The 224,399-nt window shown below is 74.1% G+C and carries 205 protein-coding genes and 3 pseudogenes (1 of these 208 cut by a window edge); 99 read left to right on the forward strand and 109 right to left on the reverse strand.

Translation table 11 applies throughout. From position 1 onward, the window contains the following. Positions 1 to 143 precede the first annotated feature (143 nt). Both ACF07N_RS01900 and ACF07N_RS01905 read right to left on the reverse strand, forming a co-directional pair. The gene (locus ACF07N_RS01900) at positions 144 to 1,154 is read right to left on the reverse strand and encodes an iron-siderophore ABC transporter substrate-binding protein (protein ID WP_392107127.1); all 1,011 of its coding nucleotides are present in this window, start codon (positions 1,152 to 1,154) and stop codon (positions 144 to 146) included. 125 nt (positions 1,155 to 1,279) lie between these two features. Further along, entirely contained in the window at positions 1,280 to 2,233 is a 954-nt protein-coding gene (locus tag ACF07N_RS01905) for a methionyl-tRNA formyltransferase (protein WP_392107130.1), read from the reverse strand. A gap of 84 nt (positions 2,234 to 2,317) precedes the next feature. Between ACF07N_RS01905 and ACF07N_RS01910 the strand changes: the two genes are divergently transcribed. Together ACF07N_RS01910 and ACF07N_RS01915 are read left to right on the forward strand one after the other, a co-directional pair. Continuing rightward, positions 2,318 to 3,661, forward strand: a complete 1,344-nt coding sequence (locus tag ACF07N_RS01910) for a lysine N(6)-hydroxylase/L-ornithine N(5)-oxygenase family protein (RefSeq protein WP_392107133.1) — start codon at positions 2,318 to 2,320, stop codon at positions 3,659 to 3,661. Then, positions 3,658 to 4,314 (forward strand): class I SAM-dependent methyltransferase, encoded by a 657-nt coding sequence (locus tag ACF07N_RS01915; protein WP_392107136.1) that lies wholly within the window; start codon positions 3,658 to 3,660, stop codon positions 4,312 to 4,314. The genes ACF07N_RS01910 and ACF07N_RS01915 overlap by 4 nt, the downstream gene beginning before the upstream one ends. Positions 4,315 to 4,326: 12 nt before the next feature. Here the strand turns inward: ACF07N_RS01915 and ACF07N_RS01920 are convergent, their stop codons facing one another. Then, positions 4,327 to 6,573, reverse strand: a complete 2,247-nt coding sequence (locus tag ACF07N_RS01920; RefSeq protein ID WP_392107139.1) for a heavy metal translocating P-type ATPase — start codon at positions 6,571 to 6,573, stop codon at positions 4,327 to 4,329. 3 nt (positions 6,574 to 6,576) lie between these two features. Continuing rightward, complete coding sequence (locus ACF07N_RS01925; RefSeq protein WP_392107142.1) at positions 6,577 to 6,789, reverse strand: heavy-metal-associated domain-containing protein; 213 nt, start codon at positions 6,787 to 6,789, stop codon at positions 6,577 to 6,579. 190 nt (positions 6,790 to 6,979) lie between these two features. On the opposite strand from ACF07N_RS01925, the gene ACF07N_RS01930 reads away from it, so the two are divergent. After that, a complete protein-coding gene (locus tag ACF07N_RS01930; RefSeq protein ID WP_392107145.1) occupies positions 6,980 to 7,939 on the forward strand; it encodes a hypothetical protein in 960 nt (319 codons plus the stop codon). Between the two features lie 3 nt (positions 7,940 to 7,942). On the opposite strand, the gene ACF07N_RS01935 is transcribed toward ACF07N_RS01930, so the two are convergent. After that, a complete protein-coding gene (locus ACF07N_RS01935; protein WP_392107148.1) occupies positions 7,943 to 9,778 on the reverse strand; it encodes a glycoside hydrolase family 15 protein in 1,836 nt (611 codons plus the stop codon). Positions 9,779 to 9,841: 63 nt separating this feature from the next. Beyond that, positions 9,842 to 10,621 carry a DeoR/GlpR family DNA-binding transcription regulator gene (locus ACF07N_RS01940; protein ID WP_383329089.1) on the reverse strand — a complete coding sequence of 260 codons (780 nt, stop codon included), beginning with the start codon at positions 10,619 to 10,621 and terminating at the stop codon, positions 9,842 to 9,844. 158 nt (positions 10,622 to 10,779) lie between these two features. Between ACF07N_RS01940 and ACF07N_RS01945 the strand changes: the two genes are divergently transcribed. Together ACF07N_RS01945 and ACF07N_RS01950 are read left to right on the forward strand one after the other, a co-directional pair. Continuing rightward, complete coding sequence (locus ACF07N_RS01945; RefSeq protein ID WP_383329092.1) at positions 10,780 to 11,661, forward strand: SIS domain-containing protein; 882 nt, start codon at positions 10,780 to 10,782, stop codon at positions 11,659 to 11,661. Between the two features lie 13 nt (positions 11,662 to 11,674). After that, on the forward strand, positions 11,675 to 12,535 hold the full coding sequence (locus tag ACF07N_RS01950; RefSeq protein ID WP_392107152.1) for a ketose-bisphosphate aldolase: 861 nt from the start codon (positions 11,675 to 11,677) through the stop codon (positions 12,533 to 12,535). On the opposite strand, the gene ACF07N_RS01955 is transcribed toward ACF07N_RS01950, so the two are convergent. Continuing rightward, positions 12,525 to 13,655, reverse strand: coding sequence for a methyltransferase (locus ACF07N_RS01955; protein ID WP_392108730.1), 1,131 nt, complete (start codon positions 13,653 to 13,655; stop codon positions 12,525 to 12,527). The genes ACF07N_RS01950 and ACF07N_RS01955 overlap by 11 nt on opposite strands. A gap of 68 nt (positions 13,656 to 13,723) precedes the next feature. On the opposite strand from ACF07N_RS01955, the gene ACF07N_RS01960 reads away from it, so the two are divergent. From ACF07N_RS01960 to ACF07N_RS01975, 4 genes are all read left to right on the forward strand, one after another. Then, positions 13,724 to 14,365 carry an alpha-ketoglutarate-dependent dioxygenase AlkB family protein gene (locus ACF07N_RS01960; protein ID WP_392107155.1) on the forward strand — a complete coding sequence of 214 codons (642 nt, stop codon included), beginning with the start codon at positions 13,724 to 13,726 and terminating at the stop codon, positions 14,363 to 14,365. Between the two features lie 36 nt (positions 14,366 to 14,401). After that, complete coding sequence (locus tag ACF07N_RS01965; RefSeq protein WP_383584295.1) at positions 14,402 to 15,646, forward strand: ROK family protein; 1,245 nt, start codon at positions 14,402 to 14,404, stop codon at positions 15,644 to 15,646. Positions 15,647 to 15,803: 157 nt separating this feature from the next. Beyond that, positions 15,804 to 16,694, forward strand: coding sequence for an NAD(P)-dependent oxidoreductase (locus ACF07N_RS01970; RefSeq protein WP_392107158.1), 891 nt, complete (start codon positions 15,804 to 15,806; stop codon positions 16,692 to 16,694). Positions 16,695 to 16,733: 39 nt separating this feature from the next. Then, complete coding sequence (locus ACF07N_RS01975; protein WP_392107161.1) at positions 16,734 to 17,156, forward strand: PPOX class F420-dependent oxidoreductase; 423 nt, start codon at positions 16,734 to 16,736, stop codon at positions 17,154 to 17,156. Between the two features lies 1 nt (position 17,157). Here ACF07N_RS01975 and ACF07N_RS01980 read toward each other — a convergent pair whose 3' ends face one another. The 3 genes from ACF07N_RS01980 to ACF07N_RS01990 are packed head-to-tail and all read right to left on the reverse strand — an operon-like array spanning position 17,158 to position 19,219. Further along, positions 17,158 to 18,069 (reverse strand): phosphotriesterase, encoded by a 912-nt coding sequence (locus ACF07N_RS01980; protein ID WP_392107164.1) that lies wholly within the window; start codon positions 18,067 to 18,069, stop codon positions 17,158 to 17,160. After that, on the reverse strand, positions 18,066 to 18,644 hold the full coding sequence (locus ACF07N_RS01985; RefSeq protein ID WP_392107167.1) for a DUF4865 family protein: 579 nt from the start codon (positions 18,642 to 18,644) through the stop codon (positions 18,066 to 18,068). Before ACF07N_RS01985 ends, ACF07N_RS01980 begins: the two co-directional genes overlap by 4 nt. An 11-nt stretch (positions 18,645 to 18,655) precedes the next feature. Beyond that, positions 18,656 to 19,219 (reverse strand): TetR/AcrR family transcriptional regulator, encoded by a 564-nt coding sequence (locus ACF07N_RS01990; protein WP_392107170.1) that lies wholly within the window; start codon positions 19,217 to 19,219, stop codon positions 18,656 to 18,658. Between the two features lie 188 nt (positions 19,220 to 19,407). Here ACF07N_RS01990 and ACF07N_RS01995 point away from each other — a divergent pair, with 188 nt between their 5' ends. Then, complete coding sequence (locus tag ACF07N_RS01995) at positions 19,408 to 19,677, forward strand: SHOCT domain-containing protein (RefSeq protein WP_383329478.1); 270 nt, start codon at positions 19,408 to 19,410, stop codon at positions 19,675 to 19,677. Positions 19,678 to 19,926: 249 nt separating this feature from the next. Here the strand turns inward: ACF07N_RS01995 and ACF07N_RS02000 are convergent, their stop codons facing one another. Then, a complete protein-coding gene (locus tag ACF07N_RS02000; RefSeq protein ID WP_392108732.1) occupies positions 19,927 to 20,427 on the reverse strand; it encodes an ATP-binding protein in 501 nt (166 codons plus the stop codon). Between the two features lie 213 nt (positions 20,428 to 20,640). After that, a complete protein-coding gene (locus ACF07N_RS02005) occupies positions 20,641 to 20,964 on the reverse strand; it encodes a hypothetical protein (RefSeq protein WP_383329119.1) in 324 nt (107 codons plus the stop codon). 660 nt (positions 20,965 to 21,624) lie between these two features. On the opposite strand from ACF07N_RS02005, the gene ACF07N_RS02010 reads away from it, so the two are divergent. Further along, on the forward strand, positions 21,625 to 22,770 hold the full coding sequence (locus ACF07N_RS02010) for a PLP-dependent cysteine synthase family protein (RefSeq protein WP_392107174.1): 1,146 nt from the start codon (positions 21,625 to 21,627) through the stop codon (positions 22,768 to 22,770). A gap of 32 nt (positions 22,771 to 22,802) precedes the next feature. On the opposite strand, the gene ACF07N_RS02015 is transcribed toward ACF07N_RS02010, so the two are convergent. Beyond that, on the reverse strand, positions 22,803 to 23,639 hold the full coding sequence (locus ACF07N_RS02015; RefSeq protein ID WP_383342834.1) for a DeoR/GlpR family DNA-binding transcription regulator: 837 nt from the start codon (positions 23,637 to 23,639) through the stop codon (positions 22,803 to 22,805). A 292-nt stretch (positions 23,640 to 23,931) separates the two neighbouring features. Here ACF07N_RS02015 and ACF07N_RS02020 point away from each other — a divergent pair, with 292 nt between their 5' ends. After that, positions 23,932 to 26,262 (forward strand): hypothetical protein, encoded by a 2,331-nt coding sequence (locus ACF07N_RS02020; protein WP_392107177.1) that lies wholly within the window; start codon positions 23,932 to 23,934, stop codon positions 26,260 to 26,262. A gap of 7 nt (positions 26,263 to 26,269) precedes the next feature. Here ACF07N_RS02020 and ACF07N_RS02025 read toward each other — a convergent pair whose 3' ends face one another. The 4 genes from ACF07N_RS02025 to ACF07N_RS02040 form a co-directional block, all read right to left on the reverse strand. Beyond that, positions 26,270 to 28,708, reverse strand: a complete 2,439-nt coding sequence (locus ACF07N_RS02025; protein WP_392107180.1) for a right-handed parallel beta-helix repeat-containing protein — start codon at positions 28,706 to 28,708, stop codon at positions 26,270 to 26,272. Between the two features lie 230 nt (positions 28,709 to 28,938). Beyond that, positions 28,939 to 29,544 (reverse strand): hypothetical protein, encoded by a 606-nt coding sequence (locus tag ACF07N_RS02030; RefSeq protein ID WP_392108735.1) that lies wholly within the window; start codon positions 29,542 to 29,544, stop codon positions 28,939 to 28,941. A 173-nt stretch (positions 29,545 to 29,717) separates the two neighbouring features. Next, the gene (locus ACF07N_RS02035) at positions 29,718 to 30,545 is read right to left on the reverse strand and encodes an MOSC domain-containing protein (RefSeq protein ID WP_392107183.1); all 828 of its coding nucleotides are present in this window, start codon (positions 30,543 to 30,545) and stop codon (positions 29,718 to 29,720) included. Positions 30,546 to 30,589: 44 nt separating this feature from the next. Then, on the reverse strand, positions 30,590 to 31,021 hold the full coding sequence (locus tag ACF07N_RS02040) for a DUF6643 family protein (protein WP_392107186.1): 432 nt from the start codon (positions 31,019 to 31,021) through the stop codon (positions 30,590 to 30,592). Positions 31,022 to 31,377: 356 nt separating this feature from the next. Between ACF07N_RS02040 and ACF07N_RS02045 the strand changes: the two genes are divergently transcribed. After that, complete coding sequence (locus tag ACF07N_RS02045) at positions 31,378 to 32,670, forward strand: TerD family protein (protein ID WP_392108738.1); 1,293 nt, start codon at positions 31,378 to 31,380, stop codon at positions 32,668 to 32,670. A gap of 12 nt (positions 32,671 to 32,682) precedes the next feature. Here ACF07N_RS02045 and ACF07N_RS02050 read toward each other — a convergent pair whose 3' ends face one another. Further along, the gene (locus tag ACF07N_RS02050; RefSeq protein WP_392107189.1) at positions 32,683 to 33,876 is read right to left on the reverse strand and encodes a glycosyltransferase; all 1,194 of its coding nucleotides are present in this window, start codon (positions 33,874 to 33,876) and stop codon (positions 32,683 to 32,685) included. Positions 33,877 to 33,915: 39 nt separating this feature from the next. Between ACF07N_RS02050 and ACF07N_RS02055 the strand changes: the two genes are divergently transcribed. Next, on the forward strand, positions 33,916 to 34,701 hold the full coding sequence (locus ACF07N_RS02055; RefSeq protein WP_383329143.1) for a glutamate racemase: 786 nt from the start codon (positions 33,916 to 33,918) through the stop codon (positions 34,699 to 34,701). Positions 34,702 to 34,842: 141 nt separating this feature from the next. Beyond that, positions 34,843 to 35,400 (forward strand): hypothetical protein, encoded by a 558-nt coding sequence (locus tag ACF07N_RS02060; RefSeq protein ID WP_383329146.1) that lies wholly within the window; start codon positions 34,843 to 34,845, stop codon positions 35,398 to 35,400. A gap of 77 nt (positions 35,401 to 35,477) precedes the next feature. Here ACF07N_RS02060 and ACF07N_RS02065 read toward each other — a convergent pair whose 3' ends face one another. Beyond that, entirely contained in the window at positions 35,478 to 36,548 is a 1,071-nt protein-coding gene (locus ACF07N_RS02065) for an O-antigen ligase family protein (RefSeq protein WP_392107192.1), read from the reverse strand. Between the two features lie 270 nt (positions 36,549 to 36,818). Between ACF07N_RS02065 and lnt the strand changes: the two genes are divergently transcribed. The 4 genes from lnt to ACF07N_RS02085 all read left to right on the forward strand — a co-directional run bounded on the left by lnt (position 36,819) and on the right by ACF07N_RS02085 (position 41,830). After that, positions 36,819 to 38,426, forward strand: coding sequence for an apolipoprotein N-acyltransferase (gene lnt / locus ACF07N_RS02070; protein ID WP_392107195.1), 1,608 nt, complete (start codon positions 36,819 to 36,821; stop codon positions 38,424 to 38,426). 57 nt (positions 38,427 to 38,483) lie between these two features. Then, a complete protein-coding gene (locus ACF07N_RS02075) occupies positions 38,484 to 38,963 on the forward strand; it encodes an NUDIX domain-containing protein (RefSeq protein ID WP_392107198.1) in 480 nt (159 codons plus the stop codon). 54 nt (positions 38,964 to 39,017) lie between these two features. Beyond that, complete coding sequence (locus tag ACF07N_RS02080) at positions 39,018 to 39,818, forward strand: 3-hydroxybutyrate dehydrogenase (protein ID WP_392107201.1); 801 nt, start codon at positions 39,018 to 39,020, stop codon at positions 39,816 to 39,818. 68 nt (positions 39,819 to 39,886) lie between these two features. Next, positions 39,887 to 41,830, forward strand: coding sequence for a helix-turn-helix domain-containing protein (locus ACF07N_RS02085; RefSeq protein WP_392107204.1), 1,944 nt, complete (start codon positions 39,887 to 39,889; stop codon positions 41,828 to 41,830). A 67-nt stretch (positions 41,831 to 41,897) separates the two neighbouring features. Here the strand turns inward: ACF07N_RS02085 and ACF07N_RS02090 are convergent, their stop codons facing one another. The 7 genes from ACF07N_RS02090 to ACF07N_RS02120 all read right to left on the reverse strand — a co-directional run bounded on the left by ACF07N_RS02090 (position 41,898) and on the right by ACF07N_RS02120 (position 49,583). Further along, positions 41,898 to 43,283 carry an MFS transporter gene (locus tag ACF07N_RS02090; RefSeq protein WP_383329164.1) on the reverse strand — a complete coding sequence of 462 codons (1,386 nt, stop codon included), beginning with the start codon at positions 43,281 to 43,283 and terminating at the stop codon, positions 41,898 to 41,900. A gap of 183 nt (positions 43,284 to 43,466) precedes the next feature. Further along, positions 43,467 to 44,612, reverse strand: a complete 1,146-nt coding sequence (locus tag ACF07N_RS02095) for an ABC transporter ATP-binding protein (RefSeq protein WP_392107207.1) — start codon at positions 44,610 to 44,612, stop codon at positions 43,467 to 43,469. Between the two features lie 5 nt (positions 44,613 to 44,617). After that, positions 44,618 to 45,466, reverse strand: coding sequence for an ABC transporter permease (locus ACF07N_RS02100; RefSeq protein ID WP_392107210.1), 849 nt, complete (start codon positions 45,464 to 45,466; stop codon positions 44,618 to 44,620). Then, on the reverse strand, positions 45,463 to 46,278 hold the full coding sequence (modA, locus tag ACF07N_RS02105) for a molybdate ABC transporter substrate-binding protein (protein WP_392107213.1): 816 nt from the start codon (positions 46,276 to 46,278) through the stop codon (positions 45,463 to 45,465). Before modA ends, ACF07N_RS02100 begins: the two co-directional genes overlap by 4 nt. A gap of 172 nt (positions 46,279 to 46,450) precedes the next feature. Next, positions 46,451 to 46,849, reverse strand: a complete 399-nt coding sequence (locus ACF07N_RS02110) for a molybdopterin-binding protein (protein WP_383329180.1) — start codon at positions 46,847 to 46,849, stop codon at positions 46,451 to 46,453. A gap of 39 nt (positions 46,850 to 46,888) precedes the next feature. Next, a complete protein-coding gene (locus tag ACF07N_RS02115; RefSeq protein WP_383329183.1) occupies positions 46,889 to 47,683 on the reverse strand; it encodes a ribonuclease BN in 795 nt (264 codons plus the stop codon). A gap of 223 nt (positions 47,684 to 47,906) precedes the next feature. Next, positions 47,907 to 49,583, reverse strand: coding sequence for an NAD-dependent malic enzyme (locus ACF07N_RS02120; protein ID WP_392107217.1), 1,677 nt, complete (start codon positions 49,581 to 49,583; stop codon positions 47,907 to 47,909). A gap of 168 nt (positions 49,584 to 49,751) precedes the next feature. Between ACF07N_RS02120 and ACF07N_RS02125 the strand changes: the two genes are divergently transcribed. Then, positions 49,752 to 50,222 (forward strand): DUF6069 family protein, encoded by a 471-nt coding sequence (locus tag ACF07N_RS02125; RefSeq protein WP_392107220.1) that lies wholly within the window; start codon positions 49,752 to 49,754, stop codon positions 50,220 to 50,222. 254 nt (positions 50,223 to 50,476) lie between these two features. Here the strand turns inward: ACF07N_RS02125 and ACF07N_RS02130 are convergent, their stop codons facing one another. Then, the gene (locus ACF07N_RS02130) at positions 50,477 to 52,222 is read right to left on the reverse strand and encodes an enoyl-CoA hydratase-related protein (protein ID WP_392107223.1); all 1,746 of its coding nucleotides are present in this window, start codon (positions 52,220 to 52,222) and stop codon (positions 50,477 to 50,479) included. 209 nt (positions 52,223 to 52,431) lie between these two features. On the opposite strand from ACF07N_RS02130, the gene ACF07N_RS02135 reads away from it, so the two are divergent. Together ACF07N_RS02135 and ACF07N_RS02140 are read left to right on the forward strand one after the other, a co-directional pair. Then, entirely contained in the window at positions 52,432 to 53,190 is a 759-nt protein-coding gene (locus ACF07N_RS02135; protein ID WP_392107226.1) for an IclR family transcriptional regulator, read from the forward strand. Between the two features lie 101 nt (positions 53,191 to 53,291). Next, on the forward strand, positions 53,292 to 54,518 hold the full coding sequence (locus ACF07N_RS02140) for a PP2C family protein-serine/threonine phosphatase (protein WP_392107229.1): 1,227 nt from the start codon (positions 53,292 to 53,294) through the stop codon (positions 54,516 to 54,518). A gap of 10 nt (positions 54,519 to 54,528) precedes the next feature. Here the strand turns inward: ACF07N_RS02140 and paaK are convergent, their stop codons facing one another. Beyond that, positions 54,529 to 55,887 (reverse strand): phenylacetate--CoA ligase PaaK, encoded by a 1,359-nt coding sequence (gene paaK / locus ACF07N_RS02145; protein WP_392107232.1) that lies wholly within the window; start codon positions 55,885 to 55,887, stop codon positions 54,529 to 54,531. Beyond that, positions 55,884 to 56,273, reverse strand: coding sequence for a hydroxyphenylacetyl-CoA thioesterase PaaI (gene paaI / locus ACF07N_RS02150; RefSeq protein ID WP_383343597.1), 390 nt, complete (start codon positions 56,271 to 56,273; stop codon positions 55,884 to 55,886). Before paaI ends, paaK begins: the two co-directional genes overlap by 4 nt. Before the next feature lie 198 nt (positions 56,274 to 56,471). On the opposite strand from paaI, the gene paaA reads away from it, so the two are divergent. From paaA to ACF07N_RS02190, 8 genes are all read left to right on the forward strand, one after another. Beyond that, entirely contained in the window at positions 56,472 to 57,458 is a 987-nt protein-coding gene (gene paaA / locus ACF07N_RS02155) for a 1,2-phenylacetyl-CoA epoxidase subunit PaaA (RefSeq protein WP_392107235.1), read from the forward strand. After that, positions 57,455 to 57,748 (forward strand): 1,2-phenylacetyl-CoA epoxidase subunit PaaB, encoded by a 294-nt coding sequence (paaB, locus tag ACF07N_RS02160; protein WP_094051976.1) that lies wholly within the window; start codon positions 57,455 to 57,457, stop codon positions 57,746 to 57,748. The genes paaA and paaB overlap by 4 nt, the downstream gene beginning before the upstream one ends. Before the next feature lie 10 nt (positions 57,749 to 57,758). After that, a complete protein-coding gene (gene paaC, locus ACF07N_RS02165) occupies positions 57,759 to 58,586 on the forward strand; it encodes a 1,2-phenylacetyl-CoA epoxidase subunit PaaC (protein WP_392107239.1) in 828 nt (275 codons plus the stop codon). Beyond that, positions 58,580 to 59,095: a 1,2-phenylacetyl-CoA epoxidase subunit PaaD gene (gene paaD, locus ACF07N_RS02170; RefSeq protein ID WP_383329214.1), complete on the forward strand. Its 516-nt coding sequence runs from the start codon at positions 58,580 to 58,582 to the stop codon at positions 59,093 to 59,095. Before paaC ends, paaD begins: the two co-directional genes overlap by 7 nt. After that, a complete protein-coding gene (gene paaE / locus ACF07N_RS02175) occupies positions 59,095 to 60,210 on the forward strand; it encodes a 1,2-phenylacetyl-CoA epoxidase subunit PaaE (RefSeq protein WP_383329217.1) in 1,116 nt (371 codons plus the stop codon). The genes paaD and paaE overlap by 1 nt, the downstream gene beginning before the upstream one ends. Before the next feature lie 113 nt (positions 60,211 to 60,323). Further along, entirely contained in the window at positions 60,324 to 62,291 is a 1,968-nt protein-coding gene (locus ACF07N_RS02180; protein ID WP_392107243.1) for a heavy metal translocating P-type ATPase, read from the forward strand. 109 nt (positions 62,292 to 62,400) lie between these two features. Beyond that, the gene (locus tag ACF07N_RS02185; protein WP_392107246.1) at positions 62,401 to 63,048 is read left to right on the forward strand and encodes a 1,4-alpha-glucan branching protein; all 648 of its coding nucleotides are present in this window, start codon (positions 62,401 to 62,403) and stop codon (positions 63,046 to 63,048) included. A gap of 172 nt (positions 63,049 to 63,220) precedes the next feature. Further along, entirely contained in the window at positions 63,221 to 63,622 is a 402-nt protein-coding gene (locus ACF07N_RS02190) for an SseB family protein (RefSeq protein ID WP_383329226.1), read from the forward strand. On the opposite strand, the gene ACF07N_RS02195 is transcribed toward ACF07N_RS02190, so the two are convergent. From ACF07N_RS02195 to ACF07N_RS02215, 5 genes are all read right to left on the reverse strand, one after another. Then, the gene (locus tag ACF07N_RS02195; RefSeq protein ID WP_392107249.1) at positions 63,619 to 64,044 is read right to left on the reverse strand and encodes a MarR family winged helix-turn-helix transcriptional regulator; all 426 of its coding nucleotides are present in this window, start codon (positions 64,042 to 64,044) and stop codon (positions 63,619 to 63,621) included. The two genes, ACF07N_RS02190 and ACF07N_RS02195, sit on opposite strands and share 4 nt — an antisense overlap. Positions 64,045 to 64,116: 72 nt before the next feature. Continuing rightward, complete coding sequence (locus ACF07N_RS02200) at positions 64,117 to 65,148, reverse strand: LacI family DNA-binding transcriptional regulator (protein ID WP_383329232.1); 1,032 nt, start codon at positions 65,146 to 65,148, stop codon at positions 64,117 to 64,119. Continuing rightward, positions 65,145 to 66,053: a carbohydrate ABC transporter permease gene (locus ACF07N_RS02205; RefSeq protein ID WP_392107252.1), complete on the reverse strand. Its 909-nt coding sequence runs from the start codon at positions 66,051 to 66,053 to the stop codon at positions 65,145 to 65,147. The genes ACF07N_RS02200 and ACF07N_RS02205 overlap by 4 nt, the downstream gene beginning before the upstream one ends. Then, positions 66,050 to 66,976 (reverse strand): carbohydrate ABC transporter permease, encoded by a 927-nt coding sequence (locus ACF07N_RS02210; protein WP_383329238.1) that lies wholly within the window; start codon positions 66,974 to 66,976, stop codon positions 66,050 to 66,052. The genes ACF07N_RS02205 and ACF07N_RS02210 overlap by 4 nt, the downstream gene beginning before the upstream one ends. Further along, on the reverse strand, positions 66,973 to 68,292 hold the full coding sequence (locus tag ACF07N_RS02215) for an ABC transporter substrate-binding protein (protein ID WP_392107256.1): 1,320 nt from the start codon (positions 68,290 to 68,292) through the stop codon (positions 66,973 to 66,975). Before ACF07N_RS02215 ends, ACF07N_RS02210 begins: the two co-directional genes overlap by 4 nt. A gap of 183 nt (positions 68,293 to 68,475) precedes the next feature. On the opposite strand from ACF07N_RS02215, the gene ACF07N_RS02220 reads away from it, so the two are divergent. From ACF07N_RS02220 to aspA, 8 genes are all read left to right on the forward strand, one after another. Continuing rightward, entirely contained in the window at positions 68,476 to 70,497 is a 2,022-nt protein-coding gene (locus ACF07N_RS02220; RefSeq protein ID WP_392107259.1) for a beta-galactosidase, read from the forward strand. A 111-nt stretch (positions 70,498 to 70,608) separates the two neighbouring features. After that, on the forward strand, positions 70,609 to 72,168 hold the full coding sequence (locus ACF07N_RS02225) for an arabinogalactan endo-beta-1,4-galactanase (protein ID WP_392107262.1): 1,560 nt from the start codon (positions 70,609 to 70,611) through the stop codon (positions 72,166 to 72,168). A 194-nt stretch (positions 72,169 to 72,362) separates the two neighbouring features. After that, entirely contained in the window at positions 72,363 to 72,620 is a 258-nt protein-coding gene (locus ACF07N_RS02230) for an ArsR/SmtB family transcription factor (protein ID WP_392107265.1), read from the forward strand. A 195-nt stretch (positions 72,621 to 72,815) separates the two neighbouring features. Beyond that, on the forward strand, positions 72,816 to 73,652 hold the full coding sequence (locus ACF07N_RS02235) for an undecaprenyl-diphosphate phosphatase (RefSeq protein ID WP_392107268.1): 837 nt from the start codon (positions 72,816 to 72,818) through the stop codon (positions 73,650 to 73,652). Positions 73,653 to 73,842: 190 nt separating this feature from the next. Continuing rightward, a complete protein-coding gene (locus tag ACF07N_RS02240) occupies positions 73,843 to 74,532 on the forward strand; it encodes a FadR/GntR family transcriptional regulator (RefSeq protein ID WP_383343594.1) in 690 nt (229 codons plus the stop codon). Next, positions 74,529 to 75,971: an amino acid permease gene (locus ACF07N_RS02245; protein WP_392107271.1), complete on the forward strand. Its 1,443-nt coding sequence runs from the start codon at positions 74,529 to 74,531 to the stop codon at positions 75,969 to 75,971. Before ACF07N_RS02240 ends, ACF07N_RS02245 begins: the two co-directional genes overlap by 4 nt. Before the next feature lie 32 nt (positions 75,972 to 76,003). Continuing rightward, positions 76,004 to 77,020 carry an asparaginase gene (locus ACF07N_RS02250; protein ID WP_392107274.1) on the forward strand — a complete coding sequence of 339 codons (1,017 nt, stop codon included), beginning with the start codon at positions 76,004 to 76,006 and terminating at the stop codon, positions 77,018 to 77,020. 120 nt (positions 77,021 to 77,140) lie between these two features. Continuing rightward, positions 77,141 to 78,562, forward strand: coding sequence for an aspartate ammonia-lyase (gene aspA, locus ACF07N_RS02255; RefSeq protein WP_392107277.1), 1,422 nt, complete (start codon positions 77,141 to 77,143; stop codon positions 78,560 to 78,562). A 5-nt stretch (positions 78,563 to 78,567) separates the two neighbouring features. Here the strand turns inward: aspA and ACF07N_RS02260 are convergent, their stop codons facing one another. Next, on the reverse strand, positions 78,568 to 79,824 hold the full coding sequence (locus ACF07N_RS02260; RefSeq protein ID WP_392108743.1) for an MFS transporter: 1,257 nt from the start codon (positions 79,822 to 79,824) through the stop codon (positions 78,568 to 78,570). Positions 79,825 to 80,190: 366 nt separating this feature from the next. Here ACF07N_RS02260 and ACF07N_RS02265 point away from each other — a divergent pair, with 366 nt between their 5' ends. The 3 genes from ACF07N_RS02265 to ACF07N_RS02275 all read left to right on the forward strand — a co-directional run bounded on the left by ACF07N_RS02265 (position 80,191) and on the right by ACF07N_RS02275 (position 83,979). Further along, on the forward strand, positions 80,191 to 81,123 hold the full coding sequence (locus tag ACF07N_RS02265) for a glutaminase (protein WP_383329265.1): 933 nt from the start codon (positions 80,191 to 80,193) through the stop codon (positions 81,121 to 81,123). A gap of 103 nt (positions 81,124 to 81,226) precedes the next feature. Further along, positions 81,227 to 82,621: a polyprenol phosphomannose-dependent alpha 1,6 mannosyltransferase MptB gene (gene mptB / locus ACF07N_RS02270; RefSeq protein WP_392107280.1), complete on the forward strand. Its 1,395-nt coding sequence runs from the start codon at positions 81,227 to 81,229 to the stop codon at positions 82,619 to 82,621. After that, on the forward strand, positions 82,618 to 83,979 hold the full coding sequence (locus ACF07N_RS02275; RefSeq protein WP_392107283.1) for a glycosyltransferase 87 family protein: 1,362 nt from the start codon (positions 82,618 to 82,620) through the stop codon (positions 83,977 to 83,979). The genes mptB and ACF07N_RS02275 overlap by 4 nt, the downstream gene beginning before the upstream one ends. A gap of 83 nt (positions 83,980 to 84,062) precedes the next feature. Here the strand turns inward: ACF07N_RS02275 and ACF07N_RS02280 are convergent. The 4 genes and pseudogenes from ACF07N_RS02280 to ACF07N_RS02295 all read right to left on the reverse strand — a co-directional run. Continuing rightward, positions 84,063 to 84,917: pseudogene (locus ACF07N_RS02280) on the reverse strand (D-alanyl-D-alanine carboxypeptidase family protein); the annotation flags it as partial. An 88-nt stretch (positions 84,918 to 85,005) separates the two neighbouring features. Next, the gene (gene rho, locus ACF07N_RS02285) at positions 85,006 to 86,148 is read right to left on the reverse strand and encodes a transcription termination factor Rho (protein WP_392107286.1); all 1,143 of its coding nucleotides are present in this window, start codon (positions 86,146 to 86,148) and stop codon (positions 85,006 to 85,008) included. A gap of 267 nt (positions 86,149 to 86,415) precedes the next feature. Further along, positions 86,416 to 87,241, reverse strand: a pseudogene (locus ACF07N_RS02290) (class I SAM-dependent methyltransferase). Between the two features lie 73 nt (positions 87,242 to 87,314). Then, a complete protein-coding gene (locus tag ACF07N_RS02295; protein WP_392107288.1) occupies positions 87,315 to 87,713 on the reverse strand; it encodes a nuclear transport factor 2 family protein in 399 nt (132 codons plus the stop codon). Positions 87,714 to 87,782: 69 nt separating this feature from the next. On the opposite strand from ACF07N_RS02295, the gene ACF07N_RS02300 reads away from it, so the two are divergent. Together ACF07N_RS02300 and ACF07N_RS02305 are read left to right on the forward strand one after the other, a co-directional pair. After that, positions 87,783 to 88,394, forward strand: coding sequence for a PadR family transcriptional regulator (locus tag ACF07N_RS02300; protein WP_392107291.1), 612 nt, complete (start codon positions 87,783 to 87,785; stop codon positions 88,392 to 88,394). Positions 88,395 to 88,529: 135 nt separating this feature from the next. Beyond that, the gene (locus tag ACF07N_RS02305; protein ID WP_392107294.1) at positions 88,530 to 89,309 is read left to right on the forward strand and encodes a class I SAM-dependent methyltransferase; all 780 of its coding nucleotides are present in this window, start codon (positions 88,530 to 88,532) and stop codon (positions 89,307 to 89,309) included. Here the strand turns inward: ACF07N_RS02305 and ACF07N_RS02310 are convergent. Both ACF07N_RS02310 and ACF07N_RS02315 read right to left on the reverse strand, forming a co-directional pair. Further along, positions 89,296 to 90,117 (reverse strand): alpha/beta fold hydrolase, encoded by an 822-nt coding sequence (locus tag ACF07N_RS02310; RefSeq protein WP_392107297.1) that lies wholly within the window; start codon positions 90,115 to 90,117, stop codon positions 89,296 to 89,298. The two genes, ACF07N_RS02305 and ACF07N_RS02310, sit on opposite strands and share 14 nt — an antisense overlap. 31 nt (positions 90,118 to 90,148) lie before the next feature. Then, entirely contained in the window at positions 90,149 to 90,982 is an 834-nt protein-coding gene (locus tag ACF07N_RS02315) for an alpha/beta hydrolase (RefSeq protein ID WP_383329289.1), read from the reverse strand. A 156-nt stretch (positions 90,983 to 91,138) separates the two neighbouring features. Between ACF07N_RS02315 and ACF07N_RS02320 the strand changes: the two genes are divergently transcribed. Continuing rightward, entirely contained in the window at positions 91,139 to 92,098 is a 960-nt protein-coding gene (locus ACF07N_RS02320) for a helix-turn-helix domain-containing protein (RefSeq protein ID WP_392107300.1), read from the forward strand. Here ACF07N_RS02320 and ACF07N_RS02325 read toward each other — a convergent pair. The 6 genes from ACF07N_RS02325 to ACF07N_RS02350 all read right to left on the reverse strand — a co-directional run bounded on the left by ACF07N_RS02325 (position 92,034) and on the right by ACF07N_RS02350 (position 97,754). Beyond that, complete coding sequence (locus tag ACF07N_RS02325) at positions 92,034 to 92,924, reverse strand: GntR family transcriptional regulator (protein WP_392107303.1); 891 nt, start codon at positions 92,922 to 92,924, stop codon at positions 92,034 to 92,036. The two genes, ACF07N_RS02320 and ACF07N_RS02325, sit on opposite strands and share 65 nt — an antisense overlap. Positions 92,925 to 93,187: 263 nt before the next feature. Continuing rightward, on the reverse strand, positions 93,188 to 94,384 hold the full coding sequence (locus ACF07N_RS02330) for a serine hydrolase domain-containing protein (RefSeq protein WP_392107306.1): 1,197 nt from the start codon (positions 94,382 to 94,384) through the stop codon (positions 93,188 to 93,190). 119 nt (positions 94,385 to 94,503) lie between these two features. Then, the gene (locus ACF07N_RS02335; protein ID WP_383329301.1) at positions 94,504 to 95,472 is read right to left on the reverse strand and encodes an acetylxylan esterase; all 969 of its coding nucleotides are present in this window, start codon (positions 95,470 to 95,472) and stop codon (positions 94,504 to 94,506) included. Positions 95,473 to 95,915: 443 nt separating this feature from the next. After that, entirely contained in the window at positions 95,916 to 96,671 is a 756-nt protein-coding gene (locus ACF07N_RS02340; RefSeq protein ID WP_383329306.1) for a ferredoxin reductase, read from the reverse strand. After that, a complete protein-coding gene (locus ACF07N_RS02345) occupies positions 96,664 to 97,269 on the reverse strand; it encodes a sulfite oxidase-like oxidoreductase (RefSeq protein ID WP_383329309.1) in 606 nt (201 codons plus the stop codon). Before ACF07N_RS02345 ends, ACF07N_RS02340 begins: the two co-directional genes overlap by 8 nt. Before the next feature lie 86 nt (positions 97,270 to 97,355). Continuing rightward, the gene (locus tag ACF07N_RS02350) at positions 97,356 to 97,754 is read right to left on the reverse strand and encodes a MarR family winged helix-turn-helix transcriptional regulator (protein ID WP_383343591.1); all 399 of its coding nucleotides are present in this window, start codon (positions 97,752 to 97,754) and stop codon (positions 97,356 to 97,358) included. Between the two features lie 483 nt (positions 97,755 to 98,237). On the opposite strand from ACF07N_RS02350, the gene ACF07N_RS02355 reads away from it, so the two are divergent. Continuing rightward, complete coding sequence (locus ACF07N_RS02355) at positions 98,238 to 99,041, forward strand: putative protein N(5)-glutamine methyltransferase (RefSeq protein ID WP_392107310.1); 804 nt, start codon at positions 98,238 to 98,240, stop codon at positions 99,039 to 99,041. 10 nt (positions 99,042 to 99,051) lie between these two features. Here ACF07N_RS02355 and ACF07N_RS02360 read toward each other — a convergent pair whose 3' ends face one another. Next, on the reverse strand, positions 99,052 to 101,130 hold the full coding sequence (locus ACF07N_RS02360; RefSeq protein WP_392107313.1) for a SpoIIE family protein phosphatase: 2,079 nt from the start codon (positions 101,128 to 101,130) through the stop codon (positions 99,052 to 99,054). A gap of 235 nt (positions 101,131 to 101,365) precedes the next feature. On the opposite strand from ACF07N_RS02360, the gene ACF07N_RS02365 reads away from it, so the two are divergent. From ACF07N_RS02365 to ACF07N_RS02375, 3 genes are all read left to right on the forward strand, one after another. Beyond that, positions 101,366 to 101,737, forward strand: coding sequence for a hypothetical protein (locus ACF07N_RS02365; protein WP_392108746.1), 372 nt, complete (start codon positions 101,366 to 101,368; stop codon positions 101,735 to 101,737). 267 nt (positions 101,738 to 102,004) lie between these two features. Next, positions 102,005 to 104,020: an FAD-dependent oxidoreductase gene (locus tag ACF07N_RS02370; RefSeq protein WP_392107316.1), complete on the forward strand. Its 2,016-nt coding sequence runs from the start codon at positions 102,005 to 102,007 to the stop codon at positions 104,018 to 104,020. Positions 104,021 to 104,048: 28 nt separating this feature from the next. Beyond that, positions 104,049 to 104,621: a PadR family transcriptional regulator gene (locus tag ACF07N_RS02375; RefSeq protein ID WP_392107318.1), complete on the forward strand. Its 573-nt coding sequence runs from the start codon at positions 104,049 to 104,051 to the stop codon at positions 104,619 to 104,621. A gap of 55 nt (positions 104,622 to 104,676) precedes the next feature. Here the strand turns inward: ACF07N_RS02375 and ACF07N_RS02380 are convergent, their stop codons facing one another. Beyond that, positions 104,677 to 105,216 (reverse strand): hypothetical protein, encoded by a 540-nt coding sequence (locus tag ACF07N_RS02380; protein WP_392107320.1) that lies wholly within the window; start codon positions 105,214 to 105,216, stop codon positions 104,677 to 104,679. Positions 105,217 to 105,386: 170 nt separating this feature from the next. Beyond that, positions 105,387 to 106,364, reverse strand: a complete 978-nt coding sequence (locus tag ACF07N_RS02385) for a fibronectin type III domain-containing protein (protein ID WP_392107322.1) — start codon at positions 106,362 to 106,364, stop codon at positions 105,387 to 105,389. A gap of 387 nt (positions 106,365 to 106,751) precedes the next feature. Between ACF07N_RS02385 and ACF07N_RS02390 the strand changes: the two genes are divergently transcribed. After that, the gene (locus ACF07N_RS02390; RefSeq protein WP_392107324.1) at positions 106,752 to 107,447 is read left to right on the forward strand and encodes a glycoside hydrolase family 75 protein; all 696 of its coding nucleotides are present in this window, start codon (positions 106,752 to 106,754) and stop codon (positions 107,445 to 107,447) included. Between the two features lie 363 nt (positions 107,448 to 107,810). Here the strand turns inward: ACF07N_RS02390 and ACF07N_RS02395 are convergent, their stop codons facing one another. The 3 genes from ACF07N_RS02395 to dhaK form a co-directional block, all read right to left on the reverse strand. Then, a complete protein-coding gene (locus tag ACF07N_RS02395; RefSeq protein ID WP_383342698.1) occupies positions 107,811 to 108,221 on the reverse strand; it encodes a PTS-dependent dihydroxyacetone kinase phosphotransferase subunit DhaM in 411 nt (136 codons plus the stop codon). Beyond that, a complete protein-coding gene (dhaL, locus tag ACF07N_RS02400; protein WP_392107327.1) occupies positions 108,214 to 108,813 on the reverse strand; it encodes a dihydroxyacetone kinase subunit DhaL in 600 nt (199 codons plus the stop codon). The genes ACF07N_RS02395 and dhaL overlap by 8 nt, the downstream gene beginning before the upstream one ends. A gap of 76 nt (positions 108,814 to 108,889) precedes the next feature. Next, positions 108,890 to 109,882 (reverse strand): dihydroxyacetone kinase subunit DhaK, encoded by a 993-nt coding sequence (gene dhaK / locus ACF07N_RS02405; protein WP_383329339.1) that lies wholly within the window; start codon positions 109,880 to 109,882, stop codon positions 108,890 to 108,892. A 112-nt stretch (positions 109,883 to 109,994) separates the two neighbouring features. Between dhaK and ACF07N_RS02410 the strand changes: the two genes are divergently transcribed. The 4 genes from ACF07N_RS02410 to ACF07N_RS02425 all read left to right on the forward strand — a co-directional run bounded on the left by ACF07N_RS02410 (position 109,995) and on the right by ACF07N_RS02425 (position 113,551). Then, complete coding sequence (locus ACF07N_RS02410) at positions 109,995 to 110,903, forward strand: GNAT family N-acetyltransferase (RefSeq protein ID WP_392107329.1); 909 nt, start codon at positions 109,995 to 109,997, stop codon at positions 110,901 to 110,903. 147 nt (positions 110,904 to 111,050) lie between these two features. Beyond that, positions 111,051 to 111,800 carry a response regulator transcription factor gene (locus tag ACF07N_RS02415; RefSeq protein ID WP_392107332.1) on the forward strand — a complete coding sequence of 250 codons (750 nt, stop codon included), beginning with the start codon at positions 111,051 to 111,053 and terminating at the stop codon, positions 111,798 to 111,800. Further along, complete coding sequence (locus ACF07N_RS02420; RefSeq protein ID WP_383329348.1) at positions 111,782 to 112,891, forward strand: sensor histidine kinase; 1,110 nt, start codon at positions 111,782 to 111,784, stop codon at positions 112,889 to 112,891. The genes ACF07N_RS02415 and ACF07N_RS02420 overlap by 19 nt, the downstream gene beginning before the upstream one ends. A 96-nt stretch (positions 112,892 to 112,987) precedes the next feature. After that, positions 112,988 to 113,551 carry a DM13 domain-containing protein gene (locus ACF07N_RS02425; protein WP_392107336.1) on the forward strand — a complete coding sequence of 188 codons (564 nt, stop codon included), beginning with the start codon at positions 112,988 to 112,990 and terminating at the stop codon, positions 113,549 to 113,551. A 19-nt stretch (positions 113,552 to 113,570) separates the two neighbouring features. Here ACF07N_RS02425 and ACF07N_RS02430 read toward each other — a convergent pair whose 3' ends face one another. After that, the gene (locus ACF07N_RS02430; protein ID WP_392107339.1) at positions 113,571 to 113,945 is read right to left on the reverse strand and encodes a fluoride efflux transporter FluC; all 375 of its coding nucleotides are present in this window, start codon (positions 113,943 to 113,945) and stop codon (positions 113,571 to 113,573) included. Beyond that, positions 113,942 to 114,481, reverse strand: a complete 540-nt coding sequence (locus ACF07N_RS02435; protein ID WP_392107342.1) for a CrcB family protein — start codon at positions 114,479 to 114,481, stop codon at positions 113,942 to 113,944. Before ACF07N_RS02435 ends, ACF07N_RS02430 begins: the two co-directional genes overlap by 4 nt. Before the next feature lie 332 nt (positions 114,482 to 114,813). Here ACF07N_RS02435 and ACF07N_RS02440 point away from each other — a divergent pair, with 332 nt between their 5' ends. Beyond that, the gene (locus ACF07N_RS02440) at positions 114,814 to 115,695 is read left to right on the forward strand and encodes a universal stress protein (protein ID WP_392107345.1); all 882 of its coding nucleotides are present in this window, start codon (positions 114,814 to 114,816) and stop codon (positions 115,693 to 115,695) included. Between the two features lie 336 nt (positions 115,696 to 116,031). Here ACF07N_RS02440 and ACF07N_RS02445 read toward each other — a convergent pair whose 3' ends face one another. Further along, complete coding sequence (locus ACF07N_RS02445) at positions 116,032 to 116,412, reverse strand: STAS domain-containing protein (RefSeq protein WP_392107348.1); 381 nt, start codon at positions 116,410 to 116,412, stop codon at positions 116,032 to 116,034. Between the two features lie 226 nt (positions 116,413 to 116,638). Here ACF07N_RS02445 and ACF07N_RS02450 point away from each other — a divergent pair, with 226 nt between their 5' ends. Further along, complete coding sequence (locus ACF07N_RS02450) at positions 116,639 to 117,712, forward strand: zinc-dependent alcohol dehydrogenase family protein (RefSeq protein WP_392107351.1); 1,074 nt, start codon at positions 116,639 to 116,641, stop codon at positions 117,710 to 117,712. A 19-nt stretch (positions 117,713 to 117,731) separates the two neighbouring features. Further along, on the forward strand, positions 117,732 to 118,406 hold the full coding sequence (locus ACF07N_RS02455) for a helix-turn-helix domain-containing protein (RefSeq protein WP_383329369.1): 675 nt from the start codon (positions 117,732 to 117,734) through the stop codon (positions 118,404 to 118,406). Positions 118,407 to 118,448: 42 nt separating this feature from the next. Here ACF07N_RS02455 and ACF07N_RS02460 read toward each other — a convergent pair whose 3' ends face one another. After that, a complete protein-coding gene (locus ACF07N_RS02460) occupies positions 118,449 to 118,907 on the reverse strand; it encodes a cyclic nucleotide-binding domain-containing protein (RefSeq protein WP_392107354.1) in 459 nt (152 codons plus the stop codon). Positions 118,908 to 119,162: 255 nt separating this feature from the next. Here ACF07N_RS02460 and ACF07N_RS02465 point away from each other — a divergent pair, with 255 nt between their 5' ends. From ACF07N_RS02465 to ACF07N_RS02475, 3 genes are all read left to right on the forward strand, one after another. Continuing rightward, entirely contained in the window at positions 119,163 to 120,044 is an 882-nt protein-coding gene (locus ACF07N_RS02465; RefSeq protein ID WP_392107357.1) for a universal stress protein, read from the forward strand. Positions 120,045 to 120,057: 13 nt separating this feature from the next. Beyond that, positions 120,058 to 122,436 carry a glycoside hydrolase family 65 protein gene (locus ACF07N_RS02470; protein ID WP_392107360.1) on the forward strand — a complete coding sequence of 793 codons (2,379 nt, stop codon included), beginning with the start codon at positions 120,058 to 120,060 and terminating at the stop codon, positions 122,434 to 122,436. A 152-nt stretch (positions 122,437 to 122,588) separates the two neighbouring features. After that, the gene (locus ACF07N_RS02475; protein ID WP_392107363.1) at positions 122,589 to 124,121 is read left to right on the forward strand and encodes a glycoside hydrolase family 43 protein; all 1,533 of its coding nucleotides are present in this window, start codon (positions 122,589 to 122,591) and stop codon (positions 124,119 to 124,121) included. Between the two features lie 9 nt (positions 124,122 to 124,130). On the opposite strand, the gene ACF07N_RS02480 is transcribed toward ACF07N_RS02475, so the two are convergent. From ACF07N_RS02480 to ctaD, 3 genes are all read right to left on the reverse strand, one after another. After that, entirely contained in the window at positions 124,131 to 124,856 is a 726-nt protein-coding gene (locus tag ACF07N_RS02480) for an SDR family NAD(P)-dependent oxidoreductase (RefSeq protein WP_383329384.1), read from the reverse strand. 63 nt (positions 124,857 to 124,919) lie between these two features. Further along, entirely contained in the window at positions 124,920 to 125,294 is a 375-nt protein-coding gene (locus tag ACF07N_RS02485) for a hypothetical protein (protein ID WP_392107366.1), read from the reverse strand. Continuing rightward, positions 125,291 to 126,925, reverse strand: a complete 1,635-nt coding sequence (gene ctaD, locus ACF07N_RS02490) for a cytochrome c oxidase subunit I (RefSeq protein WP_392107369.1) — start codon at positions 126,923 to 126,925, stop codon at positions 125,291 to 125,293. Before ctaD ends, ACF07N_RS02485 begins: the two co-directional genes overlap by 4 nt. Positions 126,926 to 127,247: 322 nt before the next feature. Here ctaD and ACF07N_RS02495 point away from each other — a divergent pair, with 322 nt between their 5' ends. Continuing rightward, on the forward strand, positions 127,248 to 128,342 hold the full coding sequence (locus ACF07N_RS02495; protein WP_392107372.1) for a glutamate--cysteine ligase: 1,095 nt from the start codon (positions 127,248 to 127,250) through the stop codon (positions 128,340 to 128,342). 15 nt (positions 128,343 to 128,357) lie between these two features. On the opposite strand, the gene ACF07N_RS02500 is transcribed toward ACF07N_RS02495, so the two are convergent. Then, the gene (locus ACF07N_RS02500; protein WP_392108749.1) at positions 128,358 to 128,708 is read right to left on the reverse strand and encodes a hypothetical protein; all 351 of its coding nucleotides are present in this window, start codon (positions 128,706 to 128,708) and stop codon (positions 128,358 to 128,360) included. Positions 128,709 to 128,990: 282 nt separating this feature from the next. Here ACF07N_RS02500 and ACF07N_RS02505 point away from each other — a divergent pair, with 282 nt between their 5' ends. Then, positions 128,991 to 130,247, forward strand: a complete 1,257-nt coding sequence (locus tag ACF07N_RS02505; protein WP_392107375.1) for a PP2C family protein-serine/threonine phosphatase — start codon at positions 128,991 to 128,993, stop codon at positions 130,245 to 130,247. 28 nt (positions 130,248 to 130,275) lie between these two features. On the opposite strand, the gene ACF07N_RS02510 is transcribed toward ACF07N_RS02505, so the two are convergent. Next, positions 130,276 to 131,505 (reverse strand): acyl-CoA dehydrogenase family protein, encoded by a 1,230-nt coding sequence (locus ACF07N_RS02510; protein WP_392107378.1) that lies wholly within the window; start codon positions 131,503 to 131,505, stop codon positions 130,276 to 130,278. A gap of 345 nt (positions 131,506 to 131,850) precedes the next feature. On the opposite strand from ACF07N_RS02510, the gene ACF07N_RS02515 reads away from it, so the two are divergent. The 3 genes from ACF07N_RS02515 to ACF07N_RS02525 all read left to right on the forward strand — a co-directional run bounded on the left by ACF07N_RS02515 (position 131,851) and on the right by ACF07N_RS02525 (position 135,556). Continuing rightward, positions 131,851 to 132,951, forward strand: coding sequence for a winged helix DNA-binding domain-containing protein (locus tag ACF07N_RS02515; RefSeq protein WP_392107381.1), 1,101 nt, complete (start codon positions 131,851 to 131,853; stop codon positions 132,949 to 132,951). A gap of 181 nt (positions 132,952 to 133,132) precedes the next feature. Next, entirely contained in the window at positions 133,133 to 134,836 is a 1,704-nt protein-coding gene (locus tag ACF07N_RS02520) for a RecQ family ATP-dependent DNA helicase (protein ID WP_392108752.1), read from the forward strand. A 138-nt stretch (positions 134,837 to 134,974) separates the two neighbouring features. After that, positions 134,975 to 135,556, forward strand: a complete 582-nt coding sequence (locus tag ACF07N_RS02525) for a hypothetical protein (RefSeq protein ID WP_392107383.1) — start codon at positions 134,975 to 134,977, stop codon at positions 135,554 to 135,556. Between the two features lie 117 nt (positions 135,557 to 135,673). Here the strand turns inward: ACF07N_RS02525 and ACF07N_RS02530 are convergent, their stop codons facing one another. The 3 genes from ACF07N_RS02530 to ACF07N_RS02540 form a co-directional block, all read right to left on the reverse strand. Further along, positions 135,674 to 136,150, reverse strand: coding sequence for a hypothetical protein (locus tag ACF07N_RS02530; protein ID WP_392107386.1), 477 nt, complete (start codon positions 136,148 to 136,150; stop codon positions 135,674 to 135,676). Positions 136,151 to 136,323: 173 nt separating this feature from the next. Beyond that, entirely contained in the window at positions 136,324 to 136,677 is a 354-nt protein-coding gene (locus ACF07N_RS02535; RefSeq protein WP_383329411.1) for a hypothetical protein, read from the reverse strand. Between the two features lie 72 nt (positions 136,678 to 136,749). Next, positions 136,750 to 137,115, reverse strand: a complete 366-nt coding sequence (locus ACF07N_RS02540) for a DUF6479 family protein (protein ID WP_383329413.1) — start codon at positions 137,113 to 137,115, stop codon at positions 136,750 to 136,752. A gap of 189 nt (positions 137,116 to 137,304) precedes the next feature. Here ACF07N_RS02540 and ACF07N_RS02545 point away from each other — a divergent pair, with 189 nt between their 5' ends. Further along, positions 137,305 to 137,679: a ferredoxin gene (locus ACF07N_RS02545; RefSeq protein ID WP_383329416.1), complete on the forward strand. Its 375-nt coding sequence runs from the start codon at positions 137,305 to 137,307 to the stop codon at positions 137,677 to 137,679. Positions 137,680 to 137,848: 169 nt separating this feature from the next. After that, positions 137,849 to 138,289, forward strand: coding sequence for a pyridoxamine 5'-phosphate oxidase family protein (locus ACF07N_RS02550; RefSeq protein ID WP_392107391.1), 441 nt, complete (start codon positions 137,849 to 137,851; stop codon positions 138,287 to 138,289). On the opposite strand, the gene ACF07N_RS02555 is transcribed toward ACF07N_RS02550, so the two are convergent. Continuing rightward, positions 138,265 to 140,058 carry an ABC transporter permease subunit gene (locus ACF07N_RS02555; protein WP_392107394.1) on the reverse strand — a complete coding sequence of 598 codons (1,794 nt, stop codon included), beginning with the start codon at positions 140,056 to 140,058 and terminating at the stop codon, positions 138,265 to 138,267. The two genes, ACF07N_RS02550 and ACF07N_RS02555, sit on opposite strands and share 25 nt — an antisense overlap. An 11-nt stretch (positions 140,059 to 140,069) precedes the next feature. Next, entirely contained in the window at positions 140,070 to 141,587 is a 1,518-nt protein-coding gene (locus ACF07N_RS02560; protein WP_392107397.1) for an ABC transporter substrate-binding protein, read from the reverse strand. Between the two features lie 549 nt (positions 141,588 to 142,136). Between ACF07N_RS02560 and ACF07N_RS02565 the strand changes: the two genes are divergently transcribed. From ACF07N_RS02565 to ACF07N_RS02575, 3 genes are all read left to right on the forward strand, one after another. Then, the gene (locus ACF07N_RS02565; protein ID WP_392107399.1) at positions 142,137 to 144,383 is read left to right on the forward strand and encodes a tetratricopeptide repeat protein; all 2,247 of its coding nucleotides are present in this window, start codon (positions 142,137 to 142,139) and stop codon (positions 144,381 to 144,383) included. Between the two features lie 188 nt (positions 144,384 to 144,571). Next, the gene (locus ACF07N_RS02570) at positions 144,572 to 146,149 is read left to right on the forward strand and encodes a phytoene desaturase family protein (protein ID WP_392107402.1); all 1,578 of its coding nucleotides are present in this window, start codon (positions 144,572 to 144,574) and stop codon (positions 146,147 to 146,149) included. Positions 146,150 to 146,244: 95 nt separating this feature from the next. After that, a complete protein-coding gene (locus tag ACF07N_RS02575) occupies positions 146,245 to 146,436 on the forward strand; it encodes a DUF2795 domain-containing protein (RefSeq protein WP_383329428.1) in 192 nt (63 codons plus the stop codon). Positions 146,437 to 146,460: 24 nt separating this feature from the next. Here the strand turns inward: ACF07N_RS02575 and ACF07N_RS02580 are convergent, their stop codons facing one another. Together ACF07N_RS02580 and ACF07N_RS02585 are read right to left on the reverse strand one after the other, a co-directional pair. Then, a complete protein-coding gene (locus ACF07N_RS02580) occupies positions 146,461 to 148,245 on the reverse strand; it encodes a serine hydrolase (RefSeq protein WP_392107405.1) in 1,785 nt (594 codons plus the stop codon). Between the two features lie 173 nt (positions 148,246 to 148,418). Continuing rightward, positions 148,419 to 150,848, reverse strand: a complete 2,430-nt coding sequence (locus ACF07N_RS02585) for a penicillin acylase family protein (protein ID WP_392107408.1) — start codon at positions 150,846 to 150,848, stop codon at positions 148,419 to 148,421. Between the two features lie 189 nt (positions 150,849 to 151,037). Here ACF07N_RS02585 and ACF07N_RS02590 point away from each other — a divergent pair, with 189 nt between their 5' ends. Continuing rightward, on the forward strand, positions 151,038 to 152,564 hold the full coding sequence (locus tag ACF07N_RS02590) for an acyl-CoA synthetase (protein ID WP_392107411.1): 1,527 nt from the start codon (positions 151,038 to 151,040) through the stop codon (positions 152,562 to 152,564). 69 nt (positions 152,565 to 152,633) lie between these two features. Here the strand turns inward: ACF07N_RS02590 and ACF07N_RS02595 are convergent, their stop codons facing one another. Continuing rightward, positions 152,634 to 154,559, reverse strand: coding sequence for a sulfatase (locus ACF07N_RS02595; RefSeq protein WP_392107414.1), 1,926 nt, complete (start codon positions 154,557 to 154,559; stop codon positions 152,634 to 152,636). Positions 154,560 to 154,860: 301 nt separating this feature from the next. Here ACF07N_RS02595 and ACF07N_RS02600 point away from each other — a divergent pair, with 301 nt between their 5' ends. The 3 genes from ACF07N_RS02600 (at position 154,861) to ACF07N_RS02610 (ending at position 156,790) form a co-directional block, all read left to right on the forward strand. Then, positions 154,861 to 155,103 (forward strand): DUF397 domain-containing protein, encoded by a 243-nt coding sequence (locus tag ACF07N_RS02600; protein ID WP_383329442.1) that lies wholly within the window; start codon positions 154,861 to 154,863, stop codon positions 155,101 to 155,103. Between the two features lie 158 nt (positions 155,104 to 155,261). Continuing rightward, positions 155,262 to 156,164 (forward strand): universal stress protein, encoded by a 903-nt coding sequence (locus tag ACF07N_RS02605; RefSeq protein ID WP_392107417.1) that lies wholly within the window; start codon positions 155,262 to 155,264, stop codon positions 156,162 to 156,164. Positions 156,165 to 156,292: 128 nt separating this feature from the next. Next, the gene (locus ACF07N_RS02610; protein WP_344606623.1) at positions 156,293 to 156,790 is read left to right on the forward strand and encodes a hypothetical protein; all 498 of its coding nucleotides are present in this window, start codon (positions 156,293 to 156,295) and stop codon (positions 156,788 to 156,790) included. A gap of 211 nt (positions 156,791 to 157,001) precedes the next feature. On the opposite strand, the gene ACF07N_RS02615 is transcribed toward ACF07N_RS02610, so the two are convergent. Further along, positions 157,002 to 158,141 carry an aminoglycoside phosphotransferase family protein gene (locus ACF07N_RS02615; RefSeq protein ID WP_383335948.1) on the reverse strand — a complete coding sequence of 380 codons (1,140 nt, stop codon included), beginning with the start codon at positions 158,139 to 158,141 and terminating at the stop codon, positions 157,002 to 157,004. Between the two features lie 234 nt (positions 158,142 to 158,375). Between ACF07N_RS02615 and ACF07N_RS02620 the strand changes: the two genes are divergently transcribed. Next, the gene (locus ACF07N_RS02620) at positions 158,376 to 159,869 is read left to right on the forward strand and encodes a hypothetical protein (RefSeq protein WP_392107422.1); all 1,494 of its coding nucleotides are present in this window, start codon (positions 158,376 to 158,378) and stop codon (positions 159,867 to 159,869) included. A gap of 5 nt (positions 159,870 to 159,874) precedes the next feature. On the opposite strand, the gene ACF07N_RS02625 is transcribed toward ACF07N_RS02620, so the two are convergent. The 3 genes from ACF07N_RS02625 to ACF07N_RS02635 all read right to left on the reverse strand — a co-directional run bounded on the left by ACF07N_RS02625 (position 159,875) and on the right by ACF07N_RS02635 (position 164,324). Then, positions 159,875 to 161,284 carry a PP2C family protein-serine/threonine phosphatase gene (locus ACF07N_RS02625; protein ID WP_392107425.1) on the reverse strand — a complete coding sequence of 470 codons (1,410 nt, stop codon included), beginning with the start codon at positions 161,282 to 161,284 and terminating at the stop codon, positions 159,875 to 159,877. 282 nt (positions 161,285 to 161,566) lie between these two features. Further along, positions 161,567 to 162,661: a chemotaxis protein gene (locus ACF07N_RS02630; protein WP_392107428.1), complete on the reverse strand. Its 1,095-nt coding sequence runs from the start codon at positions 162,659 to 162,661 to the stop codon at positions 161,567 to 161,569. Between the two features lie 97 nt (positions 162,662 to 162,758). Then, positions 162,759 to 164,324 carry an alpha/beta hydrolase gene (locus ACF07N_RS02635; protein ID WP_383335952.1) on the reverse strand — a complete coding sequence of 522 codons (1,566 nt, stop codon included), beginning with the start codon at positions 164,322 to 164,324 and terminating at the stop codon, positions 162,759 to 162,761. A gap of 285 nt (positions 164,325 to 164,609) precedes the next feature. On the opposite strand from ACF07N_RS02635, the gene ACF07N_RS02640 reads away from it, so the two are divergent. Then, positions 164,610 to 165,272, forward strand: coding sequence for a chaplin (locus ACF07N_RS02640; RefSeq protein WP_392107431.1), 663 nt, complete (start codon positions 164,610 to 164,612; stop codon positions 165,270 to 165,272). Between the two features lie 53 nt (positions 165,273 to 165,325). Here ACF07N_RS02640 and ACF07N_RS02645 read toward each other — a convergent pair whose 3' ends face one another. The 3 genes from ACF07N_RS02645 to ACF07N_RS02655 all read right to left on the reverse strand — a co-directional run bounded on the left by ACF07N_RS02645 (position 165,326) and on the right by ACF07N_RS02655 (position 171,017). Then, the gene (locus tag ACF07N_RS02645; protein ID WP_392107434.1) at positions 165,326 to 166,060 is read right to left on the reverse strand and encodes a class I SAM-dependent methyltransferase; all 735 of its coding nucleotides are present in this window, start codon (positions 166,058 to 166,060) and stop codon (positions 165,326 to 165,328) included. A gap of 6 nt (positions 166,061 to 166,066) precedes the next feature. Further along, the gene (locus ACF07N_RS02650; protein ID WP_392107437.1) at positions 166,067 to 170,302 is read right to left on the reverse strand and encodes an aminotransferase class I/II-fold pyridoxal phosphate-dependent enzyme; all 4,236 of its coding nucleotides are present in this window, start codon (positions 170,300 to 170,302) and stop codon (positions 166,067 to 166,069) included. A gap of 229 nt (positions 170,303 to 170,531) precedes the next feature. Further along, the gene (locus tag ACF07N_RS02655) at positions 170,532 to 171,017 is read right to left on the reverse strand and encodes a nucleoside deaminase (RefSeq protein ID WP_392107440.1); all 486 of its coding nucleotides are present in this window, start codon (positions 171,015 to 171,017) and stop codon (positions 170,532 to 170,534) included. A gap of 152 nt (positions 171,018 to 171,169) precedes the next feature. On the opposite strand from ACF07N_RS02655, the gene ACF07N_RS02660 reads away from it, so the two are divergent. Further along, positions 171,170 to 171,949: a GNAT family N-acetyltransferase gene (locus ACF07N_RS02660; RefSeq protein ID WP_392107443.1), complete on the forward strand. Its 780-nt coding sequence runs from the start codon at positions 171,170 to 171,172 to the stop codon at positions 171,947 to 171,949. A 469-nt stretch (positions 171,950 to 172,418) separates the two neighbouring features. Here ACF07N_RS02660 and ACF07N_RS02665 read toward each other — a convergent pair whose 3' ends face one another. Then, entirely contained in the window at positions 172,419 to 172,859 is a 441-nt protein-coding gene (locus tag ACF07N_RS02665) for an SPW repeat protein (protein ID WP_383335958.1), read from the reverse strand. A gap of 232 nt (positions 172,860 to 173,091) precedes the next feature. Between ACF07N_RS02665 and ACF07N_RS02670 the strand changes: the two genes are divergently transcribed. After that, positions 173,092 to 173,271 carry a hypothetical protein gene (locus ACF07N_RS02670; protein ID WP_383335959.1) on the forward strand — a complete coding sequence of 60 codons (180 nt, stop codon included), beginning with the start codon at positions 173,092 to 173,094 and terminating at the stop codon, positions 173,269 to 173,271. Positions 173,272 to 173,478: 207 nt separating this feature from the next. Here the strand turns inward: ACF07N_RS02670 and ACF07N_RS02675 are convergent, their stop codons facing one another. Then, positions 173,479 to 174,570: an acyl-CoA dehydrogenase family protein gene (locus tag ACF07N_RS02675; protein ID WP_392107447.1), complete on the reverse strand. Its 1,092-nt coding sequence runs from the start codon at positions 174,568 to 174,570 to the stop codon at positions 173,479 to 173,481. A 105-nt stretch (positions 174,571 to 174,675) separates the two neighbouring features. Here ACF07N_RS02675 and ACF07N_RS02680 point away from each other — a divergent pair, with 105 nt between their 5' ends. The 5 genes from ACF07N_RS02680 (at position 174,676) to ACF07N_RS02700 (ending at position 179,679) form a co-directional block, all read left to right on the forward strand. Next, on the forward strand, positions 174,676 to 175,026 hold the full coding sequence (locus ACF07N_RS02680; RefSeq protein ID WP_392107450.1) for a YciI family protein: 351 nt from the start codon (positions 174,676 to 174,678) through the stop codon (positions 175,024 to 175,026). After that, positions 175,026 to 176,216, forward strand: a complete 1,191-nt coding sequence (locus ACF07N_RS02685) for an RNA polymerase sigma factor (protein ID WP_392107453.1) — start codon at positions 175,026 to 175,028, stop codon at positions 176,214 to 176,216. The genes ACF07N_RS02680 and ACF07N_RS02685 overlap by 1 nt, the downstream gene beginning before the upstream one ends. Before the next feature lie 186 nt (positions 176,217 to 176,402). Next, positions 176,403 to 177,293, forward strand: coding sequence for a glycoside hydrolase family 19 protein (locus ACF07N_RS02690; protein ID WP_383335963.1), 891 nt, complete (start codon positions 176,403 to 176,405; stop codon positions 177,291 to 177,293). Positions 177,294 to 177,364: 71 nt separating this feature from the next. Beyond that, a complete protein-coding gene (locus ACF07N_RS02695; protein WP_392108755.1) occupies positions 177,365 to 178,726 on the forward strand; it encodes a phospholipase in 1,362 nt (453 codons plus the stop codon). Positions 178,727 to 178,770: 44 nt separating this feature from the next. Next, positions 178,771 to 179,679: an oxidoreductase gene (locus ACF07N_RS02700; protein ID WP_392107456.1), complete on the forward strand. Its 909-nt coding sequence runs from the start codon at positions 178,771 to 178,773 to the stop codon at positions 179,677 to 179,679. Positions 179,680 to 179,722: 43 nt separating this feature from the next. On the opposite strand, the gene ACF07N_RS02705 is transcribed toward ACF07N_RS02700, so the two are convergent. The 3 genes from ACF07N_RS02705 to ACF07N_RS02715 are packed head-to-tail and all read right to left on the reverse strand — an operon-like array spanning position 179,723 to position 182,864. Next, positions 179,723 to 180,118, reverse strand: a complete 396-nt coding sequence (locus ACF07N_RS02705) for an STAS domain-containing protein (RefSeq protein WP_392107459.1) — start codon at positions 180,116 to 180,118, stop codon at positions 179,723 to 179,725. Next, a complete protein-coding gene (locus ACF07N_RS02710; RefSeq protein WP_392107462.1) occupies positions 180,115 to 181,188 on the reverse strand; it encodes a B12-binding domain-containing protein in 1,074 nt (357 codons plus the stop codon). Before ACF07N_RS02710 ends, ACF07N_RS02705 begins: the two co-directional genes overlap by 4 nt. 11 nt (positions 181,189 to 181,199) lie before the next feature. Beyond that, positions 181,200 to 182,864, reverse strand: coding sequence for a PP2C family protein-serine/threonine phosphatase (locus ACF07N_RS02715; protein ID WP_392107465.1), 1,665 nt, complete (start codon positions 182,862 to 182,864; stop codon positions 181,200 to 181,202). A 272-nt stretch (positions 182,865 to 183,136) separates the two neighbouring features. On the opposite strand from ACF07N_RS02715, the gene ACF07N_RS02720 reads away from it, so the two are divergent. Both ACF07N_RS02720 and ACF07N_RS02725 read left to right on the forward strand, forming a co-directional pair. After that, positions 183,137 to 183,529 (forward strand): VOC family protein, encoded by a 393-nt coding sequence (locus tag ACF07N_RS02720; RefSeq protein WP_383342576.1) that lies wholly within the window; start codon positions 183,137 to 183,139, stop codon positions 183,527 to 183,529. 47 nt (positions 183,530 to 183,576) lie between these two features. Beyond that, the gene (locus tag ACF07N_RS02725) at positions 183,577 to 184,656 is read left to right on the forward strand and encodes an adenosine deaminase (protein WP_383335969.1); all 1,080 of its coding nucleotides are present in this window, start codon (positions 183,577 to 183,579) and stop codon (positions 184,654 to 184,656) included. Here the strand turns inward: ACF07N_RS02725 and ACF07N_RS02730 are convergent. Both ACF07N_RS02730 and ACF07N_RS02735 read right to left on the reverse strand, forming a co-directional pair. Continuing rightward, the gene (locus ACF07N_RS02730; protein WP_392107468.1) at positions 184,638 to 185,153 is read right to left on the reverse strand and encodes a DinB family protein; all 516 of its coding nucleotides are present in this window, start codon (positions 185,151 to 185,153) and stop codon (positions 184,638 to 184,640) included. The genes ACF07N_RS02725 and ACF07N_RS02730 overlap by 19 nt on opposite strands. Before the next feature lie 41 nt (positions 185,154 to 185,194). After that, positions 185,195 to 186,079 carry a LysR substrate-binding domain-containing protein gene (locus ACF07N_RS02735; RefSeq protein WP_383342567.1) on the reverse strand — a complete coding sequence of 295 codons (885 nt, stop codon included), beginning with the start codon at positions 186,077 to 186,079 and terminating at the stop codon, positions 185,195 to 185,197. Positions 186,080 to 186,195: 116 nt separating this feature from the next. Here ACF07N_RS02735 and mgrA point away from each other — a divergent pair, with 116 nt between their 5' ends. Further along, positions 186,196 to 187,188 (forward strand): L-glyceraldehyde 3-phosphate reductase, encoded by a 993-nt coding sequence (mgrA, locus tag ACF07N_RS02740; protein WP_383342564.1) that lies wholly within the window; start codon positions 186,196 to 186,198, stop codon positions 187,186 to 187,188. A 42-nt stretch (positions 187,189 to 187,230) separates the two neighbouring features. Here the strand turns inward: mgrA and ACF07N_RS02745 are convergent, their stop codons facing one another. Both ACF07N_RS02745 and ACF07N_RS02750 read right to left on the reverse strand, forming a co-directional pair. Further along, positions 187,231 to 187,518: a DUF1905 domain-containing protein gene (locus ACF07N_RS02745; protein ID WP_392107472.1), complete on the reverse strand. Its 288-nt coding sequence runs from the start codon at positions 187,516 to 187,518 to the stop codon at positions 187,231 to 187,233. Between the two features lie 76 nt (positions 187,519 to 187,594). Further along, positions 187,595 to 187,977: pseudogene (locus ACF07N_RS02750) on the reverse strand (nuclear transport factor 2 family protein). Positions 187,978 to 188,309: 332 nt separating this feature from the next. On the opposite strand from ACF07N_RS02750, the gene ACF07N_RS02755 reads away from it, so the two are divergent. The 4 genes from ACF07N_RS02755 to ACF07N_RS02770 are packed head-to-tail and all read left to right on the forward strand — an operon-like array spanning position 188,310 to position 192,895. Further along, complete coding sequence (locus ACF07N_RS02755) at positions 188,310 to 188,720, forward strand: hypothetical protein (RefSeq protein ID WP_383335974.1); 411 nt, start codon at positions 188,310 to 188,312, stop codon at positions 188,718 to 188,720. A gap of 57 nt (positions 188,721 to 188,777) precedes the next feature. Further along, positions 188,778 to 191,111 carry an FHA domain-containing protein gene (locus ACF07N_RS02760; protein WP_392107475.1) on the forward strand — a complete coding sequence of 778 codons (2,334 nt, stop codon included), beginning with the start codon at positions 188,778 to 188,780 and terminating at the stop codon, positions 191,109 to 191,111. Between the two features lie 6 nt (positions 191,112 to 191,117). Continuing rightward, positions 191,118 to 191,906 carry a hypothetical protein gene (locus tag ACF07N_RS02765; protein ID WP_392107477.1) on the forward strand — a complete coding sequence of 263 codons (789 nt, stop codon included), beginning with the start codon at positions 191,118 to 191,120 and terminating at the stop codon, positions 191,904 to 191,906. Beyond that, positions 191,903 to 192,895, forward strand: a complete 993-nt coding sequence (locus tag ACF07N_RS02770; RefSeq protein WP_383335977.1) for a serine/threonine-protein kinase — start codon at positions 191,903 to 191,905, stop codon at positions 192,893 to 192,895. The genes ACF07N_RS02765 and ACF07N_RS02770 overlap by 4 nt, the downstream gene beginning before the upstream one ends. Positions 192,896 to 192,905: 10 nt before the next feature. On the opposite strand, the gene ACF07N_RS02775 is transcribed toward ACF07N_RS02770, so the two are convergent. Then, positions 192,906 to 194,204, reverse strand: coding sequence for a streptophobe family protein (locus ACF07N_RS02775; RefSeq protein WP_392107482.1), 1,299 nt, complete (start codon positions 194,202 to 194,204; stop codon positions 192,906 to 192,908). 179 nt (positions 194,205 to 194,383) lie between these two features. Between ACF07N_RS02775 and ACF07N_RS02780 the strand changes: the two genes are divergently transcribed. Next, positions 194,384 to 195,592: a DUF6777 domain-containing protein gene (locus ACF07N_RS02780; RefSeq protein ID WP_392107485.1), complete on the forward strand. Its 1,209-nt coding sequence runs from the start codon at positions 194,384 to 194,386 to the stop codon at positions 195,590 to 195,592. A 17-nt stretch (positions 195,593 to 195,609) separates the two neighbouring features. On the opposite strand, the gene ACF07N_RS02785 is transcribed toward ACF07N_RS02780, so the two are convergent. From ACF07N_RS02785 to ACF07N_RS02795, 3 genes are read right to left on the reverse strand one after another with little or no spacing between them, the layout of a single operon-like run. After that, on the reverse strand, positions 195,610 to 196,020 hold the full coding sequence (locus ACF07N_RS02785; protein WP_392108758.1) for a PRC-barrel domain-containing protein: 411 nt from the start codon (positions 196,018 to 196,020) through the stop codon (positions 195,610 to 195,612). A 2-nt stretch (positions 196,021 to 196,022) separates the two neighbouring features. Continuing rightward, positions 196,023 to 196,604 carry a PRC-barrel domain-containing protein gene (locus tag ACF07N_RS02790; RefSeq protein WP_383582419.1) on the reverse strand — a complete coding sequence of 194 codons (582 nt, stop codon included), beginning with the start codon at positions 196,602 to 196,604 and terminating at the stop codon, positions 196,023 to 196,025. Further along, positions 196,601 to 196,741 (reverse strand): hypothetical protein, encoded by a 141-nt coding sequence (locus ACF07N_RS02795; RefSeq protein ID WP_392107488.1) that lies wholly within the window; start codon positions 196,739 to 196,741, stop codon positions 196,601 to 196,603. The genes ACF07N_RS02790 and ACF07N_RS02795 overlap by 4 nt, the downstream gene beginning before the upstream one ends. Positions 196,742 to 196,927: 186 nt before the next feature. Between ACF07N_RS02795 and ACF07N_RS02800 the strand changes: the two genes are divergently transcribed. Then, a complete protein-coding gene (locus ACF07N_RS02800; RefSeq protein ID WP_383335982.1) occupies positions 196,928 to 197,383 on the forward strand; it encodes an ATP-binding protein in 456 nt (151 codons plus the stop codon). Positions 197,384 to 197,559: 176 nt separating this feature from the next. Here ACF07N_RS02800 and ACF07N_RS02805 read toward each other — a convergent pair whose 3' ends face one another. Beyond that, a complete protein-coding gene (locus tag ACF07N_RS02805) occupies positions 197,560 to 198,447 on the reverse strand; it encodes an RNA polymerase sigma factor SigF (protein ID WP_383335983.1) in 888 nt (295 codons plus the stop codon). A 147-nt stretch (positions 198,448 to 198,594) separates the two neighbouring features. Between ACF07N_RS02805 and ACF07N_RS02810 the strand changes: the two genes are divergently transcribed. Further along, positions 198,595 to 199,026 (forward strand): helix-turn-helix domain-containing protein, encoded by a 432-nt coding sequence (locus ACF07N_RS02810; protein WP_392107492.1) that lies wholly within the window; start codon positions 198,595 to 198,597, stop codon positions 199,024 to 199,026. Positions 199,027 to 199,045: 19 nt separating this feature from the next. Here the strand turns inward: ACF07N_RS02810 and ACF07N_RS02815 are convergent, their stop codons facing one another. From ACF07N_RS02815 to ACF07N_RS02825, 3 genes are all read right to left on the reverse strand, one after another. After that, entirely contained in the window at positions 199,046 to 199,648 is a 603-nt protein-coding gene (locus tag ACF07N_RS02815; protein ID WP_383335985.1) for a ClpP family protease, read from the reverse strand. Further along, positions 199,648 to 200,289, reverse strand: a complete 642-nt coding sequence (locus tag ACF07N_RS02820) for an ATP-dependent Clp protease proteolytic subunit (protein ID WP_392107495.1) — start codon at positions 200,287 to 200,289, stop codon at positions 199,648 to 199,650. The genes ACF07N_RS02815 and ACF07N_RS02820 overlap by 1 nt, the downstream gene beginning before the upstream one ends. 112 nt (positions 200,290 to 200,401) lie before the next feature. Beyond that, a complete protein-coding gene (locus ACF07N_RS02825) occupies positions 200,402 to 201,607 on the reverse strand; it encodes an epoxide hydrolase family protein (protein ID WP_392107498.1) in 1,206 nt (401 codons plus the stop codon). Between the two features lie 119 nt (positions 201,608 to 201,726). Here ACF07N_RS02825 and ACF07N_RS02830 point away from each other — a divergent pair, with 119 nt between their 5' ends. Then, entirely contained in the window at positions 201,727 to 202,209 is a 483-nt protein-coding gene (locus ACF07N_RS02830; protein ID WP_392107501.1) for a VOC family protein, read from the forward strand. A gap of 39 nt (positions 202,210 to 202,248) precedes the next feature. Here ACF07N_RS02830 and ACF07N_RS02835 read toward each other — a convergent pair whose 3' ends face one another. Together ACF07N_RS02835 and ACF07N_RS02840 are read right to left on the reverse strand one after the other, a co-directional pair. Then, entirely contained in the window at positions 202,249 to 203,136 is an 888-nt protein-coding gene (locus ACF07N_RS02835; protein ID WP_392107504.1) for an aminoglycoside phosphotransferase family protein, read from the reverse strand. Between the two features lie 18 nt (positions 203,137 to 203,154). Then, complete coding sequence (locus ACF07N_RS02840) at positions 203,155 to 204,063, reverse strand: SGNH/GDSL hydrolase family protein (protein ID WP_392107507.1); 909 nt, start codon at positions 204,061 to 204,063, stop codon at positions 203,155 to 203,157. A gap of 156 nt (positions 204,064 to 204,219) precedes the next feature. Between ACF07N_RS02840 and ACF07N_RS02845 the strand changes: the two genes are divergently transcribed. Then, on the forward strand, positions 204,220 to 205,026 hold the full coding sequence (locus ACF07N_RS02845) for a VOC family protein (RefSeq protein ID WP_392107510.1): 807 nt from the start codon (positions 204,220 to 204,222) through the stop codon (positions 205,024 to 205,026). A 38-nt stretch (positions 205,027 to 205,064) separates the two neighbouring features. Then, positions 205,065 to 205,793, forward strand: coding sequence for a ribonuclease H (locus tag ACF07N_RS02850; RefSeq protein ID WP_392107513.1), 729 nt, complete (start codon positions 205,065 to 205,067; stop codon positions 205,791 to 205,793). On the opposite strand, the gene ACF07N_RS02855 is transcribed toward ACF07N_RS02850, so the two are convergent. Together ACF07N_RS02855 and ACF07N_RS02860 are read right to left on the reverse strand one after the other, a co-directional pair. After that, positions 205,794 to 206,615 (reverse strand): tyrosinase family protein, encoded by an 822-nt coding sequence (locus ACF07N_RS02855; protein ID WP_392107516.1) that lies wholly within the window; start codon positions 206,613 to 206,615, stop codon positions 205,794 to 205,796. A gap of 33 nt (positions 206,616 to 206,648) precedes the next feature. Then, complete coding sequence (locus ACF07N_RS02860; RefSeq protein ID WP_392107519.1) at positions 206,649 to 207,020, reverse strand: tyrosinase cofactor; 372 nt, start codon at positions 207,018 to 207,020, stop codon at positions 206,649 to 206,651. Positions 207,021 to 207,360: 340 nt separating this feature from the next. Between ACF07N_RS02860 and ACF07N_RS02865 the strand changes: the two genes are divergently transcribed. Both ACF07N_RS02865 and ACF07N_RS02870 read left to right on the forward strand, forming a co-directional pair. Then, positions 207,361 to 208,572 (forward strand): FAD-dependent monooxygenase, encoded by a 1,212-nt coding sequence (locus ACF07N_RS02865; protein ID WP_392107522.1) that lies wholly within the window; start codon positions 207,361 to 207,363, stop codon positions 208,570 to 208,572. 66 nt (positions 208,573 to 208,638) lie between these two features. Next, positions 208,639 to 209,622 (forward strand): aldo/keto reductase, encoded by a 984-nt coding sequence (locus ACF07N_RS02870; protein ID WP_383335996.1) that lies wholly within the window; start codon positions 208,639 to 208,641, stop codon positions 209,620 to 209,622. Positions 209,623 to 209,637: 15 nt separating this feature from the next. Here ACF07N_RS02870 and ACF07N_RS02875 read toward each other — a convergent pair whose 3' ends face one another. Continuing rightward, positions 209,638 to 209,985, reverse strand: coding sequence for a hypothetical protein (locus ACF07N_RS02875; protein ID WP_392107524.1), 348 nt, complete (start codon positions 209,983 to 209,985; stop codon positions 209,638 to 209,640). A 188-nt stretch (positions 209,986 to 210,173) separates the two neighbouring features. Between ACF07N_RS02875 and ACF07N_RS02880 the strand changes: the two genes are divergently transcribed. Next, entirely contained in the window at positions 210,174 to 210,644 is a 471-nt protein-coding gene (locus ACF07N_RS02880; protein WP_383336022.1) for a DUF6328 family protein, read from the forward strand. Between the two features lie 72 nt (positions 210,645 to 210,716). Here the strand turns inward: ACF07N_RS02880 and ACF07N_RS02885 are convergent, their stop codons facing one another. The 3 genes from ACF07N_RS02885 to ACF07N_RS02895 all read right to left on the reverse strand — a co-directional run bounded on the left by ACF07N_RS02885 (position 210,717) and on the right by ACF07N_RS02895 (position 213,853). Beyond that, a complete protein-coding gene (locus ACF07N_RS02885; protein ID WP_383335998.1) occupies positions 210,717 to 211,142 on the reverse strand; it encodes an SsgA family sporulation/cell division regulator in 426 nt (141 codons plus the stop codon). 62 nt (positions 211,143 to 211,204) lie between these two features. Next, positions 211,205 to 212,245 carry a hypothetical protein gene (locus ACF07N_RS02890; RefSeq protein ID WP_392107527.1) on the reverse strand — a complete coding sequence of 347 codons (1,041 nt, stop codon included), beginning with the start codon at positions 212,243 to 212,245 and terminating at the stop codon, positions 211,205 to 211,207. A 636-nt stretch (positions 212,246 to 212,881) separates the two neighbouring features. Continuing rightward, entirely contained in the window at positions 212,882 to 213,853 is a 972-nt protein-coding gene (locus tag ACF07N_RS02895) for an LLM class F420-dependent oxidoreductase (RefSeq protein WP_392107530.1), read from the reverse strand. 72 nt (positions 213,854 to 213,925) lie between these two features. Between ACF07N_RS02895 and ACF07N_RS02900 the strand changes: the two genes are divergently transcribed. Then, positions 213,926 to 215,368 carry a serine hydrolase domain-containing protein gene (locus tag ACF07N_RS02900; RefSeq protein ID WP_392107533.1) on the forward strand — a complete coding sequence of 481 codons (1,443 nt, stop codon included), beginning with the start codon at positions 213,926 to 213,928 and terminating at the stop codon, positions 215,366 to 215,368. Here ACF07N_RS02900 and ACF07N_RS02905 read toward each other — a convergent pair. From ACF07N_RS02905 to ACF07N_RS02935, 7 genes are all read right to left on the reverse strand, one after another. After that, the gene (locus ACF07N_RS02905; protein ID WP_392107536.1) at positions 215,360 to 217,018 is read right to left on the reverse strand and encodes a serine/threonine protein kinase; all 1,659 of its coding nucleotides are present in this window, start codon (positions 217,016 to 217,018) and stop codon (positions 215,360 to 215,362) included. The genes ACF07N_RS02900 and ACF07N_RS02905 overlap by 9 nt on opposite strands. A gap of 293 nt (positions 217,019 to 217,311) precedes the next feature. After that, entirely contained in the window at positions 217,312 to 218,271 is a 960-nt protein-coding gene (locus tag ACF07N_RS02910; RefSeq protein ID WP_392107539.1) for a threonine/serine dehydratase, read from the reverse strand. A gap of 120 nt (positions 218,272 to 218,391) precedes the next feature. Beyond that, positions 218,392 to 219,519: a polyprenyl synthetase family protein gene (locus ACF07N_RS02915; RefSeq protein ID WP_392107542.1), complete on the reverse strand. Its 1,128-nt coding sequence runs from the start codon at positions 219,517 to 219,519 to the stop codon at positions 218,392 to 218,394. Beyond that, positions 219,516 to 220,571: a tetratricopeptide repeat protein gene (locus ACF07N_RS02920; protein ID WP_392107545.1), complete on the reverse strand. Its 1,056-nt coding sequence runs from the start codon at positions 220,569 to 220,571 to the stop codon at positions 219,516 to 219,518. The genes ACF07N_RS02915 and ACF07N_RS02920 overlap by 4 nt, the downstream gene beginning before the upstream one ends. A 185-nt stretch (positions 220,572 to 220,756) precedes the next feature. Continuing rightward, the gene (locus tag ACF07N_RS02925; RefSeq protein WP_392107548.1) at positions 220,757 to 221,434 is read right to left on the reverse strand and encodes an AIM24 family protein; all 678 of its coding nucleotides are present in this window, start codon (positions 221,432 to 221,434) and stop codon (positions 220,757 to 220,759) included. 78 nt (positions 221,435 to 221,512) lie between these two features. Further along, on the reverse strand, positions 221,513 to 223,102 hold the full coding sequence (locus ACF07N_RS02930) for a CAP domain-containing protein (RefSeq protein ID WP_392107551.1): 1,590 nt from the start codon (positions 223,100 to 223,102) through the stop codon (positions 221,513 to 221,515). A gap of 169 nt (positions 223,103 to 223,271) precedes the next feature. Next, positions 223,272 to 224,399, reverse strand: partial view of an AAA family ATPase gene (locus ACF07N_RS02935; RefSeq protein WP_392107554.1) — the 3' end only. The gene runs 1,806 nt beyond the window's last position; only the last 1,128 of its 2,934 coding nucleotides appear in the window; its start codon lies beyond the right edge, outside the window; its stop codon occupies positions 223,272 to 223,274.

Below are 224,399 nucleotides of genomic sequence, written 5' to 3' on the forward strand. Positions count from 1 at the left end.
GCGCGCGGGCGCGACCGCTTGTGGGGGGGGCTGGGGCGGGGGGGGGGGCCGGCCGCCCCGGCCCGCCCGGGGGCCCGCGGGGGGGGGGGGGGGGCCCCCCCCCCCCCCCCCCCCCGCGGCCCCCTCCGTGAGGTCCGGCCGGATCACTTGTCCAGCTTGGCGAACCCGGGTTCCAGGTTGTCCAGCGCCCACGGGATGCCCAGCACGGACGGGCTGCGGAGCTGGCTGATGGTCGCCACGTCGGTCACGACGTAGCGGTCCTCCTCGACCGCGGACATGTTCTTCACCAGCGCGCTGGACTCGAAGGCCTTCTTCAGCTCCGGTGTGGTGAACGCGATGACGACCAGGTCCGCGTCGAGCTTGTCGAGCTGCTCGAAGGACAGTTCGCCGGTGGGGCTGCCGCTGACGGTCTTGATGTTCTTCACCGACGGGGTGAGGCCGAGGCCGATCTCGCTCATCAGCTTCGCCGCGAAGTCGTCCTCCGAGGCGATGGTGTAGATCTTGGCCGGGGTGTTGCCGATGGACAGGCTGTAGGTCCTGCCCGCCAGCCCGGGGTGCTTCGCCTTCACCTCGGCGATGCTGCCCTCGGTGTCCTCGATGGCCTTGGCTGCCTCTTCCTCCCTGCCGACGGCCTTGGCCACCACCTGGACGTGTTCCTGCCAGGTCTGCTTGCCCCATGCCGTCTCGTAGCCGATGGTCGGGGCCACCGCGGAGAGCTTCTTGTAGTTCTTCTCCAGGGTGAAGTCCGAGGTGGCGAGGATCAGGTCGGGCCGCAGCGCCGCGACCTCCTCGAAGTCCACGCCGTTCATGGTGTTCAGGAGCTTGGTCTTCTTGGTGTCGACCCGGTCCTTCAGCCAGGGGTGGACCCCGTCGGCGGCGAAGGCGTCCTTGGAGACGGCGACCGGGGTGACCCCGAGGGCGTACAGGGCGTCGACGTCGTCGGTGCCGCCGTCGCCGATCACCACGATCCGCTCGGGTTCCTTGGTGATCTTCGTGCTGCCGAACTTGTGCGTGATGGTGACCGGGAAGGCGGACGAGGAGTCCGTCCCGGCGTCACCGGAGGAGGGGGCGGAGTCGTCCTCGACGGAGCCGCAGGCTGCCAACCCGGCGGCCAGGGTGACGGTGAGAAGGGTGGTGAGGAGCTTTCTCGGCATGTGCGTCCCTTGTCGCCGGGTACAGGCAGGAGTCATTCGGCCGTCAGTAAAGCAAGGTAAGGCTTACCTCAGCAATGGATTCCGGCCCATCTCCGTTCCCCTGAGCTGATGTGAGGGAGCGTCAGTTACTCACGCGCCGTCAGGTAGCCGCCCATCGTGCGGAAGTAGTCGGTCGCCGCGCACTCCGTGCCGTCCTCCGTGCGCAGCCGCCGGATGACGAGCCCCGGGCAGCGGCCGGTGTGCGCCTCCGGTCCGGCCACGACGACCACGCCGTCGCCCTCGCGGATGAAGATGCGCCCGGGCGTGCCGCCGTAACGCCCTTGCGACACGGCGGCCGAGGTGATCCGCAGCCGCCGCCCGCGGTGGAACGTGTACGCGTTGGGATAGGGGTCCGACTGGGCGCGCACGAGCCGTTCGAGCCGCTCGGCGGGCCAGGTCCAGTCGATGCGGCTGTCCTCGTCGGAGCGCTTGTGGAAGAAGCTCGCCCGGCTGCGGTCCTGCGGCACCCACTGCCCGGCGTCCCGTCCGCTCGCGATCAGGTCGAGCGACTCGCGCACAATCGGGGCGATGAGACCGACGGTGCGGTGGAACAGGTCGGTCGCGGTGTCGGCCGGGCCGACGGGCACCGCGCGCTGCACCAGGATGTCTCCGGCGTCGAGTTCGCCGTTCATGCGGTGCGCGGTCACGCCGACGCGCTCCTCGCCGTTGAGGAGCGCCCAGATGATCGGCGAGAAGCCGGCGTACGACGGCAGCAGCGAGTCGTGGATGTTGAGGGTGCCGTGCGGTGGGAGGCCGAACACCTCCGGGGGCAGCCAGGTGCGCCAGTTGTTGGCGACGATCAGGTCCGGGCGGGCCGCGCGCAGCGCGTCGAGGAGTTCGGGGTCGTCGGGCCGGTTGCGCAGGAGGACCGGGACGTCGTGCTTCGCGGCGAGTTCGGCGACGGAGTCGTCCCAGATCCTCTCGTAGGCGTGGTCGCTCTTGGGATGGGTGACGACGAGGACGACCTCGTGGTCGGTGTCCAGCAGGGCTTGGAGCGTGCGGTGACCCCAGGTCTGATAGCCGAACATGGCGACGCGCATGCGGTTCTCCCTCTCCGGCGGCTCCATTGCAAGGTAAGGCTAACCTTATCTAACATGTGGCTGCCTGAGGGAGGCGATGCCACGGTGAACTCACCGCTCACGGGATCGGACACCACGGACACCACCTACGACGTCCTCGGAATTGGCTTCGGGCCGTCGAACCTCGCCCTCGCCATAGCGATCGAGGAACACAACGCGGGGGTCCCGCCGGAGCGCCGGCTCAACGCCCTCTTCCTGGAACGCCAGCCCCGCTTCGGCTGGCACCGGGGCATGCTCATCGACGACGCCACGATGCAGGTGTCGTTCCTCAAGGACCTCGTCACCCTGCGCGATCCGGCCAGCGACTACAGCTTCCTGTGCTTCCTGCGCGAGCGCGGCCGGCTCGTCGACTTCCTCAACCAGAAGACGCTCTTCCCGCTGCGGGTGGAGTTCCACGCGTATTTCGAGTGGGCCGCCGCCCGCGTCCGGCACCTGGTGGCCTACGACCGCGAGGTGACGGCCGTCGACCCGGTGCGCGACGCGTCGGGCACCGTGACCGGCTTCGACGTGGTCTGCGCCGGCCCGGGGGTGACGTACCGCGCCGCCGACCTCAGCGTCGCCGTCGGCCTGGAACCGCACGTGCCGCCCGGCGTCGAGCTGTCCGAACGGGTCTGGCACACCAGCCAGTTACTGCCCCGGGTCGCCGAACTACGGGACCGCGGCACGCCGGTGCGCCGGGCCGTCGTCCTGGGCGCGGGCCAGAGCGCCGCCGAGACGGTCGACTACCTGCACCGCTCCTTCCCCGAGGCCGAGGTCTGCTCGGTCTTCGCCAAGTACGGCTACACCCCGGCCGACGACAGCCCGTTCGCCAACCGCATCTTCGACCCGGAGGCGGTGGACGTGTACTTCGGCTCGCCCTCCGAGGTCAAGCGGTCCCTGTTCGACTACCACCGCTCCACCAACTACTCCGTCGTCGACACGGACCTCATCGAGGCCCTGTACGCGACCTCCTACCAGGAGAAGGTCGCCGGCCGGGAGCGGCTGCGCTTCCTCAACGTCTCCCGCATCCGGGACGTCCGCACGCGCCCCGACGGCTGTCTCGACGTCGTCGTGGAGTTCCTGCCGACCGGGGAGCAGCGGGTGCTGGAGGCCGACGTGCTCGTGCACGCGACCGGCTACCGGCCCCGGGACCTCACCACCCTGCTCGGCGAGGCGGCCAAGGTCTGCCTGCGCGACGACGAGGACGCCCTGCGCGTCCGCCGGGACCACCGCGCCGAGACCGCGCCGGACGTGACGGCCGGCATCTACCTCCAGGGCGGCACGGAACACACCCACGGCCTCACCTCGACGCTGCTGTCGACGACCGCGATCCGCGCCGGCGAGATCCACCGCTCCCTGCTGGACCGGCGCGGCGGGACCCCGCGCCCCTCCGCAGGGCCGGGGACATGACCTCACCGGTCCACCGGGTCCTGCGCGCGCTCGACCGCTTCCACGCGGACCGCCCGTGGGACCACAACGCCCGCTTCCACCCCTGGATCCTGCGCCGCCTCCCCGCCCGGGTGGACAGCGCCCTGGACGTGGGGTGCGGCAGCGGTGACCTCGCCCGGCTGCTGGCCGGCCGGGCCCGGCACGTGCACGCGGTGGACGCCGACCCGGTGATCACGGCCCGGGCCCGGGAGCTGACCCCCGCGGCGGTCCCGGTGACGTACGCGGTGGCCGAGGCGCCGGCCGGGCTTCCCGGCCGGACCTTCGACGTCGTCACCTGCGTCGCCGTGCTCCACCACCTGCCGCTCACCGAGGCCCTGGTGGCCTTCCGTGACCGGCTGGCCCCCGGTGGCGTCCTGGTGGTCGTCGGTCTGCACCGGGCCCGCACGCCCGTCGACCACCTGCTGAGCCTCGCCTCGGTGCCGCTCAACATCGCCCTCGCGCTGCTGAGGAACCGGGGCCGCGGGGCGCCGCCCCCGGTCTCGCTGTCCGCCCCGGCCAGGCCGGCGCGGACGGCCTTTCCCGAGATCGCCCGCGTGGCGCGCGCCGTGCTGCCGGGCGCGCGCCTGCGCCGCCGTCTGTTCTGGCGCTACACGCTGGTGTGGCACCGCCGCTGACCGGCTCCGGCGTCAGTCCGCGGCGCGGAAGGCCCGCAGCCGCAGGGAGTTGCCGACCACGAAGACCGAGGAGAAGGCCATGGCCGCTCCGGCGATCATCGGGGTGAGCAGGCCCGCGGCGGCCAGCGGCAGGGCCGCCACGTTGTAGGCGAAGGCCCAGAAGAGGTTCGAGCGGATGGTGCCGAGGGTGCGGCGGGCGAGCCGGATGGCGTCCGCCGCGGCCCGCAGGTCGCCCCGGACGAGGGTCAGGTCGCCGGCCTCGATCGCGGCGTCCGTGCCCGTGCCCATCGCGAGCCCCAGATCGGCCCGGGCGAGGGCCGCCGCGTCGTTGACGCCGTCGCCGACCATGGCGACCGAACGGCCCTGCTCCTGCAGCTTCCTGACGACCTCCACCTTGTCCTCGGGGAGCACCTCGGCGATGACCTCCTCGATGCCCACCTCGCGGGCGACGGACTCGGCGACGGCCCGGTTGTCACCGGTCAGCAGCAGGGGCGTGAGCCCCAGTGCGCGCAGCCGCCGGACGGCCTCCGCGCTCGTCTCCTTCACCGCGTCGGCGACCTCCAGCACCGCCCGTGCCGCACCGTCCCAGGCGACGGTGACCGCCGTGCGCCCGGCGTCCTCGGCCGCCGCCCGGGCCCGCGCCAGGCCGTCCGGCAGCTCGATCGCCCAGTCGGCCAGCAGCCGCTCCCGGCCCACGAGCACCGCGTGGCCCTCGACGACACCCTGGACGCCCAGTCCGGGCACGTTGGCGAAGTCCTCAGGCCCGGGCAGGGTGCCCAGCTTCTGCAGCGCCCCGTCGGCGACCGCCCGGGCGACCGGGTGCTCGGAGGAGTGCTCCAGCGCCCCGGCCAGCCGCAGCACCTCGGCCTCGTCGGTGCCCTCGGCGGTGTGCACGGCCAGCAGCGTCATCCGGCCGGTGGTGACGGTGCCGGTCTTGTCGAGGACGACGGTGTCGACGCGGCGGGTGGACTCCAGCACCTCCGGGCCCTTGATGAGGATGCCCAGTTGGGCGCCCCGCCCGGTGCCGACCATCAGCGCGGTCGGGGTGGCGAGTCCCAGGGCGCACGGGCAGGCGATGACCAGGACGGCGACCGCGGCGGTGAAAGCGGCCGTCAGCCCGGCGCCGTTGCCGAGCCAGAAGCCCAGCGTGCCCAGCGCCAGGGCGATCACGACCGGCACGAAGACGGCCGAGATCCGGTCCGCGAGCCGCTGCGCGGCGGCCTTGCCGTTCTGCGCGTCCTCCACCAGCCGGGCCATCCGGGCCAGTCGGGTGTCGGACCCGACACGCGTGGCCCGCACGACGAGCCGCCCGCCGGCATTGATCGTGGCACCCGTGACCGGGTCCCCGGCGCCCACCTCCACCGGCACGGACTCGCCGGTGAGCATCGACGCGTCCACCGCCGACGACCCCTCGACGACCGTCCCGTCGGTGGCGATCTTCTCCCCGGGCCGGACCAGGAACCGGTCCCCGACCCGCAACTCGTCCACCGGGACCGTCCGTTCACGGCCGTCGTCGCGCAGCACGGTGACGTCCTTCGCGCCCAGCTCCAGCAGCGCCCGCAGCGCCGCCCCCGCCTTGCGCTTGGCCCGGGCCTCGAAGTACCGCCCCGCCAGGATGAAGGCGGTGACGCCCGCGGCGGCCTCCAGGTAGATGTTGCCCGCCCCGTCCGTGCGCTCGATGGTCAGCTCGAAGGGGTGGGTCATGCCCGGGGTCCCCGCCGTGCCGAAGAACAGCGCCCACAGCGACCACAGGAACGCGGCCGACGTGCCCACCGAGATCAGCGTGTCCATGGTGGCCGCGCCGTGGCGGGCGTTGACGAAGGCCGCCTTGTGGAAGGGCCACGCCGCGTACGTGACGACGGGGGCGGCCAGGGTGAGCGACAGCCACTGCCAGTACTCGAACTGCAGGGCCGGAATCATGGCCATGGCCACGACGGGCACCGCCAGGACCACGGCCGTGATCAACCGCTCGCGCAGCGGCCGCAGTTCGTCGGGTACGGCGGCCGGTTCGCCGGGCGCCTCGGCGGGCGCGGGCTCCTGGGCCGTGTACCCGGTCGCCTCCACCGTGGCGATCAGGTCGCCGACGGACACGTCGCCGGAGTAGCTGACCTTCGCCTTCTCGGTGGCGTAGTTGACGGTGGCGGTGACCCCCTCCATGCGGTTGAGCTTCTTCTCGATGCGCGCCGCGCAGGAGGCGCAGGTCATGCCGCCGATGGCGAGCTCCACCTCGGCGGCGGTGCCGGTCGTGCCGGTGATCATGGCTCAGACCCTCCCCGTGAGCTCGTAGCCGGCCTCGTCGACGGCCTCGGCGATCACGGCGTCGTCGGGCTCGCCGGCGCTGGTGACCGTGACGTGCCCGGCGTCGAGGTCGACCTCGACGCCGCTGACGCCGTCCAGCTCGCCGATGACCCCGGTGAGCGTGGCCTTGCAGTGACCGCAGGACATCCCGGCGACGGCGTAGGTGGTGGCGGGCATCGGTGCCTCCTCTGAGTGAATCCATCAAATACGGGGCGGGGGTATGCCCCGTCGCTTTCCTGTATACCCCCGAGGGGTATAGGATGCAAGCGTGAGCACGGCTTGACTTGGTACCCCCCAGGGGTATGGTGAAGTGCAAGAAGGCCCCGCATCCGAGCGGGAGGCCCGGTATCTGAAGGAGCCGAAGGCCATGAACACCGGACTGAAGATCACCACCTTCGCCGCCGCCCTGGCCGCCACGTTCGGCACGGCCTACGGCGTCGGCCAGGGCATCGGCCCGGTCGTCGCCGACGACCCGCCGCAGCACCGGGACGGGCACACCCGGCCCGGGCCCCGGCCGGCGCAGCCCGGCGGGCACGCGGGACACGGCACGCCCCCGGCGGGCGGGCTGCAGGTCTCCGAGGGCGGCTACACCCTCGACCTCGCCACGCCGCGCGTCACCGCGGGGCAGCGCACCGAACTGCGGTTCACGGTCCGGGACACCCAGGGCCGCCCCGTCACCGCCTACCGGCGCGAGCACGACAAGGAACTGCACCTCGTCGTGGCCTCACGCGACCTGCTCACGTACCGGCACCTGCACCCCGCCCGCGCCGCCGACGGCACCTGGAGCATCCCCGTCGACCTGCCCCACGCGGGCGGCTACCGCGTCTTCGCCGACTTCACCCCGGCGCGCCGGGGCGCGAAGAACCTCACCCTCGGCGCCGACCTGGCCGCCTCGGGCCCCTACCGGCCGAAGGAACTGCCCGCCCCGAGCACCAGGGCCGAGACCAACGGCTACGACATCGAACTGGCCGGCGCCCTGCACCCCGGCAAGGCGAGCGAACTGAAACTGAAGGTCTCCCGCGACGGCAAGCCCGTCACCGACCTCCAGCCCTACCTCGGCGCCTACGGCCACCTGGTCGCCCTGCGCTCCGGCGACCTCGCCTACCTGCACGTCCACCCGAACGGCGAACCCGGCGACGGCACCACCCGGCCCGGCCCCGGCATCTCGTTCACGGCCACGGCACCCAGCACCGGCTCCTACCGCCTGTTCCTCGACTTCAAGCACGAGGGAAAGGTCCACACGGCGGCGTTCACCGTCCGCGCCGGTGCGGCGGCGGCCGCCCCCGCCACCCCCGAGGACCACGCGGACGACGGTCACGGGCACTGAGCCTCAGCCGAGGGCCCGGTCCAGATGGAAGGCCGCGCTGATGAGCGCGAGATGCGTGAACGCCTGCGGGAAGTTGCCCTGCTGCTCCCCGGTGTGGCTGATCTCCTCGGCGTACAGGCCGAGATGGTTGGCGTAGGTCAGCATCTTCTCGAAGGCCAGGCGCGCCTCGTCGATCCGGCCGGCGTGCACCATCGCCTCGACGTACCAGAACGAGCAGATGGAGAACGTGCCCTCGTCGCCGCGCAGCCCGTCGGGGCTGGAGCGCGGGTCGTAGCGGTAGACGAGCGAGTCGGACACCAGCTCCTCGGTCAGCGCGTCCAGCGTCGACAGCCACTTCGGGTCGGTCGGGGCGATGAACTTCGTCAGCGGCATCATCAGCACGGCCGCGTCCAGCACGTCGCCGTCCTCGTGCTGCACGAAGGCCCGGCGCCGCTCGGACCAGCCCCGGCTCATGATCCGCCGGTAGATCGTGTCGCGGCACTCCCGCCAGCGGGGCAGGTCGGCGGGCAGTCCGCGCCGGTTGGCCATCCGCACGGCCCGCTCGATCGCCACCCAGCACATCAGCCGTGAGTACAGGAAGTTCCTGCGCCCGCCCCGGGTCTCCCAGATCCCCTCGTCGGGCTGGTCCCAGTGCGCGCACACCCAGTCCACCAGGGCGCACACGTCGTCCCACTGGCCGCTGGAGACGGGCTGGGCCCACTTGTCGTAGAGGTAGATGGAGTCGATCAGGGCGCCGTAGATGTCCAGCTGGAGCTGGTCGGCCGCCGCGTTGCCGACCCGGACCGGGGCCGAGCCGTGGTGGCCCTCCAGGTGGTCCAGCTCCCGCTCGGGCAGCTCCGTGCGCCCGTCGATGCCGTACATGATCTGCAGCGGACCGGAGTGCCGGCCGTCTCCGGGGCTGATGTGCCGGGTGACGAACCCCATGAATGCCTCGGCCTCGCCGGTGAAGCCCAGCCTGAGCAGGGCGTAGACGCAGAAGGCCGCGTCCCGCACCCACACGTAGCGGTAGTCCCAGTTGCGTTCGCCGCCGAGCCGTTCCGGCAGGCTCGTCGTGGGCGCGGCGACGATCGCGCCGGTCGGCGCGTAGGTGAGCAGCTTCAGCGTCAGGGCCGAGCGGTGCACCATCTCCCGCCAGCGGCCCTTGTACCGGGACGCGGGCAGCCAGCGCCGCCAGTACGCCACGGTCGCCGCGAACTGCTCCTCGGCCTCCGTGTGCGCACACCGGCGGGGCGTCACGTCGCCGCCGACCTTGTCCAGCGCGAACACCGCCGACTCGCCCTCGGAGAGCTTGAAGTCCCCGTGGACGTCCACGCCGTCGTCCTCCAGCGGCACGGTCGCGGTCAGCGCGAGCGCCATCCCCTCGGCCTCGAAGACCGCCGTCTCGCCGGTCAGCCGGACGGTGTGCGGCCGGGCGCCGTAGTCGAACCGCGGCGCGACGCGGGTACGGAACGGGATCGAGCCGCGCACGCACACCACCCGCCGGATCAGCCGGTGCCGCTCGGCCTCGGCCGGTTCGCCGTCGACCGGCATGAAGTCCTGCACCTCGCCGACGCCGTCCTCGGTGAAGAACCGGGTGATCAGCACGTTGGTGTCGGGGAAGTAGAACTGCTTCGTGCGGGCCGGCACGGCCGCCGCCAGCTCGAAGCAGCCGCCGCGTTCGGCGTCCAGGATCGCGGCGAAGACACTCGGCGCGTCGAAGGCCGGGCAGCAGTACCAGTCGATCGTGCCGTCGGTGCCCACCAGGGCCACACTGCGCAGATCACCGATCAGCCCGTGGTCCGCGATCGGCACGTACCGCCGGCCGCCCGGCACGTCCCGGTCCTGCGCCGTTGCGCCCATGACAGCCTCCCCGGCGGGTGCGTCTCAGCCCCAGCCTAGGACGGCCGGCTCTCCGGCGCGCCGTCACACCGTGAGGACCCGCAGGCCGGCCTCCTCGAAGGCCCGTACCGTCGCCGGGGCGGCCGCCGTGTCCGTGACCAGCGTGTCCACCGCCTCCGCCGCGCAGATCCGGGCGAACGCCCGCTGCCCCAGCTTGCTGGAGTCGGCGGCCACGACCACCCGCTCCGCCCGCTCGCACAGCAGCCGGTTGACCGCTGCCTCCGCCTCGTCGTGCGCCGCGGCGCCGTGCGCCACGTCGAAGGCGACGACGCCCAGCACCGCCACGTCGACGGTGATCTGCCCGAGCACCCCGTCCGCGAGCGGCCCGACCAGCTCGTACGACTGGGCCCGCGCGACGCCGCCGGTCAGCACGATCTTGAACTGGGGCCGCACGGCCAGCTCGCTCGCGATGTTCAGCGCGTTCGTCACCACGGTCAGCGCGGGGGAGCCGGATGCCAGATCCCCGCGCACGGCCAGGGCCCGGGCCACCTCCGTCGTGGTCGTGCCGCCGGTCAGCCCGACCGCCTCCCCGGGCGCCACCAGGTCCGCGACGGCCTGGGCGATGCGCTGCTTCTCCGAGGCGTGCCGGGCCGTCTTGTAGCGCAGCGGCAGCTCGTAGGAGACGCCGTGCACGACGGCCCCGCCCCGGGTGCGCACCAGCATCTGCTGCTCGGCGAGCCGGTCGAAGTCCCGGCGGATCGTCGCCGCCGACACACCCAGCTCCCCGGCCGCGTCCTCGACGTCCAGCCGGCCGCGCTCCACGAGCAGTTCCAGCAGCGCCTGCCAGCGGGCGTCGCGTGACATCCCCACCTCCACGTCTCGGTCTCCCGGTGACCCTAACGCAGCCGATAGACCCCGCCGGATGCTTGATGATGCTCGGAAATCGGCGATATCTTGCATCAACAAGCACGCCGGGCGCGGCTGCCAGGGCGCGCCCGACCCAACGGCCCGGAGGGCGCGCCATGACGCATGTCGAGGACGAGCTGACCAGCCAGCCCGAGTGCTGGACCAGGGCCGCCTCCGAGGCGGCGGACCACGCGCCCGTGCTGCCGGAACCGGGCGAGCGCGTCGCGATCGTCGGCTGCGGCACCTCGTACTTCATGGCACAGGCCGCCGCGGCCCTGCGCGAGGGCGCGGGCCACGGCGAGACCGACGCGTTCGCCGCCTCGGAGTTCCCGCACGGCCGCGCCTACGACCGGGTCGTCGCCCTCACCCGCTCCGGCACCACGACCGAAGTCCTCGACCTGCTCGGCCGGCTGAAGGGCCGCACCCGCACCACGGCGATCACCGCCGACCCGGACACCCCCGTGCGAGCGGCCGCCGACGACCTCGCCGTCCTCGCCTGGGCCGACGAACGCTCCGTCGTCCAGACCCGGTTCGCCACCACCGCCCTCACCCTTCTGCGCGCCCACCTCGGCCTCCACCCCGACGCAGCCGTCGCCGACGCCCGCACCGCCCTGGCGGAACCCCTGCCCGAAGGGCTCGTCGAATGCGGGCAGTTCACGTTCCTCGGCCGCGGCTGGACCGTCGGCCTGGCGAACGAGGCCGGGCTGAAGATGCGCGAGGCCGCCCTCGCCTGGGCGGAGGCGTACCCGGCGATGGAGTACCGGCACGGCCCCATCAGCGTCAGCACCACGGGCACGGCGACCTGGATGTTCGGGGAGGCCCCGGACGGCCTCGCCGAACAGGTCCGTGCCACCGGGGCGTCGTGGATCGCCGGCGACCTGGACCCGCTCGCCGGACTCGTCCGCGCCCAGCGCCTCGCGGTCGCCGTCGCCGCGTCCCGTGGACTGGATCCCGACCGCCCCCGCCACCTCACGCGCTCGGTGATCCTCGCGCCCTGACCCTGGAGACCCCGTGCCCCTCACCACCACCGGCGACCTCGTCGCCCGCGCCGCCGCGGCCCGCTCCGCCGTCGCCTCGTTCAACATCATCACGCTGGAGCACGTCGAGGCCGTCGTCGCCGGCGCCGAGTCCGCGCACGCCCCCGTCGTCCTCCAGGTCAGCGAGAACGCGGTCCGGTTCCGCGGCGGACGGCTGCTGCCGCTCGCCCGGGCCGCCGCCGCGGCCGCCGAACACGCCGCCGTACCCGTTGCCCTCCACCTCGACCACGTGCAGAGCGACGCCCTGCTGTACCAGGCGGCGGACGCCGGGTTCAGCTCCGTGATGTACGACGCGGCCCGCCTGCCCTACGAGGAGAACCTCGCCGCCACCCGGGCGGCGGCCGACTGGGCGCACGCCCACGGCCTGTGGATCGAGGCCGAGCTGGGCCAGATCGGCGGCAAGAACGGCAGACCCCCGCTGGACGCCCACGCCCCGGGCGCCCGCACCGACCCCGAGGAGGCCCGCGCGTTCGTCGCTGACTCGGGCGTGGACGCCCTGGCCGTCGCCGTCGGCAGCGCCCACGCCATGACCACCCGGACCGCGGCCCTCGACCACGCGCTCCTCAAGCGCCTGTCGGCCGCCCTGGACGTCCCGCTGGTGCTGCACGGCTCCTCCGGCGTCCCCGACGGCGAACTCACGGCCGCGATCGCGGGCGGCATCACCAAGGTCAACATCGGCACGGCCCTGAACATCGCGCTGACCGGCGCCCTCCGCGACTTCCTCACCGACCGCCCGGAAGCGGTCGACCCGCGCGGCTACCTCGCCGTCGCCCGCGAGGCCATGACCCGGGCGGTGGCCCGGACCCTCAGGACGCTCGGCGCGCCTACCGCTTGACCGCCTTCAGCACCACGAACTTCGGATCGCTCGCCACGACCCGGCTGTTGCCGAACAGCCTCCGCAGCGTCACGTGGTAGCCCAGGTGCCGGTTGCCGACCACCCACAGCTCCCCGCCGGGCCGCAGCACCCGCCGGGCCCCGCTGAACATCCGCCGGGCCGTGGCGTCGGTCGTCGCCTGGTGGGAATGGAACGGCGGGTTGTTCAGGACCAGGTCGGCACTGCCGGACGGCACCCCCGCCAGCCCGTCGCCCACCCGGAACTCGGCCTTCCCCGGCGCCCCGTTCGCCGTGTACGTGGCCTCTGCGGAGGCCACGGCCTGGAACGACTCGTCCACGAACAGCACCTCGGCGCCCGGGTCGGCCAGCGCCACCGCCGTCCCCACGACCCCGTTGCCGCACCCCAGGTCCACCACCCGGCCGCCCCCGGCCGCCGGCAGGTGCCGCAGGAAGAACCGCGTGCCGATGTCGAGCCGGTCCGCGCAGAAGACGCCCGCGTGGTTGACCACGGTGCGCCCGGAGACGGCACCGATACCGTCCGGCAGCGTGTAGACGTACGGCCACGGACCGGCCGGCCGCTCCACAGCCGGATCCGGAGTGCAGAAGATCAGCCGCGCCTTCTTCTCGGCCAGCGAGGTGCGGGTCGGGCCGAGGATCCGCTCGAACAGCCGGAGCGTCGAGGTGTGGATCTCCTTCACCATCCCCGTGCCCACGACCACCGTGCCCGCGTGCACGGCCGGGGCCAGCCGCAGCAACTGGTCCTCCAGCAGCGCCAGGCTCTTGGGCACCCGCACCAGCAGCACGTCGACCCGCTCGGGCGGCGGGTCCTGGGTGGTGAGCAGCCGGACCGCGTCCGGCTCCACCCCGGCCCGCGCCAGGTTCGCGCGCGTCGCCTGCTGCGTCAGGTACGAGTCGGTGATCTGCACCGGCCGGTGCGCCGCGAGCGCCGTGACCAGCGCGCCCCAGCGGTCCCCGGCCACCACGACCGTGCCCGACAGCGGCACTTCCCGCGCGGCCAGGTGCCGCAGCAGGTACTCGTCGGAGGCGTCCCAGGCGCGCAGCGTCTCGCGCGGGTCCTCGGGGAAACGGGTCAGCGCGAGCGCGCCCCACGGCGTCGTCATACGGTCGTTCATCGTGCGACCAGGCTAGCCGAGCCGCAGCTCAGCCCCGGTCGGGCAGGATGGAGGGCATGGACGGCGAACTGTTCCCCAGGACCCGTGCCCAGGTCGCGCCGGGCGCGGTGCACGTGCCGGACTGGCTGGACTCCGAGGAGCAGCGGGACCTGCTCGACGCCTGCCGTGCCTGGGCCCGGCCGCCCGCCGGGCTGCGCACGGTCCGCACCCCCGGCGGCGGCACCATGACCGCCCGGCAGGTCTGCCTGGGCTGGCACTGGTACCCCTACGGCTACGCCCGCACGGTCACCGACGGCGACGGCGCCCCGGTCAAGCCCTTCCCGGACTGGCTCGGCGACCTGGGCCGCCGGGCGGTGCGCGACACCCTCGGGGACCCGGCGCCCGCCTACGACATCGCGCTCATCAACTTCTACGGCGGCGACGCCCGTATGGGCATGCACCGCGACAGCGACGAGAAGTCCGGCGCGCCCGTGGTGTCACTGAGCCTGGGCGACACCTGCGTCTTCCGCTTCGGCAACCCCGAGACGCGTACCCGGCCCTGGACCGACGTCGAGTTGCGCAGCGGCGACCTGTTCGTCTTCGGCGGCCCCTCCCGGCTCGCCCACCACGGGGTGCCCCGGGTGCACGCGGGCACGGCGCCGCCCGGGCTCGGCCTGGACGGACGGCTCAACATCACGCTGCGGGTCAGCGGCCTGTAGGCCGCCGCTCCCGCGGATCATGACAGACTCGCCCTCATGAGCGGGAAGGCGGACCCCCGGCCGGGGGACGGGAGCACCACGAGGACGCGGCTGGACCGGGGGCGTGGAGCCCTCGGACCCGCACTGGAGCTCGTCCACACCGGACGCGCGCCCACCCGGGCCGTCCTGACCGCCGAGCTCGGCGTGACCCGGGCGACGGCCGGCGCGGTCGCCGCCGAACTGGAGGCGCTCGGCCTGATCCGGGTCGACGCCCGGCCCGGCGCGGCGGCCGGCTCGCAGGGCCGGCCCTCGCACAAGCTGTCCGTCGCCGAGGACGGCCCCGTCGCTCTCGCCGCGCAGGTCCACGCCGACGGGTTCCGGGCGGCGCTGGTCGGGCTGGGCGGCCGGATCGTCGCCACCGCGCCGGGATGCGAGACCGTCGACGCCGACCCCGCGAAGGTGCTCGCCTCCGTCGTCGCGGCGGGCGCCGAACTGCTCCGCGAGACCGGACGCCGCTGCGTCGGAGCGGGCCTCGCCGTGCCCTCCGCCGTCGCCGAACCCGAGGGACTGGCCCTCAACCCGCTGCACCTGGCCTGGCCCGCGGGCGCGCCCGTGCGGGACATCTTCGCCGAGCAGGTGCGCGCGGCCGGCCTCGACGGGCCCGCCTTCGCCGCCAACGACGTCAACCTCGCCGCGCTCGCCGAGCACCGGCACGGCGCCGGGCGCGGCTCCCGCGACCTGCTGTGCGTGGCCACCGGGCACCGCGGAGTCGGCGGCGCGCTCGTGCTCGACGGCCGCCTGCACCGCGGCAGTTCGGGTCTCGCGCTGGAGGTCGGCCACCTCACCGTGCACCCCGAGGGCCGCCCCTGCCACTGCGGCAGCCGCGGCTGCCTCGACGTGGAGACCGACCCGCTGGCCTTCCTCATGGAAGCGGGCCGCGAACCGGGTCCCGAGGTGTCCCTGCTCCAGCAGTCCATCGACCTGGTCCGCCACCACTACGACGACCCGGCCGTGCGCACCGCGGCCGAGGCTCTCATCGACCGGCTCGGCCTCGGCCTCGCCGGCCTGGTCAACATCCTCAACCCGGACCGGATCATCCTCGGCGGCCTGCACCGCACCCTCCTGGACGCCGACCCGGGCCGCCTGCGCGCGGTCGTCGCCGACCGCAGCCTGTGGGGCCAGAGCGGCGGCGTCCCCATCCTGGCGTGCACCCTGGACCACAACAGCCTGGTCGGCGCGGCGGAACTGGCCTGGCAGCCGGTGCTGGACGATCCGCTGGGCGCCCTCACCGGCCGCCCCTGACCCGGCGTCACCCGTCCGCGGACTTCCGCGGGCGACGGCAACCCGACCCCACTGGTATCAGGCGTGGCGCCGCCGCTTCCGGGAAGGCGAGCCGCCGAGCGGGCAGGCTGGTGGGCACAGAGCCCGCCCGCACCGCACCACCGAGGAAGTTGACGCAATGACCGACAAGCTCACCGTGAGCGTCCTGGGCACCGGCATCATGGGCGCCGCGATGGCCCGGAACCTGTCCCGGGCCGGGCACGCCGTCCGCGCCTGGAACCGCACCCGGGCCAAGGCCGAACCGCTGGCCGGCGAGGGCGTCCACATCGCCGGCACACCCGCCGAGGCGGTCCGGGACGCCGACGTCGTCCTGACCGTGCTCCACGACGGCCCGGCCGCCCTGGCCACCCTGCGCGAGGCCGCCCCCGGCCTGCGCCCCGGAACCGCGTGGGCGCAGTCCACCACGGCCGGCCTCGACGACATCGCCGAGCTGGCCGCCTTCGCCCGCGCGCACGACCTGGTCTTCTACGACGCCCCCGTGCTCGGCACCCGGCAGCCCGCCGAGGCCGGGAAGCTGACCGTGCTCGCCGCCGGGCCCACCGAGGGCAGGGACCTCGTGACGCCCGTCTTCGACGCCGTCGGCGCGCGCACCGTGTGGACCGGAGAGGACGGGGCCGCGGCCGCCGCCACCCGGCTGAAGCTGGTCGCCAACAGCTGGGTCCTCGCCGTCACGGCCGCCGCCGGGGAGACACTCGCCCTGGCGAAGGCCCTCGACGTGGACCCGCGCGGCTTCTTCGACGTCGTCGCGGGCGGCCCGCTCGACATGGGCTACCTGCGCGCCAAGAGCGACCTGGTCCTCGACGGCCGGCTCACCCCGCCGCAGTTCGCGGTGCACACCGCCGCCAAGGACGCCCGGCTGATCGTCCGTGCGGGCGCGGAGCACGGAGTCCGCCTGGACGTGGCCGAGGCCGCCGCCGCCCGCATGGAGCGCGCCGCCGCCCTGGGCCGCGGCGACGAGGACATGGCCGCCGCGTACTTCGCCAGCTTCGACGACGAGCCGTCCGCCTGACCACCGGCACCCGACACCCGAGATCCAGGAGGTTCCACCATGTCCAAGCCGCCGCTGCCGCCCGAGGCCGAGGTCCTGCTGAGCCGCCCGAACCCGTGCGTCATGGCCACGCTGCGCTCCGACGGGGCCCCGGTCTCCACCGCCACCTGGTACGCGTGGAAGGACGGCCGGTTGCTGATCAACCTCGACGCGGGCCGCGTCCGCCTGAAGCACCTGCGCCGCGACCCCCGCGTGACCCTGACCGTCCTGGCCGGCGACGACTGGTACACCCACGTCACCCTCATCGGCCGGGTCACCGAGATGTACGACGACGAGGGCCTGGCCGACATCGACCTGCTCGCCCGGCACTACACCGGCGAGCCCTACCCGGAGCGTGACCGCCCCCGGGTCAGCGCCTGGGTCGAGGTGGACCGCTGGCACGGCTGGGGCGCGATGAAGGACAGCGACCAGGCCTCCACCTGAGTCAGCGCCGCCACGCGGCCGCGAACGCCCGGCCCGGGTTCTCGGTGAGGATCCGCCGCACCAGGTCCTCGCCCACGGCGTGGACGAGCCGGGGCCGCACCCGGCGCAGCAGATGCGGCATCCCGGGGCCGCCGTCCACCGAGCGGGCGGCGGCCGTGGTGGTGTCCGCGCCCAGCAGCAGCCGGTCGCCGAACCCGGCGTCGGCCAGGGCCCGTACGGCGTCCGGCATCTGCCAGTCCGTGGCGTGGTGCGCACGTGAAGGGCCGTCGAACGCCAGGTAGCAGCCGGACGCGGCGGCCTGCCGGTGCGCCACGAGGTCGGGGGAGCGGTTCAGGTGCCCGAGCACCACCCGGTGCGGTGGCACCCCCGACTCCCCGCACAGCACCTCCAGCACGTCGAGCGCGCCGGTGCCCAGTTCGAGGTGCACGGCGATCGGCGCGTCCGTGGCGTGGTGCGCCTCGGCGGCCGCCGCCAGCGTCCACCGCGCGTGCGCGTCCAGGGCGTGGAAGCCGCCCGCGACCTTGATCAGCCCCGCCCGCACGCCCGAGGTCCCGATGCCGGCGGTGAGTTCACGGACGAAGACGCCGGCGAGCCGGCCGCGCAGCCGGGCGAGGGTGTCCTCGTCGTAGTGGGCGGCCTGGTGCAACCCGGTGGCCGCCACCACGTGCACGCCCGTTTCCCGGGACAGCGGCGGCAGATCCGCGGCCCGCCGCCCGAGCCCGTACGGAGTCCACTGCACCACGGCCCCGCCGCCCTGCTCGCGGAACGCGGCCAGCTCGGCGCGCGCCGCCGCCGCGCTGCGCAGCTCCTGACCGGGCAGCCGGGGACTGCCGAAGAACAGGTGGTCGTGGGCGTCGCACACACCGAGGTCTTCGGGACGGACGTCCCCGAGCACCGTGCGGACCGCGTTCACCACCGGCGTCCCCGGCGTATCCGGTCCCGGCCCGGCGCCGACAGGTGCAGCACCTCGAAGACGTCCCCTTCGGCCCCGGCCGGGGCACGGTCCCAGAGGGAGAACGTCACCACCTCCCAGCGGCTCGTGTCGACGGCGACCGCGGCGAGTACGGCCCCCTCCCGCGCCGTCAACCGCCCGGCCCCGGCGGCCGCGTCCTCCACGGCGTCTGCCAACAACCCACGCGCGGGCACGGGTTGGCGTTGCCGTACCGCGAACCCCGGCTGGCCCCCCTCGCCTTCCGCGTACGCCAGGCCCGTCCACTGCCGCACGGAGGGCCGCCCGAAGTCGTCGGCGACGCCCTGGAAGCCGCCACCCCACAGGAAGGCGTTCATGCCCTCGACGGTGTTCCAGAGGTAGAACGGCGCGTACGCGTTGACCGGCGAGCCGCGCAGTCCGCGCTCGCGCACGAGATAGGCCTTCAGGCCGAGCCCGTCCCAGTCGTCGAGCAGATGACCACGGCGGGCCACCCGGTCGCGGATCACGCCCATGTCGTAGTCGGCGGGCAGGGTGATCTCGTACTGCAGGGCGTGCATCGGGAGTCTCCTCAGGGGGTCCGGGGTGCCAGCAGGGAGAGCAGTCCTCGCACGCCCGCGTCGAAGGCGGCGGGGGAGCCGGAGGCGCGGGCCAGGACGTAGCCGCCCTGCACGGTCGCGACGACCGCCGCGGCGATCTCCCCGCTGTCCAGCGCGGGGCCGAACTGCCCGTGTTCCTGGCCCTCTTCGACGAGGGCGGCGATCCGCCCGCGGAGCCAGTCGAGGGTCTCGTCCACCGGCGCCCGCAGTTCGTCGCTCGCGATCACGTCCGGATCCATGGTCAGCCGGCCGACCGGGCAGCCCCGCAGCACGTCCCGCTCCCGCCGCAGATACGCCTCGATGCGCTCGTACGGCGTGCCCGGGCCGTCCAGCACGGCCGCGGCGGTCGCGCGCATCTCCTCGGCGGTCCGCCGGATCGCCGCCAGGGCGAGATCGGGCTTGCCCTTGAAGTGGTGGTACATGCTGCCCTGGCCGGCGCCCGAACGCTCCAGGATCGCCTTGGGGCTGGTGCCCACGTAGCCGCGTTCCCAGAGCAGGGCGCGCGTGGACTCGATCAGCCGTTCCGAGGTGCTCATGGGTCCACTGTACATACCAGTAGTTACAGTCGTCGAGACGTTCGGGAGCAACCGGCCGCGGTCCCGGTCCCCGTACTCCCGCCGGGGTACGCGAGGTGCCCCCGGCCGTACGACGACCCCGGGCCCCGGTGGGGAGGACCCTCGAAGGCGACACGGAACGCGGCACGGTGAAAGAGGAGATGGGCGGCATGCAGACCCTGGCGCACTTCGGCGACGGCGGGCCCGGCCCGTGGATCCTGTTCTTCCCGGTGATCTGGGCGCTGGTGATCGGCGGCGGCATCGCGCTGCTGCGCCGCACCGCCGGACGCGGCCGTCGCGGCGGGCCGTGGCGGTCCACGGGCGACGACCACTCACCCCTCGCGGTGCTCGGCCGCCGCTTCGCCTCCGGTGAGATCGACGAGGACGAGTACTGGCGCCGCCTGTCCGTGCTGAACGAGGAGTTCGGCCGCACGGCATGACGGGCGCCCGGCCGGACTCACAGCGTTCGCAGGCCTCGCAGGTCTTCTCGCAGGACGCTCCCGCGCCCCTGTGCCGGTGGCCGGGCGCCCGGGACGCGACTCCGGCCCGGGTGCGCGCGGGAGCCGCGGCCCGGCCAGGGATCGGCGCGCGGCAGACGCGCACGTGCCGCGCGCCGCCGCGTGGTGACGCACGCCCCGGGCTCGCGCCCGGCGGCGTACGTCCCCCCGGGGACGGTGGTCACCGCCCGGTCAACCGGCAACGGCGGACCGGGCGGGAGCATGTTCGGGCCGGAGCACGTCCACGGAGTGCCCGACCTCGGCGAACCGGCGCGCGGGTTTCTCCTTGACCGGGCGCCGCCGGCGCGTCGGCGCCGTCACCGCCGGAGCGGACGCCGGCAGGGTGAACCACACGACCTTGCCCGACTCGCCGTCCGGGCGGACGCCCCAGCTCTCGCTCATGGCGGCCACCATCGCGAGCCCGCGACCGCAGGTCGCCAGCGGCTCGGCGTCGTCGACCACGGGCATCCGCGGATCGCCGTCGCGTACGGACACCGTGAGCCGGTCGAGCAGCAGCTCGATCTCCACGGTGCATGTCTTGTCGGGCTGGGCGTGGCGGTGGACGTTGGACAGCAACTCCGTCACACCGAGCGATGCCCGGTCGATCAGAGCGTCCATATGCCAGTAGCGCAATTGCGCAGATACGATTCTGCGGACCTGGCCGATCCGCGACGGCAGGGCTTGGAGCTCCACCGTGCAGTGTCTGATTGGGTAGCTGATCACGGCTGCGACTCCCCGACGTGAGGTCCGGAAGAACACGGAGTTCGGATCCAGCAGGGCGCCTTCGTGGCACTGCCGCCCGCTGTCGTGGCCGGCGGGCTGGTTCGCAGCGTTATCGCCGGTAAACCCAGAGTGACGTGAGACCAGAGTGACGCAGGGGGTGGGGGAGCGCAACTCGCCGGCATCTCAGTCGCCGCGCCCCGCCGCCCGGCGCACGGCCTCGATGAAGCGCCGCGCGGCCGGCGGGCCCGGCTGTCCCGGGGCGGGATCGTGCTCGCCCAGGGTGAGCAGGTACCGCTTGCCGTTGAGATCGGCCGTGGCGCGGTCCTCAGGGCCGAACCAGGGCCTGGAGGCCCGCACGGCCTGCACCGGAGCGCTGTCGATCTCACTGCCGTAGCTCGTCAGCAGCTCGAGCCGGCCGCCGCTGATCCGCACCTGTCCGGCCCGGGTGAGTGAACGCAGGCGTTTGCCGATCCGCACACCCGTGGCCTTGAACTCCGGCTCCGCCATGCCACCCGCCCCCTTGTGCGTCTCGGTGTACCGGTCCGCTCCCCGCGGTGCCCGGTACGGGCTCGCGCCCTGATCGGTCTGCTCCACTCGTACCCGGCGCGCCCCGGTCCGGATCCGGTTTCCCGGTCCGTGCCCGGCGTGCCCCGGCCCGGATCCGGCTTCCCGGTCCGGGACCTGCTCCTCCCGGTGCGGCGCCCCCCGTCGCGGCGCGCCGTGCCCGGTGCCCGGTGGGCAGCCGGCCGACGGGCCCGCGCTGCCCCTGCCGGGACGGGGCTCCGGACGGGTGTCCGGTGCCCGGTGTCTCCTCCGGAACCTCGGCCCGGCCGTGCGCTGTGCCGTGCCGGCCCGCAGCTCCGGTGCTGCGTCGTGCCCTGCCGGGACCCCGGTCCGGCACCGGCCGGAGCCTGGGTCCCGCGGTGCAGTCTGCCCCCACGCGGCGCCGAGCACCAGTGGATGCGGGACCCTCTGCGGGGGCGCCCGCAGCACACCCGCGAATGCGCCCCCGGGACCGCGCGCCCCCTTGCACCGGCCTCTGCCCCAGGGGGCGCTTTGGGGGGCTCAAAGGTGCGTTTATGCAGGTGAGAAGCGTGCGCCGGGTGCTTATGATCGAGGGGCCGGCCGCGCGATCCGTCGTCGGCGCGCAGCGTTAGGAGCCCCCTCGTGAGCACTCCCCAGCAGACCCGCACCGGCGTGACACTCGACGTCGACCACAGTGACACCGGATATCGCGCGTGGCTGAAAGAGGCCGTCCGCAGGGTCCAGGCCGACGCCAACCGCTCGGCCGACACGCACCTGCTCCAGTTCCCCCTGCCGGAGCGCTGGGGCATCGACCTGTACCTCAAGGACGAGTCCACCCACCCCACCGGCAGCCTCAAGCACCGGCTCGCCCGCTCCCTGTTCCTGTACGGACTGTGCAATGGCTGGATCCGGCCGGGCAGACCCGTGATCGAGGCCTCCAGCGGCTCGACGGCAGTCTCCGAGGCGTACTTCGCGAAGCTGATCGGGGTGCCCTTCATCGCCGTCATGCCGCGCACGACGAGCGCCGAGAAGATCCGCCTCATCGAGTTCCACTCCGGCCGCTGCCACTTCGTGGACGACCCCCGCACCATGTACGAGGAGTCCGCCCGCCTCGCGGCAGAGACCGGCGGCCACTACATGGACCAGTTCACCTACGCCGAGCGCGCCACGGACTGGCGCGGCAACAACAACATCGCCGAATCCATCTTCCGCCAGCTGCGCCTGGAACGGTTCCCCGAGCCGGCGTGGATCGTCGCCACGGCGGGCACCGGCGGCACCTCCGCGACCCTCGCGCGCTACGTGCACTACATGCAGTACGACACCCGCGTCTGCGTGGCCGACCCGGAGAACTCGTGCTTCTTCGAGGGCTGGACCACCGGCGATCCGGACGTCACGTGCGACTGCGGCTCCCGCATCGAGGGCATCGGCCGTCCCCGGATGGAACCGAGCTTCGTGCCCGGCGCGATCGACCGGATGATGAAGGTGCCCGACGCGGCCAGTGTCGCCGCCGTCCGGGCCCTGGAGCGCGCCATCGGCCGCAAGGCGGGCGGCTCCACGGGCACGGGCCTGTGGAGCGCGCTGAAGATCGTCGCGGAGATGGTGGCCGAGGGCAGGCAGGGCAGTGTCGTGACCCTGCTGTGCGACCCCGGGGACCGGTACCTCGACAAGTACTACTCGGACGCCTGGCTCGCCGAACAGGGCCTGGACATCAAGCCCTACACCGTGGCGATCGACTCGCTCCTGGCCACGGGCGTCTGGCCCGGCCCTTCTCGCGCGGCCGAGCGGTGAGCGACCGGGCGGTCACCCCGGCTGACGCCCCGTCAGATGGCCGCGCCCTCGTCGCTCTCCGGCTCCCCGGCCACCACCAGGCGCCGCAGGTGCTCCGCGATCACCCCGCGCGCCTCGTCCGGCAGGCCGGCGTCGGTCACGAGGGTGTCGATCCGCTCCAGCGAGGCGAACGAACTCAGGCCGACCTTTCCCCACTTGGTGTGGTCGGCGACGACCACGACCCGCCGCGCCGACTGCACCAGCCGCCGGTTCGTCTCGGCCTCCGCGAGGTTCGGCGTCGACAGCCCGGCCTCGACCGATATGCCGTGCACCCCGAGGAAGAGCAGATCGAAGTGGAGCGCCGCGATCGCCTGGTCGGCCACCGGCCCCACCAGTGAGTCCGAGGGCGTGCGCACCCCGCCGGTCAGCACGACCGTGGCGGCGCCCTGCCGGGGGCCCGTGGACCGCTGGGCGGCGTGGAAGACGTCGGCGACCCGCACCGAGTTGGTGACCACCGTGAGGTCGGGCACGTCCAGCAGCTGGTGCGCCAGCGCGTAGGTCGTCGTGCCACCGGACAGGGCGATCGCCGCGCCCGGCGCGACGAGCTTGGCCGCGGCCCGGGCGATGTCCTCCTTGGCTGTCAGCTCAAGACCCGACTTGGCCTCGAAGCCCGGCTCGTGCGTACTCGCCTCGACCACCGGGACCGCGCCGCCGTGCACCTTCTCCAGCACGCCCTGGCGGGCGAGCGCGTCGAGGTCGCGGCGGACCGTCATGTCCGACACGCCGAGCTTGCGCGTCAGCTCGTTGACCCGCACCCCGCCCCGGCGGCGGACCTCGTCGAGGATCAGGGATCGCCGCTGCTCCGCGAGGAGGTTCTGATTCTCGCTCACGTACGCTCCGGTCCTTTCGCCTCAATGCCGTCCGACACGCCCGGCGCACCCTCCCCGACCGGGACATTCTTCCCGGGCTCCGGTGCGCGGACGTCTCATCCTCGCACGGCGTGCCACGCGCGGCGCCACCGCCTGCTCGTCGCGCTCATGTCACCAGGAGCTCATCTGTGCGACTCGGCTTCGTCACGGATCGGGGAGATTCCGTGACAGCAGGTGCGCGCCGCCCCGGAAGCGGAGATCCTTGTCCCCGCACAGACGGAGCCGACGGCGTGTCACGGGGGAAGTGCGAACAGTGGAACGTACGCAGGAACAGGTGCCGGCCGGCGGGCCGGACGGTCCCGCCGCGCGGGCGGACGGGACCGCCCTGGAACTCCTCGTCCACGGCGTGGGCGGCACCACGCCGCAGGAGATGCTCAACGACCCGCGCACCGTGCGGATCACCGGCGACGACACCGCGGCCGTCTTCCGGCGCGCCGACGACGTCGACGCCGAGCAGCGCCCCGACGCCGGGCGCCGTGCCGAGCCGGTGCCCGAGGCCTACGTCTGGTGCAACCTCACCTCGGGCAACGGCACCCGGGCCCTGTGGCTGCTGCTGCTGCCGTTCATGGTCGTCAACCTCGCCCACTGGATGCGCCCCAGCGCCCACGGCCGCCGCCGCACCGTGCGCCTGTACGGCCTGCTGGTGCGGCTCGCCGGGCTCACCCTGACCGTGCTGCTCGTCGCCGCCGCCTGCGAGGTCGCCCTGGACCTGACGGCCTGGCAGTGCGCGGGCCGGCCCGCCTGCGCCGACCGCCACTCCTGGCTGGGCTTCCTCTCGCCCACCGTCTCGAACGGCGGCTGGTGGAGCGCCCCGGGCCGCAGGCTCGGCCTCGCCGCGCTCGTGCCGGCCGCCCTGACCGGCCTCCTGTGGTACCTGTCCCGGCGCACCTGGAGCGACTACGAGTCCCAGCAGCCGATCGCCCGCGAGCCCGAGCCCGACGAGGACCCCGGGCCGACCGCCCTCGGCCGCCCCGGGTTCTGGTACGGGCGCCGGCTGGTGGCCCGGCTGCGTGCCGCGCACACCGCCGCCGGACTGCTCACGGTCGCCGCCGCCGTCGGCACCGCCGCCGCCCGCGAGGACCGCGCACCCGGCGGACCAGCCCTGCTGGACGCCCTGGGCCTGGTCCTGGAAGCCGCCCTCACAGCCTGCGCGGTCGCCGTCGTCTGGGTCGTGTGCCGCAGGGGCCGCACCGAGAACCGCCTCGACCGGGAACTCGACGGGCGCTTCGTCCGGCGCCTGCCACTGGCCGCGCTCGCCCTGCTCGCCCTCACCCTGCTGTACGCCGGGTGGGACCGCCCCGGGTGGGAGTCGGCCGGCCGGCTGCCGGGCGACACCGCCTTCGGCGCGATCACCCTGGTCCAGGGCCTGCTGGTGGTGCTCCTCGCGGTCGTCGCGCACACCCTGCACCGCACCGGCCCCGACCGGCGGGCCGTGCTGCGGGGCCTGGGCGGACCGGCCGTCGCCATGCTGGCCTGCGCCCTCGGCGGGGTGATGTCCGGCGGCGTCTCGCAGCGGGTCTCCGACTGGCTGGACGGCACCGGGGCGTCGATCGACGGCCCTCCGGTCCTGCTGACCTGGCAGGCCTCCGTGATCCCGCCCCTGCTGCTGGTGCTGCTGGGGCTCTTCGGCTGGCTGGCGCACCGGGCCTGGACCCTCGCCCGCGCCGAGCGCGACGCGGTGGCCCGCGACTACCCGGACGAGAACCTGGACCGCGCCCGCACCCGCCGCATCGCCTCCACCCGCGCCATGGCCTCCCTCACCGACCGCGGTCCCCGGATCGTCGCCGTCACCTCCGGCGTCACCCTGCTGCTCGGCGCGGCGGCCCTGCTGGGTGCCCTGGCCACCGACGAGACCCCGGGCGAGGCCGCCGAGGGCACCACGCCCCTCGTCCACGGCGCCGCCGAGACCGCTCAGGCCCTCGGCTCCTGGCTGATCGGGCTCGGCTTCATACTCTTCGTCACCTGGGGCCGCCGCGCCTACAAGGACGCCGCCGCCCGCCGCACCATCGGCATCCTGTGGGACGTCGGCACCTTCTGGCCGCGCGCCGCCCACCCCTTCGCACCGCCCTGCTACGCCGAGCGCGCCGTGCCGGACCTGACCTGGCGGATGGCGACCTGGACCCGCGCCACCGGAGGACGGCTGGTCATCTCCGGGCACTCGCAGGGCAGCGTCCTGGCCGCCGCCGCGGCCTGGCAACTCGCCCCGTCGGCCCGCAGACGCGTCGCCCTGCTCACCTACGGCTCCCCGCTGGAACGCCTCTACGGCCGCTGGTTCCCCGCGCACTTCGGGCCCGCCGCGCTCAGCTCCCTGCACCGGGACGTCGACTGCTGGCGCAACCTGTACCGGCTCACCGACCCCATCGGCGGCCCCGTGCGCCTGCCCGGCGACCAGGTCGACCACCCGCCCCTGAAGGACCCCCTCGCCTACGGCCGCACCGATCTGCTGCCGCTGCCCGCGCCGATCCTCGGTCACTCCGACTACCAGGCGGACCCGGTGTTCGCCGAGGAACGCCGCATGCTGCTGGCCCGGCTGCGGCCCGGGGTCCCCGCACCCCGCGACACCCCCGAGCCGCCCGCCGCCTAGGCGGGCGTCAGAGCGGTCCGGGCAGGTCCTCGGCGTACAGCAGCGTCAGGTCGTCCGTGCTCGGCTCCGCGAGCTGGGCGACCCGGCTCGCGTGCCGCTCCACCATGGCCTCGAACGTCTGGCGTGCCGTACGGCCGTTGCCGAACGCCGGGCCCTTCGGAAGCCGCGTGAAGTACGCGCGCAACGCCTCGGCCGCGCCCGGCGCCAGCCGGTACTCGTGCTCCTCGGCCTGCTGCTCGACGATCCGCAGCAGGTCCTCGGGGCCGTAGTCGCTGAAGGTGATGGTCCGTGAGAAGCGGGACGCCACACCGGGGTTGACCGACAGGAAGCGCTCCATCTCCGCCGTGTAGCCCGCGACGATCACCACGACCGCGTCGCGGTGGTCCTCCATCAGCTTCACCAGCGTGTCGATGGCCTCCTTGCCGAAGTCGCGGCCCGCATCCTCCGGGGACAGCGCGTACGCCTCGTCGATGAACAGCACACCGCCGCGCGCCCTCTCGAACGCCTCCTGCGTGCGGATCGCGGTCGAGCCGATGTGCTCGCCGACCAGGTCGACCCGGGACACCTCGACCAGGTGGCCCTTCTCCAGCACCCCGAGGGAGGCGAGGATCTCCCCGTACAGCCGCGCCACCGTCGTCTTGCCGGTGCCGGGGGAGCCGGTGAAGACCAGGTGCCGCTTGACCGACGCCGCCTTCAGGCCGGCCTGCCGGCGCCGCCGGCCCACCTCGATCATGTCCGTGAGCGCGCGCACCTCCCGCTTGACGCTCTCCAGGCCCACCAGCGCGTCCAGTTCACCGAGGACGTCCTGGGAACTGCGGGCCGGCGGCGCGGGTTCCGCGACCGGGGCCGGGGGCTCCGGCTCGGCGCGCCGGCCCGGGACCGCGCCCAGCAGCCCGGCGGAGTGGCTCACCGTCTGCACGGCCGGCTCAGGCACCGCCGCGGGCGCCCGCAGCCCCGCGCTCTCGTCGCTGGTGCAGTCCTCGACGACGGGGCCCGCCCCCGACGCCGCGTCCGCGCCGCCGTCCGCGAACTCGTAGCCTCCGCGCGCGCACCGCTCCGTACGGCACTTGCGCAGGGTCGTGCGGCTGCCGTCAATCACGTGGAAGCCGTAGCCGCCGCTGCCCGTCACGCGGCAGTTCTCGAAGCTGCCGCGGCCCCCGGCCGAGACGTAGACGCCCGCCTCCGCCGGGGAGTCGACCGTGCAGCGCTCGACGGCCGGGTCGGCGCCCTTGGTGACGATCACGCCGGTCTGGGTGCCGTCGATCGTGCAGTTGCTGAGCGTGCCGCCGCTGCCGTGGTCGCGGAACCAGGCGCCGGTCGCCGCGTCCCGGATGCGGCAGTCGTCGAGCTGTGCGGTGGCGCCGTCGCTCACCGACACGGCCGTGTTGCGCATCTGCGACAGGTCGCTGTCCACGACGTCCGCCCGCGAGCCCCGGTCGAGCACGAACAGGGCGTCCGGCACGTCGTGCACCCGGCAGGAGTCCAGGACGGCGGTGGCGCCGTCGCTGACCCACACCGCCGGGTAGTCACCCGTGCTGTCGAAGATCTCGCACTGGTTGGCGTCCACCCGCGTGCCCGGGTCCCACACCGACAGACCGTTGCGCCCGAACTGCCGCACGGTCGTGCGCGTCAGTGTGAGGACCGAGCGGGAGCGCAGGTCGACCGCGTTCTCCGGGATGTCGTGGATGCGGCAGTCGGCGAGCGTCAGCACCGCGTCCGTGTCGAGGGTGACCCCGTCGGCCGTCGTGCGGTGCACGTCGCAGTCCGTGAGGTGCGCGGTGGCCCGGCCGGTGATGTGCACGCCGCTGCCCCGCACCTCGTAGATCTCGCAGCCCACCGCCTCCAGGGCCGTGTTCTCCCCGGTCGCCGACAGGCCGGAGCCCGAGGCGTGATGGACCGTGCAGCGCTCCAGCCGGGGGTGGGCGCCGCCGCGCACCGCCACGCCCGCCTGGCCGGCCGCGACCACCTCGCACTCCTCGAACACCCCGCCCGCGCCGTCCAGTACGGCGATGCCGACGCCCGCCGGATTGTCGACCGCGCAGCGCCGCACGGTGGGCCGGGCGCTGCCGCGCACCTCGATCCCCGCCGCCGACCGCGTCACCACCCGCACGTCCCGCAGCTCCGGGGTGCCCTCCTCCACCAGCACGGCGGGGGAGGCCGCGTCCTGGCCCTCCACGTGCAGGTCCTGGACCACCGCCGAGGCCCGCACGGTCAGCGGCACGCCGTCCACGGGCGCGATCCGCACCGAGCCCGGCGCGTTCTCCGGGCCGCGCAGGGTCACCGCCCGCTGCACCACGAGGTTCTCCCGGTAGGTGCCGGGGGCGACGGTGAGGACGTCGCCGTCGGCCGCGGCCTCCAGGGCGGCGGCGAGCGATGCGTACTCACCCGTGCGGCGCCGCCACCGCGACGTGCCGGTGTGCGTCACCTGGACCGTGCCCTGTGCCATGGTGTAGCTGTGCCCCCACCTCGGTCGTACTGATGGCTCGTTCGCCCTCGGGGCGTGCCGTACGGTGCCCTGGCCGTGGCGGTGCCCGGCCCGGCGGGCCCGGCCGCGCACGCGGCGCCGACACCCGGCGCGCCCCTCCTGCTCGCTCGCACGCGGGTTGTGCCGAACGGGTTCGGCCGGACCACCGTAGCGTGCGCGCGGGTGGTGGGTTGACCAGAGCCGGAAGGCGGTCAGCTGCCGGTGCCCGTCCTGCCCCAGTCCGGGCCCGCCCTGTCCCATGCCTGGTCCCAACGGGCGTAGCGGCGGCGGACCATGCGCCAGACGACCAGCCGTCTGCCGCCCTCGACGAGACCGCCCGCCACCAGGGCCGCGCCGAAGCCGGCGAGGACCGCGTGCGTCGACGCCGTCGCGGGGTCCAGCGGGCGGGCCACCAGCCGGCCGTGCCGGTCGGTCCATATGCGGAACGCGTCGCCCTGCCGCGGGTCCTTCAGGCCCGCCAGGACCGGGCCCTGCCGGGGCGTGCCGTCCGGGGCGGTCCAGCCGGCGAGGACGCGGGTGCGCAGGTCCCGGCCCGTCGACGTCTCGGGGTCGACGTCCAGCGGGGAGCGGTCCAGCTCGCGCACCACGGTGGCCGTCACCGCATGCCGCGCCTCGTGCTGCTCGCGGACGGAGCGCTGCAGGGCCTGCTGCGCGGCGCTCCCGGCGAGGGCACCGGCCAGCGGGGCGGCCAGGAGGACGAGCAGCAGCGCGGCCAGCGCCACCCAGGCCTCGGCCAGATCGGTCGCGCGGCACAGCGGATTGTGCCGCCAGCGCCAGAGCCCGCTGATCGCTCGCACCACCCGCACCCCCTTCCCGCTCCGTCATAACCCCCGGCGGAGCCGTCCACGAGCCGAACCCGTCGGGAGAGAGCGAGATCACCTCTCCCCGGGGCTCTCATGAACGTCTCACACCACCCCAACGCCCGGTCCGGCGGCGCGGTTCCCGCCGGGGCGGCGGCGCTGCCCGGGCGCTACGCGAGGACCGTGACGGGGTCCCCGAGCCGGATCGTGCCCCGGGACTGCGGTACCAGGTTCTGGCCGAAGACCAGCTTCCCGTCCAGCCGCCGGTGCCGTCCCAGGCTGAGGAGAGGTTCCCGGCCGCGCTCGCTCGTGCCCTGGTCGGTGGTGGTCACCACGCACCGCCCGCAGGGCTTGACGACGCGGAAGGTCACCTCCCCGACGGCGATGAGCGACCAGTGGTCCTCGGCCCAGGCGCCGGTGCCCGCCACGACCACGTTGGGCCGGAAGCGGTCCATGGGCAGCGGCCCCTCCTGGGCGTGATCCCCTTGTGCGATCAGGGCGTTGAGGGCGTCGAGCGAGGCCGTCGTGGTGAGCAGCAGGGGGAAGCCGTCGGCGAAGGAGACCGTCTCGCCGGGCCGCCCGTACTGCGGGTCGACGGGCCGGCGCGTGGCGGGGTCGTCCAGGTAGGCCATGCGCGCGCCGATGCCCAGATAGCGGCTCCACCAGGCGTGCGCCGCCTCGTCCTCCGCCGGGACCGCGTCGACCTTGTCGCGGAAGATCTGCACCGGCACCGTGCCGATCGGCCGGGGGACGGGCACCGTCAGTGGTGCCATGCCGGGCGCGGACAGCCGGACGCCGCCGTCGGGCAGGAGCCCGGCGGCGGCCAGTGCGAGGCGCGGCTGCTGGCGCTGCGTGACGACCTTTCCCCCGTCGTCGACGAGCAGCCAGCGCCGGTCTCCGGCCAGCCCCCAGGGCTCCACGGCGGCCTCCCGGGGCGCGAGGCCCCGGACCGCCTTGACCGGATGGACGTGAATCGCGTGCAGGTGTGCGTTCCCCATGGGGCCATCGTGCCAGCCGGCCCGGACGGCCCCCAGGGGGCGGCTCAGTACCCGCGGTACTGCTGGTTGTTGTACGGATCCTGGTAAGGAGCCGCCGGGGCCGGCCGGGGAGCCGCGGGGCGCATCGCCTCGTAGCCAGCGGGTGCCGCCGGGCGGGGCTGCTGCGGCTGGGGGCCGGGGTAGCCGCGCGGAGCGGTCGCCTGCTGCGGGATGTACGCGGCGGGCGCCTGCTGGAGCGGGGCCGGCTGCTGGGCCTGCGGGTAGCCGTAGGCGTGCTGTGCGGGAGCCGCCGGCAGCGCGGGCAGCGCCGACGGGAGGGCGGGCAGGTGGCTGCCCGGCATGTCGTACTGCGCGGGGACCCGGATCGGGGCGATCTGCGGGGTGCCCCGCTCGGCGACGAGCCTGTCGTAGATCGGGGTGTCCGGGAAGGAGGCGGAGTAGTAGCCGCCGCCATAGGTGGAGCGGGGGGAGGTCATGGCACATAAGTTAAGCCCACGATGTGCTGGTTGGGGAGACCGATAAGAGGGTTGTTTTCCGTGTCCGCCGTGACCTGGGATCCCCAATGCGAGCGAACTTGGCAAAAAGGGGCACCCAGCCGGGTTCTGATCGTGTAAAGGCCGAGTTCCGGGCGGGTTACCGGCGGTTGGCCGGCGGACTCCCGGTGCCCGGTGCATGGGCGTACGGGGCCGCGAGGAATAGGTTGTGCCGACGGAACCCGACGGAACCCGACGGGACCCGAAGGAACCCGACGGGACCCGAAGGATCTCGACGGACTCGACGGACGGCCGGGGCGGGCCCGGCGCGGTGTCACGTGATGGGGGCGGACATGCACATGCTGAAAGGGTCGAACACTCCGGTGCCCACCGCGGCGCTGCGCGTGGAGGTGGGCTGGCGCACCGGACCGGGCGTCCCCGACGCCGACGCCTCCGCCCTGCTGCTGGTCGCCGGAAAGGTCCGCTCCGACGCGGACTTCGTCTTCTACAACCAGCCCGCCCACGCCTCGGGCGCGATCCGCCACGAGGGCAAGCGCGACGCCGGTGGCCGGGTGACCGACACGCTCCTGGTCGACCTCGCGCGCGTCGAGCCGGCGGTCGAGACCGTCGTCCTCGCCGCCTCCGCCGACGGCGGCACGTTCGGGCAGGTCCCCGACCTGTACATCGAGGTCAGGGACACCACCCCGGGCACACCGGTGGCCCGCTTCGACAACCCGGGCGCCACCACCGAAACCGCCTTCGTGCTGGGCGAGTTCTACCGTCGCCAGGGCGCCTGGAAGTTCCGTGCCGTCGGCCAGGGCTACAGCAGCGGCCTCGAAGGGCTGGCGACGGACTACGGCATCACGGTCGACGAACCGCAGCGGGCGGCCCCCGCCCCGGCCCCGCCCGCCCCGGCCCCGCCCGCCCCGGCCCCGCCCGTCACGACGGCGCACACACCGCCGCCGGTGACGCGGCCCGTCGCTCCGCCGCCGCCCGCGCCGCCCGCCGCGCCCGTCCGCCTCACGAAGGTGACGCTCACCAAATCGGCCCCCACCGTCTCGCTCACCAAGCAGGGCGGCACCTCCGGCGCCCTGCACGTGAACCTCAACTGGGAGGTGCGCAAGCAGTTCTCGGGCTGGAGCAGCAAGTTCGGGCGCCCGGCCGCGATGCACTCCGACCTCGACCTCGACCTGTGCGCGCTGTACGAACTCACCGACGGCAGCAAGGGCGTCGTCCAGGCGCTCGGCAACAGCTTCGGAGCGCTGCACCGGCCCCCGTACATCCACCTCGACGGCGACGACCGGACCGGGGCCGTGGCGTCCGGTGAGAACCTCACCGTCAACCTCGACCACAAGCACGTCTTCCGGCGCATCCTCGTCTTCGTCACCATCTACGAAGGCGCCCGTTCCTTCGCGGACCTCAACGCGACGGTCACCCTCCGGCCGCAGCACGGGGCGCCCATCGAGTTCTCCCTCGACGAGTGCACGGTCCCCTCGCTCGTGTGCGCCCTGGCCCTGATCACCAGTACGGGCGGGGACCTGGTCGTCCAGCGTGAGGCGCGGTACCTGGTGCCCGAGCGCGGCGTCAGCCCCCAGCGCACCGTCGACCACGCCTACGGGTGGGGCATGAACTGGACCCCCGGCAGGAAGTGACCCGGGCGGCCGTCAGCCCTCGTCGGGCACGGCCTCCGGGCGCGCGTAGGTGCGGCCCTTCCAGGCCGCGCCGCGCCCCCGGCGGTGCTGCACGGCCGAATCGACCGTCATCAGCAGGTACAGGAACGCGGTGAACGGCAGCAGCGGAGCGAGCCACGGCGGCTGCCGGTAGTAGCGCAGCATCGGCAGGTACGTGCCCGCCATGACGAGCCAGGCGAGCCCGCCGGTCACCGCCGCCGCCCCATCGCCCGCGGCGAGGCCGGCGGCCACGGCCGCGGGCGGAACCAGGTACACGAGCACCAGCCCGGCCACCGTCCCGGCCAGCAGCAGCGGGCTGTGCCGCAGCTGGGCGTAGGCGCTGCGCGAGACCATCCGCCACAGATCCGCCAGCCGCGGATACGGCCGCATGCTGTCGACCCGGTCGGCGAGCCCCAGCCAGACGCGGCCGCCGGCGCGCTTCACGGCCCGCGCGAGGGCCACGTCGTCGATCACGGCGTGCCGGATGGCGTCCGGGACGCGGGCCCGCTCGGCCGTCTCCGCGCGCAGCAGCACACAGCCCCCGGCCGCGGCCGCCGTCCGGGTCCCGGCCCCGCCGATCCTTCGGAACGGGTAGAGCTGCGCGAAGAAGTAGACGAAGGCCGGCACCACGAACCGCTCCCACACGCTCTCCACCCGCAGCCGGGCCATCTGCGACACGACGTCGAAGCCGCCCGTGCGGGCCGCCGCCACCAGCTCGCGCAGGCTGTCCGGCGCGTGCGCGATGTCGGCGTCCGTCAGCAGCAGGTACTCCGGGCCACGCGCGCGTGCCAGGCCGATGCCGTGGCGCACCGCCCACAGCTTGCCGGTCCAGCCGGCCGGCGGCTCGCCCGGGGAGGAGACGGTCAGCGGCAGCCCTCCGTGCCGCACCGCCAGTTCCCGGGCGAGGTCACCGGTGCCGTCCGTACTGCCGTCGTCGACGAGGACGACCTCCGCCCGCCCGGGATAGTCCTGCAGCAGCAGGGACGGCAGCGCGGCGGGCAGCACCGCCGCCTCGTCGCGGGCCGGCACGACCACGCACACCGGCGGCCAGGCGTCCGGCTCCCGGCGCGGGGGCAGCCGCACGTCCGTGCGCCAGAAGAAGCCCTGGCAGAGCAGCAGCCACAGCCAGGCGAGAAGCGATCCAGCGGCAGTCCAGACAAGGGCGCTCACGCGCGCAGTCTGCCCCACGGCAGCGGCCGGTGACCGCTCATCGTCTATCGTGATCGGGTGAAGATCGCGCTCATGGACTCCGGTATCGGTCTGCTGGCGGCCACCGCCGCGGTACGGCGGCTGCGCCCCGACGCCGATCTCGTGCTCTCCCTGGACCCGGACGGCATGCCCTGGGGCCCGCGCACTCCGCAGGACCTGACCGAGCGCGCCCTGGCCGTCGCCGAGGCGGCCGCCGCGCGCCGTCCCGACGCCCTGATCGTCGGCTGCAACACCGCGACCGTGCACGCCCTCACCGCCCTGCGGGCCCGCCTCGAACCGGGGCTCCCGGTCATCGGCACCGTCCCGGCGATCAAACCCGCGGCGGCCGGAGGCGGCCACCTCGCCATCTGGGCCACCCCGGCCACCACCGGCAGCCCGTACCAGCGGGCCCTGATCCGTGACTTCGCCGGTGGCGTGCCCGTCACCGAAGTGCCCTGCTGGGGGCTGGCCGAGGCCGTGGAGCACGCCGACGAGACGGCGATCGACGCCGCCGTGGCGGCGGCCGCGGCGCTCACCCCCGAGGACGTGACCACCGTCGTCCTCGGCTGCACCCACTACGAACTGGTCGCCGAGCGCATCCGGACCGCCGTGCAGCGCCCCGGCCGTCCGCCCCTCGTGCTGCACGGCTCCGCCGGTGCCGTGGCCGCCCAGGCCCTGCGGCGGCTCGGCGCGCAGCCCGCGCCGGGGGACACGCCCCCGGGGACGCTGACCGTGCTGCTCAGCGGACGCGAGGGCGCGCTCCCCGCACCCGCCCTGGCATACGAGGAAGGGCGGCTGCTGCAGGCGGTCACCCCCGCGGGCTGACCGGCCCACCCCACGCGGCGGCCGGCCGAGCGGGACCGCACTGCGCCGCTCCGCCCGGTACGGCCCGGGGCCCGCCCACCCGGCCCAGTCACGCTCCGCCACGAGGTACCCGCGGAGCGAAAGCTGAGTACTCTCAAAGGCATGAGGGACCACCACCACGGCGCGAACACGCCCCACGTGCCTCCCGACGACGTCTGGACCGGCCGGGCCACCAACCGGATCCAGTGGCTGCTGGCGCTCGTGGGCGCCGCCTGCATGGCGCTCGGCATCGAGCTGGCCGTCGACTCGGCGTGGACCTCCGGCGCGGCACCCCTCGTCATGGCCGTCGTCGGCTGCATCGCCGCCGGGCTGCTGGTCCTGTTCGGAACGCTCGCCTTCGTCCATGTCGCCCTCCGGGTCGACGAGGACCACCTGGAAGTGCGCTGCGGCCACATCGGCGTACCCCGCCGCCGCATCCCCCTGTCCCATGTGGCGGGCGCCACCTACACCTCTCACGTCACGCCCCGCCACTGGGGCGGCTGGGGATACCGGTGGCGGCCCGAGAAGGGCACCGCGGTGGTCGTGCGCCGGGGCGAGGGCGTGGTGCTCGAGCTGTGGGACGGGCACACCTTCACGATCACGGTGGACGACGCGGAGGCGGCCGTCCAGGTGATCAAGGCCCGGCTGCGGCCCAGGAAGCCCGGGGCACCCGCCCACTGAGCGACTCCGCGGGGGTCCCGGCTGCTCCCGTCGGGTTCCCCGCCGGTCGCCGCCCGGCGGCGCGGTCTCCGGCCCGCTCACCACGCCGGGGCGCGTCCCGTGTCCCGCGTGTGCCGATCCGGGAGACGGCTCGGTTCCTCGGTGAGCGGGCGGGCCGTGGCCAGGCCCGCCAGCAGCCCGGCCCCCACCGACACCGCCGTGAAGCTCAGCGCGTTGCCGATCGCGGCGATGGCGGCGAGCGCCGTCAGTGCCGCGCCCGCGGTCAGCGCCACCGGGGCCGGACGCGGACCGCGCCAGAGCGCGTACAGCATCCAGCCGAACGCCGACACCAGCAGGACCAGCCCGACCAGGCCCTGCTCGGCCGCCTGCTGCAAGGGCGCCGAGTGGGGTTTGCCGTCGGACAGCGGGAACGGGGCGGACGCCGGGCTCAGCTCCCCGAAGCGGCCCGGACCCGCCCCCAGGACGCTGTTCTCGCGCACCAGGTGCCAGGCGTCCCGCCACAGCTGCACCCGGTGCGGCGTCAGCCGTCCCTCCAGGGCGGCGGTGAACCCGCCCGGCACGGCCCCCGACGCGATCGCCCAGGTCAGAGCCGTCACCACCGCCGCCACCCCGGCCAGCGCGGCGAGGGCCGCGCCCCGGTGCCGGACGCGTCCGGCGGCCAGGGAGCACAGCAGCACCGCCAGACAGGTGACACAGCCGGTGACGGAGCCGAGCCAACCCGCCAGCAGGACGGTTCCGGCGGCCAGCAGCCGCAGTCCGAGGCGCACGGCCGGCCGGGACGCGGCCCAGGCCGCGCAGCACGCGGCACCCGCCGACAGCGTGAGCACCGCAGCGGTGGCCCCCGCGTGTCCCAGGGGCGTGGAGATCTGCGGCCCCGGCGCCAGGTGCGGCACGGACAGGGTCAGGGCGACACCGGCCAGCGCGCCGGCGCAGGGCGCACCGACCGGCAGCAGGGCACCGCCGATCCGGCCCGTCGCGTATCCGGCCGCCACGGCCAGCACGGCGAGGAGCACACCCTCCGGGCGCCCGTCCTGCGCCGCCGCCGTGATCAGGGACCAGCCGGCACAGGCTCCCAGCACCACGACGCCCGTCGCGTCGGAAACGATTCTTCTGTCCGCGTCCGCGTCCGGCCCGGACGCAGACGCCATCCGTCCTCGACCCACCCCGCCCGCCCCCCACCGCACCCCTCGCCCCCGACCTGTGAAGACCCCGGTCGCCGGGCCGGCACCGGCCGTGCGACTGAGGCTTCGGCACACCGTAACGGCTGGTGGACGTTTTGGGGATGTGTCGTGACGAAGTGAGGAGGAACGGTGTGGGACGTGGGAGCCGGTCCCGGGCGCCGGGGCGGGGTGGAGCGGCCGTACCGGTCCGGCGGACCGCGCTGTCGGCGCCGGGGTCAGTCGACTTAGACTCCGGGAGTGACCGTCACCGCAACCTCCGTCGGCGAGTCGGACCAGCTCCAGTCGCGGGCCACGCCCTCGGCGCGGGTCCGCGTCCGGCGGCTCGTCCCGGCCGCCGCAGCCGCGCTCTCCGGCCTGCTCCTCTACGTCAGCTTCCCGCCGCGCACCCTGTGGTGGCTGGCCGTGCCGGCCTTCGCCGTCTTCGGCTGGGCGCTGCGCGGCCGCGGCCCCAAGGCGGGGTTCGGCCTCGGTTACCTCTTCGGTCTGGGCTTCCTGCTGCCGCTGCTGGTGTGGACCGGAGTGGAGGTGGGGCCGGGGCCCTGGCTCGCCCTGGTGGCCATCGAGGCGATCTTCGTCGCACTGGTGGGGGCCGGGATCGCGGCGGTGTCGAAGCTGCCCGGCGCGCCCGTGTGGGCGGCCGCCGTGTGGATCGCCGGCGAGGCGGCACGCGCGCGTGCGCCGTTCAGCGGCTTCCCCTGGGGGAAGATCGCGTTCGGGCAGGCGGACGGCGTGTTCCTGCCGCTCGCCGCGGTCGGCGGCACCCCGGTGCTCGGCTTCGCCGTCGTCCTGTGCGGCTTCGGCCTCTTCGAAGGCGTGCGGCTGCTCCTCGACCGGCGGGCCACCGGGATCGTGCGGCCCGCGGCGGCCGCCGTCGCCGTGCTGAGCGTGGCGGTCCCGCTCCTCGGGGCGTTCGCCGCCCGTCCGCTGGTCAGCGACCGGGCCGAGGACGGCAGCGTCACCGTCGCGGTGATCCAGGGCAACGTCCCGCGCGCGGGTCTCGGCTTCAACGCCCAGCGGCGGGCCGTGCTCGACTACCACGCGCGCGAGACCCGGCGCCTCGCCGCCGAGGTGAGGGCCGGCAAGACCGCCCGGCCGGACTTCGTGCTGTGGCCGGAGAACTCCTCCGACATCGACCCCTTCGCCAACCCCGACGCCCGCGCGGTGATCGACGCGGCGGCCCGGGCCGTCGGCGTGCCCATCTCCGTGGGCGGCGTCGTGGAGCGCGACGGCAAGCTCTACAACGAGCAGATCCTCTGGGACCCCGCCAAGGGTCCCGTCGACACCTACGACAAGCGCCAGATCCAGCCGTTCGGCGAGTACCTGCCGCTGCGCTCGCTCATCGGCGCGATCAACCCGGCCTGGACGGCCATGGTCCGCCAGGACTTCAGCCGGGGCACCGAGCCGGGCGTGTTCACCATGGACGGCGCCGAAGTCGGCCTCGTCACCTGCTACGAGGCCGCCTTCGACTGGGCCGTGCGCTCCGAGGTCACCGACGGCGCCCAGATGATCTCCGTGCCGAGCAACAACGCCACCTTCGACCGCAGCGAGATGACGTACCAGCAGCTCGCCATGTCCCGGGTCCGCGCGGTCGAGCACAGCCGGACCGTCGCCGTGCCGGTCACCAGCGGGGTGAGCGCCTTCATCCTGCCGGACGGCAGGATCACGCAGCGGACCGGCATGTTCGTGGCCGACTCACTGGTGCAGAAGGTGCCGCTGCGCTCCTCGCAGACCCCCGCCACCCGGCTCGGCGTGCTGCCGGAGATCGGCCTCGTCCTCGTCGCGGCCGGCGGACTGGGCTGGGCGGCCGGCGCCGGTCTGCGCGGGCGACGCGCCGGTGACGTGTAGCCGTACGCCGCCCGGATCCGGCCGGGGCGCCGGGACCGGCCCCTTAGGGTCGTGACCATGGCTACTCCTGACTTCATCCGCACGCTCCGCGCCTCCGCGGGACACCAGCTGCTCTGGCTCCCCGGGGTCACCGCCCTCGTCTTCGACGACGAGGGCAGAGTGCTGCTGAACCGCCGGGCCGACACGCGCAGGTGGTCCGTGCTCGGCGGCATCCCGGATCCGGGGGAGCAGCCGGCGGCCTGCGCCGTGCGCGAGGTCTACGAGGAGACGGCCGTGCGCTGCGTCGCCGAACGGGTCGTCCTCGTCCAGGCCTTGGACCCCGTGACGTACGGGAACGGCGACGTCTGCCAGTACATGGACATCACCTTCCGCTGCCGGGCCGTGGGCGGTGAGGCACGGGTCAACGACGACGAGTCCCTGGACGTCGCCTGGTTCGACGTCGATGCCCTGCCCGAGCTGAACGAGTTCGGCCTGTTGCGGATCAAGCAGGCGCTGTCGGACGCCCCCACATGGTTCGACCCCACTGGTTCCCGCTGAACTGTGGGGTGTGACCACATGGGGCGGGGTGGGGGCCGTGCCTAGGGTCGGGGCATGACCGCGCCTCGTGCCCTCCCGGCTCCCCACGCCACCCCGCTCGACCTCGGCGGCCGCACCGCGCTCGTCACCGGTGCCGCCGGCGGCATCGGCCGCGCCTGCGCGCTGCGGCTCGCCGCCGCCGGCGCCAAGGTCAGAGCCGTCGACCGGGACGCCGCGGGCCTGGAGGAGCTCGCCGCACGGGGCACCGGCCTGGCGGGCACCGTGGAACCGCACGTCCTGGACCTCACCGACCTGGACGCCGCCGAGCTCGCCGCCGCGGGCACCGACGTCCTGGTCAACAACGCCGGACTGCAGCTCGTGCGCCCCATCGAGCAGTTCCCGCCCGACGTCTTCCACACCGTGCTCACCGTCATGCTGGAGGCGCCGTTCCGGCTCATCCGCGGCGCACTGCCCCACATGTACGGGCAGGGGTGGGGCCGCATCGTGAACGTGTCCTCCGTGCACGGGCTGCGCGCCTCGGCCTACAAGTCGGCCTATGTGGCCGCCAAACACGGGCTGGAGGGGCTGTCCAAGACCACCGCTCTCGAAGGCGCACCCCACGGCGTCACCTCGAACTGTGTGAACCCCGCCTATGTGCGCACACCCCTGGTCGAGACGCAGATCGCCGACCAGGCGCGGGCCCACGGCGTCCCGGAGGACCGGGTCGTGTCCGAGGTGCTGCTCCAGGACAGCGCCGTCAAGCGGCTCATCGAACCGGAGGAGGTGGCGGAGGCCGTGGCGTACCTGTGCGCGCCGCACGCGTCCTTCGTGACCGGCACCTCGCTCGTGCTCGACGGCGGCTGGACCGCCCACTGAGGGCCGGGCCGCCCGGGAGTTGTCCACAGGCCTGACGGGACGGCCGGGTCATGGTGAATCCTGTGAGCATGTCCAGCGATCACGTGCAGCAAGCCGAGCGCACCGCCGCCGCCGGGGGACGCCCGGCGAGTGCCGAGACTCCGTACCTGGAGCTCCTGGCCCGGGGCGCGTCCGCCGACGCCTACGAGCAGCCGGTGCTGCTCGCGCGCGCCGAAGGGCGGCCCGCGGAGTGGATCGCGGCGCTCCAGCACGCCAAGCCGCTCGCCCTGCGCGTCCGCGCGGAGCTGGAGGGGCGCCGCCGCCGCGAGGCCGAGCTGTCCGCGCTGTTCGAGACCGCCCACGACCTCGCCGGGCTGCGCGACCTCGACGCCGTGCTGCAGGCGATCGTCCAGCGCGCCCGCTCCCTGCTGGGCACGGACATCGCCTACCTCAGCCTGAACGACCCGGCGCGGGGCGACACCTACATGCGCGTCACGGAGGGCTCGGTCTCGGCCCGCTTCCAGCAGCTGCGGCTCGGCATGGGCGAGGGCCTCGGCGGCCTGGTCGCCCAGACCGCACGCCCCTACGTCACCGACGACTACTTCAAGGACGACCGCTTCCAGCACACCCTCACCATCGACGCGGGCGTGCGCGACGAGGGGCTCGTGGCGATCCTGGGCGTGCCCCTGACGCTGGGGCACCACGTCATCGGCGTGCTCTTCGCCGCGGACCGCCGGGCCCGGGTCTTCGAGCGGGAGCAGATCGCCCTGCTCGGCTCCTTCGCCGCCCTGGCCGCTGCCGCCATCGACACCGCGAACCTGCTCGCCGAGACCCGGTCCGCGCTGGCCGGCCTGGAGCGGGCCAACGAGATCATCCGGGACCGCAGCGGCGTCATCGAGCGCGCCTCCGAGGTGCACGACCGCCTCGCCGAACTGGTCCTGCGCGGTGGCGGGGTGCACGACGTGGCGGCGGCGGTCTCCCGGGTCCTCGACGGCACGGTCGAGTTCGCCGAGGCCGCCGCGGCACCGGCCGAGGCCCTGGAGGCGTCGCGCGCCGAGGGGCACGCGGTGCGCCACGAGGACGACTGGATCGCCGCGGTCGCCGCCGGCGGGGAACTGCTCGGCGCGTTGGTGCTGCGCGGCCACCCGGGCCTCGACCCCGTCGACCAGCGCACGCTGGAGCGGGCCGCCATGGTCACCTCGCTGCTGTTGCTGGCCCGCCGGTCGGCCGCCGAGGCCGAGCAGCGGGTGCGCGGGGAGCTGCTGGACGACCTGCTGGACGCGCGCGACCACGATCCGCGCCTGCTGCGCGAGCGCGCGGCCCGCCTGCACGCCGACCTCGACGCCGTCCACGTGGTGCTGGCCGCACGGCTGGAGGGCGGAGCCGCCGACGCCGACCAGGAGGCCGACGCCCGCAGACGCCTGGCGGCCGCGGCGTCCCACCTCGCCGCGACACGGCACGGCCTGGCCGCCGCCCGGGACGGGGGCACGGTCCTGCTGCTGCCGCTGCGTCCCGGCACCACCGCCACCGAGCTGGCCCGCGCCGCCGCCCGGCAGCTGGGCACAGCGGTCCACGCCCCGGTCACCGTCGGCGCGTCCGCGCCCGCCGCCGCTCTCGCCGACCGCCCCGACGCGATCGCCACGGCCTACGGGGAGGCGCGGCGCTGCCTCGACGCCCTGCGCCTGCTCGGGCGCTGCGGGGACGGTGCCGCCGCCGAGGACTTCGGCTTCCTCGGGCTGCTGCTGGCCGGCGACCGGGACATCCCGGGCTTTGTGGAGCGCACCGTCGGCCAGGTCGTGGCGTACGACCGGCGCCGCGGCACCGATCTGCTGCGCACCCTGGACGCCTACTTCGCCTGCGGCATGAGTCCCGCGCGCACCAAGGACGAGCTGCACGTCCATGTGAACACGGTCGCCCAGCGGCTGGAGCGCGTCGGACGCCTCCTGGGCGACGACTGGCAGACGCCGGCCCGCGCCCTGGAGATCCAGCTGGCCCTGCGCCTGCACCGCCTGTCCGCCCCGGACCGGCCCTGACCGCGCATGGCACCGGCCCCCGCACGCCTGGGCGTACAGGGGCCGGTGCCGTGCGATCGGTGGCGGGTCACAGGGCCCGGGCGTTCCCCCGTGCGGTGGCCGCCGGCTCGGCGTCGGCGGGCGGGACGACGTCGGCCAGGTCCCGGTGGCGGGTCTCCTTGGCCGCGGCCACCGCGACGACCGTGAGCACGGCGGCGGCGATGACGTACAGCGCGATCGGTGTGGAGCTGCCGTAGTCGGACAGCAGCGCGGTGGCGATCAGCGGGGCCGGCGCGCCCGCCGCGACGGATGCGAACTGCGCGCCGATGGACGCCCCGGAGTAGCGCATCCGCGTCGCGAACATCTCCGAGAAGAACGCCGCCTGCGGCGCGTACATCGCCCCGTGCAGCACCAGCCCCACGGTCACGGCGAGGAGCAGGCTGCCGAAGCCGCCGGTGTCGATCAGGGCGAAGAAGGGGAACATCCACAGCCCGACCCCGACCGCGCCCATCAGGTACACGGGCCGGCGGCCGATCCGGTCGGAGAGCGCGCCCCAGGCCGGGATGACCGCGAAGTGGACCGCCGAGGCGATCAGCACCGCGTTGAGCGCGGTCTGCTTGGAGACGCCGGCCGAGGTGGTGGCGTAGACGAGGATGAACGCGGTGATCACGTAGTAGCTGATGTTCTCCGCCATGCGCGCGCCCATCGCGACCAGGACGTCACGCCAGTGGTGGCGCAGCACGGCGACGAGCGGCAGCTTCTCCGCCTGCGCGCCCTGGGCCGCGCTGCGCGCCTCGGCCTGGGCCAGGGCCTGCTTGAACACGGGCGACTCGTCGACGGACAGACGGATCCACAGGCCGACGATCACGAGGACCCCGGAGAGCAGGAACGGGATCCGCCAGCCCCAGCTCGTGAACGCGGCATCCGACAGCACGGCGGTGAGCAGGGACAGCACACCGGTGGCGAGGAGCTGCCCCGCCGGGGCGCCGGTCTGCGGCCAGGAAGCCCAGAAGCCGCGCCGCCGCGCGTCTCCGTGCTCCGACACGAGCAGCACCGCGCCGCCCCACTCGCCGCCCAGCGCGAACCCCTGCACCAGCCGGAGCACGGTGAGCAGCACCGGCGCGGCCGTGCCGATGGTCGCGTGCGTCGGCAGCAGGCCGATCGCGAAGGTCGCCCCGCCCATCAGCAGCAGGCTCAGCACCAGGAGCTTCTTCCGCCCCAGCCGGTCGCCGTAGTGCCCGAACACCAGGGCGCCCAGGGGCCGGGCGGCGAATCCGACGGCGTACGTCAGGAAGGACAGCAGCGTGCCGACGAGCGGGTCGGAGTCGGGGAAGAACAGCTTGTTGAAGACGAGCGCGGCGGCGGAGCCGTAGAGGAAGAAGTCGTACCACTCGATGGTGGTGCCGATGAGGGAGGCGGCGACGATGCGCTTGAGGTTGTTCGGAGCTGGTGGAGCGGTTGCGGGCGACGACATCGGCACCACTTCCTGGCGTTTCGACGGGGACGGTTGCGTTGTCGCCACACCGTAGGAACGCGCAGGTCACCGGCGTATGTGGTGGGACACCATAGTTCTGGACGTGGGAGTGCGTGCGGCCACCATGGAGGGGGGTAAAGCGCCGCGGCGGCGAAGGCGACCGCCGCGGTCTCGTGCGCCTCCTCAGACGGGGTAGGCGTGGGTCTGCGCCGCCTTGACCGTCGCCCACACCTCCGCGCCCGGGTGCAGGCCGAGTTCGGCGGCGGCGATCGTGGTGAGGTCGGCCGCGAGGGGGAGTTCGCCGGTGAGGTCGGCGCGGATCTGGTCGCCGTGCGTCTCCATGCCGGCGACCCGGCAGCGCCAGAGGTTGCGGGCGCTGGAGCCGGTGGGGCGGCCCCGGTGGAGGGTGACGGCGCCGGGCGGGAACGCCACGAAGACCGGGCCGGACAGCCGTTCCGTGGTGGTGAGCGACGGGCCGTCGGCGAGCCGGACCGTGTGCCCCTCGGCCTCGCCACGGTAGAGGTTGAGGCCGACCAGCTGCGCGATGTAGTCCGTGCGCGGATGCCGGGCGATGTCGGACGGGGTGCCCTCCTGCACCACCCGGCCCCGCTCGACGACGACCAGACGGTCGGCCAGCACCATGGCGTCCAGCGGGTCGTGCGTGACCAGAACGGCGACGGCCTCGAAGTCCGCCAGGTGGCGCCGGAGCCCGGCCCGTACCTCCAGACGCGTACGGGCGTCCAGGGCGGCCAGGGGCTCGTCGAGGAGGAGCAGGCGGGGACGCGTGGCGAGGGCGCGGGCCAGGGCCACCCGCTGGGCCTGGCCGCCGGAGAGCCTGCGGGGTCTGGCGCCGGCGTGGTCGGCGAGGCCCAGCCGGTCCAGCCACGCGGCGGCCTGCGCGCGGGCCTGTGCCTTCGACGCGCCCTGGCAGCGGGGTCCGAAGGCCACGTTGTCGAGGGCCGTCAGGTGGGGGAAGAGCAGGTAGTCCTGGAAGACGACGCCCACGGGCCGGGACTCCGGCGGCGTACGGTCCAGCTCCGTGCCGTCCAGGCGCAGATGACCGCCGGAGAGCGGGGTCAGCCCGGCCAGGGCGCGCAAGGCGGTGGTCTTGCCGGCGCCGTTCGGTCCGAGCAGGGCGACCACCTCGCCGGGGGCCACGGTGAGTGCCACGTCGAGGCGGAAGCCGCCGCGGTCCACGACGAGACGGGCGTCGAGCCCGTCCGTGACGGAACCGGCGCGGCCGCCGGAGCCCCGCGTCGAGGTGTGCGTCCTGGCACCCCGGCCCCCTGCCGCCGCGTGTCCCGGCTGCTCCTGCCCGCTCGCGTTCACGCCGGTCACCTCGCGCTCATCCAGCGGTCCCGCAACCCGGCCAGCACCGCGATCGACACCGCCAGCAGTACGAGACTGAGGGCGATCGCGGCCTGCGGGTCGTTCTGCAGGGCCAGGTAGACGGCCAGCGGCATGGTCTGCGTGCGGCCGGGGAAGTTGCCGGCGAAGGTGATGGTCGCGCCGAACTCGCCCAGGGCCCGGGCCCAGGCCAGCACGGCGCCCGCCGCGATGCCCGGCGCGATCAGCGGCAGCGTGACCCGCCGGAAGGCGGTGAAGCGGGAAGCGCCCAGCGTCGCGGCCGCCTCCTCGAAGCGCGGGTCGGCGGCCCGCAGCGTGCCCTCCACGCTGATGACGAGGAACGGCATCGCCACGAACGCCTCCGCGACGACGACTCCCGCCGTCGTGAAGGGCAGGGTGATCCCGAACCACGCGTCCAGCCACCGCCCGACGATCCCGTTGCGCCCGAGGGCCATCAGCAGGGCCACACCCCCGACGACCGGCGGCAGGACGAGGGGCAGCGTGACGAGGGCCCGCACGGCACCGCGGCCGGGGAAGTCGACCCGGGCCAGCAGCCACGCCAGCGGCACACCGATCACCAGGCTCACGGCGGTCGCCGCCGTCGCGCAGACCAGGGACAGCCGCAGGGCCTGCCACACCTCGGCGCTGGTCAGCTGCTCGGGCAGGCTCTGCCACGGCGTGCGGACGAGCAGCGCGATCAGGGGGACGGTCAGGAACGCCACCCCGAGCAGTGCGGGCAGCAGCAGCGGCAGCGGCACACCGCCGCGCACCCGCCGGGGCCGCGGCCCGCCCCGGAGGGTGCCGCCCGCGCCGGTCCGGTCGGTCGGGGCGTTCACGGCGTGCGGAATCCGGCCCGGCTCAGCACCCGCTCGCCCTCGACCGAGCGCACCAGGGCGATGAACGCCTTGGCGGCCTCGGCGTTCGGCGCCTCCTTCAGCAGGGCGATCGGATAGTCGTTGACGGCGTCGGCGGACTCGGGGAACTCCACGCCCTCCACCTTGTCACCCGCCGCGCGCACATCCGTCTTGTAGACGACGGCCGCGTCGGCCTCCTTCAGTTCCACCTTCGTCAGCGCGGCCTTCACGTCCTGCTCGTAGGAGACCGGGGTGAGCTTCAGACCGGCTGCGTCGAGGGCCTTGCGGGCGGCGGCGCCGCAGGGCACCTCCTCGGCGCAGAGCACCACCTTCAGGTCCTTCGCGGTGAGGTCCTTCAGCGAGGAGATCCGGTCGGGGTTGCCCGGCAGGGTGGCGATCTCCAGCTCGTTGCGGACGAAGGTCACGGGCGTGCCGGAGGCGTCACCGGCGTCCGTGACGATCTTCATCGTCCTGGTGCTGGCCGCGGCGAACACGTCCGCGGGGGCGCCGCCGGTGATGCTCGCGGCGAGGGAGTCGCTGCCGCCGAAGCTGAAGGTGACCTTCGTGCCGGGGTGTTCCTGCTCGAAGCGCCTGCCGAGGGCCGTGAAGCCGTCCTGCAGCGAGGCGGCGGCGAAGACGGTCACCTCACCGGTGACCCGGCCCGGTGCGGAGCCGGAGGGGTCCGCCCCGGACGCCCCGGAGGACGAGCAGGCGCTCAGGGCCAGCAGGGCGGCGGCTGCTCCGGGCGCGGCCGCCCGCAGGGTGCGGCGGCTCCGGCGCGCGGTTCGGGTCATCACGGGTGCACTCCCTCGGCGAGGCTTCGGCGACGCGGCCGCACCCCCGGTGCGGCGGGCGTGCATACGTCGATGATAGTGCCGCAGATGCGAGGAGTACGTCTGCTGTGTGTTCGCATGAGCGGGGGAGAGGCCCGGTGAAGCTGGCATGTGCGTTCCTACGGGCCCCGCCTCACGTCCGGTCGATGTGCACGTTCGTCGACTTGACCCGGGCCGTGGCCTCCATGCCGACCTCAAGACCCAGTTCCTCCACGGCCTCCCGGGTCAGCAGCGACACCAGCCGGTGCGGTCCGGCCTGGATCTCCACCTGGGCGGCGACATCCCCGAGTTTCACGGCGGTGACGATGCCGGGGAACGCGTTGCGGGCGGAGGTGTAGGGGGCGGCGTCCTCCTCGGCGCCCCCGCTCCGGGCCAGCTCCACGGAGAAGGCGGCCAGGTCCCGGCCGTCGATCAGGCGCCGCCCGCCCTCGTCCCGGTGGGTCGCCACCCGCCCGGCGTCCGCCCAGCGCCGCGCGGTGTCGGGGCTCACGCCGAGGAGCCGTGCGGCCTGGCCGATCGTGTAGGACTGCATGGGCGCCAAGATAGGCGATCGGGCCCCGCCCGCCGCGCGTCACGGCTCGGCGGTACGTCCCGGCCCGTGGTGTTCGAGGAGCCAGCGGCCCAGCAGGGCTCCGCCGTAGACCACGTAGCCCACGCCGATGAGCCAGGACTCGACGACGAGGACGACGCCGACCGCTCCGTAGCTGATCGCGTTGGTGACGATGAGCGGCGTGAAGACGAAGTAGGAGAACGTGCGCAGGCCGACCAGGCCCGCCATGGTGGCCACCGCCCCGGGCAGCAGTGCCCTCCAGTGGACCTGCCCGCCCAGCAGGAAGCGCTGCCCCCACCAGAAGAACAGCACACCGGACGCCGCGCTCAGCACGATCCGCTCCGGCCCGGCCACGAGGGTGCGCGTCTGCACCTCCTGGTACAGGTACACCGTCATGGCGATCAGCCACACCGCCTGCCGCCAGACGCGGTGCCACGGGCCGGCCGGCAGGCTCCAGATGCGCTCGTAGCCGTTCTGCACACTGCCGGCGAAGGCCACGCCGAAGACGGCGAGCGCGACGCCGCCGAGCACGCTGGTGGTGCCGATGACCTCGCGCGGAGGGCTGATGATGTCCGTCAGCACCCGCTCGGACCGCCCGGACAGCCCCATGCCGTCGGCCAGCCACGAGGCGAAGCCGCCGCGCCCCAGCGGGTCGGCTGCGGCCACCACGATCAGCAGCGGTGCCAGGGTGACCAGCGCGAGCGTGGCGAAGCCCATGGCCCGGTGCATCAGCTCCACGTCACGGCCGCGCCTCAGCAGGCCGCCTGCCCCCAGCCGCTGCCATCCGCGGTGCACCCCGCGGCCCGCGCGCTTCACGGCAGGCCGGCGGCGCGCGCCCGCGGGACGGCCGGGGCCGGTGGCCGGCCCGCACGGGTGCCCGTCGTCCACGACGGTCTCGTGACGGTCATCCCGCGCCCGCCTCCCGGTGCGCTCGCTGTCCTCCGGTCCCGGACATCGTTGACCGTTCCGGATAGCGACAAACGCGGCAAAAGGGGTCGCATGGCGCGTCGTTCCCCTGAGCGGGCGCGCGGGACGGTGGTCAGCCGGCGTAGCGGGGGATCCACTGCGCCCGCGCGATCGCCTCGCGCAGGTCCTCCTCCGTCGCCCGCGGGGCCACCCCGTCCTCCACGGCGGCGAGGGCCGCCGCCAGGGCGATCTCCCGGGCGGAGTCCCGCATCCCGGCCAGCGGCGGCAGCAGCGGCACGGGCCCCTCCACACCGTCGGCCGCCCGCACCGCGCACCGTGCGACGGCCCGGGCGGCGGCCACGAGCATCCGGTCGGTGACACGCGTGGCCCGGCTCGCCGTCACCGCGAGCCCCATGGCCGGGAAGACGTACACGTTGTTCGACTGCGCCACCGGCACCTCGTGCCCGTCCACCGTCAGCGGCGGGAAGGGCGACCCCGTGGCGATCAGGGCACGGCCGTCCGTCCAGCGGGTGAGGTCGGCGGGCTCCGCCTCGGAGTGGGACGTGGGGTTGGACAGCGGGAAGATCACCGGCCGTTCACAGCTGCCGGCCATCTGCCGCACGATCTCCTCGCTGAAGGCGCCGTGCGCCGTCGACAGGCCGATCAGCGCGGTCGGCGCGACACGGCGCACCACCTCGGCGAGACCGGTGCCGTCCCAGTCGGCCACCTCCGCGTCGTCCCGGGCGAACACCCGCTGCTGCGGCGACAGTCCGGACCGGGAGGACACCAGCAGGCCGTCGACGTCGAGGATCCAGAACCGCGCCGTGGCCTCGTCCTCGGTCAGCCCTTCGTCGACCATGGCCGTCCGGATCATCTCCGCCACCCCGATGGCGGCCGACCCCGCCCCGAGGATCACCAGCCGCTGCTCGGGCAGGGGCGTGCCGGCCACGTCGGCGGCGGTGGACAGGGCGCCGAGCGTGACGGCGGCGGTGCCCTGGATGTCGTCGTTGAACGTCAGCAGCCGGTCCCGGTAACGCTCCAGGATCGGGTACGCGTGGGCGGTGGCGAAGTCCTCCCACTGCAGCAGCGTCCCGGGCAGCTCCGCCTCGACCGCCGAGACGAACGCCTCGATCATCTCGTCGTACTCGGCACCCGTCAGCCGGCGGGCCCGGCGGCCCAGGTAGCGGGGATTGCCGAGCAGGTCCTCGTTGTCCGTGCCGACGTCCAGCAGGATCGGCAGGGTGCGGGCGGGGTGGATGCCGCCGATCGCCGTGTAGAGGCTGAGCTTGCCGATCGGGATGCCCATGCCGCCGACGCCCTGGTCGCCCAGCCCGAGGATGCGCTGCCCGTCGGTGACGACGACGACGTCCACGTCCTGGTTGCCGTGCGGGCGGTTGCGCAGGATGTCGCGGAAGCGGTGCCGGTCCTCCCAGGACAGGAACAGCCCGCGCGGCCGCCGGTAGATCTCGCTGAACCGCCGGCAGGCCTCACCCACCGTCGGCGTGTAGACGACCGGCAGCAGCTCCTCCAGGTGCTCGGTGACCAGGCGGTAGAAGAGCACCTCGTTGGTGTCCTGCAACTGCCGCAGATAGATGTGCCGGTTGAGGGGCTTGTCGTAGGAGCGGAACGCCTCGTAGGCGCGGGCGACCTGTTCGTCCAAGGTCTCCACGGCGGGCGGGAGCAGTCCGTCGAGACCGAGTGCCGCGCGCTCGCCGCGGGTGAAGGCGGTGCCCTTGTTGACCAGCGGGTCGGCCAGCGTCGTGACGGCGGGGCTGGTGGTGGGGCGGGGGTGGTTCATCGGCTGGTCCATGCTGTGACGCCTTCCCGCGGTGCGCTGGTTCGTGCGGGTGACGTGTGCCATCCGGGCGAACCGCCGCGCGGGAAAGTCCGCGGGCCACCGATGAGTTCCGTGGCGCCGCGCCGTCCACCTCTCCGAAGGGCGCACCGCGCGCCCCGACTGCCGTCAGGAGACAGTGACATGAGTGTGACCACCCCGCAGACCCGGACCGCCCGGACCGCCTCCCGGAGCGTCACCGGCTTCCTCTCCGCACGTCCCGTGTGGCTGGCCGGGGTCCTGGCGACCCTGGCCGGCGCCGTCGTCACGGAGGCCTTCGCGCTCCTCGCGCGGGCGGCGGGCGTCCCCATGGACGCGGCGAGCCCCGGGGCCGCCGAGGCCGCGGAGATCCCGGCCGGGGGCTTCTTCGGCGGGGTGGTATTCTGGTCCGCCGCCGGGATCGTCCTCGCGGTGGCACTGGCCCGCTGGGCCCGCAGGCCCGCCCGCACCTTCACGGTGACCACCGTCGCGCTCACCGTCCTGTCCCTCGCCGGTCCCGCCGTCGCGCCGCACACGGCCGTGTCGACCCAAATCGTCCTGGCCGTGTCCCACCTGGTGGCCGCGGCGGTGATCATCCCGCTGCTCGCCCACCGGCTCTCCGGCACCGGGCGGTGACCTGCCCGGCCTCCGATCCGGCCCGGGCGGTGACCCGCCAGGCCTCCGATCCGGCCCGGGCGATGACCTGCCAGGCCCTCGATCCGGCCCGGGCGGTGACCTCCCCGGCCCCCGATCCGCCACCGCCCCGACACCGGCCCGTCGCGCCGCACCGCCGACGGGCCGTCGTCATGCCGGGGCGTCCGCGCGGTGGCCGGGGGACGGGCGTGCCGGGCCCGGCACGGCACCGGCGGACGCCGCGCGCTGAGGTGCGCTCATGCCGTGCCGCGTGCGGCCAGCGGCCGGGCCGAGCCGCTCGGCAGCCCGCGGACCAGGGCGGACCGCAGCGCGTGGTACGGAGCCTGCGGGTCGGAGAACACGTCCCGCATGCGGGCGAGTTCGGTCCGCCGGTACTCGGCCAGGGGCTGCTGGAGCTCGTCCGCGTGGCGTGCCGTGGTCTTGGTGGTGATCCGGCGCGGCAGGTCCGGGTCGGCGGCCACCTCGGCGGCGAGGCGCTCGACCTCCGCGGTGAACTCCCCGGGCGGGACCGGCACCAGACGGTCCACCAGCCCCATGCGCTCCGCGGCCGCCGCGCTCACCGGCAGTCCCTCGCCCGTCAGCCGCTCGGCCGTCTCGGCACCCACCCGGCGCGGCAGCGAGTACGTCCAGAACTCCGAGCCGTACAGGCCCAGGTTCCGGTAGTGCGGGTTGAGGACGGCGCCCGTGCGGCACCAGACCTCGTCGGCGGCCAGGGCGAGCATGACCCCACCCGCCGCCGCGTTGCCGCCGAGAGCCGCGACCACCACCCGGTCGGTGGTGCGCAGCACGGCTTCGACCAGGTCGTTCATGGCGAGGAGGTTGGACCAGGACTCGCCCGCCGGGTCGCTCGAAGCCTCGATGACGTGCGGATGGAGGCCGGTGGAGAAGACGTCGCGGGCACCGCCGAGGACCAGCACCGAGGTGCGGCGGGTGAGCGCGTAACGGTAGGCGGCGAGCAGCCTGCGGCAGTGCGTGGTGCTCATCGCCCCGCCGGGGAACGAGAACGACAGGAAGCCCACGGCCCCCCGCTGCCGGTAGCGGATGTCGGCCCAGGTGGTGCGGCCGGGCGGCAGTTCGAGCGGGACGGCGATCTCCGGCAGCCAGTACGGGCGGTCGTTGGACCCCGGCATGCCGGGGCCGCTGCCGGGCGGCGCGGGAAAGCCGGAGAGCACCGAGGCCGCGGGACGGCGGAACGGCGCCGGGTCGCCCGAACCCTTGCCGGGGCGCAGCTCCGGGATCCACACCGCGCCGTCCCGGGTGGCCCGGCACAGCGCACCGGACCGGGTCGCCAGCAACTCCCCGGGCTCGCCGCGCAGCCGGTCCTCCGGGTGCCCCCCGTGCAGGAACACCTCCCGGCCGCAGAGCTCGTCCGGGACGCCCGGCCGCGAGTCGGCCGCGCGCAGCTTGCGCAGCACCGTCTGGGTGTCGTCGTGTCCCCAGTCGATCCGCCGCTCCTCCTGGTGGAGGGCGTCGCGCCACACCACGCGGATCCCGGGATCGCTCTGCGGCCGGGGCTTGAACGACCCCTCCGTGAAGCGCCGTACCGCCAGCAGCACCGCGGCCGTGGCGGCGTCGGACAGCTCGTTGCGGTACACGTCGCCCTTGCCGGCGGGCGGCACCGGGAAGGATCCGTCCGCCCACACGTCACCCGCGTCCAGCGCCGCCTCGGCCTGGAACACCGTCACACCCCACTCGGACGCGCCCTCGGTGATCGCCCAGTCCAGGGAGGACGGGCCACGGTCGCCGGGCGGCCCGGGACGCACGATCAGACAGGTGTGCTCCCGCCACACGTCCTCGGGCAGGGCCGATGTCAGCATCGGCGCGACGATCAGTTCCGGACGCACCTCGCGCACGGCGGCCCGGACCGCGTCGGCCCCGTGCGAGGCGAGAACGGCGTCCACCCGGTGCCCCTGGTCCGACAGTTCGGCGTACACACGCTGGGAGAGGCTGTTGAACGCGCTGGCGACGAGCAAGATGTCCATGACACGGCATGCTCGCGGCTCGGGGGAGGGCCACGAAGGACCGATGCGGCGTTTCGCCCCTCTTGTCCGCTTACGGCCGGTAAAGCGTTACCGACGTGCGGGGCACGCGCACGGGCGCACGGGGCGCGGCGAGCGCATACGGACGCCCCGGTCTCGCTCCGCACGGCCTCCGCCTTGCCCCCGCGGCACCGTCGGCGCACGCTGGTGCCATGGGTGCGCGAGACGGCCCCACGCTCATCACCTCCGTGCAGCGGGCCATGCGCCTGCTGGAGGCGGTCGGCGCGCACGAGAACGGCGCACCGGCGAAGCAGCTGGCGCGCGAGACCGGCCTGCCCCTGGCCACGGCGTACCACCTGCTGCGGACCCTGGTGCACGACGGATACGTGCGCAAACTCGACGACGGCGGGTTCGTCCTGGGCGAAAAGCTGCAGGCCCTGCGGACCACGGGCCGTGCGCAGGCCCTGCTCAGCCGGGTCCGGCCCGCCCTCGCCGCGCTGCGCGACGAACTGGCGGCCCCCGCCTACCTCACCTTCTTCGAGGAGGGCGAGATCCGCGTCGCCGAGATCGTCGACGGTCCCGGGACGCCCCGGGTCGATCTCTGGGTCGGCTTCGAGGACGCGGGGCACGCGACCGCGCTCGGCAAGTCCGTGCTGCGCGAGCTGGACGACGAGGCCCGCAGGGACTACCTCTCCCGGCACCACCTCGCCGACCTCACCCCGCGGACCGTCACCAGCCCGCCGGAACTGCTGCGCCGGCTGGACGCCGCGCCCCTGGCCCCGGCCGTCACCGACCTGGAGGAGTACGCGCTCGGCACGGTCTGTGTCGCCGTGCCCGTGTACAGCGGCGACACCGTCGGCTCCCTCGGCGTCTCCCTGCCCGCCCACCGGTACTCCCGCCTGCCGGAGATCCGCACCCGGCTGCTCCCCACCGCGAACCGGGTGACGCGAGGGCTCTCGCTCACTATCTGAAAATCCGATCCTTGCGGATGCCCGGACCCACCCCGTTCTCTGGAGGAAACGGACATTTCAGTGATGTGCCCGGCGCACAGGTGAGGACCGCGGATCCAGACATGAGCCAAGCGCGACACCATGGTGGCGACCACCGGCCGGTACGGCCGTTCCTCGACCGAGTGGCCGGGGCCGGGAGTCCGGCCCGCCGACGTGCCGTCGCGCACCTGGCCGCCGGGGCGCCCGTCCTGCCCGTCGCCCTGGTCTCCGTCGTCGTCTGCGCCGACCTCGCGGACGGGGCGGGGACGAGCTGGCTGCCGCTGCTCGCGGCCGGGCCGGCCCTGGCGGCCACCACCAACGGGCCGCGCGGAGTGCTGTGCGTCGGCTCCCTCGCCGTGGCGCTGGGCGCGACCCTCGGCCGTGTGGACGCGCTGACCGTCCGGCAACTGGCCGCCCTCCTGGCGCCCCTGGCGGCCGTCACCCTCGCGAGCGTCCTGGCCAGCGTGTTGCGCGGACGCCGGGAGCGGGTGCTCGCGGCCGTCCGTTCGGTCGCCGAGACCGCCCAGCACGCCCTGCTGCGGCCCGTGCCCACCGTCGTCGGCCCGTTCCAGGTCGCCGTCCGCTACAGCGCCGCGGCGGCCGAGGCCCGCATCGGCGGGGACCTCTACGCCCTGATCTCCACCCCGCACGGGGTGCGGCTGATCGTCGGGGACGTGCGCGGCAAGGGCCTGCCCGCCGTGGGGACGGCCGCCCTGGTGCTCGGCGTCTTCCGCGAGGCCGCCCACGACGAACCCGATCTGCTCGCGGTGGTCGACCGGATCGAGCGCAGCCTGGCCCGCAACCTCGGCCACGACGACTTCGTCACCGCCGTGGTCGCCGGCTACCCGCGCGCCGGGCACCTGGAGGTGGTGAACTGCGGCCACACCCCGCCGCTGCTGGTGAGCGCCGCCGGGAGCGTGACGGCCGTGGAACCCGACCAGCCGGCCCCGCCCCTGGGCCTGCGCGCCCTCACCCGGCACACGCCGGGCCTGCACACGCTGCCCTTCGCCGACGGCGACCAGCTGCTGCTCTACACCGACGGCGTCACCGAGGCCCGCGACGGCGGCCGCGCCTTCTACCCCCTGGCCGAAGGGCTGGAGCGGCACGTCACCCACGAACCGTCCCGCACGCTCGACGCGCTCCACGAGGAGCTGCTGGCCCACGTGGGCGGCCGGCTGCACGACGACGCCGCCCTGCTGCTGATCCGCAAGCCGGCCGCGTCCGGGTCCTCCCTGACGCCCGCGGTCACCGCGCGTCCCCCGGCCCCCGCCGCATCCGCTCCCGCCGATCCGGCGCGCTCCTGTTCGTGAGCGTGCGCGGTCAGTCCGCGCGCAGGTCCTTGAGCCGGCGGAGCTTGCCCAGGGAGCGCTCCAGGGTCTCCGGCTCGACGATCGTCACCTCCGCGGAGACGCCCACCCCGTCCTTGACGGCCTGCTCGATCGCGCGGGCCGCGGCCTCCCGTTCGCCGGGGCCGGTGCCGGGCCGGGTCTCCACCCGCACGGTCATGTGGTCCAGCCGGCCGCGCCGGGTCAGCTGGATCTGGAAGTGCGGGGCCACTCCGGGGGTGCGCAGCACGATCTCCTCGATCTGGCTCGGGAAGACGTTCACCCCGCGCAGGATGATCATGTCGTCGCAGCGTCCGGTGATCTTCTCGATGCGGCGGAACGCGGGCCGGGCCGTGCCGGGCAGCAGCCGGGTCAGATCGCGGGTGCGGTAGCGCACCACCGGCAGCGCTTCCTTGGTCAGGGACGTGAAGACCAGTTCGCCCTCCTCGCCCTCGGGCAGCACCTCGCCCGTGATCGGGTCGACGACCTCGGGGTAGAAGTGGTCCTCCCACACGTGCAGCCCGTCCTTGGTCTCCACGCACTCCTGCGCGACGCCCGGGCCGATCACCTCCGACAGGCCGTATATGTCGACCGCGTGGAGGTCCGTCCGCTCCTCGATCTCGCGGCGCATCTCCTCCGTCCACGGCTCGGCGCCGAAGATGCCCACCCGCAGGCTGCTCGTGCGCGGGTCGACGCCCTGCCGCTCGAACTCGTCGAGCAGGGTGAGCATGTAGGACGGGGTGACCATGATGATCTCGGGCCGGAAGTCCTGGATGATCTGCACCTGCCGGGCGGTCATGCCGCCCGAGGCGGGGATCACCGTGCACCCGGCCCGCTCGGCGCCGTAGTGCGCCCCGAGGCCGCCGGTGAACAGGCCGTAGCCGTAGGAGATGTGCACCTTGTGGCCCGGGCGCCCGCCGGCCGCCCGGATCGAACGGGCCACCAGGTCCGACCACATCGACAGGTCGTTCTCCGTGTAGCCGACCACCGTGGGGCGCCCGGTGGTGCCGCTGGAGGCGTGGACGCGGCGCACCTGGTCCATGGGAACGGCGAACATACCGAAGGGATAGGTGTCCCGCAGGTCTGCCTTGGTGGTGAAGGGGAAGCGGGCCAGGTCCTCCAGGGAGTGGCAGTCGTCGGGAGTGACCCCGGCAGCGTCGAACTTCTTCCGGTACGTCTCCACATTGGCGTAGGCGTGCCGCAGGCTCCGGCGCAGACGGTCGAGCCGCAGCTCGCGCAGCTGCTCACGGGTCAGGCGCTCGGCGTCGTCCAGCAGGTCGTGGGGGAGGGGCTCGCCCCGCCGCCGGCCGGTCCCGGCCACGATGTCCGTCCCGGTCCCCGTCTCGCTGGTCATGCCGGCTCCTTCGGCGTCGTGCTTTTGATGCTGCGGCTGCGGCCCCGGAATTCCGCTATCACCTCGTCGCCCCGCCGGACGGTGACGTCGTAGAGGCCGCTGCGGCCGTACCGGGTGCGTTCCTCGGCTCGCGCCACGAGGACGTCGCCCTCGTGTGCCGGGGCCACGAAGGTGATGTCGGCGCCGGCCGCGACCGTCGTCGGTCCGTGGCTGTTGCAGGCGCACGCGAAGGCGCTGTCGGCGAGCAGGAAGACGTACCCGCCGTGGGCGATGCCGTGCCCGTTCACCATCGACCGGGTCACGGTCATGCGCAGCACGGCCGTCCCCTCGCCCCGCTCCAGCAGCTCGATGCCGAGGCCGCGGGAGGCCTCGTCCGCGGCGAACATGGCCTCCGCGGCCGGTGTCGCGTCAGCGGTATGACTCACTTCTCGCACCACCTTGTAGCCCGACCGAACATTCGGTTAGCTTCGGTGCCGCCAAGTAATCAACTCGCCTCGGCGCCTGTCAAGGGTCAGGGTCTTACCAAGGCGCGGCGCCTTGTCATACCATGGACCGAACGAATGGTCGGTTGGGAAGTGGGACGGATGGACACGACACACTCCAGCCCCCCGGGGGCGGACGGCACCGAGCCGGTTCTCCAGCGGCACTTCGACGCGACGATCGCGCGGGACCAGCGGATCGAGCCGCGCGACTGGATGCCCGAGGGCTACCGGAAGACCCTGATCCGCCAGATCGCGCAGCACGCGCACTCGGAGATCATCGGCATGCAGCCGGAGGGCGAGTGGATCACCCGCGCCCCGTCGCTGCGCCGCAAGGCCATCCTCTTCGCGAAGGTCCAGGACGAGGCCGGGCACGGGCTGTACCTGTACTCGGCGGCTGAGACGCTCGGCGCCGACCGCGCGGACCTGACGGAGCGGCTCATCGAGGGCCGCCAGAAGTACTCCTCGATCTTCAACTACCCGACGCTCAGCTTCGCGGACGTCGGCGTGATCGGCTGGTTCGTGGACGGGGCCGCGATCTGCAACCAGGTGCCGCTGTGCCGCTCCTCCTACGGGCCGTACGCGCGCGCCATGGTGCGCATCTGCAAGGAGGAGTCGTTCCACCAGCGGCAGGGCTACGAGCTGCTGATGACGATGATGCGCGGCACCCCCGAGCAGCGCGAGATGGTCCAGGACGCGGTGAACCGCTGGTGGTGGCCGTCGCTGATGATGTTCGGCCCGCCCGACGACGCCTCGCCCAACTCCGCGCAGTCCATGGCCTGGAAGATCAAGCGGCACAGCAACGACGAACTGCGCCAGCGCTTCGTCGACATGACCGTCCCGCAGGCCGAGAAGCTCGGCGTCACGCTCCCCGACCCGGAGCTGCGCTGGAACGAGGAGCGGGGCCACCACGACTTCGGCACGCCCGACTGGGACGAGCTGATGCGGGTCATCAAGGGCGACGGACCGTGCAACGACCAGCGCATGACCCGGCGCCGCACGGCCCACGAGGAGGGCGCCTGGGTGCGCGAGGCGGCCACCGCCCACGCCGCCAAGCAGGCGCGCCGCGAACGGAAGGGAGCGGTGGCATGACCGCCGGCAAGCAGGACTGGCCGCTGTACGAGGTGTTCGTGCGCGGCAAGCGCGGCCTGAACCACGTCCACGTGGGCTCGCTGCACGCGGCCGACGACCGCATGGCGCTCACCCACGCCCGCGACCTCTACACCCGCCGCAACGAGGGCGTGTCCATCTGGGTCGTGCGCTCCGAGCACATCGCCGCCTCCACCCGCGACGAGAAGGACCCCTTCTTCGAGCCCAGCGCCGACAAGGTCTACCGCCACCCGACCTTCTACGACATCCCCGACGACGTCCCGCACATCTGAAGGAGAGGGCATGAGCGACGACCACGTCTACCTGACCCTCGCCGAGGGACACGAGGACGACACCCGCTGGGCCTACGGCACCGGCTTCGAGGACCCCCTGCACGGCGTCGACACGAGCGTCCCGGACGGCGTCGACGTCCGCGAACTGGCGGACCTCTGCGTCACGTTGGCCGACGACGCCCTGGTCTCCGCCCAGCGGCTCGCCGAGTGGACCACCCGCGCCCCCGAACTGGAGGAGGAGGTGGCCCTCGCCAACATCGGGCTCGACCTGCTCGGCCAGGCCCGCCTGCTCTACTCCCGCGCGGGCCAGGTCGACGGCACCGGCCGCGACGAGGACGCCTACGCCTACTTCCGCGACGCCGGCGACTTCCGCAACGTGCGCCTGGCCGAACTGCCCAACGGGGACTTCGCGTTCTCCGTCGTCCGGCTGCTGGTGTTCTCCAGCTGGCGCCTCGCGCACTTCGAACGGCTCACCGCGCACCGCGACCCGGTGCTCGCGGCGATCGCCGCCAAGGGCGTCAAGGAACTGGCCTACCACCGCCAGTACGCGGCCGAGTGGGCTGTCCGGCTCGGCGACGGCACAGAGGAGTCGCACCGGCGGATGCGCAAGGCGCAGGAGCAGGTCGCCCCCTACCTGGGTGAGCTGTTCACGGCGTTCGACGTGCGCGACGAGGTCGTCGCGGTGCTGCGCCAGGTCACCGAGGCGGCCGGGCTGCCCATGCCGGTGTACCGCCCGCTGCCCGGCTCCGGCCGCGCCGGGGAGCACACCGAGCATCTGGCCCCGCTGCTGGCCGAGTTGCAGGGCGTGGCCCGGGCGCACCCGGAGGCGGCATGGTGACCACGCTCCTGGACGCCCGGCGGGCCCGGCGGGTCGCCGAGCAGGTGCCCGACCCCGAACTGCCCATGCTCACCCTGGCCGACCTCGGGGTGCTGCGCGACGTCTCCCTGACGCAGGACGGGACGGTGGTCGCGAGCCTGACCCCGACCTACTCGGGCTGCCCCGCCATGGCGGAGATGCGCGCCGGTGTGGCCGCCCGGCTGCGGGACGCCGGGTACGCGCGCGTGCAGATCCGCACCGTCCTCGACCCGCCGTGGACCAGCGACTGGATCACCGCCGAGGGCCGCCGCAAGCTCGCCGAGCACGGCATCGCCCCGCCCGGGGCCGCGCCCGCGCGCGCCGCCGGACCGGTGCCGCTGGTGCTGTCGCCGACCCGCCGCTCGGTGCCCTGCCCGCGCTGCGGCAGCGCGGACACCGAGGAGACCTCCCGCTTCGCCGCCACGTCATGCAAGGCCCTGTGGCGCTGCCTCGCCTGCCGCGAGCCGTTCGAGTACCTCAAGGAGATCTGATGGAGGACCTGATGGAGCCGGCCCCCGCCCCGGCGGCCCGCCCGCGCGCCCGCCGACGCCCGGTCTTCCACCCCCTGCGGGTCGCCGCCGTGCAGCCGCTGTGCGAGGACGCGGCAGCCGTCAGCTTCGACGTCCCGGCCGAGCTGGCCGAGGAGTTCGCCTTCGCGCCTGGCCAGTCGCTCACCCTGCGGCGCGAGATCGACGGCCGCGACGAGCGCCGCTCCTACTCCATCTGCTCACCGGCCGGCGCGGCCCCGCGCATCGGCGTCCGGGTCGTCCCGGGCGGTCTGTTCTCCTCCTGGCTGGTGCGCGAGCTCCGCCCCGGCGACACCGTCGAGGTCATGGCCCCCACCGGCGCCTTCACCCCCGACCTCACCACGCCCGGGCACCACGTCCTCGTCGCGGCCGGTTCCGGGATCACGCCCATGGTCTCCATCGCCGAGTCCGTCCTGGCCGCCGACTCCCGCTCCCGCGTCACCCTGCTGTACGGCAACCGCCGCACCGGCACGGTGATGTTCGCCGACGAGCTGGCCGACCTCAAGGACCTGTACCCGACGCGCTTCCAGCTCGCCCACGTGCTCTCCCGCGAACCCCGCGAGGCCGAGGTGCTCTCCGGCCGCCTCGACGCCGAGCGGCTCGCGGCCCTGGTCGACGCGCTGGTCGACGTGGAGTCCGCCGACCACTGGTGGCTGTGCGGCCCGCACGGCATGGTCCGCTCCGCCCAGCAGGTGCTGTCCGGCCTCGGCGTCCCCGCCGAGCGCGTCCACCAGGAGCTCTTCTACGCAGACGACGAACCGGTGCGCGAGGTCAGGCACACGGAGGCTGGCCCCTCCGGACCCGTCAGCCAGGTCACCGTCACCCTCGACGGCCGCTCCACCACCTCCGCCCTGCCCCGCGACCGCTCCCTCCTCGAAGGCGCCCAGCAGACCCGCCCCGACCTGCCCTTCGCCTGCAAGGGCGGCGTGTGCGGCACGTGCCGGGCCCTGGTCACCGACGGCAAGGCCGACATGCGCCGCAACTTCGCCCTCGAACCGTCCGAGGTGGACGCGGGCTACGTCCTCACGTGCCAGACGTTCCCGGTCTCCGAGACGCTGACGGTGGATTTCGACACCTGAGCCGGGCCGTCCGGGGACCCGGACCCCGGCGGCTCCATATGAAGGCATGAATGAGTCTTCATGTGTTCCTGTATGGTGAGGGGCGCTGCCGCGCCCCCGCCTGAAGGATCCCGATGACCTCCACCCTCACGCCGCCACCGGCCGCCCGGGCCAAGACCGCCGGTCCCGGGCCCGTACCCCGGCGGCGCACCCGTGTCCTGGCGCTCCCCGAGGCACGCTGGGCCGCCGCCGCCACGGCCTTCTTCCTGCTCGCGCTGCCCCTCCAGCTGACCGGCGCCCCCGCCTGGACGTGGGGCCCGCTGTACGCGCTGGCGTACGTCACGGGCGGCTGGGAGCCGGGCTGGGAAGGGCTGAAGGCGCTGCGGGAACGCACCCTCGACGTCGACCTGCTGATGGTCGTCGCCGCCCTCGGCGCAGCCGCGATCGGGCAGGTGATGGACGGCGCGCTCCTCATCGTCATCTTCGCCACCTCCGGCGCGCTGGAGGCCCTGGCCACGGCCCGCACCGCCGACTCCGTCCGCGGCCTGCTCGACCTGGCCCCCGCCACGGCCACTCGGCTGACCCCGGACGGCGGTGAACAGACCGTGCCCGTGGAGGAGCTGAGGGTCGGCGACACCGTCCTCGTCCGCCCCGGGGAGCGGCTCGGCGCGGACGGCCGGGTCCTCGAAGGGACGAGCGAAGTCGACCAGGCCACCATCACCGGCGAACCGCTCCCCGTACCCAAGCAGCGCGGCGACGAGGTCTTCGCCGGCACCCTCAACGGCACCGGCGCCCTGCACGTCCGGGTCGAGCGCGACGCCGCCGACTCGGTGATCGCCCGGATCGTCCGCATGGTGCAGGAGGCGTCCGAGACCAAGGCGCCCACCCAGCTGTTCATCGAGAAGGTCGAACAGCGCTACTCGCTGGGCATGGTGGCCGCGACCCTGGCCGTCTTCCTGGTGCCGCTCGCCTTCGGGGCACAGCTCACCGACGCGCTGCTGCGGGCCATGACGTTCATGATCGTCGCCTCGCCCTGCGCGGTCGTACTGGCCACCATGCCGCCGCTGCTCTCCGCCATCGCCAACGCGGGCCGGCACGGCGTGCTGGTCAAGTCGGCCGTGGTGATGGAGCGGATCGGCCAGGTGGACGCGGTCGCGCTGGACAAGACCGGCACGCTCACCGAGGGCAGCCCCCGCGTCACCGACGTCCGGCCGCTGCCCGGATCCGGCCTGTCCGAGGACGAACTGCTCACCCTGGCCGCGGCCGCCGAGCGGCCCAGTGAGCATCCGCTGGCCCGGGCCGTGGTGGGCGCGGCCCGCGAGCGCGGCCTCGACCTGCCCGGCGCGGTGGACTTCACGTCCGCGCCCGGCGTCGGCGTGACGGCGGTGGTCGCGGGCCGCGCGGTCGCGGTCGGCGCACCGGCCCGGCTGTCGGACGACGTGGCAGGCCCGGCCGCGGACCTGGAGGGGTCCGGCCGCACCGCCGTCCTGGTCGTCGTCGACGGGGTCCCCGCCGGGCTCCTCGGCCTCGCCGACCGGCTGCGCCCGGACGCGGCCGGGACGGTCGCCTCCCTTGCCCGGCTCACCGGCGCGGCTCCCGTGCTGCTCACCGGTGACAACCCGCGGGCCGCGGCGCGGCTGGCCGCCGAGGCCGGCATCGACGACGTGCGCGCCGGGCTGCTGCCCCAGGACAAACTGGCGGCCGTCCAGGAGTGGGCGGGCGCGGGCCGCAAGGTGCTGGTCGTCGGGGACGGCGTCAACGACGCCCCCGCCCTGGCCGCCGCCCACACCGGCGTCGCCATGGGCCGGGCGGGCTCCGACCTCGCCCTGGAGACCGCCGACGCCGTCGTCGTCCGCGACGAACTCGCCGCGGTGCCCGCCACGGTGGCCCTGTCCCGCCGCGCCCGCAGGCTGGTCGTGCAGAACCTCGTGATCGCCGGGGTGTTCATCGCGGGTCTCGTCGCCTGGGACCTGGCCGGCGAACTGCCGCTGCCGCTGGGCGTCGCGGGCCACGAGGGCTCCACCGTCCTCGTCGGGCTGAACGGCCTGCGGCTGCTGCGGGAGAGCGCCTGGCAGCGGGCCGCCGCGGAGGGCCGGGGCTGACCCTTCCACCGGTGCGCCGGGCGCCGGGACGAGGTCCTCGGCGCCCGGACGGCGGCCGGGCAGGCGTAATCTCGGGGCTTCCGACGACCCGACGGAGGGAAACCGCGGCATGGCCGTCATCCACCGGACCACGCTCAAGCCCACCAAGCTGGAACTGCTCACCTCCTGGCTGCCCTCCCGGCCCTGGTACCGAGGCGGGGCGAGTGCGCCCCGGCTCGCCAAGGCGGGTGGATTCCGGCTGGACGACCCGCGGGGCGAGGTGGGGATCGAGTTCCTCGTCGTCACCGACACCGCCGGACCCCGCCCCACGGCGTACCTGGCCCCCCTCACCTACCGCGGCGCCCCGCTCGACGACGCGGAGCACGCCCTGGTGGGCACCATGGAGCACGGCGTGCTCGGGCCGCGCTGGGCCTACGACGGCTGCCACGACCCGGTGTTCCTCGCCCAGCTGCCGGCCCTGATCGAGGGACGGGTGCGGGCCCAGGACCAGAACGTCAGCGACGTCCCCGACGACGAGGTCACCGTCGTCCGCACCGGCGACCGCCCCCTCCCCACCGGCTTCACCGCCACGGACGAGGCGGACGGCACCCGCCTGACCTCACCGGCCGGGCCGGTGCTGCGCCTGCACCGGGTCCTGGAACCCGCCCCGGACGGCGCGCCCGCCCCGGGCGAGGGAGTGACCGGCCATGTCACCGGAGCCTGGACGCTGCCGGACGGCACGCGGGTGCGAGGGCTGCTCGCCGTCCTGCAGGAGTGAATTGTGCTCCACAAGTGGAAGCGTGCTCCCTGAGCGGCCCGCGGACCCTTCTGAGAACCTCCGGGCGTGACAAGGGTTGCCCCGGGTCGGTTCGGGTACGCGAGCAGGACCGCACCCGGGGCGGATCATGCCCCGGGTGGGCCGCACGACCGCCGCTATCAGGGAATCTGCCATGGAGACACCCGCAAACGACCCCACGCCCACGCCCGCCCAGCGGGCTCTGGACGTCCTCGCCGAGAACACGGAGGACGCGGCGGCACTGGACGCGCTCGCCAACAGCGACGTGCTCATCCCCGTGCCCGACGACGCCGGCGACGGCGACGCCACCAACCCGTCGGCGGTGGCGCTGCCCGTCCTGGAGCAGCCGGGCGGCGAGCCGGTGGTGCCCGTGTTCACCTCGGAGGTGGAGATGGCCGGACTGCTGCCGTTCGTCTCCCGCTACCGTCTGGTGCCCCTCGGCGCCCTCGCCGCGCAGTGGCCGGCCGACGACCTGTCGCTCACCATCGACGGCAGCTCCGACCACCGCCTGACACTCACTTCGGAGGGAGTCCGCACGCTGCTGGCACGTCCCTAGGACGACCGGCCCGCACCCGGGTCCTGGCGCTCCTGCTCGCCCAGGGTCCGGGCCAGCGCGGCCCGCTGCAGGGGCAGCACCTCGGCGTGCAGGTCACGGCCCTTGGCGGTGAGGGCGACCCAGACGCCGCGCCGGTCCTCCTCGCACACCGAGCGCGTCACCAGGCCGTCCTTCTCCAGCCGGGCGATCAGCCGCGATAGCGCGCTCTGGCTGAGGTGCACCCGCCCCACCAGGTTCTGCACGCGGCACTGCTCGCCCTCCTCGGACGTGGCCGTCGCGAGCATGTCCAGCACCTCGAAGTCGGACGCGCCGAGACCGTGCGGATGCAGCGCCCGGTCGATCTCGCACATCGTGCGCGCGTGCGCCGACAGGATGTCCCGCCATCGTTCCTCGAGCCGCGTACCAGCCGTTTTCGCCGCCATACGGGAACGGTAACACCGGCGCGCCGTTCTATGAGCGTGCATGAAGCAGGCTCCGCGCCGGGCGCGGCTCGCCTAAGCCGACTCCCGCTTCACCAGCTCCGTCGGCAGGATCACCGCCGCCGGATCCTCACCGCCGATCTGTGCCAGCAGCACCCGGACCATCTCGGCGCTGATCCGGTCCCACGGCTGCCGGATGGTCGTCAGCCCGGGGCTGGCGGCGAGCGCGGCGGGGGAGTCGTCGAAGCCGCCGACCGCGACGTCCTGCGGCACCCGCCGCCCCGCCCGGCGCAGCGCCGCCAGCACGCCCTGCGCCATGAGGTCCGAGGCGACGAACACCGCGTCCATGTCCGGGGCCTGTGCCAGCAGCCGCTCACCTGCCGCCTCGCCGCTGGCCCGGCTGTAGTCGCCGGAGACGACGAGCCGCTCGTCGACGTCCAGGCCCGCCTCGGCGAGCACCTCCTGGTACCCGGCGAGGCGCTCGACGCCGCCGGGCGTGTCCAGCGGGCCGGTCACCGTGCCCACCCGGCGCCGGCCCAGCGACAGCAGATGGCGCACCATGTCCCGGGCCCCGTCCCGGTCGTCGGCGGCCACGTAACTCACCTTCGAACCCAGCCCGATCGGCTTCCCGCAGGCGACCAGCGGCACCCCCGCGCCGCGCAGCTGCTCGGCGACCGGATCCCCGGAGTGGCTGGAGACCAGCAGCACCCCGTCCACGTGCCCGGCGGTGATGTACCGGGTGATGCGGCGCCGTTCGTCCTCGGTGCCCGCCAGCATCAGCAGCAGCGGGACGTCGTGCGCGGCCAGCGCCTGGGTGCAGCCGCGCAGCAGGACGTTGAAGTTGGGGTCCTCGAAGAACCGCTCCTGCGGCTCGGTGAGCAGGAAGCCGACCGAGTCGGACCGGCCGGTGATCAGGGAGCGGGCGTGCCGGTTGACGACGTAACCGGTCTTGCGGATCGCCGCGTTGACCGCCTCCTGGGCGGCCGGGCTGACGTAGTGGCCGCCGTTGAGCACACGTGAGACGGTCCCGCGCGAGACCCCCGCCTCGCGCGCCACGTCGTGAATCGTGGGCGGCCTGCGCCTGCCCCCCGCAGCGTTCATGGTCATGACTTTACGGCTCCGGACAGCAGATCCAGGCTCCAGAACCGCTGGACGACCAGGAAGAGGGCGACCAGCGGCAGCACCGCGAGGAACGCGCCCGTGATCACCAGCGTGTAGAGCGCCGGGGAGTTGGCGCCCTGCTCCAGCAACGTGTACAGCCCCAGGGTGATCGGGAACTTCTCGTCGTCGCTGAGCATGATGTACGGCAGCAGGAAGTTGTTCCAGATCGCCACGAACTGGAAGAGGAACACCGTCACCATGCCGGGGATCATCATCGGCAGCGCGACCCGTGTGAAGATCCGCCACTCGCCCGCCCCGTCCATCCGCCCGGCCTCCACCACATCGGCCGGCACCGCCGCCGCGGCGTAGATCCGCGCCAGGTAGACGCCGTACGGCGAGAGGATCTGCGGCAGCAGCACCGACACGTACGAGTCCGTGAGGTCGGCCTGCGCCAGCAGCAGGTACTGCGGGACGGCGAGGATCACCGGCGGCATCAGCACGCCCGCGAGCAGCACGTTGAAGAGCGCCTCGCGGCCCCGGAAGCGGTAGACCGCCAGGGCGTAGCCGCTGACGGCCGAGACGCACGTGGACAGCAGGGCGCCGAGACCGGCGTACAGGGCGGAGTTGCCCATCCACTGCCAGTAGACGCCGTCGCGGTAGGCGTGCAGGTCCCTCACGTTGTCCGCGAAGCCCGTGCCCGGCAGGAAGGTGAACGTGGAGAACAGCTCACGGCCCGACTTGGTGGCCGCGATCACCACCCAGGCGACCGGGAGCAGGCAGTAGAGCGCGCCGAGCAGGAGCGTGACCGTCGGGACGAGGGCGATCCGGCGGCGCAGCGGCGGCCGGTCCCGGTCGGTGCCGGGCGTGCTGCCCGCCACCGGCTCGGCCTGGGGGACGGCGAGGGAACTCATCGGGCGGCCTCCTGCTTCTGACGGCGGTTCGCGGCGCGCAGGAAGCCGAAGGACAGCAGCAGCGTGGCGAGGGCGATGATCACGGCCTGCGCGGCGGCTCCGTGGATGTCGTTCTCGCCGAAGGCGTCCCGGTACACCTTCATCAGCGGACTCCACGTCGTCGACACGGAGTTGGTGAGCGGCTTGAGGGTGGTGGGCTCGTTGAACATCTGGAGCGTGGCGATGATCGAGAAGAAGAACGTCAGCACCAGCGACGGGGCCACCATCGGGATCTTGATGCGCAGGGCGATCTGCAGCGGTGTGGCGCCGTCCAGCTTCGCGGCCTCGTGCACCTCCGCGGGGATCGCCTTCAGCGACGTGTAGATGACGATCATGTTGAAGCCGGTGCCGCCCCACACCGCGATGTTCGACAGCGCCAGGTACAGCGGCCCGCCGTCCAGCAGGTCCGGCTGCGGCAGGCCGAGCCTGTCCAGCACGAAGTAGAACGGGCTGACGTCCGGCAGGTACAGGAAGCCCCACAGCAGCGCCGCCACCACGCCCGGGATGGCGTACGGCAGGAAGATCGCGAGCCGGGTGAAGGGCGCGAGCCGCACCCTCTCCGAGTCGAGCATCAGCGCGAAGAGCAGGGCGAGCCCCAGCATCACCGGGACGACGATGCAGCCGTAGCCCAGCACGCGCAGGGCGCCGCCGAGCAGTTCGCTGTCGGAGAGGGCGTCGGTGTAGTTCTCCAGTCCGGCCCAGACCTCGCTGCGGGCGCCGGAACCCAGCCCGAGGCCGGAGACCTTCACCTTGCGGAGGCTGAGCCAGAGCGCGTAGCCGATCGGCAGGGCGAAGAACAGCGCGAACAGGACCGTCGCGGGAAGGAGGAAGGCGTACGGGGCCCCCTTGACCCCGTACGACCGCCGGCGTGCCGTGCTGCTCACTCCGCGACCTCGAAGCCCTGCTTCTTCATGTCGGCGACGGTGTCGGCCTGCATCTCGTCCAGCGCGGCGCCGAAGTCCGCCTTGTTCTTGGCGGCGGCGCCGAAGGCGTCCTTGAAGGTGGTGTAGGCGACGTTCACGTTCGGGCCCCAGGCCGAGGGCGCGGTGGTCTCGGCGATCTCGGCGGCCTTGGTGTAGAAGTCGGCCTGGTTGGCGAAGTAGGCCGGCGGCTTGAGGAAGGCGCCGCTGGTCTGGGCGTTGGTGGCGGCCGGGTAGATGCCGCTCTCCTTGGCCAGCGCGTTCAGGGCGGCCCGGTCGGTGTTCAGCCAGGTGGCGAACTTCGCGGCGGCCTCCCGGTGGTCGGAGTCCGTGGTGACGGCGGTGGAGGAACCGCCCCAGCTGCCGGTGCGGTTCTCGCTCGCCGACCACTGGGGGAGCGGGGCCATGGCCCACTTGCCCTTGGTGTCGGGGGCGGCGGTGGTGAGGGTGCCCGGGGCCCACACCGCGCTGACCCAGGCGATCTGCTTGCCGGTGTTGAGCGCCTTGTTCCACGCCGGGGTGTACATCGGCTGGTTGTCGATGGCGCCCTCCTTCACGAGGCCGCCCCAGAACTTCGCGACCTTCTGCGTCGCCGCGTCGTTGATGGAGACCTTCCAGCGGTCGCCCGAGGTCGTCCACCACTTCGCGCCCGCCTGCTGGGCGAGACCCGCGAAGAGGCCGGAGTCGTTGGCGGAGAAGGTCGTGAGGTCCTTGTCGGGGGCGGCCTTCTTGAGCTCGCGGGCCGTCTCGGCGAACTCGTCCCAGGTCGTCGGCACGGTCAGGCCGTACTTCTCGAACAGGTCCTCGCGGTAGTAGAACATCATCGGGCCGATGTCCTGCGGCACCGCGTAGACCGCGTCCGTGCCCAGGGTCGTCTGCTGCCAGACGCCGTCGGCGAACCGGTCCTTCGCCCCCGCCACGTCCTCCGCTATGTCCGCGAGGGCGTCGTTGCTGACCAGCGTGGGCAGGGCCTGGTACTCGGCCTGCACCAGGTCGGGGGCCTTGCCCGCCTTGTGCGCGGTGAGGATCTTGGTGACGAGCGTGTCACCGGAGGCCTGCTTCTTCACCGTGACGGTGATCTGCTCCTTCTTGCCCGGCCCCTTGTTCCACAGGTCCACGACCTTGTCCATGCCGGGCGTCCAGGTCCAGTACGTCAGCGAGACCGGCCCCGACCCGGTCCCGCCGTCCCCGGAATCCGAGCCACAGGCGGCGAGCGTGGTGGCGCCGAGCGCGAGAGCGACGGCGGATGTCACGAGGCGGCGGCGCTTCGTGTGCGGCATGGATCTCTCCCCTGACCTGGGGTCCTCGCCTGCTGCGAGGACCTGCCATGCTTCTGTGAGCGTTCACAGTAGAGAAACATCCCGGACACTTGTCAATGGTTGTTGCTGTGCGGTTATGTTGGGCTCCGCACCGCGCTGCTGTGTGTGCACGTTCCCAATTGATCGATCAGCGGGAGACCATCCATGCCGGACACCACCCCCAGGGGCCTCACCAGGCTCGCCTTCGGTGGGGACTACAACCCCGAGCAGTGGCCGGAAAGCGTCTGGCAGGAGGACGTCCGGCTGATGCGCGAGGCCGGCGTCACCATGGTGAGCGTCGGGATCTTCTCCTGGGCCCTGCTGGAACCCTCGCCCGGCACTTACGACTTCGGCTGGCTCGACCGGCTCCTGGACCTGCTGCACGAGCACGGCGTCCGGGTCGACCTCGGCACCCCCACGGTCGTCCCGCCCGTCTGGTTCTACCGGGCCCACCCCGAGGCGCTGCCCGTCACCGCCGAGGGCGTGCGCTACGAGTTCGGCTCCCGCGCGGCCATCTGCCACAGCAACGCCGACTACCGCGCCGCCGCCGCGAGCATCACCACCGCGCTCGCCGAACGGTACGGAAACCACCCGGCGCTGGCGCTGTGGCACGTCCACAACGAGTACGGCGTCCCCGTCTCCGCCTGCTACTGCGACTCCTGCGCCGCCCACTTCCGCCGCTGGCTGGCCGCCGCCTACGGCACCGTCGACGCCGTCAACGAAGCATGGGGCACGGCCTTCTGGGGCCAGCGCTACACCGGCTTCGAGCAGATCAACCCGCCCCGGGTCACCCCGGCCGCCGTCAACCCGGCCCAGGCGCTGGACTACAAGAGGTTCGCCGACGCCACCATGCGCGAGAACTTCGTCGCGGAGCGGGACATCCTGCACCGCCTGTCCCCGGGCGTCCCGGTCACCACCAACTTCATGACCGCGCTCAGCCAGTGCGACTCCGTCGACTACTGGGCCTGGGGCCGCGAGGCCGACCTCGTCACCAACGACCATTACCTGATCACCGACGGCCGGCGCACCCACGTGAACCTCGCGATGGCCGCCGACCTCACCCGATCCGTCGCGGGCGGTGCCCCCTGGCTGCTGCTCGAACACTCCACCTCGGGTGTCAACTGGCAGCCCCGCAACCCCGCCAAGGCCCCCGGGCAGATGGCCCGCAACTCCCTGGCGCACGTGGCGCGCGGCTCCGAGGGCGCCATGTTCTTCCAGTGGCGCCAGTCCCGGCGCGGCGCCGAGAAGTTCCACTCGGCGATGGTCCCGCACGGCGGCACCGACACCCGCGTGTGGCGCGAGGTCGTCGAACTCGGCTCCTTCGTGCACGCGTTGGCCGAGATCCGCGGCACGCGCACCGAGGCCGACGTGGCCGTGCTGTGGGACTGGCACTCCTGGTGGGCGCAGACCCTCGACTGGCGCCCCAGCGTCGACCACGACGCCCGCGAGCGCGCCGACGCCTTCTACGAGGCCCTCTACGACCGCCACCTCACCGTCGACTTCGCCCACCCGGAAGCCGACTTGTCGAGGTATCCCCTTGTCGTCGTACCGGCCCTGTACCTGATGACGGAGGCGGCCGGGCGCAACCTGACCGCATACGTCGAAGGAGGCGGCACCCTGGTCGTGTCGTACTTCTCCGGCATCGTCGACGAGCACGACGCCGTCCACGAGGGCGCCTACCCGGGCCCGCTGCGGGACGTCCTGGGCCTCACCGTCGAGGAGTTCTCACCGCTGCTGGCCGGCGAACGCGTGCGGCTCACCGGCCCCGACGGGACCGAGCTGAACGCGGACGTCTGGACCGAGTTCGTCGTGCCCCGCGGCGCCGACACGGTCCTCACCTACGCCGACGGCCTGGCCTCCGGGCTGCCCGCCGTCACCCGGCACCGCCTCGGCGAGGGCACCGCCTGGTACGTCTCCACCCGGCTCGGCGCCGACGGCCTCGACACGCTGCTCGGCATGGCCGCCGAGGACGCCCGGCTCGCCCCGCGCGCCGACCTGCCCCGCGACGTCGAAGTGGTCCGCCGCACCGGCGAGTCCGGCACCTACCTCTTCGCCGTCAACCACACCGGAGCGGACGTCAAGGTGCCTCTGGAGGTCCCGGGCACCGAGCTGCTCACCGGTGAGCGGGCCGCCGGCCGCCTGCCCGTCCCCGCCGGAGCCGTCCGGGTCGTCCGGCTCGACGGCTGAACCGACTCCCTCCGCCCGCGTGTGCCACGAGCCGCGGGCGGAGGGGCTCTCCCGCCCGGCCGCGGACGGGAGACACTCCCCAACCCCACGTCGAAGGGACGACGGACGACGATGTTCCATCCCAGACGCACCCTCAGGGCCCTGCTGCTGCCGCTCGCCGCCGGGCTCGCCCTCACCGCCCTGCCCGCCCCCTCCGCCCACGCCGCGAGCACGCTGGCCAACGGCGGCTTCGAAGCCGACGGCGCGGGTGCTGCAGCACCGGCCGGCTGGTCCGAGTACGGCGACACCGGCGCCTCGTTCACCGAGTCCGGCGGCCACGGCGGCAGTTACCGCCTGAGCCACTGGGCCGCCGGCGCCTACAAGGTGGAGACCTACCAGTACCTGTCCGGACTCACCAACGGCGCCTACAGGCTCACCGCCTGGGTGCGCTCGGGCGGCGGGCAGAAGTCCGCCTACATAGCGCTGAAGAACTGCGGCGGCGCCGAGCAGCGCACCGACCTGCCCGTCTCGGCCAGTGGCTGGATCCGGATCGTCGTGCCGGTCGACGTGACCAACAACCAGTGCACGATCAGCGTCAACAGCGACGCGAACGCGGGCAACTGGATCAACGTCGACGACCTGACCTTCGCCCGGGGCACCTCCGGGACGTCGGTCAAGGGCGCCGACATCTCGTCCCTCGCCAAGAGCGAGGCCAGGGGCGGCGTCTACCGCAACGCCTCCGGCACCGCCGGCGACGCCCTGTCGATCCTCAGGTCGAACGGCATGAACTACGCCCGCCTCAAGGTGTGGGTCGACCCGGCCGACGGCTTCAACAACAAGGCCCGCGTCCTGGCCACGGCCAAGCGCGTCAAGGCCCAGGGCATGAAGCTGCTGGTCGACTTCCACTACTCCGACTTCTGGGCCGACCCGGGCCGCCAGGACAAGCCCGCCGCCTGGGCGGGGCACTCCTACAGCCGGCTGAAGACGGACGTGTACCAGCACACCTACGACGTGCTGAACGCCCTGAAGGCGCAGGGCACCACCGCCGACATGGTCCAGGTCGGCAACGAGATCAACGGCGGCATGCTGTGGACCGAGGGCTCCACCTCCAACTGGCCGCAGCTCGCCGGCCTGCTCAACTCCGGCTACGACGCGGTCAAGGCGGTCAGTTCCGGCACCACCGTGGCCCTGCACCTCGCCGAGGGAGGTGACCTGGAGGGCACCCGCTGGTGGTTCGACAGCGCCCGCTCCCACGGCGTGCGGTTCGACGCGATCGGCCTGTCGTACTACGGCTACTGGCACGGCACCCTGGCCGACTTCCAGACGACCCTGGACGACGCCGCCACCCGCTACGGCAAGCCCGTGTTCGTCGCCGAGACGGCCTACCCGTTCCGCCTGGACAGCGAGGACGCCCACGAGAACATCATCGACACCGAGGCCGAGCTGGTCCCGGGCTATCCCGCGAGCGTGGCCGGCCAGACCCGGTGGATGAACGACGTGGCGAGCATCGTGGAGGCCGTCCCGAACGGCCGCGGCCTGGGCGTCTTCTACTGGGAGGCGACCTGGACGGCGGTGTCCGGCAACGGCTGGGACCCGACCGACGCCTCCTCGGGCAACGGCTGGGAGAACCAGGCGCTGTTCGGCTACGACGACCGGGCGCTCACGTCGATGTCCTGGTTCCGCCACCGCTGAGTGCGTGGGGGAGGGGACGTGGCCCGCTCCGCCGTCCCCTCCCGTCGCGCCGGACCGGACGGAGCCGAACTCATGGACGGCACAGGGCAGTTCGGTATCGGTCAAGGACTCGGAGTCCCGGACGTGACCGCATGGTGTGCGGGACAGTGGGAAGACGCGGTGCAGAGGACGACGCCGCGAGGCAGGGGCACGCCATGCTGAGCACTCCCACGGACGAGACGCGGCTGCGCATCCTGGCCTGGCTGAGGGAACCCGGCCCCGCCGCGGGCGGGGTCACCGCGGACGCCGTCGCCGAGCACTTCGCGCTGCCGCGCCCGGTCGCCACCACCCACCTGCGGCTGCTGGAGGCCGCCGGCATGCTGCGCAGCACCCGGTCCGGCGGGCGGCTGTGCTACCGCCGCGACGACATACGGATCGCCGAGGTCGCCCGCATGTTCGAGAAGGGCTGGTAGGCCGCTCCGCGCGTAAGGAGTCGGTGTGAACCGCCGGGGCGGTGCGGCCGTGCCCGGCGCTGCACGACGGGAGGAAGCGGGGGAGGGGAACTGCCCGAAGGGGTTGGCGTGCGCGCGCAGGTGAGAGCCGTTCTCGCCCGCGTGCGGTACCACTGACGCCTCCGCTCCCGCCCCTGTCGAACAGAACTGGATCCCATGAGCGTCATCACCGTCGGTCAGGCCGTCGTCCTCGGAGCCGTCGAGGGGGTGACCGAGTTCCTGCCCGTCTCCTCCACCGGCCATCTGAAGATCGCCGAAGGGCTCATGGGCATCCCCGTGGACGACCGTGCCGTGGTCGGGTTCTCGGCCGTCGTCCAGGTCGGCGCGATCGCGGCCGTGCTCGTGTACTTCTCCCGGGACATCGTGCGGATCGCCTCGGCCTGGGGGCGCGGTCTGCGCCACCGTGAGGAGCGGGACCGCCACGACTACCGGTTCGCCTGGTGGGTCGTCTGGGCCACCGTCCCGGTCGTCGCCGTGGGGCTCGCCGCCGAGCCGTTCATCGAGGGCCCGCTCGCCTCGCTGTGGGTGGTGGCCGGCTCGCTGGTCGCCGGCAGTGGGGTGATGTGGGCGGCGGACCGGGCGGGCCGGCACACGCGCGGCGAGGACGCCGCCTCCTTCAGGGACGCCATGCTGGTCGGCGCCTCGCAGATCCTCGCCCTGCTCTTCCCGGGCTTCTCGCGCTCCGGCGCCACCATGTCGACCGCCCTGGTCCTCGGCCTGGACCGCGTCGCCGCCACCCGGCTCTCCTTCTTCCTCGGCATCCCCGCGCTCACCGGTGCCGGCGTGTACGAGCTGAAGGACGCCCTGGGCACCGGGGTGGGCGCGGCGCCGCTCGCCGCCGGGACGGTCGTCTCCTTCGTCGTGGCGTACGCCGCCGTCGCGTGGCTGCTGAAGTTCGTCGCCAAGCACTCGTTCAGCGCGTTCGTCATCTACCGGGTCGTGGTGGGTGTGCTGCTGTTCGGGCTGCTCGGGGCGGGTGTGCTGCACGGCTGAGTGTCCTGGGGGAAGACGACGCCGTCCGTGGTGGCGTCGTCCGTCCGCGGTGCCGTCGTGGCTCGTCGCGCGGTTTTCCCGCAGCCCCCCGGGGCGCCTCTTGACAGCGTGAGCCGCCGGCCGGAGTATCTCTCCCGTGAACCTGTCAGACAGCCGGACAGCCGGACAGCCTGTGCGCCGCGTCAGTGCCATGGAAGCGGTGCTGGCGCATCTGCGCGGCGCCATCGAGCGGGGGGAGTACGCCATCGGCGACAAGCTCCCCTCCGAGGCGGAGCTCTGCCGCACCCTGGAGGTCTCCCGTCCCGTGCTGCGCGAGGCGCTGCGCGCGCTGCAGACCATGGGCCTGACCGTGTCCCGGACCGGCAAGGGCACCTTCGTCGTCGCCAGCACCGTCGAGGACCCCACCTTCGGCGACTACGCGGCCAGCGACCTGCTGGAGGTCCGCCGCCACGTGGAGATCCCGGTCGCCGGGTACGCGGCCCTGCGCCGCACGCCGGAGAACCTCGACCACCTGGCGCACCTGCTGGACAGGATGGAGCGGGAGACCGACACCACCGCCTGGGTCGCCATGGACTCGCTGTTCCACCTCGCCGTGGCCGAGGCCGCCCAGAATCCGGTCTTCCGCCGCGTCATCGAGGAGATCCGGGACGCGCTGGCCCGGCAGTCGGCCTTCCTCAACGAGCTCGGCGGCCGCCGCGAGCAGTCCAACCGCGAGCACCGGGCCATCGTCGAGGCGCTGATCGACGGTTCCGAGAACGACGCGGTGGAGGCCATGACCCACCACCTCGACCGCGTCGAGACGACCCTCACCGACATCGTGCGCTCCCCGCGCACGGCCACCGGCACGGAAACCCCCACGGAAGGCGGACCCGAGGCGTGAGCGAGCAGTCCCTGCACGACGGAGTGCAGAAACGTTCCGGCCATGTCGACGCCGGAGACGCGGGCTACAGCAAGTCCCTGAAGTCCCGGCACGTCAACATGATCGCCATCGGCGGTGCCATCGGCACCGGCCTGTTCCTCGGCGCCGGCGGCCGCCTCGCCGACGCGGGCCCGTCCCTCTTCCTCGCCTACGCGGTCTGCGGCCTCTTCGCCTTCCTCGTCGTCCGCGCCCTCGGCGAGCTGGTGCTCTACCGGCCCTCCTCCGGCGCCTTCGTCTCCTACGCCCGCGAGTTCATGGGGGAGAAGGGCGCCTACACCGCCGGCTGGATGTACTTCCTCAACTGGGCGACCACCGGCATCGCCGACATCACCGCCGTGGCCACCTACACCCACTACTGGGGCATGTTCTCCGACATCCCGCAGTGGGTGATCGCCCTGATCGCGCTGGCCGTCGTCCTCACCGTGAACCTGATCTCCGTGAAGATCTTCGGCGAGCTGGAGTTCTGGTTCGCCATCGTCAAGGTCGGCGCACTGGTCGGCTTCATGTGCATCGGCATCTTCCTGCTGGTCACCCAGCACCCGGTCGACGGCCACAGCCCCGGCCCGTCCCTGATCGGCGACAACGGCGGCCTCTTCCCGCACGGCCTGCTGCCCATGCTGCTGATCATCCAGGGCGTCGTCTTCGCCTACGCCTCCGTCGAGCTGGTCGGCGTCGCGGCCGGCGAGACCGAGAACCCCGAGAAGATCATGCCCAAGGCGATCAACTCGATCATGTGGCGCGTCGGCCTGTTCTACGTCGGCTCGGTCGTCCTGCTGTCGATGCTGCTGCCGTGGAACAAGTACACCGCCGGAGAGAGCCCGTTCGTGACCGTGCTGTCCAACATCGGCGTCCCCGCGGCCGGCGGCGTGATGAACCTGGTCGTCCTCACCGCCGCGATGTCCTCCCTCAACTCCGGCCTCTACTCCACCGGGCGCATCCTGCGCTCCATGGCCATGGCCGGATCCGCGCCGAGATTCACCTCGGTGATGAGCCGCAGCCAGGTCCCCTACGGCGGCATCCTGCTCACCAGCGGCGTCTGTGTGCTCGGCGTCGGCCTCAACTTCGTCGTGCCCGCCGAGGCGTTCGAGATCGTGCTGAACTTCGCCGCGATCGGCATCCTCGCCACCTGGGGCATGATCATGCTCTGTCACCTCCTCTTCTGGCAGAAGACCCGGAAGGGCGAGCTCACCCGCCCCGGCTACCGGCTGCCGGGCTCTCCCTGGACCGAGATCGTGACGCTGGCGTTCCTCGCCTCCGTCCTGGTCCTCATGTACGCCGACGGCGGCGCGGGACGCACCACCGTGCTGTGCCTGCCGCTGATCGTCGGGGCCCTGGTCGCCGGATGGTTCGGCATCCGCGGCCGAATCTCGCGCACGTCCACCACCGGAGCCGGCGCGTGACCCACGCGCCCCTCCCAGAGAAGCAGGCAGTGATGCACAGCAGTTCCCTCGCGGCCGCACCCCTGGTCCGTGAACCCGTCCACGCCCCCGTCGCCCACCTCATACGCGGCGGAATCGTCGAAGGCATGCACTACGGCTCCGTCGTCGTCCTCGGCGCCGACGGGGAGGTCCAGCTCCAGATCGGAGACATCGAGGCCGCCTTCTACCCCCGCTCCGCGATCAAGCCCGTCCAGGCCGTGGCCATGGCCCGGGCCGGACTCCCGCTCCACGGCGAACTGCTGTCGCTGGCCGCGGCCAGCCACTCCGGCGAGGAACGCCACCTCGCCGGTGCCCGGCGGATCCTCGAACTCGCCGGGCTCACCGGGGACCACCTGCGCAACGTCCCCGACATGCCGTTCGACCCGGCCGTCCGGGACGCCTGGGTCCGGGAGGGCCGATCGCCCTCCCGGCTCGCCCAGAACTGCTCCGGCAAGCACGCGGCCATGCTCTACACCTGCGCCCTCAACGGCTGGCCGCTGGAGAACTACCTCGACCCCGGCCACCCGCTCCAGCAGGCCATCGCCGAGATCGTCGAGGACCTCACCGGGCAGCGGATCGCCAAGGTCACCGTCGACGGCTGCGGAGCGCCCCTGTTCGCTCTCTCCCTGCACGGCCTGGCCCGCGCGACCGCCCGGATCGTCTCGGCCGCGCCGGGCACGCCCGAGGCCCGGGTCGCCGACGCCATGCGCGCGCACCCCGAGATGGCCTCCGGCTCCGGGCGGGACGTCGCCGCGCTGATGCGGGCGGTGCCGGGGCTGTTGTCCAAGGACGGCTTCGAGGGCGTGCAGGTCGCCGCGCTGCCCGACGGGCGGGCCGTCGCGGTGAAGATCGCGGACGGGGCGAACCGGGCGCGGGTGCCGGTGACCGCCGCCGCGCTGGCCCGGGCGGGTGTCGACCCGGAGCTGCTCACGCGGTTCGCGGGCGAGCCGCTGCTCGGCGGCGGGCGGGAGGTCGGGCGGGTGCGGCCCGTCCGCTCGCTGGAGCCGCTCGCCGGTGCCGCCTGCGCCTGAGCGCGTGCCGGGTTCTCCCGTCCGGCGGCTGCGGCGCTTCCGTGGTTGCTCGCGCAGTTCCCCGCGCCCCTGAGGGGGCGCTCTCTCCTCTCAGTTCTAGAAAAGGGACCCCTCACCCTCATGACCGCCGCCACCCGCTCCGAGCACGACCTGCTCGGTGACCGTGACGTTCCCGCCGACGCCTACTGGGGTGTGCACACCCTGCGGGCCACGGAGAACTTCCCCATCACGGGGACGCCCATCTCCGCCTACCCGCACCTGATCGACGCCCTGGCCGCCGTCAAGGAGGCCGCGGCCCTCGCCAACGAGGAACTCGGCCTGCTCGATCCGCGCAAGGCCGCCGCCATCGTCGCCGCCTGCCGGGAGATCCGCCAGGGCAAGCTGCACGACCAGTTCGTGGTCGACGTCGTCCAGGGCGGCGCCGGCACCTCCACGAACATGAACGCCAACGAGGTCGTGGCGAACCGGGCCCTGGAACTGCTGGGCCACGCCAAGGGCGAGTATCAGCACCTGCACCCCAACGAGGACGTCAACCTCGGCCAGTCCACGAACGACGTCTACCCGACCGCCGTCAAGGTCGCGACGGTGTTCGCGGTGCGCGGGCTGCTGGACGCGATGGCCGTGCTGCAGGACGCGTTCGCCCACAAGGCCGTCGAGTTCCGCGACGTGCTGAAGATGGGCCGTACGCAGCTGCAGGACGCGGTGCCCATGACGCTCGGCCAGGAGTTCTCCGCGTACGCCGTCATGCTGGACGAGGACCGGGCCCGGCTCGCCGAGGCCGTCGAGCTGATCCACGAGATCAACCTGGGTGCCACGGCCATCGGCACCGGCCTCAACGCCCCCGCCGGATACGCCGAGTCGGCCCGCCGCCACCTCGCGGCCCTCACCGGCCTGCCCCTGGTGACCGCGGCCAACCTGGTCGAGGCGACCCAGGACTGCGGTGCCTTCGTGCAGATGTCCGGCGTGCTCAAGCGCATCGCGGTCAAGCTCTCCAAGAGCTGCAACGACCTGCGGCTGCTGTCGTCGGGGCCGCGTGCGGGCCTCGGCGAGATCAACCTGCCGCCGGTGCAGGCCGGTTCGTCGATCATGCCGGGCAAGGTCAACCCGGTGATCCCCGAGGTGGTCAACCAGGTCGCCTTCGAGGTGATCGGCAACGACGTCACCATCACCATGGCCGCGGAGGCCGGGCAGCTCCAGCTCAACGCGTTCGAGCCGATCATCCTGCACTCCCTGTCGGAGTCGATCACGCATCTGCGTGCCGCCTGCCTGACCCTCGCGGAGCGCTGCGTGCGGGGCCTCACCGCGAACACCGAGGCCCTGCGGGCCACGGTCGAGAACTCCATCGGCCTGGTCACCGCCCTCAACCCGCACATCGGCTACACGGCCGCCACCGACATCGCGAAGGAGGCCCTCGCCACGGGCCGGGGCGTGGCCGAACTCGTGCTGGAGAAGGGCCTGCTCCCCGCCGGGACCCTCGCGGCCCTGCTGCGCCCGGAGGTCCTGGCGGGCAGCGGGCCGCGGGAGCGCCCGGCCGTCGGCTGAGCCGGTCACCGGCGGCGCTCACCGGTCGCCTCCGGCCCACCCGGGGGCAACGTCCGTCCCAGGCGGGCGAGCGGGGACAGCGCCATCACCGCGGGGGACAGCAGCATCCCGGAGGCCGTCACCACGAGGCCGGTGCGCAACCCCCACTGCTCGGCGACCAGGCCGCCGAGCAGGGAGCCCAGCGGGGCCACACCCATGCCCGCCCAGGTGATCGTCGCCGCCACGCGGCCCTGCATCGGGTCCGGGGCGAGGGCCTGCCGCACGGACATGGTGGTGACGTTGACCAGCTGGCCGAAGGCGCCGAACAGGAAGTTGACCGCCACCAGCGCGGGCACGGTCACGGCGGCGGGGCCGCGCAGCCAGGGTACGCACAACAGCACCCCGTCGCCGAGGGCCGCCGCGGACACCAGCACCACGCCGTGCCCGAACCGGCCCGGCAGCCGGGCGGCGAGCAGCGACCCCACCAGCGCGCCCGGCCCCGTCGCGGCGAGCGCGAGTCCCACCGCGCTGCCCGGCAGATGCAGTTCCCGCGGCAGGTAGAGCAGGTAGACGGTCATCGTGGCCGCGAAGGAGAACTGGAAGGCGGCCGAGGCGAGGCCCACGGCCCGCAGGGCCGGGTCCCGGGCGACGAAGCGGACACCTGCCGTGATCCGCCGCCGCAGCCGAGGGGGCCGGGCCGCGCGGTCGGGGACCGGTTCGATCCGGCGGATCCGCCGGATCGACAGGAACGACACCACGAAGAACAGCGCGCCGCCCGCCGCGGCGGCCGGCGCCGACAGCAGGGACACCAGTGTCCCGCCGAGCGCGGGTCCGCCGGTCTGGGCGGCGGACCGGCTGCCCTCCAGCGCGCTGTTGCCCCGCACCAGCTGATCGCGTGCCACCAGCCGCACCAGCGACGTCTGGTACGCCACGTCGAAGAACACGGACAGGACCCCGACCGCGAACGCGACGACGAGCAGGGCCGGCAGGCCCAGCACGCCCAGGAGCCCCGCCAGGGCGGCAGCACCCAGCGCCACGGCCCGGCCGGCGTCGGCCAGCACCATCACCGTGCGGGTCCGCCACCGGTCCACCCACGCGCCGACGAACAGCGAGAGCAGCAACACCGGTGCCTGCCCCACCGCGCGCAGGACGCCCAGCCGGCCCGCGTCGGTGTGCAGCGTCAGCACGGCGATCAGCGGCAGCGCCACCAGGCAGGCGTGCTCGCCCAGTTGGGAGGCGGTCTGGCCCGCCCAGAGACGGCGGAAGTCGGGGTCCCGCCGCAGACCGGGCCGGGCGGACGCGCCCTGCGCACCGGACGACGGGCCGGACGGATCGGACGCGGCAGGGAAACCGGAAGGGCGGTCGGACGGCACGGGGACCCCAAGAGTCGCGCGGAGGAAGCCGGCACCCGGCGCGCGACAGGGCGCGACGGCGGTGCCGGGCGGGAAGAGGGCTCGCTGTGCCACGGATCGAGGGCGGCACGCGATGACGGGCCGGCCTACGGCCCATGACGTCAACGCGCGCTCGGACGACCGACCATGCTCAGCTCCTCCGGGATCACTCGCTGCCCGCACGCTAGTCTCCGCCACTGGACCGCGACAACGCATGAAGGCCCGTGCCCTGCGCGGGCGGACCGGCCCGGAGGGACAATGGCGATCATGACGTCGCCGACCACCTTCCAGCCGGTTCTGGAGCGCATCGCCGAGGAGATCGGGCGGACCCCGGGCCGCGGCCGGGCCGCCGACTACATCCCGGCGCTCGCGTCCCGGGACCCGCGCAGCTTCGGCATGGCCGTCGCCGAACCCGACGGCACCGTGTACGGGGTGGGGGAGTGGCGGCAGCCGTTCTCCGCGCAGTCCATCACCAAGGTCTTCACCCTCGCCCTCGACCTCGCCCGGGAGGGCGACGCCCTGTGGGAGCACGTGGGCCGCGAACCCTCCGGCAACCCGTTCAACTCCCTGGTGCAGCTGGAGTACGAGAACGGCATCCCGCGCAACCCGTTCATCAACGCGGGCGCGCTCGTCGTCACCGACCGGCTGCACACCCGTAGCGGCGACGCGTCGGGTGAACTGCTGGCGTTCCTGCGCGCCGAGAGCGCCAACCCGGAGCTGACCTTCGACGAGGAGGTCGCCGCCTCCGAGGCCGCCCACGGCGACCGCAACGCCGCGCTCGGCCACTTCATGGCGTCGTACGGCAACATCGACAACCCGGTGCCGGTCCTGCTGGAACAGTACTTCCGCCAGTGCTCCGTCACGGCGTCCTGCGCCGACCTCGCCCTCGCCACCACCTTCCTGGCCCGGCACGGCGTCCGCGCCGACGGCACCCGCCTGCTCACCCGCAGCCAGGCCAAGCAGATCAACGCGATCATGCTGACCTGCGGCACCTACGACGCGGCCGGGGACTTCGCGTACCGCGTGGGCCTGCCCGGCAAGAGCGGCGTGGGCGGCGGCATCATCGCGGTCGTCCCGGGCCGCTGCGCGCTGTGCGTGTGGAGCCCGGGCCTGGACGAGCGGGGCAACTCCGTGGCGGGCGTGGCGGCACTGGACAGGTTCACGACGCTGACGGGTCTGTCGGTGTTCTGAACACCGCGAGCGATCACCGTCCGGTCACACGTCCGCTGCCCGCCGGAGGGGCCGCGGTCGCCGCAGCGCCACCCCGCGTTGCCACGCTGCCCGGGTGTTGGCCATGGCTCCTCCCGTCGATCTCCGCCGCTGCCAGGTACTCGGCCTGGCCGGCACCGCCTGCCTCGCCCTGGGCGGTGAGACGGCCGGAGCCCTGCCGGTACGGGACCTCCTCCACCCGGCGTCCGCACACGCCGCCCTGGGACTCGTCGGCGCCTACTTCGGTGTCGTCCTGCTGATCGCGGCCTGGGCCCTGCTGGGCCGCCTGGTCCGGGGCCCGCGGCCGCCCGCCCCGCGGGCCCTGCTGCTCGTCCTCGCCGTCTGGGCGGCCCCGCTGCTGCTGGCCCCGCCGCTGTTCAGCCGGGACGTCTACAGCTACCTCGCCCAAGGGGCCATGGTGGAGGCGCACCTGGACGTGTACGCGCACGGGCCGTCCCGGCTCGGCGGCCCGCTCGCCGACGAGGTGGCCCCGCTGTGGCGCCACACCGGCGCCCCGTACGGCCCGGTGTTCCTCGCCGTGGCCGCGGCCCTGTCCGGTCTGACCGCCGGGGAACTGCCCGCCGGTCTCCTCGGGATGCGGCTGGTCGCGCTCGCCGGCGTGGCCCTGATGGCGGCCGCGCTGCCCCGCCTCGCCCGCCACAGCGGCGCCGACCCGTCCGCCGCCCTGTGGCTGGGCGCCCTCAACCCGCTCGTCCTGCTGCACCTGGTCGCCGGTGCCCACAACGACGCCGTCATGCTGGGCCTGCTGGGCGTGGGCCTGGTCGCCGCGCTCGGCCGGTGGCCCGTCCTCGGCGCCGTCCTGGTGACGCTCGCCGCGCTGGTCAAGGCGCCGGCCGTGCTCGGCCTGGCCGCCGTCGTCGTCCTCCAGGTGCGCGCGGGGCGCGCCCCGGTGAAGGCCGTCGCGGCCACGGCCTGCGCCGCGGCCGGCACGACCGTCGCCGCCACGGCCGCCGCCGGCACCGGATACGGCTGGATCGGCGCGCTCGGCACTCCCGCCTCGCCGCAGAACTGGGCCCTGACCACCCTGCTGGGGCGCGCCACCCGCGCGCTGCTTGAGCACCTCGGCAGCGATCTCGCGCCCCTGGCGATCCCGGCCTGGCACACGCTGGGCATGGTGGCCGCCGTGGTGGCGATCGCGGTGATCTGGCTGCGGCTGCGTCCGCGGCCCGTGTACGCCCTGGGCCTGAGCCTGGCCGCCGTGGCCGCGCTCGGCCCGGCGATCCGCCCCTGGTACGCCCTGTGGGGCCTGTTCCTCATCGCCGCCGCCGCGCCCGGCGGCTGCGTACGCCCCCGTACGGCCGCCGTGACCGGCGTGCTCGCGCTGTGCGTCCTGCCCAGCGGCGGACCGGCCGGCACCGGGCAGCTCCTGCTGGCCGTCTCCGGCGGGGCGCTCGCCCTCGTCGTGCTGTGGCAGGCCCGGCAGGCCCAGCTCGCGCCGGCTCTGGGACGCGCCGCATGACCCCGTCGCTGCCGCGCTCCGACCGGGGCCGGCTGCTGCTGGTGCTCGCGCTCGCCACGGCGGTCACCGTCTTCACCGCGACCGTGCCCCTGCTGCGCGACTGGTTCGACCTGCGCGTCTACCACGGCAGCGTCGGCACCTGGGTCCACCACGGCGGCCGGATCTACGACTACCGCGTGCCGGGAACGGCCTACGGCTTCACCTATCCGCCGTTCGCCGCGGTCGCCATGGCGCCGATGGCCCTGCTGGACCTGCGCACCGCGATCGCCGTCGCCCTGCTGCTGAACCTGGCGGCCCTCGCCCTGATCCTGCGCCTGCTCGCGGCCCCTGCGTGGCGACGGCCCGGCTGGTTCGGCTGGGCCCTGCTCGCGTGCCTGCTCGCCCTGTTCGAACCGCTGCGCGACACCATCAGCTTCGGGCAGGTGAACCTCCTGCTCCTGGCCCTCGTCCTCACCGACGCGGCGCTGCTGGCCACCGGACGGGGACGATGGGCGGGCGCCGGCATCGGACTGGCCGCCGCGATCAAGCTCACGCCGGCGCTGTTCATCGGGCTGCTGCTGGTGACCCGGCGGTGGCGCGCCGCCGCGGTGGCCACGGGCGTCGCCCTCGGGGCCACGGCCCTCGCCGCCGGTGTGGACCGGGACGCCTCGCGCTTCTACTGGACCGAGGCCCTGTGGGACACCGGCCGGGTGGGCAGTCAGGCCTACGTCTCGAACCAGTCCGTGCAGGGCGTCCTCGCCCGGCTCGGCGAGCACGACCGGGCCGTGTGGGCGGCGGCCGTCCTGCTGGTGCTCGGCGTGTGGGCGGTGCGGGCGCGCCGGGCCGTCGCGGCGGGCGACTGGGCGGCCGGGTTCGCCCTGACCGGTCTCGCCGCCTGCCTCGTCAGCCCGATCACCTGGGTGCACCACCTCGTGTGGCTGCTGCCCTCCTTCGCCGTCCTGGTGCGCGCCGGGCACGTCCGCGTCGCGGGAGCCCTGTACGCGGTGCTGTGCACCAGCGTCGTCTGGCTGTGGTTCGACGACGCGTCCGGCGTCGACGGCTTCCTCGGCGGCAACCTGTACGCCTGGATCACCCTCGGCCTGCTCCTGTGGCTGCCGGCCGGTCAGTTCCGCCCCGGCCCGCGCACCGGCAGCCGCAGCACCAGGACCACGACCGCGGCGCCGAGCCCGGCCGCTCCGACGATCAGACCCGCCTCCGTCCAGACGGAAGCGGGCTCCCTCGACACGGCCGCGGCGGCCGCCGGCACGGCCGTCACCTCCGGCCGCGCGGCCGGGCGCGGCACCACGAGCGACCCGACCGGCTCGACGCTCCGGGCCGAAGCGAACCCCCAGTCGAGCAGCGAGCGCGCCTCCTCGTAGACGGCAGCCCCGCCGCCCTTCTGCGGGTTCATCACCGTCACGACGAGCGTGCGGCCGTCGCGCCGCGCCGCCGCGACGAGCGTGCTGCCCGCCTTGCTGGTGTAGCCGTTCTTGACACCGATCAGCCCCCGGTACGGCTGCACCCCGCCGGCGCCGCTCAGCAGCCGGTTGGTGTTGCGGATCGGGTACGACCAGCGGCCGCCGCCGGGGAACCTCGCCTCGACCGTGGCGCAGTACCGCGCGAAGTCCGGGTTGCGCAGCCCCGCCGCGCCGAACACGGCCAGGTCGAACGCCGACGACACCTGGCCCGGGGCGTCATAGCCGTCCGGGGACACCACGCGCGTGTCGAAGGCGCCGAGGGACCGGGCCTTGACCTGCATCCGCTCGGCGGTGACCCGCCAGCCGCCGTTCAGCTCGGCCAGCACGCGCACGGCGTCGTTCCCGGAGTTGAGGAAGACGCCGCGCCACAGGTCGGCGACCCGGTACGTGCGTCCCTCGGCGACCCCGACGAGGCTGCTGCCGGACCCGATGCCCCGCAGTTCCTCCTGCCGGACGGTGTGCCGGATGCCCGCGGGCAGGGACGGCAGCACCGTGAGGGCGAACAGCGTCTTCAGGGTGCTGGCCGGGGGGAGCCTGCGGTGCGCGTTGCGGGCGGCGAGCACCTCGCCGGTGCGGGCGTCGGCCACCAGCCAGGACAGGGCGGAGACCCGGGGGACGCGGGGCGTTCCGGCACGCGGGCGGACGTGCAGGCCGGGCCGGTGCAGCAGCGAGGGGTGCGGGGCCGCCGCCCGCGGCCCGGCGGGCGCGGTGGGCGCGGCCGGCGCGGCCGGCTCCGCGCCGCCGGGGCGGGCCACGGCGGCGGGCGTCAGAACCAGGAGCCCCGCCGCGCAGAGCGCGCCGGCCGACACGGCCACCCGGGAAGAGAGTCCGATGATCATACGATCAACGTAGAAACGGCCGGGTCCCGTGCGGCGGCGGCGGGGCCGATGGCCCCCCGCGAGCACCCGGATGCCGCACGGACGCGCGTCAGTCCGACGGCAGGGTCGGCCGGACGCGCCGCAGGAACGTCGCGTTGTCCGGCGTCTCGCGCAGGCGGTCCAGGAGGGTGTCCAGCGCACCCTGCCCGTCGCGGTTCTGCAGGACCCGCCGCAGTGCGTGCCGGGCCGTCAACTCGCCCGGCGGGACCAGTAGTTCCTCACGGCGTGTGCCGGACGGGACGATGTCGACGGCCGGGAAGGCCCGGCGGGACGCCGCCTCGCGGTTCAGGCGCAGCTCCATGTTGCCGGTGCTCTTCAGCTCCTCGAAGTAGTAGTCGTCGGCCCGGGAGCCGGTCTCCACCAGGGCGGTCGCGAGGATCGTGAGGGAGCCGCCCTCCTCGGCCGCCCGGGCCGCGCCGAAGAACCGCTTGGGCCCGGTCAGCGCCGACGCGTCGACGCCGCCCGTGAGGGTGCGGCCGCCGGCTCCCGCCGCGTTGTTGTGCGCCCGGCACAGCCGGGTCAGCGAGTCGAGCAGGACGACGACGTCCTCGCCGGCCTCGACCCGCCGCTTGGCCCGCTCGATGACGAGTTCCGCGAGGGCGATGTGCTGCCGGGCGCCGCGGTCGAAGGTGGAGGCGTACACCTCGCCGCGCACGCCGCGCCGCATGTCCGTGACCTCCTCGGGCCGCTCGTCCAGGAGCAGCACCATCAGCCGGCACTCGGGGTGGTTGCCGGCGACGGCGGCCGCGAACTGCTGGAGCAGGACGGTCTTGCCGGTCTTGGGCGGGGCCACGAGGAGCCCGCGCTGGCCCTTGCCGACCGGGGCGATCAGGTCCATGACCCGTCCGGCCGGTCCGGCGGCCGGGTGTTCCAGGCGCAGCCGCTCGTGCGGGTGCACCGGTGTCAGGTCCCCGAAGCGGCGCCGCCCGGCCAGCACCGCGGGGACGGCGCCGTCGACCCGTTCGACCTCGGTGAGGCCGCCCCGGCCGCCGCGTACGCCTTCCACGAGGTCGCCCTTGCGCAGGCCGTGCCGGCGGATCAGCGCGGGGGAGACGGCCGGGTCGCCGGGCGTGGGCAGGAGGTGCTCGCCGCGCAGGTGCCCGTTGCCGTGCGCGTCGATGTCGAGGACGCCGGCGGCGGCCCGGGGAGTGGTCCGCTGCCGGGCGAGCGGGCTGTCGAGTGTGGTGGTCATGATGGTGTGTCCTTCCGGGGACGGGACGGCATGAGACATGCGAAAGGGAGGGGAGAAGCCGCGAAGGGAGGGCCTGGGGCACGCCTCCGTGCGGCGGGGAACAGCACCTCGCACACGGCGGAACCGCCGTGGTGCCGAAAGGGTGGTGCTGGGAAACGAAGAGATACTGCGAGGGAGAACTGGCACCGGCGCCCACAACAGGGGGCAAGCACACGTGCTGTCTCGCAGGTTACCACGCCGGTCGCGCCAGGAGAACGAGAAGAAGCCTCAGCGCGTGGCCAGCAGCCCGTACAGCAGCGGGATGCGGGGTTCGGGGAGCCGCCACCAACCGGACTCCGTGCGCACCATCCGCGGCCAGCGCGGCCAGGGCAGTTCGTCGCTCTCGCGCAGGCGGCGCACGGTGAGTCCCGCATCCGTCAACGCGGTGACGACCTCGCCCATTCCGTGCATCCACTCGTAACTGTCCGTGGCGCCCGCGACGGCCGGTCCGTCCGTGTAGGTATGGGTCGCGTCGCGGTGCACCGGACCGCCGCCGCCCAGGTAGTCGTGGCGCAGCAGCAGCTCGGGTCCCTCACCGGAAGCGGGTTTCGGGCCGAGGGAGTTGAGCAGCGGGTGGAACTCGACGACGTACAGCCGGCCGCCCGGACGCAGCAGCCGGCCGGCGATCCGCGCCCAGCGGTCCAGGTCGGGCAGGTAGCACAGGGCGCCCTTGCCGGTGTAGACGACGTCGAACCGCCGTCCCTCCAGCGCCTCGACGGCGTCGTACACATGCCCGGACGTACGTCACGTCCGCGCCGGCCCCGGCCGCGATGCCGGCCGCCGCGGCCACGGACGCCTCGGAGAAGTCGAGCCCGACGGCCCGGGCCCCGCGCCGGGCGAACGCGATCGTCTCCGTGCCCAGATGGCACTGCAGATGGAGCACGTCTCGTCCGGTCAGCTCGCCGAGGTCCTCCCACTCGAAGGGGGCGAACCAGCGCTCGGGATCGAGGTCCTGGTCCAGGCCGTAGAACCGGCTGGCGAGATGGACGGGGGTGCGGGCGTCCCAGTTCGCCTGGTTGGCCCGCATCAGCCGGTCGTGCTCGGCGGACGTCATGAGGACATCCAACCGCGAACGGGCCGCGGACGGCGGAAGAACACCGGAAACGGGCTCGCCGCCCGCCGCCCGCTCACGCCGTGCGGGCCCTGGCCTCCTCGGCGATCCGCTCGAACTGCTCGCCCATGGCGGCCGCGAGCGCCTGGGCCGCCGACAGGGGCCGCACCATCACCGTGAACTCGTCGATGAGCCCGTCGTCGCCGACATGGATGAAGTCGCAGCCGTTGATCTCCCGGTCGCCGACGCGCGCGGTGAAGACCAGGGCGTGGTCGCGGCCGCCCACGTCGTCGATCTCGCGTACGTAACGGAAGTCCTCGAACACACCGGAGACGGCGCGCAGGATCGCCCCCGTGATCGCCTTGCCGGTGTACGGCTTGAACACCACCGGACTGGTGAAGACGACGTCCGGCGCCAGCAGCGCCTCGGCGGCGTCCAGGTCGAGCGCCTCGACCGCCTCTCGGAATGCGCGCATCGGAACCGCCTTGGTCAACTAGTTGAGTAGGTGCGGAGTAGATTAGTCATCCGTTGGTACGGTGTCCACATGTCTCTCAAGTACGCCGTCCTGGCCGCCCTCCTGGAGGGCGAGGCGTCGGGCTACGAGCTGTCGAAACTGTTCGACGTGTCGCTCGCCAACTTCTGGGCGGCGACCCCGCAGCAGCTCTACCGGGAGCTGGAGCGCCTGGCCGGGGAGGGCCTGATCGAGGCCCGGGTCGTCCGGCAGGAACGGCGGCCCGACAAGCGCATGTTCACACTGACCGGGGCGGGCCGCCGGGACCTCGACACGTTCGCCGCGACACCGCCCCGGCGGCCCACCGCCATCCGCGACGAACTGCTCATCAAGATCCAGGCCATGGACGGCGCCGACCCCGCGGCGACCAGGGCCCTGGTCGAGGAGCGCGCGGCGTGGGCGAGCGGCAAGCTGGCGCGCTACCGGCGCGTCCGCGAACGCCTGCTGGCCGGCCGCGGCGAGGAGGAGTACCTGAGGGAGACCGACCGGGTGGGCCCGTACCTCACCCTGCTGGCGGGGATCGCCCTCGAGGAGGAGAACCTGCGCTGGTGCGCGCGCGTGCGGACGGTCCTGGACCAGCGCGCCCCGCGCGACGAACGGCGGCGTCCCGCGGCTCAGGACGGCACGCGACAGGCCGGTGTCTGACGCGTGGAGCCTCCGCGCGGGGCGGCCCGGCGCGCCCCGCCGCGCGCGTGCGCTCGTCGGCCACTGCGGCCCGTGGCGGCCCCGGGGCGAACCGCGGAGCTCCGGTACGCGCCGGGAAGCGCCTAGGCTGAACCGGTGTTCAGCCCCGAAGGCCCAAGTCTGCGCGAGCTCGCCGTCCAGGCCCTGTCGTCCGTCGAACGCGGCTACGACCTGCTCGCGCCGAAGTTCGACCACACGCCCTTCCGGACCCCGGACGCGGTGCTCGGCGCCGTCGAGTCGGCCCTGCGGCCGATGGGACCCTTCGGCGCGGGGCTCGACCTGTGCTGCGGCACCGGTGCCGGTACCGGCGTGCTGGCCCGGCTGTGCCGCGAGCGCGTCACGGGAGTCGACTTCAGCGCGGGCATGCTCGGCGTCGCGCGCGAGCGGATCCGCTCCGGCGGGCCCCGTGTCTCCTGGGTCCGGGCCGACGCCCGTGCCCTGCCGTTCGCGCCCGCCTTCGACCTGGTCGTGAGCTTCGGGGCCTTCGGGCACTTCCTGCCCCTTGAACTGCCCGGCCTGTTCACGCAGGTCCGTTCCGTGCTGCGGCCGGGCGGCCGCTTCGCGTTCCCGCTCGTCGCGCCGCCCCGCCCGGCCTCCCCCGGGTACTGGACGCTGCTCGGCTTCGACGCGGTGATGCGGGTGCGCAACGCGCTGTGGCGGCCGCCGTTCGTCATGTACTACCGCGCGTTCCGGCTCGGGGACGTACGGCGCGAGCTCACCCGGGCCGGCTTCCGGGTGGAGCTGTACGCGCTGCCGGAGTTCGGGCGGCGACGCGACGGCAGCCCGCGGGTGCGGCTGGTCGTGGCCCGGATCCCGGACGGGCCGGAGGGGCCGTCCGGTCCGTCCGGCCTCTCCGGGCCGGTCAGCCGCGGATGAAGGCGAGCAGGTCCTCGTTGAACGCCTCCTCGAAGTCGCCCACCAGGCCGTGCGGGGCACCTTCGTAGACCTTCAGCGTCGCGCCCTTCACGAGCTGCGCGGTCCGCTGCGCCGAGGCGGCGATCGGCACGATCTGGTCGTCGTCACCGTGCGCGACCAGCGTGGGGACGTCGATCCGCGCCAAGTCCTCGGTGAAGTCGGTCTCCGAGAACTGCTCGACGCAGTCGTACGCGCCCTTCAGGCCCGCCTGCATGCTCCACATCCAGAAGGCCCGCCGCACGCCCTCCGACACGGCGGCGCCGGGCCGGTTGAAGCCGTAGAAGCTCTCGCTCAGCTCCCAGTAGAACTGCGAGCGGTCCGACTCCACGGCCGCCCGGATGCCGTCGAAGGCCTCCTTCGGCGTGCCGGCGGGGTTGCCGTCGGTGCGCAGCATCAGCGGCGGCACCGCGCCCAGCAGCACGGCCTTGGCGACCCGGGCGGTACCGTGCCGGCCGATGTAGCGGGCCACCTCGCCGCCGCCGGTCGAATGGCCCACCAGCACCGCGTCGCCGAGGTCGAGCGACTCGATCAGCTCGGCCAGGTCGTCGGCGTACCGGTCCATGTGGTTGCCCTGCCACGGCTGGCCCGAGCGGCCGTGCCCGCGGCGGTCGTGGGCGATGGCGCGGAAGCCGTGCTCGGCGACCAGGCGCGCCTGGCGGTCCCACGCGTCCGCGTTGAGCGGCCAGCCGTGGCTGAACACCACGGGCCGCCCCGCACCCCAGTCCTTGTAGTAGATCTCGGTTCCGTCGGACGTGGTGAACGTGCTCATCGGGGTTCCTCTCCGGGATCGTGGCGCGGGATCAGACGAAACGCCGCACGAACGTCAGGGCGGTGTCCGCGACCTCCTGCCAGCCGTGGTCGATGGTCAGGGCGTGGCCCCTGTCCTTGATCTCGATGATCTCCGTGATCCCGGGATTGCGCCGCTGGCGCTTGTAGGAGGCGTTCGACAGCGCCCACGGCACGGTGTGGTCCTTCTCGCCGGAGATGATCAGCAGCGGCCCGCGCTCGGGGTTGCCGGTGTCGACCTTCGCCTCGGTCCACGGGTTGATGTTCGCCGTGGCCGCCTGGAACAGCGGCGCGCCCGGCGCCGGCACGGCGAACGTGCCGTAGAGCTCGCGTGCCTCCTCCTCGCTCACCGCGTTGGCGAAGGAGTACCGGAACTGGTCGTAGGTGAGCGGCACGGCCCGGTTGCGGTTGGCCGGGTTGGTGAGCACCGGGGCCGCCGCGCGCAGCGACGACACCGGCAGCGGCAGCACGCCCCGGAACGGCGCGGGGTCGATGGCCACCGACGCCGCCGACAGACCGCGTCCGGCGAGAATCTGCGTGAGCAGTCCGCCGAACGAGTGACCGATGATCGCCGGCTTCCGCTTCAGCTCGCCGATCAGGCCCGCGAGATGGTCGGCGACCTGCCCGACCGTCTTGCCGGCGAGCACCTCCGGGTGCCGGTTGGCCTCCTCGACGGTTTCCGGGTCGTCGGGCCAGGACAGCGAGACCGGGGCGTACCCGGCCCGCTCGAAGTGGTCCGCCCAGCGGTCCCAGCTGCTCGGCAGCAGCCACAGTCCGTGGACGAAGACGACGGGCGTGCGGCCGGCGGCGTTGGCGCGCTCGATCAACTGCTCGTCATGCGTGGTCATACGGTCGTTCCCCCCTGGGATGGCCGAGGTCCGCGGGGCTCCGGTACACGCGCACAGAGCGTCCGCCCGTGGCCGATACTGGCAGCGGACGGGGTCGCCGGATCGGCTGACGGTGCCCGGTCCTCGACCGACCGTGCCACGGCGAGGGGGCGGAGGATGCTGCTGCTGGACACCGGGGAGCTGCCCGCACAGGAGCGGGTGGAGGCCTTCCGGACCGCCCTGGTGAGCGCGTCCGTGCCCTCACTGGTCAGCATGGAGGAGAGCGGCGAACGGGTCTTCGCCCGTATGGAGCGCTGGCAGTTCGGCGAACTCATGCTGTTCACCAGCCGCTCGTCGGGCTGGTCGGTCACCCGCAGCCCCCGCTTCCTGCGGCTCGAGGGCCCGCCCATGGTCTCCCTGTCCCTGCAGACCCACGGCACCGGCCGTTTCGGCCAGTCGGGCCGCCGGGACCGCGTCGAGCCCGGCGAGCTGATGCTCAACGACCTGACGATCCCCTACGACTTCGCCTGGTCCGGCAGCGGCGCCGCTCGCGCCCTCCAGATGCCCTACGACGTCCTGGCCGTGCCGCCCGACATCGTCCGCCGGGGCGCGGAACGGCTGCGGGCCAGTCCGCTGTACGAACTCGTCCGCGCCCATCTCGCCCGGATCCACCACGACGCCGACACGCTCGCCGGCGACCCGGGCGCCGCCGCCCTGGGCACGGCCACCCTGGAGCTGGTGCGGGCCCTGATCACCTCGGCCTCCGGCGTGGACGCCCACGCCCGTCCGGCGCTGGCGGAGTCCCTGCTCCCACGGGTCCTCGCCTACGCCCGGACCCATCTGACGGAACCGGACCTCACGCCCGCCCGGATCGCCCACGCCCACAACATCTCCGTGCGCGCGCTGTACCGCCTGTGCGCCCAGGCCGGGCTGAGCCTGGAGCAGTGGATCATCGAGCAGCGGCTGGAAGGCGCACGCTCCACGCTCCTCTCCCCGGCGGGGCGCGCCCGGACCGTGGCCTCCGTGGCCCGCGCCTGGGGATTCACCGACCCCAGCCACTTCACGCGCCGCTTCAGGGCCGCGTACGGCGTGACGCCCCGCCGGCTGCGTGCCGCGCCGCCCGGCCCGGCACGGTGAACTCGTAGACCAGCGCGTCCTGCTGGGCGTCCACGACCAGGTCGGTGATCTCCAGCGGGCGCGCGTACTGGTCGTGCACCCGCCGGGTGACCCGCACCGACGGCGTGCTCGCGAGCGGGGTGATGGCGTCGCGGTGGTGCAGCGTCAGGCCGGCCCGGCGCATCCAGTCGTAGGCCCGCCGCAGCTGCGCGGCGGCGGTGCCGTCGGCGCGGTCGCGGTAGCGGGCGAGTTCCTCCACCTCGGCGAGGGCCACGGCGGAGAACGACGTGACGGCGGTGCGCAGTCCGCGCCCGTCGGCGGTGGTGTACCGGTAGCGGTGGATGAGGGTGGGGCGGCCCGGAGCCAGGCCCAGGGCCTCGGCGTGTTCCGGCGGGGGAGGCTCCCAGGTGACGGTGGCGCGGGCGACGGTGCCCGGCGTCGCGCTGCGGGCTCCGACCGGGAAGGTGAGCGTCGCCGGGGCCTCCGTCGGCCCGCCGGGCAGGGTGGCGTGGCTGCCGCGCCGGTCCGTGGCGACGAGACCCTCGCGGCGCAGCAGCTCCAGCGCCTGCCGTACGGTCTCCCGGCTGACCCCGAAGTGCCCGGCCAGCCGCCGTTCGCCGGGCAGCCGTTCGCCGGGCGGGATCGTGCCGTCGCGCAGCTCGCCGAGCAGTTCCGCCGCGATCCGCCGGTACAGCGGATCCCCTTCGGCCGCCGGGTGATCAGCCGCCGGGGGATCGGTTGCCGGGGGATCGGCCGCCCGGGGGTCGGTGGCCCACGGGTTCGTGGGCGGGGGGTCCGTGGGCGGGTGGCCGGTCGCCGGGTGGTCGGACGGGGTGGTGCGGGCCATGCCGCGCCTCCTGTTGGTGACGTGCGGTAGCCGTGCGGGCTCGGTGCGCCACCAGATCTAGCATTGGTCTAAACCAGTTGGGAAGGGTGGCCGGGCGGTTCGGCCGAAACCCTGCTGCTGCCGCGCGGGCACCGCACCGGCCGCGGGTCGTCGGGCCGCCGGGCGGGACGCGACGGAGCCGGCGGGCGCCCGGTCCGGGCGGCGGGCGCGGTGCCCCCGCGCCGGCCGGGGACGGCGGCGCCCGCAGGTCTTCCCCTACGGCCTCACAGCGCGCTGTACACCGCCCCGACCAGCGCCATCTTGCGCGGGTCGTCGGCGATATGAGGCCCCATCCGGTTCATCACGTAGCCCAGGGACACGTCCGCCTCCGGGTCGGCCAGTCCGCAGGAGCCGCCGAAGCCGTCGTGTCCGAAAGCGCGCGGGTTCGGTCCGTACGAGCCGTTGCCTCCGCTCAGCCAGAGTCCGAGTCCCACCTCCGTCTCGTGGGGGAACCCTGCGCCGAGGACCAGGTCCCGGCAGCTGCCCTGGCCCTCGCGTACCCGCTCGGCAGCCTCCGGGGACAGCACGCGGTGCCCCCCGTACGCACCGCGCCCCGCGAAGACGCCGTACAGCTCGGCGACCGCCCGCGCGGTGCCGTGCCCGTTCGCCGCGGGGATCTCGGCGGCCCGCCATCCCGGCGTGTTGGCGGCGGCCGCGTCCACCGCGGGATTGGTCAGCGCGGCGATCGCCGCGGGTGCCAGCCTGGCGAAGACGGCGGCCTGTGTGCCGTCCGGCGCTGCCGGCGGCTGGACCAGCTCCGCCGCCCGGCCCGCGTCCTTCTCCGGCAGGCCGATGCGGAAGTCGGCGCCGAGCGGCCCGGTCACCTCACGCTCCAGGAATGCGCCCGGCCGCAGTCCCGACACGCGTCGTACGACCTCACCGACCAGGTGGCCGTAGGTCAGTGCGTGGTAGCCGGACCGGGTGCCCGGCTCCCACCAGGGCTCGGTCGCCGCGAGCCGCTGCGTGGTCAGGTCCCAGTCGCAGAGCTGCTCCAGCGAGTGCGGCTCCCGGAGCCCGGCCAGACCGGCCCGGTGGGACAGCAGGTGCCGCACGAGGACCTTCTCCTTGCCCGCCGCGGCGAACTCGGGCCAGTACACGGCCACCGGAGCGTCCAGGTCCAGCAGCCCGCGGTCGGCGAGGATGTGCGCGCAGAGCGCCACCGGGCCCTTGGTCGTGGACCAGACGTTGACCACGGTGTCCCGCTCCCACGGCCGGCTGCGTGCCCTGTCGGCCCAGCCGCCCCACAGGTCCACCACGACCCTGCCGCCGACGGTGACGGCCACCGCGGCGCCCAGTTCGCCGCGCTCGCGGAAGTTCTCCTCGAAGGCCTCGCGCACCGCCGTGAACCGCGGGTCGCAGTGACCGTGCACCCGCACCCGGCTCTCGGGCGCGTCCTGCGCGGACGCCTCGCTTACGGACATGGGCCCCACCCCTCCACCGCTCGTGTCCAGACCCGGGCCGCCGCGTCGCGGGCCCGGGCGGGAAGAACGTACCGACTGGTCGGACCAAGGGGGAAGACCGTCGGCGGGGATCGGCTGGATCAGGCGTACGAACGCATCCAGCGCAGCTTGGCCGCCTCCTGGAACGGGCCCCCGCCCTCGTGGTCGTTGAAGTCGTACACCTCGATCAGCTTGTCCTCGTGCGCCCACGCGTTGAACGCCGCGAAGACGGTCGACGGCGGGCAGGTCTGGTCCTCCAGTGCGGCCGAGAAGAGGGCGGGGGCCCGGCCGCGGGCGGCGAAGTGGACTCCGTCGAAGTAGGCGAGCGTGCGCAGGGCCTCCTGCGTCCGGCCGCGGTGCGTCTTGAGGTAGAGGCCGATCTCCCGGTACGGGTGCCGGTCCGTGAGGGTCGCCGCGCGGGGGAAGTCGCACAGGAACGGCACGTCCGGTGCGATGCCCGCCAGGTCCGGCACCAGGCCGCCGACCGCGATCGTGATGCCGCCGCCCTGGCTCGAGCCCACGGCCACCGTGCGCGCCGCGTCGGTCAGCGGGTGGGAACGGGCCGCCTCGATCGCGCGCACCGCGTCCGTGTAGACGCGGCGGTAGTAGTAGTGCTCCGGCGCGTCGATGCCGCGCGTCATGAACCCCGGGTAGGCGGGCGCGCCGCCCACCGGGTCGGCGGTGCCGCCGCCCCCGCCCCAGGCGCTGCCCTGGCCGCGGGTGTCCATCACGAAGTGCGCCCGGCCCGTGGAGGCCCACAGCAGGTGCTCGTGCGGCAGTCCGCGCCCACCGCCGTAGCCGATGAACTCCACGACCAGCGGGAGCGGGCCGTCCGCTCCCGCCGGGAGGGTCAGCCAGCCCTTGACCGGATGCCCGCCGAAGCCGGCGAACGTCACGTCGAGGACCCGCACCGTGGTCAGGCCCGTGTCGACCGGTTCGAAACGGGCGTCCAGGTCGTGCTCGCGGGCCTCCTGGAGCGTCTTGGACCAGAACGCGTCGAAGTCGTCCGGCTCGGCGGACGCGCTGCGGTACTCGCGGAGTTCGTCGAGGGGAAGGTCGAACAGGGGCATGCAGAACCGCCTTGGGTGAGGACCGGTGCCGAGACAGTGCGGATGATCACCCTAAGGTGGCGGCCGGAGGACTGGCCAGGGCCCGTATCGGTCCGTTCGGCGCGGGGAGTTCGGCCGTCACGCGCCGCGGTGCGTCCACAGAGGTTCCGTTCGCGCCCACGCGCGTTCCCACTCGGCCAGTCGCCGGCGCGCGTGCCCCCACGGTTTCCGGTACCCCTCCACCGTCCGTCGTCGCCCGCCGCGCCACCCCCTGCGGAGCGCCGGTGGCGGCCGCACCGGGAGGGCGGCGCCGTACGGCGAGCCGGGCCCCGGGTCCGCTCCCCGGGCGCCGGTGCGTGCGCGGAGGCGGACCGGTGGCACGCCGCATCGCGTGCCGCGGCCCTCCGGCTGGGTGCCCGGCCGGTCCAGGGCGAAACACCGGTCCCTGAGCGGCCGGTGAGTGGTCAGCCGAAGCGTTCGATCCGGATGCGGTCCACGGGCTGACCCGCCGCCACCAGCAGCCGTGAGGCGTGCTCGGCGAAGGAGTTGGAGCCGCACACATAGGCCTCCCACCCACCGGGAGGCGCCTCGGCCAGGAGCGGAGCCACATGTGCCGCCGCCATACGTCCCACCGGCACACCCTCCGGCGCGTGCCGGGTGAACACGGGCGTCGTCTCGGCGCCCAGCTCGCGGGCGTAGACGAGCTCCTCGGGACTGCGCGCCGACACCAGCATGCGCAGCGGCACCGTCAGGTTCCGCGCCCGGTGGTGCCGGACCATCGACATCAGCGGCACGACGCCGGAACCCGCCCCGATCAGCAGGGCCGGCCGGTCGCCCGGCCACGCGAAGAAGCCGCTCACCGGGCCCCGCACCTCGACCCGGTCGCCGACCCGGGCGACGGTGTGGAACCAGCCCGAGACCTCGCCCCCCTCGACGTGGTCCAGGGTCAGCTCGACGTGCCCGGAGTCGTCCGGCGCGGACGCGATCGAGTAGTGGCGCTGGGCCACGTAGCCGTCCTCGGCGGTCAGCCGCACCATCAGGTGCTGGCCGGGCAGATGCCCCGGCCAGCCGGGCACGGCGAACCGGAAGGTGGCCGTGCGCGGGGTCTCGCGCCGGATCGCGGTGAGCGTGGCGGTCTGCCACACGGAGGCGGCCTGCTCGCTCACGGCGATGCGCCCGGGCACGGCGAACCGCGTGGGCGGCACGAAGGTCTCAGTCACCGGCGTACCTCTGCTCCTCCCACGGGTTGCCCCGCTCGTGGTAGCCGTTGCGCTCCCAGAAGCCCGGCTCGTCGTGGTCCAGGATCCGCAGGCCCGCGATCCACTTGGCGCTCTTCCAGAAGTACAGGTGCGGCACCAGCAGCCGGGCGGGGCCGCCGTGCTCCGGCGGCAGGGGCTTGCCGTCGTACTCCCAGGCGATCCAGGCGCGCCCGCCGGTCAGGTCGGCCAGCGGGAGGTTCGTGGTGTAACCGGTGTGCGCGTAGGCCACGGCATGGGTCGCCGACCCATGGGGGCGGACCACATCCAGGAAGGCGTCCAGGGACACGCCCGAGAAGCGCACCCCGAACTTCGACCAGCTCGTCACGCAGTGGATGGCGCCCTCGTACGCCGACGGCGGCAGCCGGTGCGCCTCCTCCCAGTCCCAGGTCCGGGGCGCCTCGACCAGGCCGTCGATACGGAAGGTCCAGTCGGCGGGCGCGAGGTCGGGGGTGACCTCGGCGGACAGGACGGGCCAGTCGTCGCGGGCGTCGTACTGCCCGGGTGGCAGACCTGGGTCGGCGCCGCGCGGGCGCCCGGTGAACCCTCGGGTGATGTGCATCGGGTGGTGCCTCCGGGCCGGCCCGCGGTGCCCCGCCCGGCCGGCGTGATCTGTGGTGGGATGTTCAACCGTACGCGCGGTGCGCCCTACTCCCGCGGCCCGGGGCCGGATCCCGCGTTGTACCGCACGAGGTAGTCGGCGAACCGCGTCAGGTCCTCCTCCGGCCAGTGCGCCAGCCGCTCCCGGACGACCGCCCGGCGGCTCTCGGTGACCCGGGCCAGCACGCGCCGGCCTGCCCGGGTCAGGTCCAGCACCTGGACGCGGTGGTCCCGCGGGTCGGGACGGCGCTCGACGAGCCCGGCGCGTTCCAGCGCGGCCACCTGGCGGCTGACGGTGGACTTGTCCAGGGCGTAGTGGGCGGCCAGGTCGGTGGCCCGGCACCCGCCGCTCTCCTCCAGATGCCCCAGCAGCGTGTACGACACCAGCGACAGCTCGGGGTGCATCCGCCCGGCCGCGGCGCGCGCCCGGCGGGCGAAGACCGTCATCTCCCGCTGGATGGTCTCCACGGCGTCGGCTGTCTGCACGGGGACCTCCTCACGGCTGCGCTGTCTGCGTCTCCCATGGTCGCACGACGGTTGCGTGCCCCAACCACGCGGACCGCCCCCCGCGGACCGGCCTGCGCGCCCGAGCGCACGGACCTGCGCGGACCGACCTACGCCCCCGAGCGCACGGACCGACCTGCGCGGACCGACCTACGCGCCCGGCCCAGCGGAGCGGCCCACGCGCCCGGCCCCGCGAACCGACCTACGCGCCCGGCCCCCCGGACCGGCCGACGCCCGTACCGGGCGTCCGGCCCGTCGGGTAGTGTTGCCGTCCGGCTGTGGACGGACCCAGCCGTCGACGGACCGGGGAGGTGAGACCCATTACCGCTGTGTCAGCTCGGGTGCTCCCTCCTCGACGTGACGCGGATCGCCGGCCCTAGGCGACCGCCGGAGCGCCCTTCGGTTCCCGAAAGGCTCTGGGCTTCCATGCCGTCTGTTTCCGCTGTCCCGCCCACCCCGCCGTCGTCCAGTGACGCCCTCGCCGCCGCTCTGCGCGCGGCGGGCTGCGTCTTCGCCGAGGACGAGGCCGACCTGATCCTCGCCACCGCCTCCACCCCGGACGAGGCCGCCGCCATGGCCGAGCGGCGTGCCGCCGGGCTGCCCCTCGAAGTCGTCGTCGGCTGGGCCGAGTTCCGGGGGCTGCGCATCGAGGTGGCCCCGGGCGTCTTCGTGCCGCGCCGCCGCACCGAGTTCCTCGTGGAGCAGGCCCTCGACCGGGCACCCGGCGCGCGTGTCGTCGTGGACCTGTGCTGTGGCTCCGGCGCCGTCGGCGCAGCGCTGGCCGCCGGACTCGGCCCCGTCGAACTGCACGCCGCCGACATCGACCCGGCCGCCGTGCGCTGCGCCCGGGCCAACGTCGCCGCCGCCGGCGGGCGCGTCCACCGGGGCGACCTGTTCGAGGCGCTGCCCGGCGGGCTGCGCGGCCGCGTCGACATCCTCGCGGCCAACGTGCCGTACGTGCCCAGCGCCGAGATCGGCCTGCTGCCGCAGGAGGCCCGGGACCACGAACCGCTGGTCGCCCTCGACGGCGGCTCGGACGGGCTCGACGTGCTGCGCAGGGTCGCGGCCGAGGCGCCCCGCTGGCTCGCCCCGGGCGGCTGTGTCCTGGCGGAGACGAGCAGGCACCAGGCACCGGACGCCGTGGCCGTCTTCGAGGGCGAGGGGCTGACCGCCCACCTGGCCGTCTCGGACGAGCTGTACGCCCATGTGGTGATCGGCGTACGGACGTAGGCGGGGCTCCTCAGCCCGGGGTGGTCGCCCGGGCGATCAGCAGCGCCACGTCGTCGAAGTTGTCCGGCTCGTGCAGGGTGCGCAGCAGCAGCTCGCACACCTCCTCCAGCGGCCGGTCCGGCCCGTCCAGCAAGGACAGCAGCGTGCCGAGCCGGTCGTCGAGCGGGTCGCGCCGGGTCTCGACCAGCCCGTCGGTGTAGAACACCAGCCGGTCGCCGGGTTCCAGGTCGACGGTGGTCGTGGAGAAGGCGACCCCGCCGACACCGAGCGGCACCCCGGTCGGCAGGTCGAGCAGCTCGGGAGGCCGGCCGGCCCGGACGCGCACGGGCGGCAGGTGCCCGGCGTTGGCGATCCGGCACTCGCGGCGGCGCGGGTCGTGGACGGCGTAGACACAGGTGGCGATGGCCTGGTCGAGCCCGGCGGTGATCCTGTCGAGGTGTTCGAGGAGCACGTTCGGGTCGAGGTCGAGGGAGGCGAGGGTGTTGGTCGCCGTCCGCAGCCGTCCCATGGCCGCCGCCGCCGGGATGCCGCTGCCCATCACGTCGCCCACGACCAGCGCGGTCTTGTCGTCCTGCAGCGGGATCACGTCGAACCAGTCGCCGCCGACCTCGCTCGTGGCCCCGGCGGGCTGGTAGCGGGAGGCCACCTCCAGTCCGCCCGTCACGGAGGGGATGCTGGGCAGCAGGCTGCGCTGCAGGGTCAGCGCGGTGTCGCGGGCGCTCTGGTACCAGCGCGCGTTGTCGATCTGCACGGCGGCCCGGGCGGCCAGCTCGCGCGCCAGCAGCAGGTCGTCCTCGGTGAACGGCAGCGGATTGCGGGTGCGTTTGAGGTCCAGCGCACCCAGCACCTCGCCCCGGGCGATCAGCGGCACCGCCAGGTACGAGTGCACCCCGGCCCGGCCCAGCAGCTCGGCGGCCTCCGGGGAGCGGGCGATGCGCGCCAGGTCCTCGTCCTTGACCTCCGGCAGCATCACCGGGCTCGCCGTGCGCACGCACTGCGTGACGAGGCGGTCGGCGGCGTACCGGGCGACCTGCCCGGGCGGATCGGCCGCCTCCAGCGCCTCGGCGGAGTCGTATCCCTGCACCGCGAGCGCCCGGATCACCGCCGACTCGCTGGGACCGAGGGCGGACTGCCGGCCCTGCACCACGGCGTCCAGGAGGTCCACGGCCGCGACGTCGGCGAGTTCCGGCACGGCCACCTCGGCGAGCTCGTGGGCCGTGTGGTCCAGGTCCAGCGTGGTGCCGATCCGCCCCGAGGCGTCGGCGATCAGCGCCAGCCGCCGCCGCGCCGCCTCGGCCTCGATCCCCGCCCGGTACTGCTCGGTGACGTCGACGATCGAGACGGCCACGCCCAGCACGGTCCGGAAGGCGTTCTCCAGCCGGTACAGCGAGACCGACCAGGCGTGGTCCTGGTGCGGGTCGGCCGGGGTGCGCCCGATCGTGGACTGGTCGACGACGGGCGTGCCCGTCTCCAGCACCCGGCGTGTGGCGGTCTCCAGGGCGTCGACGTCCATCCCGGGCACCACCTCCCGGGGGGTGCGGCCCAGATGCTCCTCGGCCGGCAGCCCGTTGATCTCCTCCAGCGCCTTGTTGACGGAGACGTAGCGCAGCTCCGTGTCCAGTACGGCCAGCCCGATCGGGGACTGCGCGATCATCCGCGTCGACAGCGCCACCTCCCGCTCCAGCCGGTGCACGGTCGACTGGTCGGCGCACAGCCCCAGCGCGTAGACGTCGCCCTGGTCGTCCAGCAGGCGCATGTTGCGGAACTCCACCAGCCGGGTGGTGCCGTCCTTGCGGCGCACGGGGAACGCCCCGGCCCAGCTCTGGCCGGTGCCCATGACGTCCGAGAACAGCTTCACCACGAGGTCGGCGTGCTGCTCGTGGACCATGATCCGCGCGGCGTACTGCCCGAGCGCCTCCCGCGCCTCGTACCCGAACAGCTCCTCCGCCTGCGGGCTCCACAGCACGATGCGCCCCCGGGCGTCCAGGACCACCGAGGCCACGCGCAGGACGTCGAGCAGGCCGCTCGGCCGTGCCGAACCGCGCAGCGGCTCCTCGCCCCCGGCCTCGGGAGCCCCGGCTGCACTCATCCCACGCCCCGCCTTCGCCGTTCCTCGCGGCACGCCGTCACGGTGCCGACACCCCAGTTCTACCGCGCGGAGCCGTCCGACCGGGGCCCCTCGCCTCACCTTCCACCATCTCCCACCGGGACGCGTGCCGCCCCGGCGGCGCGTCCGCGCCGCTAGTGCTCCACCCGAGGTGGTGCTTTGCTGGGGGAGGGGCGGAAACGGCAGCGTGGCCACGTAAGGAGCGATCACGATGGCGATGAACCACGAGCGACCGCACCCCCACTCCGTCTCGGTGGAGATCAGCGGGTGCAGCAAGCACGACGCCCGGATCGTGTTCGACACGCTGTGCGCCTGCTTCGAGTCCGACCGGTGCGCCGACGACGTGCCGGAGGAGCTGCACGAGACCCGCCCGACCGTCTGGCTCGGCACCTTCGACGTCGCCGACACACACGAGGGCGCGCACCCCGAGGCCCGGCTGTCGTCCTCGGTCGAAGCCGACCTGCACGGCGGGTACTGGGCGATCGAGCGGCTGCGCACGACGCTGGACTCCCTGTTCGACGTGCACGACCTGAGCACCGTCTCCGGTGACCAGGAGAGGGAACTGCACGTGCGCCTGCAGAGCCGCTGAGCGCCGCTCGCGCCTCCCGGCGGGCCGAGAGGACGGCGCGCCGGGGACGGCGCACGCCCACGGGCGGGTCCGCCGGCCGCACCTCCCCGTCCACGCCGCGCAGCCCCTCGTACGGCGGCCCGAAGCCCGCCGCGGCCGGGAATCCCGCCAGGCCAATCCCGCCAGGTCATCGACCTGCTGTGCCCTCCGTCACCTTGTGCAACTAGTTGCATAAACCGTCGGTAGTCCTCTACAACTACAGACACGACACCGCGCACGGAGGGCCCGATGAGCCGTTACCCGCACCTGCTGAGCCCCCTCGACCTGGGCTTCACCACCCTGCCCAACCGGGTCCTCATGGGCTCCATGCACGTGGGCCTGGAGGAGGCCGAGGGCGGGTTCGCGCGCATGGCCGCCTTCTACGCCGCCCGCGCCCGCGGCGGAGTGGGCCTGATCGTCACCGGCGGCATCGCCCCCAACGACGAGGGGCGGCCCTACGAGGGCGGCGCCAAGCTCACCACCGAGGCGGAGGCCGAGCAGCACCGGGTCATCACCGACGCCGTGCACCGCGAGGGCGGGCGGATCGCACTGCAGATCCTGCACTTCGGCCGCTACGCCTACCACCGCGACCTGGTCGCGCCCAGCCCGCTGCAGGCGCCCATCAGCCCCTTCCCGCCCCGCGAGCTCACCGACGCCGACATCGAGCGGACCATCGACGACTACGCGCGCACCGCCCGTCTCGCCCGGCAGGCCGGCTACGACGGCGTGGAGATCATGGGCTCCGAGGGCTACCTCATCAACGAGTTCATCGCGCTGCAGACCAACCGGCGCACCGACCGCTGGGGCGGCTCGTACGAGAACCGCACGCGCTTCCCGCTGGAGATCGTGCGCCGGGTGCGCGAGGCGGTCGGCGAGGACTTCATCGTCATCTACCGGCTCTCCATGCTCGACCTCGTCCCGGGCGGCTCCACGCTCGACGAGGTGATCACCCTCGCCAAGGCGGTCGAGGCCGCCGGGGCGACGATCATCAACACCGGCATCGGCTGGCACGAGGCCCGCATCCCCACCATCGCCACCTCCGTGCCGCGCGGCGCCTACACCTGGGTCACCCAGCGGCTCATGGGCGAGGTGTCCGTGCCGCTCGTCACCACCAACCGCATCAACACCCCCGATCTGGCCGAGGAGTTGCTCGCCGACGGCGTGGCCGACATGGTGTCGATGGCCCGCCCGATGCTCGCCGACCCCGACTTCGTCACCAAGGCCCAGGCCGGCCGACCCGAGGCGATCAACACCTGCATCGGCTGCAACCAGGCCTGCCTCGACCACACCTTCAGCGGCCTGATCACCTCCTGCCTGGTCAACCCGCGCGCCTGCCACGAGACCGAGCTCGTGCTCTCCCCGACCCGGCTGCGCAAGCGCGTCGCGGTCGTCGGCGCCGGACCGGCCGGACTGGCCTGCGCGGTCTCGGCCGCCGAGCGCGGGCACGAGGTGACGCTGTTCGACGCGGCGGGCGAGATCGGCGGACAGCTCAACGTCGCCCGCAAGGTGCCGGGCAAGCAGGAGTTCGACGAGACGCTGCGCTACTTCCGCACCCAGCTCGACTGGCACGGCGTCGACGTCCGGCTGAACACCCTCGTCACGACCGCCGACGTCGACGGCTTCGACGAGGTCGTCGTCGCCACCGGCGTCACCCCGCGCACCCCCGACATCCCCGGCGTCGACCACCCGAGTGTCCTCGGCTACCTCGACGTGCTGCGCGACGGCGCCCCCGTCGGCGACCGGGTCGCGATCCTCGGCGCGGGCGGCATCGGCTTCGACGTCGCCGAGTACCTCACCGACACCGGCGACAAGGCCCACGAGAACCCGCAGACCTACTTCCGGCAGTGGGGCGTCGACCTGGACTACCGCGGCCCCGGCGGACTCGCCGCACCCGAGCGGCCCGCCCCGCCGCGCACCGTCCACCTGCTCCAGCGCAAGACCTCCAAGGTCGGCGCCGGACTCGGCAAGACGACCGGCTGGATCCACCGCACCGAACTCAAGCACCGCGGCGTCACCATGGTCCCCGGCGTCCGCTACGACCGGATCGACGACGCCGGACTGCACATCACCGTCGGCGAGGAGAGCACGGTGCTCCCGGTCGACACGATCGTGCTGTGCACCGGCCAGGAGCCGCGCCGCGGCCTGTACGAGGAGCTGGTCGCGGCCGGGCACAGCGCGCACCTCATCGGCGGGGCCGACGTGGCCGCGGAACTGGACGCCAAGCGCGCCATCAAGCAGGGCACCGAGCTGGCGGCCGCCCTGTAGGGGACGCACGCGTCCCTAGGATGAGGCCATGTCACTCCCGCACGCGATCCTCACCGCCCTGCTCGAGAAGCCGTCGTCCGGGCTGGAGCTGACCCGCCGGTTCGACCGGTCGATCGGCTACTTCTGGTCGGCGACGCACCAGCAGATCTATCGCGAACTCGGGAAGCTGGAGGCCGACGGCCTCATCCGGGCCCTGCCGTCCGAGCAGCCGGCCCGGGGGCAGAAGAAGAGCTACGAGGTCCTGCCCGCGGGCCGCGCCGAACTGGCCCGCTGGACCGCCGCCTCCCAGGACCCCAAGCCGCACCGCGACCCCCTGCTGCTGCGGCTGAGGGCGGCGGCCGTGGTCGGCACCGCGGGCCTGGAAGCCGACCTGCGCCGCCATCTGGAGCTCCACGAGCGGCAGCTGGCCGAGTACCGGGAGATCGAGCAGCGCGACTTCCCGCCCGGCCGGGACGGCACCGAGGACCGGCTGCGGCACCTGGTGCTGCGCGCGGGGATCGACCTGGAGACCTTCTGGACCCAGTGGCTCAGGGGCGCCCTGGCGGACTTCGCCGACCTGTCCGGCCCCGAGCCGGCCCGTCCCGCCCGGCCGGCCACGTGACGGCGGTCCGCCCGGCCGGAGCGCTTCGACCGGGCGGACCGCCCTCCGTACCGGGTCAGAGCCGGTACGACCTGGTGCGCCGGCGCAGGTACCAGGCCGCCCCGGCGATGCCGGACGCGACCAGCGTCCCGCCCGCCACGAGCGTGACGGTCCCGTAGTCCGTCGACGAGCCGCCGACCCCGCCCATCACACCGCGGGACGGTGAGACCGAGGGGGAAGCGGTCCGCGTGGGGGAAGGGGCGGGGGAGACGACGACGGACTGCGTGCCCGCGGTGGTGCCGTCCGAGCAGATGACGATGACGGTGTACGTGCCCGCGGTGACGTTCGACCAGGCGGCGGACTGGACGGTCGACGTGCCCGACAGGGTCACCTGCCGCCCCTGGGCGAAGCTGCCTTGACTGCTGGTGAGCAGCGAGGCGGTGCCCCAGCTGCCGTTGATCTGGGTGCACGAGCTGGTCGTGACCGACACCGTGGAGCCCGTGGTGCTCACGGAGATGCCCGGACCCGCGGCCGCGGGCACCGCCGCCAGGGCGAGGGGCAGCGCGGCGGCGGCCACGGTCAGGCCGGAGCGGTGAACCATCGATGAGTTGCGCATGTGGACTGCCCTCCGGCGGCACGGTCGGCGGTACATCCCTGGCGCCGCCGAAGGTCGGGAACGGCCGTGCTGCCTCAGGGGCCAGCCAAAGCGCCCCGGGCCCGGGACGCACGCCGGACGCGGCCGGGCAGGTGACGGTGGCCGGGCCCCGGCCGCTCCCGGGGCGCGCGTCAGCGCGGCGCGCCCGTCGTCACCGTCCGCTCCGGCGAGAAGCCTCCCCAGGTGCCGTCCGGCAGCATCGCCCGGATCCGGACGCGATGGGTGACTCCGCTGTCCCGTCCCACGTAGAAGCTGTAGGCCGCACGGCCGCGCGGCGGGTTCCCGCCGAACACGAGGGACGTGGCCGCGCGGCCGTCCAGGTGGACCTGGTACTCGGTCACCACGCCGTCCACCCGCGGCGGCACCCAGCTGAGGTCGACGTGGTACGCCCCGTCCGCGCGACGGCTCGTCGCCCGGAAGCCGGTGGGCGCCGTGGCCCGGCCGTCGCCGGTGCCCGGCGTCGTGAGGCGGACGGCGGCACTGGCGGGGGAGACGTTGCCGGCCGCGTCCCGGGCCCGGACGGTGAACGCGTAGTCCGTGCCGGGCCGCAGTCCCGTGACCACCGTGGCCGTCTGGCCCCCGCCCACACTGTGGATCTTCGTGTCCCCCTGATGGATGTCGTACGACACCACGCGCTGGTCGTCCGTCGAGGCGGACCAGGACAGCTGGACCGCCCGGCTCCCGGCGGCCCGTCCGCGAGCCGCCGCCGGACGGCTCGGCGCCGAGCGGTCGTCCGCGGCCACCTCCGCAGTCCTGGCCCGGACCTCCCGGCTGCGCGGCCCGAGCCGTCCGTCGGCGTCCCGTGCCCGCACGGAGAAGACGTACAGCGTCGACGGTCTGAGCCTGGTGACATCCACCATGTGCTGCGAACCGGGCACTTCCTTGACCTTCGTGGCGCCGCGATACACCTCGTAGCGGTCGGCCCGCTCGGTCGCGTTCCACATGACGTGCACGCTCGTGGCGCTGCCCGCGGCCGCGGTGACGCCGGTGGGCGCGCCGGGCGGGGAGCCTCCGTCGCCTTCGGCCGTCCCGGCCGGGCCGCAGGAGGTGGCGAGGGTGACCGCCGCGCAGAAGACGGCGCACCGACGGAGCAGGGCAACACGTCGCACGGGACTGCCTCCCGGTGTGGGGCTCGGGAATGGTCCGGACCAATATGACGTGAGTGACGCGATCACATCAAGAGGGTGGTGAGGGCGGCCGGCGTCACCCCGCCGTGCGTGACCACCCGGCGGAGTTTCGTATGCTGAAGTTCCTCACGGCCGAACACCTGGCGGACAGCAGGGAGTTCGGGCATGTCACGCGGACCGCTGTCGTCGCAGATACCGCGTTGGCGCCGGGTGGCCGGGCGGCCCGGGTCTCACACGGACTCAGGCCCCCGGCCTCCCTCGGCCGTTGGGGTCGTGCACCGTCCGGCCCCTCAGCGGTGGCCCGCCGATCGCCCCGGGGACACATTGGGCTGAGTGCCCGTCAGGTCCCCGAGGAGAGGCTCCCGTATCGTGCGTGCCCAGTCGCTCACACTGGCCGCGGCCAGCGCCGCCCTGCTGGCCCCGACGACCGCCCCCGCCGCACCGCCCTCCTACGGCGACCGGCCCGTGACGCGGCGCGAGGGCACGGTTCCCGCCGCCGACCTGCTCGCCAAGGTGCGGGACTGCGCCCCCGTCTCGCGCGGCCGCTACCGCAGCGACAACGGCGCCCCCGCCACCATCCCCGTCTGCGGCACACGGGACGCGGTGTTCTGGAAGGCGGACATGGACATCGACTGCGACGGCCGCCCGGGGCCGCGCTGCAACCGCCGCACCGACCCCTACTTCGCCCCCACCACGGCCTTCGCGGACTCCGCCGGCCGCCCCCTGAGCGCCGAACGCCTGCCCTTCATCGTCGTCCCCGCCCCGAGCCGCATCTGGGACTACCGCGAGCACGGGGTACGCGGCGGGTCGGTCGTGGCCGTCGTCCACCGGGACCGGGTGCAGTACGCGGTCGTCGGCGACACGGGTCCGCAGCACATCATCGGAGAGGCGTCCTACGCGGCCGCCGAGGCCCTCGGCATCCGCCCCGACCCGCACGGCGGCGGCGTGCCCTCGGGCGTCACCTACATCGTCTTCAAGAACACCCGCGTGTCCCCCATCGAGGACCACGCGGCCGCCGTGACGGCGGGGGAGCAGGCGGCGAAGCGGTTCCTTGCGGCGCCCTGAGGGGTGCCCGGCGTCCAGGACGCCCGGCGGCCGGCCCCACCGGGCCCACCGCCTCCGGGCGGGCCCGGCCACGGGTCGGCGGGACCGGCAGGACCGGCGATGACAGCGGGGCCGGCAGGGTCGGCAGGGCCGGCAGGGCCGGCAAAGCCGGTGGATCGGAAGAAACGGCAGCACAGGTCCACCGGTGGACCGGCGGAGCCGCCAGGGCCGGTCCTGCCGGTCGGACGTTGCGACCTGCGTGACCCACGTGAGCCGACGCCGAGCGGCGCGGCCCTGTACCCACGGGCGCGGGCGGAAGCCCACCGGCGTGGACCCGCGCCGGCCGGCGTGGACCGTCCCGGACGGGCAGGGACCCGCGCGGGGTCACACCTTCCGGTACGCGTACGCCTCCGTGGCCGCCGCCTCGACCGCCGCCAGATCGGCCCCGGTGGAGGCCGTGACGACCGCGGCCACGGCCCCCTCCACGAACGGGGCGTCCACCAGCCGTGTCCCTTCGGGGAGTTCGTCGCCCTCGGCGAGCAACGCCTTCACGGTCAGCACCGCGCTGCCCAGATCCGTCAGGACGGCGACACCGGCCCCGCGGTCCACGGACGCGGCCGCCGCGGCGATCAGCTCCGCGCTCGTGCCGAGCCCGCCGCCCTCGGTGCCGCCCGCCGGGGCGACCGGCACCGCCGCGCCGCCGCCCGCGAGCCCCTTCGCCAGCGCGGCCACCGAGGCGGCCACCTCCGCGCTGTGCGACACCAGCACGATCCCCACGAGCCGCTCGTCACTCACCGGCGGCCTCCGCGAGAGCGGCGACGAGCAGCGCCGAGGACGTGGCGCCGGGGTCCTGGTGGCCGATGCTGCGCTCGCCCACGTAGCTCGCCCGGCCCTTGCGCGCCTGCAGGGGCGTCGTCGCGACGGCGCCCTCCTCGGCGGCGGTCCGGGCCGCCGCGAACGATTCGCCGAGCGCGTCCACCGCCGGCACCAGCGCGTCGATCATGGTCTTGTCGCCGGGCGCGGCCCCGCCGAGCGTCATGACCGCGTCCACCCCGGCCCGCAGCGCCTCGGTCAGCTGCTCCGCGCTGACCACGGCCTCGTCCCCGAGCGCCTTGCCGGCCCGGCGCAGCAGCGTCCCGTAGAGCGGCCCCGAGGCGCCGCCGACCGTCGAGATGAGCTGCCGCCCGGCCAGCGTGAGGACCCCGCCGGGCGTGCCGGGGGGCTCCTTGTCCAGCGCGGCCTTCACCGCCGCGAAGCCGCGCTGGAGGTTGCTGCCGTGGTCGGCGTCCCCGATGGGGGAGTCGAGGGCGGTGAGCCGTTCCGCCTCGCGGTCGACGGACGCGGCGGTCGCCGTCATCCAACGGCGGAAGAAATCGGCGTCGAGCACTGGATCTCCTTGCCTGGTAGGTACGGCTGGCAGGTACGCGTGGTGGGTGCCGGGGGCGCTCCCCGGCCACTGTCTCTCACACGCCCCAGCGCAGGCCCGGCGTCTTCACCGGCGCGTCCCACAGCCGCAGCAGTTCCTCGTCGGCCTGGCACAGCGTGAGGGAGGCGCCCGCCATGTCGAGCGAGGTGACGTAGTTGCCGACCAGGACGCGGGCCACGGCGACGCCGCGCTCCGCCAGCACCCGGTGCACCTCGGCGTTGAACCCGTACAGCTCCAGCAGGGGCGTCGCGCCCATGCCGTTGACGAGCACCAGCACGGGGTTGCGCGGCCTGAGGTCCTCCACCACGGCCTCGACGGCGGCCTCGGCGATCTCGCCGGAGGTCATCATCGCGCGCCGCTCCCGGCCCGGTTCGCCGTGGATGCCGATGCCCAACTCCAGCTCGCCCGGCGGCAGGTCGAAGGTGGGGCTGCCCTTGGCCGGGGTGCTGCACGCGCTCAGCGCGACACCGAAACTGCGGGAGTTCTCGTTGACCTGACGGGCGATGGCCTCGACCCGCTCCAGTGGCATGCCCTCGTCGGCGGCGGCGCCCGCGATCTTCTCGACGAAGAGGGTCGCGCCGGTGCCGCGCCGGCCCGCCGTGTAGAGGCTGTCGGTCACCGCCACGTCATCGTTGACCAGGACCTTCGCGATCTGAATGCCCTCGTCCTCGGCCAGTTCGGCGGCCATGTCGAAGTTGAGGACGTCCCCGGTGTAGTTCTTCACGATGAACAGCACGCCCGCGCCGCTGTCCACGGCGGCGGCCGCGCGCAACATCTGGTCGGGCACGGGGGACGTGAACACCTCACCCGGACAGGCCGCCGACAGCATGCCGGGGCCGACGAAACCGCCGTGCAACGGCTCGTGGCCCGAGCCTCCGCCCGAGACCAGGCCCACTTTCCCGGCGACAGGAGCGTCCCGCCGCACGATCACCCGGTTCTCCACGTCCACGATCAGGTCCGGGTGGGCTGCCGCCATACCGCGCAGCGCGTCCGCGACCACGGTCTCCGGGACGTTGATCAGCATCTTCACGGGTACCTCCTGGTGAGAGCAGGTGTGCCTCCGACTCATCCTTGCACGCATGCCCGGAGGCGTCCCCGGCACCGCGTTGCCCCGCACCCGATTACCTGACTAAGGTCAGAGAATGACAGCCGGGCAAGTGGAACAGGTGCGGCGCTTCAACCGCACGGTCGCCGAACGCGTGGGAGTGCTGCACGACCACTACTTGGGCGCCGCACGCCCCTACGGGCAGGCCCGGCTGCTCTGGCAGATCGGTGACGGCGCCACCCACGACGTCCGCAGCGTCCGGGACCGGCTGGGCCTCGACTCCGGCTACGCGAGCCGGCTGCTGCGGGCCCTCGAACGCGACGGCCTCGTCGCCGTCGAACCCCACCCCCGGGACCGCAGGGTGCGCACCGTGCGGCTGACCGAGGCGGGGCGCGCGGAACGTGCCCTGCTCGACGCGCGCAGCGACGCGCTCGCCGCCTCGCTCCTGGACCCGCTCGACGCCCGGCAGCGGGACCGGCTGACCTCGGCCATGGCGACGGTGGAGCGGCTGCTGACCGCCGCGGTCGTCTCCCTGGAGGTCCTCGACCCCGACCACCCGGACGCCGCGCACTGCCTGCGCTCCTACGCCGCCGAACTCGCCCGGCTCTTCGACGGCGGCTTCGACCCCGCCCGGAGCCTGCTGCCCGACCCCGGCGAACTGCGCGCCCCGCGCGGTCTGTTCCTCGTCGCCCGGCTGCACGGCGAGCCGGTGGCCTGCGGCGGGCTGAAGCTGCCCGCCGGAGCCCCCGCCGAGATCAAGCGCCTGTGGGTCCGCCCCGACACCCGCGGGCTCGGTCTCGCCCGGCGCCTGCTGTCCGAACTGGAGGCACGCGCCGCCCGGCACGGCAGTGACCGGGTACGGCTGGACACCAACAAGGCCCTGGAGGCGGCCACCCGCCTCTACCGCGACAGCGGATACACCGAGGTCCCCGCCTTCAACGACGAACCGTACGCCCACCACTGGTTCGAGAAACGGCTCGCCCCGGGCACGTGCGCGGACCGCTGAGCACGCGGGCCGGCCCACCGGCCGGACCCGCCCGCGAGGCGGCGCGCAGCGGCACACCGAGGCGCCGTTTCTTACGAAACGCGGACGCCGGGCCCCGCGCGGTGGCCCGGTGACCCGCCGGCCCGGGCGCGGTGCCAGGCTGGAGACATGCAGCAGCAGCCGTACGAAGCCCCGGGATCCGGCGCGGGGCCCGCCCGGATCCTCGTCGTGGACGACGATCCGACCGTCGCCGAGGTCGTCGCCGGGTACCTGGACCGCGCCGGCTACGCCGTCGACCGCGCCGACGACGGCCCGACCGCCCTCACCCGCGCCGCCGCGCACCGGCCCGACCTGGTCGTGCTCGACCTGATGCTGCCGGGCATGGACGGCCTGGAGGTGTGCCGGCGGATCCGCGGGCAGGATCCCGTGCCGGTCATCATGCTCACCGCCCGAGGCGACGAGGACGATCGCATCCTGGGCCTGGAGGTCGGCGCCGACGACTACGTCACCAAGCCCTTCAGCCCCCGCGAACTCGTCCTGCGCGTGGAGTCGGTGCTGCGCCGCAGCAGGCCCGCCGCCACCGGGCGGCCGCTCGGGGCGGGCGGTCTCACCGTCGATCCGCCGGCCCGCCGCGCCACCAAGGACGGCGAGGAACTCCCGCTCACCCTGAGGGAGTTCGACCTGCTGTCGTTCTTCCTGCGGCACCCGGGGCGGGCGTTCAGCCGCGAGGACCTGATGCGCGAGGTGTGGGGCTGGGACTTCGGCGACCTGTCGACCGTCACCGTCCACGTCCGCCGGCTGCGCGGCAAGGTCGAGGACGACCCCGCCCGCCCCCGCCTCATCCAGACCGTGTGGGGCGTGGGCTACCGCTTCGACCCGACGGCAGCAGAGGACCGGCCGTGCGCGAGACCTTCCTGATCGCCCTGTACGCCTTCGCCGGTGCCGCCGCCACGGGCCTGGCCGGCGCGGGTGTGCTGCGTGTGATCCGGCGCCGTTCGCTGACCGCCTCGCTCGCCGTGGTCGCGGCGGTCGGGGTCGTCGCCATGCTCGCCGGCACGCTCGCCGTCGCCTGGGCGATGTTCCTCTCCCCGCACGACCTGACCGTCGTCACGACCGTCGTCGCCATGGCGGCCGTCGTGTCCCTGGCCACCGCGCTGCTCCTGGGCCGCTGGGTCGTCGCCCGCAGCCGCGCCCTGGCCGTGGCGGCGCGCTCCTTCGGCGACGGCGGTGACTTCACCGCCCCCGACGGTGCGACCACCGCCGAACTGGAGTCGCTGAGCCGCGAACTGGCCGCCACCAGTGCCCGCCTCGCCGAGTCCAGGGAGCGTGAGCGCGCCCTGGAGACCTCCCGGCGCGAACTCGTCGCCTGGATCTCCCACGACCTGCGCACCCCGCTGGCCGGGCTGCGGGCCATGTCCGAGGCCCTGGAGGACGGCGTCGCCGCCGACCCGGACCGCTACCTGCGGCAGATGCGCACCGAGGTCGAACGCCTCAACGACATGGTCGGCGACCTCTTCGAGCTGTCCCGCATCCACGCCGGCACCCTGCCCCTCGCCCCCACCCGCATGTCGCTGTACGACCTGGTCGGCGACGCGCTGGCGGGAGCCGACCCGCTCGCCCGGGAGCACGGGGTGCGCCTGGTGGGGGAGCGGATCGAGCCGGTGCCCGTCGAGGTCGACGGCCGGGAGATGAGCCGCGTCCTGGGCAACCTGCTGGTCAACGCCATCCGCCGGACCCCGGCCGACGGCACGGTCGCGATCGCCGCGGAGCGGTCCGCCGACGGGGTGGTGCTGTCGGTGACGGACGGCTGCGGCGGCATCCCCGAGGAGGACCTGCCGCGCGTCTTCGACACCGGCTGGCGCGGCACCCACGCCCGTACGCCCCCGGGGGGCGCCGGTCTCGGCCTCGCCATCGTCCGCGGCATCGTGGAGGCGCACCACGGCCGGGCCACCGTACGGAACATCCCCGGCGGCTGCCGCTTCGAAGTCGTGCTCCCCACCGCCTCCTGAACGGACGTAAGGGTTTCGTCATCGGCCCGACGGCCCGCGGGGCCCGTCGGGCCCGTTGAATGGGCGCAGGACGAGAACTCCTTGGAGGTGGACGGCATGGGACGGGTGCGGAGCGCGCTGGTCAGGCCGTGGGTGATCGGTGTGCTGGCCGTGGTGGTCGCCGGGGCGGGCTTCGGCCTGTACTGGTTCCAGCCCTGGAAGCTGTGGCAGGACGAGACGGTGCGGGAGGCGCTGCCCGACGCCGCCGCCCGCCCCACGGCGACGGCACCGCCGTCCGGCGCGTCCCCGGCGCCGGCCCCGGCCGGTCCGCAGGCCCTGGCGAGCGGTGAGCTGATCAGCCACGAGCACACCACGACCGGCACCGTGAAGCTGCTGCGGCTGTCCGACGGCAGCCATGTCGTGCGCCTGGAACGGCTCGACACCAGCAACGGTCCCGACCTGCGCGTGTGGCTGACCGACGCGCCGGTGAAGGAGGGCCGCGCCGGCTGGCACGTGTTCGACGACGGCGAGCACGTCAGCCTCGGCAAGCTCAAGGGCAACAAGGGCAGCCAGAACTACGCCGTGCCCGAGGGCGTCGACGTGAGCCGCTTCAGCAGCGTCAGCATCTGGTGCGACCGCTTCGACGTGTCCTTCGGGGCGGCGCACCTCGCCCGGGCCTGACGCGGCGGCGTGCCGCCCCCTACCCGAACAGGGCCTCGGCCGCCGCGCCCGCGAGGAACGCGGCGGCCAGTCCGCCGGCGACGCTGACGACCGCGTTGGCCGCGGCGAACAGCCTGGCGCCCGTCCCGGCCAGGCGCACCGTCTCGAAGGAGAACGTCGAGTACGTGCTCAGCGTCGCGCACAGTCCCGGCCCGACCAGGTGCTGCAGAGCCGGCGGCACGGTGGTGGCGGTGACGGCGCCGGTGAGGAATCCGAGCACGGTGCACGCGACGAGATTCACGACCAGGGTCCCCCACGGGAAGGCACTGTCGTGCCGGGCCTGGACGGCGCGATCGGTCAGATAGCGCAGGGGAGCGCCGGCCAGGGCGCCGAGGACGACCATCAGCCAGTTCACGCGCCGCCCCCCGTCCTCGCGTCCCGCGGCAGGGCGAGCCGCCGGGTGAGCCCGGCTCCGGCCCACAGCGCGAACAGCGCGCCCGCGAGCGTGGCGGCGAGATAGAGCAGCGCCGTTCCGGCGCGGTCGTCCAGGAAGAGGGCGCGGGCGTCGACGGTGCAGGTGGAGAACGTGGTGTAGCCGCCCAGGACGCCCGTGCCGAGGAAGGGCCGCACGAGGGGGTGGGCGGTGGTGCGCTCGGTGATCAGCACCATCAGCACACCCATGGCCGCGCTGCCGGTGACGTTGATCCAGAACGTGGTCCACGGGAAAGTGCCCGGAGCGGTCGGCCAGAGGAGGCCGGCGCCGTAGCGGACGCAGGCGCCGAGGACACCGCCGGCCATGACGGCGGCGAGGATCTCGGCCTGGCGCCGGCGGGGGTCGGGGGCCCGGCCCGGCGGCCAGGGGGCGACGGCCGTGTCGGGATCGGCGGGCTCGGCGGGCCAGCCGGTGGCAGGGGCGGTGCGTTCAGGACGGTCGGGGCGGTCGGGCTGCACGGCGCTCAGGCTCCTACCTGATCGGCTCGGACCGCGTGCGGGCACGCGGAAGGGTCAGGCAGGGACCGTTGGCGACCGGCACGGCCGCGGTTCGGGTCCGGCGGGCCCCACCGCCGTACCGCCACCCGCAGGGGGCGGCAGCGCGCCCAGCTTACCGACCGGTCTCCGCCCGCCGGCCACCGGCCGCCCGTCCCGGTGGCACCCCGGTGCGATGCGCCGACGCGTCGCCCGCTGGCGGGCCGCCGCTCACGGCGTGACGCTGCTGCTGTGGCGCGCGGAGGACCCGCCCCCGCAGCCCCCGTGGCCCGGCTCGCCCAGAGAGGATGAGGACGATGGACCTGCCGATCGTCGTCGGCGTGGACGGCTCCGAGTCCAGCCTCCGGGCCGTGGACTGGGCCGCCGACGAGGCCGCCCTGCGCGAGGTTCCGCTGCACCTGCTGTACGCGTCCCTCTGGGAGCGCTACGAACGGGCCGTCTTCGCGGCGGGCCCGGAACGGTCGGAGCGGATGCTCACCGACGTCCTCGTCGTGGCCGCGGCCAGGCGCGCCCTCCTGCGCGTGCCCGGCACGAAGGTCACCACCGAGGTCGTGCCGGCGGGACCGGTACCCGTCCTGCGGCGCGCGGCGGGCAAGGCCTCCGCACTGGTCGTGGGCAACCGCGGCCGCGGCGGCGCCGCCGAGCTGCTCCTGGGCTCGGTCGGCCTGGCCGTGGCCGGGCGTGCCGACGGCCCGGTGATCGTGGTGCGCGGCGACGCCGACGGCCGGGGCGGGGCGGGGGAGCGGAACCGTCCCGTCGTCGTGGGCGTCCCGGACACGACGGCGGATTCCAGGGCGGTGCGTTTCGCCTTCCGGGAGGCGTCCCGGCGCCACGTGCCGCTGGACGCCGTGCGGGCCTGGCACCGGCCGGCCCCCGAGACCGCCGACTTCCCGCTGCCGACAGGGGAGTCCGCCGCCGGGTACCGGCAGCGGGCCGCCGAGGCGCTCGATGCCGGCCTGAGCGGGCCGGCCGAGGACCACCCGGACGTCCGGGTGCGCAAGCGGATCGTCGAGGGCCACGCCCGCACCGCGCTGCTCGACGCCTCGGCCGGTGCCGCGCTCCTCGTGGTCGGCGCCCGCCACCCCAAGGGGCGCTTCGGCCTGCACATCGGCCGCGTCACCCACGGCGTCCTGCACCACGCGGCCTGCCCCGTGGCGGTCGTGCCCGAACAGGGATGACGACGGCTGAGGGCAGGCCGGGCGCGGCCGTGAACGGGCCACGGCGTGGTCGGCACACCAGCACGTGTCCTCCCGCCGGGCCGCCCACCGCTGCCGGGGCTGGCTGTGTGGCGCGGACGGGACCTCGCTGCCGGGGCCGGTTGTGTGGTACCGACGGGTTCCCGCTGCCGGGCCGGCCGTGCCCTGCCGACGGGACCCCGCTGCCGGCACCCTGCCGCGAGCTGAGGCGTGCAGCGCCGTCGCATGGCCGCACCGCCGTGACACTGCCCCCGACGCGCCGCGCCGCCGCCGCGTACGCGGGACGGACGCGTCGGGTCGTCGGGTGACGGGGCGCTGTCAGGTCGTCGCGTCGGGATTCGTGGTCGCGGTCGGCGGGCCGGCCGCGGCGGCGGGTGCGTCGGGCAGGATCTCGAACGCCCCGGCCAGGCCGGCGTGCCGCAGCACACGCCGCAGGAAGGTGCCGGCGCCGGCCAGGCGCAGCCGGCCGTGCCGTGCGAGCACGCGGTTGCGTGCCCGGCACAGCACCCCCAGCCCCGCGCAGTCGATGAAGGACACGGCACGCAGGTCCAGCACCAGGTCGGGGCACGGCCCGGCGGTCAGCGGATCGAGCCGTTCCCGCAGTGCCTGCGCGGTGCGCAGGTCGATCTCGCCGCTCACCGTCACGACGCGGGCCGCACTGTCCACCGGGCGGGGCGGCCCGCTGATGATCTGGGACATGGTCCGAGCAAAGCCTGCGGAACGCTGCCTGCGGTAGGGCCTGTCGGCCCATGCCCGGCAGGGCCCGAAGGACCTGTCCTCGGCGGACGGGCCGCGCCCGTCGGCCGCGCGGCACCCGCCGGACCGGGACAGGGCCGTCCGGCCCAAGCACGTCCCCCCGATCCGCGCGAAGCTGGAACTGCGGCAAGACAGGGCACATCGCCCACGCCAGGAAGGTGGGAACGCCATGAAGGGCTACGTCTTCCACGGCCTCGGACAGTCCGCCTGGCAGGACGTCCCGGACCCCGGCGTCAAGGAGGCGACCGACGCGATCGTCCGGGTCGACGCCGTCACCATCTGCGGAACGGACCTGCACATCCTCAAGGGCGACGTCCCCGGGGTACGCCCCGGCACGGTGCTCGGCCACGAGGCGGTCGGCGAGATCGTCGACGTCGGCGGCGACGTGCGCACGGTGCGTCCGGGCGACCGGGTGCTGGTCTCCTGCATCACCGCCTGCGGCCGCTGCCGGTTCTGCCGCGAGGGCATGTACGGCCAGTGCCGCGGCGGCGGAGGCTGGATCCTCGGCCACCTCATCGACGGCACCCAGGCCGAGTACGTCCGCGTGCCGTTCGCCGACCTCTCGCTGCACCCGCTGCCGGCCTCCCTCGACAGCAGGGACGCCGTGCTGCTCGCCGACATCTTCCCCACGGCCTACGAGGTCGGCGTTCTCAACGGGCGGGTGCGCCCCGGGGACACCGTCGCCGTCGTCGGCGCCGGCCCCATCGGTCTCGCGGCCGTCGCCACGGCCCGGCTGTTCGCCCCGGAGCGGATCGTCGCCGTCGACCTGGCCGCACCGCGGCTGGACGCGGCCAGGCAGCTCGGCGCCGACGCCGTGGCGGACGCCCGGGAGGAGCCCGAGCAGCTGATCGCCGACCTCACCGACGGGCTGGGCGCGGACGTGGTCGTCGAGGCGGTCGGCGTCCCGGAGACCTTCGAGCTGTGCACCCGCATGGTGCGGCCCGGCGGGCACGTCGCCAACGTCGGCGTGCACGGCAAGCCCGCGACCCTGCACCTGGAAGACCTGTGGATCAAGAACGTCACCCTCACCACCGGCCTGGTGGACACCTACTCGACCCCGACCCTGCTCCGGATGGCGGCCGCCGGCCGCCTGCCCACCGGGCAGCTGGTCACGCACACCTTCCCGGCGGCCCGGATGGAGGAGGCGTACGACGTCTTCGCCCGGGCCGCCGACACCGGCGCGCTCAAGGTCGTGCTGGGCGAGGAACGGCACGAGGACGTCGTCCCCTACCGGGCGGCCTGACGAGGAAGAGGTGACGGGCATGACGGAAGGGACCTCGCCGCACGCCGTGGGCGGCCGCACCCGGGGCGACCTGGGGCGGCGGATCACCCAGCGGCGCACGGAGCTCGGGCTGTCCCGGCAGGAGACGGCCGCGCGCGCCGGCATGGCACCGGCCTACCTGCAGTACCTGGAGGAGCGGCCCACGGCCGACCCGGGCGCGGGCACCCTGCTGCGGCTGGCCGGCGCGCTGAGGACCACGGTGTGGCACCTGACCGGTGGCGACACCGAACTGCCGGCCGGCCTCGGCCGCGCCGCCCGCACACCGCGGTTCACGGAGCTGACCGAGGCGGAGTGCCGCGCGCTGCTCGCCTCCCACGGAGTGGGACGGCTCGCCGTCCCCGCGGACTCCGGGCCGCTCGTCGTACCGGTCAACTACCAGGTCGTCGACGGCGCGGTCGTCTTCCGCACCGGGCCGGGCACGACGCCGGCGGAGGCGGACGGCCACCAGGTCGCCTTCGAGGTCGATCGTATCGACGAGGCGTTCAGCGAGGGCTGGAGCGTCCTGGTGCGGGGCCCCGCGAGCACCGTGACGGACCGGGACGAGGCGGCCCGGCTCGACGAACAGGCGTACAGCACGCCCTGGGCGGGCGGCCCCCGCGAGCTGTGGCTGCGCATCGAGCCCGTCGCCGTCACGGGACGCCGCATCACGGTCTGACCGGCACCGCGGACCCCTACCCGTCGCCGCCGTTGTCACCGCTCAGATCCGGCTCCCACTGCCGTAGGGCGCGTACAGGTCGAGCAGCCGCACCCGCGAGGCGTGCAGCCGGTCGGCGATGACCCGGCCGACCCACTGCGCGACCGCACGGCCGAACTCGGGGTCCCCGGCGCACATGTCCCGCACGGCCCGGGCGTCGAACTCGTAGGCCCGCACGGGGGTCGCCGCCTGCGCGCCCAGGTGCCAGACGTACGGCGGGAAGTGCCACGACCAGCCGACCAGCTCGCCGTGGCCCAGGGACTCCACGACGGCGGCCCGCCGGCCCGGGACGCGCAGGTCGAGCAGGACCGTCCCGGTGCGCACGATCCAGAACCGGTCGGCGCGCAGGCCTTCCTCGAACAGGCGGGTGCCCGCGTCGAAGGACACCTCGCGGGCGACGCTCATGAGCCGCTCGCGGTGCCCGGACGCGAGACCTGCAGTGAGGTTGGTGGTGGAGGTCATGGCTCCGGCTCCCTTCCGCCGCTCCGCCCGGGCCGCGCCGGGCGGCGGGCGCGTGGTGCGCCCGCGGCGTCCCGGACACCCGGCCCGGGAGCCGCTGACTCCAGCCTCCGTCCGGTGCCCCTCGCGCACCACGGGCCGAACGGCCCCGGCCCGGGGCCGAACCGCCCCTCGCGCGCGGCCGCCCCCGGGTGCGACGGTGGAATGGATCCGGGGACCCGGATCCCCGGACTGCCCGAACACGAGGCGGTGGGAACGATGACGACCGAACTGCCCCTGATCGTGGGCGTCGACGGGTCGGACGGCTGCCTGCCGGCGGTCGACTGGGCGGTCGACGAGGCCGCTCGGCACGGTCTTGCGCTGCGGCTCGTCCACGGTTCCCTGTGGGAGCGGTACGAAGGCCTCGCCCCGTCGGTCGGCCTGGCCCGCCCCACGGGCCGGGCGATGGCCGACCACATCGTCGCCTCCGCGGCGGAGCGCGCCGGGCGGCGCAACCCCGACGTGAAGGTGACCACCGACGTCCTCCTGGCCGACGCGGCGGAAGCGCTGCTGCACGAGGGAAACAACGCCACCGCCCTGGTCACCGGCTCGCGGGGCCGCGGCGAGCTGACGGGACTGCTGCTCGGCTCCGTCGGGCTGGCCGTAGCGGCCCGCGCGCACTGCCCGGTCGTCGTGGTGCGCGGCGACCGCGCCGGTCTGGCGGGCATCCACGAGCGGATCCTGCTGGGCGCCGGTGACCCCGCCACCGCCGGGGAGGCGGTGCGCTTCGCCTTCCGCGAGGCCGAGGTACGCGGCTGCGTCCTCGACGTCGTCCGGGCCTGGCGCTGCCCCGCGCTCGAGACCGCCGACGAGGCGGCGCTCGCCGAGGCGTCCGGGCGCGACCACGAGGAGCGGGCCCGCGCCGCACTCGACGTCCTGCTCGGCGACGCCGTGGCCGAACACCCCGGCGTCCGGGTGCGCCGCGCGACGGTCGAGGGCCCGGCGGGCAAGGTGCTCGTGCACCGTTCGGCCGCGGCCGACCTGGTGATCGTGGGGGCACGGCGCCGGCAGGGCCACTTCGGGCTGCAGCTCGGCAGGGTGGCCCACACGCTGCTGCACCACGCCGAGTGCCCGGTCGCCGTCGTTCCGCAGCGCGTCTAGGAGGATACGGCCCGTGACGGACCGGATCTGGCAGTACGAGGGATACCACCCCGCCGAGGAACGGCTGCGGGAGTCGCTGTGCACCCTGGGCAACGGCTGCTTCGCCACGCGCGGCGCGCTGCCCGAGTGCGCGGCCGACGAGGTCCACTACCCGGGCACCTACGCGGCCGGCGTCTACAACCGTCTGGTCTCCGAGGTCGCCGCGCGCCGCGTCGAGAACGAGGACCTGGTCAACCTGCCCAACTGGCTGCCGCTCCGCTTCCGGCTCCCGGGCGGGCCCTGGCTCTCCCCGGACACGGCGACCGTCCTGGACCACCGCCAGACCCTGCACCTGGAGTCGGGCGTCCTGGAGCGGCACACCCGCTTCTCCCTCGGCGCCGGACGGGTCCTCGCGGTGCGCCAGCAGCGGCTCGTGCACATGGCGGACCCCCATCTCGCGTCGCTGCGCAGCGAGTTCACCACCGAGGGCTACACCGGTCGGCTGGACGTCGAGGCCGCGCTCGACGGCACGGTCACCAACGCGGGAGTGCCCCGCTACCGCGCACTGGACGGCCGTCACCTGACCCATGTGCACACGGGCACCGTGGGGCCGGACACGGTGTGGCTGCGCTGCCGGACCCGCACCTCGGACATCCGCGTCGGCATGGCCGCCCGGCTCACCGCCGCCGAGCCCGTCACGGACCCCCACGAGCCCGGGCGCGCCGTGCAGCGCCTCACGCTGTCGCTGGTCCCCGGCCGCACCGCCACCGTCGACAAGACCGTCGCCCTGCACACGTCACGGGACCCGGCGATCAGCGACCCGCTGCAGGCCGCCCTGGACCGGGTGGCCGCGGCACCGGCGTTCGACCGGCTGCTCGCCTCCCACCGCACCGCCTGGGCCCAGCTGTGGCGCCGGGCCGAGATCGACGTGCCCGGTGAACCCGGCCACATCCTGCGCCTGCACCTCTTCCACGTGCTGCAGACCCTCTCCCCGCACACCGCCGACCTGGACGTCGGTGTCCCGGCCCGCGGCCTGCACGGCGAGGCGTACCGCGGGCACGTGTTCTGGGACGAGCTGTTCGTCCTGCCGTACCTGAACCTGCACTTCCCCGAGGTGTCCCGCGCCCTGCTCCGCTACCGCCACCGGCGGCTGGAACGGGCCTGCGCCGCCGCGCGGGCCATCGGCCGGCGCGGCGCGCTGTATCCGTGGCAGAGCGGCAGCGACGGGCGCGAGGAGACCCAGCAACTGCACCTCAACCCCCGCTCGGGCCGCTGGCTGCCCGACCACACCCACCTGCAGCACCACGTCGGCTCGGCGATCGCCTACAACGTGTGGCAGTACTGCGAGGCCGGCGCCGACGCCGAGTTCCTGCACACCAAGGGCGCCGAGATGCTGCTGCAGATCGCCCGCTTCTGGGCCGACTCGGCGACCTGGGACACGGCCCTGGGGCGGCACCGCATCCGGGGCGTCGTCGGCCCCGACGAGTATCACGAGGCCTACCCGGGCGCCGAGCGGCCCGGCCTGGACGACAACGCCTACACCAACGTCATGGCGGCCTGGGTGCTCACCCGCGCCCTGGACGTGCTGCACACCCTGCCCGCACCGCGCCGCCGCGAACTGGTCGAGCGCATCGCCCTGGACGCCGGCGAACCGGACCGCTGGGAGGAGGTCTCGCGCACCCTGCACGTGCCCTTCCACGACGGGGTCATCAGCCAGTTCGAGGGCTACGGCGACCTCGCGGAACTCGACTGGGCCGACTACCGCAAGCGCTACGACGACATCCGCCGCCTGGACCGGATCCTGGAGGCCGAGGGCGACACCGTCAACCGCTACAAGGCCTCCAAGCAGGCCGACGTGCTGATGCTCGGCTACCTCTTCTCCCCGGCCGAACTGCGGAAGCTGTTCCGGCGCCTGGGGTACCGGCTGGACGAGGAGACCTGGCGGCGCACCGTCGACCACTACCTCGCGCGCACCAGCCACGGCTCCACCCTCAGCGGCCTGGTGCACGGATGGGTCCTGGCCCGGTGCCGGCGGGCGGAGGCGTGGACGTTCTGCCAGGAGGCCCTGCGCGGTGACATCGCCGACCTCCAGGGCGGCACCACCGGCGAGGGCATCCACCTGGGCGCGATGGCCGGCACTCTCGACCTGGTCCAGCGCGGACTGACCGGCCTGGAGACCCGCGCCGGCGCCCTCTGGCTGGACCCGGTGCCGCTGCCGGAGCTGTCGTCGTACGGCTTCTCCATCGCCTACCAGGGGCACTGGGGCATCCGGCTGCGGCTGACCAGCGGAGAGCTGGAGATCGCCGTACCCCCGTCCGACCTGCCCCCGATCGACGTCGAACTGCCCGACCGGGCGATCGGCGTCCAGGCGGGGGAGACGGCCCGGCTGCTGCTGACGGACGGGCGCGCCTGACATCGCCTGGGGACCGCCCGGCCGACGCGCTGTGACGACCGCCGCGCGGCGGCGGGCCCGTTGACCCCTCCGGGCGATCATCGCTAGCCTCGCCGGAACTGCCGCGCGGCACATCCGAACGTCTCGACGCCCGTCTTCAGCGGAAGGACCCGATGAGGGTGCCCAGCAAGCCCGAGGCGGACACCGCCGTCACCAACCCCGTGATCCCCGGCTTCCATCCGGACCCGAGCGTCTGCCGGGCGGGCGACGACTACTACCTGGCGTGCTCCAGCTTCGAGTACTTCCCCGGCGTCCCCGTCTTCCACAGCCGGGACCTGGTGCACTGGACCCAGATCGGCAACGCGCTCGACCGGCCCGGGCAACTGCGCCTGCCGCCCGGCACCCCCGCGTCCGGCGGCATCTACGCGCCGACCCTGCGCCACCACGACGGCCGTTTCTGGCTGATCGTCACCAACGTGAGCGGCGACGGGAACCTGCTCTTCACGGCCACCGACCCGGCCGGCCCCTGGTCCGATCCCCTGCCGCTGCCCGACGTGCACGGCATCGACCCGGACCTGGCGTGGGACGAGGACGGCACCTGCTGGTGCACCACCGCCGGAGTCGCCCAGGTCGCCCTCGACCCCGCGACGGGGAAGACGCTCGGCGAGGGGCGGCCCGTCTGGTCCGGGACGCCCGGGGCCAAGGCGCCCGAGGCCCCGCACCTCCACCACATCGGCGACTACTGGTACCTGCTCATCGCCGAGGGCGGCACCGAGCGCGGCCACGGCGTCTCGGTCGCCCGGGGCCGTTCCCCGCAGGGACCGTTCGAGCCCTGCCCGGCCAACCCGGTGCTGACCCACCGCGGCACCGACCACCCCGTCCAGAACACCGGCCACGCCGACCTCGTCCAGGGTCCGGACGGATCCTGGTGGATGGTCCTGCTCGGGGTCCGGCCGCACGGAGGCACGCCCGGCTGGCACGTCCTCGGCCGCGAGACCTTCCTGGCACCGGTGACCTGGTCGGACGGCTGGCCGCTCGTCGGCGAGGTCCCACCCGTGATGCCCCGCCCCCCGTGGCCGCTGCACCCGCCCGCGGCCCCGCCGGTCCGGGACGACTTCGACGGCGGCGCACTGGCCCCCCAGTGGATCTCGCTCCGGTCCCGTCCCGTGGAGCACTGCACCACCGGGGAACGGGCCGGCTGGCTCACCCTGCGCGCCCGCGGTGCCTCCCTCGACGACCCGGAGGCCGTGTTCGTCGGCCGGCGCCAGCAGCACCCGTCCTGCCGCGCGCGGGTGCTGGCCGACCCGGGAGAGGGGCGCGGCGGCCTGGCCGTCCGCCTCGACGAGGAGCACCACTACGAGATCGAGGTGGCGCCGGACGAGGTGCGGGTGCACGCCCGTGTCGGACCGCTGCGCTCGGTGGTGGCGTCCCGGCCGGCGCCCGGCGGCCCCGTCGTGCTCAGGGTCGAGACGGCCGCCACCCGGCGGGTGACCGACCCGCGCCAGGGACCGGACACCGTCTCCCTCGGCGTGGAGGACGCGCGGGGCACGTACACGGAACTCGCCGCTCTCGACGGCCGCTACCTGTCCACGGAGGTCGCGGGAGGCTTCACCGGCCGCGTCATCGGCATGTACGCCGCGGCCGGCACCGTCCGCTTCGACTGGTTCGACTACGAAGCCCTCGACGACGCCCGGCCACCGGCCTGACGGGCCGCGTCAGAGCGCGGTGCCCGTCTCCTCGGCCAGCGTCCGCACCAAGTGGTCCTGGAACGCGTGGTCGTGGACCGCGGCGTGCGGCTCCCGCCGCTCGCCGTGGTACCAGTAACCGCCGCTCGTGAGGGCCGCGGGCTCGTCGCTCACCGCCAGCCACTCCTGGGTGCGATGGCCCAGTTCGAGGTCGTCCGGGGCGTCCGGCCCGCCCATCCGGGTGGGCACCCAGCCGGGATCCACCGCGTTGCTCGGCACCCCGGGACGCAGACGGGCCACGGCGGCCGCCAGCGTGGTGACGAACAGCTTGCTGTCGGCGTACGACCCCGCGCTCCGGCCCCGCCAGTCCACCCCGTCCAGGACGGGACGGCCGCCGAAGTGCGAGCCGCTGCTCAGATACACCAGCCGGCCCACCCCGCGCAGCAGGGCCGTCAGCAGATACGGCGCGACGACGTTCACCGGCATGACCGCCGGCCCCCGCCACACCCCGGCGTTGTGGATCACCGCGTCGAGCGGCGGCGACCCGTCGAGCTCGCCGGCGATGCGCCGTACGGCGTCCCGGTCGGTGAAGTCCCCGACGACGAGCCGGGCCCCCCGCGCGACGAGCGCGTCGAGGTCCCCGGCACGCTCCCGGTCGCGGGCGTGCACGACCACGTCGTGCCCGGCGGTCAGCAGCGTGTCCGCCGCCGCCCGGCCGAGCCCGTCCGCGGAACCGGTCACCAGGATCCGGCTCACGATCACCTCACCCCTCTTTCTCGCCCGGCTTTCCCTTGTGCACCACCGTGCGGCGCGGCCGGATCAACGGGGGAGTACCCCGGCCAGCGAGCTCACCCCGGCGCCGCACGCGAGGACCGCGCAGGCGGCCGCCGCGTGACGGCGCAGCAGCACGCGGCGCAAGGCGGCGTAGCGGTCCTCGTACTCGGCGCGCAGTTGCTCGGCCCGGCGGACCGTGCCCAGCAGCAGCTGACGGCTGACGTCCAGACGCAGCCGGACGTAGTGACCGGTGAGCTCCTCGGCCTGGGACGTCGTCAGCCACGGCAGGCGCGCGCGGAGTTCGGCGGCCTCCCGCCGGATCTGCTCGTGGTGGGCGTGGGCGAGGAGGTAGCCCTCGGCCTCCGCGGCCAGTGCGCCGGGCCGCTCCCCGTCCAGCGCGTCGTGGCCGCCCCGGGTCACGGCCGGTCGCCCTTGTGCCCCTCGGGCTCCACCACGTCCCGCCGCCCGGTGTTCTCCGCCTGGTCCAGGCTGGCGACGTCCGGGTGGCGCAGGTCGAACGCGGGGGACTCGGAGCGGACCTTGGGCATGGTCAGGAAGTTGTGGCGGGGCGGCGGGCAGGAGGTGGCCCATTCCAGGGAACGCCCGTACCCCCAGGGGTCGTCGACCTCCACCCGCTCGCCCTTCTGCGCCGTGCGCCACACGTTGTAGAGGAAGGGCAGGGTCGACAGGCCCAGCAGGAAGGCGCCGATCGAGGAGACGGTGTTGAGCGCGGTGAAGCCGTCGGCGGCCAGGTAGTCCGCGTAGCGGCGGGGCATGCCCTCGGCGCCCAGCCAGTGCTGCACCAGGAACGTGGTGTGGAAGCCCACGAACAGCGTCCAGAAGTGCACCTTCTCCAGACGCTCGTTCAGCATCGTGCCCGTCATCTTGGGCCACCAGAAGCTGAACCCGCCGAACATCGCGAAGACGATCGTGCCGAACAGCACGTAGTGGAAGTGGGCGACCACGAAGTAGCTGTCGGTGACGTGCCAGTCCAGCGGCGGGGAGCCCAGGATGACACCGGTCAGTCCGCCGAAGAGGAAGGTGACCAGGAAGCCCGCCGCCCACAGCATGGGCGGCTCGAAGGACAGCGAGCCCTTCCACATCGTGCCGATCCAGTTGAAGAACTTCACGCCCGTCGGCACGGCGATCAGGTACGTCATGAAGGCGAAGAACGGCAGCAGCACCGCCCCCGTGGCGAACATGTGGTGCGCCCACACCGTCACCGACAGACCGGCGATGGCGATGGTGGCGCCGATCAGGCCGGTGTAGCCGAAGATCGGCTTGCGGGCGAAGACGGGGATGATCTCGCTGATCACGCCGAAGAACGGCAGCGCCAGGATGTACACCTCGGGGTGGCCGAAGAACCAGAACAGGTGCTGCCACAGGACCGCACCGCCGTTCTCGGGGTTGAACACCTGGGCGCCGAAGCGCCGGTCCGCCTCCAGCACCAGCAGCGCGGCGGCCAGCACCGGGAAGGCCAGCAGCACCAGCACCGAGGTGAGCAGGACGTTCCAGGTGAAGATCGGCATCCGGAACATCGTCATGCCCGGGGCGCGCATGCAGATGATGGTGGTGATGAAGTTGACCGAGCCGAGGATGGTGCCGAAGCCGGACAGGGCCAGCCCCATGATCCACAGGTCGCCGCCGATGTGGGTGGTGCGCTCACCGCCGCTGAGCGGGGTGTACGCGGTCCAGCCGAAGTCCGCGGCGCCCTGCGGGGTGAGGAAGCTGGCGAGCACGATCAGGCCGCCGAACAGGAACAGCCAGTACGAGAGCATGTTCAGCCGCGGGAACGCCACGTCGGGCGAGCCGATCTGCAGCGGCATGATCGCGTTGGCGAAACCGGCGAAGGTGGGCGTCGCGAACAGCAACAGCATGATCGTGCCGTGCATCGTGAACGCCTGGTTGTACTGCTCGTTGGAGAGGATCTGCAGCCCCGGACGGGCCAGTTCCGCACGGATGGCCATCGCCAGGGCCCCGGCGATGAGGAAGAACAGGAACGACGTGATCAGGTAGAGGTGCCCGATCTTCTTGTGGTCGGTGGTCGTCATCCAGGAGACGATCACCTGACCCCTGCCGCGGCGCTCCGCCGCGGGTACCGGCGCAACGGGTTCGGTGTGTGTCGCCATCAAGTCCTCATCGGCAGCAGCGGGTTTTCCTGACGGGCGCGGCGGGGAGTGCCCAGCCCGGAGGAACCTAGCCCTGCCGGTTCACACAATCACTGTCCGTCATGCCCTGATTGATCCGGACAGCCCCTTCAATCACTCGTGCGGGCGATGTCGGACCTGTCATGGTTTGCTGGTGGAGGGCCGCGGCACTCGTCACTCCCGCGGGCGTGAACCGACCCCCGGCGGGCGGAACAAAGGGTGATCGATGACGACGATCGGCGTGGAAGAGGAGTACCTGCTGGTCGACCCGGTCACGGGCCTGCCGGTGCCGCACGCGGACAAGGTGCGCGCCGCGGCGGGCCTGGGGCGTCTCGTGGCGGACCAGGAGGTGCAGTACGAGCTGCTCCAGGCGCAGGTCGAGGTGGCCACGCCGGTGTGCGCCACCCTGGAGGAGGCCGGCGGGCACCTGCTGCGCCTGCGGCACGCCGTGGGCGTGGCCGCCGAGGAACACGGCTGCCGGATCGCGGTCTGCGGCACGCCGCCGGTGCGGCACGGCCGTCCCGTGGCCGTCACCGACCAGGCCCGGTACCGGGCCATGGTGACGCAGGCGCCGCAGCTCGTGGCGGAACAGCTGGTCAACGGCACGCACGTGCACGTCGCCGTACCCGGCCGGGAGGCGGGCGTGCAGGTCCTGAACCGCATCAGGCCCTGGCTGCCGACGCTGACGGCCATGTCGGCGAACTCCCCGCTGTGGGACGGCCACGACACCGGCTTCGCCAGCTGGCGCACGGTGATCTTCAGCCGGTGGCCGGTCAGCGGGGTCCCGCCGTACTTCCACGACGCCGGCGACTACGAGCGGCGCGTGGCGCGTCTGCAGGAGGCGGGGCTGATCTCGGACACCGGTCAGGTGTACTGGCAGGCACGGCTGTCGTCCACGTATCCCACCGTCGAGGTGCGGTGCCTGGACGTCCAGCTGCGGGCGGACGAGGCGGTCCTGCTCGCCGCCGTCATCCGGTCCCTGGTGGAGACCGCCCTGGCCGAGGCGGCGGACGGGGTGCCCGCCCCCGACGTCGCCCCGGAGCTGCTCCAGGCCGCCATGTGGCACGCCGCCCGGCACGGTCTCGAGGACACCCTGATCGCCCCGGACGGCACACCGCAGCGCGCCGGTGACATGCTGTACGCACTCCTGCGGTACGTGACGCCCGCTCTCGACGCGTCCGGGGACGCCCGTCAGGTCACGTCCCTGGTGCACCGGCTGCTGCAGGACGGGACCGGCGCCGACCGGCAGCGCGCCGCCCTCGCCCACGGGGGCCTGCGCGCGGTCACGGAACTGATCAGCGTGCAGAGCACCATGCCGTGACGGAAGGCGAGCTCCTCACGCCGCGGCGGCGTAGGCGGCGGCGACGGCGGTGTCGGTACGGGCGTGGATGACCAGCCGGGTCCCGGCGGTGTCGGCGTTCGCCTCCAGTACGCGGCGGGTGGGGGCGCTGCCGGTGGCGACCGACATCAGCACGCCCAGCCTGCTGCACAGGCGGTGGACGCGCAGGACGACGCTGACGGCCGCGCCGTGCGCGGCCGGCTCGTCCAGCACGACCACCACCGGGGCGGGCCGGTAGGCCTCGACCAGGGCGCTGATCTGCGTCAGGAGTGTGGCGCGCCCGCCGATGCCGGGGTCTTGGTGGACCGTGATGACGAGTACTCCGTGATCGAGCGAATGCGACAGCAACACGGCCCCCGCGCCTCCGTTTCCTCGTTCGGCGGGTCGTTCCACCATGGAAGTACCCGGAAGCGTGCCCCCGAAGCCTCATATGGCGAAGTACGTCGGCCGGGTGTCGCGGCGTTCGGGTCCGTGCCGCACGCCGTTTCGCGGGTAGCCGTCCAGTGCGGCGGAACGGAGGTGGACCGGATGGCGGACAGGGGCCAGGGCGAGCGGAGCGGTCACCGTGGGGGGAGTGAGGCCCGTGGACCGCGGGACGCGGGCGGGCCCGGTGGCGAGGGCGGGCGGCGCATGCTCGCCGACCTGCTGGACGCGAGCCACCTCATGCCCGTGGAGCTGCTGCCCGCCAAGGCGGCCGAGTGCGCCCGTGCCGCCGGTTTCCGCCGGGTGCTGATCTACCTCGCCGATCTGCGGCGCCAGACCCTGTGCCTCCTGCCCGTCGACGAGCCGGCGGACGAGGGGCACGAGAAGGTGCTGCACGTCGAGGGGACGGTGGCCGGGCGGGCCTTCCAGTACGGCGACGTGCTGCCGGCCGCGCCGCCCGGCGGTGACGTGTTCGAGTGGTGGGTGCCGCTGCTGGACGGGACCGAGCGCATCGGCCTGCTGCGGGTGAGTGCCGAGCACAACGACGCCGAGGCCCGCGAGGACATGAAGTCCCTGGCGGCACTCGTCTCACTGATCGTCGTCAGCAAGCGCGGCACCAGCGACGCGCTGGCCCGGCTGACCCGCGCGCGGCCGATGAGCCTGGCCGCCGAGATGCAGTGGAACCTCCTGCCGCCGCGCACCTACGCGGACGGGCGGGTGACCATCTCCGCGGCCCTGGAACCGGCCTACGACATCAGCGGCGATGTCTTCGAGTACGCCGTCGACGGATCCGCCGTCCACCTGACCATCTTCGACGCCATGGGTCACGACACCGCCGCCGGACTGTCGGGGGCGCTCGCGCTGGGAGCGTGCCGCAACGCCCGCCGCCAGGGCGCCGGCCTCCTGGCCAAGGCGGAGGCGGTGGAGGCCGCCCTCGTGGAGCAGTACGACCACCGGCGTTACGTCACCGGCGTGCTGGCGACCCTCGACACCCGCACCGGAACCCTGGAGTGGGTCAACCGCGGCCACCATCCGCCGATCATCATCCGCGGCAACCGCTGGACCACCCACCTCAGGTGCCGTCCGGCCCACCCCATGGGCACCGAACTGGGCCTGCCCGGCACCGTCTGCCGGGAACACCTCCAGCCCGGCGACCGCATCGTGCTGTACACGGACGGCATCACCGAGGCGCGCCGTGCCGGTGACCGGGAGTTCGGCCTCGACCGCTTCACGGACTTCCTCATCCGCCACCACGCCGACGGGCTGCCGGTCCCCGAGACCCTGCGCCGTCTCATCCAGGCCGTCCTCGACTACCACGACGGACGCCTCCAGGACGACGCGACCGTCCTGATGTGCGAATGGATCGGCCCCCACCTGGAGCCGGCCCGGACGGCGGCGGACCTGACCGGCCTGTCGTCCGACGGACCGTGCTTCGACACGGAGGCCGGGGCGGACGGCGCGTAGCCGCCGCCCGTGCGCCCGCTGCGGCGGCTCAGACCGGAAGGACGAACGGCGGGTGCGCCCCGTTGAGGAAGTAGTCGCCGACGTCCCGCAGCCGGTGGGTGACGGGCTCGTACAGCGTGTGGGTCCGGGCGTTGCGCCAGAAGCGGTCGAAGCCCAGCCGCGCGGACGCCGCGCGGACGCCGATGATGTCGAGGGCGCGGGACGTGGACTCCTGCACGGCCCTGGACGCGGCGGCCTCGGCCATCGCGACGAGCACGGAGACCTCCGCGTACTCCTCGTAGGTCAGGTCCTCACCCCGCGCCAGCCCGTCCCGCACGGCATCGCGTGCCTGGTCGGCGAGCGCGGACGCCGAGCGGGTCAGCACGGTCAGCTCGCCGTACGCGGTCAGCACCTGCGGGTCCTGGGGCGAACCGGCGGGCAGGTCCGGGTGCCAGGCGGAGCGGCCGGCCCTGCTGTACTCACGGGCCTCGGCCAGCACCCCCTCCGCCATGCCCAGGCGGATCTGCGCCGACAGCAGCCGCCCCACCGGAGACACCAGACCGGCCGGCGGCGACAGCACGTCCTCGTCCGCCGTCAGGGAACCCGCGACGTCGTCCGCGGCGACCGGTACGGCGTCGAACTCCACGCTCCCGCCGGCCGCGAGCCGCTGGCCGAACGGGTCGGCGTCGCCGTCGACCACCACGCCAGGCCGGGCCGGATCGACCACCACGGCGAACGGCTCACCGGTGTCGGCCCGCACGGCCCGCACGGCGAGCCGGTCGGCGACCAGCACCCCGGCCGCGTAACTCTGACGGCCGTTCAGCACCTGTCCCTGTGCGGTCCTGAGGAGCGTCAGCGCCGGTTCCTGGCGTGCCAGGCCGCCGCCCCAGCACCACTGCTCCGCGGCGGTCCGCTGCTCCAGCGCGGCGCCGTGAGCGGGCCCGGAGAGGAACCGGGCGCTCCACGCCGTGAAGTAGTGACAGCCGAGCAGCTGGCCGATCGCGCCGTCGGCCGCCGCGATCTCCCGGACCACGGCGTAGGCGGTCGGCCAGTCCGCGCCGCCACCGCCGAGGCCGGCCGGCACGAGAAGGGCCAGCAGCCCCGACTCGCGCAGCCGGGCCACCTCGTCGAACGGGGGCTTGCCGGCCTGGTCCCTGGCCACGGCGTCGGTGGCGAGGTCCTCCGCCGTCTCCCGGGCCACGCGCAGCCAGTGCTCAGGACCGGGCCCGGCCGGCTCGGTCCCCGTGTCGGGGCCGGACGGCGCAGGGGCAACGCCCATGGCAGGAGTCTCCTCAACTTCGGTGACACGGTGGGGGGTCGGGGCTCACCGGGGGCGCGTACACGGAAAAGGTGTGGGTGCCATGCGCATCATCCTGCGCAGGGCCGTCAGGCGCCGTCAATACTTTCCTAGTAATTCGATAGGGAAAGTAGGGAAGGTGGGCGGGCGGACGGTCGGGACCGTGAGCCGGGGCGGGCGGGGCCGCTGCCGCCGTACGGGCGGAGCGAGTTGCCGGACCTAGTCGCGGCCGGAACCTGACCGCAAGCCCTGAGACGGTGAGCGGGCAAGCAGCCGTCCCGGCCCGTCGCCGCGGACCGGCGCACGACCCGAAGGACAGGTGCTCCGATGACCGTTCTCGAAGCCCGGGCGCTCAACCGCGCCACCCTCGCCCGGCAGTTGCTCCTCGACCGCGCCGACCTGCCGGTCCGCGACGCCGTCGCCCATCTGGGCGGGCTCCAGGCGCAGGAACCGCAGGAACCGTTCACGGGACTCTGGTCGCGGCTGCGGGCGTTCGACCCGGCGGCCCTCTCGGAGCTGCTGACCGGGCGGCGCGTGGTGCGGGCCCACCTCATGCGCCGCACCGTCCATCTCGTCACCGCCGGCGACCTGCTGACCTGGCGGGCCCGGCACGACGACATGCTGCGCCGGCGGGTGCTCGGGGTGTACCGCCGCGAACTCGACGGCGTCGACCTCGCCGCACTCGCGGCGGCCGGCCGGGAGGTCATGGCCGACGGCGAACCCCGCTCCCTGTCCGCCCTCGCCCGGGCCGTGGCCGGCCGCTGGCCCGAGGCGGGCCCGCGGCCGCTGGGCGAGATGCTGGCCGCGGGTCTCCTCCCGACGGTCCAGCTGCCGCCGCGCGGGGTCTGGCGGACCAGGGCGGGCGCCCGGTACGGGCTCGTCCCCACCTGGCTGGGCCGCGACATCGACCCGCCGGACCCGGACCCCGCCGACCCCGTGGGCCAGGCGATGCTGCGGCGCTACCTCGCCGCGTACGGCCCCGCCGCCCCGGCCGACCTGCGCGCCTGGTGCGGCCTCACCGGGCTGCCCGCCGCGGTCTCCGCGCTGCGCGGGGAACTCGTGGTCTTCCGCGACGAGCGCGGCCGCGAGCTGCTCGACCTTCCCGACGCGCCGCGCCCCGACCCCGGCACTCCGGCCCCGGTGCGGTTCCTGCCCGCCTTCGACAACGCCGTCCTCGGCTACCACGACCGGGGCCGGATCATCGACGACGCCCACCGCGGCCTGTCCGTCACCGGGGCGCGTTTCGTGCTCGTCGACGGCCGGGTTGCCGCGACCTGGACCGTCGAGGCGGACACCGTGCTGGTCACCCCGCTGCGTCGCCTGTCGCGGGCCGAGCGATCCGCCGTTGCCGAGGAGGGACGCGCCCTGGCGTCCTTCCTGTCCGACGGCGCCGGCGACCGGGTCCGCGTCGCCGCGTCCCCCGGCTGACGCCGGCACCGCCCAGCGCGGCGCCCCCGCGAGTACCCGGTGGCCGGCACGCTCCGCCCACCGCTGACGGCACCGGCACCCTCCCCGCGCACGGCCGGTACGCAGGCCGGCCGGCGGGTACTCAGAGGGCGCCGCGGCGCGACATCCGGACGTGACCGCACGGAACAGCGAGGAGTCCGGCATGGGACGCGAGGAGCCGCGGACGGTGCGCAGCCGCGCCGAACGCCTGCGGGAGACCGCCGCGGAGGTGTTCGGCTGGGACACCCTCCTGCCCGAGCAGCTCACCGCCATGGAGTGGGTGCTCGAAGGCGAGGACACCCTCGTCGTCATGCCCACCGGCTCCGGCAAGTCGGCCGTCTACCAGGTGCCCGCCGCGCTGCTGTCCGCGCCGGTCGTGGTGGTCTCCCCGCTGCTGGCCCTCCAGCGCGACCAGATCGCGGGCCTGCCGGACGGCGACCGCGCGCCCGGTGCCGTCGCGGTCAACTCCGACCTCGGCGCGGCCGCGACCGAGGAGGCGTGGGAGGCGGTACGCGGCGGCGACGCCCGGCTGCTGTACCTGTCACCCGAGCAACTGGCCAAGGACGAGGTGGTGGAGCGGCTGGCCGCGCTGCGCCCCGCCCTGTTCGTCGTGGACGAGGCCCAGTGCGTGTCCTCCTGGGGCCACGACTTCCGCCCCGACTACCTGCGGCTGGAACAGGCCGTCCGGCGCGTGGGCCGCCCGCCCGTCCTGGCCCTGACCGCCACCGCCGCCTCCCCGGTGCGCCGGGAGATCGCCGAGCGCCTGGGCATGCGCCGGCCGCGGCTGCTGGTGACCGGATTCGACCGGCCCAACATCACGCTGCGGGTCCGCCGCTTCCTGGACGACGACGAGCGGCGCCGGGCCGTCGTCGAACGGGCCGCCGCCGAGCCCAAACCCGGCATCGTCTACGCCGGTACCCGCAAGGACGCCGAGCACTACGCCGGGGAACTGGCCGCCCTGGGACTGTCCGCCGAGGCCTATCACGCGGGGCTGCGCGCCTCCGAACGCGAACGGATCCACGACGCCTTCCTGTCCGGCGCCGCCGACGTGGTGGTGGCCACCTCGGCGTTCGGGATGGGCATCGACAAGGAGGACGTACGGTTCGTGCTGCACGCGTCGCTGCCCGGTTCCCTCGACGCCTACTACCAGGAGATCGGCCGCTGCGGCCGCGACGGCCGACCGGCCCTCGCCGTCCTGCACTACCGGTCCGAGGACACCGGCATGCGGTCGTACTTCGCCGGCCGCGCCCCCGGACCCGACGTCCTGTCGGACGTGGCGCACGCCGTGCACGAGCACCGCGCCGACCCGGCGGACCTGGACGGACTGCGGGCGGACACCGGCCTGTCGAGGAACCGGGTGACCGCGGCGGTCAACCTGCTGGAGGAAGCCGACGCCGTCGCCACGGGCGAGGAGGGCGAGGTGCGCCCGGCCGGCGACGTGCCCCCCGGGCAGGCCGCCGAGGAGGCCGCGCGGACGGCCGAGGCACACCGCCGGACCGAGCGGACCCGGGTCGAGATGGCCCGGGCGTACGCCGAGACCACCGACTGCCGGCGGCGCTTCCTGCTCGGCTACTTCGGCGAGGACCACCCGGGCCGGTGCGGGAACTGCGACCTGTGCGACGCACGGCGGGACGAGGACGGGCCCGAGGAACGGCCCGCCCACCCGGCCGCGGCGGCCTTCCCGGTCGGCACCGAGGTACGGCACGAGCAGTGGGGCGAGGGCACGGTGCTCAGCGAGGACCAGGACCGCATCACCGTGTTCTTCGGGCAGGCCGGTTACCGCACGCTCGCCCTGCGGGCGGTGGCCGGCCACGACGACCTGCTGACCGTGCTGCGCAGGCCGGGCGAGGACCGCTGGGCCGGCTGACGCACCGCCCCGCACGCCCGTCGGCGACGGGGCGTGCGGCGGGCCCCGGCCGTGAGCGCCGGGGCCGCCGGGCCCGGGCGGGGGCGCCGGGAGCACACTGGAAGGGAGCTGCCGGTGCTCACGAGGGGGTGTCGGCCGATGAAGACGTCACGGCGCACGACCGTGCGGTGGTGGCGGTGGCGGCGCAACGCGCTGAAACGCCGCGTCGATGTCGTCGAGGCCTGGGTGGTGCTCGCCGGGTGGGTGTGCGCGTTGCTGGGCGGAGTGCTCGGCGGACTGGTCGCGGCCGACGCGGTCGAGCGGGCCGCCGAGCGGCAGCGGGCGCAGAGCCGCCCCGTTCCCGCGGTGCTGGTCCGCGACGCCCCCGGCCTGTCCCCGGCACGGCCGGCGAGCGACCACCGCGTGTGGGGCACGGTGCGGTGGACCGCGCCGGACGGCTCGTCGCGGCAGGACCGGGCGCGGGTCCTGCCGCGGACCAGGGCCGGCAGCACCGTCCCCGTGTGGGTGGGCCGCGACGGCGACCTCACGACAGCACCCGTGTCGGCGAGCGAGACGCGGCTGCACGCCGCTCTGGGCGGCACCCTGGCCGGTGGCTTCGCCGCCGCGACCGTACTGGGCACCGCCGGCCTGGCCCGGCTCCTCCTCGACCGCCGCCGGATGGCGCAGTGGGACGCGGACTGGGAGCGGCTCGACGCGCGGCGCGGGTGGAGGACGGGATGACCGGGCCGGCCGCGACAGCACGGAGGCGTGCGCGGCAGGTCACGCCCGGCCGAGGGTGCCGACCGCCGGATTCACGCCATCGCGGGTCCCGATCGGGATGAGCACGTCACCGCCGGATCATCGTGGAGCGGCCGCGGGCGTCTGCTGCCCGGCGTGCCCGGGGCCGGGGAGCCCGGACGGACGGGGCGTGGGCGTGGGCAGGCCGACGGTCGTGCCCGGCACCTGCCGCACGGTGGCGTCCCCCGGGCGGTCACCCGTGCCCGTGGCCAGGCGCGACCAGGCGCCGAGGGCCAGGGCCACGGCGGCGGCGGTGGCGACGACCCGTCCGACGCGCCGGGCCCGGGCCCGGCGGTCCAGGTCCCGCCAGGCCACCCGCACCCACAGGTCCTCCGGCTGCCACAGGTCGCCGACGGCGTGCGGGGGCTGGACCGGACGCCCGGCCGCCCGCTCCCGCGCGGAGGGTTCCCTGGGGGCGGAGGCGCGCAGGGCGGACTCGGTGTCCGTGAGGAACCGCAGCCACATCTCGTCCGGCGGTGAGGGAACGCCGTCCGGCTCACCGGGCGGCGTCCGCCCGTCCGTTCCTCCGGTGGTCACGTCCCGTTCTCCCCTCCGCGGCGCTCGGACCCGTCCCGCGCAAGATGATCAGTATGCCGTCCGGACCCGCCGCCCGCACGAGGTGCCCGGCAGGGGCACACCGGGAGTCCGCGCAGACGGCAGAGAAAAGGGCCCGTGCGCAGGCACGGGCCCTCTGAACTGCTACGGCACCGCTAGGTGCGGTCGGCCTTCGGCTGGGCCGGCTGGTCGAGCGTGCCGTGCGGCGGAGCGCTGTGCGGCTGGGGCGACGTCGCGGGGGTGACGCGGGAGCCGCCCTGGGCACCCTGTCCCGTCTCGGGCCGCAGGGCGTTCGGATCACCGGACGTCGGCTCGGCGCCCGCGCGCAGCTGCTCCAGCCGGGAGCCGAGCAGCTCGGTCACCGGCAGGCGGTCGGCGTGCGACCGCTCATAGGCGAGCAGTTCCTCGACCTCGTCCGCGGACAGCGACCGCACACGGCTTTCCAGGCCGCCGATCGGCAGATGGTCGTAGTCGGGCAGCGGCAGGGTCTTGCGGGCGGGATCGGCCATGGTTCTCACTTCCCTGTGGTGCGAGGTGATGTGCGACCGGGCGGGGCGACGCGGGACGCGGCGACGGGTGGCTCAGCGGGCGCCCGGCCCACCGCTGCCGAACCCGCCGCTGCTGCCCTCGTTCCAGCGCGGACGCTCCTGAGAGGCGCTCGTCCGGTCGCTCTGCCGGCCGTTCGTCTTCAGCTCGTGCGGCGTCAGACGCTCCTCGCTTCTGGGCATCTCGTCGGGTTCCCGGCGCTCACGCGTCTCGCGGACCGGGCCACCGGCGGGCATCTGCGGCTGTTCCTCCGGCCGCGGCGTGGGCAGTTCCTTGCGCTTGTTGCGGAAGCCGAGGACGAAGGCCCCCAGCAGCAGGGCCACGACCACCACGCCCGCCACACCCAGCCCGATGCCGAGGGCGCCTCGGCCCGCGGCCAGCTCCATCCATGCGGTATTCATGCCACGCGAGTACCCCTGGTCCGGGCCGTGAACCGGCTCACCTCCGGCGCGACGCGCGGGTCCGCGAGCGATCCTCCTTGCGGACGGCCTCGAGCAGCTCCGCCCTGGACATGCGCGAGCGCCCGGTGACGCCCAGCCGCCGCGCGAGGTCGGGGTTTGACCGCTGCCGGCCGGGGCTACCCGCGCGGTGTGACTTCGACGACATCCCAGCAGGAGCTGTTCCGGTTCCTGGAGGACCGTTTCGCCTGTGCCCAGGCGTGCACCGAGTGCGCCCGGGCGTGTGCGTTGCGCGCGAGCCTCGTGGATCCCGACGGCACCGAGAACCAGGAACTCGTACGGCGCAAGGGCATCATGTGCGCGGAGGTCTGCGACGCGACCTGCCGTGTGCTGTCCGAGCAGAATCAGGTGGACGAGAACAGCATCCGGGTGCAGGTGGAGTGGTGCCGGACCGTCTGCCTGGAGGCCGCGCAGGTCTTCGACGGGCAACCGGGGGCGGAGGACTCGGCCGCGGCCTGCCGCGCCTGCGCGCGGGCGTGCACGGACTTCCTCGCCACGCTGAACTGACCATTCCCGCCACGCCGACCCTGGCGCCGGGCCCCGCCCCCGGTCCCTCGTGGGGTCCTTCGTCATGTGACCAGGGGCCGATGGGCCCTGTCCCGCCCCGCGCGGTCCGTCCGAACATGAGATCACGCAGCACGCAGCACGCGGCACCGGGTGAGGGACGAGACGGCAGATGGACGCCAACGACGGATTTCGTGAACTGAGCCGGCAGGAGTGCCTGCGGCTCATGGCCCAGGTCCCCGTGGGGCGGGTCGTGTTCACCCGGCGGGCGCTGCCCGCCGTACGCCCCGTCAACTTCACCCTCGACGAGGACGGGGCGGTCCTGCTGCGCACCTCGGTGACGTCCGAGCTGGTCGGGGCGATCGCCGGGGCGGTGGTCGCCTTCGAGGCCGACGCGTTCGACACGCTCACCCGGGCCGGGTGGAGCGTGGTGGTCACCGGCACGGCCACCCTGGTCACCGACCCGGCCGAGCACGAACGGCTGCTGCGGGACGGCCCGCGTTCCTGGGCCCCCGCCCCGCACGAGGTCTTCGTCCGCGTGGCTCCCGAACTGGTCACCGGCCGCGAACTCGTCGGCGGCCGCACCCTCTACGGCGTGGAACTCGCCCCCTGACCGGCGGGCCGCGCGCCCTTCCTCCGCCCCGGCGCCCCCAGCGCGCTGCCCGTCACCGCCAGTACGGACAGCAGGACCAGGGCGGCGGCGGGTGCCAGGACCGTCCACGGGGCCAGTTCGGCGTACGGCTGGTTCTCCGACAGCAGGCGGCCCCACTCGGCAGTGGGCGGCTGTTCGCCCAGGCCCAGGAAGCCGAGGGAGGCCAGGACGAGAACGGTGGTCGGCAGCCGCAGCAGCGCGTTGCGCAGCAGGGGCGGCACGACCGCGGGCAGCAGGTGCCGGCGCAGCAGGTGCGGCCGTCCGGCGCCGAGTGCCACGGACGCGGCGAGGTGACCGCTCGCGCGTTCCTGTTCCAGCAGCGCAGCGGTCTGGGCGGCGTACGGGCTCCAGCCGACCGCGCAGACCGCGCAGGCCGCGCCCCACACCGACGGCCCGGTCACGCCGGCGATCAGCAGGCCCGCGAGCACGGCGGGCAGGGTCGACACCACCTCGGTCGGGCCGGCGCTCGCCCGTGGTGCCATGCCCAGCAGGAGGCCGGCGAGGGCGCTCACGGCCGTCACGGCGAGGGCGACGCCGGCCGTGCGCAGCGCCCCGTGGCCCAGCCGGGCCAGCAGATCCCGTCCCAGGGCGTCCGTGCCCAGCGGATGAGCGGGGGACGGGGCCAGCAGTCGCGCCGCCGTGTCCACCTGGAGGGGATCGCGCAGCAGCCCGGCGGTGACGAGGGCGAGCAGCGCGAGGGCACAGACCGCGGCGGTCCCGCGCGCGGAGCGCGGCACGGTCAGCGGGGGCCGGTGCAGGGTGGGCAGCGCGCCCGCACGCAGCGGCCCGCCGAGGAGCGCGTGGCGCGAGGCCCGGATCAGGGCGCCCGCGGTCACCCCGAGCAGGATGAGGGCGAGCGTCGCCGTCTGCAGCACCGGGAGGTCCTGGGCGACGGCGGCCTCCAGGGCGAGCCGGCCGAGCCCCGGGATGTTGAAGATCTTCTCCACCGCGACCGCGCCGCCGACCAGCGCCACCACGGTCGGCAGCACCTGCGGCAGCATGCCGGGCAGGGTGCGGCGCACCGCGTCGCGGGCGATGCGGCCGGGCGGCATGCCGACGGCCCAGGCGGTGCGCGCCCAGGGTTCGTGGAAGGCGGCGGGCAGCGCCTGGTCGAGCAGTCCGCCGAGCATCGCCCCCGACGGGACGCCCAGCGCGAGCGACGGCAGCACCATCGACTGCGGGCCGTCCCACCCGCTGGACGGGAACCACCCCCACCACACCCCGCAGACCGTCGCCAGCACCGAGGCGAGGAGGAACTTCGGCAGCGCGGCCAGCACGGCGGCCGGGCCGCCCGCCCGCTCCTTCCGCAGCCGGCGCCGGGAGCCGAGGAGGACCGTGCGGGCGCAGACCAGTGCGGCCACCACGGCCGTGACCGCGAGCGCGCCGAGCATCAGGGTCAGGGAGACCGACAGGGCGGTGGCCACCTGGGGCATGACCGGTTCGCCCGACACCCAGGAGACGCCCGCGTCCCCGCGCGGCAGCCCGCCCAGCCAGTGGGTGAGATGCGCGAACGGCCCGTCGTCCAGACCCAGTTGGCGGCGCACGGCGTCGAGTTCCGCCGGGGTGGGGTTCTGGTCGGCGGAGCGGGCGCGCAGCACGGTGCGGGCCGGGTCCGCGCCGGACAGCCACGGCAGCGCGGCCACCGCGCCGAGGAGCGCGGCTCCGGCGAGGATCCGGCCGGCCGCCGTGGGCCAGTGGAGGGCAGCTGCGGGGGAGGGGGCGTAACTCACGGGGATCGGGCCTACTTCAGGTGGGTGCCGAGGTCGACCAGGGAGCGCTCGCGCGGGTCGAGGATCACGCCCTCGACGTCCGCTGCGATGCCCTGCACGACCTGCTCGTGGACGAGCGGCACCACGGCGTCGGTGCGCAGGATCTCCGCCTCCGCCTTCATGATCTTCTCCCGGCGGCGCCCGGTGTCGCGTTCGCCGGCGGCGGCCCGGATCGCCCGGTCCACGGCGGTGTCCTTCAGGCCGGCGATGTTGTAGACGCCCTCGCTGGTGAAGTCGCTGGCCAGATAGTCGACCGCGTCACCGGTGTCCAGGAGCGTCACCCGGGAGAAGACGAGGGCGTCGTACTTCCCGGCGAGGAGGTCGGACTCCATCTGCGTGTACTCGCGCACGTCCTGCCGCACCGTGAACCCGGCCTTCTCCAGCTGCTGCTGGAGCACGGTCGCCGCCTCGGGCAGCTCGGCGCGGTTCGTGTAGGTGGCCAGCCGCAGCGTCCTGTCCCCGGCCCGCGCCTTCACGCGTGCGGCGGAGGCGGCCCCGGCGCGGCCGGTCACCCGCTCGCGCCGGTCGGCGGCCCAGGGGACGGCGGGCCCGAACAGGCCCTGGGCGGGGTCGGCGTAGCCGCCGAAGACGGAGTCGACCAGTGCGGAGCCGTCGACGGCCTCGCGGGCGGCGGCGCGCAGCGCGGCGTCGGCGAACAGGCCGTCGCGGGTGTTGAGGACGAGGCTGTCGGTGCGCACCGACGGGACCTCGTACCGCGTCGCGTCGTCGAGCAGCTTCGCCTGCGCGGTGGGGATCCACTCGGCGATGTCGGTCTCGCCGCCGCGCAGTGCGTTCGCCCGGGCCGTGCCGTCGGCGATCCAGGTCACGTCGATGCCCGGCGCCTTCGCCCTGCCGCCCCAGTGACCGTCGAAGCGGGTCAGCGTCGCCTTGGTCCTGCCGCTGAGCCGGGTGATCTCGAACGGTCCGGTGCCGGTGCCGACCGGGCTGACGGAGCCGTCCTTCGCGTACGCCTTCGCCGACAGGATCGCCAGCGCGGGGCTGGCCAGCCGCAGCGGCAGCACCGGGTCGGGCGACTCGGTGGTGAGCGTGACGGTGTCGGCGTCCTTCGCCTCGGCGGTGAGGGTCACATCGCTCAGGACCCGGGGCTTGGGCCTGGCCGCGCTCGCGTGGTCGAGGGCGTTGACGACGGACCGGGCCGTGACCTCGGTGCCGTCCTGGAACGAGGCCCGGCGCAGTTCGAAGGTCCAGGTGGTGTCGTCGTCCTGCTTCCAGGACTTCGCCAGCGCGGGCCTGGCCGTGCCGTTCCGGTCGAGCGCGGTGAGCCCCTCGGCGACGGAGAGCTTGCTGAGCACGGTGGCGTCGTTGCTGTACGGGGAGAGCGCCTGCACCGGCGGCACGGCCAGCGCGACGCGCAGCCGCCCGCCCGGCCCGGCCCCGGCGCCGTCGTCGCTGTCGCCCGGCGCGAAACAGCCGGCCAGCAGCGGGGTGAGGGCGAGCGCCGCGATGAGGCCGCGGGAGGTGGTGCGCATGTCGGATCCTGTCGTGCGGAGGTGGGGCATGCCGCTGCGGCCCGGCCGGGCTTGATCGGCGGCGCCAGCATATAAGGCAAGCCTTACCTGGCTCTGACCGGGTGGATGAATGCTCAACGACTGGACGGTCGGGCGGCGGCGACCGGCCTGAGCGGTGGAGGCGGCCGCGCGCAAGGGCCCTCGGGGCGCGCAGCGGCCCGCCGTCCGCTCCGTCGCCCGACGCATCCGCCCCTGGTACCCGCGCGCTGGCTGCTGTGACGGCGCGTGACACATCTGGCGTACGCCTCCCTGCCGCCGCACGCCCACGAGCCGTACGGCGAAACGGCCCCCGAACCCGCCACGGTGCCCCGGCGACCGCGCCCCACGGGCCTCCTGCGGCGCGGCGCTCCCGCAGTGCGCGGTGGCAACCGCCGCCACCGCCACTCCTGGGTGCCGCCGCCCGGCCCGGCCCCCACGTACGTCCGGCCCCGTACCGACTCGGACGGCGGGCCGCCATACTGGGTGGGCCAGGGGGCGGGCGAACAGCTACCGGGGGGAGCGTCGCGCGAGATGGCGGACAGCAGGCTCATCCATGGCCGTTACCGGCTGCTCGATCCGATCGGGCGCGGTGGCATGGGCGAGGTGTGGCGGGCCCGGGACGAGTCCCTGGGCCGGCACGTCGCCGTCAAGTGCCTCAAACCGCTGGGCCCGAACCACGACCACGCCTTCACCCGCGTCCTGCGGGAGCGGTTCCGCCGCGAGGCCCGGGTCGCCGCCGCCCTGCAGCACCGGGGCATCACCGTCGTGCACGACTTCGGCGAGTCCGACGGCGTGCTCTACCTCGTCATGGAGCTGCTGGACGGCCGCAACCTCAGCCAGCTCCTGGAGGACAACAGACAGCACCCGCTGCCGGTCGCCGACGTCCTGGAGATCGCCGAGCAGGTCGCCGCCGCGCTGGCCTACTGCCACGAGCAGGCCATCGTGCACCGGGACCTGAAGCCCGCCAACATCGTGCGGCTCGGCGACGGCACGGTGAAGATCTGCGACTTCGGCATCGCCCGCCTCGGCCACGACATCGGCTTCACCTCGCGCCTGACCGGCACCGGCATCGCCATGGGCACCCCGCACTACATGTCCCCGGAGCAGATCGGCGGCACCGAGGTCGACCAGCGCAGCGACCTGTACTCGTTCGGCTGTGTGCTGTACGAGATCGCCACCGGCGTACCGCCGTTCGACCTCGACGACGCCTGGGCGATCCTCGTCGGCCACCGTGACACCCCGCCCCGGCCGCCCCGCGAGCACCGCCCCGAACTGCCCGCGTACCTGGAGCGGGTCATCCTCGACCTGCTCGCCAAGGAGCCGGACGAACGGCCCGGCGACGCCCGCGAGCTGGCGCGCAGAATCAGCGCCCACCGGGCCGCCCCGGCGTACGTGCCGGCCGTCGTGGCGCCCCGGTCCGCCCCGGACACGCCGGCCGGCGCGGGCCGGCTGCCCTCCTGGACGCGGGGCATGACCACCGGACGGAAGGCGGCGGGCCCGGGCCTGCGCACCGCGCCGCCGGACCCGGCGGCCGGGCTGTCGGGCGAGTGGATCGCGCGTCCCACGACCGGCCCCGTCGGGGAACCCGTCCCCGAAGAGCGCCCCGTCCCGTCCCCCGAGATCCTCACCGCCCTGGCCGGCCGGCACAACGCGGGCCTCAGCCTCGGCCGGCTCGGCCGCTGGACGGAGGCGGGGGAGGTGCACCGGGCGGTCGCCGCCGAACGCGAGCACCTCCTCGGCCCCGACCACCCCGACACCCTCGCCAGCCGCTACGAGGTCGCCTTCACCCTCAGCCGCACCGGCCGGGCCCAAGACGCCCTGCGCGCGTACAAGCACGTCACCGAGGCCAGGATCCGCGTCCTCGGCGCCGACCACCCCGACACCCTGGCCGCGCGCCAGGAGATGGCCTACGTGCTCGGCCGGCTGGGCCGCCCCTTCGACGCCCACCGCGTCTACACCGCGGTCCTCACCGCGCGCGAGCGCACCATGGGACCCGACCATCCCGACACCCTGCGCTGCCGGCACAACCTCGCCTTCAACCTCAGCCGCCTCGGCCGCCTGGAGGACTCCTGCCGCATGGCCCGCGAGGTGGCCGCCGCCCGCGCCCGGGTGCTCGGCCCCGACCACCCCGACACACTGGTCACCCGGTACGAGGTGGCCTACGCGCTCGGCCGGCTGGGCCGCTGGGCCGAGGCCCTGCGGACCCACCGGGAGGTCGCCGAGGCCCGCGCCCGGGCCCTCGGACCCGACCACCCCGACACGCTCGCCGCCCGCCACGAGATCGGCATCAGCCTGGGCCGCCTCGGCCGCAGTGCGGAGGCCCTCGACCTCTACACCGCGCTGGCCGGGGACCGCGCCCGGGCGCAGGGCCCCACCCACCCGGAGACACTGCGCGCCCGGCACGGGCGGTGCGTCAACCTGGGGCGGCTCGGCCGCTGGGAGGAGGCCCTCGCCGAGTCCCGTGAGGTGAGCGCCGTCCGCGAGCGGGTCCTGGGCCCCGACCACCCGGACACCCTGGTCAGCCGCCGCGAGGTGGCCGTGGGCCTGGGCTGGCTGGGCCGCTGGGGTGACGCGCTCACCGAGTACCGGCGGGTGGCCGCCGCCCGTGAACGGGTCCTCGGCGCGGACCATCCCGACACCCTCGCCAGCCGCAACGACGAGGCCCACTGCCTGCAGCAACTGGGCCACGCCGCCGAGGCGACGGAGCTGTACCGCAGGGTGGCCGCCCTGCGCGAGCGCCGCGCGTCCACCACCCCACGGGCCGCGGGCGGCAGCTGAGCCCGGCGCCGCCGGCGGCCGGCGCCCCGGTGTCCGCCGTCGGTGCCCCGGCGGGCGTCGCGGGCGCGTGGGGAGGCGGTGTGGTGCCCGCGCACGGCGGACCCGTCCTCCGTCGGGTCCGGACCCGGGGCCTCCCGCGGGTCGCGGGATCTCTGGCCGACGCGGATCACCCCGTGTTACGAAGGACCATGACCGCACCCCTGGGACCCCGCGCGCACCGGACGTACGACGCCGTCATCGTCGGCGGTGGCCACAACGGCCTGGTCGCCGCCGCCTACCTGGCCCGCGCCGGCCGCTCCGTGCTGGTGCTGGAGCGGCTGGACCACACCGGCGGCGCGGCGGTGTCCACCCGGCCCTTCGCCGGCGTCGACGCCCGGCTGTCGCGCTACTCGTACCTGGTCAGCCTGCTGCCGGAGAAGATCGTCCGGGACCTCGGCCTGGACTTCCGGGTGCGCACCCGCACCATCTCCTCCTACACCCCGGCCGAACGCGACGGCAGACCGACCGGCCTCCTCGTCGGCGGCGGGGAGCGGCGCACCGGGGAGGCCTTCGCCCGGCTCACCGGCTCGGAGCGGGAGTACCGGGCCTGGCGGGAGTTCTACGGCATGACCGGCCGCGCCGCACGGCGGATCTTCCCGACCCTCACCGAGCCCCTGCCCACCCGTGAGGCGCTGCGCCGGCGCCTGGACGACGAGCAGACCTGGCGGACGCTGTTCGAGGAGCCGATCGGCGTCGCCGTCGAGCGGCACTTCGACGACGACCTGGTGCGCGGCGTGGTCCTCACGGACGCGCTCATCGGCACCTTCGCCGACGCCCACGACCCCTCTTTGAAGCAGAACCGCTGCTTCCTCTACCACGTGATCGGCGGCGGCACCGGCGACTGGGACGTGCCCGTCGGCGGCATGGGAGCCCTGACGGACGCGCTCGCCGACGCGGCCCGCACGGCCGGAGCCGCCCTCGCCACCGGCCACGAGGCCCTGCGCATCGCCACGGACGGCCGCACCGCCGAGGTCACCTACCGCACGGCCGACGGCGAGGGCACCGTCGCCGCCCGGCACGTCCTGGTGAACGCCTCGCCGCAGACCCTCGCCGACCTGACCGGTGACCCGCAGCCCGCCCCCGCCGAGGGCGCCCAGCTCAAGGTGAACATGCTGCTCACCCGGCTGCCCCGGCTGCGCGACACCTCCGTCGACCCGCGGGAGGCCTTCGCCGGCACCTTCCACATCGCCGAGGGCTACACGCAGCTGGCCACCGCCCACGCCCAGGCCGCCGCCGGCGAGCTGCCCGCCGCGCCGCCCTCGGAGATCTACTGCCACTCGCTCACCGACCCGACGATCCTCGGCCCCGGCCTGGCCGGACGGGGCTACCAGACGCTCACCCTGTTCGGCCTGCACACCCCGGCCCGCCTGTTCGCGCGGGACAACGACGCCGTGCGCGAGGAACTGCTGAAGTCGACCCTCGCCCAGCTCGACGCCCACCTGGCCGAACCCCTCGCCGACTGCCTGGCCACCGACGCGGACGGCCGCCCCTGCATCGAGGCGAAGACGCCGCTCGACCTGGAACGCGACCTGCGCCTGCCCGGCGGCAACATCTTCCACCGCGAGCTGAGCTGGCCGTACGCCCAGGACGGCACCGGCCGCTGGGGCGTGGAGACCGGCCACGCGAACGTCCTGCTGTGCGGGGCGGGCGCCGTGCGCGGGGGCGGCGTGAGCGGGGTGCCCGGGCACAACGCGGCGATGGCCGTACTGGAAAACGGAAACGGCTGAATCGCACGCCGATCGAGGGGCACTCCGACAGCACGAAGAGATCCGTACCAGCCGGCCGCCCCGCGCGGACGGCCGTACCACCCCGGGAGGCCCTCATGGCCGAGCTCAGCCCGACCGATCTCCAGAAGGCCCTCAAGGGCATGGACTACCCCACGGACAAGCAGCACCTGGTGGAGCGTGCCCGCAGCAACCACGCCGACGACAAGATCGTCCGCACCCTCGACGGCCTGAAGGAGAACAGTTTCGACGGCCCGAACGAGGTGCAGAAGGCCGTCTTCAACCAGTGACCCGGAGTCCGTGACCCGGCCGTCTCAGTCGGCCGACGGCGCCCATCCCACCGCTTCGATCCGCGACGCGTCCGCCGGGCGCGCCCCGTCGAACAGGACGCCGTCGGCCATCGCCACGCGCGGCCGGCCCACGTAGCAGCCGCGGCCCACGTACAGCCGGTCCGTCGTGTACCGCCAGCGCAGCGTGAGGCTCCGGGCGGCGGGCACGTCGGCGGTGAGACGGTGCCACACGCGGCCCGACCAGCCGGTGACCGAGCCGGACGGATGCCGGACCGGCTCCGCGCCGCGGCGCGACGTCGTGAAGGGCACCGGCTGCCACGTCGCACCGCCGTCGGTGCTGGCCTCCAGCACCAGTGCGTCCGCCTTCGGCTCGGTGTCCCACCACAGGGCGCAGTCCAGGCGAGGGCCGCCGGAGGAGGTGTCGAGCGCCGGGAGGGTGAGCGTGGCCGTCGAGGCGGGTGTCATGCCGGAGAACCAGGCGGTGCGGCCCCGCGCGGGACGCACCGGCACGGCCCGGGCCAGACGGTTCGCCGCGGCCACCCGGGGCGCCGAGCCGGAACGCCAGCTGCGCACCGGGTGCACGGAGTTGCCGAGCACGACGAGGAACGAGTCGGTCGTCGGGTCGAGCACCAGCGAGGTGCCCGTGAAGCCGGTGTGCCCGGCACTGCGCGGCGTGGCCATCGCCCCCATGTACCAGTGCTGGTAGAGCTCGAACCCGAGACCGTGCTCGTCGCCGGGGAATGCGGTGTTGAAGTCGGTGAACATCAACTCCACCGACTCCGGCCGCAGGATGCGGGCCCGTCCGTGGACACCGCCGTTGAGCAGCGTACGGCCGAGCACCGCGAGGTCCCACGCGTCGGAGAAGACACCCGCGTGGCCCGCGACGCCGCCGAGGGCGAAGGCGTTCTCGTCGTGCACCTCGCCCCACACCAGGCCCCGGTCCAGGCCGGACCACGGCGGGCGCGCGTCCTCCGTCGCCGCGATCCGCGGCCGCCAGGAGGCGGGCGGGTTGTAGCGGGTGCGGCGCAGCCCGAGCGGCGCGGTGATCTCGTCGCGCAGCAGGGTGTCCAGGGAGCGGCCCGTGATCCGCTCCAGCACCAGCTGGAGCGAGATGAGGTTCAGGTCCGAGTACAGGTAGGCCGTGCCCGGCGCGCTGACCGGCCTCTCGTCCCAGATGCGCCGGAGCTTCTCCTCGTACGTGGGCGCGCTGTACAGCGGGATCCACGACCGGAACCCCGACGTGTGCGTGAGAAGCTGACGGATCGTCACCTCCTGCTTGCCGGCACGCCCGAAGTCCGGCAGGTACGAGGCGACCGTCGCCTCCAGGCCCAGCGCGCCCCGCTCGATCTGCTGCACCGCGAGGATCGACGTGAACAGCTTCGACACCGACGCCAGGTCGAAGACGGTGTCCTCGCGCATCGGGATCTGCTGGTCCGGCGGGAACTCCACACCGGTGCCGGTCTTCTCGTCGTAGGCCCGGTAGCGCACCGCCGTGCCGATGGCCCGGTGCAGCGCGACGGTGCCGCCGCGTCCGGCCAGCAGGACGGCGCCCGCGTACCAGGGGTGCGTGGGGGAGGGGCCGAGGAACGCCTCGGCGTCGGTGACGAGGCGGCGCAGATGGGAAGCGAGCAGTCCGGCCCGGGCCGCCGATCCGTGCCGCAGGGTGGGCCGCCGGTCCCGGGCCGCCGCCGTGGCGGCTTCGGCGGGACCGGCCGGCAGCGGCGCGAGGGTGAGCGCGCCGCCCAGCGCCAGTCCCGCACGGGCGAGTTGACGCCGGGTCAGTTCGCCGTTCGCCGCTCTGTCGGTCACCGCGCACCCCTTCGCCTCGACCGTCTCACGCGTCCCCCGGAAGTATGTCCGCCGCACTCCTTCGCGAACCGGCCGACGGCCCGGGAACCCGGTCCCGGTGACAGGCCGGCCCCGACCGCGCGCGGGAGGGGGTGCCGCCCTCGCCGGAAGCGGCACCCCCTCCCGCCCACCGGTCAGCGGCGCTCGTGCACCCGCACGACCCGCAGCCGCGGCGAGGACAGGATGTCCTTCTCGCAGAAGCGCGACGTCACCCACCTCTCCTGCGAGAACAGCCGGGTCTGGTCCGCGAAGTGCGGCGACGCGGGGTTGGACGACTGGGAGTACGTCAGCAGCGTGCGCGCCACCGGGCAGCCCGTGCCGTCCCAGCCGACGGCCTGCAGGTGACTGGTCCCGAACGGCACCTCCGTGTAACCGGCGGCGGCGTCCCACTCCGGCTCGATCACGTTCCACACGCCCAGCCGGCCCGCCCCGCCCGGCATCGGCAGCCGTGTCCCGTCGCGCACGACGTACTGGTGCGCCCCGAGCGGCGTGTCCAGCGCGATGCCCGCGGCCCGCAGCTCCGCCACGGCGTCGGCGAGGGCGGTGGCGAGGCCGGGGGCGTCCGTGTTCAGCGCGCGCGGCGTGCGGACGGGGTCCGCCGCCGAGAAGGGCACCTTCCACAACTGCGCGGCAGGCACCGCCGGTTCGAGCCTGCGCCAGAACCGGTCGAAGAGCAGCGCCCCGCGGCTTCCGGTGTCCATGGTGCGGTCCCAGGCACGCAGCACCCCACAGGCCCCCGACACGTCGACGGCCGTGCCGTCGCTGCCCGTGGCCGTGCCGCCGGGCAGGGCGGCGCAGGCCCGGGCGACGTCCGCCGCCGCGAGGTCGCCCGCGGGCACCCGGTGGGCGAACTGCTGCCGCTGCAGGTCCCGGACGGTCAGGCCGCCCCGGTCCGCCATCGCCGCGACGTCCTCGATGCCCCCGCGGGTGCGCAGCCCGGGCTGCGTGCCCACCGTGCCGAAGATCCGCTCGTAGCCGGTCAGCGGCCGGTCGGCGTTGGTCAGCCACGGCGTGCCGTTCATGTTCGCCACGTACGGCGCGTCCTTCAGCGTCGGCATCCTGCCCGGCCCGAAGATGCCGGGCACGGCGGCGTCCGGGTCGCTGCCGAGGGCGCAGTCGCCGCGCGAGCCGTCGAGGATCGCGACGCCGGACGCCGGATAGGTGCTCCTCCCGAGCTCGGTGGAGCAGCGTGCGGCCAGTTCGTCGGTGATGCGCGGGAGCACCTGCGACTGGGTGTAGAGCGAGTGGCCCGCCCGGTCGGCGGCGATCGTGTTCACCCAGGGGATGCCCTGGTGGCGGGAGAGGGAGGCGAGGACACCGGCCGTGGAGCGGGCCCTGCCGAAGCCGAGGGAGGTGTCGGCGAAGCGCAGGTTGGCGGCGTTGGGGTCGTGCAGGGCGTACGCCGTCGTGGCCGTCCAGGGCAGCGGCACCTGGGCGCTGAGGGAGGTGACCACCGGGCCGTAGCGGGTCCACCACTGGGTGCGGGTCACCGGCGCGCCGTCCCGCACGGCGACCGTCACGGTCCGCTTTCTCATGCGTTCCGGCCTGCCGTCGACGCGATAGACCGTGGGGTCGGCCGGATCCAGCGTCAGCCGGTGGAAGTTGGCCGGCACGCCCGTCGAGACGGTGTGGCTCCACGCCACGTGCGCGTTGAACCCGATGGCGACCACCGGCAGACCGAGCAGGGTGCCGCCGGAGACGTTCAGCTCCCCGGGGATCGACTGCTGCGACTGCCAGAATCGCCGCGCGCCCTGCCACGGGTAGTGCGGGTTCCCGAGCAGCAGGCCGCGGCCGTTCGCCGTGGTGTCGCCGCGGAAGGCGACCGCGTTGGAGCCCATGCCCGGGTCGCCCCACAGCTCCCCGGCCGCCCGCGCCACGGCCTTCGCGCCGGGCGCACCGGCGGGCCGCGCGGACGGAGTGGTGCCCGCCGGTCCGGACGACGGCGGCCGTGCCGCCGTGATCGTGTCGACGAAGCGGCCCTCGCCGGACACCGAGGCGATGGCCAGTCCCCGCGCGGCCACGTCCGCCGCGGTGACCGGCCGGACCCAGGAGGCGCCCGCACAGGCGGGATCCGTGATCCTGCGCTGCTTCAGCCAGGCGTTGTACCCGGCCGCCCAGCCGCGCATCAGGTCCCGGACCTCACGGCTCGGGCCCACCGGCGGCGGCTCCTTCAGGAGGCGCTCCACGGTTCCGGACTCGCGCACGCCGCGGAAGTACAGGTCGCTGGAGAGGTTGGTGCGGGCCGCCGACAGGTCACCGCCGGCGGCGGCGTCGGCGCCGAAGTGACGGGACCGCTCGCCCCGCAGGGTCACGAAGCCGTCGGCCAGCGTGCAGACCTCGTCGGCGGCCTGGGCCCAGCCCGTGCCGAAGCCCAGCCCGGCGTAGTCCTCCGCACGGATGTGGGGGATGCCGTACTCGGTGTAGCGGATGACGGCCGACAGGCCGCCGTGCGACGGGTGTTCCTCCGCACGCTCCCGGTCCTGGGCAGCGGCCGCGGGTAACGCGGACGCGGCCGTGAACAGGGCCGTGGCCCCGAGAACGAGTCGTCTCCAGCGGGTGCGCATCGTGCCTCCCGGCTTCGTCGAGAAAGTGGCAGGCCGGGCGTGCGCGGTGCCGCATCCCGGCTGTCCGTTCCATGACAGCGGACGCCCGGGAACCGTGGTGAGGTTGAGACGCCCGGAGCCGGTGGGGCCGGTCCCGGCCGGGGCCGGGGTCCTTGACCTCCTCCGGCGGTCAGCCGAGGATCCTGTGTCATGACGACGCCCGGACACGGCAGCACGGTCGACGGAGTCCTGCGGCGCAGCGCCCGGCGCACCCCGGCGCGCATCGCCGTCGAGTACGCCGACCGCACCTGGACGTACGGCGACCTCGACGCCGCCGTCTCCCGCGCGGCGAGCGTCCTCCTCGGCCTCGGGCTCGCGCCAGGGGACCGGGTCGGCGCCTACGGCCACAACTCCGACGCCTACCTGATCGCCTTCCTCGCCTGCGCCCGGGCGGGCCTGGTCCACGTCCCCGTCAACCAGCACCTCACCGGTGACGACCTCACCTACATCGTGGGCCAGTCGGGCAGCTCCCTGGTCCTCACCGACCCCGGCCTGGCCGGCCGGCTGCCCGGCGGCGTACGGACCCTGCCCCTGCGCGGCACCGGCGACTCGCTGCTCACGCGGCTGGACGGGGCACCCGCCTACGACGGACCCGAGCCGCGGACCGAGGACCTCGCGCAGCTGCTGTACACGTCCGGGACGACCGCCCTGCCCAAGGGCGCGATGATGACGCACCGCGCCCTGGTGCACGAATACCTGAGCGCGATCACCGCCCTCGACCTGAGCGCCGGCGACCGTCCCGCGCACGCGCTGCCGCTGTACCACTCGGCGCAGATGCACGTCTTCCTGCTGCCCTACCTCGCCGTCGGCGCGACGAACATCATCCTCGACGCACCCGACGGCGACCGGCTCCTCGACCTCGTCGAAGCGGGCCGCGTCGACAGCCTGTTCGCCCCGCCCACCGTCTGGATCGCCCTCTCCCACCGCCCCGACTTCGCCACCCGCGACCTCAGCGGCCTGCGCAAGGCCTACTACGGGGCGTCGGTCATGCCGGTCCCGGTCCTCGAACGGCTGAAGGAACGCCTGCCGGACCTCGCCTTCTACAACTGCTTCGGCCAGAGTGAGATCGGCCCCCTGGCCACGGTCCTCGGCCCCGACGAGCACAAGGGCCGCATGGACTCCTGCGGCCGGCCCGTGCTGTTCGTCGACGCCCGGGTGGTCGACGAGGACGGCAGGGACGTTCCCGACGGCACCCCCGGCGAGATCGTCTACCGCTCCCCGCAACTGTGCGAGGGCTACTGGGACAAGCCCGAGGAGACCGCCGAGGCCTTCCGCGACGGCTGGTTCCGCTCCGGCGACCTCGCGGTGCGCGACCCGCACGGCTACTACACGATCGTCGACCGGGTGAAGGACGTCATCAACTCCGGCGGCGTCGTCATCGCCTCCCGCCAGGTCGAGGACGCCCTGTACACGCACCCCGCCGTCGCCGAGGCGGCCGTCGTGGGCCTGCCCGACGAGCGCTGGATCGAGGCCGTCACGGCGATCGTCGTCCCGAGGGGAGAGGCCACGGAGGAGGAGCTGATCGAGCACGTACGCGAACGGCTCACGCCCTACAAGGCGCCGAAACGCGTGGTGTTCGTGGACGAACTCCCGCGCAACGCCAGCGGGAAGATCCTCAAACGGGAACTGCGGGACACCCTCGCGACCCGCCCCGGACACGCCACGCCCGGCGGCTGACCCGGCCCCATCAGCACCGATCCTCGACGCCCCGGACGGAACGCCGCTCGCCTGTCGTCTGCGCGGGCATCATCCTTGTGGCCCGTACGCCGTCATGAAGCGGTCGCGGAACTTGTCCATGCCCCAGCGGGGCGCGTCCGCTGCGGGCTTGAGGCCGTCGGTCCAGCCCCAGCCGGCGACCCGGTCCAGGACCTTCGGGTCGTGCGCGACGATCGTGACCGGCACGTCCTTGCCGGTGTCCCCGGCGGTGACCGTCGGCACCGGCTGGTGGTCGCCGAGGAAGACCAGCACCGTGTCCTCGTCGCCGTAGCGCTCCATCCACTCGGTGAGGCTGCGGATCGAGTACTCGATGGCCTTGCGGTACTCCGCGCGCACCTTCTCCGGGTCCTTCCAGACCTCCGCGGGGTCGGTGCCCTCCTTCTTGATCCGGTGGAACACCGAGCCGTCGCCGAGGTCCTCCCAGTCGATCATCCGGGCGAGGGGGGACCAGGGGTTGTGGCTGGAGGCCAGGATGATCTCCGCCATGATCGGCTGACGGTCCTTCCTGCCGTGCTCCAGGCGCTGGAACGCCTCCATGCTGAACTGGTCGGGCACGGGCGTCCAGCTGAAGTACGGCCCGTGGTAGCCCAGGTGCTCGGAGTCGTAGATGTGGTCCAGGCCGAAGAACTCGCCCTCCGGCCAGGCCCGCCGCACGCCCGGCACGATGCCGACGGTCCGCCAGGCACCCGTCCTGCCGAAGTACTTGGTCAGCGTCATGCGGTCGCTCGTGGTCAGACTGCGGTACCGCTGCTGGTTCTTGATCCACAGCCCGGACAGGAACGTCGAGTGCGCGAGCCAGCTGCCCGCTCCCGTCACCGGCGACCGCAGCCAGCCGCTGCGCGACTCGAACCCGGCGGCCTTCAGCCTGCCGGTGCCCTCGTCGAGCACGGCGTCGGTCTGTTCCGCCATCGCCGGGTCGTCGATCGCGACCCGGCCGTAGCTCTCGATGAAGGTGAACAGCACGTCCTTGCCGCGCAGTCCGGTCAGCAGCTGGTCCGGCGGGGTCTGCGCGAAGGCGTCCACCGCGGCCTGCTTCTCGAAGACACGGGCGTCCGCCAGGCCCGCGCGCACCTGTTCCACCCGGTTGCCGATGAACTCGGCGTTGCCCTTGGTGGCGATCGGCACCGTGCCGAGCTGCACGCCCAGCGTCATGCAGGTGATCCACGCCGTGCCCAGGATCAGCGTCGTACGGGTGGCGACGGGCCGGTGCCGCACCATCAGGTTCGTCAGCCGCACCACCGCGAGCGTCGTGAGGACGAGCACCGCGACGAACAGGACGAGCACCCCGATCACGGCCAGCACCTGGCCGGTCCGGCCGAAGGTCTCCCGGAGGAAGTCCGTGGCGTGCTCGATCAGGATCCAGTCCAGGACGAGGTCGAACGGCCGGGCCAGCACCTGGTAGAAGCCCATGTCGACGAACTTCAGGATCGTGACCAGCCCGAGGAACGCGCCCGCGGCCACCGCCGTGATCCGGCGGGGCCGCGGCGGGAGCCCGAGCAGCAGACCCGCGAGCAGCACTCCTTCGGCCGGGATCCGCACGAACGACGCGAACTCGATGCGCTCGATCCGGTTGGGCACGAGCAGGGCGAAGAGCACCAGTGCCCCGGCCAGCACGGTCGTCGCGACGGAGACGCCCCGTGCGGCTCGCGGATGACGCCGCCGCCAGGCGGCCCGACGGGACCGGCCGGACCGGCCGGGCGGGGCGGGATCGACCGCGCCGGCCTCATCGGCCGCCGCCGCCTCCGCCGGGGGCGGCGCGGTGTCGTCCTCCCCCGGCTCCGCCGCGGGAGCATCACCGCCCCGCCCCGCACCCTCCGGTTCCCGTGTGCCGGTGCCGGTGGCATGATGCGCCGCGTCGGCTTCTCCCTGCGGTACGGCCACTCCGCCGCCGCCCCTCCGGTCCGCCCCGTCCTCGGTCGTGTCCGGCTGCTGGTGGGGGCGAGCGAAGAGCGACACCCGGTGGTTCCTTCCGTGCGGTCGTGCGATGGCATGGCGAACAGAGCCCAGTGCCGAGCCTGCCACCACCAGTACGTCCGTACGTCACCTCCGGTTCAATCCCCGGGCCGGTGATTCACCCGTCCGCCGCCGCCACCTCCCGCGGGATCGTGCGGAGCGACGACAGCTCCCCGATCTTGCTCATGTGGCTCCTGGGAGCACGGCCGCCGGATGCCTGAAAGGTCCCGCCCGCGTGCTCTGTCGGGCCCGGGGCGCGATCGCTAGGCTGACCGCGGACGACGCAATCGGGAGGAGCACGGACGTGGCCGAGACCACCACCCAGCAGCGACCGCTCAGGGGCTGGGACAAGCCGGATCTGGACCTCAGCAAGGCACAGTGGCAGTCCAGCAGCCGTGGCCTGGGGGATGTGCAGATCGCCTTCGTGGAAGGCTTCATCGCCATGCGGAACAGTGCCCGCCCGGAGAGCCCCTCCCTGATCTTCACGCCCGCCGAGTGGGGCGCGTTCGTCTCGGGAGCGCGGGAGGGTGAGTTCGACCTCACCTGACGGCGGGGAGCGCACCGCCCCGGACGGCCCGACCGGCCGATCCGGGGGTGTTCCGCCCGCTTTTCCGGACACGCGACCTGAAGCAGCCTCCCCCCGGCCCACCCCTGCGTCAGGCCGGCACCCGGGAGGGACGGTCGTCACCCGGAAGTGAGGAACCCATGAGCACCCTGCCGGTCGTCGCGGCGGTCGACGGTTCGGATCACAGCCTGCGCGCCCTGGAGTGGGCCGTCGACGCGGCCCTGCGGCGCTCGGCCCCGCTGCGTGTGGCCCACGTACGCCAGTACGCCCACTGGGCTCAGCCCGACGTGCTCGCCGCCGCGCCCGCGGACCCGCGGCAGGACCCCGTCCTCGACCGGGTCCGTGCCCACCTGGAGAGCCGCACCGGCCCGCCGGACACGGAGTACGTCGGTCTGGAGGGCGCGACCGGCGTGGTCCTGCCCGAACTGGGCGCCGCCGCCCAGCTGCTGGTGCTCGGGTCCCGGGGCCGCGGCGGCTTCGCCAGCCTGCTGCTCGGCTCGACCGGCCTGGCCACCGCCCGCGACGCCGAGTGCCCCGTTGTCGTGGTGCCCCCGCCCGGACGCGAGGTCCACGGCGAGACGGCGGCCGGTCCCGCCCCGCGTGTGGTCGTCGGGCTGAAGGTGGACGGCCCCGACGACGCCACGCTGGAGTTCGCCTTCACCGAGGCCGCCCGGCGCGGGGCCCGGCTCCAGGCGGTGGCCGCCTACCCGTGGCCCGCGCAGCCCTGGATGCTGCCCGGCGAGACGCCTCCGCCGGTCGTCGACCAGGACGTCGTCGAGGAGGAGGCCCGGGTCCTGGCCGAGGGGTTCCTCGCCCCGTACCGCGAACGGCACCCCGGCGTCGAGGCCGAACCGGTCCCGGCGGCCGGTGACGCGGCCGGGCACCTCGTCGCCGCCTCCCGGCACGCCGATCTCGTCGTCGTGGGCCGGCACCGGCGGCACCTGCTGGCGCCCGCCCGGATGATGGGCTCGGTCGCCCAGGCCGTGCTGCTGCACGCGGCGAGCCCCGTCGCCGTGATCCCTCCGGCACCACCGGAGGACTGACCCCGCGGGCGACGCGCACCGGCCCGCCCGGCGCCGGGGTGACGGTGCCGTGCGGGCCCGACGGCCCCGGCGCGATCGAGGCGCCGCCCGCCCGGCACGGCACAGGCCCGGGCACGTACCATGGCGGCATGTCGTTCCTCCGCCGCCGCAGCGCCACTCCCGCCGGGCCCGACTTCGACGTACTGGCCATGGACCCGGGCGACTGGCCCGGCAATCTCGGTGCGGGACTGCTGCCCGCGCCCGACGGCACCTGCCAGGGCGTCTTCCTGCGCTACGACCTGTTCGGCGGCCGCGGTCCCGCCATGATCATCGGCAATCTGCCGGAGGGATCCCCGGCCCGTGACGTCCCCGAGGGGCAGGTCCCCTTCGAGGTGGGCCAGCTCCTGCTGGCGCTGGAGAACGACGAGGAGGTCACCGTCGTCGGCACCGAGGACGTGCCGGTGATGCAGGGCGACAACCTTCTGATCGTGCGGCGCGTCAAGCTCTCCGAGAGCCGGATCTCCTGTGTGCAGTTCGACCGCAGCGACAACGTCCTGGTGACCATCGCCGCCTGGGACCGCCCCATCACCGACGACCTCTACGCGCTCCTCAAGCCGCTGCCCGCGGAGCTGTTCCAGCAGGGCTGACCCGACGCGGCGGTACGCCCGCGCACACGAAGCGGCCGCGGTGGGCCCCGCCCCGCGCCCACCCCCCGCCGCCGCCCCCGCACCCGGTGCCCCCCCCCCCGCGCCCCGCGGGGGGGGCCCCCCCGGGGCCCCCGGGGGGGGCCCCCCCCCCCCCCCCCCCCGCGGGGGGGGGGGCCCCCCCCCCCCCCCCCCCGCGCCCGCTTCGTCCCCGTCAGCGTGTGCCGACCGCCGCGCGCACGGCCCGCCGGGCCAGCTGGCAGTCGTCGTGCAGCCGCCGCAGCAGCAGCCGTTGCTCCTCGCCGGACGGCACAGCGCCGGGATGGGCCGAGCCCGGTGCCGCCGGGGCCGCGTCCTGCATCGAACGCTGCACGGCCGTCTCGTAGGTGCGGATCTCGCGCGTCAGCACCAGCATCAGGTTCACCAGGAAGGCGTCCCTGGACGCCGGGCCCGCCGACTGCGCGATCTGACTGATCTGCCGGCGCGCGACCGGTGCGTCCCCGAGCACCGACCACAGCGTCGCCAGGTCGTACCCCGGCAGGTACCAGCCCGCGTGCTCCCAGTCCACCAGCACTGGACCGGCCGGTGACAGGAGCAGGTTGGACAGCAGCGCGTCGCCGTGGCAGAACTGGCCCATGCCCTGCCGCCCGGCGGCCTTGGCGATGCCGTGCAGCAGCTTCTGCAGGTCGCCCAGGTCGCGGTCGGTGAGCAGCCCCAGCTCGTGGTACCGCGCGATCCGGGCCGCGTAGTCCAGCGGGGCGTCGAACGTGCCCGCCGGCGGCCGCCAGGCGTTGAGCCGGCAGATCGCGCCGAGTGCCGCCCTGATGTCCGTCCGGGGGGGCGCCTCGGACGGATGCCGCTGGAGGGCGGCCACGCGACCGGGCATGCGCTCGATCACGAGGGTGCAGTTGTCCGGGTCCGCCGCGATCAGCCTCGGCGCCCGCACGGGAGGGCGGTGCCGGACGAACGAGCGGTACGCCGCTATCTCGTGGCGGATCCGCTCGGCCCAGGCGGGGGAGTGGTCCAGTAAACACTTGGCGACGGCCGTGCTGCGACCGGTCGTCCCGACCAGGAGCACGGACCGGCCGGTGCGGCGGAGCACCTGCACCGGGGCGAACTCCGGGCAGATGCGGTGCACCGACGCGATCGCCGTGCGCAGCTGCGCGCCCTGAGGGCCGGACAAGTCGAGTCTCCCGCTGAGCGGTTGGGTGCCGAGCACCGCGCCGCGCCGAGCCCTGCCGGCTCCGAGCACGGGGGCCGCCGGCCGCGCGGGGGCGAGATAGGGGCCGCTGTCCGCGGGACGCGGGTGGAGCGACCGGGGCGGTGCGGACACGGAGGACGATGCTGCGTACATGGGCGAGACAGATCCCTTCGTGTGCCTGCGACGACAGCGCATCACCCGGCCCGGACGCCCGGGATCACCCTGGGGAATGTCCCTGCGGCGACCGGGTCGGGGTGGCGCGTTCCTACCTGACACCGGATGGCCGGTGGCACACCATCTGGCGCACCCTGGCGAACCCTGGCGAATAGTCGCCCGGCAAGTCTCCCCGGGCTACTGTCAACTCAGCCGAGAACCTGGGGGCTTGACGTGAGCGGACAACCCAACACCCGGCTCGCGGACCTGTTCGGCCTGGCCGGCTGGTCCAAGGGCGAACTCGCGAGGCTGGTCAACCGGCAGGCGGCGGCCATGGGCCACCCCCAGCTGTCGACCGACACCTCCCGGGTGCGTCGCTGGATCGACATGGGAGAGATCCCGCGCGATCCGGTGCCGCGGGTGCTGGCGGCTCTGTTCACCGAGCGTCTCGGCCGTGTCGTGACCATCGAGGACCTCGGTCTGGTCCGGCACGGGCGTGCGGGGAAACGGCAGGGCGGCGGGAGCCCGGAGGCTCCCGACGGTGTGCCGTGGGCGCCCGAGCGGACGGCTGCGGTCCTCACCGAATTCACGGGAATGGACCTCATGCTCAACCGACGCGGCTTGGTGGGCGCGGGCGCCGCGCTCGCCGCGGGATCCGCACTCAGCAGCGCCATGTACGACTGGCTGCACACCGACCCTGCCCTGACCGCCGACGCCCCCGACCTCGACCATCCCCTGAACGCCGACCCCGCTGGGTTCGACCGCTACGAGGCCGCCCCCATCGGGTCGCAGGAGATCGAGGAACTGGAGCGTTCGGTCGAGGTGTTCCGCGCCTGGGACGCCGCCCGCGGCGGCGGGCTCCAGCGCAAGGCCGTGGTGGGCCAGCTCAACGAGGTGGGCGGCATGCTCGCCTACCGCCACCCACCCCACCTCCAGCGCCGCCTGTGGGGCGTCGCCGCCAACCTGGCCGTCCTCGCGGGCTGGATGTCGCACGACGTCGGCCTGGAGCCCACCGCCCAGAAGTACTTCGTCATCGCCGCGCACGCGGCCAGAGAGGGCGGGGACCGGCCCCGCGCGGGCGAGGCGCTCTCCCGCGCGGCCCGCCAGATGGTGCACCTGGGCCGGCCGGACGACGCCCTGGACCTGATGAAGCTGGCCACGTCCGGCTCGGGCGACGAGGTACTGCCCCGCACCCGGGCGATGCTCTACACCATCGAGGCCTGGGCACAGGCGTCCATGGGCAAGGGCCAGGCCATGCGGCGCACACTCGGGCGCGCGGAGGACCTGTTCGTCTCCGACAAGGCCGACGTGCCCCCGCCCGACTGGATGCAGACCTTCAAGGAGGAGGATTTCTACGGTATGCAGGCCCTGGCCTACCGCACGCTCGCCGAGTTCGAGCCGGGTGCCGCCGCGCACGCCCAGCACTACGCGGAGAAGGCGCTGGCCCTGCGGGTCGACGGGCGGCAGCGATCGAAGATCTTCGACTACCTGTCGATGGCCTCGGCCTGCTTCATCGCCGACGACCCCGAACAGGCCGACCGCTACGCCCGCCTGGCCCTGGTGTCGATGGGGTCCAACTCCTCCCACCGCACCTGGGACCGGCTGCGTCAGATGTACCGGCTCACCGCCCAGTTCTCCGGCTACCCGAAGATCCAGGAGCTGCGGGAGGAGATCAAGCTGGCGCTGCCCAGGACGAAGGGCAGGGGCGGTGCCGGCGCACAGGCCTGAGTCGCCTATCCCGTGACCTTGGCGACGAGCACGCAGGCGTTGTCCTCGCGCTCGCTCGTGCCGAACTCCTGCGCGATCACGCGTACGCAGTCCTCCGCGCCGCCGGCTGCGGCCAGGCGTGGTGCCAGGCCGAGGAGGAGGTTCGCGGCCGCCGCTCCCGTGTGCCCGGGCACCAGCCCGTCGGTGTGCAGGAGCAGCAGATCGTCTGCTTCGAGGGTTTCCTCGGCCTGTCCGTAGACGGCTCCTGAGGTGGCTCCGAGCAGGACGCCGTCCGGGGTGTCCAGGACGCGCCCCGTCCCGCCGCGGAACAGCAGCGGGGCGGGGTGTCCGGCCTGTGCCCACACCAGGGTGCGGGTCGCTGGGCTGTAGCGGCAGCAGACGGCACTGCCGAGGGCGGGCTGCACGGTGGCGTCGAGTAACTGGTTCAGCCAGGCCATCAGCTGTCCCGGCCGGGCCCCGGCCATCGCCATGCCGCGCACGGCGCCGAGCAGCATCGTCATGTTCGACGTGACGCCGACGCCCTGTCCGGTGAGGTCGCCCACGCTCAGCAGGGTGTCGCCGTCGGTCAGTTCGAGCGCGTCGTACCAGTCGCCGCCGATCAGGGTGCGCGTGGCCGCCGGCAGGCACCGGGCCGCGAGGTCGAGGGTGCGGGGGCCCCGGTGCGGGAGCCGCAGGGAGCCGCGCCACGGCGGCAGCACGGCCTCCTGCAGCTCGACCGCGAGCCGGTGTTCGGTCCGCGCGGCCTCCCGCTGGTGGTCGAGCGAGTCACGGGTCTCGCTCACCACCCGCTGGCTGCGGCGCAGTTCGCTGACGTCGCGCAGCACGGCCCACATCGAGGCGGTGCTGCCGTCAGTGTCGAGCACCGGTTCGCCCATCATGTGCACGGTCCGGACGTCTCCGTCGGGCCGCGCGATGCGGAACTCGCCGTCGATGGGCCGGGCGTCGACGAGGCAGTTGGTCACCATCGCCGTCAGGCCGGGCCGGTCCTCGTCGAGCACCAGGGACGGCAGCTCGTCGAGGGTGAGGGGGGGAGTGGCGGGGTCGCGGCCCAGGATCTGGTAGAGCTCACCGGACCAGCTGGCCTCGTCCGTCAGCAGGTTCCACTCGGCGCTGCCGACCCGGCTGAGCAGCGACCCCTGCGCGGGCGCGCCGGAGGGCGCCTTCCCGGCGGTGGGGAGGGGGCCGTCCCGCAGCTGGGCCAGGTGCTCGTCCAGGTCGTCGAGCTGGTGCAGTGCCAGGTCGTACAGGGCGCGCTGCCAGCGTTCGCGAGGGTGGTCCGTCCCGTCGCCCTCCGCGTCGCGGCGCACCGCGTCCACGTCGCCCTTGAGCCGCCGCGTCTGCGATATGAGCGCGTCGACCGAGCCGCGTCCGGGCGGCTGGGCGGCGGGGCGGTCCGCGGAGAGGTGGGACGGCATGACGCACTCCGATGCGGGACGGTACGGCCAAGGCGGACGGAGGGACCGTTACGACTGTCGCACAGCCCGCGACGCCCTGTAAGGGATTTGGCACCACACGATACGGTGGTGCTTCTGGCATATGCCACCGTCTCACGGAGTTACTCCGAGGTAGCCGAGAAGTCTGTCGCCCGGAGTGCCAAGTCGTAGATTACACAGGGTATTTGACGCGCCGTCGGCCGGTCGGTACGCCCCTGCGGATGTTCGACGAGCTGGTGTTCGAGGGCCTGGTGCCGGGACCGCTCAGTACCGCAGGACCCCGGCGATGCCGTCCGCCTCGCCCAGGGTCCCGTCCGGTACGAAGCGGACGTCGGCTCCCGTCTCCAGGCACTGCTCGACGATCTCGTCCACGATGTCATCGCGTGCGTCGAGGTCGCCGCTCGCGGCCAGGGCCAGGTGGTCGCCGCTGTCGCGGACGGTGACGCGGTAGTTCTCCTCGACGGCCAGCAGCCGGACGCGGCCGTCCCGGGCGCTCTGCCACAGCTCGTCGACGCCGGCCGCGAACGCCCGCCGTCCGCGGGCCGCTTCCAGGGTCCGGCCCACCGCGTCCGCGCTCTCGCGCGCCTCGGCTTCGAGCACCGGGCGCAGTGCCTGCCACACGGCCCCGGGGGCACCGTGCGCGAGGCCTCCGTGCGGAACGCGCACGGCCTCCCGGGCGGCGTCGCCGACCTCGTCCAGCAGGGAGAGGGCGGCCGGTTCACCCGTGACGTACAGCCGTCGCGGCTGGTCGCGCAGGACGGCGCCCAGCGCGGTGTCGGCCTCGCGCAGGAACCGGCGGGTGCCCTCCTCCCGGAAGCCGCTCGGCTGGTCGCCGATCCGCTGCTGCCGCTCGGGGTCGAAGTTCTCCACGCGCCGGGTCAGCGGGAAGCCGCCCAGGCGTGCCTCGGTGACGCGGTCGGCGCCGCCGTTCCAGAGGGTCGCGCGGTCGGCCGCGACGGACAGCGCCCAGAACGGCCGCCCGGCCGTGTGCGCCGAGACGAGGTTGCGGGTGAGGAAGGTGTCCGAGAGGACCACGCGCTCGGGCACCGGCCGGGCCAGTGACCACACCTGGTGCTCGCCTGGGGCCGCGAAGATCACCAGACCGTCCTCGGCGTGGGTGAGGTCCACCTCGGACAGGGCCCGGTCCAGGTGGAGCGCCACCTCCGCACGCCGCTCCCGGGTCACCGCCGGATCCGCCTCCAGCCGGCGCTTGGCCTCGGCCACCGCGTTGCGCAACCGGACCTGGTCCTGGGCGCTGTAGGGCTCGCGCCGGTGCGTCGGCGTCAGGACGGAGACCGCGGGGTAGGGACGCGGGCGCCGCAGCTCGGCCAGGGTCGCGGGACTCAGAACGTGCTCCATGACAGCACGATAGAGCGGATACACCTTCGGGGCATTCGGGGCATTCCGTTCACCCTGCCGGGTCTCGCCGACGGGGAGCCGGACCTCGCGAGGTGGCTCACTCGGTGTCGTGGTCGGAGCCGCAGGAGCTGCCGTCCGGCGGCAGGGTGCCGTACAGCAGGAAGGCGTCGACCTTGCGGTGCACGCACGGGGAGGAGCCGTAGCCGGTGTGGCCCTCTCCCCGGTTGTCCAGGACCACGGCGGACGACCCCAGGCGCTCGGCCGTCTCGACCGTCCAGCGGTACGGCGTGGCCGGGTCGCCCCGGGTGCCGACGAGCAGCATCCGCGGCGTGTCGACGTCCTTGACCTTCTCGCGGATGAAGTCCGTGCCCTTCGGGCGGCCGTAGCACATCAGCACCTGGGTGAGCCGGTACCGGCCGAAGACCGGGGACGCCTGCTCGTAACGGCTGCGCAGCCGGGCGAGGTCCCGGGTGACCTGCGCGGCGGCGGGGCGGTCGGGATCGTCCGCGCAGTTGACCGCCATGAGCGCCGCCGGCAGGTTGTCCAGGGGGACGTCCTCCGGGTCGGTGAGCGCCCCGTGGGCCCTCGGCAGCGGCGGGAGGGTGAAGCCGCCGTACAGGAAGGCCTCCAGACCGCTCGTGTCGCCCTCCTCCAGGAGCCGGGCGACGGCCCGCTGGAGCGAGGGCCACAACTCCCTGCTGTACAGGCCCTGCCCGAGGGCGCCGGCGAAGTCCTGGCCGGAGAAGGCCTCGCCGAAGTCCGTCGGCACCGGGTCCGCGTCGAGCGACTCGACCACCTCGACGACGTGCTCCCCGGCCTCCCGCGCGTTCCGCCCGAAGGGGCAGGCGATGTCCTGCGTGCACCAGGTGAGGAAGTTCTCCAGCGCGGTCTGCTGCCCCCGCGCGCTCACCACACCCTGCTCGGCCAGCGGCTCGGTCAGGGTGTCGACGCCGTCCAGCACCATGCGGCCGACCTTCTCCGGGAACTGGGCCGCGTACACCGCGCCGAGCCGGCTGCCGTAGGAGAAGCCGAGGTAGTTGAGCTTGTCGTCGCCGAGCGCGTCGCGCACGACGTCCAGGTCGCGGGCGGCGTTCACGGTGCCGATGTGCGGCAGCACCGGGCCGGAGTGCTCGGCGCACTCGGCGGCCGCGTCGCGCAGCTTCTCCAGCACGGCCTGCGCGTCCGCCACGTCGGCGTCACCGTCGGTCGCGGCCAGGGCGTCCTCGGCGGCGCTGCCGCAGCTGACCGGCGACGAGCGGCCGACGCCGCGGGGATCGAAGGAGACCACGTCGTAGCCGTCCGTCAGGTCCATGAACTCCTTGCCGGCCAGCGCCAGCTGGCCCACGCCCTGGCCGCCGGGGCCGCCGAAGTTCAGCAGCACCGAGCCGCGGGAGGCGCCCGTGGCCCGGTAGCGCGCCACGGCGAGGTCGAGCGTCCCCCGCTCCGGCCGGTCGTGGTCGAGCGGCACGGTCACCTTGCCGCACTGCAGGTCCTTGGGCATGTCCGGACCCGCGCAGGCGGACCACTTGACCTTCTGGTCGTAGAAACGCGCCGGCGGAGGGCCGGCGGCGGCCGGCAGCCCCGCACCCAGCAGAGCCAGTCCGGCCGCGCCGGCGACCGCGCAGCGCCGGATCGAGGGGCGCGTGGACAGCTTGGCCAGCATCGGTGCCTCCAGGGGCGCCCCACGGCGCCCTCGCCCACGATAAGCGGGCCCTGTGGGGCGCGCCTCCCGGCGGGCGGGGCCGTCCGACGTGGTCTACCCTGCGCGGCCGCAGCGCGCATACGAAGGTTTTTGCCGCTAGTTCGACAACCGGGCCGCTCGATGGAGTGAAAGGCCGATAAGCCATAACTCGGACCGGGGGGCCCGCGTTTTATCCCGTGCGGGTGAGTGCCCGCGAGGGATGTCTGGAAGGCAGGGAAACCTATGAAACGGGTTACCCGGAACGGGATGATCGCCGTCGCCGCAGCCTCGGGCGCGATGGCCATGACCGTCCCCGCGTACGCCGGTTCCGGCGCGGACGGCTCCGCGGCCGGTTCGCCCGGGGCGGTCTCAGGCAACACGGTCCAGCTGCCGGTGCACGTCCCGGTGAACGTGTGCGGCAACACCGTGAACGTGGTGGGACTGCTCAACCCCGCCGCGGGCAACGCGTGCGCGAACAAGGACGGCCGGGGGGCCGAGCGGCCGGGCCGTTCCGGCGGCGCGGCCGCCGAGGGACGGGGGCAGGACGCGCCGGGCGTGGTCTCGGGCAACGGCGTCCAGCTGCCGGTCGATCTTCCCGTCAACGTCACCGGCAACACCGTGGACGTGGTCGGAGTCGGCAACCCGTCCACCGGCAACACGTCCTCGAACACGCCCGGCGACCGCCCGGTCCGCCCGGTCCGTCCGCACCACCCGCCCGAGCCGTCCCCGGAAGCGTCCACCCCACCGCGCACGCGCCCGGCCCCGGAACAGGCCCGGCGCACGGCCCCGCAACAGGCCCGGGGCTCCCTCGCCCACACGGGCACGGACCACACGCTCCAGACCGTCGCCGCGAGCGCGGCCCTGTTGCTCGGGGGCGTGGTGATGCGCCGGCGGTTCCGCCCGGCGGGGAACGAGGAAGCGAACGGCTGACCGAGGCTGTCCCCGTCGGACGCGGGGCCCGCGGGCGGTCCCCGCGCGTGTCGTCAGACCGCCTCCGCCACCCCCGTCAGCAGCACCATCCCCGAGTCGCCGTAGTCCGGCAGGGCCGGGTCGGGGTCGACGTGGGTGATGTCCAGCTCCCGGGTCAGGGGGGTGAAGACCTCCGTGATCGTCGCCGGGTCGACCGGGCAGCCGGGCCAGCGCGAGGCCGGTCCGATGCGGTAGGTCGGCATGTTCTCCATGAACGCGGCGACCAGGTACCCGCCCGGGACGACCGCGCGGACGAAGGCCCGGCAGAAGCCGGCGAACTCGCCGAAGTCCTCCGTCACGCTCTCCGCGACGAAGTGCATGGAGCCCAGTTCGTACGCGCCCGGCGGCAGGGACCGCACATCGGCGTGGACGACGTTCACCCGGGCCAGCGCCCCGGCCAGCGTCGCCGGCACCTGAGGGTTCAGCCGCCGGCACAACGCGTGGAAGGGGAGCCAGCTCGCGTCGAGCCGGTGACAGATCTGGTCGCGGAGGTAGGCGACATTGCTCGCGCCCGCCTCCACGGCGTCGATCCGGCGGCACGCGGCGGACGCGAGCATCAGCGGATACAGGTTCGGACCCGCCCCGAACTCCACCGCCCGCGCGATCCCCCCGGCCGGCAGCCCCCGGTAGAACGCGGAGTGGTGCGCGATCACGGCCGCGTCCGACGCGTGCACCTCGCGGTAGTTCTCCGCGAGGTAGTCCGCGACCGGCCAGCGGTCCCAGTCCACGTCGTCGTTGTGCGTCGTCATGGCCGTCTAGCCCTTCCTCCGCAGCGGGAACCGTTCGGACAGGCGGGTCATCGTCCCGTTCAGCCGGTCGATGTCCTCGTCGGAGTGGAGCGCCGTCAGCTGGACCCGGAAACCCACCCGGTCGCGCGGGACCAGCGGATAGGCGGCCAGCGTCACGTAGATGCCCTCCTCCCACAGGAACGCCGCCACCGCGTCCAGGTCCGCCGGGTTCGCCAGCGGCACCTCCACGATCGGCAACCGGTCCCTGTTGAGGGTGTACACCCCCATGCCGTCCAGGTGATCGAGTACCCGCACCGTCCTGCGGTACAGCCCGGCCCGGATCGAGTCGCCCCGGCGCTCGTTGACGTCCAGCCCGGCCAGCGCGGTCGCCAGGGACGCCGTCGGGGACGGACCCGAGTACAGATAGGGAGCCGCCGCGGTCTTCAGCCGGTTCTTCAGCTCCGGCGGCAGCGCGAGGAACGCCAGCAGGGACGAGTACGCCTTGGAGAAGCCCCCGACGAGCACGATCCCGTCGTACGACTCCCCGGTGTGCCGCACCACGCAGTTGCCGCGCATGCCGTACGGGCAGCTCTCGCCCGGCCCGCGTTCCCCGATCACACCGAAGCCGTGCGCGTCGTCGACGTACAGCGTCGCCCCCTCGGCGCGGCAGACCGCCGCCAGCGCCGGCAGGTCCGCGACGTTGCCGCTCATGCTGTTGACGCCGTCCAGGCACACCACGCGGGGCGTGCCCTTCGGCGCGCGGGCCAGCACGGCACGCAGCTCGTCGGGGCGCTCGGCGTGGAAACGGTGCAGGGTGGCGCCCTGCGCGCGGGCCACCACACCGCCGTCGTGGATCGTGCGGTGCGCGGTCGCCTCCACGAAGACGTGCCCGTCCTCCGTCAGCGCCGGGATCACCGAGGAGTGCACCAGCGTCAGGGTCGGCAGCAGCAGCGTGTCCGGCGCGCCCAGCAGCGCGGCGAGCCGCTCCTCGATGTCCGGGTACAGCCGCGGACTGCCCAGGAGCCGCGACCAGCTGGGGTGGGTGCCCCACCGGCGCACCGCGGGCCCGACCGCGTCCATGACCTCCGGATCCCAGTCGAACCCCAGGTAGTTGCAGGAGGCGAAGTCGATCAGCCAGTGATCGCCGCTGCGGATGTGCCGGCCGCGCACCTCGTCGAGGACCGCGTCGCTCATCGGGCTGGTGCGCCGCAGGTGCTCCAGGTCCGCCCAGCGCGCCTCGCGGCGCCCCCGGGCCGCGGTGTCGACCCGCGGCCGCCGGGCCCGGAGCGGCGCGAAGGGGCGGGCACCGGGCTCGCGCAGCACGCGCGCGGTCTGCTCCACCGTCAGGGGCCGGGCGAACAGGAAGCCCTGCCCGAACCGGCAGCCCATCCCCGCCAGCAGGTCCCGCTGCGCGGCGTCCTCGATGCCCTCCGCGATGACCTGCAGGCCCAGGGTGTCGGCGATCCGCACGATCCCCTCGACCAGGGCGACCTGCTGGGCGTCGCGCGCGATGTCGTCGATGAACGACTTGTCGATCTTCAGCACGTCGATGGGGAAGTCCCGCAGGTACCGCAGGGACGAGAAGCCGGTGCCGAAGTCGTCGACCGCGATGTGCACACCGAGTTCCTTCAGCGTGTGCAGCACCGTCTGGAGCCGGTCGTCGCGGTGCAGCAGCACCGTCTCGGTCAGTTCGAGCTGCAGCGACCCGGGCTCCAGGCCCGGGGTGCTGAGTGCCTTTCCGACCTGCTCGACGAAACCGGCGTCCCGGAACTGACGGGCGGAGACGTTCACACTGACGTACGGCGGACGGGCGGGGCCCGGCAGCCGCTGCAGGTCCGCGATGTCGCCGACGGCGTTCTCCAGCACCCACGACCCCAGCGGCGCGATGTGCCCGGTCTCCTCGGCCAGGCTGATGAACCGGTCCGGCGGGACGTGCGTCCCCCGCTCGTGCGGCCAGCGGACCAGGGCCTCGAAGCCCACGACCTCGCCCGCCGTGATGTCCACGACCGGCTGGTAGCGCAGCGCGAAAGCCTTCTCGGCGACCGCCCGGGCCAGCTGGGACTGCAGGTCGTGCCGCTCGACCACACGGCTGCGCAGCAGCGGCCGGAACCGGCGCCACTGCCGTTTGCCCGCCGCCTTCGCCGCGTACAGCGCGAGGTCGGCGTGGCTCAGCAGTTCCTCCGCGTCCGTGCTGTCCCGCGCGGTGGCCACCCCGACGCTCGCGGACACCGTCACCCACTCCTCGGCCAGGTCGAACGGCCGGCCGAGGGTCTGGATCACCTGGGCGGCGAGCAGTTCGGCGTCGAGCGGCTGCTTGGCGTCCTCCATCAGCACGGCGAACTCGTCCCCGCCGAGCCGGGCCGCGGTGTCGGTGCGGCGCAGCGCACGGGACAGCCGGTTGCCGACCGCGATCAGCAGCTGGTCGCCCGCGCGGTGCCCCATCGTGTCGTTGACCAGCTTGAAGTCGTCCAGGTCGATGAAGAGCAGACAGGTCAGCGACGACTCGCGGCGGCCGCGCAGCAGGGCGCGTTCGATCCGCTCCAGCAGCAGGGTGCGATTGGGCAGGCCGGTCAGCGAGTCGTGGAAGGCGCGCTGCGTGAGCTCCTGCTCGAGGCGCCGCTGCTCGGTCACGTCCCGCAGGGTCACCACCAGGGCGGACACGGTGCGCTCGTCCCGGAAGTCGCTGCACCGCACCTCCACCTCGACGCGTCCGTCCCGGCGCCGCACCCACCAGTGGTCGTGCCCCGTGCGCGGGCCCCGTTCCCGGACGGTGGCCAGCTCCCGCGCGGCCCGCTCCCGGTCCCCGGGGTCCACCAGCTCGGGCAGCGACACCCCGACGAGGTCGTCCGTGCCGAACACGGAGCGCGCCGAGGGGCTGGCGTACCGGATGGTGTCGTCGTCCTCGACGATCAGGATGACGTCCGAGGCGTTGCGGACGAGGGTGCGGAAGTACGCCTCGTTCTCCCGCCGCACGACCTCCTGGCGCAGCGTGACCCGCTCCATGGCCAGACCGGCGTGCGAGGCGAGGATCTCCAGCGAGCCGGAGGTCTCGCGCAGCCTGGTCTCGGGCGCGGCGACCAGCAGGACACCCGGGGCCGCTCCCGCCGGGCGGTCGGGCCGGGTCATGGGGCAGACCAGGACGGACGGCAGGCCGCGCAGGCCGGCGCCGAGATCCAGGGGGAGCGCGGCCGGGCTCACGAAGTGGGTGCTGCGCCCGCCCAGTTCACCGGCCTGCCGCGCCGGCACCAGCATGGTCCGGTGCGGGACGCCCGGGCCCATCAGCCGCTCGACGGCCGCACGGCACGCCTGGTCGATCTCCTCCTGCCGGAAGGCGGAGACCAGTGACGCGGCGGCTTCGCGCAGGGCGAGTTCACGCGCCACGGCCCGGCGGTGGGCCACGACCATGCCGGCGAGCCGCAGGATCACCAGCAGGAACAGCACGCCCGAGAAGACGGCGATCACGGCGGCGTCCCGCGTCTGGTCGCTCAGCCCCTCCCAGAGCAGGATCCCGGGCGCGATGAGCGTGGCCACGGCGAGGATGACCAGGCGGTGCGGAGGCGGCAGCAGGGATTCCCGCTGGGGCACCGACGCGGTCAGCTCGACCATGGAGGGGTGCAGGGCGGCCAGGCCCCAGGCGGTGTAGAAGGCGACCCAGCCGAGATCGAGCAGGCTGCCCGTCTGCCAGACGTCGTTCAACTGGAGTACCCCGTAGGCGATGTCGGTGCAGAGCAGGGTCACCGTGCCGAGGACCAGCAGCCGCACCGCACGGTCGGAGCGGCCGACCGGGCTGGGCATGAGCAGCCGCGCCAGCAGCGCCAGCACGAGGATGTCGCCGAGGGGATAGGCGATGCTGATGGCCCGCTGCTGCCAGGTCAGGCCCTGCACCACGGTGAGCGGCTGCACCAGGTACACCCACACCGGCAGTGCGAGACCGGCGGTGACGATCAGCGCGTCGAGCAGGCTCGGCAGGTCGCGGTCGGCCCACCGGTGGCGCACGAGTCCCGACAGCCCGATCGCGAAGAGCGGGTACATGGCGAGGTAGCAGGCGTCGGCCGGGGACGGGAACGGGTTGGAGACCCCGAAGTACTGCTCCATCACGAAGTAGTACGTGTCGCCCGCGATGAAGGTCAGCAGGCCGGCGGCCAGCACCCACCAGGGCCACCGGTGGGCGGGCCGGTACAGGTGCGTGCCGATGAGAAGGGCGGCCACGCCGCCCAGTCCCATGACGGCCCACATCGCGGGCGCCACGACCGGGACGGTCATGTACACAACTGTGACGCCCGCGACCAACGCGGAGTAGGCGAACGTGAGCAGTCGTCCGGCCGGCGAGGACATGTGCCTCCCCCCGTCGGGGAGACCGAGGTGTACACCTGGGCTTCGCATCCGATCGTAGGTTCGCTCGCGGGCCCCTGCATCTCGGGCACGGGGCCCGCCGGACGCGCGGGCGGCGCCTCGTCGTCCCCGCCGTATCCCGTCCCGGCCCCTTCCGGGCTCAGCCGCGCCCGCTGTGGAACCGCACGTGCAGCTCCCGTACCCGCTCGGCCAGTTCGGGCACCGGGCCGTCCACGACCACGTCCGGTGCGACCTCGTGGACGGGCAGTGTCCGGACCGGTGGCGCGGGGACACCCAAGGCGCTCAGCCATGTGGTGAGTTGCTCCGACGAGGCGACGTAGACGATCCGCCCGAGGCCGACCCAGGCGTGGGCGGCCGCGCACATCGGGCAGTGCTCGCCGGAGGTGTAGACCGTGGCGGCCGCCCGCTCCCCGGGTGTCAGGTGGGCGGCGGACCAGCGGGCCAGTTCGAACTCGGGGTGGCGGGTGCGGTCGCCGGAGGCCACCCGGTTGTGGTCCTCCCCGAGGACCGTGCCGTCCCCGCCCACCAGGACCGAGCCGAACGGCTCGTCCCCGGCGTCGAGCGCCTCGGCCGCGAGCTCCACGCAGCGGCGCAGGTACGGCAGTTCCCTGTCGTGGACGACCATGGTGCGGGCTCCTTGTCCGGCAGACGACGCGATCACCCGGACCCTACGGCGCGGGCCCCCGGGGCGGAAGGAACGGCAGGGTCACCGCACCGCTGTCGAGGGCGCGGGAAAACGCGTTGCCCCACCGCACGGCCGGTGCTGGGATGGCCCGCATGGATCATGCCGCACTGCTCGCCCTGTTCGACCGCGACCTGCGCGAGGGAGCACGGCCGGACGGTCCCGGCGACGCCCGTGTCGAGCGGGTCGGTGCCGTGGTCCGCCAGACCGCCGGCGCGCCGGGGTGGAGCGGCGTCCTGTGGTCCGCCCTGGACGAGGACACGGCCGATGCGGCGATCGCCGAGCAGGTCGGCCACTACACCGGGCTCGGCCTGGAGTTCGAGTGGAAGCTGTACGGGCACGACCGGCCGGCGACGCTCGGGCGGCGGCTGCGCGCGGCAGGCTTCACGCCCGGACCGCAGGAGACGCTGATGCTCGGCGAGATCTCCGCCCTGGATCTCGACGCCGAACCGCCGCGGGGGGTGCGCGTCGAGCCGGTCACCGACGCGCATGGCGTCGGCCTCGTGGCGGACGTCCACGAGCAGGCGTTCGGCCGGGACAGTTCCTGGCTGCGCGCCGAGCTGCTCGCGCGGCTGGCCGCCGACCCGGGCACGGTCGTCGCCGTGGTGGCGATGGCCGGCGCCGAGCCGGTCGCCGCGGCCCGTCTCGAGCTGGTGCCCGGCACCCCCTTCGCCGGGCTGTGGGGCGGGGGCACCGTCCAGGGCTGGCGCGGCCGCGGGATCTACCGCGCCCTCGTGGCGCACCGCGCCCACACCGCCGTCGCCCGCGGCCACACCTACCTCCGGGTCGACGCCTCCAGCCAGAGCCGCCCGGTCCTGGAGCGCCTGGGCTTCGCAGCGCTGACCTCCACGACGCCGTACGTCCGCACACCGTGACCACCACGCCGGCCGGCGCCGGTCCTGCGAGCGGTGGCCGGGTCTCCTCCGCGTTGGGCCCTTGAGCGGTGGCCGGGTCTCCTCTGCGGCGGCCCCTTGAGCGGTGGTCCGGCCTCTTTCGCGGCGAATCTTCCAGCGGTGGTCCGGCCTCTTTCGCGGCAGATCTTCCAGCGGTGGTCCGGCCTCTTTCGCGGCAGATCTTCCAGCGATGGCCCGGCCTCCTTCGGGGCGCATCTCCCAGCGGTGGACCGACCTCTTGCGCGGCGGGTCCCTCGGGGAGGCCTCGGCGGTGGCCCGGCGCGCTCGGCGGCGGATCGCCGAGCGGCCGGGCCCGCTCGGCGCGCTCCGCCCGCGTATTGGAGCGGGCGCGCCCGGAGACGCGGGGCGGGGCGGCGTCCCGCGTCGGCGCCGGTGCGGGCACGAAAGGGCCGGCCCGGGGAGCCGGACCGGCCTCCGCTTCCGGCGGGTCCTACGGCCGCGGTGAGGCCTTCGCCGCCGTTCCGGCGCACACCAGCCCCAGGATCACGGCCAGCGCGCCGATGATGATGTTGTTCCACACCACACCGGCGTCCGGGCTGTCGCCGACGATCCACGGCGAGACGATCATCCATACCCCGAGGGCGCACATGGCCCAGCTCAGGCCGTACATCCGCTCCGGAGCGCGGGTGAACCCGAGCGCCAGCAGGCCGATCGCGATACCCATGATCAAGTTGTGGGTCACGAGCGGCGGCTGGCTGGTCGTGTAGTGGACTATCCACGGGGAGGCGGCGCAGTACAGACCGAGCAGGAACACCGGTCCGTCCACGAGCGCCACATCACGGCCACCGAGCACCCGGGCGTACCGGGTCCGCATTTCGGAGGCATCAGGATGGCTGGTTATGTCACCTCTGGTGGGCGAGACGTTGGCCATGACTCGTCTCCTTCGTCGTGCAGGGCGACCGCGTCCGGGGAGAAATGCGGTAGGCGCCGCGTTGGTCCCATTCTGCTCTTATTTCCCCTTTATGTGTAGAGGTCGGCCGGGCTCGGACGGCCGGTCTGCGGGCCGGTACATGTCCGGCCGGATCGGGGGCAACCGGATGTGTACGGCAAGGACCGATCGTCGCCGCCCGGCGGGCGGCGCAGGACTGGGGAGGGCAGCGGACGTGACTGCGGCCATCAGTGCGAAGGTGTTGGAGCGGTTCCCGGCGGGCTCGCCGCGCGGATCCTGGCCCGCCGAGGAGTACGCGGCGCGCCGCCGCGCCGAGGGGGAGCCCGCCACCGTCGTGATGGACCTGGAATCCGACGCCTTCCTCGTGGTGGTCCCGTCGGACGACGGGAACTGAGCGGCCCGCCCGGCCGGCGCACTTGTCACGACCGGTAGCCGTTCCCGGCGCCACCGGCGCCACCGGCGCCACCGGCGCCACCGGCGCTACCGGCGCAACACCGGCGCTCCGGGCACTCGGGGCCGAGGTGCGCGCCCGTGAGGCCGGGCGGGCCGACGGTTCACCGCCGACCCCCCGGCGTCCGCGGCAGGGCCCCGCGCCGCCGCACTACCGGCCGTACTCCTCTCCCGGACCCCGCCCGCCCGGGCGCAGGCCGGACGCCAGTGCGCCGAGGTGCGTGCGGCGTGCCTCGGCCGTCTGACCCTGCACCAGCAGGAACATCCCCTCCCGCGCCAGCCGTTGCGCCGGGCTGTCCAGGGCCATGGCGCGGCCGCCCCCGGCCACGACCGCCGCCGTCGTGGCCGCGCGCAGCACGTCGTACGCGCGGGTCCGCACGGCCAGCCGTTCCCGGACGCACGCGTGCGGCGCCGGGTGATCCGCCAGCTCGTAGGCCTCCCGCCGGACGGCGTCCAGCCGTTCCCGCAGCGCCCGGGCCGTCTCCTCACCCTCCGGGGTCCGGGCCAGCAGCTCCAGCGCGGCACCGGCCACCCCGAACACGGCCGGACTGGCGTTGGCGGCCCGCGGCAGGTCGATGCGGGCGAACTCCTCCCGCGGCATGCGGAGCACCACGGACTCCGCCGGGACCCACAAGCCGTCCAGGTCCAGGGAGACCGTGCGGGCGGCGGTGAGGGCGGCCAGCCGCATCGGCTCCGACGGGACAAGGCCCGCCTGCTCGCGGGCGTCGGCGAGGACGAACACCACCTCGTCCGCAGCCGTCAGGCCCGCCAGCAGCATCACGTCGTTCAGGCCCCAGCCCGTGTACCAGGGCACCCGCCCGTCGAAGCGCCAGCCGCCCCGCTCGGCCACCGCCCGCACGGGCACCCGGGGAAAGGCGCGCACGTGGGCGTACGCGATGCCGGCCATCAGCTCGCCCGTCGCGAGTGGCCGCAGCAGCTTCTGACGGGCCGGCGAGTCGTAGCCGGCGAGCAGCTTCACCGGGGTGTGGTGCTGGGTCTGCACGAACCAGGTGGAGCAGCACGCGCCCGCCAGGATCTCGGCGGTCTCCCGGGCCACGGCGACGGGCGCGTCCGCCCCGCCGTACTCCCTGGGCGCGCCCACCCCGAGCAGCCCCGCGCGCCTGATCGCCTCGACGTGGCCGGTCGGCACCTGCGTCCGGTCGACGTGCTCGGCCCGCGGCAGGAGGACGTCGCGGGCCAGTCGCCGAGCGGCGGTCACCAAGGGGTGCGCTGTGGTGGTCATGGAGAAATTCTCGCGGCCGACCGGCGCGGGGTGTCGATCCGGGGGCGCGCCGTTCGTGTAGGAGGTGCGGGGGACACCCGCTCCACCGAAACCGAGGAGACCGTCATGAAGTACTACCTCCTGAGTGTGATGCAGCCGGTCGGCGCAACGCCCGCCCCCGAGGTCCTGGAGGAGATCGGCAGAAGGCTCGACACGTTCCACCGTGAGCTGCGCGAGGCGGGCGCCTGGGTCTTCGCCGGAGGGCTGCACGGACCCGAGTCCTCCACCGTGCTGCGGCCCGCCGACGGCGAGGTGCTGATCACCGATGGTCCGTACGCCGAGGGCAAGGAGATGCTCGGCGGCATCTGCCTCGTCAAGGCGCCCGACCTGGACGCCGCCCTGGAGTGGGGGCGCAAGGCCGCCCTGGCCACCACCCTGCCGATCGAGGTGCGGCCCTTCCAGGGGGACGCCGGCTGATGGGCGTGGACGTGGAGGCGGTGTTCCGCGCGGAGTACGGCCGCGCGGTCGCCGTCCTGGTCCGTTTCCTCGGCGACATCGACCTCGCCGAGGAGGCGGTCCAGGACGCCTTCGCCACGGCCGTCCGGCGCTGGCCGGAAACAGGCGTTCCGCCGAGCCCGGCCGGATGGATCATCACCACCGCCCGCAACCGGGCCGTCGACCGGCTGCGCCGCGAGTCCTCCCGTTCCGCACGGCACGCCGAGGCCGCTCTGCTGTACGCCCCCGACGCACCGCCCGAGGAGGGCCCCGTGCGCGACGACCGGCTCCGTCTGATCTTCACCTGCTGTCACCCGGCGCTCGCCCTCCAGGCCAGGGTCGCCCTCACCCTGCGGCTGCTCGGCGGGCTCACCACGGCCCAGATCGCCCGCGCGTTCCTCGTGCCCGAGCCGACGATGGCCCAGCGCATCGTCCGGGCCAAGGCGAAGATCCGCGACGCGCGCATTCCGTACCGGGTGCCCCGGGACGCCGATCTGCCGGACCGGCTCGGCGGCGTCCTGGCCGTCGTCTACCTGATCTTCAACCAGGGGTACGGGGGCGCGCCCGGGCTGTGCGCCGAGGCGGTGCGGCTCGGCCGGCTGCTGGCGGACCTCATGCCGGACGAACCCGAGGTGACGGGGCTGCTCGCGCTGATGCTGCTGGTCGAGTCGCGCCGGGACGCCCGCGAGGACGACCGGGGCGAACGGGTGCCGCTGCCCGGGCAGGACCGGGCCCGCTGGGACCGCGACCTGATCCGGGAGGGGCAGGACCTGGTCCGCCGCTGCCTGCGCCGAGGCCGGCCCGGGCCGTACCAGATCCAGGCCGCGATCCAGGCCGTCCACAGTGACGCGCCGACGGCGGACGCGACCGACTGGGGGCAGATCCGTCACCTGTACGACCAGCTCATGGCCGTCGCCCCGAGCCCGGTGGTCGCGTTGAACCGGGCCGTCGCCGTGGCCGAGACGGAGGGCCCGGACGCGGCCCTCGCCCTCCTGGGCGGCCTCGGACTCGACGGCTACCACGTCTTCCACGCGGTCCGCGCCGACCTGCTGCGCCGCCTCGGCCGCACCGCCGAGGCCGTCCGGGCGTACGAGAAGGCGATCGGGCTCGCCGAGAACCCCGCGGAGCGCGCCTTCCTGGAGCGCCGCCGGCGGGAGTCCGCGCAGGCCTGAGCCCCCGTCATGACGATGACTGGTCTACACCCTTGACTGGTACAGACCAATACGGTTGAGTGTGGCCTCCCAACCCCCCACCACGGCCGCGCCCGCCGTGGCCGGTCCTCCGGTGCGTGCGGCGCAGGCTCCGCTCGGCCCTGCCTCCGGCCGGGAGCGGCCGTGTCGCACAAAGGAGTTGATCCCGTGTCGAGACGCCGTGTCTCCGCCGTCCTGGCCGCGCTCGCCCTCGCGGGCACCGCACCGGTGCTGCTGCCGGCCACGAACGCCGCCGCCGCCTCGTGCTCCAGCTATCCCAACTGGGTCGCGGGGAAGTCGTACAACGCCGGTGACATCGTCCGCTACACCGACGGCAAGGCCTACATCGCCGAGCACGCCAACCCGGGCTACGACCCGATCATCAGCACCTGGTACTGGGAGCCGTACGCCTGTGACAGCGGGCCGACCACGCCCGACGCGCGCTTCGTCGTGTCCGAGGCGCAGTTCAACCAGATGTTCCCGAACCGGAATTCGTTCTACACCTACAGCGGCCTCACCGCGGCCCTGAGCGCCTACCCCGGCTTCGCCAACACCGGCAGCGACACGGTGAAGAAGCAGGAGGCGGCGGCCTTCCTCGCCAACGTCAGTCACGAGACCGGCGGTCTGGTGCACGTGGTGGAGCAGAACACCGCCAACTACCCGCACTACTGCGACTGGAGCCAGCCCTACGGCTGCCCGGCCGGCCAGGCCGCCTACTACGGGCGCGGCCCGATCCAGCTGAGCTGGAACTTCAACTACAAGGCCGCGGGCGACGCGCTCGGCATCGACCTGCTGAACAACCCCTGGCTGGTGCAGAATGACTCGGCCGTCGCCTGGAAGACGGCCCTGTGGTACTGGAACACCCAGTCCGGCCCCGGCAGCATGACCCCCCACAACGCGATGGTGAACGGCGCCGGATTCGGCCAGACCATCCGCAGCATCAACGGCTCCCTGGAGTGCGACGGGAAGAACCCGGCGCAGGTGCAGAGCCGCGTGAACAACTACCAGCGCTTCACACAGATCCTCGGGGTGTCACCCGGCGGCAACCTCTACTGCTGACGCCGGACCACCGGGCGTGGTGTCATGCGGGATGTCATGCACCTGACCTGACGGAGGGCATCTCCATGCGCCTGCGCACCCCCCACGCCCTGCTCGCCACGACCGCCGCGCTCGCCGCGGCGGTCGTGGCACCCCAGCCCGCCGCTGCCGCCGTGCCGGCGCCGGGCGCGTACTACGTCCAGAGCGCCACGACCGGGCTCAACGCCGCCGACGCCGGTGGCGCGGTCGAGCAGCACAGACCCCGCGGCGACGAGGACCGCCAGCAGTGGCGGCTCACGCCGAACGGGTCCGCGTACCTGCTGGAGAACACCGACGCCCCGGGCCGCTGCCTCGGCCGGGGCGGCGACCAGGCCGCGACCGTGGCCTGCACCGGCGCCGACGCCCCCTGGGAGATCACCCCGGCCGGTGCCGACCGCTACACGCTGAAGGCCCCGGGCTCCACGCGGTACCTCACCGTGGCCCCCAAGCCGTCCGGTGCCAACCACCCCGCCCGGCTCGCCCTCGGCGGCGCGGGCGACCTCGCGGCCTGGTATCTCACCCCGGTCAGCCCCGCCACGGCCCCCATGCCGCCGCGGGACCGCCGCACCCTGGACCAGGTCACCTTCCTCACCACCCACAACGCCTACGCCAACGGCGCCGACGGCGGCTTCGCCCCGCCCTTCGTCAGCCTGGCGCCCAACCAGACCCGCGGCATCACCCGCCAACTCGCCGACGGGGTACGCGGATTCATGCTGGACATCCACCAGACCCCGGACGGCGCGATCCTCTGCCACAACAGCTGCACCCTCGTCAGCAGGCCGGTCGCGCTGTGGGTGGATCTCCAGCGCATGGTCGACTTCCTCAAGGCCCATCCCGACCAGTTCGTCACGGTCTTCCTGGAGGACTACGTCGACCCGGGCGTCCTGCGCGCCGAACTCGCCCGTGTGAACGGCCTGGCGGACGTGCTGTACCGGCCCGACCTCACCGGTGTCCGGCAGAACGGCTGGCCGACGATGGCCGAACTGATCGCCGCCAACGACCGGTTGCTGATCTTCACCGACCACAGCCGCTCCGCCGACCAGGCCGCGGGCCTGACCCGGGACAGCTTCGGCGTCATGTACCAGCGCGAGTGGACCGTCGAGAACTACTGGTCCATGGGCCCGGGGCTCGGATCCTCCGACTGGTCCTGCTACAGCCGCTGGTACGACGCCGGCACCAACATCCCGCTGACCCGCACCGAGCCCGGCTTCCGCCCGCTGTTCGTCATGAACCACTTCCGGGACGTCCCGGTCACCGCCACGGCCGCCACGGACAACGGCAAACTCGCCGACCGGGCCCAGCGGTTCTGCCAGCCCGCGGCCCGCAAGAAGCCCACCTTCCTCGCCGTGGACCACTACGACCGCGGCGACCCGGCCTCGGCCGTGGCGACCCTGAACACGTACACGTATCCGTAGATACGTCGGTGCGCGCCTGCGGGGGCGCGTGTGAGACTCCGCCGATGAGCTCACAGAAGATCACCGCGGACGCCGCGGGCACCTGGAAACTCGGCGACCTGCCCGTCCACCGCCTCGGCTTCGGCGCGATGCGGCTGACGGGCAGCGCCGCCTTCCATCACGGCACACCCAGCGACCGCGACCGGTCGATCACCGTGCTGCGCAGGGCGATCGACCTCGGCGTCGACCACATCGACACCGCCGCCTTCTACTTCTCGTCGCTGCGCAGCGCCAACGAGCTGATCAACAGCGCCCTGTCGCCCTACCCCGACGACCTGGTCGTCGTCACCAAGGTGGGCCCGCACCGGACGTACTCGGGGGAGTGGGGCACCGCGGCACGACCCGACGAACTGCGCGGCCACGTCGAGGAGAACCTGCGCCAGCTGGGCCGCGACCACCTGGACGTGGTCAACCTGCGCAGGATGCCCTCGTACGACTCCGTGGCCGAGCACTTCGGCGCCCTCGCGGAACTGCGCGAGGCGGGCCTGATCCGGCACCTCGGCGTCTCCAACGTCACCGCCGGGCACCTCGCCGAGGCCCGGGCCATCGCCCCCGTGGTCTGCGTGCAGAACCGCTACGCCGTCGACCGCCCCGACCCCGACGGCGACGCACTCCTGCGCCTGTGCGGTGAACTGGGCATCGCCTTCGTACCGTTCTACGCGGTCGCCGGCGACTCAGTGGAGCACGGCGCCACCACCGCCCACGACGAGGAGGTCCGTGCCGTGGCCCGGGCCCACGGTGCGAGCCCCGCCCAGATCCGCATCGCCTGGACGCTGCACCAGGGACCCCACGTGCTGGCCATCCCGGGTACGGGCAACCCCGGCCACCTCGCCGAGAACGTGGCGGCGGGCGCGATCCGCCTCACCGACGAGGAACGACGACGGCTCGGCGCCCTGCGGCTGAAGGCGCGGTGACCGGAACGGGCCGGCCCGGACCGGCCGGCGCCCGGCCGCCCGCTCAGGTGGCCCCGGCCCCGGTGACGTCGTCGCGCCGCCCGTCCGCCTCGATGCCGGCCGGAGCGGCCGGGGCGGTCAGGTGGTCCAGGACGTTGGTGAGCTCCAGCATGCGCTCCAGGAACTCGGGCCGGTGGTCCAGATGGAGAATCGTGCCTGCGGTGCTGGTGTGCCGGTGGATCATCAGCAGCGCCGACAGGCCGGAGGAGTCGATCCACGCCAGGTCGGTGAAGTCCAGGCGCACGTCGCGCAGCTCTGTGGCGTCGTACAGCTCACGGACGACGGCGTCGACGAACTCGCCGCAGGTGTCGTAGTCGAGTTCGCCGCCCACCCGCACGGTCAGCGTGGGCGGTTCGCGGTCGGCGGTGACGGTGAACTGAATCGGTGGCAGGTTCGTCATGCGGGAGTCTCGGAGCCGGGGACAGGGCGGGCGGGACGGTCGGCGAGGGCGGCGGTGCCCTCGCGCAGCAGCGCGAGGGCACGCGGGAACTCGTGTATCTGGCCGGCCAGGATGTCCAGGCCGGCGACGAGGGACCGGGCGGGCACGCGCCGGGCTTCGAGGATGTCGGCGGTCCAGGTCAGGAACGACGTGAACAGCTCGGAGTCGTCGACGTAGAGCGCGGTGGCGAGGAACTCCACGATGTGGGTGAGGTCCTCCGCCGTGCGTTCGAGCTGCTCGCTCGTGTAGGACCGCATCGCCGGGAAGCGGTCCTTGAGGTCGGCCAGGGTCCGTCTGACCAGCGGGACGCGGTTCTGGACGACCATCGTGTACTCCTGGTCGGCCAGGTGCGGCAGGTCGTCCACGGCCTGCCGGAGCGCCGCGGGTGCGGGCCGGGCGATGCCCTCCTCCAGCGCCGCGGCCGCCCGCCGGGCGTCTGCGGCCCAGCGGTCGGCGCCCAGAGCGCGGGCGTAGCGCCCGTCGGGCCCGAAGGCGCGGCCGCCGGCCATGACGGGAGCGCCGATGGCCTGGCACGCGGTGATGGCGCTGTGGGCGGCGGGCAGGTGGGTGGGGAGGGAGCTGGACAGCAGCACCGCGTCCGGATTCGTGCGGTGCAGATGCGCGATCAGGTGCGGGGTGGGCGTCTGGGCCCCCAGGTAGTCGACCTGCCAGCCCCGCAGGCGCAGCGTCTCGGCGACGAGCCGGGCCGGGAAGGCGTGCCATTCGCCGTCGATGCAGGCCACCGTCACCCGGCCCCGCACGGCGGAGCGTCGCGCGCCGTCCGGGGCGCGGTGGGCGAGGGCGGCGACGGCGCGCTCGTTGATGGCGGTCGCGGCGTGCTCCTGGGCGACGCTGAGGCGGTCGGCGGCCCATTCGGCGCCCACCCGCTCCTGCACGGGCGCGATCACGTCCAGGAGCAGAGTCTCCTCGTCGAGCCCTTCGGACAGGGCCTTCGACAGGACGTCGACGGCGGCGTACTCGTCGCCGTCGGCCACGGCCCGCCACAACCGGTTCTGCAGTGCCACTGACATCGCGGGGTCGTTCACCCGTCCTTCCGGCCGTCGCCCCTGCGCCCGTCGACGACCGACAGCACGCCCGTCCTCGGGGCGCCGATGGCGACGACGGCCATGTCGTCGTGCCGGCCCGTGCCCAGCCACTGGGCGGCCACCATCTGCACCCGCTCCACCACGGCCTCCGCGGGCAGCCCCCCGCACTCGGCCAGCACCCTGCGCAGCCGCTCCTCACCGAACAGCTCGTCCCCGAGCGGTCCGCCCCGGGCCTCGGTGATGCCGTCGGTGTACAGCAGGCAGGTGTCTCCCGGGTCGAGGGCCGTCTCCACGGTGCGGGCGGTCACGGTCGGCAGGGCGCCGATCAGCGTGCCCCGGGAAGCCACCTCCTCCACGCGGCCGTCGGCCCGGACGACGAGCGGCGGCAGGTGCCCGGCGCTGGTCAGCCGCACCTGCGCCCGGCCGGCGCGGCGCCGCACCGAGGCGAGGACCAGGGTGGCGAAACGCGTGTGCCGGGAGGTGAGCAGGGCCCCGTTGAGCAGGTCGAGCACCCGCTGGTGGTCGTCGGCCAGGGGAAGCAGGGCGTGCAGGGTGTTGCGGATCTTGCCGGTGAGCACGGCCGCGTCCAGCCCCTTGCCCGCCACGTCGCCGAGGACCACCAGGGTCTCCCGGGAGGGATCGGAGCCGGGATGGACGTCGTAGAAGTCGCCGCCGACCCGCTCGTGGTCCTTGGCGGCCCGGTAACTGCCGGCGTACTGCACGCCGTGCACCCGTTGCAGGGAGGGCGGCAGCAGCTCCTGCATGAGGGTGGCGGTGATGGTGGCCTGCTCGGTGTACAGACGGGCCGCCGAGAGCGCGGCCCCGGCCCGGGCGGCGAACAGCCGGGCGAAGAGCTCCTCGCCCTCGGTGAACGCCTGCTCGGTGCTGGAGCGCAGCAGGATGAGGGCGCCCGCGGCCACGCCGTGCCCGGGCAGCGGGGTGACGATCACCGAACCGACCGGCCCGGTGAAACCGTCCGGGATCGCCCAGTCGGGCAGCACCGACGGGTCGATCCAGCGGGCCGGCACCGGCGGGAAGCCCTGCAGTGCCTCGGGCAGGCCCGGCACGCTGTGCGTGTCGATCTGCCGCGTGACCTGGACCACCGGCCCGCCCCTCGGGGCGTACGTCAGCGGATGGCGGCGGCCCTGGGCCGGGGCGACGAGCACCGCGGCCTCCGCGAGATGCTGCGCTGCCATGGACGTGGCCACCTCCATGCAGCGGGGCACGTTCAGCGTCGACAGCAGCGTGGAGGAGACCTCGGCGAGGATCCGCGACCGCGCCTGTGCGCTGCGCACGGCCTCTTCTGCCACATGGCGGTCGGTGTCGTCGACCAGCCACCACACCACGTCCCCGTCGGCGGCCGCCGTGGGGTGCGCCAGGACGACCCGGTCGTTGATGGAGCCGCTCAGCGGGGCCGCGCCGGGGCCGCGGGTGTCACCCGCGAGGCTGCGGTGCGCGTCCGACAGCCAGGACGGTGCCGTCTCGTGGAACGGGGCGCCGCTCGCCGCGCCGGGCAGCAGGACCCGGGCGGCCTCGTTCAACTGCACGAGGGTGCCGTGCCGGTCGACGACCAGCACGGGACAGGGGGCGTCAGCCCACGCGCCGCCGATCCTGTCGTCGACGCTGCGGGTCCGGATGGAAGTGCTGCGGGAAGCGGTCACAAGCGGAGGCGCGCATCTGCGCACCCCACCACCTTCCTCTAGGGGAAATTCGTGCAGACGGCAACCGTCCCGCATCCACGCCTACGGCGCAACCCACCCAGGAAAGCCCCATATATGCACCGGACTTTCGTCACACTCCGGCGGTGCCGCGGTCCTCCCGGCCCCCGCGGCTCAGGGCCGCGCCCGGCGTGACGCTGACGGCCCGGGCGGTTGGCTTCCGGTGCGTTTTACGTATAACCTCTCCGGCTAACCCCGCCCTCCGAGAGGTCACGATGCGACGTATCGCCCTGGTCACCCTCGTCGTCGACGACTACGACGAGGCGATCCGCTTCTACACCGAGGCCCTCGGTTTCCGGCTGGCCGAGGACGCGCCCCGGCCGGGCGGATCGCGCTGGGTCGTCGTCGAACCCGGCTCCCCCGGCGCGGGCACCGGTCTGCTGCTCGCCCGCGCCGCGGACGGGGCCCAGGCCGCCCGGGTCGGGGACCAGACGGGCGGACGGGTCGGTTTCTTCCTGCACACCGACGACTTCGCCCGCGACCACGCCCGGATGACCGCCGCCGGCGTGACCTTCCTGGAGGAGCCGCGGCACGAGCCGTACGGGACCGTCGCCGTCTTCCAGGACCTCTACGGCAACCGCTGGGACCTGCTCCAGCCCGCCGGCTGACCCCGGCTCGCACCCCTCGTGAACTGCTGCCCAAGGAAAGACCCGCCATGACTGCTACGCGCGTAGACGCCGATGTGATCCGCCGCCTGCCCAAGGCCGTCCTGCACGACCACCTCGACGGCGGCCTGCGCCCCGCCACCGTGGTGGAGCTCGCGGACGCGGTCGGCCACACGCTGCCCACCACCGACCCGGACGAGCTCGCCGCCTGGTACTACGAGGCCGCCAACTCCGGTGACCTGGTGCGCTACATCGCCACCTTCGAGCACACTCTCGCCGTCATGCAGAACCGCGAGGGCCTGCTGCGCACCGCCGAGGAGTACGTGCTGGACCTCGCCGCCGACGGTGTCGTCTACGGCGAGGTGCGCTACGCGCCCGAGCTGAACACCCGGGGCGGGCTGACCATGGCCGAGGTCGTCGAGACCGTTCAGGAGGGGCTGGCCTCGGGCATGGCCAAGGCCGCCGCCGCGGGCACCCCGGTGCGGGTCGGCACCCTGCTGTGCGGCATGCGGATGTTCGACCGGGTGCGCGAGGCGGCCGACCTGGCCGTGGCGTTCCGGGACGCCGGGGTGGTCGGTTTCGACATCGCCGGCGCCGAGGACGGCTTCCCGCCCGCCGACCACCTCGCGGCCTTCGAGCACCTGCGCCGCGAGAACGTGCCCTTCACCATCCACGCCGGTGAGGCCCACGGCCTGCCCAGCATCCACCAGGCCCTCCAGGTCTGCGGCGCCCAGCGCATCGGGCACGGTGTGCGCATCACGGAGGACATCCCCGACCTCGCGGCGGGCAAGCTCGGCCGCCTGGCCGGCTGGGTCCGCGACCGCCGTATCGCCCTGGAGATGTGCCCGACGTCCAACCTCCAGACCGGCGCCGCCACCTCGATCGCCGGGCACCCCATCACCGCGCTGAAGGACCTCGGCTTCCGCGTCACGGTCAACACCGACAACCGGCTGGTGTCGGGCACGACGATGACCCGCGAGATGACCCTGCTGGTCGAGGAGGCCGGCTGGACCGCGGAGGACCTGCGCACGGTCACGGTGAACGCCCTGAAGAGCGCGTTCCTGCCGTTCGACGAGCGGAACGCGCTCATCCGCGACGTGGTCCTGCCCGGCTACGCCGCCGCGCTCTGAAGCAGCCCCTTGAGGTAGGCGGCCTGTCCGACGTGCTGCAGATCGTCGGACAGGACGCTGACCAGCCGCACACCGAGGGTGACCGGCGGGTCCCAGCGCTCGTCGACGACGCGCTCCAGGTCCCTGGCGGCCAGGCCCTTCAGGGCGCCGAGGGTCTGCTCGTGCACGGCGTCGTAGTAGCCGGTCAGCAGATCGCCCGAGTCGACCCTGACCTTGGCGACCTTGGCGGGGCTGTGGCCGTAGCCCGTGTCGTGGCGGGGCAGGCCCAGGCCGAAGCGCTTCTCCCAGTCCCGGGCGAGCCACACCTGGTCGAGGCCGAAGGCGTCGGCGACGTGGTCGTCCTGGACGCGGGTGAGGTGCCAGACCAGCCAGGCGATGGAATTGGTGTCGGGGGAGGGGCGGGCGGTCAGTTCGCCGGGCCCGAGGCCCTCGACGGTGGCGTGGACTTCTTCCCGGATGCGGTTGTAGCCGTCGATGAGGATGTCCTTCGCATGCATGCCTCCACCATCGCGCATCGCCGCGCCCGTCGCGCCCGCGCCTACCCGCCCGCGGTCTCCAGCAGCCCCATCAGCGCCCGGGCCGCCGGACTGGTGGCCTGCGGGGGCGGCAGCAGGGCCACCGTCTCGTAGACCGCCTCGCCGGTGCCTTTCACGGGCAGCGCGGTCAGGGAGGCGCGCTTGTGCGCGAAGTGCCGCGGCACGACGGCCACGCCCAGGTTCTCGTCGACCAGGTCGAGCAGGGTGTGCACGTCGTTCACCTCCAGGGCGACGGTCCGGCGCACGCCCGCCGCGGCGAACACCGTGTCGGTGGTGCGCCGCGGCCCCCAGTCCGGGTGGAAGTCGACGAACACCTCCCCGCCCAGCTCCTCCGGCGTGACGGCCGCTCCGGCGGCGGCGAGCCGGTGACTGCGGTGGCACAGCAGCGTCATCGGCTCGCTGGTCAGCGGCACCGACCGCAGCTGGTCGCCGTCCTCCTGCGTGCGCACGGCGAAGGCCAGATCGAGCCGCCCGGCCTCGACGTCCTCCGCCAGCGCCCCGGACCCGGCCTGCCGCAGGCAGATCTCCACGTCGGGATGCCGGTGCCGGAACGCGGCGAGCAGCCCCGCCAGGTTCACCCCGGCGATGCACTGCTCGCTGCCGAGTGTGAGCATCCCGCGCAGCACGCCCTGCACCGCCGCCACGGCCTCGTGGGCCGCCCGCACCTGCGCCAGGATCCGCTCCGCCTCGCCGAGCAGCGCCCGGCCGGCCGGGGTCAGCGTCACCCGGCGGGTGGTGCGCACGAACAACGGCGTCTGCAGCTCCCGCTCCAGCGCCCGGATGGAGGCCGACAGGCCCGACTGGGAGACCAGCAGGCGTTCGGCCGCCCGGGTGAAGTGCTGGTCCTCGGCGACCGCGACGAAGTGCTGCAGATGGCGCAGTTCCATGACTGAGAAGCGTAGCCGCTGAATCCCATCGGATTCTTCTGTTGGACGCATGGACGCAGGTCACGCCAGAGTGGACACGGTTTCTCTCCGACCGAGCCAACCCCTCTGGAGTCGCGTTGTACACCGCACACCCCGACCGCTACGCGGACATGCCCTACCGGCGCACCGGACGCAGCGGCCTGAAGCTCCCCGCGCTCTCCCTCGGCCTGTGGCACAACTTCGGCCCCGACCGGCCCGCGGAGACCCAGCGGGCCATCCTGCGCCGCGCCTTCGACCTCGGCGTGACGCACTTCGACCTCGCCAACAACTACGGCCCGCCGCCCGGCGCCGCCGAGTCCGCCTTCGGCGCGTTCCTCAAGTCGGACTTCGCGCGCTACCGCGACGAGCTGGTCATCTCCACCAAGGCCGGCTACCTGATGTGGCCCGGCCCGTACGGCGAGTGGGGTTCGCGCAAGTACCTGCTGTCCTCGCTCGACCAGAGCCTGAGCCGCATGGGCCTCGACTACGTCGACGTCTTCTACTCGCACCGCCCCGACCCGGACACTCCGCTGGAGGAGACCATGGGCGCGCTGCACTCGGCGGTGCAGCAGGGCAAGGCGCTGTACGTGGGCGTCTCGAACTACTCGGCGGAGCAGACCCGCGAGGCCGCCCGCATCCTCGGTGAGCTGGGCACACCGCTGCTCATCCACCAGCCGCGCTACTCGATGCTGGACCGCCGCCCCGAGGACGAGGGCCTGCTGGACGCCCTCGACGAGCTCCAGGTCGGCTCCATCGTCTTCTCGCCGCTGGAGCAGGGCCTGCTCTCCGCCCGCTACCTCGACGGCATCCCCGAGGGGTCGCGGGCCGCGAGCGACAGCCCGTTCCTGCAGTCCGACGCCGTCACCGAGGAACTGGTGGGCCGGCTGCGCGACCTGAACGACATCGCGAAGGAACGCGGCCAGACCCTGGCGCAGATGGCGCTGGCCTGGGTGCTGCGCGGCGGCCGGGTCACCTCCGCCCTGGTCGGCGCGAGCAGCCCGCAGCAGGTCGAGGACAGCGTCGGCGCGATCGCCAACCTCGACTTCGACGCGGACGAGCTGGCCCGCATCGACGCGATCGTCAAGCAGTAGCCGTCTCCCGTGCCCGGTGGCGGACGCCGCCGGGCACGCGGGTCAGGGGCCGATCCGCTCCTCCAGGCGCACGGTCACCGTGTCGCCCTCCTGCTTGCCGATGGCCCGGCGGACGTCGGCCTTCACCGGCAGCTTGTGCGTGCCGTCGCCCAGGGCCATGAACGAACTGCGGAACGGGTGCCCGTCGATGGTCCCGCGGACCTTGACCAGGCCGCGGGTGCCGAAGAACGCGACAGACTCGGGCCAGACCAGATAGGTCCAGCCGCCCTCGGCGGGGCTCTTGCGCAGGACGGCGGTGAACTCCGCCTCCAGTGCTCCGGTCGTACCCATGGTCTCCTCCGGTGCTCGGCGGCCTGTCACCGACACAGACCGCCGGACACACGAGAACTCATCGCGGGCGCCGGTCTCAGGCCCCGGCGGGCATCCGGTCGAGGAACCCGAACAGGGACGTGATGCGGCCCCGCCCGTCCAGAGTGATCACGTCCGAACCGGCGACGGGTGCCGTGCCGTCGGACTCGCTCACCAGCTCCCAGGAGAAGCGCGCGGTGTCGTGGTGCCCGTCGACGCCGCCGACGGGCCGGAAGAACAACCCGGGGGACTGCTCGCGGACCGCCGCGATCAGCGCGGTGATCCCGTCGTGGCCGCTCACGCCGGCCAGGGGATCGGTGTAGCGGCCGTCCTCGCTCCAGGCGGCGGCCACCGCCTCGGCGCCGCGGAGCGGTCCCCGGCGTTCCACGCCTCGAAGCAGCGGGTGACGGCGTCCTCGTGACGGCGGTCGGGTGCGGACATGGCGGACCGGCCTCCGGACAGGTCGTGCGTGCAGGTCAGGGCCCGGGTCCCGGCCGGCGGCCGACCCGGTGCGCACCACCGGCCCGCCGCCTTCGGGACCGTCGATCACCCCCGGGGGCATGCACCCCGGGAGCGTCCGCCGCATTTCGGCCAACTCGGGGGGTGAATATGCCAGGAGAGTGGCCGGAAAGTCATGGTGACAGTGTTTCAGTAGTGAACATACTGACCTGCGAGAGCGTTTTCACTTCCAGCGACGGCGCCCTCACGCACAGCACGCGCGCTGCGGGAAGAGCGGGACCGGGCAGGCGGGCAGGGCAGCGGGGGAGGGACACGTGCACGACGAGTTTCTGTGCCACGTCACGGCGTACGGAGTCTGCGACGGCCGCCGCATCGGAGTGCCCCTGGGCACCTACCGCGCCCCCACCCTCGCCCTCGCCCTGTGGTGGCTGCGCGACCGTGCCTCCTGGATCGCCCAGCGTCTCGACCCCCAGCCCGACGCGGAGCACTTACCGCCGGGCGCGCTCGTGCCGGTCGCCGACACCGTGCCCGACGTGCCCCTGCTGCTGCGCGCCTGGTGCGCCGACCCCGTCCAGCAGGAGCGGGTCGCCGAGGAGCTGGCGGCCGGACGGCTGGTGCGCATCGCCACCAGCGACGAGACGACCGAGTACGAACTGCTCGCGGAGTCCGTGGACGCCCTGCGGATGCAGCGCACGGCCCCCCTCCTGGGCGTGCCCGTGTCCTGACCCGGTGCCCCTCCGCTGCCGAGGCGCATAACCGGTCATCTCGGTAGAATCTTGGCCATGGCGCAGCCGTCGGTAGCACCCGAGCTCGTCCTGGAGACGGAGACGGGCTCCACCGTGATGATCCCGGGCCGCGACTACCACGTGGGACGCGACCCGTCGAGCGACATCGTCCTCGACGACGACCGGGTCTCCTGGCACCACGCCGTGCTGCGGCCCGAGGACGGCCACTGGACCCTCGAGGACGAGAACAGCACCAACGGCACCTACGCCGACGGCCTGCGCGTCCACGCCCGGGACGTCGGACCCGGCAGCGTCATCCGCTTCGGCAGCCCGGCAGACGGACCGCGCGTGGTCCTCACCGGCCGCCCCGCACCGGCCCCGGAACGCCCCTCAGCCGTCTCCATGCCCGCCCTGACCGGCACCTACCGGGCGCCCACGACCGTCCGGCCGCTGCCCTCGCGCACCGTCCGCATCGGCCGCGCGAGCGACAACGACCTCGTCATCGACGACCTCGTGGTCTCCCGCCGGCACGCCGAACTGCGCGCCCTGCCCGACGGCACCTACGAGATCACCGACCTCGGCAGCCACAACGGCACCTACCTCAACGGCAGTCCGGTCACCACCGCCCCCGTCGGCCCGGGCGACATCGTCGGCATCGGCCACTCGGCGTTCTGCCTCGTCGGCGACCAGCTGCAGGAGTACGTCGACACCGGCGAGGTCTCCCTCGACGTGCAGGACCTCGCGGTCTCCGTCGACCGCGGCCGCAAGACCCTGCTGGACCACGTGTCCTTCCCGGTGGGGGAGAAGTGCCTGCTCGCCGTGGTCGGCCCGAGCGGCGCCGGCAAGTCCACGCTCCTGAACGCCCTCACCGGCCAGCGCCCCGCCGGTCACGGCACCGTCCTCTACGACGGCCGCGACCTGTACCGCGACTACGCCGAACTGCGCCAGCGCATCGGCCTCGTCCCGCAGGACGACATCCTGCACTCCCAGCTGACCGTCAGGAAGGCGCTCTCCTACGCCGCGGAGCTGCGCTTCCCGCAGGACACGGCCAGGGCCGAGCGGCGGGCCCGGGTCGACGAGGTGATCCGCGAACTGGGCCTGGAACAGCGCGCCGGCCAGCCCGTGCACAGCCTCTCCGGCGGCCAGCGCAAGCGCGTCAGCGTGGCCCTGGAACTGCTGACCAAACCGTCGCTGCTGTTCCTCGACGAGCCGACCTCCGGCCTCGACCCCGGCATGGACCGTTCCGTGATGCACATGCTGCGCGGCCTCGCCGACGACGGCCGCACCGTCATCGTCGTCACCCACAGCGTGCTCAGCCTGGACGTCTGCGACCGGCTCCTCGTCCTCGCGCCCGGCGGCAGGACCGCCTACTACGGGCCGCCCGAGGACGCCCTGCCCTACTTCGGCTTCGAGCAGTGGCCGGAGGCCTTCGAGGCCTTCGAACGGGACACCGAGCGGGACTGGGCGGGCGACTACCTCGCCTCGCCCCACCACCGCCGCTACGTCGCCGACGCCACCGCTCAGCCCCCGCAGCCCCGTTCCGAACCCGTCGTGATCGCGCCGCCGCCCCGGCCGCGCAGCCGTTCCGCGCAACTCGGCACACTCGTGCGCCGGTACGCGTCCGCCCTCGGCGCCGACCGCACCTTCCTGATCATCATGATCGCCCTGCCGTTCGTGATGGGCGTGATGGCCCGGGCCCTGGCCGGCGGGAAACTCACCTCCGAGACCGCCATGAACGCGCTGCTCATCCTGTGCGTCGGCGCGGTGCTCACCGGCGCGGCCAACGCCGTGCGCGAACTCGTCAAGGAACGGGTGATCTACCAGCGGGAACGGGCGGTGGGCCTGTCCAGATCGGCGTACCTGATGTCCAAGGTCGTCGTCCTGGGCGTCGTCACCGTGCTGCAGGCCGTGGTGCTGACCCTGGTCGCGCTGCTCGGCGTGGACCTCAACGCGCCGGGAGGCGAGGGCGTGCTGATGCCGCCCCTGGTGGAGATCACGGTCGCCGTCGCCCTGCTGGCGTTCACCGCGATGATGCTCGGCCTGCTCGTCTCCGCGCTGGTGCGCAAGGAGGAGGTGACGATGCCGCTGCTCGTGCTCATCGCCATCGTCCAGGTCGTCTTCTGCGGTGCCCTGCTGAAGCTGGACGGCGTGCCCGGGCTGGAGCAGCTGGGCTGGCTGGTGCCGGCGCGCTGGGCGCTGGCCGCGATGGCCGGCACCGTCGGGCTGTCCCGGATCGTGCCCGACGACCTCACCGAGGACCCGCTCTTCGAGCACACGGCGGGCACCTGGCTGCTCGACGTCGGCATGCTGCTCGTGCTGTCGGTGCTCTTCGGGTTCCTGGTGTCCCGGTTGCTGCGCAGGCACGAACCGGCCGTGATGCGGAAGCAGTGAGGGCCCATGACGACTCCCGGCTTCCGGCCCACGCACGTCGTCCCGCAGCACGGGATGCCGGCCTGGGAGGCCCCCGACACGGCACGGCCCACCGTGGACCTCGACCCGCTGCTGCCGGTGCAGCTCCTCGAACGGCAGGGCGACTGGGGGCACGTGCTGTGCTTCAACGGCTGGTCGGCCTGGGTCGACGGACGCCGGCTGGTCGCCGTACCGCAGGACCCGCCCGCCGCCGACGGTCCGCTCACCCGCACCGCCGATCCGCGCCCGCTCCTGGCCCGCGCGGAGGAGGCCCTCTCGCGCTACCGGTCGGCCGTCGAGGACCTCGCCGGCGGCCTCGACGGCGAGTCCTTCCGCACCCGTACCCGCGGACTGCGCATCGGCGTCGTCGTCGACGGCGAGTCCATGTGGCTCTACGACGCCGCCCACGGGCACTGGGTGTACGCCGACGGCACGCGGCTCACCACGTACGCGACGGACGAGACGCCCCGCAGCGAACCGGAGCACCGCCCGGCCGAGGCCCGGCCGGCGCGTCTGCCCACCCGGGTGGTGCCCCCGGAGGACCTGGCCGAGCCGTCCCGCGCCGCCCGGCCGTCCCGCCCCCCGGAGGCGCCCCCGACGCGCGTCGTCGCCCCGGAAGGACCGGCCACCCCCGCCACCCCTGATCCCACCAGGGTGGTGTCCCCGGAACCGGAAGTGCCCGAACCCGAGGCCCCGGCTCCCCGGGCCGCCGAGGCCACGCGGGTCGTGGGGCCCGAGGCCACGCGCATCGTGTCGCCCGAGGGTGACGGCCGTTGACCCGGGAGACGAGCCTGTTCTCGGGGCGGCCCTCCGAGCTGATCGGCCGCCGGATCGCCGGGTACCGGATCGAGCAGGAGATCGGACGCGGCGGCATGGCCGTCGTCTACCGGGCCCGCGACCTGCGCCTGGAACGCACCGTCGCCCTGAAGCTGCTCGCCCCGGAACTCGCCCGCAACGACACCTTCCGGCGCCGCTTCACCCACGAGTCCCGGGCCGCCGCCGCCATCGACCACCCGCACATCGTGCCCGTCTTCGAGGCGGGCGAGACGGACGGCGTGCTCTACATCGCCATGCGCTACGTCCCCGGCAGCGACCTCAGGCACGTCCTCGACCGGGAGGGCCCGCTGCCGCCCGCCACCGCCGTCCGCGTCGCGGCCCAGGTCGCCTCCGCGCTCGACGCGGCCCACGAGCACGGCCTGGTGCACCGGGACGTCAAGCCCGGCAACATCCTGGTCGCGCGCGGCACCGACAGCGACCACCCCGAGCACGTCTACCTCACCGACTTCGGCCTGACGAAGAAGTCACTGTCGCTGACCGGCTTCACCACGGTCGGCCAGTTCGTCGGCACGCTCGACTACGTCGCCCCCGAGCAGATCTCGGGCAAGCCGGTCGACGCCCGCTGCGACGTCTACGGCTTCGCCTGCGTCGTCTACGAGGTGCTGGCCGGTCACCCGCCCTTCCGGCGCGACGACGACATGGCCCTGCTGTGGGCGCACCAGTACGACGAGCCGCCCCCGCTGACCGAGGCCAGGCCCGGCATCGCCCCGCAGGCCGACCCGGTCCTCGCCAAGGCCCTCGCCAAGAGCCCCGACGACCGCTACCCGTCCTGCCTCGCCTTCGTGGCGGCGCTGCGCGCGGCGACGACCGGCGGCGGGGCCGGGACCGTACGCCCGTCCACGCGGGCTCAGGCGTGGGCACCGGCCGGCCCGGAGCCGGCCAGGCAGCCGCCGCGCTGGGCCGAGCCGGTCTTCGTGCGGCGCGGGTAGCGGCCGGGGGTCACACCCGGCCGTCCGGGCGCACCTGGCCCCGCCGCCGCACCCGCCGGGCCGCTAGCGCCCCGGCGAACCCGGTCACCAGCCCCCACGCGAGGGCCAGCCCGACCGCGCCCCACAGCCGCGGCCGCAGGAACAGCTCGCCCGCGAGGCCCCCGCCCAGGTCGCCGATCCCGAGCACGGACAGGCCGTAGTGGGCGGAGACCCGTCCGACCAGGCAGATCATGAAGACCGTCAGCGCCAGCGCGACCGCCATGCGCACGGCGTGCTGCCAGGCCCGGATCCGGGACGGCGACCGGGCCGCCATCACGAACGCGGCGGCCGGCAGCAGCACGATGTCGACGACGAGCAGCCACCAGACACTGCCGTCGTGTTCCGCGAGCGTCCGCAGGTTCAGCTCGGAGACGTCCGGCGTGCGCAGCACCGCGTCCAGCACGTGCGGCATCGGCAGCCCGAACGGCCCCTCCACCCTGCCGTTCCAGGTGGCGCCCAGCCCGATCGTCAGCGCCGTCCACACCAGGTTGGGCAGGCCCAGCAGGATCACCGCGAACGTCTCGGCCGGGTGCCCCCGGGTCGCCGCGACGACCAGGGCGATCACCAGGCCGATCGCGACGTACGCCAGCAGCAGGGCGACCATCGCGAACGCGGCCGGCCGCACGGAGGCCTGGAAGCGCAGCAGCCCGCCCGGCAGCGGTGCCCCGCGCGACACCAGCAGGGACAGCACCAGCACGCCGGCCAGCCACACGAGGCCGACGAACACCGACAGCGGGACGTCCGTGGTGAAGCCGATCCGCGGGGAGGCGCCGAACAGATCGCCGAGTTCGCCCAGGGCGTCGTCGCCCAGCGAGATGTCGAAGGTGTGGCGGGCCCCCAGCGCCACGCCGATCAGCGCGAGCAGCCACAGGGCCGCGATCCGGGCGGCCCAGCCCGCCAGCTCCGCGGCACCGGCGACCGCGCGGTGCCGCAGGGGCCGCAGGAAGCCCCAGGCGACCACCAGCGCACCGGTGAGGGTGACCGACAGCGGGATGACCGTCAGGCTCGCCCGGGTGCCGGCGAGATCACCGGCGTTCCCGGAGAGTTCCACGGTGCCGCCGACGGCCGTGACCACGGTCGCCGCGACCACGGGGGCGAAGGCGCCGTCCGGGAGGTCCGCGGCTCCGGCCGCCCAGAGGCCGAGGGCGGACACCACCGCCATGGCGAGCAGCGCGCCGGCCACGCAGACGAGGGCGTGGATCCAGCCGTGGCGGGCGGTGGCCCGCCCGGCGGATGCACGGGCCTGGCCGGACGAGGTGCGCGAACTCACGTTGCCACGCTAAGCAGCACCCGTGCCGGACGCCCGCCGGGCGGGTCCGTCCGCGTCGGCTTGCGGGGCCCGTGGGACCGGAGCACACAATGAACAGGTAGTGGAAAAAGCGGCATGAAACGGTACCTACCACCCCGAGCGGTGCAGGCCGCAGAGAACCCACGCGGGAAGAAGAGCTCGTGAGCGTCGAACCGCCGTCGTCCGGCCGCCCCACAGGACCTCCCTCGGGCCCGCTGTCGGGCCCCTCCCAGCTGCCGCCCGGCGGCGGCCCGCCCCCCGAGCCGCCCGGCGGGGGCGGCGACCGGCCGGAGCCCCGCCGCCCGTGGTGGGGGTCCGTGCCCCGGGTCGCGATCGTCGCGACCGCCGTCGTGGCCGCGGTGATCCTCGCCGTCGTGCTGTCCCGGCCCGGCGGCGGTGGCTCCGGAGCGTCCGACGGCGGCACCAGCACGTCCCAGGGTGAGATCTTCCTCCAGCCCGCCGCCGACACCGGGCCGGATCCGTTCACCGAGTCCACGGCGGAGGAGAGCTCCGCCTCGCCGGTGTCGCCGTCGCCCACCGAACTGGCCCCGCAGAACACCGTGCAGGGCGTGCAGGGCGGCGCACCCGGCCTCTACGGCGGCACCCGCAACGCGGCGAGCTGCGACGTGGAGAAGCAGATCACGTACTTCGAGGGCGCCCCGGACAAGCAGCGGGCCTTCGCCTCGGTCGCCCGGGTCGAGTCCTCCGACGTCCCCGCCTACCTGCGCTCGCTCACCCCGGTGCAGCTGCGCATGGACACCCGCGTCACCAACCACGGTTACAAGGACGGCGCCGCCACCAGCTACCAGGCCGTCCTGCAGACCGGCACGGCCGTCCTCGTCGACGACCGCGGTGTGCCCCGGGTGCGCTGCGCCTGCGGCAACCCGCTGACCCCGCCGGTCGCCCAGCAGACCGCGCCGAAGACGACCGGCGACGAGTGGCCGGGCTACAGCAACACCAAGGTCGTCGTGGTCACGCCCGCGCCGGAGCCGGTCGACGTCTTCGTCATGTGCGAGCCGGACGGCGAGTGGTTCGAACGGCACAAGGGCGACACCGGCACGAAGGACCGCAAGACCGAGAAGCCGGACAAGCCGTCCCCGTCGGTGAGCGTGACCACACCCACGGCGCCGACCGACTCGACGTCGACCGGGCCGCCGACGACCGAACCGCCGTCCTCCGAGACGGGGACGGAGACCTCACCGGAGCCGCCGAGTGAGCCGCCCGCCTCCGAGTCCGCGCCCCCCGGCAGCGACTCGGGCAGCGGCAGCGGGAGCGCCCCGGGCAGCGGCAGCGCCCCCGGCAGCGGCAGCGACCCGGGCAGCGGCAGCGACCCGGGCAGCGGCACGACGGACCAGCCCCCGGCCTCCTGACCGCCTGGCACGGGCGCCTAGCCGGCGCGGACCACCAGGGCGTATCCGCCGAGCCCGAGCAGGCGGTCGGCCGGCAGCTCGCCGTGGACGGTGAGCACCGCTTCGAGGCGCCCGGTGCCGGGTTCGAACACGACGTCCTGGACCGTGCCCAGGTGGTCGCCCGTCTCGGCGAGGATCCTCAGGCCCGGCAGCTCGTGGTGGGGCGGCAGCTCGGCCGGCGCCTGGGCCGAGCGCACCAGCACGGCGTCGGGGCCGACGGCGTGCAGTGCCCCCCACGGCAGCGCGGTCTCCTTGCGGTGCGGGCCCCGTACCCGGACGTGGGTGACCACGCCGGACGCGGCGTCGACGGTCAGCGCCCGCACGGTGCCGAGTTCCTCCGCGTCGTCCAGTGTCAGCACCGGCAGCCCTTGTGCCTCGGAGAACAGCATCGTCACGGCGCTCCCTCGCGTTCGTTCCGGAAGGCGCCGACCCGGGCGGTGAACTCCGCCAGGTCGTCGGCGACGTGCCGCACGGCGTCGGCGGGGACGACCAGGGCCCGGCCGGAGACGGCGAGCGTCTCGCCGCGCGGCACGTACACCCGGTGCCGGCGCCGTCGGGACCCCCGCACGAGCGTCTTGGCCGCGGCGATCCGGAAGCCCACGACCCGGCCGCTGGTGCCGCCCTCGACGATCACGTCGAGGACCGTGCCGACCTCGGTGCCCTCGTCGGTGAGCACCTTCGCGTGCAGCACCCGGCCCTGCTGCGCCTCGCGGCGCGCCACCACCACCGACGTGTCCTGCAGGGCCAGGGCGTCGCGCACCATCACTGCGTCCCGGCCCAGCGAGTGCACCGCAGGCCAGGGCAGGCTCTGCTTGAGCGGGCCCGACAGCAGGCCGCGGCCACTGAGCGTGAAGCCGGTGATGCGCCCGGCGGCGGCGTCGAAGACGGTGTCCTTGATCTGCGCGACGGCGTCCCCGCCCAGCGTGACCACCGGCAGGGTCGTCAGGCTCCGCGCCGCCATCAGCTCGTTCATCGCCACCCCTTCCCGCCGGGCCCGCGCCGCACCGCGATCACCGTCCCGGAGCGCCGCCCGGCCTGCACGGCGAGCGTCCCCACGACGACGGCGGCGAGTGCCGCGACCACTATGACCAGCCATATCCACCAGGCCACCGCGCACCTCCGGTGATCCGCCCGGCCGCCGTCGGCCGGCCCCGATGTCCTACCGGGTGCCCCGCCCCCGGGGGACAATGCCACGGGCGGCGGACGGGCCGGGACCGGCAGGACTGCGGAGCGCGACTCGGGGTACGAGCACTGGTGCAGAGCATCCGGCCAGTCCGGCATCCCAGAGAGAAAAGTATGATCGACCACGTGGACGGGGCAGTGATACCGACTGGTTTCGACGTGCCCGTGGAGCCGCTGAGGCGGGCGGCGCACTACTCCGGCGAGCAGGGATGCATCGCCGAGGCGCGGGCGTTCGCCGCGCTCTTCCTCGACCAGCTGAGGACCGAGTGGTGCGCGCGCGTCGACGAGCGCCTGGACGGCGCCGTGCTGCTCGTGGTGAGCGAGCTGGTCACCAATGCCGACCGGCACAGCAACGGGCCCTACATCCTGGAGCTCGTCGGCACGGACGCCGCGGTGACCGTGTCGGTCTACGACAGCAGCTCCGCCCTGCCCCGCATCTTCCCCCGTGACCCCGAGCGCATCGGCCGGCACGGCCTGGAGATCGTCCACGCGCTCGCGGAACAGGTCAGCGTGGAGCGGGTGCCGGTCGGCAAGCGGGTGCGTGCCGTGCTGCCGCTGACCGCCGGGTGAATCCCCGGGACCCCGCACCGCCGTTCGCCGCATCGCGTTTCGCCGCCGCCGGGTCCCGGCACGGAAGCGCGGGTCCCGGCACAGAAGCGAAAGAAGAAAGAAGAGGGTGCCGTCCCACTCCCGCGTGTGGGACGGCACCCGCTGGTCCGCCGTCTTCGGCCGGTTCGCCGCCCGCGTCAGGCGCAGCCCAGCTCGCCGAGCATGCCCTGCCGCAGCCGGGTGATGATCCGCTTGATCAGGCGGGAGACGTGCATCTGGGAGCAGCCGAGCCGCTCGCCGATCTCCGCCTGGGTGGCCTCCTCCACGAACCGCATGTGGATGATCTGTCGGTCGCGCTCGCTGAGCTCGGCCATGAGCGGGGCGAGCGAGTGGAAGTCCTCGACGAGCCGCAGTCCGTCCTCCTCCACGCCGATGAAGTCGGCCAGGACCGCCTCGCCGCCCTCCGGTCCGTCACCGGTGAGCGCGGCGTCCAGCGACGAGGAGTTGTAGCCGTTGGAGGCGATCTGCCCCTCGACGACCTCCTTCTCGGAGATGTTCATCAGCGTGGCCAGCTCGGCGACCGTCGGCTCGCGGTCCAGGCGGCTGGCGAGCTCCTCGCGCGCCTTGGCCAGCTCCACCCGCAGCTCCTGCAGCCGGCGGGGCACGTGCACCGCCCAGGTGGTGTCGCGGAAGAACCGCTTGATCTCACCGACGATGTACGGCAGCGCGAAGGAGGTGAACTCGACCTCGCGCGAGAGTTCGAACCGGTCGATGGCCTTGATCAGACCGATCATGCCGGTCTGGACGATGTCCTCCATGTCGTCGCCACGGCCCCGGAACCGGCCGGCCGCGAAGCGCACGAGCGACATGTTCATCTCGATCAGGGTGTTGCGCGCGTACTGGTACTCGTGCGTGCCTTCTTCGAGCTCCGTCAGGCGCTGGAAGAACTGGCGGGACAGTTCGCGGGCGTCCCGGGGGGCCACGGACCGCGGGTCCACGACTCCCGGCAGTGCTCCGTCACCCGCGCTGGCCTCGGCGTTCTCTTCGACGGCCTGTGCCTTCGACCGGATCACGGCGGTCTCCATTACCTCTCCCGACAGTCACGGCGGACATCTGCATAGGTACTCCCGAGTTGCGGGTACCCGGAAAGACCCGCACCATGCCCACCGAATTCTCGCAGGGCGGAACGCCGGGCCCTTCCCCTCCTCGCCGGGATTCCCGAGGCTGGAGCGGTGACCGACCACATGCCGAACGAAGCCCGCGTCATCCCCCTGCGCCCGTCCGGCGCCCGGCCCCGTGGCGACCGGCCCGCCGCGGGGCCGCCGCGCCCGGGGCCGTCCCCGGCCCCCGCCGTGCGGGAACCCCTGTGGCGGGACCTGGTGGGGGACGTCCTGCGCCAGGAACGCCTCGCGCAGGAGCGCACGCTGAAGGACGTCGCCGACGCGGCGCGGATCTCCGTGCCGTACCTGTCGGAAGTGGAGCGCGGCCGCAAGGAGGCCTCCTCGGAGGTCCTCGCGGCCGCCGCCCACGCCCTCGGACTGGGCCTCGGCGACCTGTTGTCGCGGGCCCGGGGGGAGCTGATCCGCGTCACCTCCCGGTACGCGGGCAGCGGCCGCCGCGGGGCGTCCCCGTCGTCGCACGACGGACTGTGCCTGGCCGCCTGAGCAGGACCCGGCCGGCGCCTCAGACCAGCTGCGGGCGCCGGCTGAGCACCTCGTCGGCCAGCCCGTACGCCACCGCCTCCTGCGCGGTGAACACCTTGTCGCGGTCCATGTCGGCCCGCAGGGTCGCCACGTCGTGGTGGGTGTGCCGGGCCAGCACCTGCTCCACCTGGGAGCGGATCCGCACCATCTCCTTGGCCTGCAGCGCGAGGTCGGAGACCATACCGCGCTGTCCTCCGGTGGCCGGCTGCCCCAGCAGCACGCGCGCGTGCTCCAGCACGAACCGCCGCCCGGGGTCCCCGCCGGCCAGCAGCACGGCCGCGGTGGAGGCCGCCTGCCCGACACAGCACGTGGAGATCGGCGCCCGCACGAACGACATGGTGTCGTAGATCGCCATCAGTGACGTGAACGAGCCGCCGGGGGAGTTGATGTAGACGGCGATCTCCGTCTCCGGCGCCGCCGACTCCAGGTGCAGCAGCTGCGCGATGACGACGTTGGCGACGCCGTCGTCGATCTCCGTTCCCAGGAAGATGATCCGCTCGTTCAGCAGTCGGCTGAAGACGTCGAAGGACCGTTCGCCCTGCGGGGTCCGCTCGATGACGTTCGGAATCGTGTAGCTCCCCATCACCGCAGCCCCATCCTGGGGCGCGCCGCCGCCGGAACGACGTCCGCGAGGGACTCCACGACCCGGTCCACCATGCCGTACTCCCTGGCCTCCTGCGCCGTGAACCAGCGGTCCCGGTCGCCGTCCCGGGAGATCGTCTCCGGGCTCTGGCCGGTGTGCTCGGCGGTGATGCGCTCGATGGTCCGCTTGGTGAACTCCAGGTTCTCCGCCTGGATCTCGATGTCGGCGGTGGTGCCGCCGATGCCCGCGGACGGCTGGTGCATCATGATCCGCGCGTTGGGCAGGGCGTACCGCTTGCCGGGCGCGCCGACGCTGAGCAGGAACTGCCCCATGCTGGCCGCGAAGCCCAGGGCGAGGGTGGACACGTCGTTCGGGACGAGCCGCATCGTGTCGTAGATGGCGAGGCCCGCGTGGACCGCTCCGCCAGGGCTGTTGATGTACAGGCTGATGTCGCTGTGCGGGTCCTCCGCCGACAGGATCAGCAGCTGGGCGCAGACCCGGTTGGCGGAGACCTCGTCGACCTGGGTGCCCAGCAGCACGATGCGCCGGGCGAGCAGCTGGGCGGCGAGGTGGTCGTCGAAGCGGGTCGGAGGGGTGTCGCCCTCCTCCGCCCGGGGGGCGAGTGCCGTGCGTGGAGTCACCGGTTCTCCTCGTGGTCGCGGACGTGCCGTCGGCTCCCACTGTCGGCCCCGGACGGCGCCGGCAGCCGCTTTCTCTGCCGTGGGCAGATCCGCTACCGGCGCAGTACCGGGCTCACCGGGTCTCGCGCAGCTGCCGGAAGAACGCCCGCACGTCGCCGACCAGCAGGTCGGGCTCCTCCATCGCAGCGAAGTGCCCGCCGCGGTCGAACTCCGTCCAGCGCACCAGGTTCTCCGTACGCTCCGCCTTGTGGCGCAGCGGCAGCTGCAGTTCGGCCGGGAAGAGGGCGAGTGCCGTCGGGGCGGAGGAGGGTTCGGCGGGCATCGCGGCGCGGCCGGTCGCGTGCGCCCGCTCGTAGTAGATCCGGGCGGAGGAACCCGCCGTCCTCGTCAGCCAGTACAGCATCACGTTGGTCAGCAGCAGGTCCCGGTCGACCGCCTCCTCCGGCAGCTCACGCGAGTCGGTCCACTCCCGGAACTTCTCGACGATCCACGCCAGCTGGCCGACGGGCGAGTCGGTCAGCGCGTAGGCGAGGGTCTGCGGCCGGGAGGACTGCAGGACCGCGTACCCGGTGCCCTCGCCGGACCAGTCGCGCCAGCGCCGCCACGAGGTGAGGGTGCGCTCCCGCTCCTCGGGGCCGAGCGGCTCCAGCTCCTCGGCGGTCGGCTCGGTGACCGCCTGGGCGCCCGGCAGCAGGTTGAGATGCACACCGAGCACGCGGTCGGGGTGTGCCCTGCCCAGTTCGCGGGAGATCGCCGCGCCCCAGTCGCCGCCCTGCGCGCCGAACCTCTCGTAGCCGAGCCGCCGCATCAGCTCGGCCCAGGCGTCGGCCACCCGGCCCGCCTCCCAGCCGGTGTCCCTCGTCGGGCCGGACAGCCCGAAACCCGGGACGCTCGGCACCACCACGTGGAACGCGTCGGCCGGATCGCCCCCGTGGGCGGCCGGATCGGCCAGCGGCCCGGCCACGTCCAGGAACTCCACGATGGAGCCGGGCCAGCCGTGCGTGAGGATCAGCGGGGTGGCGTCCGGCTCGGGGGAGCGCAGATGGGCGAAGTGGACCGTCGCCCCGTCGATGACGGTGGTGAACTGCGGCCACGCGTTCAGCCGCGCCTCGGCGGCCCGCCAGTCGTACGTGTGCCGCCAGTACTCCGCCAGCTCGCGCAGATACGCCAGCGGTACGCCGTACGCCCATCCCGTGCCCGGGAGTTCGTCCGGCCAGCGGGTGCGGTCCAGCCGGTCGTGCAGGTCGTCGAGGTCGCGCTGGGGTACGTCGAGACGGAAGGGCCGGATGCCGCTGCCGGCGGGCGGGGAGATCGTCATGGACGCGATGCTAGGCGCGGACCGTGACACCGTCCCACCCGATTACCGCGCGACCGATGAGTTCCGGGGCGCCGGGGGGTCGACACCGGTGACAGCGACCCACGCTCCGGGAGGAACCCATGGCGACCGACGGCTTCACCACGTGTCTGTGGTTCGACGGCCAGGCCGAGGAAGCGGCCCACCACTACGTCTCGATCTTCAAGAACTCCAGCATCGGCACGATCGCGCGCTACCCCGAGGGGGCGCTCCAGCCGGCCGGCAGCGTGATGAGCGTGGCGTTCACCGCCAACGGGCACCGGTTCCTCGGGCTGAACGGCGGGCCCCAGTTCACGTTCAATGAGGCGGTCTCCTTCATGATCCACTGCGCGGACCAGGAGGAGATCGACCACTACTGGACCCGGCTCACCGAGAACGGCGGCGAGCCGGGCCCCTGCGGCTGGCTCATGGACAGGTACGGCGTGTCCTGGCAGGTCCTCCCGGACCGGCTGGAGGAGATGGTCACCGACCCGGACCCGCAGAAGGCCGCCCGCGTCACGGCGGCGTTCATGGTCATGGGCAAGTTCGACCTCGCCGCCCTGGAGCGGGCCTACGCGGGCGAGTGACGAGCGGCCGGCCGTGGGGGGCGGACCGCACCCGGCCCCCTACCCGGCCTCGGCCAGGATCTCGGCGATCACATGCCGGGAGTTCTCCGCGACCGGCGGGTTCGTCTCCCAGTAGTACGGCAGCGCGATGACCGCGATGGACAGGGCCCAGCCCCGGCCGCGCGCCCACTCGGCCTGTCCGGCGCCCACGGCCTCGCGGAAGTGGCCGCGCACCTCGGCGGGCAGCACGCACCAGGCGCTGATCAGGTCGACGGCGGGATCACCCACGCCCACCGTGCCGTAGTCGATCACGGCGCTCAGCCGGCCGTCCCGCACCAGCAGGTTCCCGGCCATCAGATCGCCGTGCGCCCACACCGGCGGTCCGGAGTGCTCCGGTGCGCCGAGGGCCTCCTCCCAGCGGCGGGCCACCGCGGCGGTGTCGACCCGCCCGGTCAGCCGCGCGAGGGCCTCGCGCACGGAGCGGTCGCGGGCCGCCAGGGGCACCCCCCGGCCGGCCGGCCCGCCGGAGACGTCGATCCGGCGCAGGGCCCTGACGTACGAGGCCAGGTCCCGGGCGAGCGCTCCGGGCGCGTCGAGCGCTCCGGGCACCGGGTTGCGTCCGTCCAGCCAGCGGTAGACCGACCAGGGCCACGGGAAGTCCGGGCCCGGTGCGCCCCGCCCGAGGGGCTCGGGCGTGGCGGCGGGCAGGGCGGGCCCCAGCCGGGGCAGCCAGCGCAGTTCGTGCTCGATGGCGTCGACGGCGCGGGGGTGCCGGGGCAGCCGTACGACCTTGTCCGCGCCGAGGCGGAACATGGCGTTCTCGGTTCCGGAGGACTCCAGCCGCCGCAGGGGCTGGCCCGCCCACCGCGGGAACCGCCCGGCGATCAGCCGGCCGACCAGCCGGACATCGACGTCGACCTCGTCCGCATGCATCCGCACCGCGCCCATGGCGCCCCATTCGACCGGTCAGCGCGCCGACTGTCGAACGGTTTTCACGATCTCGCGGGCGATCCGCAGGATGCCGGGGGAGCGCACCGGGCAGGGCCTGGGCCGGGACGTCGTCGGGGCGAGGCAGAAGTGCAGGTAGTCGTCGTCGCGGTGCAGGGCCGTCCGGCCGCGGGAGGGCTGGGTGCAGTCCCCGGGACGGGCCCGCTCCGAGGCCGTGCACGGCAGGTACTGCGTCCAGGTGTAGCGGTCGCCTGCCGGACTCACCGCCTTCCCGGCGTCCGCCACCAGACCGCCGGAGGCGGCGGCCCGCTCCGCGTACAGCGCGTTGACCCGCCGGACCCGGCCGGGGGTGATCGGGTCCGGTCCCTGCGCCACCCAGACGATCCGCGGGCCCGTTCCGCGCCCGGCGGCGGTGATCTGCTCGGTGAGCCGGCGCGCGTCGGCGGCGTACCGGGCGAAGTACCGGGCCGGGGACGCGTCGTGGGTGATGCCGTCCATGCACGGCGTGTAGCCCCAGGAGTTCCCCCAGAACTGCAGCACCACGACGTCGGGCCGCTGCCTGCGCACCAGTGCGGCGGCCTTGTCGGAGGCCGGCACCAGGGACCGTTCGGCCGTGCCCTCCAGGTAGTCGCAGAGTGTGGTGCCGGAGTACGGGGCGCTGGTGTACTCGGCCCGCAGGTCCCGGCGCAGCTCCTGGCCCAGGACCTTCTGGTTCTCCATCGCCAGCGAGTCCCCGAGGTACAGCACCCGGGGTGCCTCCCGGGGCCGCGCGGCGGGGGAGGCGGGCGGGGCGGTGGCGGTCCGGTGGGGGGACGCCGACGCGTGCGGTGCGGCCGGCGCCGGTTCGTCCGGCGCCGACGCCGGATCCCCGCACCCGCCGAGCAGCAGCCCGGCCAGCAGCACTCCCACCATCCACGGCTTGCGCATACGGCAACTCCCGCCCCGGCCACCGAAACGGCACTCAGGCAAGCACAGCCGGCGGCCGGGGGGAAGAGACCCGCCGGACACTCGGCGCGCGGGCCCGCCCGGGGGTGACTAGCGTGAGGAAACGGACCATTCACCCGTCCGGAGAGGGCCGCAGCCATGGCCGTGCAACCCGAAGGAAGCCCGTGCTGGGCCGACGCGATGTTCCGTGACCTCGAAGGGGCCAAGCGCTTCTACGGCGACCTCCTCGGCTGGACGTTCGCCGAGTCGTCGACGGAGTACGGCAACTACACCGAGGCCTACGCCGACGGCAAGGCGGTCGCCGCCGTCGTCCCGCCCATGCCCGGCCAGGACGGCCAGGAGGGCCTGTCGCAGTGGTGCCTGTACTTCGCGGCCGAGGACGCCGCCGCCACCGCCGGCCGGATCCGTGACCACGGCGGCCAGGTGCTGATGGAGCCGATGGCGGTCGGCGACTTCGGCACCATGTGCCTGGCCCGCGACCCCGGCGGCGTCGTCTTCGGCGTCTGGCAGGCGGGCACCCACGAGGGCTTCCAGGCGATGGCCGAACCGGGCGCCTACGTCTGGGCGGAGGTCTTCACCCGCGAGCCGGAGAAGTCCGACGCGTTCTTCCCGGCGGTCTTCTCCTACCGGCAGCGGGACATGGAGGACGGCGAGACGGACTTCCGCGTCTACGACCTCGGCGAGCGCAGTGTCCTCGGCCGGATGAGGATGACGGAGGAGTTCCCGCCCGAGATGCCGCCGTACATCAACGTCTACTTCACCGTCGCGGACTGCGACGCGGCCGTGGCGAAGGCCACCGAGCTCGGCGGGGAGCTGCGCTTCGGCCCGATGACCACCCCGTTCGGCCGGTTCGCCTCGATCAGCGACCCGCAGGGCGCGAACCTCTCGCTCATCGACATCACCACGACCGAGGGAGACATGCCGAAGCTGACCGACGTGCCCTAGCCGCCCCCTGGCGGCCGGGCGGACCACGCGGCCATGGCATGATCGGGCCCATGCGTGAACGTGTGGTGGCCGCGTGCGACGGGGCTTCGAAGGGGAACCCGGGACCCGCCGGCTGGGCCTGGGTCGTGGCCGACGCCGCCGAGAGCCCGGTGCGCTGGGAGGCGGGCCCGCTCGGCAGGGCCACCAACAACGTCGCCGAACTCACCGCGCTGGAGCGGTTGCTGGCCGCGACCGACCCGGACGTGCCGCTGGAGATCCGGATGGACTCCCAGTACGCGATGAAGGCCGTCACCACCTGGCTGCCCGGCTGGAAGCGCAACGGCTGGAAGACGGCCGCCGGCAAGCCGGTCGCCAACCAGGAACTCGTGGTGCGCATCGACGAACTGCTCGACGGCCGCTCCGTCGAGTTCCGTTACGTCCCCGCCCACCAGGTCGACGGCGACCGGCTGAACGACTTCGCCGACCGGGCCGCAAGCCAGGCCGCCACCGTGCAGGAGCCCGCGGGCAGCGGCCTCGGCTCGCCCGAGCCGCCGCCCGCCCCGGACACCCCCGTCAAGGCCCCGCGCTCCCGCCCGCGCGGCGGCGCCGCCCGTACGGGCGGGACGTCCGCGGCGAAGGGCTCCGCCGCGAAGGGGTCCTCCCGCACGATCAAGGCGAAGTTCCCCGGCCGCTGCCAGTGCGGCCGCGCCTACGCGGCCGGCGAGCCGATCGCCAAGAACGACAGTGGCTGGGGCCACCCCGAGTGCCGCCCGGGCGCACCCGTCTGATCAGGCGTCGAACGTGTAGTGCGGTGTGTGGTCCAGCAGGTCCGCCGGGCTGGTGTCGTGCCACGGCCGCATGGTCTCGCGCAGGTCGATCACGTCCGGCGTGCCCGCGGCCGGCAGATAGCCGGAGCCCGGGTGCCGCCGCTGCCAGTCGGCCCACAGTTTGTCGATGAACGCGTGGTGCAGCCAGAACACCGGGTCGTTGGGCGAGACGCCGGTGGCCATCTGCCCGCCGACCCAGACGTGGACGCGGTTGTGCAGGTTGACGCCCCGCCACCCTTCGAGGTGGTTGCGGAAGCCGTCCGAGGCGCTGTTCCAGGGCGCCGTGTCGTAGGTCGGCATGGCCAGCACGGAGTCCACCTCCGCCCGTGTGGGCAGCTCCCGTACGGCGGTGCCGAACGAGCGGCGCAGGAACGTACGGCCGTCGACGCGGACGTTGACCGGCCAGTTCCCTGCGGAGGCGGCGAACGGCCCGTCCACCACCCGGCCGTCCCGCTCCCGCCCGGTCCCGCCGAGGAAGTCGGGCGCCCACAGGGAGGCGCGCGGTGAACGGTCCACGGTCCAGTCCCAGTAGGGCAGCGTCACCGACGCGTCCACCGACTGCAGGGCCCGCTCGAACTCCAGGAGGAATCTCCGGTGCCAGGGCAGGAAGGACGGGGAGCGGTGGCCGGTGCGCTCGCCGTCGTCGGTGTCGGAGACGATGAACGCGTTGTGCGTGGTCACGAACTGGTCGTAGCGGCCGCTGCGCTTCAGTTCGAGCAGCGCGGCGACGAAACGCCGCTTCTCGTCGGCCGTCAGGGCGGACTGGTTCTTGCGGACTGCCATGTGCGGTGTGCTCCAGGTGCCGTGCGGGCGGGATCAGTTGGCGGGGAAGGGCAGCAGGGGCGCGCCCTGGAGTTCGTCCACGGCGGCGCGCGCGGCCGCGCGCGGGGTGGGCACCGGGGCGTAGTGGCTGACGACGCTGATCCAGCTCCCGTCGGCGTTGCGCATCACGTGCAGTTCCACCCCGTCGACGAACACGGCGTATCCCGCGCCGTGGTGGTGGTGACCGGACCCGGTGGCCGGCCGGCCCTGTATCCGGCGGCCCTTGTAGACCTCGTCGAAGGCGGCGGGGGAGCCGGGGCGGTGCCCGGCGGCCGCTGCCTGCGGTGCGAGGGCGGACGCGGTGCCGGCCGTGGCGGCGAGGGCGGCCGCGGCGGTGAGCGCGCGGCGGCGGCTGAGTTCCGGCATGCGGATCTCCTGTGTTCGTTCGGGTGAGGGCACCGCATGCCTACCGGCCCGTCCGGATCCGGGAGAAATCGCCGCGAGCCGGTTGGCTGCGATCCGGGCAATTCCCCTTATGTCGTGCAAGGTTGAACCAAGATGATCTTGCTCCGCCGGGTCCACGGCGTGGCGCGGACGGGGAAATTCCGCCCGTGGGCGGTGCCGGGGCGAAGGTTTCTCCCCGGGCCGGAAAGGGGCCGTGGTGCCGGTCACGCCGGGAACCTGACGCGATTCGGCCCTCCGGCCGACGATGCTTTCGTGCTGCTACTCTGCGTCCGCCATTGACAGCTCTCAGTAGTCCTCAGGGGTGCGCGTGAAGGTCGCCTGCGTCGGCGGCGGGCCCGCCGGTCTGTATCTCTCGATCCTGCTCAAGCGGCAGGACCCGTCCCACGACGTCACCGTCTACGAACGCGACCCGGAGGGCTCCACCTACGGCTGGGGAGTGACGTACTGGCGCGGACTGCTCGACCGGCTCCACGAGCAGGACCCCGAGTCGGCCCGGGCGCTCGCGGCCGGCTCCGTCCGCTGGCGGGAGGGCGTCGCCCACGTCGGGGACGTCACGACCCGGCAGAGCGGCGACGAGGGACACGGCATCGGCCGCCACCGCCTCCTGGAGATCCTCGCCGCCCGCGCCCGCGACCTCGGCGTACGCCTGGAGTACGAGCGTGAGATCACGGCCGCGGACCCGCCCCCGGACGCCGACCTGGTCGTGGCGGCCGACGGTGTCCGCAGCACCCTGCGCACCCGCCACGCCACGCACTTCGGCACCCGGCTGACGGCCGGGCGCAACCCGTACCTCTGGCTCGGCACCACCAAGGCCTTCTCCGCCTTCACCTTCGCCTTCGTGGAGACCGCCCACGGCTGGATCTGGTGCTACGGCTACGGCTACGCCCCCGACCGCGGCACCTGCGTCGTCGAGTGCGCCCCCGACACCTGGGCCGGACTCGGCCTCGACCGCGCGAGCGAGGCGGACGGGCTGGCCCTGCTGGAGAAGCTCTTCGCCGGCGTCCTGGACGGCCACCCGCTGCTCGGGCGGCCCGGCGGCACGCCCTGGCAGACCTTCCGCACCCTCACCAACCGCACCTGGCACCACGGCAACCTCGTGCTGCTCGGCGACGCCGCGCACACCACGCACTACTCCATCGGCGCCGGCACCACCCTCGCCCTGGAGGACGCCATCGCCCTCGCCGCCGCACTGCGCGAGCAGCCCGCCCTCCCGCAGGCCCTGGCCCACTACGAGCGCGAGCGCACGGCGGCCCTGCTGCCCGCACAGAGCGCGGCCCGCTACAGCGCCCAGTGGTACGAGGACCTGACGCGCTACATCCACCTGCCCCCGCGGCACATGTTCGCCCTGCTCGGCCAGCGCCACTCGCCCCTGCTGCCCCACGTGCCGCCGCAGCTGTACTACCGGCTCGACCGGGCCGCCTGCCGGCTGGAACCACTGCGCCGCTTCAAGCGCTGGCTCGGACCGAAGGTGGCGCGGACGGTCCACACGCGGGAGCTGTCCGTCCGTGAGTGATCCCGCCGGAGCGGCGGGGCGCGCCCGGGTCCGCGCACCCCGGTGGCGGGTGACACACTGACGCCTATGGACGAGCGCACATTCGACAGGTCGGGTCAGCACGCTTCCGTCGTCGGTCTCGGTACGTGGCAGCTGGGTGCCGACTGGGGAGACGTCGACGACAAGGAGGCCCTCGCGGTTCTGGAGGCGGCGGCGGAGTCCGGGGTGACCTTCTTCGACACCGCCGACGTGTACGGCGACGGCCGCAGCGAGCAGGCCATCGCCGCCTTCCTCGCCGGCCGGCCGGACCTGCACGTCCTGGTCGCCACGAAGATGGGCCGCCGGGTCGACCAGATTCCCGAGAACTACGTGCTCGACAACTTCCGCGCCTGGAACGACCGCTCCCGGCGCAACCTCGGCGTCGACCGGATCGACCTGGTGCAGCTGCACTGCCCGCCGACGCCCGTGTACTCCACGGACGAGGTGTTCGACGCCCTCGACACCCTGGTGGAAGAGGAGCGCATCGCCGCGTACGGCGTCAGTGTCGAGACCTGCGCGGAGGCGCTGACCGCCATCGCCCGGCCGAACGTGGCCAGCGTGCAGATCATCCTCAACCCGTTCCGCATGAAGCCCCTGCGCGAGGTCCTCCCGGCCGCCCGCCGGGCCGGTGTCGGCATCATCGCCCGCGTGCCGCTCGCCTCCGGGCTGCTGTCGGGCAAGTACACGCGGGACACGGTCTTCCCGGAGAACGACCACCGCACCTACAACCGGCACGGCGAGTCGTTCGACGTGGGCGAGACCTTCTCCGGGGTCGACTACGTCACCGGCGTCGAGGCCGCCGCCGAGTTCGCGGCGCTCGCCCCCGAGGGATACACCCCCGCCCAGCTGGCCCTGCGCTGGATCATCGAGCAGCCCGGCGTCACGACCGTGATCCCCGGCGCCCGCTCCCCCGAGCAGGCCCGCGCCAACGCCGAGGCCGCACGGCTGCCCCGGCTGCCCGACGAGACCCTGGCCGCGATCCGCGACCTGTACGAGCGGCGGATCAAGGACCAGGTGGAGTCGCGCTGGTAGCGGGCCGCAGGAGTCCTACGGCTCCAGGAGCAGCTGCCTCTCCTGCTCCTGGTCGCCGGAGGCGGCACCGTCGTCCCGTGCCGTGAAGACCCGGGCGAGCGTGTCGCTCGCCCGGCGCACCGCCTCCGGGGAGCCCTGGACGGTGACCGTCACCGGCGCCGACAGGCTCCTCGCGTCCTGTCCGCCGTCGCCCGCGCCGCCCGACGGCGCGTCGCCGTCGAAGGTCGCCGTGTGCACTGTCGCGTTCTCGTCGGCGGGGAACTCGTCCGGCGCGCCGAACGTGTTCTCCAGCGCCCGCACGACCGCTCGTGCGTCGTCGGCGCCTCCGCCGCTGAGCGTCACGGTGAGCTGCGTACCGGACATACGTCCACGACCTCCTCGCGCTGTGCCTGCTTCGGGCCGTCCGTGTAACCGTCCCCTGATCGCTCAAACCGCCGCCCACGCGGGACGGCGGACTTTTCCGGGGCACACGGGGAAGGAGAGGCCTGGTCAACACGCCAGGTCATCACCAGTGGGAGGAAGAAGTGACGGACACGTCGGAGGGCGGGGCGATGCGCCGGGGGCGCAACGAGACGGAGGACGAGAGAGCCGACCGGATGTGGCAGGAGCTCATCCAGGAGGTCCGCGTCGCCCAGATGGGTGTGCAGATCCTGTTCGGTTTCCTGCTGACCGTGGTGTTCACCGAGAAGTACGAGGACCTGACCGCCACGGACCAGACGATCTACCTCGTGACGGTGGTGCTCGGCGCGTGTGCGACCGGCGCGCTCATAGGCCCGGTGTCCCTGCACCGCCTCGTCTCCGGCCGGCGCGTCAAGCCGCAGGCGGTGCGGCTGGCCTCCCGGCTGACCCTGCTCGGCCTGGTGCTGCTGCTCGCCACGACGACCTCGTCGCTGCTGCTGATCCTGCGCGTGGCGACGCACGACGGTTTCGTGCCCTACCTGGTCGCCGGAGTGGTCGGGTGGTATCTGCTCTGCTGGTTCGTCCTGCCGCTGTGGACGAGGTACCGCCACACCTCGCAGTGACGTGAGGCGCCGCCGCACCCGCGCGTGACCGTGCGGGTGCCGGGCGGACGGTTCCGGCACCCCGCGCGCGGTTCAGCTCCCGGCGAGGACGTTCGCCAGGAACCCGTCGACACAGACCTCCTCGCGGCCCGGCGGCACCAGCTCGTGTGTCTCCCGCAGGAACGCCGCGAACGCCGGGGCCCATGCGAACACCGTCGCGTGATGACGGCCGCCGTCGGCATGCGCGTCGCCGAAGAAGTCCATCCGCAGCTCTCGCCACATGCCCCGCGACTCGGGGCGCATCCGCACGTCGCCCATGCCGACCGGACGCCGCAGCGCGTCGCCGAGCATCTCCCGGTCGAGCTGCCACCGGGCGAGCACCCGGCCGTCATGGCTGAAGACGACCGTGACGGCGAAGGGGTCCGCGGCGTCGTAGCTCAGGTGGGCGAGCACCGAGAAACGGTCCGCGTCGCCCGCCTGCAGCTGCACCACGAGGGTCTTGTGGACGAACGAGTTCACGAGGAGGCCTCCGGGAAGAACCGACGTAGAGCCCTCTAGTACCCCCGATTTTCGCGAAATGCTCAGCTGTCCGGGTGATTCCCGCGGGCACCGCGCAGCGACTCGATGCAGACGGCGACCGCCCGCTGGAGCTCCTCCAGGCGCTCGACCATGTCGTCCTCGTAGAACTCCCCGGCGTCGTCGAGGGTCAGCTCCTCGAACACCTTCGTGGCCTTCTCCAGGCTGGAGTAGAACTTCGTGCGCCGCTCCCGCACCCGCAGTCCCGGGTCCGCCTCCACAGCCTCGGCGACCAGCGACTTCATGGTGCCGTAGGCCTCGGTGGCCCACTCGCCGGCGTCCTCGCCCTCGTCGAGTTCGTCGAGGAGCGACAGGTGCCGCTCGGCCTCCTGACGGAGGTCGGCGGGCGCGTCGACGGTCTGTCCCGCGGGTGTTCTGATCTGTCCCGACTCGGCGATCTGGCGGACGTAACCGATGCGGTCGGCCGCCCGGCTCTCCCCGGCGACGGCCTTCTTCAGCTCATCGGTGCGCACCACGTCCCGGGCCAGCTCCGACTGCAGCTCCGGGTCCTCCCGGACCCGGTCCAGCAGGGCCTGGCGCGCCGCGCGGGCGGTGGAGGGGTCGGCGAGGATCGCGGCGCGCAGGGCGGTGGGGTTCTCCGCGACCTCCAGCGCCTTCGTGGGCCGGATGCCCTCCGCCTCGGCGGCCTCGGCGATGGCGGTGCCGCGCTCGGAAGCGGCGCTGCTGCGGGAGACGTAGTAGCCGAGCCACACGTCGGCGTCCGGCAGCTCCACCTCCTGACCCGGCGTCAGGGCCTCGAAGTGCGGCACCATCCCGTCGTCTGCCGCGCGGTCCCAGGCCTTGTAGTAGCGCATGACCCGTTCCGGGGAGCATCCGGCGAGTCCGGCGAACTCCTTCGCGGAGATCTTCGGCGTCTCGTCCGCGCCCTGCCCGCCGGGCCGCACGCTGCGCGCGACCATCAGCCCGAAGGCCCACCCTCCGGTGCGGGCGTACGCCCCGAACTCCCGCGCGTCCCGCGCGACCAGGTCGGACAGGGGAGCCGGGGGCGCGGTAGAGGTCTCGGGCGGGGTGAGGGCGACGGTCACGGACGCATCTCCTGGGGGCGGGTCGGGACAGGGCGGGACAGAACGGGCGGCACGCGGTGCCGACGGCAGCCTACCGGCCCCCGCCGCTTCCCCTCGGCCCCCAGTTTCGCCCACCGGCGGGTGCGCGACCATGGGCGGCATGGTGCGTCCCGAGGCCGGTGCGGTGCCGCGGCGTTGTGCGCGGTGCGGTGGGCACGAGTACGGCGGGGCGCCCGCGTGCGCGCACTGCCGCGATCTGGTGGACGGCATCGTCGAGGCGGAGTGGGGTGCCTTCCTGCGGCGGTGGGACGCCGCGCCGGGTGACGAGGAGCGGGCCCTGGCCGGGATGGTCGTGGCCGAGCCCGACCGGTACGACCGGCGCGTGGTCGACGCCGCGCTGGACCGGCTGGTGTGCCCCGACTGCGGCCGGCCGGCCGGCCCGTGGCCCGGTCGGCTGCCCGGCCTGCGATCGGGCGCACGGGTTCCGCTACGCCGCGGTCGAGACGGACCGGCCCGGTGTCCCGCCGGGCAACGGACACGCCGTCCGGGTCAACGGCACCGAGGAGGCGCAGCGGCTGAGCGCACAGATGCAGATGAGCCCCCCGGGGGCGGAGGGCTCATCTCGCGGAACGGGCGTGGAGGCACGGGCGCGGGAGCTCAGCCGAACGCCTCGCGCAGGGCGGGCAGCAGCGTCTTCTCCGACCAGTCCAGATACGCCGGCTGCGACTCGCCGCCGATCTGCACGAGCGCGACCTCGGTGAACCCGGCCTCGGCGTACGGGCGGACCGCCTCGACGAACGCCTCCACGTCGTCACCGCACGGGATGGACTCGGCCACGTCGTCGGGCGTGACGAACTGGGTCGCGGCCTCGAAGGAATCCGGGTGCGGCAGCTCCGAGTTGACCTTCCAGCCGCTGCCGAACCAGCGGAACTGGGAGTGCGCCCGCTTGACGGCGGTGTCCCGGTCGGGGTCGTAGCAGACGGGCAGCTGGCCCACGCGCGGCTTGCCCTCGCCGCCGTGCCGGTCGAACGCCTCCAGCAGACCCGCCTTGGGCTCCGTGGCGATCACCAGGTCCCCGAGCCGGCCCGCGAGGGCGCACGACCGCTCCCCGGAGACCGCGATGCCGATGGGCGGCGCCTCGTCCGGAAGGTCCCACAGGCGGGCCGACTCGACGTCGAAGTGGGTGCCGCGATGGTTGACGTGGCCGCCCTCGAAGAGCGCGCGGATGATCTCCACGGCCTCCTCGAACATCTCGTGCCGGACGTCCACGGACGGCCAGCCGCCGCCCACCACGTGTTCGTTGAGGTTCTCGCCCGAGCCGAGTCCCAGCCGGAACCGCCCCTCGGACAGCAACTGCACCGTCGCCGCCTTCTGTGCCACCACCGCCGGGTGGTAGCGGAACGTCGGGCACGTCACGTACGTCATCAGCGGGATACGGGACGTGGCCTGGGCGGCCGCGCCGAGCACCGCCCACGCGTAGGGCGAGTGCCCCTGCGAACGCAACCACGGGAAGTAGTGGTCGGAGGTCACCGAGAAGTCGAAGCCCGCCTCCTCGGCCCGCACGACATGGTCGACGAGCTCGCGGGGGCCGGCCTGCTCGGTCATCATCGTGTATCCGATTTGCACCATAACCGCCGGGTCCCCTGACAAGAGGCGCGGAAACGGCTCGATCACCGCCCGCTGGCGGGGCAGGATGCCCGCATGAGTGCCTTCGCCCTGCCGTCCTCCGCCCCAGCGGCCCAGGGGGTCGACGCCGCCGGCGTCCACGCCTTCCTCGACGCCCTCGAAGCCGCGCCCGAGATCGAGCCGCACAGCCTGATGATCATGCGGCACGGACACCTCGTCGCCTCCGGCTGGTGGGCCCCGTACACGGAACACCGGCCTCACCTGCTCTACTCGCTCAGCAAGAGCTTCACCGGGACCGCCGCCGCCCTGGCCGAGGCCGAGGGGCTGCTGGACTTCGATGCGCCGGTGATCTCGTACTTCCCGGAGTTCGCCGCCGACATCACCGACCCGCGCAGCCGGGCCATGCTGGTACGGCACGTGGCGTCGATGTCGAGCGGCCACACGCGGGAGACCGTCGAGGAGGCCTTCGGCCGTGACCCCGCCGAGCCCGTCCGCGGCTTCCTGCTGCTGCCGCCGGACCGGGACCCGGGCACCGTCTTCGCCTACAACCAGCCCACCACCTACACCCTCGGGGCGATCGTGCAACGGGTGACCGGGCAGACGCTCACCGCCTACCTGCGCCCCCGGCTGCTCGACCCGCTGGGCATCGGCGAGGTGTACTGGCGGCGCGACCGCACCGGGCGCGAGATCGGGTTCAGCGGCCTGCACGCCACCACCGACGCCGTCGCCCGGCTCGGCCAGCTGTACCTGAACGACGGCCTCTGGGAGGGCAAGCGGCTGCTGCCCGAGGGCTGGGCGGCCCGCGCCGCCCGGCCACGCATACCGACCGGCGGCGCCATGGGGGACGTGGACCGGCAGGACTGGGACCAGGGATACGGCTACCAGTTCTGGACGTCCCGGCACGGCTACCGGGGCGACGGTGCCTACGGCCAGTTCTGCCTGGTGCTGCCCGAGCACGACGCGGTGATCGCCACGACCGCCGCCACCGAGCGGATGCAGGACGTCCTGAACCTGGTCTGGGAGCATCTGCTGCCCGCCTTCGGGCCCGCGCCGCTGCCCGGCCGGCAGGCCGAGGACGCCGAGCTGCGCGCCCGCCTGGGCCGGCTCGCGCTGCCGCCCGCCCCGGGCGCGTCCGCGCCGCCGGAAGGGGAGCGGGACTGGGCCGCGGCGCGGTTCACGGCCTCCGGCGCGGGGCCCGTACGGTCGGCCGCACTCGACCGGGACGCGGACGGCTGGACGCTGACGCTCACCGGGGAGGGGGACCCGGACGGGGACCGTGTCCGGCTGCGCGTCGGGGCCGAGGGCTGGACGGTCGCCGAGGAGCCCCTGCCGACCGCGGTGAGCGGCGGCTGGACCGGCGCCGGGACCCTCGCCGTCGAGGTGGTCTTCCTGGAGACCCCGCACCGCCTCGCGCTGACCTGCTCCCTCGCCGACGGCTCGGTGACCGCGCGCTGGCGCACCGAGCCGCTGGAGCGCGGCCGTCTCACCTCCCGGCGCGCACCGCGCGGCTCAGCCTGATCCCGGGCGGAACGTGGCCAGGGCGGTGCGCAGCGCCTGCTGGTTCGCCCCGTCCTTCCAGCCGGCGTCGGGGGCCGTCCAGCGCAGCGAGAAGCTCCGGCCGCCGCCCAGCAGGAAACCCCGCCCGAAGGTGCGCGTCCGGGTCTGCCCGTCGTCCGCCGTCCACTCCATGTCGGCGGCCTCCCGCCCCTGGTACGTCGTCGCCCGGATCTCGCCGATCCGGTCGTAGCCGCCGGACCGCTCCAGATACGGCTCGACGTCGTCCCGCCACACGGCCACGGGGTCCGGGCCGACCCGGGCGCTGTAGGTGACGGCGAGGGTGCGGTCGTCGCCATCGGCACCGAGGACGACCCGGTAGGCCAGGTCGCCCTGGCGGTCGGTGTCCAGCCGCTTCCAGCCCGTCGGGAGGGCGACGGAGAAGCCCTCCGGCGCGTGGTGGCGCTGGAAGCCGGGCGGCAGCGCCGCCGGGCCGGACCTCGTCGGCGCCGGCGTCGGGTCCGGTCTCGTGGGCGTCGGTGGGCCAGTGGGGGAGGGAGCCGGGGGCACGGACGTGCCGGGGCTCCCGGACGCTTCGGGGCCGTCCCGGCCGGTGCCCGCGCCCGGCGAGGCCGCGGAAGCCGGCGGCCGGCTCGGCGCGTCGGCCGCCTCGCCGCCCGAGTCGCCACCGGGCAGCCCGTGGGTCGCGGCGAGGACGGCGACCGCGACGGTGACGACGGCCAGGGCGGTGCCCACGACCATGGTCCGTCTGCTCCAGGCCGGCCCCGCCGGGCGGACGGCCGCGTACACGCCGCGCAGCCGGGGCGCCGGCACCGGGCCGAGGGCCGTGCCGGGGTCCTCGCTCAGCGCCCGGACCAGCGCCTCACGGGCCACCGGGCGGGTCAGCCGCTCCCGCGAGTCCTTGCGGAGCAGCCCCTGCACGACCTGGGTGAGCGGCCCGGCGCGCACCGGCGTGCGCAGCGGCAGCCGGTCCACGCCCTTCAGGGTGTTCTCCGGGCGTCCCCGGTCCCGGAAGGGCGGACGGCCCTCGACCATCGTGTAGAGGATCGCGCCGAGCGCCCACAGGTCGGCCGCGGGCCCGATCCGCTCGTCGCGCGCCTGTTCGGGAGAGGCGTACGCGGGGGCCGCCAGCCGGGGGGCGAGGGTGGTGCCGGCCAGACCGAAACCCGTGACGACGACGGACTGGTCCTCCCGGACGAACACCTGGCCGGGGCTGAGCTCGCCGTGGGTGATCCCCTCGGCGTGCGCCGCGTCCAGCACGCCGAGCACCTCCAGGCCGATGCGCGCGGCCCGCACGTAGTTGCACGTGCCCTGCTCGGCAAGCAGTTCGCCGAGCGGCGTGCCGTCGATCCACTCGGTGACGGTCCACAGCGCGCCGGCCTCCTCGACGGCGTCGACGACCGTGGCGATCCGGCCGGGGCAGAGCAGGGCCATCCGCTCGGACGTGCGCAGCAGGCGTGCCGCGGTCCGGCGCTCGGTCGCGAGCGGGTCCTCCGGCAGCCCGGTCTGCGTGACGAGGCACGGCCGGGGGACCTCCCCGGTGCCGAGGTCCTCGGCATACCAGCAGATGCGGTTGGTCTCGCGCTGGACGATCTCGAGCAGCCGGTAGCGGCCGGCGACCCATCGGTGTGTGGAGACGTGCTCCCTGCCCATGGCCATCCCTCGCTGGAAACCTGGCTCTCACCTTTTCCACAGGTACGGGGCGTGAGGCGGCCTCCGTTCAAAGGGATCGCAACTCCGCCTTCATTCCTGTCTTTCATTCAAGAAAGGCGAGCAAATGTGCGAGAAAATGCGGCGCTCGGGGTTTTCCGGGGGCGCTCACCTCGGCAGTTCCGCACGCTCCCGCCGGCCTCGGGTAACCGACGGTAAACGCCGAGGTGTCCGGTGATCGGACTCGGCGCCTCCTCCGATGAATTCGCCCGGCCGATTCTCCGGGAGGCCAGGACCTAGTGCAGACCGAAGCGCCGGGACCAGCCGATCACGTCACCCGTGGTGGCATTGCCCCCGCACACCACGAGGCCGATCCGCGCCCCGTCCCCGACCCGCTCCAGGACCCGCCGGGCGGCCGGCAGCAGACAGCCGGCGGCCGGCTCGGCCCACACCTTGGCGTGGTCGGCCAGTTCCAGCGAACCGCGCACGGCCTCCCGGTCCGGCACCACGAGGACGTCGGTGACCAGCGCGGAGACAAGGTCGTACGTCAGCTGCGACACCGACGGCGCGCTGAGCGTCGAGACGATCGACGACAGGGCGACGGGCAGCGGGCCGCCCGCCGCCAGCGCCTCGGACATGGCCTGCGCCCCCTCGGTCTCCACGCCCCACACCCGCACCCCTGGCCGGCGGGCCCGCAACGCGGCGGCGACACCGGCGATCAGTCCGCCGCCCCCGATGCTGACGAGGACGTCGGTGAGCTCCCCGGCGTCCGCGGCGAACTCCAGGCCGACGGTTCCCTGCCCGGCGATCACCACGGGGTCGTCGAAGGGGTGGACCGGGGTCAGTCCCTCCTGCTGGAGCCGCGTCATCAGCGCGAACGCCTCGCCCATGGCGTCGGTCAGCCGCACCGCCGCACCCGCGTCCCGCGCGATCTCCACGGCCCGGGCGGGCGCCGAGCGGGGCATCACCACCGTGGCCTTGACGTCGAGCGCGGCGGCCATGACCGCGAGGGCCATCCCGTGGTTGCCGCCGCTGACCGCCACCACCCCGGCGGCCCGCTCGGCCTCGCTCAGCGACAGCAGCTTCGCCGTCGCCCCGCGCGCCTTGAACGAGCCGGTGCGCTGCAGCAGTTCCAGCTTCGCGGTGACCGGGGCGCCGAGCAGCGCCGACAGACCCGGGCTGGGCACGGTCGGGGTGCGCACGACGTGCCCGGCGATCCGCTCGGCCGTGGCTTCGATCTCCGAGATGCCGATCACTGCGGTTCTCCTTCCGGCGCGGGGTCGTGGAACGCGCCGACCCGCACCTTCACCCGGAGAGGGGGCCCGGGTCAAAGGCGGTGCCCGGCGTCCGCCGCGTCCGGCCCCCGCGCCCGTCCCTCACAGCTCGCGACGCACCAGGAAGCCGAGCAGCGACCGCAGTTCGGCGGTGGCCCGCGGCTCCAGCGGCACGTCAGCGAGCAGCCCGTGCACGGCGGTCACCCGTCGCCGGGCCTCCGCCAGGGCCGCGGCACGGCCGCCCGCCTCCTCGATCAGCGCCGCGGCCGCGCCGGGCTCGTCACCGGACTCCAGGAGCGCGGCGAGCCGGCCCCCGCTCGGCGAGTCCAGCGCGACCAGGACCGGGAACGTCTTCTTCCGCTCCCGCAGATCGCCGTGGACCGGCTTGCCGGTGACACGGGGGTCGCCCCAGATGCCCAGGACGTCGTCGACGATTTGGAAGGCGACCCCGAGGTGGCGGCCCGCCCGGTCGAGTGCGGCCGACGTCGCGGGCGCGGCGCCGCCCAGCAGGGCGCCCAGCGCGGCCGCGCCGCCCAGCAGGGCACCCGTCTTGTGTTCCGCCATCGCCCGGTACTCCTCCGGCCGCACCCGCCGCGGTCCCGTCCAGGGGCGGTCGGCGAACAGCAGGTCGTCGGCCTGTCCGCGCACCAGGTCGCGCAGCGCGACGGACAGGGTCCGCACGGCTGCCGAACCGCCCGGCTGTGCGGCCAGCGTCTCGACGGCCAGCGCGAACAGGGCGTCACCGGCGAGGACCGCCGGACCCGTGCCGTAGGCCTTCCACACGGCCGGACGGCGGCGGCGGTCGGGGTCGCCGTCCATGATGTCGTCGTGCAGCAGGGAGAAGGCGTGCACCAGTTCCACCGCCACGGCCGCGGGCACACCGGCGGTTCCCGGTGCACCGGCCGCCTCCGCTCCCAGCACCGCGAGCGCCTGCCGCACGCCCTTCCCGCCGGAGGCGGCGGCGGGGGCACCGCCGACCTCGCACCAGCCGAACGAGTAGCCGGCCATCTCGGCCACCCAGGGGTGCAGTCGCTCCACGGCCTCGATCAGGGCGGGCCGGACCAGGGCCCGGCAGCGGTCGAGGACGTGCACGGCCCCGTCCCGCACGGGGCCGGTCACGGCCGTGCCGCGCCGGTTCGCCGCCGTGTCCGGCCCGGTCTCCACCGGGGTCGGTCCTGCCGGGTCGTCGCCTCGCCGCACCGAACCGGCCGCCGTCGGCAGCGCCGTCACCGTGCCGCCTCCGTCGCCCTCGTGCCGGCCGGGATGCCGAGTTCCTCGTAGGCGCGGCCCACCATCGCGTGGGCGTGCCGGAGGCCGATCCGCTCCAGCGTGGCCGCGAGATCGGCCAGTTCGGCGGCGGTCTCGGCGTGGTCGCGGCCGAGCCGGGCCAGGGACTTGGCGAGTCCGAGGCGGGACAGCGCCTCGCCGCGCGGCTCGCTCATCTCCCGGAACTCGGCGAGCGCCTGCTCGTACAGGTCCCGTGCCTCGGCGTAACGCCCCGCACGGTACAGGACGTTGCCGCGCATCTTGTGGTTGTAGGCGAGCGCGCTGGACAGCCGCATCGCGCGGCACGTCCCTTCCGCCTCGGTCAGCAGGGCCAGGGCACGCTCGGTGTCCCCGTCCCGTACCGAGACGACATCGGCCAGCCCGCGCAACGCCCAGGCGTGGCCGCGCCGGTCGTCGGCGCCCGCGGCGATCCCGGCGGCCTCCTGGAACAGGTCGTACGCCTTGTCGTAGGCGCCGGTGTTGCGGTGCATCTGCGCGATGCCCTCCAGCGCCCACACGGTGTGCCGTGCCTCCCCGCGCCGCCGTGCCTCGTCGAGCAGTTGCTCGTGCAGCCGTCCGACGGCCTCGTAGTCGCCCTGGATGCGCCCGGTCTCGGCGAGACCCGCGAGCGAGTAGCCGCGTACGACGACGTCCCCGCCCCGTTCGCCGAGGTCGGCCGCGAGCCGCAGCAGCCGGCGGGCCAGCGGGAAGGCGCCGCGCTGCCGGGCCAGGGTGCCGCCGCTCCACAGGGCCCAGGCCATCGCCGCGACGTCTCCCGCCCGCCGGGCGGCGCGGTAACTCGCCTTCCAGGCCCGGTCCGCGTCCTCGACCCGGCCCAGCCGGCGGTGCGCCTCGGCCACCGCGAGTCCGGACCGCGCCGCCTCCCCGGCCTCACCGGCGCGCTCGGCCGCCGCGAGCTGCTCGGTCCCGGCGGCGAGGACGTCGGTCAGGGAGGAGTTGACGGACAGGGTGGTGAGCGCGCCCTGGTACTCGGGGGCGAATGCCTTGCCGTACATCGATGCCTTTCGGTCCGTTTGCACCCCATGTCTACGCTGTGTGTATACATGGGGTGTATACAACGTGTGTATACAGGGGTGGGAATCTGCCCCGGCCGCGAGGGCCAGGGCGTCATCCGCTGCCGGTCAAGATGCCGGTGGGACGGACCGGGTTGCCTGTGAGGCGCAGATCACCTGACGGCGCCTCAGTGCTGGCCGGCCTTCTGCGGGGTCGCCTCGCTCGGCCGGACGACGACGTGTCCCTCGCCCTGGAGCAGCAGTTGCACGGCCTCGCCGGACCCGCCACGCAGCATCGAGCCGATGGACTGGGAGCGGTGCAGGGAGGTCTGCAGGCCCGCGGTCCAGCCGACGATCGCGTCGGTGTCCACGTACACCGGGTACTGCGGCGAGACCGGGATCACCAGCGGGGTGCCCTCGCAGATCAGGCCCAGCTTGCCGTGCCCGGAGAAGACACTGTTGAACAGGCCGCCGCCGGTGATGCCGGCGCCCTTCACGGTGGCGATGCGGTAGGACAGCGTGGCGTCGAAGCACAGGACGTTGCGGCCGTTGACGGTGAACTCGTCGCCGGGTTCCACGTCGACGATGAAACAGTTCTGGGCCTCGTGCGCGAACCACGCCTCGCCCTGCCCGCGCACCGCCATCAACGGCAGCCCCTCCCCGGTGACCGCGCGTTTGAGCATGCCGCCCACGCCCTGGCCCTTGCGTTCGAACTGGAGGTTGCCGCGGTAGGCGATCATCGCGCCCTGCCGGGCGAGCATCTCGCCGTTCACCGTGTACCGGACGCACTTGGCGTTCTCGATCGCCATGCCCGCCGCGACGGCCGGCTGTGCCATGTGTTCGCTGGAAAAGAGGTCACCCTTCATGCGGGCATCCTCGCGCGGAGGGCTCCCCTCCGCCAAGATCGCGCGAGCGGGCCCCCGGGCGGAGCACGGTGATGCGGGTCAGCCGCCGAACATCTGCGTCCAGTACGTGCCCGCCCGGCCGCCGCAGGCGAAGCCGATCCCGATGCGGGTGAACTCGGGCCTGAGGATGTTGGCCCGGTGGCCGGGGCTGTTCATCCAGCCCTCCACCACGTCGGCGGGGGAGCGCTGCCCGCAGGCGATGTTCTCGCCGATCGCGCGCAGGGTGGAGCCCGCGGCGGCGGCGCGGTCCCCGGGGCGGCTGCCGTCGGGGGCGGTGTGCGCGTAGAAGGCGCGGGCCACCATGTCCGCGCTGTGCGCCCGCGCGGCGGCGGTGAGCAGCGCGTCGACCGCCAGGGGAGGGAGCCCGGCGCGGGTCCGCGCGCGGTTGGTGAGGTCGGTGACGGCCGCCGCCGTGCGCTCCAGCCCCGACGGGGTCAGGGGCGCGGCCCACAGGGCGGTCCAGTAGGTGTCGCCGGAGCGGTCGTCGTGGACGCGGGCCACCCCGGCGTGCCGGAACGCCGACTGCTGCACGCTGCGGCGGGGCGCCTCCGCGCGCAGGCAGTAGGCGACGAACTCGGCGGTCGTGCGCGGGCCGGACACCAGGTGCTCGTCGATGGTGAGATAGGCGTACCCGGCGCCGATCACGCGCTGGTAGACGGAGACGCCGTCCCGGGTCTCGACACTGAGCCGGCCGGCCGCGGCCATGGCGGCGGCGTGCTCCCGGGCCGCCGAGACGAGCCGGGCGTCGAGGGACACGGGAGGCGAACCGGCGTCGGCCCGGGCCGAGTTCACCAGGGGGAGGAACCCGTCGGGGTCGGAAGCGGCGGGGGAGAAGGCGCCGGGAGAAGGGCGGGTGGGTGGGGCCGAGTTTGCCGGGGTGCTGGGCGGCGGGGGCGAATCTGCGGGGGTGCTGGGTGGCGGGGCGGAGCCTGCCCGGTTGCTGGGCGGCGGGGCCGAATCTGCCGGGTTGCCGGGCGGTGGGGGCGAACCTGCCGGGTTGCCGGGCAGCGGGGCCGAATCTGCCGGGTTGCCGGACGGCGAGGGCGGATCCGCCGGGCTGCCGGGCGGCGAGGGTGGAGGGGAGCCCGGTGCGGGCTTCGGCCGGCCCGAGGGGGGCGGCGCCTGCGGCCGGGGTTCCGGCGTGGGCGTCTCGTCCACCACCTCCACCCCGAAGTCCCGCGCCAGACCGGCCAGTCCGTCCGCGTAGCCCTGCCCCAGGGCGCGCAGCTTCCAGCGGTCGCCGCGCCGGTAGAGCTCGGCGAGCAGCAGCACCGCTTCCTGCCCCGGGCGCGGCGGGGTGAAGCGGGCGAGCGCGTGGCCCGGGGCGTCGGTGACGTGCAGGGTGGGGGAGGGCAGGGCGCTGAGGGCGGCTCCGGGTTCGGCGGGGCTGACGGCGACGGTGACGCGGGTCGCGCCCGGACGCAGACGCGCTGGGTCGACGACGAGCGTGTCGCCCCGCAGCCGGGCCCCGGGCGCCGCCGGCTGGTTGTAGAACACGAAGTCGCCGTCGTCCCGGACCTTTCCGCCGTCGTCCGTGATCAGCGCGGACACGTCGAACGGGCCGGGAACCCGGACGGTCACCGCACCGCCCGGCAGTGCCACGTTCCCCCCGGGGACCAACTCGGTCATCACGCCCCCCGCCCTCGTCCGGCCGCCCACCCCTGGAACGGCCCGGGCCCCGGTGGAGTTCCCCGTCGCCACGGGCAAGGGACCGGCGGGCGATGGCCGACGCCGTCTCCGGAGGCTGGACTGCGGGCGGCACGAGGGCGTGGACCGCCCCGGGCCGGGCCCGGCGGCCTCAGGACGCCGACGGCTCCGGGGTGATCAGGCCCTCCCGGTAGGCGACCGCCACCGCCTCGCCGCGGCTGGAGGCGCCCAGCTTGGCGAGGATGTTGGAGACGTGGACACTCGCCGTCTTGCCGCTGATGAACAGTTCCTCGCCGATCTGCCGGTTGCTGCGGCCGAGCGCGAGCAGCCGCAGCACGTCCTGTTCGCGCGCGGTGAGCAGACCGGCGCGGTCACCCCCGGGCGGGGCGTCCGCCAGCCGGGCACGGCGGACCAGGGCGTCGACCTGTGCGCGCAGCGGCGCCGCCGCCAGCCGGTCGGCGGTCTCCCGCACGAGACGGGCCTCGGCCGCCGCCTCCTCGCGGCGCCCGGCCGCCACCAGGGCCTCGGCGTACCGCAGGCGGCAGCGCGCCCGTTCGTAGACGTCGCCGTAGCCGAACGCCTCCACCGCCCGGGCCCAGGCCGCCGCGTCCGGCCCCGACACGGCCCGCAGCCCCTCGGCCTCGGCACGGGCCAGCCACGCCCTTCCCTCCGGCCCCTGCGGGTTGCCGTCCTGGCCGTGGCCGGCGATGTCCCGGGCCAGGGCCACCAGTTCGTCCGCCGTCCCGGTCCAGCGGCGGGCGCCGGTGTCGTCGCCGCTCAGCCGCGCCTCCGCTGCCCGGTCGGCCACGGCCGACAGGGCCAGGGCGGCGAGCCGGACCGCCACGTCGGGGCGGGTGCCCGCCTCGTCGGTGAGCGCCGCGACCGTGGCATGCACCCAGCGCACCGCCTCGTCGGGGTCGTGGCGCAGCGCCGCGTCGTCGGTGAGGACGATGCCCGCGACCAGGGTCGCCATCCAGTCGAACGGCCCCTCCAGCAGGGCGCGCGCCCGATGGGCGGCCGTGCGGTCGCCCCGGGCCAGCGTCACGCACAGCGCCGGGCCGACGGTGTACCCGCCGGCCGCCGGCAGCACCTCGGCGTCGGCCGCCGCCGCCTCCACGCACTCGTCCCAGCGGCCCAGCACCTGCAGCACCAGCAGCCGCAGGTACCGCATCTCCAGCGGGTACGGCGACGACATCAGCCCGGCGCGCCGGGCCCGGTCCAGGCCCTCGGTCAGCCAGGGCAGGCACTCCGCCAGTGCCCCCGACTCGTAACAGCCCAT

Source organism: Streptomyces sp. NPDC015242 (assembly GCF_043079125.1).
GTDB lineage: Bacteria > Actinomycetota > Actinomycetes > Streptomycetales > Streptomycetaceae > Streptomyces.

Bases quoted from the DNA above. Each gene is read 5' to 3' on its own strand.
- ACF07N_RS01900 (WP_392107127.1), bottom strand. From the start codon at position 1,154: ATGCCGAGAAAGCTCCTCACCACCCTTCTCACCGTCACCCTGGCCGCC.
- ACF07N_RS01905 (WP_392107130.1), bottom strand. From the start codon at position 2,233: ATGCGCGTCGCCATGTTCGGCTATCAGACCTGGGGTCACCGCACGCTC.
- ACF07N_RS01915 (WP_392107136.1), top strand. From the start codon at position 3,658: ATGACCTCACCGGTCCACCGGGTCCTGCGCGCGCTCGACCGCTTCCAC.
- ACF07N_RS01920 (WP_392107139.1), bottom strand. From the start codon at position 6,573: ATGATCACCGGCACGACCGGCACCGCCGCCGAGGTGGAGCTCGCCATC.
- ACF07N_RS01925 (WP_392107142.1), bottom strand. From the start codon at position 6,789: ATGCCCGCCACCACCTACGCCGTCGCCGGGATGTCCTGCGGTCACTGC.
- ACF07N_RS01930 (WP_392107145.1), top strand. From the start codon at position 6,980: ATGAACACCGGACTGAAGATCACCACCTTCGCCGCCGCCCTGGCCGCC.
- ACF07N_RS01935 (WP_392107148.1), bottom strand. From the start codon at position 9,778: ATGGGCGCAACGGCGCAGGACCGGGACGTGCCGGGCGGCCGGCGGTAC.
- ACF07N_RS01940 (WP_383329089.1), bottom strand. From the start codon at position 10,621: ATGTCACGCGACGCCCGCTGGCAGGCGCTGCTGGAACTGCTCGTGGAG.
- ACF07N_RS01945 (WP_383329092.1), top strand. From the start codon at position 10,780: ATGACGCATGTCGAGGACGAGCTGACCAGCCAGCCCGAGTGCTGGACC.
- ACF07N_RS01955 (WP_392108730.1), bottom strand. From the start codon at position 13,655: ATGACGACGCCGTGGGGCGCGCTCGCGCTGACCCGTTTCCCCGAGGAC.
- ACF07N_RS01960 (WP_392107155.1), top strand. From the start codon at position 13,724: ATGGACGGCGAACTGTTCCCCAGGACCCGTGCCCAGGTCGCGCCGGGC.
- ACF07N_RS01965 (WP_383584295.1), top strand. From the start codon at position 14,402: ATGAGCGGGAAGGCGGACCCCCGGCCGGGGGACGGGAGCACCACGAGG.
- ACF07N_RS01970 (WP_392107158.1), top strand. From the start codon at position 15,804: ATGACCGACAAGCTCACCGTGAGCGTCCTGGGCACCGGCATCATGGGC.
- ACF07N_RS01975 (WP_392107161.1), top strand. From the start codon at position 16,734: ATGTCCAAGCCGCCGCTGCCGCCCGAGGCCGAGGTCCTGCTGAGCCGC.
- ACF07N_RS01985 (WP_392107167.1), bottom strand. From the start codon at position 18,644: ATGCACGCCCTGCAGTACGAGATCACCCTGCCCGCCGACTACGACATG.
- ACF07N_RS01990 (WP_392107170.1), bottom strand. From the start codon at position 19,219: ATGAGCACCTCGGAACGGCTGATCGAGTCCACGCGCGCCCTGCTCTGG.
- ACF07N_RS01995 (WP_383329478.1), top strand. From the start codon at position 19,408: ATGCAGACCCTGGCGCACTTCGGCGACGGCGGGCCCGGCCCGTGGATC.
- ACF07N_RS02005 (WP_383329119.1), bottom strand. From the start codon at position 20,964: ATGGCGGAGCCGGAGTTCAAGGCCACGGGTGTGCGGATCGGCAAACGC.
- ACF07N_RS02025 (WP_392107180.1), bottom strand. From the start codon at position 28,708: ATGGCACAGGGCACGGTCCAGGTGACGCACACCGGCACGTCGCGGTGG.
- ACF07N_RS02035 (WP_392107183.1), bottom strand. From the start codon at position 30,545: ATGGGGAACGCACACCTGCACGCGATTCACGTCCATCCGGTCAAGGCG.
- ACF07N_RS02040 (WP_392107186.1), bottom strand. From the start codon at position 31,021: ATGACCTCCCCCCGCTCCACCTATGGCGGCGGCTACTACTCCGCCTCC.
- ACF07N_RS02045 (WP_392108738.1), top strand. From the start codon at position 31,378: ATGCTGAAAGGGTCGAACACTCCGGTGCCCACCGCGGCGCTGCGCGTG.
- ACF07N_RS02060 (WP_383329146.1), top strand. From the start codon at position 34,843: ATGAGGGACCACCACCACGGCGCGAACACGCCCCACGTGCCTCCCGAC.
- ACF07N_RS02065 (WP_392107192.1), bottom strand. From the start codon at position 36,548: ATGGCGTCTGCGTCCGGGCCGGACGCGGACGCGGACAGAAGAATCGTT.
- ACF07N_RS02075 (WP_392107198.1), top strand. From the start codon at position 38,484: ATGGCTACTCCTGACTTCATCCGCACGCTCCGCGCCTCCGCGGGACAC.
- ACF07N_RS02080 (WP_392107201.1), top strand. From the start codon at position 39,018: ATGACCGCGCCTCGTGCCCTCCCGGCTCCCCACGCCACCCCGCTCGAC.
- ACF07N_RS02085 (WP_392107204.1), top strand. From the start codon at position 39,887: ATGTCCAGCGATCACGTGCAGCAAGCCGAGCGCACCGCCGCCGCCGGG.
- ACF07N_RS02090 (WP_383329164.1), bottom strand. From the start codon at position 43,283: ATGTCGTCGCCCGCAACCGCTCCACCAGCTCCGAACAACCTCAAGCGC.
- modA (WP_392107213.1), bottom strand. From the start codon at position 46,278: ATGACCCGAACCGCGCGCCGGAGCCGCCGCACCCTGCGGGCGGCCGCG.
- ACF07N_RS02110 (WP_383329180.1), bottom strand. From the start codon at position 46,849: ATGCAGTCCTACACGATCGGCCAGGCCGCACGGCTCCTCGGCGTGAGC.
- ACF07N_RS02120 (WP_392107217.1), bottom strand. From the start codon at position 49,583: ATGGACCAGCCGATGAACCACCCCCGCCCCACCACCAGCCCCGCCGTC.
- ACF07N_RS02125 (WP_392107220.1), top strand. From the start codon at position 49,752: ATGAGTGTGACCACCCCGCAGACCCGGACCGCCCGGACCGCCTCCCGG.
- ACF07N_RS02130 (WP_392107223.1), bottom strand. From the start codon at position 52,222: ATGGACATCTTGCTCGTCGCCAGCGCGTTCAACAGCCTCTCCCAGCGT.
- ACF07N_RS02135 (WP_392107226.1), top strand. From the start codon at position 52,432: ATGGGTGCGCGAGACGGCCCCACGCTCATCACCTCCGTGCAGCGGGCC.
- ACF07N_RS02140 (WP_392107229.1), top strand. From the start codon at position 53,292: ATGAGCCAAGCGCGACACCATGGTGGCGACCACCGGCCGGTACGGCCG.
- paaK (WP_392107232.1), bottom strand. From the start codon at position 55,887: ATGACCAGCGAGACGGGGACCGGGACGGACATCGTGGCCGGGACCGGC.
- paaI (WP_383343597.1), bottom strand. From the start codon at position 56,273: ATGTTCGCCGCGGACGAGGCCTCCCGCGGCCTCGGCATCGAGCTGCTG.
- paaA (WP_392107235.1), top strand. From the start codon at position 56,472: ATGGACACGACACACTCCAGCCCCCCGGGGGCGGACGGCACCGAGCCG.
- paaB (WP_094051976.1), top strand. From the start codon at position 57,455: ATGACCGCCGGCAAGCAGGACTGGCCGCTGTACGAGGTGTTCGTGCGC.
- paaC (WP_392107239.1), top strand. From the start codon at position 57,759: ATGAGCGACGACCACGTCTACCTGACCCTCGCCGAGGGACACGAGGAC.
- paaD (WP_383329214.1), top strand. From the start codon at position 58,580: ATGGTGACCACGCTCCTGGACGCCCGGCGGGCCCGGCGGGTCGCCGAG.
- paaE (WP_383329217.1), top strand. From the start codon at position 59,095: ATGGAGGACCTGATGGAGCCGGCCCCCGCCCCGGCGGCCCGCCCGCGC.
- ACF07N_RS02180 (WP_392107243.1), top strand. From the start codon at position 60,324: ATGACCTCCACCCTCACGCCGCCACCGGCCGCCCGGGCCAAGACCGCC.
- ACF07N_RS02185 (WP_392107246.1), top strand. From the start codon at position 62,401: ATGGCCGTCATCCACCGGACCACGCTCAAGCCCACCAAGCTGGAACTG.
- ACF07N_RS02190 (WP_383329226.1), top strand. From the start codon at position 63,221: ATGGAGACACCCGCAAACGACCCCACGCCCACGCCCGCCCAGCGGGCT.
- ACF07N_RS02195 (WP_392107249.1), bottom strand. From the start codon at position 64,044: ATGGCGGCGAAAACGGCTGGTACGCGGCTCGAGGAACGATGGCGGGAC.
- ACF07N_RS02200 (WP_383329232.1), bottom strand. From the start codon at position 65,148: ATGACCATGAACGCTGCGGGGGGCAGGCGCAGGCCGCCCACGATTCAC.
- ACF07N_RS02205 (WP_392107252.1), bottom strand. From the start codon at position 66,053: ATGAGTTCCCTCGCCGTCCCCCAGGCCGAGCCGGTGGCGGGCAGCACG.
- ACF07N_RS02215 (WP_392107256.1), bottom strand. From the start codon at position 68,292: ATGCCGCACACGAAGCGCCGCCGCCTCGTGACATCCGCCGTCGCTCTC.
- ACF07N_RS02220 (WP_392107259.1), top strand. From the start codon at position 68,476: ATGCCGGACACCACCCCCAGGGGCCTCACCAGGCTCGCCTTCGGTGGG.
- ACF07N_RS02225 (WP_392107262.1), top strand. From the start codon at position 70,609: ATGTTCCATCCCAGACGCACCCTCAGGGCCCTGCTGCTGCCGCTCGCC.
- ACF07N_RS02230 (WP_392107265.1), top strand. From the start codon at position 72,363: ATGCTGAGCACTCCCACGGACGAGACGCGGCTGCGCATCCTGGCCTGG.
- ACF07N_RS02235 (WP_392107268.1), top strand. From the start codon at position 72,816: ATGAGCGTCATCACCGTCGGTCAGGCCGTCGTCCTCGGAGCCGTCGAG.
- ACF07N_RS02240 (WP_383343594.1), top strand. From the start codon at position 73,843: ATGGAAGCGGTGCTGGCGCATCTGCGCGGCGCCATCGAGCGGGGGGAG.
- ACF07N_RS02250 (WP_392107274.1), top strand. From the start codon at position 76,004: ATGCACAGCAGTTCCCTCGCGGCCGCACCCCTGGTCCGTGAACCCGTC.
- aspA (WP_392107277.1), top strand. From the start codon at position 77,141: ATGACCGCCGCCACCCGCTCCGAGCACGACCTGCTCGGTGACCGTGAC.
- ACF07N_RS02265 (WP_383329265.1), top strand. From the start codon at position 80,191: ATGGCGATCATGACGTCGCCGACCACCTTCCAGCCGGTTCTGGAGCGC.
- mptB (WP_392107280.1), top strand. From the start codon at position 81,227: ATGGCTCCTCCCGTCGATCTCCGCCGCTGCCAGGTACTCGGCCTGGCC.
- ACF07N_RS02275 (WP_392107283.1), top strand. From the start codon at position 82,618: ATGACCCCGTCGCTGCCGCGCTCCGACCGGGGCCGGCTGCTGCTGGTG.
- rho (WP_392107286.1), bottom strand. From the start codon at position 86,148: ATGACCACCACACTCGACAGCCCGCTCGCCCGGCAGCGGACCACTCCC.
- ACF07N_RS02295 (WP_392107288.1), bottom strand. From the start codon at position 87,713: ATGCGCGCATTCCGAGAGGCGGTCGAGGCGCTCGACCTGGACGCCGCC.
- ACF07N_RS02300 (WP_392107291.1), top strand. From the start codon at position 87,783: ATGTCTCTCAAGTACGCCGTCCTGGCCGCCCTCCTGGAGGGCGAGGCG.
- ACF07N_RS02310 (WP_392107297.1), bottom strand. From the start codon at position 90,117: ATGAGCACGTTCACCACGTCCGACGGAACCGAGATCTACTACAAGGAC.
- ACF07N_RS02315 (WP_383329289.1), bottom strand. From the start codon at position 90,982: ATGACCACGCATGACGAGCAGTTGATCGAGCGCGCCAACGCCGCCGGC.
- ACF07N_RS02320 (WP_392107300.1), top strand. From the start codon at position 91,139: ATGCTGCTGCTGGACACCGGGGAGCTGCCCGCACAGGAGCGGGTGGAG.
- ACF07N_RS02325 (WP_392107303.1), bottom strand. From the start codon at position 92,924: ATGGCCCGCACCACCCCGTCCGACCACCCGGCGACCGGCCACCCGCCC.
- ACF07N_RS02330 (WP_392107306.1), bottom strand. From the start codon at position 94,384: ATGTCCGTAAGCGAGGCGTCCGCGCAGGACGCGCCCGAGAGCCGGGTG.
- ACF07N_RS02335 (WP_383329301.1), bottom strand. From the start codon at position 95,472: ATGCCCCTGTTCGACCTTCCCCTCGACGAACTCCGCGAGTACCGCAGC.
- ACF07N_RS02345 (WP_383329309.1), bottom strand. From the start codon at position 97,269: ATGCACATCACCCGAGGGTTCACCGGGCGCCCGCGCGGCGCCGACCCA.
- ACF07N_RS02350 (WP_383343591.1), bottom strand. From the start codon at position 97,754: ATGACGGTCTTCGCCCGCCGGGCGCGCGCCGCGGCCGGGCGGATGCAC.
- ACF07N_RS02355 (WP_392107310.1), top strand. From the start codon at position 98,238: ATGCCGTCTGTTTCCGCTGTCCCGCCCACCCCGCCGTCGTCCAGTGAC.
- ACF07N_RS02360 (WP_392107313.1), bottom strand. From the start codon at position 101,130: ATGAGTGCAGCCGGGGCTCCCGAGGCCGGGGGCGAGGAGCCGCTGCGC.
- ACF07N_RS02365 (WP_392108746.1), top strand. From the start codon at position 101,366: ATGAACCACGAGCGACCGCACCCCCACTCCGTCTCGGTGGAGATCAGC.
- ACF07N_RS02370 (WP_392107316.1), top strand. From the start codon at position 102,005: ATGAGCCGTTACCCGCACCTGCTGAGCCCCCTCGACCTGGGCTTCACC.
- ACF07N_RS02375 (WP_392107318.1), top strand. From the start codon at position 104,049: ATGTCACTCCCGCACGCGATCCTCACCGCCCTGCTCGAGAAGCCGTCG.
- ACF07N_RS02380 (WP_392107320.1), bottom strand. From the start codon at position 105,216: ATGCGCAACTCATCGATGGTTCACCGCTCCGGCCTGACCGTGGCCGCC.
- ACF07N_RS02410 (WP_392107329.1), top strand. From the start codon at position 109,995: ATGACAGCCGGGCAAGTGGAACAGGTGCGGCGCTTCAACCGCACGGTC.
- ACF07N_RS02415 (WP_392107332.1), top strand. From the start codon at position 111,051: ATGCAGCAGCAGCCGTACGAAGCCCCGGGATCCGGCGCGGGGCCCGCC.
- ACF07N_RS02425 (WP_392107336.1), top strand. From the start codon at position 112,988: ATGGGACGGGTGCGGAGCGCGCTGGTCAGGCCGTGGGTGATCGGTGTG.
- ACF07N_RS02440 (WP_392107345.1), top strand. From the start codon at position 114,814: ATGGACCTGCCGATCGTCGTCGGCGTGGACGGCTCCGAGTCCAGCCTC.
- ACF07N_RS02445 (WP_392107348.1), bottom strand. From the start codon at position 116,412: ATGTCCCAGATCATCAGCGGGCCGCCCCGCCCGGTGGACAGTGCGGCC.
- ACF07N_RS02450 (WP_392107351.1), top strand. From the start codon at position 116,639: ATGAAGGGCTACGTCTTCCACGGCCTCGGACAGTCCGCCTGGCAGGAC.
- ACF07N_RS02455 (WP_383329369.1), top strand. From the start codon at position 117,732: ATGACGGAAGGGACCTCGCCGCACGCCGTGGGCGGCCGCACCCGGGGC.
- ACF07N_RS02460 (WP_392107354.1), bottom strand. From the start codon at position 118,907: ATGACCTCCACCACCAACCTCACTGCAGGTCTCGCGTCCGGGCACCGC.
- ACF07N_RS02465 (WP_392107357.1), top strand. From the start codon at position 119,163: ATGACGACCGAACTGCCCCTGATCGTGGGCGTCGACGGGTCGGACGGC.
- ACF07N_RS02475 (WP_392107363.1), top strand. From the start codon at position 122,589: ATGAGGGTGCCCAGCAAGCCCGAGGCGGACACCGCCGTCACCAACCCC.
- ctaD (WP_392107369.1), bottom strand. From the start codon at position 126,925: ATGACGACCACCGACCACAAGAAGATCGGGCACCTCTACCTGATCACG.
- ACF07N_RS02495 (WP_392107372.1), top strand. From the start codon at position 127,248: ATGACGACGATCGGCGTGGAAGAGGAGTACCTGCTGGTCGACCCGGTC.
- ACF07N_RS02505 (WP_392107375.1), top strand. From the start codon at position 128,991: ATGCTCGCCGACCTGCTGGACGCGAGCCACCTCATGCCCGTGGAGCTG.
- ACF07N_RS02510 (WP_392107378.1), bottom strand. From the start codon at position 131,505: ATGGGCGTTGCCCCTGCGCCGTCCGGCCCCGACACGGGGACCGAGCCG.
- ACF07N_RS02515 (WP_392107381.1), top strand. From the start codon at position 131,851: ATGACCGTTCTCGAAGCCCGGGCGCTCAACCGCGCCACCCTCGCCCGG.
- ACF07N_RS02520 (WP_392108752.1), top strand. From the start codon at position 133,133: ATGGGACGCGAGGAGCCGCGGACGGTGCGCAGCCGCGCCGAACGCCTG.
- ACF07N_RS02525 (WP_392107383.1), top strand. From the start codon at position 134,975: ATGAAGACGTCACGGCGCACGACCGTGCGGTGGTGGCGGTGGCGGCGC.
- ACF07N_RS02535 (WP_383329411.1), bottom strand. From the start codon at position 136,677: ATGGCCGATCCCGCCCGCAAGACCCTGCCGCTGCCCGACTACGACCAT.
- ACF07N_RS02540 (WP_383329413.1), bottom strand. From the start codon at position 137,115: ATGAATACCGCATGGATGGAGCTGGCCGCGGGCCGAGGCGCCCTCGGC.
- ACF07N_RS02550 (WP_392107391.1), top strand. From the start codon at position 137,849: ATGGACGCCAACGACGGATTTCGTGAACTGAGCCGGCAGGAGTGCCTG.
- ACF07N_RS02560 (WP_392107397.1), bottom strand. From the start codon at position 141,587: ATGCGCACCACCTCCCGCGGCCTCATCGCGGCGCTCGCCCTCACCCCG.
- ACF07N_RS02565 (WP_392107399.1), top strand. From the start codon at position 142,137: ATGGCGGACAGCAGGCTCATCCATGGCCGTTACCGGCTGCTCGATCCG.
- ACF07N_RS02570 (WP_392107402.1), top strand. From the start codon at position 144,572: ATGACCGCACCCCTGGGACCCCGCGCGCACCGGACGTACGACGCCGTC.
- ACF07N_RS02575 (WP_383329428.1), top strand. From the start codon at position 146,245: ATGGCCGAGCTCAGCCCGACCGATCTCCAGAAGGCCCTCAAGGGCATG.
- ACF07N_RS02585 (WP_392107408.1), bottom strand. From the start codon at position 150,848: ATGCGCACCCGCTGGAGACGACTCGTTCTCGGGGCCACGGCCCTGTTC.
- ACF07N_RS02590 (WP_392107411.1), top strand. From the start codon at position 151,038: ATGACGACGCCCGGACACGGCAGCACGGTCGACGGAGTCCTGCGGCGC.
- ACF07N_RS02605 (WP_392107417.1), top strand. From the start codon at position 155,262: ATGAGCACCCTGCCGGTCGTCGCGGCGGTCGACGGTTCGGATCACAGC.
- ACF07N_RS02610 (WP_344606623.1), top strand. From the start codon at position 156,293: ATGTCGTTCCTCCGCCGCCGCAGCGCCACTCCCGCCGGGCCCGACTTC.
- ACF07N_RS02615 (WP_383335948.1), bottom strand. From the start codon at position 158,141: ATGTACGCAGCATCGTCCTCCGTGTCCGCACCGCCCCGGTCGCTCCAC.
- ACF07N_RS02625 (WP_392107425.1), bottom strand. From the start codon at position 161,284: ATGCCGTCCCACCTCTCCGCGGACCGCCCCGCCGCCCAGCCGCCCGGA.
- ACF07N_RS02630 (WP_392107428.1), bottom strand. From the start codon at position 162,661: ATGGAGCACGTTCTGAGTCCCGCGACCCTGGCCGAGCTGCGGCGCCCG.
- ACF07N_RS02635 (WP_383335952.1), bottom strand. From the start codon at position 164,324: ATGCTGGCCAAGCTGTCCACGCGCCCCTCGATCCGGCGCTGCGCGGTC.
- ACF07N_RS02640 (WP_392107431.1), top strand. From the start codon at position 164,610: ATGATCGCCGTCGCCGCAGCCTCGGGCGCGATGGCCATGACCGTCCCC.
- ACF07N_RS02645 (WP_392107434.1), bottom strand. From the start codon at position 166,060: ATGACGACGCACAACGACGACGTGGACTGGGACCGCTGGCCGGTCGCG.
- ACF07N_RS02650 (WP_392107437.1), bottom strand. From the start codon at position 170,302: ATGACCGTCCCGGTCGTGGCGCCCGCGATGTGGGCCGTCATGGGACTG.
- ACF07N_RS02655 (WP_392107440.1), bottom strand. From the start codon at position 171,017: ATGGTCGTCCACGACAGGGAACTGCCGTACCTGCGCCGCTGCGTGGAG.
- ACF07N_RS02660 (WP_392107443.1), top strand. From the start codon at position 171,170: ATGGATCATGCCGCACTGCTCGCCCTGTTCGACCGCGACCTGCGCGAG.
- ACF07N_RS02665 (WP_383335958.1), bottom strand. From the start codon at position 172,859: ATGGCCAACGTCTCGCCCACCAGAGGTGACATAACCAGCCATCCTGAT.
- ACF07N_RS02675 (WP_392107447.1), bottom strand. From the start codon at position 174,570: ATGACCACCACAGCGCACCCCTTGGTGACCGCCGCTCGGCGACTGGCC.
- ACF07N_RS02680 (WP_392107450.1), top strand. From the start codon at position 174,676: ATGAAGTACTACCTCCTGAGTGTGATGCAGCCGGTCGGCGCAACGCCC.
- ACF07N_RS02685 (WP_392107453.1), top strand. From the start codon at position 175,026: ATGGGCGTGGACGTGGAGGCGGTGTTCCGCGCGGAGTACGGCCGCGCG.
- ACF07N_RS02700 (WP_392107456.1), top strand. From the start codon at position 178,771: ATGAGCTCACAGAAGATCACCGCGGACGCCGCGGGCACCTGGAAACTC.
- ACF07N_RS02705 (WP_392107459.1), bottom strand. From the start codon at position 180,118: ATGACGAACCTGCCACCGATTCAGTTCACCGTCACCGCCGACCGCGAA.
- ACF07N_RS02710 (WP_392107462.1), bottom strand. From the start codon at position 181,188: ATGTCAGTGGCACTGCAGAACCGGTTGTGGCGGGCCGTGGCCGACGGC.
- ACF07N_RS02720 (WP_383342576.1), top strand. From the start codon at position 183,137: ATGCGACGTATCGCCCTGGTCACCCTCGTCGTCGACGACTACGACGAG.
- ACF07N_RS02725 (WP_383335969.1), top strand. From the start codon at position 183,577: ATGACTGCTACGCGCGTAGACGCCGATGTGATCCGCCGCCTGCCCAAG.
- ACF07N_RS02730 (WP_392107468.1), bottom strand. From the start codon at position 185,153: ATGCATGCGAAGGACATCCTCATCGACGGCTACAACCGCATCCGGGAA.
- ACF07N_RS02735 (WP_383342567.1), bottom strand. From the start codon at position 186,079: ATGGAACTGCGCCATCTGCAGCACTTCGTCGCGGTCGCCGAGGACCAG.
- ACF07N_RS02745 (WP_392107472.1), bottom strand. From the start codon at position 187,518: ATGGGTACGACCGGAGCACTGGAGGCGGAGTTCACCGCCGTCCTGCGC.
- ACF07N_RS02760 (WP_392107475.1), top strand. From the start codon at position 188,778: ATGGCGCAGCCGTCGGTAGCACCCGAGCTCGTCCTGGAGACGGAGACG.
- ACF07N_RS02765 (WP_392107477.1), top strand. From the start codon at position 191,118: ATGACGACTCCCGGCTTCCGGCCCACGCACGTCGTCCCGCAGCACGGG.
- ACF07N_RS02785 (WP_392108758.1), bottom strand. From the start codon at position 196,020: ATGCTGTTCTCCGAGGCACAAGGGCTGCCGGTGCTGACACTGGACGAC.
- ACF07N_RS02790 (WP_383582419.1), bottom strand. From the start codon at position 196,604: ATGAACGAGCTGATGGCGGCGCGGAGCCTGACGACCCTGCCGGTGGTC.
- ACF07N_RS02800 (WP_383335982.1), top strand. From the start codon at position 196,928: ATGATCGACCACGTGGACGGGGCAGTGATACCGACTGGTTTCGACGTG.
- ACF07N_RS02805 (WP_383335983.1), bottom strand. From the start codon at position 198,447: ATGGAGACCGCCGTGATCCGGTCGAAGGCACAGGCCGTCGAAGAGAAC.
- ACF07N_RS02815 (WP_383335985.1), bottom strand. From the start codon at position 199,648: ATGGGGAGCTACACGATTCCGAACGTCATCGAGCGGACCCCGCAGGGC.
- ACF07N_RS02825 (WP_392107498.1), bottom strand. From the start codon at position 201,607: ATGACGATCTCCCCGCCCGCCGGCAGCGGCATCCGGCCCTTCCGTCTC.
- ACF07N_RS02830 (WP_392107501.1), top strand. From the start codon at position 201,727: ATGGCGACCGACGGCTTCACCACGTGTCTGTGGTTCGACGGCCAGGCC.
- ACF07N_RS02835 (WP_392107504.1), bottom strand. From the start codon at position 203,136: ATGGGCGCGGTGCGGATGCATGCGGACGAGGTCGACGTCGATGTCCGG.
- ACF07N_RS02840 (WP_392107507.1), bottom strand. From the start codon at position 204,063: ATGCGCAAGCCGTGGATGGTGGGAGTGCTGCTGGCCGGGCTGCTGCTC.
- ACF07N_RS02845 (WP_392107510.1), top strand. From the start codon at position 204,220: ATGGCCGTGCAACCCGAAGGAAGCCCGTGCTGGGCCGACGCGATGTTC.
- ACF07N_RS02850 (WP_392107513.1), top strand. From the start codon at position 205,065: ATGATCGGGCCCATGCGTGAACGTGTGGTGGCCGCGTGCGACGGGGCT.
- ACF07N_RS02855 (WP_392107516.1), bottom strand. From the start codon at position 206,615: ATGGCAGTCCGCAAGAACCAGTCCGCCCTGACGGCCGACGAGAAGCGG.
- ACF07N_RS02860 (WP_392107519.1), bottom strand. From the start codon at position 207,020: ATGCCGGAACTCAGCCGCCGCCGCGCGCTCACCGCCGCGGCCGCCCTC.
- ACF07N_RS02870 (WP_383335996.1), top strand. From the start codon at position 208,639: ATGGACGAGCGCACATTCGACAGGTCGGGTCAGCACGCTTCCGTCGTC.
- ACF07N_RS02875 (WP_392107524.1), bottom strand. From the start codon at position 209,985: ATGTCCGGTACGCAGCTCACCGTGACGCTCAGCGGCGGAGGCGCCGAC.
- ACF07N_RS02880 (WP_383336022.1), top strand. From the start codon at position 210,174: ATGCGCCGGGGGCGCAACGAGACGGAGGACGAGAGAGCCGACCGGATG.
- ACF07N_RS02895 (WP_392107530.1), bottom strand. From the start codon at position 213,853: ATGGTGCAAATCGGATACACGATGATGACCGAGCAGGCCGGCCCCCGC.
- ACF07N_RS02900 (WP_392107533.1), top strand. From the start codon at position 213,926: ATGAGTGCCTTCGCCCTGCCGTCCTCCGCCCCAGCGGCCCAGGGGGTC.
- ACF07N_RS02905 (WP_392107536.1), bottom strand. From the start codon at position 217,018: ATGGGCAGGGAGCACGTCTCCACACACCGATGGGTCGCCGGCCGCTAC.
- ACF07N_RS02920 (WP_392107545.1), bottom strand. From the start codon at position 220,571: ATGTACGGCAAGGCATTCGCCCCCGAGTACCAGGGCGCGCTCACCACC.
- ACF07N_RS02925 (WP_392107548.1), bottom strand. From the start codon at position 221,434: ATGAAGGGTGACCTCTTTTCCAGCGAACACATGGCACAGCCGGCCGTC.
- ACF07N_RS02930 (WP_392107551.1), bottom strand. From the start codon at position 223,102: ATGACCGAGTTGGTCCCCGGGGGGAACGTGGCACTGCCGGGCGGTGCG.